Annotated in this window: 181 protein-coding genes, 3 rRNA genes, 4 pseudogenes and 4 riboswitches (2 of these 192 only partly in view); of the genes and pseudogenes, 33 read left to right on the top strand and 155 right to left on the bottom strand. The window is 44.3% G+C overall.

Features of this window, described 5'->3' with window-relative positions; all coding sequences use genetic code 11:
* Together NYE25_RS24675 and NYE25_RS24670 are read left to right on the top strand one after the other, a co-directional pair.
* Positions 1-1,345, top strand: partial view of an ABC transporter ATP-binding protein gene (locus tag NYE25_RS24675; protein WP_339268748.1) — the 3' portion only. The gene continues 431 nt to the left of window position 1, outside the view; only the last 1,345 of its 1,776 coding nucleotides appear in the window; its start codon lies beyond the left edge, outside the window; the stop codon is at positions 1,343-1,345.
* The gene (locus tag NYE25_RS24670; RefSeq protein ID WP_341147068.1) at positions 1,332-3,107 is read left to right on the top strand and encodes an ABC transporter ATP-binding protein; all 1,776 of its coding nucleotides are present in this window, start codon (positions 1,332-1,334) and stop codon (positions 3,105-3,107) included. The genes NYE25_RS24675 and NYE25_RS24670 overlap by 14 nt, the downstream gene beginning before the upstream one ends.
* A gap of 80 nt (positions 3,108-3,187) precedes the next feature.
* Here NYE25_RS24670 and NYE25_RS24665 read toward each other — a convergent pair whose 3' ends face one another.
* The 11 genes from NYE25_RS24665 to NYE25_RS24615 all read right to left on the bottom strand — a co-directional run bounded on the left by NYE25_RS24665 (position 3,188) and on the right by NYE25_RS24615 (position 17,770).
* Positions 3,188-6,553 (bottom strand): HEAT repeat domain-containing protein, encoded by a 3,366-nt coding sequence (locus tag NYE25_RS24665; protein WP_341147067.1) that lies wholly within the window; start codon positions 6,551-6,553, stop codon positions 3,188-3,190.
* A gap of 171 nt (positions 6,554-6,724) precedes the next feature.
* The gene (gene yaaA / locus NYE25_RS24660) at positions 6,725-7,477 is read right to left on the bottom strand and encodes a peroxide stress protein YaaA (protein ID WP_341147066.1); all 753 of its coding nucleotides are present in this window, start codon (positions 7,475-7,477) and stop codon (positions 6,725-6,727) included.
* Positions 7,478-7,580: 103 nt separating this feature from the next.
* Positions 7,581-7,832: a hypothetical protein gene (locus tag NYE25_RS24655; RefSeq protein WP_341147065.1), complete on the bottom strand. Its 252-nt coding sequence runs from the start codon at positions 7,830-7,832 to the stop codon at positions 7,581-7,583.
* 31 nt (positions 7,833-7,863) lie between these two features.
* The gene (locus tag NYE25_RS24650) at positions 7,864-9,420 is read right to left on the bottom strand and encodes a glycosyltransferase family 39 protein (RefSeq protein WP_341147064.1); all 1,557 of its coding nucleotides are present in this window, start codon (positions 9,418-9,420) and stop codon (positions 7,864-7,866) included.
* 170 nt (positions 9,421-9,590) lie between these two features.
* The gene (locus NYE25_RS24645; protein WP_341147063.1) at positions 9,591-10,463 is read right to left on the bottom strand and encodes an aminoglycoside phosphotransferase family protein; all 873 of its coding nucleotides are present in this window, start codon (positions 10,461-10,463) and stop codon (positions 9,591-9,593) included.
* Between the two features lie 37 nt (positions 10,464-10,500).
* Positions 10,501-10,632, bottom strand: coding sequence for a VOC family protein (locus NYE25_RS24640; RefSeq protein ID WP_341147062.1), 132 nt, complete (start codon positions 10,630-10,632; stop codon positions 10,501-10,503).
* Positions 10,633-11,362: 730 nt separating this feature from the next.
* Positions 11,363-12,640 carry a GHKL domain-containing protein gene (locus tag NYE25_RS24635; RefSeq protein ID WP_341147061.1) on the bottom strand — a complete coding sequence of 426 codons (1,278 nt, stop codon included), beginning with the start codon at positions 12,638-12,640 and terminating at the stop codon, positions 11,363-11,365.
* A complete protein-coding gene (locus tag NYE25_RS24630; RefSeq protein ID WP_341147060.1) occupies positions 12,637-13,365 on the bottom strand; it encodes a LytR/AlgR family response regulator transcription factor in 729 nt (242 codons plus the stop codon). The genes NYE25_RS24635 and NYE25_RS24630 overlap by 4 nt, the downstream gene beginning before the upstream one ends.
* A gap of 129 nt (positions 13,366-13,494) precedes the next feature.
* Entirely contained in the window at positions 13,495-14,400 is a 906-nt protein-coding gene (locus NYE25_RS24625) for a GNAT family N-acetyltransferase (protein ID WP_341147059.1), read from the bottom strand.
* Between the two features lie 175 nt (positions 14,401-14,575).
* On the bottom strand, positions 14,576-16,738 hold the full coding sequence (gene gnpA, locus NYE25_RS24620) for a 1,3-beta-galactosyl-N-acetylhexosamine phosphorylase (RefSeq protein ID WP_341147058.1): 2,163 nt from the start codon (positions 16,736-16,738) through the stop codon (positions 14,576-14,578).
* Positions 16,739-16,750: 12 nt separating this feature from the next.
* Positions 16,751-17,770 carry a glycoside hydrolase family 88/105 protein gene (locus NYE25_RS24615; protein WP_341147057.1) on the bottom strand — a complete coding sequence of 340 codons (1,020 nt, stop codon included), beginning with the start codon at positions 17,768-17,770 and terminating at the stop codon, positions 16,751-16,753.
* A 422-nt stretch (positions 17,771-18,192) separates the two neighbouring features.
* Here NYE25_RS24615 and NYE25_RS24610 point away from each other — a divergent pair, with 422 nt between their 5' ends.
* Positions 18,193-19,134, top strand: a complete 942-nt coding sequence (locus tag NYE25_RS24610) for an AraC family transcriptional regulator (protein ID WP_341147056.1) — start codon at positions 18,193-18,195, stop codon at positions 19,132-19,134.
* 17 nt (positions 19,135-19,151) lie between these two features.
* On the opposite strand, the gene NYE25_RS24605 is transcribed toward NYE25_RS24610, so the two are convergent.
* The 4 genes from NYE25_RS24605 to NYE25_RS24590 form a co-directional block, all read right to left on the bottom strand.
* On the bottom strand, positions 19,152-19,874 hold the full coding sequence (locus NYE25_RS24605; RefSeq protein ID WP_341147055.1) for an MBL fold metallo-hydrolase: 723 nt from the start codon (positions 19,872-19,874) through the stop codon (positions 19,152-19,154).
* Positions 19,875-20,081: 207 nt separating this feature from the next.
* Complete coding sequence (locus tag NYE25_RS24600) at positions 20,082-21,998, bottom strand: hypothetical protein (protein WP_341147054.1); 1,917 nt, start codon at positions 21,996-21,998, stop codon at positions 20,082-20,084.
* Positions 21,999-22,476: 478 nt separating this feature from the next.
* Positions 22,477-23,643: a DUF4317 domain-containing protein gene (locus NYE25_RS24595; protein ID WP_341147053.1), complete on the bottom strand. Its 1,167-nt coding sequence runs from the start codon at positions 23,641-23,643 to the stop codon at positions 22,477-22,479.
* A 307-nt stretch (positions 23,644-23,950) separates the two neighbouring features.
* Entirely contained in the window at positions 23,951-25,072 is a 1,122-nt protein-coding gene (locus tag NYE25_RS24590; RefSeq protein ID WP_341147052.1) for an NAD(P)/FAD-dependent oxidoreductase, read from the bottom strand.
* A 219-nt stretch (positions 25,073-25,291) separates the two neighbouring features.
* Here NYE25_RS24590 and NYE25_RS24585 point away from each other — a divergent pair, with 219 nt between their 5' ends.
* Together NYE25_RS24585 and NYE25_RS24580 are read left to right on the top strand one after the other, a co-directional pair.
* The gene (locus NYE25_RS24585) at positions 25,292-26,479 is read left to right on the top strand and encodes a YhgE/Pip domain-containing protein (RefSeq protein WP_341147051.1); all 1,188 of its coding nucleotides are present in this window, start codon (positions 25,292-25,294) and stop codon (positions 26,477-26,479) included.
* A 46-nt stretch (positions 26,480-26,525) separates the two neighbouring features.
* The gene (locus NYE25_RS24580) at positions 26,526-27,065 is read left to right on the top strand and encodes a PadR family transcriptional regulator (RefSeq protein WP_341147050.1); all 540 of its coding nucleotides are present in this window, start codon (positions 26,526-26,528) and stop codon (positions 27,063-27,065) included.
* Between the two features lie 75 nt (positions 27,066-27,140).
* Here NYE25_RS24580 and NYE25_RS24575 read toward each other — a convergent pair whose 3' ends face one another.
* The 6 genes from NYE25_RS24575 to NYE25_RS24550 all read right to left on the bottom strand — a co-directional run bounded on the left by NYE25_RS24575 (position 27,141) and on the right by NYE25_RS24550 (position 34,964).
* Positions 27,141-27,992: a hypothetical protein gene (locus NYE25_RS24575; RefSeq protein ID WP_341147049.1), complete on the bottom strand. Its 852-nt coding sequence runs from the start codon at positions 27,990-27,992 to the stop codon at positions 27,141-27,143.
* On the bottom strand, positions 27,985-28,563 hold the full coding sequence (locus NYE25_RS24570; protein WP_052404147.1) for a sigma-70 family RNA polymerase sigma factor: 579 nt from the start codon (positions 28,561-28,563) through the stop codon (positions 27,985-27,987). The genes NYE25_RS24575 and NYE25_RS24570 overlap by 8 nt, the downstream gene beginning before the upstream one ends.
* A 347-nt stretch (positions 28,564-28,910) precedes the next feature.
* Positions 28,911-31,325, bottom strand: coding sequence for a restriction endonuclease-like protein (locus NYE25_RS24565; protein ID WP_341147048.1), 2,415 nt, complete (start codon positions 31,323-31,325; stop codon positions 28,911-28,913).
* Complete coding sequence (locus NYE25_RS24560; RefSeq protein WP_341147047.1) at positions 31,297-33,486, bottom strand: McrB family protein; 2,190 nt, start codon at positions 33,484-33,486, stop codon at positions 31,297-31,299. Before NYE25_RS24560 ends, NYE25_RS24565 begins: the two co-directional genes overlap by 29 nt.
* 46 nt (positions 33,487-33,532) lie before the next feature.
* Positions 33,533-34,219 (bottom strand): nuclease-related domain-containing protein, encoded by a 687-nt coding sequence (locus tag NYE25_RS24555; RefSeq protein ID WP_341147046.1) that lies wholly within the window; start codon positions 34,217-34,219, stop codon positions 33,533-33,535.
* 247 nt (positions 34,220-34,466) lie between these two features.
* On the bottom strand, positions 34,467-34,964 hold the full coding sequence (locus tag NYE25_RS24550; protein ID WP_341147045.1) for a hypothetical protein: 498 nt from the start codon (positions 34,962-34,964) through the stop codon (positions 34,467-34,469).
* A 151-nt stretch (positions 34,965-35,115) separates the two neighbouring features.
* On the opposite strand from NYE25_RS24550, the gene NYE25_RS24545 reads away from it, so the two are divergent.
* Positions 35,116-35,364 carry a helix-turn-helix domain-containing protein gene (locus NYE25_RS24545; RefSeq protein ID WP_341147044.1) on the top strand — a complete coding sequence of 83 codons (249 nt, stop codon included), beginning with the start codon at positions 35,116-35,118 and terminating at the stop codon, positions 35,362-35,364.
* Between the two features lie 446 nt (positions 35,365-35,810).
* On the opposite strand, the gene NYE25_RS24540 is transcribed toward NYE25_RS24545, so the two are convergent.
* The 19 genes and pseudogenes from NYE25_RS24540 to NYE25_RS24450 all read right to left on the bottom strand — a co-directional run bounded on the left by NYE25_RS24540 (position 35,811) and on the right by NYE25_RS24450 (position 68,014).
* A complete protein-coding gene (locus NYE25_RS24540) occupies positions 35,811-36,065 on the bottom strand; it encodes a hypothetical protein (RefSeq protein ID WP_341147043.1) in 255 nt (84 codons plus the stop codon).
* Between the two features lie 13 nt (positions 36,066-36,078).
* On the bottom strand, positions 36,079-37,776 hold the full coding sequence (locus NYE25_RS24535) for a DNA adenine methylase (RefSeq protein ID WP_341147042.1): 1,698 nt from the start codon (positions 37,774-37,776) through the stop codon (positions 36,079-36,081).
* A 123-nt stretch (positions 37,777-37,899) separates the two neighbouring features.
* Entirely contained in the window at positions 37,900-40,248 is a 2,349-nt protein-coding gene (locus NYE25_RS24530) for a hypothetical protein (protein WP_341147041.1), read from the bottom strand.
* 17 nt (positions 40,249-40,265) lie between these two features.
* Entirely contained in the window at positions 40,266-42,830 is a 2,565-nt protein-coding gene (locus NYE25_RS24525) for a sensor histidine kinase (RefSeq protein ID WP_341147040.1), read from the bottom strand.
* A gap of 1,628 nt (positions 42,831-44,458) precedes the next feature.
* On the bottom strand, positions 44,459-46,945 hold the full coding sequence (locus NYE25_RS24520) for an ATP-binding protein (protein ID WP_341147039.1): 2,487 nt from the start codon (positions 46,943-46,945) through the stop codon (positions 44,459-44,461).
* The gene (locus NYE25_RS24515) at positions 46,938-48,224 is read right to left on the bottom strand and encodes a DNA methyltransferase (RefSeq protein WP_341147038.1); all 1,287 of its coding nucleotides are present in this window, start codon (positions 48,222-48,224) and stop codon (positions 46,938-46,940) included. Before NYE25_RS24515 ends, NYE25_RS24520 begins: the two co-directional genes overlap by 8 nt.
* Positions 48,225-48,390: 166 nt before the next feature.
* Positions 48,391-48,561: a hypothetical protein gene (locus NYE25_RS24510; protein WP_341147037.1), complete on the bottom strand. Its 171-nt coding sequence runs from the start codon at positions 48,559-48,561 to the stop codon at positions 48,391-48,393.
* A gap of 31 nt (positions 48,562-48,592) precedes the next feature.
* Positions 48,593-49,069: pseudogene (locus NYE25_RS24505) on the bottom strand (SF0329 family protein).
* A 124-nt stretch (positions 49,070-49,193) separates the two neighbouring features.
* Positions 49,194-51,086, bottom strand: coding sequence for a DUF2075 domain-containing protein (locus tag NYE25_RS24500; RefSeq protein ID WP_341147036.1), 1,893 nt, complete (start codon positions 51,084-51,086; stop codon positions 49,194-49,196).
* A 19-nt stretch (positions 51,087-51,105) separates the two neighbouring features.
* The gene (locus NYE25_RS24495; protein WP_341147035.1) at positions 51,106-51,435 is read right to left on the bottom strand and encodes a MazG-like family protein; all 330 of its coding nucleotides are present in this window, start codon (positions 51,433-51,435) and stop codon (positions 51,106-51,108) included.
* Between the two features lie 170 nt (positions 51,436-51,605).
* Positions 51,606-52,168: pseudogene (locus NYE25_RS24490) on the bottom strand (SF0329 family protein).
* A 65-nt stretch (positions 52,169-52,233) separates the two neighbouring features.
* Positions 52,234-52,659, bottom strand: a pseudogene (locus NYE25_RS24485) (tRNA-dihydrouridine synthase); the annotation flags it as partial.
* 148 nt (positions 52,660-52,807) lie between these two features.
* On the bottom strand, positions 52,808-58,810 hold the full coding sequence (locus NYE25_RS24480; RefSeq protein ID WP_341147034.1) for an S-layer homology domain-containing protein: 6,003 nt from the start codon (positions 58,808-58,810) through the stop codon (positions 52,808-52,810).
* 393 nt (positions 58,811-59,203) lie between these two features.
* A complete protein-coding gene (gene scfB / locus NYE25_RS24475; protein ID WP_341147033.1) occupies positions 59,204-60,598 on the bottom strand; it encodes a thioether cross-link-forming SCIFF peptide maturase in 1,395 nt (464 codons plus the stop codon).
* 122 nt (positions 60,599-60,720) lie between these two features.
* Positions 60,721-60,870, bottom strand: coding sequence for a six-cysteine ranthipeptide SCIFF (gene scfA, locus NYE25_RS24470; protein WP_076098734.1), 150 nt, complete (start codon positions 60,868-60,870; stop codon positions 60,721-60,723).
* A 481-nt stretch (positions 60,871-61,351) separates the two neighbouring features.
* Positions 61,352-61,921, bottom strand: a complete 570-nt coding sequence (locus NYE25_RS24465) for an SF0329 family protein (RefSeq protein WP_283910185.1) — start codon at positions 61,919-61,921, stop codon at positions 61,352-61,354.
* A gap of 275 nt (positions 61,922-62,196) precedes the next feature.
* Positions 62,197-65,217, bottom strand: a complete 3,021-nt coding sequence (locus NYE25_RS24460; protein ID WP_339800300.1) for a DUF4855 domain-containing protein — start codon at positions 65,215-65,217, stop codon at positions 62,197-62,199.
* Between the two features lie 402 nt (positions 65,218-65,619).
* On the bottom strand, positions 65,620-66,408 hold the full coding sequence (locus NYE25_RS24455) for a response regulator transcription factor (protein ID WP_339800297.1): 789 nt from the start codon (positions 66,406-66,408) through the stop codon (positions 65,620-65,622).
* Positions 66,377-68,014, bottom strand: coding sequence for a sensor histidine kinase (locus NYE25_RS24450; RefSeq protein ID WP_339800294.1), 1,638 nt, complete (start codon positions 68,012-68,014; stop codon positions 66,377-66,379). Before NYE25_RS24450 ends, NYE25_RS24455 begins: the two co-directional genes overlap by 32 nt.
* Before the next feature lie 224 nt (positions 68,015-68,238).
* On the opposite strand from NYE25_RS24450, the gene NYE25_RS24445 reads away from it, so the two are divergent.
* Complete coding sequence (locus NYE25_RS24445; RefSeq protein WP_339800290.1) at positions 68,239-70,029, top strand: flavocytochrome c; 1,791 nt, start codon at positions 68,239-68,241, stop codon at positions 70,027-70,029.
* A gap of 264 nt (positions 70,030-70,293) precedes the next feature.
* Here the strand turns inward: NYE25_RS24445 and rlmD are convergent, their stop codons facing one another.
* The 4 genes from rlmD to NYE25_RS24425 form a co-directional block, all read right to left on the bottom strand.
* Positions 70,294-71,778, bottom strand: a complete 1,485-nt coding sequence (gene rlmD, locus NYE25_RS24440) for a 23S rRNA (uracil(1939)-C(5))-methyltransferase RlmD (RefSeq protein WP_339800286.1) — start codon at positions 71,776-71,778, stop codon at positions 70,294-70,296.
* 90 nt (positions 71,779-71,868) lie between these two features.
* Entirely contained in the window at positions 71,869-72,759 is an 891-nt protein-coding gene (locus tag NYE25_RS24435; protein ID WP_042184783.1) for a diacylglycerol kinase, read from the bottom strand.
* Between the two features lie 227 nt (positions 72,760-72,986).
* Positions 72,987-73,757, bottom strand: coding sequence for a sirohydrochlorin chelatase (locus NYE25_RS24430; RefSeq protein ID WP_341147032.1), 771 nt, complete (start codon positions 73,755-73,757; stop codon positions 72,987-72,989).
* 3 nt (positions 73,758-73,760) lie between these two features.
* The gene (locus tag NYE25_RS24425) at positions 73,761-74,051 is read right to left on the bottom strand and encodes a YerC/YecD family TrpR-related protein (RefSeq protein WP_019913624.1); all 291 of its coding nucleotides are present in this window, start codon (positions 74,049-74,051) and stop codon (positions 73,761-73,763) included.
* A gap of 430 nt (positions 74,052-74,481) precedes the next feature.
* Between NYE25_RS24425 and NYE25_RS24420 the strand changes: the two genes are divergently transcribed.
* Positions 74,482-75,051, top strand: a complete 570-nt coding sequence (locus NYE25_RS24420; RefSeq protein WP_076300204.1) for a hypothetical protein — start codon at positions 74,482-74,484, stop codon at positions 75,049-75,051.
* Positions 75,052-75,067: 16 nt separating this feature from the next.
* Here NYE25_RS24420 and corA read toward each other — a convergent pair whose 3' ends face one another.
* The 8 genes from corA to NYE25_RS24380 form a co-directional block, all read right to left on the bottom strand.
* Complete coding sequence (gene corA, locus NYE25_RS24415; protein ID WP_042184779.1) at positions 75,068-76,027, bottom strand: magnesium/cobalt transporter CorA; 960 nt, start codon at positions 76,025-76,027, stop codon at positions 75,068-75,070.
* Positions 76,028-76,716: 689 nt separating this feature from the next.
* Positions 76,717-77,016 (bottom strand): hypothetical protein, encoded by a 300-nt coding sequence (locus NYE25_RS24410; RefSeq protein WP_341147031.1) that lies wholly within the window; start codon positions 77,014-77,016, stop codon positions 76,717-76,719.
* Between the two features lie 65 nt (positions 77,017-77,081).
* Positions 77,082-78,074, bottom strand: a complete 993-nt coding sequence (locus NYE25_RS24405) for an inorganic phosphate transporter (protein ID WP_042184776.1) — start codon at positions 78,072-78,074, stop codon at positions 77,082-77,084.
* Between the two features lie 13 nt (positions 78,075-78,087).
* Positions 78,088-78,705 (bottom strand): DUF47 domain-containing protein, encoded by a 618-nt coding sequence (locus tag NYE25_RS24400; protein ID WP_042184774.1) that lies wholly within the window; start codon positions 78,703-78,705, stop codon positions 78,088-78,090.
* Between the two features lie 202 nt (positions 78,706-78,907).
* The gene (locus NYE25_RS24395) at positions 78,908-80,005 is read right to left on the bottom strand and encodes a DUF3048 domain-containing protein (RefSeq protein WP_341147030.1); all 1,098 of its coding nucleotides are present in this window, start codon (positions 80,003-80,005) and stop codon (positions 78,908-78,910) included.
* A gap of 243 nt (positions 80,006-80,248) precedes the next feature.
* The gene (locus NYE25_RS24390; protein ID WP_042184770.1) at positions 80,249-81,025 is read right to left on the bottom strand and encodes a DODA-type extradiol aromatic ring-opening family dioxygenase; all 777 of its coding nucleotides are present in this window, start codon (positions 81,023-81,025) and stop codon (positions 80,249-80,251) included.
* An 85-nt stretch (positions 81,026-81,110) separates the two neighbouring features.
* On the bottom strand, positions 81,111-81,941 hold the full coding sequence (locus NYE25_RS24385) for an alpha/beta hydrolase family protein (RefSeq protein WP_042124053.1): 831 nt from the start codon (positions 81,939-81,941) through the stop codon (positions 81,111-81,113).
* A gap of 234 nt (positions 81,942-82,175) precedes the next feature.
* Entirely contained in the window at positions 82,176-82,379 is a 204-nt protein-coding gene (locus tag NYE25_RS24380) for a hypothetical protein (protein ID WP_149647568.1), read from the bottom strand.
* Between the two features lie 183 nt (positions 82,380-82,562).
* Here NYE25_RS24380 and NYE25_RS24375 point away from each other — a divergent pair, with 183 nt between their 5' ends.
* The gene (locus NYE25_RS24375; RefSeq protein ID WP_341147029.1) at positions 82,563-83,225 is read left to right on the top strand and encodes a DUF1129 family protein; all 663 of its coding nucleotides are present in this window, start codon (positions 82,563-82,565) and stop codon (positions 83,223-83,225) included.
* A 47-nt stretch (positions 83,226-83,272) separates the two neighbouring features.
* Positions 83,273-84,214: a hypothetical protein gene (locus NYE25_RS24370; RefSeq protein WP_341147028.1), complete on the top strand. Its 942-nt coding sequence runs from the start codon at positions 83,273-83,275 to the stop codon at positions 84,212-84,214.
* 86 nt (positions 84,215-84,300) lie between these two features.
* Here the strand turns inward: NYE25_RS24370 and ilvA are convergent, their stop codons facing one another.
* From ilvA to NYE25_RS24275, 19 genes are all read right to left on the bottom strand, one after another.
* Positions 84,301-85,563, bottom strand: a complete 1,263-nt coding sequence (gene ilvA, locus NYE25_RS24365) for a threonine ammonia-lyase IlvA (protein WP_042184762.1) — start codon at positions 85,561-85,563, stop codon at positions 84,301-84,303.
* Between the two features lie 294 nt (positions 85,564-85,857).
* Entirely contained in the window at positions 85,858-87,153 is a 1,296-nt protein-coding gene (locus NYE25_RS24360; RefSeq protein ID WP_341147027.1) for an SEC-C metal-binding domain-containing protein, read from the bottom strand.
* 286 nt (positions 87,154-87,439) lie between these two features.
* Positions 87,440-88,705 (bottom strand): phosphoribosylamine--glycine ligase, encoded by a 1,266-nt coding sequence (purD, locus tag NYE25_RS24355; protein ID WP_076300197.1) that lies wholly within the window; start codon positions 88,703-88,705, stop codon positions 87,440-87,442.
* Positions 88,706-88,728: 23 nt separating this feature from the next.
* Entirely contained in the window at positions 88,729-90,276 is a 1,548-nt protein-coding gene (gene purH, locus NYE25_RS24350) for a bifunctional phosphoribosylaminoimidazolecarboxamide formyltransferase/IMP cyclohydrolase (RefSeq protein ID WP_341147026.1), read from the bottom strand.
* Positions 90,277-90,437: 161 nt separating this feature from the next.
* Positions 90,438-91,055, bottom strand: coding sequence for a phosphoribosylglycinamide formyltransferase (purN, locus tag NYE25_RS24345; RefSeq protein ID WP_076286942.1), 618 nt, complete (start codon positions 91,053-91,055; stop codon positions 90,438-90,440).
* Positions 91,055-92,095 (bottom strand): phosphoribosylformylglycinamidine cyclo-ligase, encoded by a 1,041-nt coding sequence (purM, locus tag NYE25_RS24340; protein ID WP_341147025.1) that lies wholly within the window; start codon positions 92,093-92,095, stop codon positions 91,055-91,057. Before purM ends, purN begins: the two co-directional genes overlap by 1 nt.
* A 362-nt stretch (positions 92,096-92,457) precedes the next feature.
* Positions 92,458-93,954, bottom strand: a complete 1,497-nt coding sequence (purF, locus tag NYE25_RS24335) for an amidophosphoribosyltransferase (RefSeq protein ID WP_341126289.1) — start codon at positions 93,952-93,954, stop codon at positions 92,458-92,460.
* Complete coding sequence (purL, locus tag NYE25_RS24330; protein WP_341050385.1) at positions 93,939-96,185, bottom strand: phosphoribosylformylglycinamidine synthase subunit PurL; 2,247 nt, start codon at positions 96,183-96,185, stop codon at positions 93,939-93,941. The genes purF and purL overlap by 16 nt, the downstream gene beginning before the upstream one ends.
* Positions 96,163-96,852 (bottom strand): phosphoribosylformylglycinamidine synthase subunit PurQ, encoded by a 690-nt coding sequence (gene purQ, locus NYE25_RS24325; protein WP_042124034.1) that lies wholly within the window; start codon positions 96,850-96,852, stop codon positions 96,163-96,165. The genes purL and purQ overlap by 23 nt, the downstream gene beginning before the upstream one ends.
* Positions 96,853-96,857: 5 nt before the next feature.
* The gene (gene purS / locus NYE25_RS24320; RefSeq protein ID WP_036680912.1) at positions 96,858-97,103 is read right to left on the bottom strand and encodes a phosphoribosylformylglycinamidine synthase subunit PurS; all 246 of its coding nucleotides are present in this window, start codon (positions 97,101-97,103) and stop codon (positions 96,858-96,860) included.
* A 127-nt stretch (positions 97,104-97,230) separates the two neighbouring features.
* Positions 97,231-98,121 carry a phosphoribosylaminoimidazolesuccinocarboxamide synthase gene (locus NYE25_RS24315; RefSeq protein WP_076286947.1) on the bottom strand — a complete coding sequence of 297 codons (891 nt, stop codon included), beginning with the start codon at positions 98,119-98,121 and terminating at the stop codon, positions 97,231-97,233.
* Between the two features lie 318 nt (positions 98,122-98,439).
* A complete protein-coding gene (gene purB, locus NYE25_RS24310; protein ID WP_042124027.1) occupies positions 98,440-99,735 on the bottom strand; it encodes an adenylosuccinate lyase in 1,296 nt (431 codons plus the stop codon).
* A gap of 5 nt (positions 99,736-99,740) precedes the next feature.
* Positions 99,741-100,862 (bottom strand): 5-(carboxyamino)imidazole ribonucleotide synthase, encoded by a 1,122-nt coding sequence (purK, locus tag NYE25_RS24305; protein ID WP_231573379.1) that lies wholly within the window; start codon positions 100,860-100,862, stop codon positions 99,741-99,743.
* Complete coding sequence (locus tag NYE25_RS24300) at positions 100,765-101,016, bottom strand: hypothetical protein (RefSeq protein ID WP_341129625.1); 252 nt, start codon at positions 101,014-101,016, stop codon at positions 100,765-100,767. Before NYE25_RS24300 ends, purK begins: the two co-directional genes overlap by 98 nt.
* The gene (gene purE / locus NYE25_RS24295; RefSeq protein WP_042124025.1) at positions 100,973-101,458 is read right to left on the bottom strand and encodes a 5-(carboxyamino)imidazole ribonucleotide mutase; all 486 of its coding nucleotides are present in this window, start codon (positions 101,456-101,458) and stop codon (positions 100,973-100,975) included. The genes NYE25_RS24300 and purE overlap by 44 nt, the downstream gene beginning before the upstream one ends.
* A 210-nt stretch (positions 101,459-101,668) precedes the next feature.
* A riboswitch (purine riboswitch) is annotated at positions 101,669-101,770 on the bottom strand.
* A 341-nt stretch (positions 101,771-102,111) separates the two neighbouring features.
* Positions 102,112-102,546, bottom strand: coding sequence for a universal stress protein (locus NYE25_RS24290; RefSeq protein WP_042184737.1), 435 nt, complete (start codon positions 102,544-102,546; stop codon positions 102,112-102,114).
* Positions 102,547-102,586: 40 nt separating this feature from the next.
* Positions 102,587-102,850 (bottom strand): DUF1294 domain-containing protein, encoded by a 264-nt coding sequence (locus tag NYE25_RS24285; RefSeq protein ID WP_042193264.1) that lies wholly within the window; start codon positions 102,848-102,850, stop codon positions 102,587-102,589.
* Between the two features lie 112 nt (positions 102,851-102,962).
* Positions 102,963-104,168 carry an MFS transporter gene (locus NYE25_RS24280; RefSeq protein WP_341147024.1) on the bottom strand — a complete coding sequence of 402 codons (1,206 nt, stop codon included), beginning with the start codon at positions 104,166-104,168 and terminating at the stop codon, positions 102,963-102,965.
* Between the two features lie 136 nt (positions 104,169-104,304).
* The gene (locus NYE25_RS24275; RefSeq protein ID WP_341147023.1) at positions 104,305-106,440 is read right to left on the bottom strand and encodes a DNA topoisomerase III; all 2,136 of its coding nucleotides are present in this window, start codon (positions 106,438-106,440) and stop codon (positions 104,305-104,307) included.
* Between the two features lie 127 nt (positions 106,441-106,567).
* Here NYE25_RS24275 and tsaA point away from each other — a divergent pair, with 127 nt between their 5' ends.
* Together tsaA and NYE25_RS24265 are read left to right on the top strand one after the other, a co-directional pair.
* Positions 106,568-107,014: a tRNA (N6-threonylcarbamoyladenosine(37)-N6)-methyltransferase TrmO gene (tsaA, locus tag NYE25_RS24270; RefSeq protein ID WP_076300189.1), complete on the top strand. Its 447-nt coding sequence runs from the start codon at positions 106,568-106,570 to the stop codon at positions 107,012-107,014.
* A 47-nt stretch (positions 107,015-107,061) separates the two neighbouring features.
* Entirely contained in the window at positions 107,062-107,979 is a 918-nt protein-coding gene (locus NYE25_RS24265) for an AraC family transcriptional regulator (protein WP_341147022.1), read from the top strand.
* A gap of 106 nt (positions 107,980-108,085) precedes the next feature.
* On the opposite strand, the gene NYE25_RS24260 is transcribed toward NYE25_RS24265, so the two are convergent.
* From NYE25_RS24260 to NYE25_RS24185, 16 genes are all read right to left on the bottom strand, one after another.
* The gene (locus NYE25_RS24260) at positions 108,086-109,276 is read right to left on the bottom strand and encodes a DUF4179 domain-containing protein (RefSeq protein WP_339268639.1); all 1,191 of its coding nucleotides are present in this window, start codon (positions 109,274-109,276) and stop codon (positions 108,086-108,088) included.
* Positions 109,251-109,838, bottom strand: coding sequence for an RNA polymerase sigma factor (locus tag NYE25_RS24255; RefSeq protein WP_076286950.1), 588 nt, complete (start codon positions 109,836-109,838; stop codon positions 109,251-109,253). The genes NYE25_RS24260 and NYE25_RS24255 overlap by 26 nt, the downstream gene beginning before the upstream one ends.
* Positions 109,839-110,022: 184 nt before the next feature.
* Positions 110,023-110,778: an acyl-[acyl-carrier-protein] thioesterase gene (locus NYE25_RS24250; RefSeq protein ID WP_341147021.1), complete on the bottom strand. Its 756-nt coding sequence runs from the start codon at positions 110,776-110,778 to the stop codon at positions 110,023-110,025.
* 238 nt (positions 110,779-111,016) lie between these two features.
* A 5S ribosomal RNA gene (gene rrf / locus NYE25_RS24245) occupies positions 111,017-111,133 on the bottom strand.
* Between the two features lie 129 nt (positions 111,134-111,262).
* Positions 111,263-114,191, bottom strand: a 23S ribosomal RNA gene (locus NYE25_RS24240).
* Positions 114,192-114,452: 261 nt separating this feature from the next.
* Positions 114,453-116,010 (bottom strand): 16S ribosomal RNA (locus NYE25_RS24235).
* The 16S, 23S and 5S rRNA genes sit together here, the layout of an rRNA operon.
* 371 nt (positions 116,011-116,381) lie before the next feature.
* Positions 116,382-117,191, bottom strand: a complete 810-nt coding sequence (locus NYE25_RS24230) for a transglutaminase-like domain-containing protein (RefSeq protein WP_341147020.1) — start codon at positions 117,189-117,191, stop codon at positions 116,382-116,384.
* 13 nt (positions 117,192-117,204) lie between these two features.
* Positions 117,205-117,285: riboswitch (cyclic di-GMP riboswitch) on the bottom strand.
* A 108-nt stretch (positions 117,286-117,393) separates the two neighbouring features.
* Positions 117,394-117,474: riboswitch (cyclic di-GMP riboswitch) on the bottom strand.
* Positions 117,475-117,598: 124 nt separating this feature from the next.
* Positions 117,599-118,249, bottom strand: coding sequence for a class D sortase (locus NYE25_RS24225; protein ID WP_341147019.1), 651 nt, complete (start codon positions 118,247-118,249; stop codon positions 117,599-117,601).
* A gap of 34 nt (positions 118,250-118,283) precedes the next feature.
* Complete coding sequence (locus NYE25_RS24220; protein WP_042184722.1) at positions 118,284-118,688, bottom strand: GtrA family protein; 405 nt, start codon at positions 118,686-118,688, stop codon at positions 118,284-118,286.
* The gene (locus NYE25_RS24215) at positions 118,678-119,658 is read right to left on the bottom strand and encodes a glycosyltransferase family 2 protein (RefSeq protein WP_076285851.1); all 981 of its coding nucleotides are present in this window, start codon (positions 119,656-119,658) and stop codon (positions 118,678-118,680) included. Before NYE25_RS24215 ends, NYE25_RS24220 begins: the two co-directional genes overlap by 11 nt.
* Before the next feature lie 100 nt (positions 119,659-119,758).
* Positions 119,759-121,537, bottom strand: a complete 1,779-nt coding sequence (locus NYE25_RS24210) for a phospholipid carrier-dependent glycosyltransferase (protein WP_341147018.1) — start codon at positions 121,535-121,537, stop codon at positions 119,759-119,761.
* Positions 121,527-123,581 (bottom strand): glycosyltransferase 87 family protein, encoded by a 2,055-nt coding sequence (locus NYE25_RS24205; protein ID WP_341147017.1) that lies wholly within the window; start codon positions 123,579-123,581, stop codon positions 121,527-121,529. The genes NYE25_RS24210 and NYE25_RS24205 overlap by 11 nt, the downstream gene beginning before the upstream one ends.
* Positions 123,578-125,476, bottom strand: coding sequence for a hypothetical protein (locus NYE25_RS24200; RefSeq protein WP_341147016.1), 1,899 nt, complete (start codon positions 125,474-125,476; stop codon positions 123,578-123,580). Before NYE25_RS24200 ends, NYE25_RS24205 begins: the two co-directional genes overlap by 4 nt.
* 235 nt (positions 125,477-125,711) lie before the next feature.
* Positions 125,712-127,112 (bottom strand): NCS2 family permease, encoded by a 1,401-nt coding sequence (locus tag NYE25_RS24195; protein ID WP_042123999.1) that lies wholly within the window; start codon positions 127,110-127,112, stop codon positions 125,712-125,714.
* Positions 127,113-127,237: 125 nt separating this feature from the next.
* Positions 127,238-127,337, bottom strand: a riboswitch (purine riboswitch).
* Between the two features lie 187 nt (positions 127,338-127,524).
* Entirely contained in the window at positions 127,525-127,989 is a 465-nt protein-coding gene (locus NYE25_RS24190; protein WP_341147015.1) for a hypothetical protein, read from the bottom strand.
* Positions 127,990-128,153: 164 nt separating this feature from the next.
* Positions 128,154-128,888 carry a CPBP family intramembrane glutamic endopeptidase gene (locus NYE25_RS24185; protein ID WP_341147014.1) on the bottom strand — a complete coding sequence of 245 codons (735 nt, stop codon included), beginning with the start codon at positions 128,886-128,888 and terminating at the stop codon, positions 128,154-128,156.
* A 272-nt stretch (positions 128,889-129,160) separates the two neighbouring features.
* Here NYE25_RS24185 and NYE25_RS24180 point away from each other — a divergent pair, with 272 nt between their 5' ends.
* Positions 129,161-130,045: a helix-turn-helix domain-containing protein gene (locus NYE25_RS24180; protein ID WP_339244676.1), complete on the top strand. Its 885-nt coding sequence runs from the start codon at positions 129,161-129,163 to the stop codon at positions 130,043-130,045.
* Between the two features lie 157 nt (positions 130,046-130,202).
* Here NYE25_RS24180 and pgmB read toward each other — a convergent pair whose 3' ends face one another.
* The 4 genes from pgmB to NYE25_RS24160 form a co-directional block, all read right to left on the bottom strand.
* Positions 130,203-130,838, bottom strand: coding sequence for a beta-phosphoglucomutase (pgmB, locus tag NYE25_RS24175; protein ID WP_341147013.1), 636 nt, complete (start codon positions 130,836-130,838; stop codon positions 130,203-130,205).
* Positions 130,835-132,535, bottom strand: a complete 1,701-nt coding sequence (locus NYE25_RS24170; protein WP_341147012.1) for a glycoside hydrolase family 3 protein — start codon at positions 132,533-132,535, stop codon at positions 130,835-130,837. The genes pgmB and NYE25_RS24170 overlap by 4 nt, the downstream gene beginning before the upstream one ends.
* 29 nt (positions 132,536-132,564) lie before the next feature.
* Positions 132,565-133,914, bottom strand: a complete 1,350-nt coding sequence (locus tag NYE25_RS24165; protein ID WP_042184704.1) for a glycoside-pentoside-hexuronide (GPH):cation symporter — start codon at positions 133,912-133,914, stop codon at positions 132,565-132,567.
* Between the two features lie 199 nt (positions 133,915-134,113).
* On the bottom strand, positions 134,114-136,654 hold the full coding sequence (locus tag NYE25_RS24160; RefSeq protein WP_341147011.1) for a GH39 family glycosyl hydrolase: 2,541 nt from the start codon (positions 136,652-136,654) through the stop codon (positions 134,114-134,116).
* Between the two features lie 234 nt (positions 136,655-136,888).
* On the opposite strand from NYE25_RS24160, the gene NYE25_RS24155 reads away from it, so the two are divergent.
* Positions 136,889-138,466 carry a carboxylesterase/lipase family protein gene (locus NYE25_RS24155; RefSeq protein WP_341147010.1) on the top strand — a complete coding sequence of 526 codons (1,578 nt, stop codon included), beginning with the start codon at positions 136,889-136,891 and terminating at the stop codon, positions 138,464-138,466.
* Between the two features lie 103 nt (positions 138,467-138,569).
* Here NYE25_RS24155 and NYE25_RS24150 read toward each other — a convergent pair whose 3' ends face one another.
* The 7 genes from NYE25_RS24150 to NYE25_RS24120 all read right to left on the bottom strand — a co-directional run bounded on the left by NYE25_RS24150 (position 138,570) and on the right by NYE25_RS24120 (position 148,655).
* A complete protein-coding gene (locus NYE25_RS24150) occupies positions 138,570-139,313 on the bottom strand; it encodes a GntR family transcriptional regulator (RefSeq protein ID WP_341147009.1) in 744 nt (247 codons plus the stop codon).
* Positions 139,314-139,441: 128 nt separating this feature from the next.
* The gene (gene deoB / locus NYE25_RS24145) at positions 139,442-140,620 is read right to left on the bottom strand and encodes a phosphopentomutase (RefSeq protein ID WP_076285858.1); all 1,179 of its coding nucleotides are present in this window, start codon (positions 140,618-140,620) and stop codon (positions 139,442-139,444) included.
* A 129-nt stretch (positions 140,621-140,749) separates the two neighbouring features.
* Positions 140,750-141,463, bottom strand: a complete 714-nt coding sequence (deoD, locus tag NYE25_RS24140) for a purine-nucleoside phosphorylase (protein WP_341127109.1) — start codon at positions 141,461-141,463, stop codon at positions 140,750-140,752.
* A 244-nt stretch (positions 141,464-141,707) separates the two neighbouring features.
* Complete coding sequence (gene guaA / locus NYE25_RS24135; RefSeq protein WP_076285860.1) at positions 141,708-143,246, bottom strand: glutamine-hydrolyzing GMP synthase; 1,539 nt, start codon at positions 143,244-143,246, stop codon at positions 141,708-141,710.
* A gap of 160 nt (positions 143,247-143,406) precedes the next feature.
* A complete protein-coding gene (locus tag NYE25_RS24130) occupies positions 143,407-145,800 on the bottom strand; it encodes a DUF4129 domain-containing transglutaminase family protein (RefSeq protein ID WP_341147008.1) in 2,394 nt (797 codons plus the stop codon).
* Positions 145,769-147,184 (bottom strand): DUF58 domain-containing protein, encoded by a 1,416-nt coding sequence (locus tag NYE25_RS24125; protein WP_341147007.1) that lies wholly within the window; start codon positions 147,182-147,184, stop codon positions 145,769-145,771. Before NYE25_RS24125 ends, NYE25_RS24130 begins: the two co-directional genes overlap by 32 nt.
* 58 nt (positions 147,185-147,242) lie before the next feature.
* Positions 147,243-148,655: a polysaccharide deacetylase gene (locus NYE25_RS24120; protein ID WP_076285862.1), complete on the bottom strand. Its 1,413-nt coding sequence runs from the start codon at positions 148,653-148,655 to the stop codon at positions 147,243-147,245.
* 107 nt (positions 148,656-148,762) lie between these two features.
* On the opposite strand from NYE25_RS24120, the gene NYE25_RS24115 reads away from it, so the two are divergent.
* Positions 148,763-149,431 (top strand): DedA family protein, encoded by a 669-nt coding sequence (locus tag NYE25_RS24115; RefSeq protein ID WP_341050409.1) that lies wholly within the window; start codon positions 148,763-148,765, stop codon positions 149,429-149,431.
* Here NYE25_RS24115 and NYE25_RS24110 read toward each other — a convergent pair.
* Positions 149,406-150,692 carry an MFS transporter gene (locus NYE25_RS24110; RefSeq protein WP_341127105.1) on the bottom strand — a complete coding sequence of 429 codons (1,287 nt, stop codon included), beginning with the start codon at positions 150,690-150,692 and terminating at the stop codon, positions 149,406-149,408. The genes NYE25_RS24115 and NYE25_RS24110 overlap by 26 nt on opposite strands.
* Before the next feature lie 151 nt (positions 150,693-150,843).
* Here NYE25_RS24110 and NYE25_RS24105 point away from each other — a divergent pair, with 151 nt between their 5' ends.
* Positions 150,844-151,794, top strand: coding sequence for a helix-turn-helix transcriptional regulator (locus tag NYE25_RS24105; RefSeq protein WP_341147006.1), 951 nt, complete (start codon positions 150,844-150,846; stop codon positions 151,792-151,794).
* A gap of 91 nt (positions 151,795-151,885) precedes the next feature.
* A complete protein-coding gene (locus NYE25_RS24100) occupies positions 151,886-152,197 on the top strand; it encodes a zinc ribbon domain-containing protein (protein WP_231573377.1) in 312 nt (103 codons plus the stop codon).
* Between the two features lie 81 nt (positions 152,198-152,278).
* On the opposite strand, the gene NYE25_RS24095 is transcribed toward NYE25_RS24100, so the two are convergent.
* Positions 152,279-156,562, bottom strand: coding sequence for an acyl-CoA dehydratase activase-related protein (locus NYE25_RS24095; protein WP_341147005.1), 4,284 nt, complete (start codon positions 156,560-156,562; stop codon positions 152,279-152,281).
* 123 nt (positions 156,563-156,685) lie between these two features.
* Positions 156,686-157,153, bottom strand: a complete 468-nt coding sequence (bcp, locus tag NYE25_RS24090) for a thioredoxin-dependent thiol peroxidase (protein WP_042184684.1) — start codon at positions 157,151-157,153, stop codon at positions 156,686-156,688.
* Positions 157,154-157,258: 105 nt separating this feature from the next.
* Between bcp and NYE25_RS24085 the strand changes: the two genes are divergently transcribed.
* Both NYE25_RS24085 and NYE25_RS24080 read left to right on the top strand, forming a co-directional pair.
* A complete protein-coding gene (locus NYE25_RS24085; RefSeq protein ID WP_341147004.1) occupies positions 157,259-158,311 on the top strand; it encodes an LCP family protein in 1,053 nt (350 codons plus the stop codon).
* Between the two features lie 122 nt (positions 158,312-158,433).
* Positions 158,434-159,750, top strand: a complete 1,317-nt coding sequence (locus NYE25_RS24080) for a glutamate-1-semialdehyde 2,1-aminomutase (RefSeq protein ID WP_341147003.1) — start codon at positions 158,434-158,436, stop codon at positions 159,748-159,750.
* A gap of 75 nt (positions 159,751-159,825) precedes the next feature.
* Here NYE25_RS24080 and NYE25_RS24075 read toward each other — a convergent pair whose 3' ends face one another.
* The 9 genes from NYE25_RS24075 to NYE25_RS24035 all read right to left on the bottom strand — a co-directional run bounded on the left by NYE25_RS24075 (position 159,826) and on the right by NYE25_RS24035 (position 167,607).
* Entirely contained in the window at positions 159,826-160,446 is a 621-nt protein-coding gene (locus NYE25_RS24075; RefSeq protein ID WP_341147002.1) for a hypothetical protein, read from the bottom strand.
* Positions 160,447-160,622: 176 nt separating this feature from the next.
* Positions 160,623-161,174 carry a peptide deformylase gene (gene def / locus NYE25_RS24070; protein ID WP_076285953.1) on the bottom strand — a complete coding sequence of 184 codons (552 nt, stop codon included), beginning with the start codon at positions 161,172-161,174 and terminating at the stop codon, positions 160,623-160,625.
* A gap of 100 nt (positions 161,175-161,274) precedes the next feature.
* Positions 161,275-162,567: a stalk domain-containing protein gene (locus tag NYE25_RS24065; protein ID WP_341147001.1), complete on the bottom strand. Its 1,293-nt coding sequence runs from the start codon at positions 162,565-162,567 to the stop codon at positions 161,275-161,277.
* 127 nt (positions 162,568-162,694) lie between these two features.
* Positions 162,695-162,955 (bottom strand): hypothetical protein, encoded by a 261-nt coding sequence (locus NYE25_RS24060; RefSeq protein WP_076285870.1) that lies wholly within the window; start codon positions 162,953-162,955, stop codon positions 162,695-162,697.
* Positions 162,956-162,970: 15 nt separating this feature from the next.
* Positions 162,971-163,855, bottom strand: coding sequence for an inositol monophosphatase family protein (locus NYE25_RS24055; RefSeq protein ID WP_341147000.1), 885 nt, complete (start codon positions 163,853-163,855; stop codon positions 162,971-162,973).
* Positions 163,856-164,092: 237 nt separating this feature from the next.
* Positions 164,093-165,100 (bottom strand): UV DNA damage repair endonuclease UvsE, encoded by a 1,008-nt coding sequence (uvsE, locus tag NYE25_RS24050; protein ID WP_076285872.1) that lies wholly within the window; start codon positions 165,098-165,100, stop codon positions 164,093-164,095.
* On the bottom strand, positions 165,097-165,414 hold the full coding sequence (locus NYE25_RS24045) for a hypothetical protein (protein WP_042123954.1): 318 nt from the start codon (positions 165,412-165,414) through the stop codon (positions 165,097-165,099). The genes uvsE and NYE25_RS24045 overlap by 4 nt, the downstream gene beginning before the upstream one ends.
* A gap of 47 nt (positions 165,415-165,461) precedes the next feature.
* Positions 165,462-166,553, bottom strand: a complete 1,092-nt coding sequence (locus tag NYE25_RS24040) for a D-alanine--D-alanine ligase (protein ID WP_076285873.1) — start codon at positions 166,551-166,553, stop codon at positions 165,462-165,464.
* Positions 166,554-166,575: 22 nt separating this feature from the next.
* Positions 166,576-167,607: an amidase domain-containing protein gene (locus NYE25_RS24035; RefSeq protein WP_445667148.1), complete on the bottom strand. Its 1,032-nt coding sequence runs from the start codon at positions 167,605-167,607 to the stop codon at positions 166,576-166,578.
* Between the two features lie 270 nt (positions 167,608-167,877).
* Between NYE25_RS24035 and acnA the strand changes: the two genes are divergently transcribed.
* A complete protein-coding gene (gene acnA, locus NYE25_RS24030; RefSeq protein ID WP_076285875.1) occupies positions 167,878-170,619 on the top strand; it encodes an aconitate hydratase AcnA in 2,742 nt (913 codons plus the stop codon).
* A gap of 452 nt (positions 170,620-171,071) precedes the next feature.
* Here the strand turns inward: acnA and NYE25_RS24025 are convergent, their stop codons facing one another.
* Positions 171,072-171,815: an IclR family transcriptional regulator gene (locus NYE25_RS24025; protein ID WP_076285876.1), complete on the bottom strand. Its 744-nt coding sequence runs from the start codon at positions 171,813-171,815 to the stop codon at positions 171,072-171,074.
* Positions 171,816-172,086: 271 nt separating this feature from the next.
* Between NYE25_RS24025 and NYE25_RS24020 the strand changes: the two genes are divergently transcribed.
* Positions 172,087-173,127, top strand: a complete 1,041-nt coding sequence (locus NYE25_RS24020; protein ID WP_341146999.1) for an alpha/beta hydrolase — start codon at positions 172,087-172,089, stop codon at positions 173,125-173,127.
* Positions 173,128-173,315: 188 nt separating this feature from the next.
* Positions 173,316-174,494, top strand: a complete 1,179-nt coding sequence (locus tag NYE25_RS24015; protein WP_341146998.1) for a Fe-Mn family superoxide dismutase — start codon at positions 173,316-173,318, stop codon at positions 174,492-174,494.
* A gap of 121 nt (positions 174,495-174,615) precedes the next feature.
* On the opposite strand, the gene folE is transcribed toward NYE25_RS24015, so the two are convergent.
* The 5 genes and pseudogenes from folE to NYE25_RS23990 form a co-directional block, all read right to left on the bottom strand.
* Entirely contained in the window at positions 174,616-175,209 is a 594-nt protein-coding gene (folE, locus tag NYE25_RS24010) for a GTP cyclohydrolase I FolE (protein WP_076285879.1), read from the bottom strand.
* 45 nt (positions 175,210-175,254) lie between these two features.
* Complete coding sequence (locus tag NYE25_RS24005) at positions 175,255-175,506, bottom strand: YneF family protein (RefSeq protein WP_042123938.1); 252 nt, start codon at positions 175,504-175,506, stop codon at positions 175,255-175,257.
* A 130-nt stretch (positions 175,507-175,636) separates the two neighbouring features.
* A pseudogene (gene queG, locus NYE25_RS24000) lies at positions 175,637-176,833 on the bottom strand (tRNA epoxyqueuosine(34) reductase QueG); the annotation flags it as partial.
* 50 nt (positions 176,834-176,883) lie between these two features.
* Positions 176,884-177,492, bottom strand: coding sequence for a signal peptidase I (gene lepB, locus NYE25_RS23995; protein ID WP_042184655.1), 609 nt, complete (start codon positions 177,490-177,492; stop codon positions 176,884-176,886).
* A gap of 190 nt (positions 177,493-177,682) precedes the next feature.
* Positions 177,683-178,102: a GNAT family N-acetyltransferase gene (locus NYE25_RS23990; RefSeq protein ID WP_036676822.1), complete on the bottom strand. Its 420-nt coding sequence runs from the start codon at positions 178,100-178,102 to the stop codon at positions 177,683-177,685.
* A 479-nt stretch (positions 178,103-178,581) separates the two neighbouring features.
* Here NYE25_RS23990 and NYE25_RS23985 point away from each other — a divergent pair, with 479 nt between their 5' ends.
* A complete protein-coding gene (locus NYE25_RS23985; protein WP_076285882.1) occupies positions 178,582-179,190 on the top strand; it encodes a superoxide dismutase in 609 nt (202 codons plus the stop codon).
* A gap of 848 nt (positions 179,191-180,038) precedes the next feature.
* Here the strand turns inward: NYE25_RS23985 and mutY are convergent.
* Together mutY and acpS are read right to left on the bottom strand one after the other, a co-directional pair.
* Positions 180,039-181,421, bottom strand: coding sequence for an A/G-specific adenine glycosylase (gene mutY / locus NYE25_RS23980; RefSeq protein WP_341146997.1), 1,383 nt, complete (start codon positions 181,419-181,421; stop codon positions 180,039-180,041).
* Positions 181,422-181,458: 37 nt separating this feature from the next.
* The gene (gene acpS, locus NYE25_RS23975) at positions 181,459-181,857 is read right to left on the bottom strand and encodes a holo-ACP synthase (RefSeq protein WP_076300164.1); all 399 of its coding nucleotides are present in this window, start codon (positions 181,855-181,857) and stop codon (positions 181,459-181,461) included.
* Positions 181,858-182,064: 207 nt separating this feature from the next.
* Here acpS and NYE25_RS23970 point away from each other — a divergent pair, with 207 nt between their 5' ends.
* Positions 182,065-182,886: an alpha/beta hydrolase gene (locus NYE25_RS23970; protein ID WP_341146996.1), complete on the top strand. Its 822-nt coding sequence runs from the start codon at positions 182,065-182,067 to the stop codon at positions 182,884-182,886.
* An 86-nt stretch (positions 182,887-182,972) separates the two neighbouring features.
* Here the strand turns inward: NYE25_RS23970 and nadE are convergent, their stop codons facing one another.
* The 3 genes from nadE to NYE25_RS23955 form a co-directional block, all read right to left on the bottom strand.
* Positions 182,973-183,782, bottom strand: a complete 810-nt coding sequence (gene nadE, locus NYE25_RS23965) for an ammonia-dependent NAD(+) synthetase (RefSeq protein ID WP_042184646.1) — start codon at positions 183,780-183,782, stop codon at positions 182,973-182,975.
* A gap of 168 nt (positions 183,783-183,950) precedes the next feature.
* Positions 183,951-184,385 (bottom strand): BrxA/BrxB family bacilliredoxin, encoded by a 435-nt coding sequence (locus NYE25_RS23960; RefSeq protein ID WP_341050433.1) that lies wholly within the window; start codon positions 184,383-184,385, stop codon positions 183,951-183,953.
* A 116-nt stretch (positions 184,386-184,501) separates the two neighbouring features.
* Positions 184,502-186,124 carry a two-component system sensor histidine kinase NtrB gene (locus NYE25_RS23955; protein ID WP_341146995.1) on the bottom strand — a complete coding sequence of 541 codons (1,623 nt, stop codon included), beginning with the start codon at positions 186,122-186,124 and terminating at the stop codon, positions 184,502-184,504.
* Between the two features lie 277 nt (positions 186,125-186,401).
* On the opposite strand from NYE25_RS23955, the gene NYE25_RS23950 reads away from it, so the two are divergent.
* Complete coding sequence (locus tag NYE25_RS23950) at positions 186,402-187,670, top strand: BaiN/RdsA family NAD(P)/FAD-dependent oxidoreductase (RefSeq protein ID WP_341146994.1); 1,269 nt, start codon at positions 186,402-186,404, stop codon at positions 187,668-187,670.
* A gap of 66 nt (positions 187,671-187,736) precedes the next feature.
* Here NYE25_RS23950 and NYE25_RS23945 read toward each other — a convergent pair whose 3' ends face one another.
* The 3 genes from NYE25_RS23945 to NYE25_RS23935 form a co-directional block, all read right to left on the bottom strand.
* Positions 187,737-189,017, bottom strand: a complete 1,281-nt coding sequence (locus NYE25_RS23945; RefSeq protein WP_341146993.1) for an ABC transporter permease — start codon at positions 189,015-189,017, stop codon at positions 187,737-187,739.
* Positions 188,996-189,736 (bottom strand): ABC transporter ATP-binding protein, encoded by a 741-nt coding sequence (locus NYE25_RS23940; RefSeq protein WP_042184638.1) that lies wholly within the window; start codon positions 189,734-189,736, stop codon positions 188,996-188,998. Before NYE25_RS23940 ends, NYE25_RS23945 begins: the two co-directional genes overlap by 22 nt.
* 201 nt (positions 189,737-189,937) lie before the next feature.
* On the bottom strand, positions 189,938-191,281 hold the full coding sequence (locus NYE25_RS23935; protein ID WP_341146992.1) for an MFS transporter: 1,344 nt from the start codon (positions 191,279-191,281) through the stop codon (positions 189,938-189,940).
* A gap of 343 nt (positions 191,282-191,624) precedes the next feature.
* Here NYE25_RS23935 and NYE25_RS23930 point away from each other — a divergent pair, with 343 nt between their 5' ends.
* The gene (locus NYE25_RS23930; protein ID WP_042123913.1) at positions 191,625-192,092 is read left to right on the top strand and encodes a MarR family winged helix-turn-helix transcriptional regulator; all 468 of its coding nucleotides are present in this window, start codon (positions 191,625-191,627) and stop codon (positions 192,090-192,092) included.
* 114 nt (positions 192,093-192,206) lie between these two features.
* On the opposite strand, the gene NYE25_RS23925 is transcribed toward NYE25_RS23930, so the two are convergent.
* The 3 genes from NYE25_RS23925 to NYE25_RS23915 all read right to left on the bottom strand — a co-directional run bounded on the left by NYE25_RS23925 (position 192,207) and on the right by NYE25_RS23915 (position 194,766).
* The gene (locus NYE25_RS23925) at positions 192,207-193,715 is read right to left on the bottom strand and encodes an MDR family MFS transporter (protein ID WP_076285887.1); all 1,509 of its coding nucleotides are present in this window, start codon (positions 193,713-193,715) and stop codon (positions 192,207-192,209) included.
* A 24-nt stretch (positions 193,716-193,739) separates the two neighbouring features.
* Positions 193,740-194,300 carry a GNAT family N-acetyltransferase gene (locus tag NYE25_RS23920; RefSeq protein ID WP_341146991.1) on the bottom strand — a complete coding sequence of 187 codons (561 nt, stop codon included), beginning with the start codon at positions 194,298-194,300 and terminating at the stop codon, positions 193,740-193,742.
* A 184-nt stretch (positions 194,301-194,484) separates the two neighbouring features.
* Positions 194,485-194,766 (bottom strand): hypothetical protein, encoded by a 282-nt coding sequence (locus NYE25_RS23915; protein WP_094874766.1) that lies wholly within the window; start codon positions 194,764-194,766, stop codon positions 194,485-194,487.
* A 227-nt stretch (positions 194,767-194,993) separates the two neighbouring features.
* Between NYE25_RS23915 and NYE25_RS23910 the strand changes: the two genes are divergently transcribed.
* Positions 194,994-195,473, top strand: a complete 480-nt coding sequence (locus NYE25_RS23910; protein WP_042184630.1) for a GAF domain-containing protein — start codon at positions 194,994-194,996, stop codon at positions 195,471-195,473.
* An 84-nt stretch (positions 195,474-195,557) separates the two neighbouring features.
* Here the strand turns inward: NYE25_RS23910 and NYE25_RS23905 are convergent, their stop codons facing one another.
* From NYE25_RS23905 to NYE25_RS23895, 3 genes are all read right to left on the bottom strand, one after another.
* A complete protein-coding gene (locus NYE25_RS23905; RefSeq protein ID WP_341146990.1) occupies positions 195,558-197,990 on the bottom strand; it encodes a glycogen/starch/alpha-glucan phosphorylase in 2,433 nt (810 codons plus the stop codon).
* A 97-nt stretch (positions 197,991-198,087) separates the two neighbouring features.
* Positions 198,088-199,191, bottom strand: a complete 1,104-nt coding sequence (gene glgD / locus NYE25_RS23900; RefSeq protein WP_042184625.1) for a glucose-1-phosphate adenylyltransferase subunit GlgD — start codon at positions 199,189-199,191, stop codon at positions 198,088-198,090.
* A gap of 122 nt (positions 199,192-199,313) precedes the next feature.
* On the bottom strand, positions 199,314-200,477 hold the full coding sequence (locus tag NYE25_RS23895; RefSeq protein WP_042184623.1) for a glucose-1-phosphate adenylyltransferase: 1,164 nt from the start codon (positions 200,475-200,477) through the stop codon (positions 199,314-199,316).
* Positions 200,478-200,940: 463 nt separating this feature from the next.
* Between NYE25_RS23895 and NYE25_RS23890 the strand changes: the two genes are divergently transcribed.
* From NYE25_RS23890 to NYE25_RS23880, 3 genes are all read left to right on the top strand, one after another.
* Positions 200,941-201,624 carry a response regulator transcription factor gene (locus NYE25_RS23890; protein ID WP_076116779.1) on the top strand — a complete coding sequence of 228 codons (684 nt, stop codon included), beginning with the start codon at positions 200,941-200,943 and terminating at the stop codon, positions 201,622-201,624.
* Positions 201,621-203,204 (top strand): sensor histidine kinase, encoded by a 1,584-nt coding sequence (locus NYE25_RS23885; RefSeq protein ID WP_341146989.1) that lies wholly within the window; start codon positions 201,621-201,623, stop codon positions 203,202-203,204. Before NYE25_RS23890 ends, NYE25_RS23885 begins: the two co-directional genes overlap by 4 nt.
* 148 nt (positions 203,205-203,352) lie before the next feature.
* The gene (locus tag NYE25_RS23880; protein ID WP_076116777.1) at positions 203,353-203,919 is read left to right on the top strand and encodes an FAD-dependent oxidoreductase; all 567 of its coding nucleotides are present in this window, start codon (positions 203,353-203,355) and stop codon (positions 203,917-203,919) included.
* A gap of 374 nt (positions 203,920-204,293) precedes the next feature.
* Here the strand turns inward: NYE25_RS23880 and galU are convergent, their stop codons facing one another.
* The 11 genes from galU to NYE25_RS23825 all read right to left on the bottom strand — a co-directional run bounded on the left by galU (position 204,294) and on the right by NYE25_RS23825 (position 215,182).
* Positions 204,294-205,205 carry a UTP--glucose-1-phosphate uridylyltransferase GalU gene (gene galU / locus NYE25_RS23875; RefSeq protein WP_341146988.1) on the bottom strand — a complete coding sequence of 304 codons (912 nt, stop codon included), beginning with the start codon at positions 205,203-205,205 and terminating at the stop codon, positions 204,294-204,296.
* A 21-nt stretch (positions 205,206-205,226) separates the two neighbouring features.
* A complete protein-coding gene (locus NYE25_RS23870) occupies positions 205,227-206,207 on the bottom strand; it encodes a glycosyltransferase family 2 protein (protein WP_341146987.1) in 981 nt (326 codons plus the stop codon).
* Between the two features lie 78 nt (positions 206,208-206,285).
* Positions 206,286-208,439, bottom strand: coding sequence for a glycosyltransferase family 39 protein (locus NYE25_RS23865; protein ID WP_341146986.1), 2,154 nt, complete (start codon positions 208,437-208,439; stop codon positions 206,286-206,288).
* 218 nt (positions 208,440-208,657) lie between these two features.
* A complete protein-coding gene (locus tag NYE25_RS23860; RefSeq protein ID WP_341146985.1) occupies positions 208,658-209,203 on the bottom strand; it encodes a DUF1697 domain-containing protein in 546 nt (181 codons plus the stop codon).
* A gap of 28 nt (positions 209,204-209,231) precedes the next feature.
* The gene (locus NYE25_RS23855; RefSeq protein ID WP_341058899.1) at positions 209,232-210,050 is read right to left on the bottom strand and encodes a phosphotransferase family protein; all 819 of its coding nucleotides are present in this window, start codon (positions 210,048-210,050) and stop codon (positions 209,232-209,234) included.
* Between the two features lie 14 nt (positions 210,051-210,064).
* Positions 210,065-210,361 carry an antibiotic biosynthesis monooxygenase family protein gene (locus tag NYE25_RS23850; RefSeq protein WP_042184604.1) on the bottom strand — a complete coding sequence of 99 codons (297 nt, stop codon included), beginning with the start codon at positions 210,359-210,361 and terminating at the stop codon, positions 210,065-210,067.
* 19 nt (positions 210,362-210,380) lie between these two features.
* On the bottom strand, positions 210,381-211,007 hold the full coding sequence (locus NYE25_RS23845; protein ID WP_076285896.1) for a hypothetical protein: 627 nt from the start codon (positions 211,005-211,007) through the stop codon (positions 210,381-210,383).
* A gap of 129 nt (positions 211,008-211,136) precedes the next feature.
* Entirely contained in the window at positions 211,137-212,243 is a 1,107-nt protein-coding gene (locus tag NYE25_RS23840; RefSeq protein ID WP_341146984.1) for a GerAB/ArcD/ProY family transporter, read from the bottom strand.
* Positions 212,244-212,266: 23 nt separating this feature from the next.
* A complete protein-coding gene (locus tag NYE25_RS23835; RefSeq protein ID WP_143759527.1) occupies positions 212,267-212,479 on the bottom strand; it encodes a hypothetical protein in 213 nt (70 codons plus the stop codon).
* A complete protein-coding gene (locus NYE25_RS23830; protein WP_341146983.1) occupies positions 212,472-213,635 on the bottom strand; it encodes a Ger(x)C family spore germination protein in 1,164 nt (387 codons plus the stop codon). The genes NYE25_RS23835 and NYE25_RS23830 overlap by 8 nt, the downstream gene beginning before the upstream one ends.
* Positions 213,632-215,182 (bottom strand): spore germination protein, encoded by a 1,551-nt coding sequence (locus tag NYE25_RS23825; protein ID WP_341146982.1) that lies wholly within the window; start codon positions 215,180-215,182, stop codon positions 213,632-213,634. Before NYE25_RS23825 ends, NYE25_RS23830 begins: the two co-directional genes overlap by 4 nt.
* 222 nt (positions 215,183-215,404) lie before the next feature.
* On the opposite strand from NYE25_RS23825, the gene NYE25_RS23820 reads away from it, so the two are divergent.
* The gene (locus NYE25_RS23820; RefSeq protein ID WP_042184593.1) at positions 215,405-215,722 is read left to right on the top strand and encodes an MGMT family protein; all 318 of its coding nucleotides are present in this window, start codon (positions 215,405-215,407) and stop codon (positions 215,720-215,722) included.
* Here NYE25_RS23820 and NYE25_RS23815 read toward each other — a convergent pair.
* The 8 genes from NYE25_RS23815 to NYE25_RS23780 form a co-directional block, all read right to left on the bottom strand.
* Positions 215,719-216,420 (bottom strand): DUF1361 domain-containing protein, encoded by a 702-nt coding sequence (locus NYE25_RS23815; RefSeq protein WP_341146981.1) that lies wholly within the window; start codon positions 216,418-216,420, stop codon positions 215,719-215,721. The genes NYE25_RS23820 and NYE25_RS23815 overlap by 4 nt on opposite strands.
* 231 nt (positions 216,421-216,651) lie before the next feature.
* The gene (locus NYE25_RS23810) at positions 216,652-218,430 is read right to left on the bottom strand and encodes a SulP family inorganic anion transporter (RefSeq protein WP_076285901.1); all 1,779 of its coding nucleotides are present in this window, start codon (positions 218,428-218,430) and stop codon (positions 216,652-216,654) included.
* A gap of 99 nt (positions 218,431-218,529) precedes the next feature.
* Positions 218,530-218,856, bottom strand: coding sequence for an ArsR/SmtB family transcription factor (locus NYE25_RS23805; RefSeq protein ID WP_042123860.1), 327 nt, complete (start codon positions 218,854-218,856; stop codon positions 218,530-218,532).
* A 73-nt stretch (positions 218,857-218,929) separates the two neighbouring features.
* The gene (locus tag NYE25_RS23800) at positions 218,930-219,307 is read right to left on the bottom strand and encodes a hypothetical protein (protein WP_341146980.1); all 378 of its coding nucleotides are present in this window, start codon (positions 219,305-219,307) and stop codon (positions 218,930-218,932) included.
* A 61-nt stretch (positions 219,308-219,368) separates the two neighbouring features.
* Entirely contained in the window at positions 219,369-220,937 is a 1,569-nt protein-coding gene (locus tag NYE25_RS23795) for a phospholipase D-like domain-containing protein (RefSeq protein WP_341146979.1), read from the bottom strand.
* 173 nt (positions 220,938-221,110) lie between these two features.
* Positions 221,111-221,404, bottom strand: a complete 294-nt coding sequence (locus NYE25_RS23790) for a putative quinol monooxygenase (protein ID WP_076300151.1) — start codon at positions 221,402-221,404, stop codon at positions 221,111-221,113.
* A 27-nt stretch (positions 221,405-221,431) separates the two neighbouring features.
* Positions 221,432-222,073 (bottom strand): nitroreductase family protein, encoded by a 642-nt coding sequence (locus NYE25_RS23785; protein WP_042184583.1) that lies wholly within the window; start codon positions 222,071-222,073, stop codon positions 221,432-221,434.
* Positions 222,074-222,115: 42 nt separating this feature from the next.
* Complete coding sequence (locus NYE25_RS23780; protein ID WP_042184581.1) at positions 222,116-222,544, bottom strand: MarR family winged helix-turn-helix transcriptional regulator; 429 nt, start codon at positions 222,542-222,544, stop codon at positions 222,116-222,118.
* A gap of 163 nt (positions 222,545-222,707) precedes the next feature.
* Between NYE25_RS23780 and NYE25_RS23775 the strand changes: the two genes are divergently transcribed.
* On the top strand, positions 222,708-223,487 hold the full coding sequence (locus NYE25_RS23775) for a carbon-nitrogen family hydrolase (protein WP_341146978.1): 780 nt from the start codon (positions 222,708-222,710) through the stop codon (positions 223,485-223,487).
* A 71-nt stretch (positions 223,488-223,558) separates the two neighbouring features.
* Here NYE25_RS23775 and NYE25_RS23770 read toward each other — a convergent pair whose 3' ends face one another.
* Positions 223,559-224,488 (bottom strand): lipoate--protein ligase family protein, encoded by a 930-nt coding sequence (locus tag NYE25_RS23770; protein WP_341146977.1) that lies wholly within the window; start codon positions 224,486-224,488, stop codon positions 223,559-223,561.
* Positions 224,489-224,666: 178 nt separating this feature from the next.
* On the opposite strand from NYE25_RS23770, the gene NYE25_RS23765 reads away from it, so the two are divergent.
* On the top strand, positions 224,667-225,551 hold the full coding sequence (locus NYE25_RS23765; RefSeq protein WP_341146976.1) for a CHAD domain-containing protein: 885 nt from the start codon (positions 224,667-224,669) through the stop codon (positions 225,549-225,551).
* Positions 225,552-225,573: 22 nt separating this feature from the next.
* On the opposite strand, the gene NYE25_RS23760 is transcribed toward NYE25_RS23765, so the two are convergent.
* The 5 genes from NYE25_RS23760 to sigJ form a co-directional block, all read right to left on the bottom strand.
* The gene (locus tag NYE25_RS23760) at positions 225,574-226,779 is read right to left on the bottom strand and encodes a Ger(x)C family spore germination protein (RefSeq protein WP_076116739.1); all 1,206 of its coding nucleotides are present in this window, start codon (positions 226,777-226,779) and stop codon (positions 225,574-225,576) included.
* Positions 226,776-227,867 (bottom strand): GerAB/ArcD/ProY family transporter, encoded by a 1,092-nt coding sequence (locus tag NYE25_RS23755; RefSeq protein ID WP_076116737.1) that lies wholly within the window; start codon positions 227,865-227,867, stop codon positions 226,776-226,778. Before NYE25_RS23755 ends, NYE25_RS23760 begins: the two co-directional genes overlap by 4 nt.
* A gap of 27 nt (positions 227,868-227,894) precedes the next feature.
* On the bottom strand, positions 227,895-229,637 hold the full coding sequence (locus tag NYE25_RS23750; protein ID WP_445667147.1) for a spore germination protein: 1,743 nt from the start codon (positions 229,635-229,637) through the stop codon (positions 227,895-227,897).
* A gap of 181 nt (positions 229,638-229,818) precedes the next feature.
* Positions 229,819-230,256: a carboxymuconolactone decarboxylase family protein gene (locus tag NYE25_RS23745; protein ID WP_341146975.1), complete on the bottom strand. Its 438-nt coding sequence runs from the start codon at positions 230,254-230,256 to the stop codon at positions 229,819-229,821.
* An 85-nt stretch (positions 230,257-230,341) separates the two neighbouring features.
* On the bottom strand, positions 230,342-230,686 hold the end of the coding sequence (gene sigJ / locus NYE25_RS23740; protein ID WP_341146974.1) for an RNA polymerase sigma factor SigJ. 531 nt of this gene lie beyond the right edge of the window; 345 of the gene's 876 nt are visible here — the last part of the coding sequence; the start codon falls outside the window, past its right edge — the gene reads right to left on this strand; its stop codon occupies positions 230,342-230,344.

The raw sequence follows: 230,686 nt of genomic DNA, 5'->3' as shown, positions 1-230,686 counted from the left end.
GATCATTGAATCGCTAACGATCTTCATTGCTGCTGTTATCTATTTTTTCACTATAGATGCTCAGCTAACGCTGTGGATGCTAATCCTGTCACCGCCCATTTTTATCGTGGCTTACATATTCGCTAAACGCGTCCGTCCTATGTATATTGACCTGCGTGAGCGGCTGTCCCAGCTTAACACGACTACTCAGGAGAATATTTCAGGCAACCGTGTGGTTAAGGCTTTTGCCCGCGAAGAGTTCGAAGTTCAAAAATTTACGGAGAAGAATGTCAATTACTCTACAGCGAACAAAAAGGCCGCTCTTGTATGGCTTGATTACTTTCCTTTTCTGGAATCCTTCGCTCAGGGCTTCAACGTCATTCTAATGCTGGCAGGTGGTTTGTTCCTGATGAACGGCCGGATCACCTTCGGTGAATTTACAGCTTTCTCTTCACTGATCTGGGCTATATCCAACCCTATGCGCAACATTGGTATTATTATCAACGACATTCAGCGCTTTTTTGCGAGCTTGTCCAAAATCATTGATATCTATTACGCAAAGCCTAATATCGTAAACGAGCATAAGTCTACTGACAAACGCCGTTACGAAGGCCGTATTGAGTTCGATCATGTTCGCTTCAAATATGACAGCGCTATCGTACTTGACGATGTTAGCTTTACCGTAGAACCTGGTGAGACCATAGCAATCATGGGCTCGACCGGATCAGGCAAAACAACAATCATCAACCTGATTCCTCGCTTCTATGACGTAGCCGAAGGACGTGTACTCGTCGACGGCGTTGATGTCCGAAAGCTGGAGCTCGATGAGCTGCGCGATAATATCGGCATGGCGACCCAAGATGTGCTCTTGTTCTCTGATACTATCGATGGAAACATCGCCTACGGTGATCCTGATCTTCCGGAAGAAGATGCGATAAGCTTTGCCGAGCTCGCAGCCGCACATGACTTCATTACCAAAATGCCTGAAGGTTATGATACCGTTGTCGGAGAACGAGGAGTCGGCTTATCTGGAGGTCAAAAACAGCGTATCGCTTTAGCACGTGCTTTGGCAGTTCGCCGTCCGATCCTCATTCTGGATGATACGACCTCTGCTGTCGATCTTGAGACGGAGGAGCATATTCAGAAAAGTCTACGCGAGCTGGATTATCCTTGCACGAAGATTATTATCGCGCAGCGTGTATCTACGACCGCGCAGGCTGACCGTATTCTCATTCTGGATAACGGGAAGCTGGTTGAGGAAGGCACCCACGCCGAACTGCTAGCGAAACGAGGCTACTACTACGATGTGTTTAAACTGCAGAACGAGGGTATTGGAAGGCAGGTGACCGCAAGTGGCAAGGAATAAATTCGACGTCGATGAGAATCTGGAATCGCCGTTTAATATAAAACACTTCCGGCGTGCGATGGTATACATCAAACGAAAGAAAACGCCAATGATTGTTGCATTTATCCTCAGTGCACTTTCAGCGGCCATTTCACTATCAGCTCCACTGATCATGCAGCATGTGATCGACGTGACCATTCCGGCAAAAGCGAAGCTTGCGCTACTGGGCTGGGCTGGACTGATGCTTCTGACCATTGTGGTCAGCGTTTATCTGGCTACCATTCGTTCACGTATCATGACGAGTGTTGGGCAGGATATTATTTTTGACATCCGTACAGATTTGTTTAAGCATCTGCAAGAGTTGCCCTTCAAGTATTATGACGACCGTCCACAGGGCAAGATTCTCATCCGGGTCGTAAACTACGTTAACGCCGTTTCAGATGTGTTATCCAACGGTATTATCAATTTTATTCTAGAAATCGTGAATTTGCTCTTTATCGCAGCCTTCATGTTCGCTGTTGACGTACGTCTATCATTTGTCATCCTTGCAGGGCTGCCAGTATTCTTTGTCATCATGATGCTGATCAAAACTCGGCAACGCCGGGCTTGGCAAGCAGTATCCAATAAAAGCTCCAACCTGAACGCCTATTTGCAAGAAAGTATCAGCGGTATTGGTGTGACGCAAATGTTCTCCCGGGAACAACGCAACGAAGGAATCTTCACACGTCTCGCGGGTAGTTTCCGTACAGAATGGATGAAGGCTCAACGTTACAACTTACTTATTCCGTTCTCCGTAGACAACTTGTCGACGATCGTTACTTCATTGATTTTCCTTGTAGGCCTACTAACACTGAGTCCACAAGACATGACCCTCGGTGTCATTCTGGCAATGAGCAGCTACGCTGCCCGCTTCTGGCAGCCGATTCTGAATCTTTCGAACCTGTACAATAACTTCATCAACGCCGTTGCCTATCTTGAGCGTATCTTCGAGACGCTGGATGAGCCCGTTACCGTCAGTGATATTCCAGATGCGAAGACACTAAGACCTGTAGAGGGTCATGTCACTTTCGACGATGTGACCTTTGCCTATGACCCAGGACTCAATATTCTGGAGAATATCTCCTTTAAGATCAAAGCGGGAGAAAGCATCGCTCTAGTGGGACCAACAGGTGCAGGCAAAACTACAGTCGTCAATCTGATCTCGCGCTTCTATAATATTTCTAGCGGTAAGATTCTTATCGACGATCAGGATATCTCGCAGGTTACGCTGAAGTCCCTGCGCAGCCAGATGGGGATTATGCTTCAAGACAGCTTCATCTTCTCCGGTACGATCTTGGACAATATTCGTTACGGTAAACTCGATGCCACCGAGGAAGAAGTGATTGCTGCGGCGAAAGCCGTGTGCGCCGACGAATTCATCCGTGAATTCGATCAAGGCTACATGACAGAGGTCAACGAGCGTGGCTCCAAGCTGTCTCAGGGACAGCGGCAGCTCATCTCGTTCGCAAGAACGCTTTTGGCTGATCCGAGAATTCTCATATTAGATGAAGCCACTTCATCGATCGATGCGAAGACTGAGCGTTTGCTGCAAAAAGGTCTGAATGAGCTCCTTAAAGGACGTACCTCATTCATTATCGCGCACCGCCTGTCCACCGTAAAAAACTGCGACCGCATTATGTATGTGTCTAACAAAGGCATCGCTGAAAGCGGCTCACATGATGAGCTTATCGCACAAAAAGGTCTTTACCACCGCCTTTATACAGCGCAGAAGATGGAAGCTTAATTGAATAAACACCAAAAAAGCTCAGGCCGAATTGTAGCCTGAGCTTTTTTGGTGTTTATATTTTATTAAAACTATGAAAACTAATCTATCACCGTCCAAATATTTAGCGCAAGTGAGCGAACCGCAATATTCGTATGATTTCTGTACACCCTCAAACGCTCTGCAGGCTCTGGACTCCAGAGTAGAGCACTTCCGGCAACCTCAAGCAACGAAAGTCCAATATACTGAGATTCGTAACTCCCCTCAGACCCTAGCACATCTACAATTTCCAATAAGGTCTCCGGACTCCAGTAGCCTGTGCTGTCTTTTAAATTATAAGCAACCTGCTTGTAGGCGTCGCTCAACAGCTGCGGCTGATTTGAAATACAGTTAACCATCTGATTCAGATAAGCGGCGGATTCCTGCACATTATTCCAGTCTATTACTGCTATATACAGCTTCATCACAACTTGCTGTAAAGTCTCATCCGATGTTAGACACTCAATCAATCCCGTATACAAAGGTTTAAGGTGCACCCGGGTGATTGTTGGCAAAGCGTTCAGCTGGTTGATAAGTTTCAGGAGACGTTGCCGATGAGGCAAATCTCTACTGGTAGTTGCATTCCATTCATCCCTTATCGCCGCACTAGCTAATTTCTGACAAACGCCGATTACAACCTCATTGATCTTACCATCGCGGCAGGTTTGTATTAGCGTGTTCATGGCAAATTCCCATCTGTTGCTGTCTTCCAAATCCATAATAGCCTGAGCGGTGGCAGCTGCAACAATGCCTTCATTTCCATTGGTCCACCACATCATAGAACTGAAAGCATACTTGCCGACAAACCCATCCGGATGATTTCCGATTTCAATGATTAATTTTAAATAGCGAAGTCTATAGTCTAGCGGAAGATCATTAGGCTGTTGGGATAACAAGCTTCTTGCGATATCACTTTCTGATGAAGCAGCCATTGCACTTAAAATCTCCCAAGCGCGCTCATCATCTAAAAGCTGTTTTGCAGCATGCCCTATGGCAATGATTACATCCTTGTGTGCATTTGGTTTCTCCAACTCGTTCATCAATAGCGGAATGCTGTTATCGCTTCTATAGGCACCCAGTAAGCGGATGGCCTCTTTTCTGACAGTGATCTTCAGCTTATCCCGATTAAGCAGCTCTTTCAGCATGGAAACCAGTAGTACCGGATTCACTCTACGGATGCATCTGGGTATCGAGTACATGGCTACACGGGCCCGGTCCCCATCCAGATTCTCCAGCAGAACGGAAAGTGCCTTCTCCGGTTCTTCCATGAGTGAAAGGGCATGAAGTGCAGCTTCTACTACAGTTACTTCCTTATCCTGCATAAGCCCAAGTAACCTATCCGAACCGAGATCAGGCATGCTTGCCATGATCTTAATAACTCTCGAACGCTCCGAATGGTTACGCTTAGCATCGAAGGCGATTTGTTCTAATAAGGAACTTAATGCTTGCTGCTGGCGCGGTAGCCACCTGTTGAATCCGTTCGTAGCTGGCACAAGATAGATCGTTTTACCTGATAAAAATTTACCTTTAATGGCAGCCCCCGAAATAAAGGGATCTAGCCATTCTTGACGTTTTAGATGGAGATGCTGGAATACTTCATGGATCGTAATATACGATTTATCCAAAGCTAATAATTCCTTAACTCTGGCATCACGTGTTGTACGAGGCGCAAGCCAGTATCTGGCCGCTTGTATGGCTGTAGAATCTGCCTTTGCCCTCGTTGCTTCCTTTAACAGATTCTGAAGTTTTATGATGCCGTAACCTCTTTTACCAAATGAGCTAGCCAGGCTAAGCACCAGATTGTAGTCTTCTCTTTTGTTGCCCTGTACAGCTAATGTATAGATTTCATCAAAGATAACCTCTTCTACTCCCTGTGGTAAATTCTTCTCCAATGATGGAAGTGAAAGCTGTCCGTTCTGCTGGGCCAGTTTCCGGATCGTATTTAAAGAGAATTTGAACAACTCACTGTGAGGATTTAGTGCGTTATGCCGGAGAATAGCAAATGCCAGTTGTTGAACGGAAAACTTCGTACCATATGAAGTATCTCTGGCATCTATAACACTATCAACAAGCATAGTAAGTTCTTGTACATGGGCATCGGTGAACACAGATGCAGGACTTTCTGAAAGCTCCTTAAACACAAAACCTCGAACAGGATCTTGCTCATTCCTAATCCGGCCCAAAAATACCAAAGTCTCATGCATACCCTGTCTCGACAGAACCGTACTTCTGATCAGTTGCATAAGCGCCGTGGAACGTTCTTCTGAACTGGATACCTTTGTTGCTTGTTCAAGCCCCTCTCTTGAATGAAGAATAGAACGGCAAGCGGTGAGTCTGATTGTTCTCTCCCGGTCATCATTGATTTCACGAAGGCCAAGCATCCGGGTGGCTTCCTTGTCACGCAAGGCATGCGGTAATACATAAAGTAATCTTTCCGGAAAAACACGGTCTTGGCGTTTATCTTCTTCATACACGGCATCAAAAATCACTTGGCGGTTGGAAGGTGCAATATTATGCAGCAACTTCGCTAAATGCATCGGGTGATCTGCGAGTAATTTCGCTATCTCAATCCATTGCTCCATGGATAAATATTTTTTTCTTTTTAGAACCCCTTCAGGCACACCATAAGAAATCAGATCGCTCCGCGACTCCGTTCGAGTCAGCAGCTGATACACCTTATTCGGATTTTGGCGTACAAGTGTACCAAGTTGTTCCTTTAACGCAGGATGTATGACACCCTCGGGTCCATGATTCATCGCACACGCAAGTACCAGATCCGCCTTCAGATTGCATAGGATCTCCATAGCAGATGAGAACCTCCACCAGACATATCCTTTTTCCCTGGGTGGTGTGCTTCCCAGCGTTGTTTCAAAGTATTCCGCTACTACGTCAAGATGCCTGCTGGCTAGTTTCTTCCAGTCTTTTATGGCATATCCTATATCAGTAAGCCACTTACTAACTGTTTCCGAGTAACAGGCCTGCAGTATAATCGCTGCCTCCTCCGCTCCCCACCGGTCGTACACCACAGGCAATAAACGTTCCGCCAATTCCTGACGGTTAATCTGTGAAATACTGTGCAGCAGCTTACGGCGGCAATCATATGATAAATGGGGGAGCTCACGTTCAATATCAGCATCTGAAGCCACCTTTGCCAAAAGACCCGCAGCCGTATTTCTGATACTTGCCATGGGATGCCGCAGGGCTGACAGAATAATAGGGGCATCATGTGTTGCAATGGCACCGATTAAGGCAAGACGTGCTTCATAAACACCATCCTCCAGCAAGGAAGCTAGTAATTGGGAGTACTGGACAGATCCAAGATGATCACGGCCTAATATTGCTACTTTTTTGACTCTGTCTGAATAGCCTAGTGAATCCAATTCTTTAAGTAAGCTCTGTTTGTCCAATGGATCTCTTTTAAAAATCATAAGCCCTCCTCTTTCACCTGTTCTTATTCCATCCGAACTTTATTCTCTATACTGCAATCTATCCCCTTTAAAAAACTAGAATTTCCCATCTGGTTTCGTTGACCAAAAATAAAGGTAACCCTGAAGCTGGTTGTTCAACCGCCTCCAAGATTACCCGTAGTACTACTAACTCTATTCATTCTTTTTTTGTATAAACACATACGTACTCTCATCCGACAGCTCATCAGCAAAGCTGAAATCAAACCCGTCGAAGCCTTTGATATCCTCCACACAGGTGATTTGCCGCTCAGCCATGAAGCGTACCATTTCACCTCTGGCCATCTTGACCAGGGTCGCTCTCTCAACGATCTTACCGCCGATTTCCTGCCCGAATACACAGCTAATCATTCGAACGTTTCCGCCAACATACGGGGAGATGCACTTGCTATATTCCTTGGAGGCCAGATTCAGAATGATGTCACTCTCCGAAAATAGCTGATCTGCCAGCTTCCTGTTCCAGAACTCATAGATAGACTTGAAACCTGGTCCGCTAAGCTTAGCCTGCATCTCCAGTCTGTACGGAACAACGCCGTCAAACGGCCGGACGATTCCATAGAACCCGGACAATATCCGCAAATGCTGCTGAAGATATTCCAGCTCCTCCATTTGAAGAACCCCGGGTGCCATGTACTGGTACTGGATGCCTTCATAGGAAAAGATAGCCGGTGTAAGATTCCGTGTTACATCCATATCCCGAATCCGTTCCACATTTAGCGTGGCGATGGCATCATTGCATTTCCATAGTGATTTGGCTTCTTCATAATTCAACTTTTGTAATAAGGCCAGAAGAGTCTGTGACTCGCTTATGAATTGCGGCATCTGGCGGCAATCCATAAAATCCGTATCCATCTTCATCTTCTTGGCAGGCGATATAATGATTCTCATGTTGCTCCCTTTTCTCTTTTCTTACCCCTGCGGGGAATTTAAATGTAATCTTATCCTATCACACTTAATCTTCGTAGGCTTGGGGCAAGTTCATGAAATTTGTTCACTGTCGCCCACTTTGCCCGCTAACTCCTCCATCTGTACCTTGGTTGCCGTTTCTTCTTGTCCCACCATTCATGCCGGGAGAGCTCCCTCCATCTTTACCCCGGCCACCGTTAAAGCCCTGTCCCCCGTTCACCCTTGAACCAGGATCTGTACTTGATATCTTCTGAGCGGTGATGGCGTCACAGGAGACGAGCACCATGGAACAACTAAGCACTACTATGAGCAAAGCGAGATATCGCTTGATCCGCATCTTTGAACCCCCTCTTTCCGAGCAAAAATGGTCAACGTGGAAAATATCTTTTTAACATATACTCATATATATCTTTAAAACCCATGTAGGATAACACGATCAGCAGCGGATATACCGGATAAATATACCGGGACTTAATCTCCCATAGTAGATAGAAACCGATAAAGCCCAGCACCACAAGAATCACAGAGGTTTCCTCATACCTTTTGGCTCTTATTCCACCGATTAAGCGAACGAGTATAAAAACATACATCAAAAAATTCAGGACATACAGCAACCACAGTAGCCCGCTTCGGTAGCTCGAATCCCCCTTAAATAGATCCGTAGCAGCATTAGTGTAGCTATAACGGTCCATGACAAAGCCCATTCTTCCACCGTTACTGGATGATCCATCATTCCCAAGTCCATATCGTTCCATCTGGTATGTTCCTTCTGTCCAGGTCCAAACGATTTTTTTATAATACATTTTCACTACGTCGCTTAGGCTCGCCTCGGAGAGTTTATGGCTGATTTCCTCTTTAAATAGCTGCGTACTTTCTTCCTTATTATAATTGGCATCCTGCTGGTAGATCGTATAGCTCTGCCAGTTATCCCAGAATCCAAACGTCTCCAGATTGATCCCCATATTCAGCCACATATAGACCGGTGCGGAATTTTCGTTAATTGGTTCATCTACGACATTCGTCGCCTGCAGCACAGCATTTTGCGTCCAGCCTGGAACATTAAACATTAAAGCCGTAATAAACAACGCGCTCAGAGCTTTTTTTACCCCGATCGCACGCAAGTTGAACAAAAGACTGACTACCACAGCAATCAGAAAAATAACACCGATACTTCGGAAATAGTTCCCGACTGCCAGAAAGATGGCTGCGAAGACAATATCCTTTAAGGACTTTCTTTTGATAAATTTCACAGCAAAATATAAAGCACTTGTCAAAAAGGCAGTCGCGATCACATCGTTATAAATTAAATTACTCATAAACAAAGAAGGGATATAGGTAGCGGCAAACACGAGAATGCCATAATCATGATCCTCAGACTTACCCTTGAGCTCTTTATACAGCAGGTAAATCATTAACGAGGTTAAGAGTGTAAATAGAATATTGAATATTTTGATTACCAGATAATTATCCGGAAATAACTGTAGCAACGTCTTTAAGTACACAACAATCGAGAAATTAAACGGGAACATATGCAGATAACCCGTCGTGTCAAAAGATGAATAATCATTCCTGTACATCATATCGAGTGCCAGTGAAAGCACCGTCTGCGAATCATCCGTCGGCAAGCGAGGAAACAGAAAAATGATCACGAGCTGAATGGCAAAAGAACATAGCAATATGACTGGAATGACGATTTTCCAACTGTACTGATTAAGCTTCAGGCATATTTTATACAAAATAACGCTTAACGCCAGCACCACCACAATCCCTAGAATAAAAAGGCCGAGCTGTTGCTTCTCCAAAACTGGTGTGTCCCCATATACGAAATAATTATATTTCGCTCGGATAAAAAAGGAGGAAGCGATAAACAGTCCTATGAAGCATGCCAGTATGAGATACAATGTTTTTTGAATTGCCCTTACCATGGAAAACCTCCTTTTCACAGTAGAAGTCTATACAAGCACATCCCCCGATTCATAAAAAGCATTATAAACACCCAAACTGAATATTGAATGAAAGCAGCGAACAAACGTAAATAGACCGCCTCCCTCGCAAAGGGTTGCGGTCTGTATTGTAATTTTTTTTAAGATGAAGTTCATTTAAACCCTTGGAAATCCAAATCTTTCATGAAGCGATTACTGCCCAGTATGCTCTTTACCCTCTTCGTTACATTAGGTCCTTTAGGTGTACTGCCTCGTCTATTCAGTAAGATCCATCTTAGACAAGCCCATGCTTCGAACACCTCAAGCTCTTCCAGCTCCATAAAATTCTCCAATAGATAAGCAGAACGGAACATATCAGCGTAACGCTCGGAGATGTGGATTTTCAGCAGAATAAGTGACCATTCAAAATCATATCGAGGGTCTCCCAACTGGCCGTTCGTCCAATCGATGACGGTAAATCGCTGTTGTTCCTCTACTATATTTCCTAAATGAAAATCTCCATGAATGATACGATCTTGTCTCATTGGAGTTTGCTCCACTAGAGAAATCAGAGCTTGATTAAGGTCTGTATGCTCTCTCACTTCAGGAAAAAAGTAGTCGATGAAATCGTACTTAGGTAGTTGTATATGTTCCAGCTCAGCGATATCTATTTGATGAATTCTGGCTAAAATGCTCGCGAGCTCCTTCATTGTCTTATTATTCACTTTATGAATTGGCGTTCCGTCAAAGCTTGTTAACAACACCTTATTCCCGTCCGGATTGATTCCCCAACCCACTGGTTTAGAGACGGCTACCCCTCGTTCGGACAGGACATCCAATAAACGATATTGAAACTGAACATCTGGTTTGGAGCTCTTACTCCATGTTTTCAAGACATAGCTTTCCTGATCTAGATTGATCTTTAGAACCTCAGCTTCAAAGCCATCATCCATCGGATGCGTGGTTAAGCTGGCTTCATGATAGAGTAGCTCATCCATGATTTCATGGTGTTCAAGCCAGTTTACATTAGTTATAGGGGTTCTCAAGAGCAATTCTTCCTTTCGGGTGATTGTATATATCCAATTATTCTTGTGGAATATCAGCTACGATCTCAATGCCACCATCCCATTCTATAACCATATTCATGACGTCCCGATAGAATATGGCCATCTTTTCCATGTCTTTTACAATCAAAGTTACAGCACCGATTTCCATGAAATCCACCCAATATTCTAAATTATTCCTTTTATGATCGTAGATATAGTAGCATAGGCGGTAAAATATTGAAATGAATTACAACAATAATAAAAAGCTCTGTAGAAACTCTACAGAGCACTGTCAGCTTGAATCTAACTTCTCTATCTATGTCACTGAATAAAATGCTAATCCGATACTTGAAAAGATAAGCAACAGTATGGTAATAAAAACCGCGGATCCTATATACTTATTCTTCCTAGGCTTACCCGTAATTGATATTCCTCTTTTTCCAATAAGAGAATATAAAATGAATCCCAATATGGGAGTGGTCGCAATCATTAAGAATACCCAAATCCAAGGATTTATTCCTCGATACAAACAATCATTGTAGAGCCATAGACATGATAGCGTTATAGTCAATAAAGCAAATACAACCACTAATACAACTAATGGAATCATAACGTTCTCCCTCCTTTCCTATTTGATTTAGAATTCACATGTCCCAAAAAAGAAATGGATACAGTTTGCATAATGAAAGCCCGCGCAATGGCGACTCTTTGCTCCCCCCTATTTCACTTTTCTTTTGTACTTTGGAATATTCGTGCCCTTGATAACCTACATTGAAATCATAAACCAAATTTTTTTTGTTTTTTGATGTTCGTTGTAATCCGCACAATACTCGTTGTAATCTGCAAAATAAAAAAGCGATTTCTCATTCTTTTGAATGGAAAGTCGCCTTTTTTTTATTTTATGGATTTGGTAAGACTACGATTGAATTAAAATAGCCCTCATCGTACGAAAAGTCTGAGTATCCTTTTAACTTTTTGACTCGTTCATTGATGCTGCTGATTCCAATGCCGTACCTATTTTTCCCTTTTTCAGAAATTAATCGCCCATAGGAGAAATCCACATTCACATGATTCGACGAATTTACAATGATTATGAATAATTTATCCTCACTAAATTTTATTTTGATTTCAATTTCCTTTTTTATTTCTTCTGTTAATCTAAGCACTGCTTCTACTGCATTATCTAAAAGATTCCCTAAAATGGCCGCTAGATCAATGGTATGTTCTATAAATAAATCATGAGGAACTTGGAGGTCTAAAGTGCATTCTATATTATACTTCTTGGTTTGTTCTAGCTTACTATGAAGAATGGCATCGATGGGTATACACCCGGTTAATAATCTATATGAGAATACATTGGTTTTTAATAACTCCTGTAGCTCCTCTTTTACCTCGTCTGTTCTATCCCTCTCCAATCCATAGGCTATATTTAATAAAATATTTTTCAGATCATGTTTTAGCTTAGACATTTCCCTTTGATTCTCTAAGCTCTCTTCGTAATATTTATTTTGTGTCTCCATTATGGAGTACTTATGTATAAGAAAATTTTTCCCTTCTAAACTATTGTAAATCAGCATAATGCACACATTCACAATTAACAAAAAAACACATGGAACGAATTGATTGATATCTTTATACTGAAAAATCCAATATATACTCAATAAGGATAGACAAGGCACTATACTTAATAACAAACATTCCTTATTACTTAATCCTATCTCATTATCAGATCTAAAATAGAGTAACAGCTTTGCCGACAACATCACAATTAACAACGATAAAAAGTTTGCACTAAAATATACGACTAGCATAATGAATAACTGACCTTCAAATTTTTGATCATAATTATATGTAATAATAGACAACGCCAAGTCTGCAAGTGTAGTGATCAGCGTAAAAAAGATAATGTGGTAGATCCTTTGAGCCATTGATCCGTAGAACGAATACAGTATACAGATACTCAAAAGAACAACAAATAAAAACAACTTAACCATAGAGTTTGTATCACTAGACAATAATTTTATTACTCCCATAGCGAGAAATGTTAAGGAATAAAATTTATACTTTGAAATTCTGAGGTTAAGAAATCCATTGAAATAAATAGAGATCGATGTTACCTGAACAAGCGTATAGAGAATAGCTAGAACTCCAATGCTAATAACCTCAATATTTCTCAATAGCCAATCCTCCTTTTTATGAAGTTGTTATAAGCATCTTTAACTACCTTTCTCTGACCTCTACTAATTGCGAAATTTTCTTTATTGGTGAGAATAATATCGGTTCCCGAAACAATATGTACATAATTTAGATTTAAAATGGTGCCTTGATTTACTTTTATAAAGGACAAGGGATCAAGCATTTCTTCAATCTCTTTTATCGTGCCATAAAATGAAAACTCGTCATCAACGGTTACAACATGTATAATCCTACCTTTCTCAGATGAAATGGATAGAATCGTCTCACTTTTGATTTGATAGTTAAGATTTTGAGTTTTGAAGAATAAATACTGGTTATTCCTTTTAACCTCATCAATTGCGTGGAGTAATACTTTACTTATTTGCTCTTCTTGTATTGGTTTTAGTATGTATCGAAAAGGAGAAACTTCAAAGCTTTCCATGGTGTAATTGTCATAGCTGGTAACGTAAATGATAATCATATTTTTATCTATTTTTCTAATTTCCCTAGCGACCTCGATTCCATTTAAAATCCCCATTTCAATATCTAAGAATAATATTTGATACTCTTCGTTTCTAGCTTTTAAAGCATTCAACAATGATTTTCCGGATTCATAAATGTCTATATCTAGCTCTATGTTTTGATACAAACCTGCACTATCTATAATAATCTTCTCTAACTTGGAACTATGTAATTGCTCGTCATCACAAATGCAGATTCTAATCATTCCTCTAAACTCCCTTTTCAAATAAACATATTATTTTGAAAATAATACCTTATTAGTAATAATTCAATAAAGAAGATCAGTAGTCCTTGTAAATAAAAAAGACGACCGAAGTCGTCTAGTAAATGCTTATTAATCGATTTCATAGCCAACGGTAAATCTTGAACCGCACAACTCATACCCGATCTGAGTATATAATCGAATAGCTTTCCTATTATCTCCATGCGTGCCCAAAGTAGCGATTATTTTGCCCTGCTGCTTTAGATAATTCAGTGCGGTGCAGATGATGTTACGAGCGACACCTTTTTTCTGCCATTCAGGAATGACGAATACATTCTCCGTTGCACTTCTCTCGTCGGTGATTCTCCAGGTTGAGGTGTTGCCGATCAATTGATCGCCATGAAACGCGCAGAAATTAACGATTTCGGGAGATCCCTGCATCCACCCCAAATGGTTCAGACTCCACGCCACACCGTCAAAGGCTGCGAGTTCAGCATGACGATATTGTTCCTGAGCTTCACTATTGTTCAGTGCAGTTGGCTTCACCAGAACCCCTTCTGGTAAAGGATACTTAGGAATCTCCCTACTCAAGTCAAATTTATACACGACAATCGTATCGCAAATCGTAAATCCACGCGCTAGACAGAAGCTCAACTCTTCGAGATCATCTGTGTCGAGATATTGAGCCATGATAATGCGCTTCTCTTGATACCCAGCTTTAATTTCTCTGACCCGTCCGATTAATACTTCAATCAGTGCAGCTTTGATACCTTCATCCTCGGCGTTCTCTGCAAATATAATTTCGTAATTAAGATATCGTTTGAAGTTTGGGTCTTCATCATGTCCAACCGCATGAAAAGTATCATGCTCCATCAGATGAGCAACGGCCAGAACCTCTCCGTCGCCACTCACTGCACAGAACATATTTCGCTTATCCAGATCTCCATGATACAGATATAGCATTTTTAGAACAAAATCCATGCTTTCAATTTGCTCCGCATCTTCATCCTTCGGATTTCGGATTACAAAGTCCCTCATGAATAAACATCGTCTCCAATCTTTTATGGCGCTGCAAATCATTTCTTAGTTAAATAATGGATGAGGCAGGCCATGCTCAGCAAGGGAGAGTTTAGTTATAGTCATTGTTGCGAGGGATATTGTGAACATAAGCGTTGGCAGGATAGCCACAGCTTGAGCTTTTTATTCAATCTTACTAGTCCCCAATCGTTCTAATAATCGTGTCATACGGATCTAATTCCAAGGTTTGCTGTCCATATTCCGTATGAATCGTAGTTTTTTGAAGCTGATCGCTATTGTTAATGACCACGAGTATTTTGCTTTCTGGATAATAAGCACACTCTGTATATAAGTTGTCCGTAATGTACTTGATCTCCGTGAACTCATTACCCGCCAAACGAATCAAATTCAGCAGCAATCTTGTATTCTCAAAGCTGAATTGGAAAGATGGAAGGTAGATCCCCTTTCCTTTACCGAAAGCATGGGTGGACAGTGTTATTAGACCATCCGTTTCAGTCACAACCGCTGCTGCTCCATCAGTAAGATAAATGTTATTTTTGTGTGTTATGCTAGCCCCAATAGGTACTACACCAAGCTCATCCTTCACTTCATATGTCCATTTTCCATGCGCTACTCTGGAGCCTGTATCCTCATCTACACCGAGCACATGTGCCATTCTGAAAAAGCTGTCATACCCTTCAAGCGCTGAAGGTTGATTCACGCCTATAAAAGTACCACCTTCATACACCCACTTTGTCAGTAAGTCCACACACTTGTTGTCCCTCCAGCGTTCTCCACCACTCCATGCTGAGCCAGCAGATCCGGCATTGATCACTACATCACAATCTTTTAATATTCCCTGACGGATATCCTCAAAATCAATGAACTGTACTTCAATCGGCAATCCGGATAAAGCCTCGTTGATATGAATCAAATCATGCATATACGTTTCGTGGAAATGCCCAGACAAGGTCCACGATCTCAATTTGCCCCAAGCGTGCAGAATGGCTACCTTCGTCTTAATATGATACGGTTTGCCTTTATGATGCAGCTCTTTAATTACTCTGAACTCATCCGCAATCTTTTCGATATAATCACAAAAATCCGGATAAGGCTCTACAAGATGCAAATATCCACCCAATCCAATTCGATCTATAGGCTCTCTGAGTAGAGCACGCCGAATATTGATCCAATATTTTTTGGCATCTAGTGTAGGGTTCCCTCCCTCCATAAAGGTAGGCAGACCACCTAAACCAACCGGAAACAAGTAGGGATGCAGCCGAATCTCATGGGTATCTACTTTTACACCTGAACACATTCTTGCCTCGAACCCTGAGAACACACATTTAATCATCCCGTCGAAGCCAAACTCCTCGAAACGATCATTGTAAGGCTCCATGCCAACCCAACTGTCATCATAGAAGACATATGCCAGCTTGTCGTGCCCATGCACAATATCAATTAATTTCTTACTAAATTCGATGACAAAATCATTGATAAATGCCATCCAGTCCAGTTTGCGCTGCTGCGCCGGGATATGACTGACACGATATTTTCCACCATTCACAAAATCCTCGGCCGTGAGCGAATACCCATATTTTTGAGCAAACAGATCAAGCGCTCTTGAGCTTACCGTAAAATCATATGAACCCCAGTCCGAGAACAAATGGCGATTGCGCTCATTGCTGCCCCAGATCCAGGCGAAATTATAAAATAGGGACGTAAACCGAACCACCGTTGTTTCCTTATGCTTACGGCACCAATCTTCAAGGAAGTGGAGCAAATACTTTTGCGTTTCAACATAGATGGGATCAATCTGCATTAGATGTTCTTTTTCCCAGTGATTCGTGGTGTGATTGTACATGGAGATCTCTTCCCAAATCCGGTAAACCATGAAGCTGACTGTGTATTTATGCCAAGGCGCAATTCCAGTAATGACTACATTTCCTGATTCCCGCTCATAATTCCACTGTTCTTTTGGAACCTCTTCACCAGTAGTTCGGTCAAAAACCTGCCAGTACTTAAACGCCTCTTTGGAATCATTCACTCGGAATTGTTCAGCGAAAAAGTCCTCCATCAAATAAATGGATAAATAATCTTCGACCGCTACCTTCGGATTAGTAATTAAAAAGCTCTGCTGTAGCTTATCAGGGTTCTGGGATGCCCATTCGTTATGATCTCTGATGATACAGATTGTAGAATAAATGCCGTATCCTGCGTTGATAATCTCATCGGACAACTGTGTGCCGTCACTGTCACGGATGACATCGGCACCCCACCGTTCAGCTAACTCTAAGGTCAGTGCCTCATAACCGGATTCGCCCGGTAGTGTAAAGGCCCCCGTTGTTTGCTTGGACAACTTGGATCCCTCCTATTTGAGCATATCGGACAGAAAAGAGAGTGCTAAGCCTTGACCCCAGCCTTGAATCCAGTCTTTTGGAATATTGCGATAGCCTTCCCGGTCCTTCATAACCGCTGTTCCGCCCGATACTCCCAGTACACGTCCATCCTCGCTGATATTGCTTAGGATACCCTTCAGCGCCTTTTGCACATATTTGGTATGCAGCGGATTGCCGTTATTGATCATTGCAGCCGCTATCCCGCAAGAGGCAGATACTTCTTCATAAGATTCTTCGTCATCAAGCACTGTCCGCCACAAGCCGTTCTCCGTTTGCACAAGCTTGAGTGCCGCCAATTGATCGCGCAGCGAACACTCCACGTCCATACACGCCGGATACAAATACCATTCTTTCAAAAGCTTTTTGACTTGCGACATGGTATATGCGCCCCAAGCATTTGCTCTGCCCCAATATAGTCCGGACATATGATCCTGCTTCACATTATTGTAGCCATGGTACCAGAGGCCGCTGCTAGGGTCTTGCAGGTATTTGATATGCCAGTAATATTGATTCAGGGCATCCTGGATCATTTCCTGATCGTTTAATTTACTTCCTACGCGTAGCAGAAAAAACGCCGCCATAAACAATGTATCTGCCCATGCCTGCTCTGGAAAATCATTCGAAATAGAAACGGTATGCTGCAGCACATGATCTCCGAATCTAAGCGCATGGTTCTGCAGATAATCCACCTTGCTCATTACAATATCCCAATACTTCTGGTTGCCTGTTTCTTCATACAAGGTAATCAGCATATGCCCCATGGCACAGGTGTTTACCGTCCAGTCCGGCAGGCCCAGCTCAATATATTCATCTGCCCACTGGACAAGCATATCCAAATACTCTGTATTACCTGTCGTTTTATAAGCTCTGGATACCCCATAATAAGCCACACCACAAGGCCAGTCCCATGTTAAATCCATCGTCATTGTTTTTCTAACGACTTTGTCGATAACGCTTAGAATCTCTTCTCTGTCATAAGTTAATTGAAGCATCTTGATTCTCCTCTCTTTCGCACACGCCCCCATTGGCGCTTGAGAGCTGTCCGTCCTATGTAAACGCTTTACTAACTCTATTGTAAGGAGTAAAATGGTCTGATTCTAAGCATATTCATAACTAAACTGTGCAATTTCAACCATTAACTAGTGGTTCTTATATTTCGGGATTGGCCGTGACTACAGAGAATGTTTGGACTTCCGGCCGCTGTTGTCTGCAGATTTCTTGATTTTATACCGCTCTTCGCGGTGGAAATCTGCAGACAAAGGCGGACGCTAACGCTCCTACAGTTCCAAACTTCTCCTCCGCCACTTTTTTCCCAAATTGTATAATATCAAATTCTCTTTATATAGTTGAATTTGGTATAACGTTAACCTATAATCTACTCAACCTACGTAATAAGAACGGGAGTATTGAGATTATGCCCAGAAAAAAGAAACCCGTCATCGAATACCGCCACTACAGCTTGCCGATAAACTTCCCTATTTTACTGTTAAGCGGTGAACGTTGGAAGATTTCCGATATCAAAAGTGAACATCTCCATTTTCATAACCATTTAGAGATTGGCATTTGTCATTCGGATAGCGGCATCATGGAGATCAAAGGTGAATCCGTACCCTTTAAAGCCGGAGATGTGACCTTCATCCCTAGGTATCTACCTCATACAACATATAGTTCTCCAAAAGAAGCCAGTCTGTGGTCTTATATCTTTTTTTCACCTGAGGAGCTCTTTCAGCATTCATTCAAAAGCGCTTATAGTGACTTCGAGCCAAATTTGTGGGCGATCAAGGGGATGAATTGTATTTTGAACAAGGAGGAACATCCCAAGGTTTATACCCTTGCTACATCGATTGTAGAGGAATTGAAGCACAAAAATCCTTACTATCAGGAAAGTGCCTACGGCTTATTATTATCCCTTTATATAGAACTACTTAGAATACATTCCCGGAATGAACCCTTAGCAGAGCAAGAAACAGAGCATAACCTGAAAGGTGATTTTGTCATCTCTCCGGTTCTGGAATACATCACTAAAAACTACATGATACCTATTACCATCAATGACCTAGCTGATCTGTGCCATCTAAGCACCACTCATTTTCGCAGAAAATTCCATGAGATCATGGGGACCGCACCTCTAGATTTCCTAAACAGCACCCGCATTGAAGAGGCCTGCAAGCAGTTAAAAAGCACGGATGCTTCCATCCTCTCCATCTCTGAACGAGTCGGCTTTCAATCCATTTCCAGCTTCAATCGATGCTTCTCTAAGCTTATGGGCGAATCTCCCAAACAATGGCGTAAAGCCGCACATTCCGAAGCCCAATCTGCAAAAGCATCTATATTGGAGTTTACGGGGTGGGTATAGGGAAAGGGAGTCCCTGTTTACCTCACTTCACAAAATCTACTTAACACATGAATGATTTGCTCCTTGCTCATAGGGGCATCGTGCCCTGGGATATACGTAGTGAATGAAAGATTTTTTAAAAACTCAACATATTCCTTCATTTTTATGGGATCAATCTTACCTTCTCCATGATAATAATCTCCACTATGTGCATCACCTGCAAATAAAACCTCCGTTTCTTTAACATATACAACACAAGAGTCTGCTTCATGCGGCCCTCCTACCTTGAGGATTTGGCAAGTGATGCCCCCTAAATCCAATGTTAAAGAATCCTCGAAAATAATCGATCCTGTGCTGACCGAAATCTTATCGAACGTATCGTATTCTTTTTTCATACAGTTATAGGCGAATTCTATTTCTTCTTTTGTCCCTAGACGTTTTATAACGGACTCTTCATCCCATTTCCACGCTTTCAATCGCTTTAGTACCTCATTCGTTGCTGAAGATACTATGGTTTCCCCCTCAAAAGCATGCATACCAAAGGTATGATCCCAATGCCAGTGCGTAATCAAAGCATATTTGGGACGTGGTAGATTGTGATCATCCAAACCCTTTATAAAGGCATCAAAATGCGATTTTGAATTGCCACAATCAATCATAATTGAAAAGTTCTCACCTACAACATATCCCAAAACAGGTCTGTCTGTTTCCCTAACATTTTCTAAGTAATAAATAGATTCATTTATTTTTTTCAGTTCCATAAGATTGTTTTCACTCCTTTAGAATAGCGGGTCATTTTGTAATTTAATAATGGATCCGCAAGACTTATTGAGCAAGGGAGAGTTTAGTTTTAGGTGTTCTCACCAAGAGCATAGTCAATCTTACTCAAAAAAATCAAAAGGGAGTCCTCCGGTAGCCACTTTTTATGACTATCGGGAGACTCCCTCAATGAGATATCTGTTATAAAATTATTTAAATTTCTTTACAGTCGTCGATTTAACTTGAAATGCTCCATTTTTGTAAGCAAGAACAGCGGTTTCTTCGCCTTTAATTACGGAAGTAGCTTCACCATGAATCGTTTTTGTTGCAACAATCTCATAGACTCCATTTTTATCTACATCAGATGCTTTCATTGTATTGTAGAGTGAACGTTTGCCATTCACTTTCACGTACTCGTTAAGAAGAACTTTCACACCACTATCTTTGAAGGATACTACGTAAGCATTAGTGCTGCCGTTGTTACCGCCAGAGTATACAGTAATCATGACATCTTTAGATTTATCTCCGTTGAAATCTCCAACGAAGTTAATTTTTGGCTGGTAACCCGTGAAGTCTTTGATATTACTATTAATCACTTTTTTAGTTTTTCCTTCTAGAACGACGATGTTGATATCTGTAACCAATCCACCATTAGCGGCATCCTTGTTACCAATCAGTAAGACATTATCCGCAATACCATTACCAGTTACATCCACTTGTTGTTTCGCAAGCAGGATTGTTTTTGCTGTTGTTGTAATCCCCTTAAGCTCAAAACGTTTGCCAACGGTGAAATCACTTGTTGTAGTTGATGGTGTAGTCGCTGGTTTGCTATCGGACTTAATGGTTTCTGTACCTACAACCTTGAAGGCACCGTCTTTGAATGTGAATGTTGTTTTTTCCTCACCTAGAACTATAGCTTCTGCGTCACCGCGAATTTTTCTAGTCCCCACCAGATCATATACACCATCTTTATTGAGATCTACTTGCTCTAAAGTGTTGAAAAATGCTGGTTTACCATCCACAACAGGTTTTACACTCAAAAGTGGTTGTACCTTATCACCTGTGAAAGACAATATGTAAGCATCTGTTGTACCATTGTTACCACCGGAGAATGCTGTAAACATTACATCATTTGCTTTGTCCCCGTTGAAATCACCAATCCATTGAATTTCTGGTTTAAAGCCATCGAAACCGCTGATTTTTGCATCCTTCAATGTGTTTGTTTTGCCATCGACAACAACCAGGTTGATGTTGCTTACATAACCAAGCTCATCTGCTTTGTCACCGATCAGATAGATTTTATCTTGGACACCGTCTTTATTAACATCGTTAACTTGTTTTCTGATAAGAACAGTCTTATCTGTTGTGTTAACACCTTGCAATGCGAAAGGTTGGCCAACAGTCAGTTCACCAAGTGCAGGTTGTTTAAATGGGTCTTCTTTAGTAGTTTCTGTTTTGCTAACTTGGAATTCGCCGTTTTTGTACGCAAACCATACTTTTTCATAGCCTTTTACCTCGGCATTAGTATCACCATAGAGGGTTCTGATTCCAAGTAGGTCACTTACACCATCATTCTCTACGTCAACCGCTTCTAATGTTTTGAACAATGCCCGCTCACCTTTGATCTTCAAGTCCCCGCCCAGAATAATGGAAGGTGTTTCGTTCTTGAAGGTTACGATTCTAGCATTGGTAGATCCTTTGTTACCACCTGAGTAAGCGGTAATCATCACATCAAGTGCATGGTCATTATTGAAATCACTCACATAGCTGATTTTCGCGTTCAAACCACCAAAGTCTTTAATCCCTGCGTTTAACACTTTGTTTGTTTTGCCGTTTACAACGATGAGATTAATGTTGTCGAAATCAGGAGATTCATTTTTGTCACCGATGAGATATAAAGTGTCCTTCACGCCATCCAAATCAAGATCAACCGTGCTTGTTGCTATCAATACTGTATTGGCGTTCGTTTTAACACCAGCTAGTGTAAATTTTTGTCCAACTTGATTAGTGGATGATGCTACGGTTGAACTGGTTGGCGTTGCGACAGGATTGGCCATTGCTTGGGAAGAGAAAGATGCGACTGCTGCTACACATAATGCAACGGATAATGTTTTCTTTATTTTCATTGTGTTACCTCCGATGGTCTTTTAAGGTTGGTGTCGATTACAGACTTATTATAATCCTAGAAACATAGGACAGAGTGACGGTAAGGTAACATTATCCTATTGAAATAAAACAATAACTAAATAAAATATCCAAATCAGAGGAACTTCAAGCACTAAATAATGCCAATTTCTTTCGGGGATAGCGGTCGCAAAATTAATAGAAACGCTTTCATTCGCTATACCATGGGATTTGAACAACCCTACTTTTTTTTAATAGTTTGATAACAATTCTGTAAAATCAGTTTGATTCAAATGACGCGCAAACCTATTCAAAGGCTACAACGCTTGGAACTTCATTTCAAGCGAGCGATGAAGAAATTAATACTAGTGCAAAAGAATATATCAATTATATCTTTAAGTACCATATTTGATACAAAAAGGGCTATCCCAAGTCTTGATCAAAGACTTTAGGGATAGCCCATAACGTTGGCGAAGCAGTCTAAAGCGTTTCTGTAGTGAGTGTAAATCCTTCGATCACAGCATCTTCGTCAACCTCAATCAAAATGCAGCGTCTACCTTGATAATTCACTTGCTTCACATATTTCAAATCCTGCGGACTGACCGAAATCGTAGCTACCTTTGTTTCGATCTTTATCGATTTTGTAGTGAATTTCGGCATCACACTACTTGCCTTCATCTCATAGTGCTTGTTGTCTACGATGGTTTCAAACGCACGTTCCACTTTTTCCATCGTCACGTCTTCAACACCGCTTACCTTCAGCACACGTTCTACATCTCTATAGTCGAGCTTAGGAGGTTCTTCTTCATCTTGGTTGGTTTCAATGACCTGGTGGATTTCCTCGTACAGCTGAGCAATGGTGGTCGCGTCAAGTTGTTCGCCCGCCACTTCCTTCACGATGTCTTCGAAAATAGCTCTCTCTTCCAGTGCCGTCACGGATCTTTCGGCGTTCAAGACCTGCTCGATGAAATGCGGATCTGGAAAATTCGATTTTCCCGTACAATACAGAATGCGGTTCACATCGGAATAATTGTCCGTCACGCTCGGGTAAAAGAAGCCCTGCTCCGGTGTACTTAACTTAACAATCGGATCTACAATGACGTTGTACTTGAATTCCCTTTCCACATAATCAAATAAGAGAGCTTTCCGTTGCTTCTCCGTGGAATTCACGCTGCATAGAATAAACGGATGCGCGAACATTTCGTTTTTCTCACTTTCCTCGGCTTCATCGTTTCTATCTTTGGTCGGGCGGTAATACTGTCCGCGAACGAAAGTGATCACCGTATCCCGTTCATAATGAGTATCCGCCATCATTCTGTCCACCAACAGCAGCATCAGGTCCTGCCATTCATCTGGATCCCCTGTCACCAAAGCTTGGTGAAGCATCACCTGCGCTGGTTCCTCCGCTTCCCCCTGAAACTTCAACTCGAACAATTTCTGATCCAGTTCGCCGGTCAAGAGCTTTTTGAAATTGCCCATATACAGCTCCTGCTTCTCTCTATCCACCATTCCAAACGGCAGGCGCTCCCAATGATAGATCTCGTTACTTTCCTTCATAATATACACGTTGAGAATATCGTAAATATTCATTAAATCGTGATCCAGCTTAAATTGCTTGCGTATATGCGCGACTTCTTTCTTTATCATGATTCGTTAGACAACTCCTAGGAAGATAAATTGGTCTTTTCAGTATAAAGGATAAAAAAAACCTTCGCTATATTAGTTGAACTTAAAATTTTTCTATTAAGGTAAGTGCGTGACTGCGGTGAATGTTTGGACTTCCGGCCGCTGTTGTCACCAGATTTCTTGATTATTACCATGTTTCATGGTTGAAATCCGGTGACAAAGGCGGTCACTACGTTCCTACAGTTCCAAACTTCCCCTCCATCACTTTTCCTTTTCAGAATACTTTTAGTTCAACTTATATAGAAGGTTTTTTACGTGTTGCTTCTAATCAATTAATCGCATGCTCTAATGCATAGTCTTCAAGCGGAATATCTACCTGTTGATCCATGGCTAGCTTGGCTAACTGCTCACCAAGAAAGGGTCCCATCGTTAATCCGGATGACCCTAGTCCATTAGCAACAATTAGTTTATTCCATCCTTGAACCCTGCCCAACACGGGCAGAAAATCTGCTGTAAATGGACGGAACCCTACTCTTATTTCATTTAGGCTACAATCTGCAAGACCGGAAGCCATTTGAAGACCTTTATTTAAAATTTCTTGCATTCCACCTGCGGTTACAGCAGTATCATAACCTACGACATCATTTTCGTGAGTAGCACCTACCACGATATTTTGATCCGCAAATGCGAGTATATATTGATCTGTAGGCGGCATTACCACAGGCCATTGCTCTGTACTCGCTTGTTGAGCAAGCTTCAAGTGCATAATTTGAGCCTTCTGATAACGCACCTGGAGCATGATCCCGAGCGGATGAAGCAAAGCGTTAGACCAGGCCCCTGCACACACAATCACTTCATCCGCTGTGAATGTCTGTTCTCCTACGCTAACCCCTTTAATTTCATGATCAGCATGCTCAAGAATAGCATCTCCCTCAATCATTTGCGCACCGTTACGCTGTGCCGCTCTTAGCAAAGCATCACGTAATTCACGTCCGTCCACTCTTGCTGCACCCGATACATGCAGCGCATGATAACCTTCCGACAATAATGGAAACTTCTCTTGCGCTTCAAGATCCGTCATTATCGTAAGCTCACCTATTTCAGGGGCGTCCTCTCTGCGAAGCTCCGCTCTTTCTTTCATCGCGAGTAACTTTTTCAAATCATCATGGATACATATCGCTCCAACTTTTGCGTATCCAGTCTCGGTTTCTCCAGCCTCTTCCAACTCTTGAATAAGTGCTGGATAAAAGCTTGCTCCCGCTTTAGCAAGACGATACCATGCTTTGTTTCTGCGTTGAGATAACCATGGACAAATAATCCCTGCTGCTGCATCCGTTGCTTGCCCAACATCTTTACGATCTATAATTATGACCTCAGCGCCTAACTTACTTATCTGATAAGCTGCTGAAGCCCCTAATATCCCTGCACCAATTACAATAACCTTGTTCATGTCCGAAGTCCCTTCAGTTATTCACTTTTAATCAATACATTAACACATCCACTATATATCAATGTAACAACCCGAATGATGATTCATTCACTACTTACCCATTGTATCTTAAATTTGACATTTATAATGAATTATCGTACTATAAATCTCACTCAGTTAAAAGTACTTTAATTAGAGTACTAAAATAAAAGTGTTGTTCAGAAGAAAGAAGGTATACAGTTGAAGTTTTCACAGTTTTTGAAGTCCAAAGGGGCCATTGGTTCTATTTTTATGGGTGTGTTCTATGCCATTGCTATGCTAGGTATTTTCTTACCAGGGTATACAGCACTTCCAGGGAACATGGATGATTTAAAAATTGCTATCGTCAACGATGATGCAGGTCAATATGGGGCTCAGATTTCGAGTCAGTTTTCGGAGAGCTTACCATTCAAAACGATAAAAACCGATGTATCGAATAAAGAGGCAATGGATGAATTAGAGCATAATAAGTTAGCTCTAGTTGTCCATATCCCAGAAGAATTTTCCGCCAACGTTCAAAGCGGTAAGGTATCCGCAAGTATTGATTTCACAGTCAACGAAGCTTCTGCCACCATGGTATCTTCAGCCATGTCTTCCGTTGTAGGAGAAATTAACAAACAATTAAGCGCGAACTTCTCAGAGCAAACCGCAAAAGGTGTGTTAATGAACTTTAACGTACCAGAAGAACAAGCCACCGCAATGGCTACACAAATTGAAAATAGTTATGTCGGGAATTATGTTGTCATCAATGATGTTCCGGACGGCATGCACAACAACATGCTACCTATGTTCTTAACTATGGCTGGATATGTTGGGGCAATGATTGCCTCCATGCAATTAGTTGCTTCTTTTAAAGCGAACCGCGGGAAAGCAAGCAAGACAAAACTGTTTATGTTCGTTCAATTAACAGCTTTATTAATCGCTGTATTATCAACAGTCGTTGCTTTAGCCATTGCATTCTCTATTGCAGATGTAGACCTATCCTTACTGTTACCAGTTGCTGCTCAGCAAATTCTAATGTATATGGCTGCATTTAACGTATGTGCGATTATGGTCTTCCTAGTTGGCGAAGGCGGTATGGTCTTAAATATTCCAATCCTGCTCATGCAAACCATCGCCAATGGTGCTACCATGCCTCGTGATATGATGTATACACCATACGATTGGTTCGGCCGCATCACACCGATGTATTATTCTGTACAAGCTTATTTGGCGCAAATGTTTGGTTCCATCAGTCCAGCACCCTTCTTATGGGGATTAGCAGGCGTATTTGCCGGAGCTATGATGATTAACATTGTAATCGTCCGGTTTGTTCATAAACCTGTACCTCTGACTAAAGAAACTATACTGCCCGTTGAAGTTAAAAATACAGCTGAAATAACCGCCTAGGTTTGGTAAGATAGAGTTTAGCCAACAATTAGGAGTGGGTTCTGTGATGTCAATTCAAATTTATATCTTAAGTAAGTTAATGGATGAAAATAATTATCCTTATAAATTAAAAAAAGAACTATCCACCCCTATTCCTTTTGATAAATTGCTAAATCTATCTGAAAGCAAACTATATTATCACTTTGAATCCCTTACGAAACAGGGCTTAGTTGAACAGGTAGAGATTATCAAAGAAGAACATCGCCCAGACAAGCAGGTGTTTTCCATTACTGATAAAGGGCGTAAGCAGCTCCCGCTCAAAATTTATCAGGTAATAGAAAATGCAGAATCTATCTCAGATATGATTGTCGCTCTTGTGAATCTTCGTTTTGTAGAGACTGACAAAGTGATCCCGATTATCGAGAAGAAAATTGAACAGTCACTGATAAAAAAAGATCATTTAAATCAAATTTACCATCAAATAGATGTGAAAAGCTCCTCTCGTGAAGTCGTAGATTTCATGGAAAGCTACTACGCTTCTCAACTAGAGCAATCTATTCACTGGTGGAAGGTTCTTTTAGAAAAGCTGAAAACGAAAACGATATAAAGAAGACGCTCAGGGTAATCCCCTAGCGTCTTCTTTATATGTATCTATGGGCATCTCTACCCTGAGTAGACCATCTTATTTTGAATCTACAACCGGAACCGAAGCTGGAGCTGCAACTCCCCCTTCATTCTTCTGCAGGTTCTCCTTCACTTGTTCAGTCCCTAAGGACTTCACAGGAGCACCGATGCTAAAACTGTCGATGATCTTCCCAAGTGTAGCTTGGTCAAAGTCTTCTTGAGCGTAAAGTTCAACGGTAAAGCCATCTTTTTCCCAAATCACAATTCCATTTGCAAAATAAACTTTAGTCCCGTTGATTACTTCTGTCTTCACTTCTTCTGTAGTGCTGATCCCATTGTCGCCGCCCTTGGAGATTAGGAAATTAACAGCTTTATCCCCGGAGTTATACTGCACTTCAGCCATGCTGGTCCCCTGAAGAACAACATTCACAAACTCATAGTCAGCCATCCAGGTTGGTGCCGGGAAGTTCATTCCAAGCTCCGCACGTGCTTCATCCAGAGTCAACTTGGCTGCAACCGGCAATTCAATGGCAACATTTTCCCCGCCTTTCCCCTCTTCAGATATTGACTGTCCAGCCGAAGGGATTTCCTTATCGTATTGCGTGATTTCGAGATTTCCTACTTCAAACTTTGCCATGATCGATTGGAACATATCCTGTGCATAGGAGGTTGCAGAGAATGCTCCACCTAGACAAATTACTGCACTACCAATCACTATTGCATTTCTCCAGCTGCTTTTTTTCATCGTTATCCCGTCCTTTTTCTCTGATTTGGGTTCAAGAGCTCCGTGGTCCAGCTTGTATACTAAACGGTTATAAATTCTTTCTTTGGCGGCAGTGTTATCCTGTTCAACATTCTCAAGCAGCTCTATGGTTTTGCTGAATTTTGAGAGATCATTTTTCTTATTCATGGTTGAATCCTCCTGCTTTTAAGGAAATATGCAGTTTCTTCAGACTTCTATGCAATACGACACCAATATTGGACTCACTGACGCCCATGATCTGTGCGACTTCGGAATTTTTTAGTCCAGCCCCATATTTCATTGCAATGATATTACGTTCCTTCTCACGCAGCTTGGAGAGCGCCTTGAACAGTGCTTGATTATTATCCTCACGAATCGCCAGTTCCTCCGGAGACGGCTTGGGAAATATGAGCTCCAGCAAAGAATCTAGTGAGGTGTAGCTTCTTTTCTTCTGCCCCCGGAAGTAATCCGTCACAGCGTTCCTTACAATGGCAAACAGCCAAACCTCAAAATTCGATTTTTCTTCTGAAAAGCTATAATACTTACACATCACCGTCTCAAACACCTGACTACAAATGTCCTCCGACACGTGGTGGTTATTAATACGATAACTAATATATTTGTAAACACGTTTGTAGTACGTATCGTACATCCGGGTAAATTCCTCTTTTGACATCATGGCACCACGTGATCTTTCGATATTTTTGTAACGGTCCGCAGTACCTTGGATAACTTCCATCTTCACCCTCCTTCCACCTCACCTTCATCGAAAAGCTAAACAAATTGCGCAATTTGTTGTGAAGAAACTTACATAAGTTAATACGTAGAAAAGCCCAAACCATTAACAAATGTTTTGATAATTGTGGGATGGTGAGAAACGGGTGAAAGATCACAATCTGCGAAAGCGGCGATACTTGAATTGCGGGGTGGATATTTGTGTGGGAGAAACTGTTATCATAACATGCTCATTCCAAGTATTGTCTATCAACAGGATGTTTTGTATTTGCCCAATTTAAAAATCCTGCCATTATCCAGCGGGATGCTTGATAAATGGCAGGACAATAACCTTACTTCATTTTCACTAACTTAAATATTCCGAACTTCCACAACTTTTCCTAAATCCACAAACTGCTCATGATCGACCTTCACCTTCACTCTGCCCTTTCGGCGCTTCTCACGCCATTCACGAAGATCTTCCTCCGTTTCTAAGCGAAGCTCCGCGATTTCTAGCGATCGGTCTAGGACATATTTGCTTGTATAAAGGACTGTATTTATTCCCTGTCCCCCTAAAGCAATGTGAGGCTTTAAAGGTATCCATTCCTCAACAGTGAATCTAACATAATCTTTCTCTTCCTTATGAGGTTCAGGGACAATCTCCTTTATTTCCTTCCGTTTCACCACTTCCCAATCTACCACTTTACCCACCCAATGAATCCCTGTCTTTGCAGGATCGAAGAATTTCCTTCTCGATTGGCACATCGCTATATATTCGATTTGGGTTATTATCTTCTGGCTTGCAAGGTTCTTCAAAGGTACATGGTAAAAAGAGTGCTGCCTCGCCACCTCCACTTGTTTGGGGCCACGAACAGAGCCGACAAGCACATTTTTACCCGTAAGCTGGTTTGCATAGTATTCTTTCGTACCGCGTGGACGAGTAGATCGTTCATAAGCCTTTTCCGGACTATCCTGAATAATCTCATCCAAGAATTGCTCCACCAGGCTTGTAGAATTCGGTAGGAACGGCAAAGCGCCTATATTCAATAGCTCGATGCTTTTGTAGAATTGGTGGGTCTTATACCGCTCCTCATCCGGATAGGGAAATAACACATAGGCACCGAACATGCTTCGTTCGTATTCCCCCGAGTCTTTCTCCTGATACACTATGGCGTCCCGGTAGCGGTGCATCGTATTGATATCATCCTCTTCAGGGCCAGGTTGTCTATAAGTCCCGTGATAGGAAGTGCCTTCATAAGCCGGATTTAACCGGTATTTCGCATCAAAAACATACTTATACTCTTTGATTTTGCCAGCATCCTTCTTCTTGAGTGTCAGTACATTATCCGGACGCTGATTGAGTGTCGGTGTCCTATCCGAGCCAGGAATCGTATTATAATACAGGATGAACTGCTCCCCGTTAACTGGATTCTCGTACACCATCTTAGCGCTTTGCGAGCGGTCAAGCGTAACAAAAATGCCGTTCCGATTCACCTTAATGATATCCTGCTTCACAAGCTTATACTTCTGACCCAGAAGCTGATTCAACTTGAGGAAGCACCAGTATTCATAGAGCTGCGCGACATCCTTCATAGATAGGCGAAGCAGGTCGCCTTGGATCGACAGGCCTTTGAGCAGCATGAGATAACAGCGGTAGACTTCGCGGTATCCAGGGGCCATCTGCAGCACCAGCGTAACGGACATCTGCTTCAGCACTCCAGCCTCACGCAAGAAATCCATCTTAAGCACCCGCTCTAGCTGAGTGAGCATGGTGTCTAACCTTTTTATAAGTAATGGATCTGGGGTTCGGTTTTTAATTTTCCAGCGACTCTTGAGCTCCTTCAGCTTTCCATGAATGCGTTCCAGCATCCAGCGGATGAACCGGTTCTCATTAGTATCATAGGCGAGGCGTCTTCGTGTCTCCATTAAATGTGTGGCTGTGTAATTTCGACTGCCGATGGTCAAGAATCCATGGTTCATGTCTTCTCTTAATCGTTCGGGATGCTTCGAGATCTCACGAATATTCTCTATTCCTGCCTTTTTGACCCGATTGGCATCCACTAGTCGGCGATCCTGGAGCAGAGCATAATTAGGATTCTTGTTAATCCGCTCAACTGCATCCAGAAGCTGTCTAAATACATGCTGAAGTATAGTGAAGAACTCCGTTAAGCTCTGATGCTGCGTCTCCCGCAGGCCTGTTAATTGGTAGGTTTTACGCAAAAAATCAAAGGCCAAATTATAAATCTGCTCATTCACTTCATTTAAAATATTCTGGTAATCCAGCTTGTAATCCATTTTAGAGGGGAAGATCTCCATCTCTACCCGCAGCAAAGCCTGTCCTGAACTACGAATCTCCCACTCCGTCAAACCTACCTCATTCCCAAAGTTCAGAACACCCGCAAGAATAGTCTCACCTAGAGGCTTAATTGCCTGCCGAAGTAGCACATTTTCATGATAAAAAGATAGGTTAGCCGCGGTCTTCTTCTGAATCACCAGCTCATACGACTGTGTCTCATAAAAACAAGGAAAAACAGACTCCCTCTGCTGCCAGTCCACCATCCCATGGGCTTCAGGGGAAAAGACTTTAATCTGAACATTACCAAGCCGTTCGGAGCAAAAAATCCCTAGCTGCGCACTCACCCATTCCTGACCTGAAGAACGATGAAGCTGCAATGTCTCCACAGTAGGATGATAAGGCCGTCCTTGAAGAAAAAGCGTAAAAAGCTCCGTTTCTACACGGAGCAATTCTACCGTCTGATTAAGAGAGCCAGTAAGAGGTAAATCCATCTTCCTCTAACCTCCTAAGCATAAAAGCCAATTTTCGAGCACTTTGTGGATGTTTGGCCGTAGGTGGAGTTTGGCCAGCAGCCCATTTCAGGTAGAGTGGAGAAGCATCATCCATAAAAGCTTGGAAGTCTACTGTAACACCAGATCCGGTACCAAGAGCCCCTTTCATCAAGTTCAACAATACCCGGCGAACCGAAGAATGGCTCCCTTGAATACGCGGCAGTATCTTTTGCAGCAGTTGCCAGTCAAAAGCTTCTTCCTCACTCATCAGCTTGTACCGTTCGTTATAGATCATATAGAAGCAAATCGCATCCCGTACCCGAAAACCTACATGAGCGTGGATATCCTCAAGCAAGGCATTGATCTTAACCAATCTCTCTGTCGTCCGTACAACAAGCTCTTTGTTGGTATCATAGGCATCCACTAGCTGCAAATAATCAGAACGAAGAAATAAATGATTTAGTTTGCTGGCGTCAGAACTATCACTGTTCTCTACCTGCTCACCCAAATCCGGATACTGTTGCAGATTGATGTAATTGAATTCTAGTGTGTTGGCTCGGTCTAGTACCTTTTTGCTAAAAGGATGTGTCGTTTCGTCCATGTTCACAGTCCCGATTAAGAACACATTCTCCGGGATACCCAGGCTGCCAAACTTCATTTGATCCTCAGGCGCTTCCAGCATAGTAGAAGATATGAGATCCTGTGTTTGGATCCTCCCCTCCTGCCAGTCCTGTGTTTCCAGCACACTTAATAGGTCACTGAAATAATGCTCTACCCGCGCGAGATTCATCTCATCCATGCAGATAAAATAAGGCTTATGCTGATTCTCCGGATTCCGCGCCTCTACTAATACTTCCGTGAGCGGACCCGGTTTGAACCTGCCCGAAAGATCCTTGTACCCCAGCAGATCCGCAGGATCACTCCAATCCGGCCGCACTGGGATCAATGTAAACTGACCGTTAATCCCCGTTGCACCAAGAGCTTCTGCAAACAGCTTCACCAACCGAGTCTTTCCTGTTCCCGATATACCTGCCAGAATGACAAAAGGCTTAGTCTTAAGCGAGAGGTAAAAGTTTTCAATAAGGTGCTCAGGGAAGAAGAAACCTTTGCAGCGGATGTGGGATTGGATTTGGTGGAGCAATGTTGTAATACTAGAATCTGATGGCGGTAGAATAGGAATCACCTCATGCGGGCTCTCCGTATTGGAGGCAGCCTCATCTTGATCTAGAATGGTAAAATCAGGCCAAGTGACCTCTGGAGTTAGCGATTGAAGCACTTGAAGTCCTTGTCTTGAAAAGCGAAACAAATATCCTTGATTAACTCCGCCTCCAGAATGAAGTGGACCTTGGGTTAAGTTCACTTGCATAATTTGCTGATTAAACTGTTGTAGCACAATGGGCGGAATGAGTTCCACATACTCCGTTCGAACCAAACGACCATCCTCTTGCCAGTTCGTATTGGCCATAGAGCCTGGTTTGGGTGCTTCCACCGCAGCATCTGTTACCTGGCTTACATAACGAATAGCTTTATTTGAATAATGGAGGATGATATCTCCTTGTTTAACTTCCTTCATCGTCTCCCAATGATATAGCTTTCGGCCTTGCGAATTCAGTAGGGGCGCCCACAGAATCCCCTCTTCCTTCTCCGCTTGAATAGTCGTTCCCTGATTCACCCACCAAACATTAGGCTTCGACTTAAACGTTATAAACTCTAAACGGTATTCGAAAGGAACTCCTGTGGCAAAGAAATCTATGTATTCAGCTTGATCTTCAGGAACAACAACCTGAGGTCTCTTCGCATCATCTGCTTGTTGGTTCGTTCTCTCTTGCATAATGTAGGAATAGGAATGCGAGAAGGTTTCAATTAACAAATTCTTCAACGTTTGATTTCCGTTATAACGGAGTTGAAGAGCTTCCCGACCAGCAGATACTTGATCAATTTTAAATAATGTGGCTTCATAGTTCCCATCTTCATGGATCAGCTTAACTTTTCGCCCTTCACCTAAACTAGGCTGTTGACCTTGGTTAGCTTCCAAAAAATCTGGATGAAACTCAACTGGAATATGAGTGCCATCACGAAAAATGGAAAAGTCCACCTTTTTCCGACCGATTAAGTTAGGGATCTCTGTATCCTTCCACCAGCTTCGTAGTTGTTTGATCATTTATGTTAACTCCCTTAGTCCAATGATAGGTAACTTACAGGTACTTCTAGTTTTTTTGCTTTATTCTCTGTACGTGAAGCTTGCGAATCTCCGCATCGGTTATATTGGCCTGAAGCAAATGCTCATAAATCGTTTGTATTTGCGCCGGAGAGATAGAAGGTTCAGGAGTTCCTGTTTTTAAACTGATCAGCTTCCTAGAGATAAACTCACTTAGTTCCACATCATAGACAACCAGTTCGTCCGAGTGGATTTTCCGAAGATCCGGATCAATACTGAACCGACATCTCATCGTGAATGAAATCATAGAGATAAATTTCACTACAGCTATACCTTCTATCTGGCTCTCGATGGCCTTAATATGTCCATAGTTTTGCTTCAGCGGATTATACAGCTTGTAACGATTGCTCACTGACCATTGTTGATCCGTTCGCCCACCTTTAATTTCTCCATTGTAGTTTTTCGTCTCAATGACAAATAAGCAATACGGGGAAATAACGATATGATCAATCTGGGTGTAGCCTGTTCGAGACTTGGGATTAGGGAGCATTAGATCGCTTAACGATTTACACTCCTTAGGCAACTGGTCGAGTTGGATATTGATTTTATGCTCACCTAACTCTCCAATTCGTGTGGAAGCAACCTTCGGTTTCGACTTGGGAGTTTGTGCCTTACGCACTGCCTGTGGTGGCTTAGTGTCGGATTTTTTAAAGAAGGACTTTAGCGCTTTAAACATAGCAAAACCTCGTCTGATCTAGATTTACAATATGTATGGTTATTCGACAATATGGGAAGGTTTACCTTTATTCAAATTATGAATGGAAGCTTGCTCACTTTTTGGATGAACAGCATCGAAAAAAACAAAAATTCCAAACATATATACAAGAAAAAAGACTGTCGCATGGACAGTCCGAAAATAAAGTATGCGTTTATCCCCTTGGTTCCGATACCTATGTGCTTTTCCATTAGCCACAAGACATGCCTTAGTCCGAGAGAACTGAAGGGGCAGTAAAGGCATTTGCAAGCTGCATGCCATCCTTTAGTCCTTGAAGATATAGACGTTCATAAAGAACGGCTTTCTTCAATTGAAGCTTATCCTCCCAGTGTTCAAACTCTGGCATACGTGCAATATCCATGGAGTCAAACAACGTTTGAAAAGCTTTGCGCTCTTCTTCAAAAACATGCCTAGGCTCGGATTGATGTTCAATCTGTGCGGTCACCTCATCCAATCGACCTTGAATCGTCTGTAAAAACCATGCAGGAAAGCTCAACATATCCCCTCCAAGATAGAAACTCAAACGAAACGACGCTGCATGTCCGTCTTTTTCTTGGTACATCCGATTAATGAGTTCGTCTACCTTACGGCTCTGGGCCTGGACCGCTTCATTACTGCTTAACGGAATTCCCTGCTCCAGTGATTTCTGTCCGAGTTCATTCAGCTTGCGCTTTTCCTCCTCATATTTGTGCTTCAGATGTTGCATTGCACCCCCACCTTCCTGGAAAAGCTATGTCTGTAGACGATGTGCAGAGACTTTAATGCGTTTATCGGTTTATTTTATTTTAATTCGATATTCGCATTAAAACAACTGTTACCTCGCATACAATTTGGTTAAATTGTGAGGTGACACCAAAATGAGACATCGTAAAGAGCCCCAGGGTGACAAAAATATCATCGGGACCCGAGTTATAGCTATTCGAAAAGCTAAGCAAATGAAGCAAAAAGACTTCCTCGCCAGGTTGCAAACCTTCGGCTTAGACATCAGCCCAACTAGTTTATCGCGGTTGGAAGGTCAACATAGGCTCGTGCAGGATTATGAAGTGGTTGCCATTGCGAAAGCATTGGAGGTTTCTGTTGGGAAGTTGCTGGGGGAGAATGAGTGAAGGGATAATGGAGAAGGCTATGGCGCTGAAAGAGATTTGGCAATCAAGCGTAAGTACGTACCTATAACGTCCAAAAAGATGGAGAACTAAAACAATATTTGACCCCAACTTTCTATCCTTTTTGGTCCGCTTACAGGTAACAATTATAGTGCTAGGTAAAGCACTTTGAGCAGAACTTCTTTGGCTGAAGAAACAACGTATCGTTTAAATTCTTACATCCGATTGCTAAGAAAATCTGATATTTATAACAAAAACACCCCTTTAGCTGTAATGCTCCCATAGTGTCCTATGAATTTAATTCTTGCTTCCTTGTGAGGACAAAAATACCCTTTCAATTAAGAAAGGGCAATCCCAAAAAGTGTATTTTTAGCAAAAAATAAGTTTGAATATAATTTCAAGTTATAGCTTATAATTTTCGTCACCTTAGATAGCACAGTGTAACAAAGTCATGTGGAAGATACTTTGTCACTCAACTCCCAATATCCGCTATTTTGATGTTTTTTAAGAATACCTTTTTTTCTTAGTTCTGTCGCCTGCCATCTGTAAACATATTGCCAAGTATAAAACAGGTCTCCAGATTGTCTGAGTTCTTTTTCATAATTAGTCCATATATATTTACTTACTTCTAAAACAGATGCTCTTCCATTATTCTGTTTAATACACTCAATAATGAAATTACTGAGGTCATATTTTGTTAACATTAATTCCCTCACTTCATTCAGCCATAATAATAGCATTATCTTTTGAAACATTCTTCCTAACAACTATTATATGTTCTTGCATCATTGTTTTAATTTCATTCTTTCGAGTGATAGTAGAATTAATATGATGTGGCAACCGTTTAAATGAATATTGCCTATGAAGGGTTGTAATTTTATTATATCCTAAAGATACGAACCAATCATTGAGTATACCCGCCATATCTACTGTAATTGAACCTAAAACAGTTCTATGACCAACAATCCAGGCTTGTATACCTTGATCATCTAAAACTTTGTCTGTTTGCTCTACAACTAAATACAGTTCTTTAAAAAAATGAATAACTGATTTAATTCGACGTGGAATTGCTTTAATTCTTCTATTTATTGTTTCTCGAACAGCGGGTATTCTGTTGATTATTTCATCAAGTAGTATTTCATTTTGAGGTTCTTGTCTGAGCTGTTCAAAAAATTCATCCCTCATGCTTATTGCGGACTTTTTCACCTCCCTGTTCTTCAGGGTGGTTTCTGCATTTAGCTTTCTAAAATACTCCAATCGAGTTCTTTCTTTCAGTAATTCGAAGACTATGTTATCCCCCTCGAAATATTGAAATTCAAATACTCCCTTTTCGATGTTGTCTTGCATAATATTTAAACTGATTTTCGCATTAATTAAATCTTTAATATCTATCTTACAAGTATCCCTCATTGTTTTAAATAATTCTTTAAATGTATTAGATCTACGTAAAATCATCTTTAGTGAAATACTACTTAATGATTTTTTTCCACCTAAAAGATGCTCATCTACATTTTCTGCCTGTGTTCGGATATCTAAATACTTAGCTAAGAGATCTTTTGACCATTGAAGTGAAAGTTTAGAGAATTCTCCATATGCGACAGTGCTTTGAGAATCACCGTAAGGAGGAGAAGTAAGTATTAAGTCAATTTTCTTATTATAGAAAACTGAAAGATCTTTAGCATTTTGCATCTTTATTTCTGTTAATGCCTTATTATACGAATCTTTGTTTGCTTCAACTAACATACTCATTAGATTCGATACCTTCTCTTTAAAAACTAATAAAGAGTCAATTTCAAATTTTTCCACGTCATTAGGAGACATACGATATAGCTTAAATTCATTATTTCTCGTTAAAGAACTTTCTCTAATTGTAGAGCTAAAGGCAGTTAACAGAATCAAAGCATATGTTTCCCTGTTTTTCTTGGGACAACTCCCCAGGAATTTATCACATTGTGCTTTAATGAATGAAAGTTCTTGAATGTTTTTCGATTTAAACCAAAAGTTAATCTTTTCAAAATAAACTAAATCAACTAATTTATGATCTGCATAAGTTATGATTAGTTTCTCAGAAAAATTAATTAATGCCTTTTCTACATCAGCAGCGTTATTAACAGTTAAAGCTTTGGTTCTCGATAATAAAATTGACAGCGGATTAAGATCTGAACCGTAAAAATCCAGACCTAAATATCTAGCTTCTAGTGCTACAGTTCCACTTCCCATAAATGGATCCAAGACTTTTTTTATTCCATATTGTTCTTTCAGTTTCTTAAGTAATGAGAGTATCATGTCAGGAACAGCCTTAGCTGGATAGGTATGAATATTTCCCCCAGAAGAAAAGAAAGATGCGAAGTTGTTTTCACCTGAATAATTTAGATCTAGATCTTTCCACCATTCAAATTCAACATTGGTTTTCATTTATTATCACCCCTAAATGCATCCAGGGATGAGCCGTACATCTCATTGATGTACGGCTCATCTTAATTTAATTATACTTCTTTAAATAACACAAGATCAATATAAGTATGTAAATCTTTTATATTACTGAATTAAGGATGTAATCGCTACAGCATCTTCTTCAAATCCCAGAACTAACTCATACCTGAAATCATCAATTTTTTCTATAGTAGCAAGTATTGTTAATAGTTTCGATCCACCATATTCGAACACAAAAATGTTATCATTAAATTCTGTTTTTTTGAAAGTAATAGCTTCATTAATATTAATCATTTTTTTCTCGACCTTATAAATCTTTTTAAACAAGTTATCTTTTGATAGAATTTCACTATTTTTTGATATTAATTCACCAAATCTATTGCAACTTTCAAATATTAGTGTAGTTGGAATCTTTAGATTATCTTTTTTTATAGTACAGAAATATTCGGTTTCTTTTATAGAAATTGGGAATAAAGTATTCTCTAATGTCAAAGTATCTCCTTTACTACTGTATTCCAATTGTGTGATATCCGCAGTGGGAGCAACTTGAAGTATTACCTTTTGAAGAGCATCTAAAATCTGAGCTTTATCCTCTAGGTTTCTTAATAAAAGATTAGGCAAAGGCAAAAGTGGTGTGCTTTCTTTACCAAAAAAACCACTCGGATCTTTAACAGTTAACTTATAATTATATGTTTTGTATTCTTTCGCATAATCTCCAGGTAATCCAATGCGTGAATTGATAGTAAAATGTTCGAATGAAATACTAGTTGTTACTGACTCCTCCAATCTAGTTAACCTCTTAACTTTATAGCTAATATAATTAGCTTCTATTTTGAAGTTATTAATATTTATATAACCCTCCCAAGTCTCTTGCTCTCTTTCTTTATAGTTACCGATAAGATCAGCTATATCTAAACCACTCTTAGACTTGATGTCAGAATATTCCTCAATTAGCTTTTGAAGTGCATCTTTTGAAGAATTTTTCTTTTCATATACTGCCCTTAATCTTTGAAGGACTATTTCTAATCGTATTTTAAGTCCTTTTGAAAAAAGATAATCTTTTTCTATTAATAAAGTATTTAAAGTATTGATAGGTACTTTTGCACAACCATTATTATTAAGCGAGCATAAATCTAAGATATCAAGATCAATTTGTAATTCATCTTTCAAAATTACAAAATGCTGTTCTCCTTGCTTATAATAGCTTAACCTTACAAAGCTCTCATGGTCAGGTTTGCTATCGCTTATTTTAAGGAGCAATCCATTCTTTATTTTTCTATCTCCACCACCACGAATTGTAACATCACAAGGTTGCGATACAAATAGATACTCTTCATCGTTTATTAAAAATATATCACCGAATCCAACAGGGTAGTAAAGCTCGTTAATCCAATCACTATACTTTTCCATTTTCCTAAAGCTATTTACTTCACTTAAATTCTGGAACTCATTTTCCTGGAGAGATATAGTGGATAAATTTTCATAACCGGAAATAAGTTTGGCAATATCCTCATACTTCCCTGAGATTTTTTGATTCAAATCATATTTTGTCAAAACTAAAAGCACCCTTGTTAAGGTTTCAACAATTGATACTCCTTCGTCATTACTAAAGTTCAATACAATATTATTGAACGTCGATTGTTCAATATTTTTAAAACTTGTTCCTGCAAGTTCAATTCCTGCTCTTAAAGCATCTGTTAGAAAATTTGTAATTCGATATGTATAATTTCTTCTTAAACCATAATTGATTTCATTTGCAAATACTAGATAATTGTTCTTATCAATAAATTCCTTATTTATCTTCCAGAACAAATTTTTACTTGTTGATAGATTTGAAACCGCATCTAAAAATTTATTGAATTGATTTTCATCTTCAATATCATCAGTGCTATGTGTAGCTAATATTGCTATATTCCAGTTGTATTCATCATTATTAAATTCTTTAAGTAACTCCAAACCTTCATTTTCGGAGCCAGGGCTTCCAAAGTCTCTATCTACTAACCACAACACCTGATTATTTTCATCAGGATGCCACATTTCATTAATTTGAGATTTCAGAAAATGTTTAGCCTTGTGAATAGAATCTAGAGGTATATACTCGGTGATTATTTCAGAGTCCTTTAATTCAGAAAAAAAAGTTAACAAAGTATCCTTCTCACTAATCAATAATTGGGACCCTTTTTGATCACCAAACAACTCCAGTTCTTGAGAATCTAATGTTTCAACCCAATCCGTTATCATTCTTCTCAATAAATTTTCTGGTAATAATTCTAATACGCCTAAATCAAATTGATATTTCCCTATGTTTTCTATGATTGGGAAATACGAAGAGACATTTTCAACAATTTCATCAATTAATTCACTTAGTTCTACAGTCTCATCTTGCACTCCATAACAATCATCAACACTTACTATATATTTTATATTATTTCTTTTAAATAACTCATTAATCATACTGATATAACCCTCTCTCACAAATATATCCGTAAACACTTAGAAAAATCCAATTCAAATTTATATAAATTATTAAAAATATTTCTCTCTCTAATAAGTCTAATTGTACATGTATGGCTTTGTAATAATTTAGAGACTATATATAACCCTAAACCACGACCATTCTTTTTATTTGAAACAAATGGTTCGAATATCTGGTTTTCAATACTTGGATCAATTCCAATTCCGTTATCCCACACATGAACAATTCCATTTTCTTTAACCTCTATATTATATTTTTTACTTTCAATTTTGTGCATATTAAAACTATGCTGTAACCAATGTTCAGAGTTTAAATACAAATTATCAAACACTTGATGAATCATCCCTTGGCTTACATATATCTCGTAATCATTAGATATTTTGAAATTCAAATTTATATCAAATCGATTTGCCCTATCCGAATAATGTTCAATATGCTCACTTAATAAATCACTAATTCTCAAATTATTTTTCATTGTTCTTACGCTTCTAAATCCTGGAGACAAATGACTTACTTGTTTTCTTATCGAGTCAGAAGAATATTTAATAAAATTAAAATATCTATCCATCCTTTTATCTGAGCCATATTGCTTTTTAAAATATTCTATTATTTCATCAGTATTTTTCTTTGTGTTACTAACTAATGTATTTAATTCATGTGTAAGTGTTTCTGCAACAATTCCTAAACCCGCCAACTCTGATACTTCTTCCATTCTTTCAATCAATTGTTCATATTCATATTCCATTACTTTAATATCATCCTGAAGAGTGGCAATTTTATTGATATATTTAGTTGCTTCCATTAACGTTTGATTAGTCGAGTTAACGCCTTTCTGTAACTTGTTTAGTTGGGTTGCTAGTAGTTTCTTTTCCGTATCTGGCATATTGAACTTTCCAATCGCATCCTCAACGGAGGCAAGTAGCGTATTGTTTTCCAAAGCTTTTGTTGAGTTATCATTAAGTATTCCAGCTATTCTTTGATTGTTTTCAGTTACTTCTTTCGCTTTACTTACAGCTACTTCATGAGAAATGATTATCGAATCATTCTTTTTAGCATTTTTCTGCAACATATACTCGCTAAATTCTTTTTTTAATTTTTGTCTATTTTTATTTATTCTCTTTATAGCAAACTTAATAATTAGCTCAAAATTATGATAGTTATCATCAGCTATAAAGCCTTCTCTGTTCGTCTTTTCTCTAAGATTGTAGCTTTCTTTACCTGGCAATTGGATAAAACCTATAACCGTATCATTTTTTAAATCTGCATACTTGCCTTTAGTAACTGCACCAGCGCTCAAAGACAGCCAGTCGTTATCACCATATCCATACGGAAGAATTGAAAAATCATCTCTAAATACCTTTATTCCTTTATTATTTGATATGTAACTTCTAAACTTATTTAATTCATCCAAAAACTCGAAATTTAATTTTTCAATTTGTGATCGAACCGACTGAGAATCAAGAGAATAGGAATATATCTCTCCACTGAGACTACCCGGAAACAGAATTTCATTGTTACTTATGTCTATTTTCAAATCACTGATACTCTCTAAAGAAATAGATTGTTCAAATTTTATAAAATACCCATCGTTGGAATTGATAAATTCACATTCTTTAAGATTATTTTTTTTCAGTTGCATAAATTCCTGAAGATAATCTATATTATCAATTCTTTCAGACTTACTATCAAAAAAATTCATTTTATAAGATCCTGTGATTAGCAATTTATCTCGTGTTAACGAAATTGTATATTTTGATATGGCAGCAGTTAAAGCTTCATCTGAAATTTTACTGAAATTCAAATCTTTTTGCCCAACTTTTGCATACAAAAAGAATGTATTATTAGCCGTCTTAAAGGGTGAAACTATCTGGGAGAGTTCCTTTTCCAACTTCAGAACGTTAACAGAATTAGTCCACAATTCAGGATTCAATAGATCCTTTATAGATAGTTCAGTATATCCTTTATTAATATCCTCACCATTTACAATCTTCTCTGTTATTTTTACAGGCACGTTGTCTATAGTTGTATTCTTTCGAAAATGTCCCCAAGGAATGTAGACTGTGTATTCCTTGGTTTCGCCTTTTTTCTTTGTCTTCATAAGCATATAATTCCCTAATTTTTGAACAGAAAGTCTACCTAAGCCTTTATCTCCAAGAGGCATTCTTTCAAATGTTTTTGTCACCTCTTTATTTTTTTTCATTTTTTTCTTTATAGAATTGGAAATCGTTAACCATCCATTAATTATATCTTTTTTATCCATACCTTCCCCAGCATCTGTAATTGTAATTATACCTTTTAATTTTCGACTAACTATCCGCCCTTTAAACTCCTCAATTATTTCTTCTGAGAAGTATGGATCTACTATTAAATTAACAAACGGAGAATCAGCATCATATGAGTTTTTAACTAATTCAGAAATGGCTGTTACTTCATCGGCAATTAATTCCTCACCTAATTTGTAGATCAAAGAAGCATGTACTTTAAAACCCACTTTACTCATATCAATAGAGTCTATATTCGGATCTTCGTAAAAGTCATCAAATAAATCCATTTGCTCCATAATAATCACCGTCCAAATCTTTTACTAAAATCTGACTCATATAAAATATTAAATAAATAATCCCAATTTCCTTCTTTTTATCACTTTATTCTAATTTAGTTAATAAACAATAGCTCCAATTTTCACTATTGTCACTCCTATAATGCTTAACCTTCTCTATCTCCATCCCACTATAGCGATCAAGAACATACTGATCCCAATGCCCGTCTTTTTCAACCAGTCCTTCTAGAAGCAACTTGATTTTTAGCTCGGTTTTCTTAAGTGATAAGTCCTGATTAGGCTTAAGAATCAGAGTAGAGATCGACAAATTATCGGGTCTCGTCACCTTAATGTTGTAGACCGAAGAGTTTACACCTTACAATCTGAAAAATAGCACATGTACGACGTGATCCATTGGAGCAGGTAGTGAAGCGCTTCCCATGGGGGATTTTCAATACTTATAAATTGATCTTAGCAGACATTGTTTCCTTAATAACTTGAACCATTTCAAAGAAAGATTCCAGACCAAGAGTCTCAGTAACAGGTAGTATCGTTTCAAGAGTCTGAAAATCGATAGGGGCCGTATCAGGCCAACAGCAGAATCTTGGGTACTGACTTCTTCCGCTGAAGCTGCGTTTTCACCTCCTCTTCCTGTTGTAATTATAGTATCGTTTTCTCTATTTGAACGCTTAGTGTTTTTGCTTTCGGTTAATCTCATTTTCCACTACTCCAAGATAACCTTGTTGAAGTCCAGCCCTCTTTATAAGTTTCCAATTTTTCAATGGCAGCAGATCATAACTATAGAATGAGATGGATTGTTCTCGTCTTTATACGTTCTGCTGCAGTTAGAAGACCAAATTTAGACAAGCGCGATAGCAATAAAGTTTGGAATAATAAAGTTCTCGTTCTTCTTTCATCTGTAAGAACGCTTAGATGACTTTAGCAATGGCTAATAAACTGCTCAAAAGTTACGTTCACTAAAACCGGATATTGTTGAACATCTTTGTGATAACATGAAAGACATATGTGTAATTTGTTATTTCGAGCAAAAGTGATGGAAACTATAAATTCAAATAAGGCTTAAGCCGAGAGGATCTGGTGCATGAATGCGATGTGGATCAATTCTATATTTCGATGATCGAGGTTGGCAAAAATGAGCTGTATGTTACGTAAATATTCGTCCTCTATAGCGGTCTAAAAATTAAACCGTCCACTTTTCCAAACTGGTTGAGGATGACTATGAGGTAAATAAGAGCGGGGGGCGAGACTTCGTAGCCTGCGGTCCCGCTCTTATTGTTGATACTCAATAACTATAAAAAATGCGTGCCATTTGCATGCCGTCCTTCAATCCGGTACGATATATCCATTCTTTTTCAATGTCGTATCGATAGTTCAGTGTTTCTTACCATTTGAGAATGAATTGGAACTACCTCGGTGTAAGTTCTTGTTTTAACAGCTGCTCGACTTAAACAGCTTCTAGTGCGAAACTACAGCCTCATCAAGTTTTCCGGCAGTTCTGACTAACTCATTAAACCGCCCGTCCAGCATAGGTTTCATCTAATCCGATAAAGACTGCCGCGACAACAACCCCCCCTTACAAGGTAATTTGTTGTTGATGTTACCTTAAGAACGGGAAGGTGCAACATCAATTAAATAATTCCTTGATCACTTAATAAGTATGACAATGTGTGTAAAGGTAAAATAATATCGTTAGCTACTTCAAGAGCCAGACCTTTATCAATTTTTGAAGGATTATGCGTTAATGAATGTAGAAATTTATCATAATTCTCATTAGCAAATTTAACGTTCACACCCACTAAGAAGTTGTTTAATGCATAATGCCCTTTGAATACCTTTTTTACTTCCTGTTTCTGATTCTCTAGTGGATCATTTTTTTTGATTTTTAATACAGACTGAATATCAGATAACATACATGTGATATTATCTTTAAACTCACTATTAAGGATGAGAAGTGGCCTTTTAAAGTAGTATTTCTTTACTATTTCCTCAAGAATAGCACGGAACGAAATGACATAAAGCAGATATTTGTCATCATATTTCAAACCTACTAGTTGCTTAACTAAACCACTAATATCTCTTAAATCAATGGTACCGTTAAAATGGTTACTTGTTGTAAAAAAATCATCATCATTGATCATGCCTGTAACTCTTCTTTTTTGGACTTTTATTAATAAAGTTTCTTTTAAATCACCTTGATAGTAATCAATGCTATAATCTCCATGTGAATTTTCGTGTGAAAACACATTATCAAATATTAAGCAAGCACTACGTGATATTATTCTTAAACCATTGGTAAATCTTAAATTAATAATAGTTGGATCTAACAAAAAACAATTTTCCCCTTGTGAAATATTGATTTGAGGGGTTTTTAATATTTTGTTTTCTTCATCCTCATTTGGGTTGGCCTGGCTTTGACCTCCTTGGCCTTGACCTTCTTGGCCTTGACCTCCTTGGCCTTGACCTTCTTGGCCTTGACCTTCTTGGCCTTGACCTCCTTCGCCTTGACCTCCTTGGCCTTGACCTTCTTGGCCTTGACCTTCTTGGCCTTGACCTCCTTCGCCTTGACCTCCTTGGCCTTGACCTTCTTGGCCTTGACCTTCTTGGCCTTGACCTCCTTGGCCTTGACCTCCTTGACCTTGACCTCCTTGACCTTGACCTTGACCTTGACCTCCTTGGCCTTGACCTCCTTGGCCTTGACCTTGACCTTGACCTTGACCTCCTTGGCCTTGACCTCCTTGGCCTTGACCTCCTTGGCCTTGACCTCCTTGACCTTGACCTCCTTGACCTTGACCTCCTTGACCTTGACCTCCTTGACCTTGACCTCCTTGACCTTGACCTCCTTGACCTCCTTGACCTTGACCTTGACCTCCTTGGCCTTCATTACTGGATTGAATGAAACAATTGTTTTTAATCGCAAAATCTATATTTATTGTGATGTACAGAATATACATGTATAAGATATCCATAAATTTATGGTAGTTGATGTTCTCAATGAATCCACCACGTTCATTCGATATCATTAAGCTAGAATCTAGTTCATTGAAACGATCGAAATTCACATAACCATATACATTATGTTGCCTAAAGTTATTATTCTTCTTAACTTGGCTAACATTGGTTAGTTGAAGCCAATCATTATTTTTATTCAAGTAGTTATATAAAGCGAATTTATTAACATAGAGGCGAATCCCACTTTCAAATTTGTGGAATTTCTCACCTCTACGATCACGTTTCATAAACCACTTTCCTTCAAAATTTGGAACAGCTATCTCCTTACGTTCTACTAATCCATTCGTTAAAAAATCCTCAAAAGACAGTCCAATTGGCTTAATTGAGTACTCTTTTTTTAAAATATCGTTTACATTAACTAAATTACCTATTTCAATCGCCAGCTCAGTATTTTTAACCCTAGTATCGTCTACATCATATTTATATTTTAATGTATTCGTTAAATGTTCATAGCTAAATGAAACAACTGAATTAAACTCTTCTTTAAAGTCATTAATGTTTTCGACATCCAAATCAAAACGAACTCCATCTTTGATCACTATTACTTTTGGAACTGTCGGTTTCTCTTGAAAGTTATATAATGAGATATGTTTAAACTTACTTAACTCTTTTTCTGAACCCAATAAAAGAATGTTATCTTCTTCAACTCCAGAAATCAGTATCTCGGTTCCAAATGTGTAGTTTTCATCATCAACCTGAGTATAGTAGTATCTCTTTTCACCCTTTAACCATTCAACGTAATATTTTTGTCCTTGGGCGTTCAGTGACTTTACTTCAATTTTGTCTCCTAAGGAAAACATAGAATAAAACGCAAGCCCCTTACTTCCCAGTAACATCTCCCCATTTTTGTTATAAAGATAGTCGTCTCTTTTTTTACTAGATGAAGCAATATTCCCAATACTTAATATGTCATCAAGCGTAAAACCGTCACCATTATCAATTACCTTTACCGTTTTTTTCAATGTATCAATATGAACTGTAACTGATTTCGCATTTGCATCCACACCATTTTTAATTAATTCAGAAAGCACGACAAAAGGACTCGCTACATTCCCAATAACCTCGACTACTTTCTCCTCTTCCATTCTAATTTCGACACTATTCATCTTTACTTCCCTCTTTTCTAAGTATCAGAACTGTTTCAGCAGTCATAGACTGAACTGGGCCTAAGTTATTCACATGAGAAACTCTAGTAGGCATCCTCTTTCGAGAAATATTCCTCACAAACTCGGCCTCCAATTCTAGTCCGTTATTAATACAAAACTCTTTAGTAATTTCATCTAACTTTATCTCCTTGTCATCGACTCTCCTATTTCCTAATGTCAATACCATCAAATGTCCCGATTTAAGAACACGTATCATATTACATATTGCATTAAAGTAATCATTAAAGAAGTTCTTGATTTTCTTTTGCTTATCTATACTAATTCCTTTAAGAATATTGACTAGAGTCACCGATGGAATTAATTCGGATTTAGAAATATTCGGATTTATTCTCCCTCCTAGACTTAAGGTGTCAATAGACGAAAAATTCTTGATTAATTGGTCATTGGATATATTTAAATCTATCTGATCTATCCAGAACAAACTTAATATTGAAAACTGCCCATATGTCACTGTAGTCCCATTATCACCATATGGAGGGGAGGTACAAATAAAATCAATACTTTCAGGCTTCATTTTTATCATTTCCTCTAATGAATCCCCTTGTATTAACAACGTGTTGTTTGACTTTTCTGATTCAAAAGAGTTAATATTAGCCTCTACAGAATTAATAAAATCATTAATTACATTGTTGTTCATATTTATGATCTTACCATCTTCTTTAATATGTAATTTAAACGTTGAACTTCTTGTATTGCTATATTTTCTGATAAGGTCACACATACATGTCCAGTAATACTCTCTATTTCTCTTATCTTTTTCTTCAATAATACTTTTTCTAATAACTGATAAATCATATATCACATCTTTTCTAAACCACTTTTCAATTTTTTCAAAAGAATGTACTTCTACACCTTCTTCTTTGTATTTCTTTATATTTAAAAAGAGTTCCTCATTACAATTGTAAATAGTATCTTTATTAATACCTTGTAATTTGACTTTTGTAATCAAGTTAGCGAGTGGATTTATATCAATCCCTATCAAATCTAACCCAAAACGTTCCCCTTCCACTAGCGTAGTGCCTGAACCATGAAAAGGGTCAAATATATTAGATATATTTCCTTCCATATTGATAATATCCTCAATCAATTTATGTTGCATTGGAGCAACCATCATTGCAGGATAGCTAGCTATTTTATGAATTCCATTCCTTTTTATTTTCTCAAAGTTCCAATATTTTTGCCCGTAACTTTCCAGCTTCTGCTGTAAGTTTGTTTTCATAGTCGCACTTCCCATTTTTTACTTATATTTTCCAATTAAGAAGTAATTTTTTCTATAATAAAACATAATTTTACACAGCTTTGTATATGATATCATATTCCAATGTCGAATACAGTCGAATGGCGCCAACCTTAATTTTAATCAATCATAAAGATACTTATTCGTTTTATCCCAGCTTTTCCTGAACTTTGGTACAATATAAAGACAGTCCGTTCTCTCCGGTATTAATATAAAATGAAAAAGCATAAGCAACTTTTGCTATATGCTGCTTCGATAAATGCCCTTGGTAAAGGGAGCTCTTCTCTGCTCCACTGCTAACAATATATTGAATTTCCATTTGCCGGATGTCCTCTTGCCTCTACGCTCATTCACGGGTAAAAATCATCCATTTCACAACGCCCCGCCCTCCACCGCAGTCCATAAAAATACCGCACAACCAGATGCTTCAATTCCATCTTCTCCGATATCCCTAAAATCCGCTTCTTCCCAGCCCTCCTGTCCACCAAAGCCAGTATATTCAATACCGTATCATTGCTCTCTAAGCTCTCCTCTATAAGAGTAGTTAGAAACTAATTAGTCACCACGATAAAATTCGACTTTCTTAATACGCTTGTGTGACCTCTTCAATGTCGTCCTTGCTGATAGGAATATGCGGAACGTTGGATACCATCTGATCGCGTTCGCTTTATTACCCATAATGAGCATTTTCTTTTATCTGCCGAGATATAACAGATCCCTGATTTATCAGGCAGATACCGGTAAGCTGGCACGCGGTACTCTACCTTTCCATGCAACGCAGGATTGAGAAAGTCCTCCAGTTGCTGCTTCAATTTGCTCCAGGACATGTAATTCCACTCCACAACAAAACAGAGGAAAGGCTGATTGGCTCCGGGTTTACCCCCTTTCCATTCATCCGATCCTCTGTCTTTTCAAATCAATGATATAACTCTTCATCGCCCTCAATTGGCCTTATCCCGAAATCACGACCGAACTTTGGATAGCCAATCGCCTTTGCAAGTATGCCTTCAGATGAGGATCCACACAGTAGATATAGCATCCTTTCGTTCCCCGGGTCATTAACGTCCTGTAGGTGTTTCGTATAATTTGATCGGCCATTCGGAGCGCCTCGTCCTTATCTTTCTTATACAAGGTCTTGAAGCCTGAAAGAGACTTATCCGTTTTCGCACGTTTAAATGGGTCGGTGACGATACGGTTATTCTCAAAACGCATATCTTCACCAATGATAACTCCGACATAGTCAAATTCAAGTCCCTGTGAGGTATGTATGCAGCCCACTTGTTCGATGGATTCAGGGTCGATCGCCCAGGTCGTCGTATTGTTAAGGTTCCAGCTCATGAAAAATTGATAGCGATCTAATTGAATGTCATGAACGCTAGGATTGTTCTTTCCATCCGTCTTCCAATCCCAGCAGTATCCGGCAAGCATTCTTGCCTTATTATTTATCTGATTTTTGCTGAAGATTTCATCCCGTAATTCATTCGGATCATCATAGAGTCGAATTTCATAATCGAAATCGAAACCATCTGCGTTTGCCGTTTCACGGATATCGAGTACATCGTCGAGCCATGCCAGATATCCATCGGATCCATTGCACCTGAATTGAGAAGCCAATGTCAACTCCGTGATATCAGCATCCATTTGTTCAGCATACCGTCTAATCTGCTCTTTGCTGCCCACATCGTGCATCGCGATCTTCTGATATTCATCGATAAAAAATATAGAAAACCGGGCAGCGCGGATAATCTCCATGGTTTGATTAATTCCTTTGTTTTTGAACAAACCCGACTTTTCATTTAAGCGATGCGCCTCGTCAACAATTAAGCAACCGAATTCATCAGGCAATGCTTCATAGTAAACGCCTGATCCCTTAAACAAGTTATCAATGACTGACCTCTTCACGTTTTGCTGCAGCTTTTTCATGTATACGGCACGAGGCGCGCTATTCTTGGTTACATATTGGCAGACTAGTTCTCGTGCCGTAAGCTCTACCAAAAGATTAATTCCGAGAACCGACTTACCTGTCCCTGGTCCGCCTTCGACAATCAAGACTTGTTTCTTTCCCGACTGGGCTTGCTGCGCCAATCTTAACGCTTCCTCATATACTACCTTCTGATCGTCAATCATGATGAATTCTTGATTCCCCTGCAGCATGCTGACGAGTGAATCCTGTAGTGATTTAGAGGGTTTAATCTTGCCATGTTCAATGAGGTAAAGCGACTTGCTTCTATCGGTTTTTTTAATGAAGGTCGAAATAAACCCTCTTAACTTTAGAGCATCTCCCTTTGAGAAGATGGGAGCTTCCTCAATGTATTGATTGTAGACAGGATGCAATATAGGGTCGTTATCGGTCTGTACATAGTTATGTAAATAAGCACAAGGATAGAGTTGAACCGCTTCGTTCTGCACGGTCTCGTTATATTCGCTAATCAGTTGAGCATAAGACCATGCCTGAAAAGAAGGATGCGGCGTTCTCGCCTTCGTTCGGTTAAAGTAGGTTTTAACAAGGCCATCCGCATCCTCGACCGTTTCAACTTCTGTCCATTGCTTAAGCTCAATAATGACGACGGAATATTGATCCTTTTCGTTCAAGCCTGTAATCATGAAGTCGACTCTTCTGGAAGACGCTGGAATTTTATACTCAATCGCGATTCCTGCGTCATCTGGAATAGTAGATGTGTTTAATACTTTATATAGGTAGTTCATTGAATTATTCCATGCATTGATTTCGCCCATGGAAACCCTGCCGGCTTTTTGCACGAACTGGTTATGAATCTTTACCGCAATGCTGTCTTCGGTCACATCATTCATAAATTGCTGCTTGGTCGATTCATAAATAATCATGGAGCTCTCCCCTATTCGTTCACTGCCGCGTACTTTTTTTCGAACTTCCCCTGAAACTGGATATCGGATATTTCTCCGCATTTTTGTTTATTTTCTGAAGGATGGCATCCTTTACGTCGATATTTAAATCATGAACGAGCGTTAGCGTGTAGATGAGAATGTCAGCAATTTCGTCCTGCATGTCGGAATAATTTTGCTCTATAGCTTGCTGGCTGTTCTTCCATTGGAAGAGTTCCAACAGTTCACTCGACTCCAACGAAATGGAAAGAGCCAGATCTTTGGGATCATGGAATTTCTTCCAGTCCCTTTCGTCGCGGAATTGGATAATTCTCTCGATTAGTTCGTCCATTTGTACCCCCGTCATGTTGTTCAAATTTAATCTCTAACACTTGCTCTGCACAAAACAATGATAGCCCAATCCCCAATGTAAATCTATGAATTTTCTAGAATTAAACAGAAAAGGACTCCTATTAATCAGAAGTGCTTATTAAATCATACAGCTAATTATGGATTTGAACCCTACAACGCCCCCCGCCGCAGTTCATAAAAATACCGCACATCGGATGTTTTAACTTCATCTTCTCAGACATGCCCAAAATCCGCTTTTTCCCGACTCGTCTGTCTACGAATGCCAGAAAATTCAATAAGATATCATTGCTCTCTATGCTTGCCTCTACAGAGGTAGATAAAAACTTATTAGCCACAACGATAAAATTTGATTTACTTAGCGAAGCCTGCGCTGCCAAAAGCTCTTTTGAATGTTCTGTACTTTTTTCTGCTTCTGGCCATTACTATTAGACGATCCTAAGGCACTGGCCCCTTGGCAGCTTGTCTGACCGCTTCAATTTCGTCCTTGTTGATAGGGATTTGAATATCTGAGATCATTCTTGATTTCCAGCTCTGTCTGATACCATCTGATAGTGTTCATTTTAACACTCATATTGAACACGTTCTTTTTATCTACCGAGATATAACAGGCCCCTAATTTATCAGGTAAATAACGGTAACCGGTATTCTACCCTTCCATTTAATGCTGGACTAAGAAAGCCCTCCAGTTGTTGGTTCAATTTGCTCCAGGTCATGTAATCCCCCTCTATAACAAAACAGAGGAAAGGCTGGTTGGCTCCGGGTTGGTTCCCCTCTCCATTCATCCGATCCTCAATCGTTTCACGTCTTTTTTTCTTGGCAGCTTAATCCCCACGTTCCCCCGCCCCGCCTCGTTCTGCTCCTTGATTTCAAATCCATCGAGTAGCGCACGCACTTCACTCGTTGACTTTGTGTTCATTAGGTTATTTCTTAATTCACTTGCCCCCCGGAATCCACGGACATAGATTTTTAAGAATCGCTGAAGAGGGCTGAACGAACGTGGTTCCAGTCCTGAATATTGATCATGGAGATCCAGATGCAGCCGCAGCAAATTAAGCAATTCCTCACTGCTGTGATCCTTCGGCTCCTACTCAAAAGCAAATGGATTATGAAAAATACCGCGCCCAATCATAGTACCATCCACACCGTATTACTCAGCCAGCTGCAAACCAGTCTTACGGTCAGGGGTATCCCCGTTAATGGTCAGTCAGTGTATCTGGTGTCAACCTATATGTAATAGTTACTTCAATTCCAAACATAGCAATTCTCCAATGATAAACCATAAAATATCCCACCCAACCAAAAAAAGCAGATTCAGCCCTATGCTGAATCCGCTCTCCCATTCTCATCACGATCTAATCAATAAGACCCGACTTCTGCAGCAACCGCTGAATCATAACCGCCACTTCCGCACGGGTGACATTAGCCTTTGCCTCCAGCTTATTGTCGCCTCGGCCGCTGATTAAGCCTGCCTTGGCGGCTAGCGCCAGACTGTCCTTAGCCCAAACACCTATGTTGCCTGCATCTGTAAAGGCAGCGAGTACGCTTGTCGCATCCACTGTGACAGTCTGGTCCGCAAGACCTGTTAACTTCATCGCTTTAGCGATAATGTTCATGGCCTGCTCACGTGTGATTGGAGCATTCGGCTGGAATGTCCCGTTCTCAAAACCGGTGATCAGACCGTACTTGGATGCCGTTTCAACTGCTCCTGCATACCAGCTATTCGCTGGTACATCCGCAAATGCTGTCTTCCCTTCCCCAAGTTTTAGTCCCAGACCGCGTACAATGATCGCCGCAAACTCTGCGCGGGTGATATCTGCATTCGGGTTAAACATCGTTTTGTTCACTCCATTAATCACTAGACGAGATCCCATATTGTTCACTGCGTCCTTCGCCCAATGATTCTCCACATCCGCAAAAGTCAGCGGATGCCAGACCACCGAATACGAACTGTTCGTCACACTCTTAATAACTGCGTAGTATTTGCCGTCCTTAAGAATGAATTTGGTCGGTACATGGCGCACTGTGCCATCTGGCTCCACAACGACTCCAGTCGTAATCCGATTCGGAGCAATACCACCTGGAAGTGCCACTATCCGCTCTACGTAAGCATTGAACTGACTTACTTCCACTGTCGATGTACCGTAAGTAGCGGTAACAGTGAAATCTAGTGACGGTGCAACGAGTGTGAAGCCACCTCTACTTGCCGCACCTGTCACTACTTGGTTCATGGATGGCGAGGTCTCACTGATCGTAATCTTCAGTGTGATATCTTCCAGCTTCAAACCGCTTCCAAGTTTTTTAGCTAACGCATCAATATTGATTTCGTCGGCTGGCAAAGTATAAGTACCTTTACTTGTCTGAAACACTAGGGTAGCCGATGCGTTCTCCATGTTCTTAATTATTTGACCGTTTAACTCAGCGACGATGATGTTGGAATCCAGCGTCACCGGAACGGTCACCACCGCCCCATTACCTTCCGCGTCCAGCTTCGCTTGGAGTTTAGCTGGGTCGACGACGATAATAGTTGTTGCCACGTTTCCTAAGGCCGTTGTTGTTGCTTTGCCCGCGTTCTCTTCCTTACCGTTAACTAGTACGATCACATCGGTAACAACTGTGTTCGCATTACCGGGGGTTGTTCCGCTATTCGAGTTACTTCCGGTTCCTGGGCTGACCGGATCAGTACCAGGTGTTACGGTATCAGCCACCACAGCTGCTGTTGCACTACCGTATTTTACCACCTTGCCGTCAGCATCTAGTTCTGCAATCCCAATTGTATCCCCATTGGCCGCAGGAACCAATCCTTCAATGCCTACAAGCGTGTATCCAATCAGGACATCTCCCACATTTGGTACGATGGTGCTACCAGCGCCAAAGTTCTTATAAAAGAGCTTATGTCCTTCAGCCAGTGCAGGCGTAACGGTGATTTGCGTATAGCCGTTATTTGCCGAGCCACTTGGATCGATGGCAATCACGTTCAAGCCACCCGCAGGGTTAAGCATATTAATTGTAAAGGTCAGCGTAGTTGCCGGTCCTGCCGGAACGGACCCGCTAGCTACCACCCGTACCTTAACGATGTGTTCACCACTCAAGTCTGGGAAGTTAGTTCCGTCGTACCGTACGTAAGGTCCGTCGTCCACTGAAAATTCCATGCTTGTGTCCAGACCAACAATCGTATTGTTCTGATCATCAGCCGTGACTTCAGGCGCGGACGGGATGACCGCATTCGAGTCATGAACGATAACCTGAGCGGCAATTGAAGCGAATGCTGTTGCCGTTGCCTTTTCCCGAACATAATACGTGTTCGGCGCAAGGTCAGTAATCATTGTGTCTGTAACTTCTGTCCAAAGACCAGTGCTGCCTATTTTGTATTCCATTTGGACTGTCAGATTCTGAATGGCGCCATTATTAGCCCCATTGTACGTTACATCCGTAACAGTCACACCTACCGGAGCCGCTGCACGAGATGGAATGCTTAATGTCTGTACCGCACTGTCTGTTGTTGTTGAACCGTCACCTTTCTTAAGGATGCTTAGTGACGTTCCCAACCAACTGCTATCTATTTCCAGCTTGCCATCTACTGACACCGTAATCGCTGTATCGTTTACCATGTATGAGCCACTCGGTGTCAGGCCTGCCAACTGTTCAGTAGCATAGTCGATGACGGCCACTGGTGTCGCTTCTGGTATTTTCGTGAATGCCGATACCGTCACTTGCACTGAATCCGAGGTAAATGAAGTCGCTGTTGCTTTCGTCCGCACATAATACGTGTCAGGAGTAAGCCCCGTCACGCTTGTACCAGGTACATCTGTCCATGCACCTGCTGTACCTTTTTTGTATTCCATCTCAGTAGTAACATTCGTTAATGTACCATCGTTTGTGTTCAATCCCGTTTCACCCGTTGCTGTTACACCAGTCGGCGCCACTGAACGTGACGGAATGCTTAGCGTCTGCGCCGCACTATCCGTTGTCGTCGAGCTGATGCCTTTCTTCACGATGCTTAGCGATGTTCCTATCCAACTACTATTAATGTCCAGCTTACCATCTGCTGTCGCCGTAACCGCTGAACCATTTACCGTGTACAAGCCACTTGGCGTCAAGCCTGTCAACTGCTCTGCCGCATAGTCAATGATGGCTGTCGGTGTTGCTTCCAGCGTTGGCACGAACGTAGCCACCGTCACAATCTTCGCTTCTGAGGCAAATGCTGTCAAAGTCGCTTTCGTCCGCACATAATATGTGTCCGGAATAAGTCCTGTCACGGTTGTGCCCGACACATCTATCCATGCCCCTGCTGTGCCCTTCTTGTATTCCAACGCGTTTGTTACGTTCGTCAATTTGCCATCGTTGGCATTTATCGCCGTTTCATCCGTCGCCGTTACACCAGTCGGCACCCCTGCACGGGACGGAATACTTAGCGTCTGCGCTGCACTATCCGTTGTCGTCGAGCCATTGCCTTTCTTCACAAGGCTCAGCGACGTTCCTAACCAACCGCTATCAATAGCTAACTTGCCATCAGCTGTCGCTGTTACCAAAGCTCCGTTTACTGTATACGAGCTGTTTGGCGTCAAGCCTGTCAGTTGTTCGGCCGAATAATCAATAACGGCTGTCGGTGCCACTTCCGGTGTTGCCACAAAAGCAACCACCGCCACTTGCACTGATGCTGACGCAAATGCCGCCCCAGTCGCTTTCGTCCGCACATGGTACGTGTCCGGAGTTAGTCCCGTTACGGTTACACCCGTCACATCCTTCCATGCACCTGCCGCACCCTTCTTGTATTCCATCTCGGTTGTCACGTTCGTCAATGTACCATTATTAGCATTTATCGCCGTTTCGTCTGTCGCCGTTACACCTATCGGCGCCCCTGGACGGATCGGAATGCTCAGCGTCTGTGCTGCGCTATCCGTAGTCGTCGAACTGTTGCCCTTCTTCACAAGGCTCAGTGACGTTCCCAACCAACTGCTATCAATAGCTAATTTGCCATCAGCTGTCGCTGTTACCAAGACGCCGTTTACCGTGTACGAGCCGCTTGCCGTCAAACCTGTTACCTGCTCAGCCACATAATCAATGGTGGCTACCGGTGTCGCTTCCGGCGTTGGCACGAACGTAGCCACCGTTACACTCTTCGCTTCTGACGCAAACGCCATCGCCGTCGCTTTCGTCCGGACATAATACGTGTCCGGAACAAGTTCCGTTACGGTTACACCTGCTACATTCGTCCATGCACCTGCTGTACCCTTCTTGTATTCCATCGCGTTTGTCACGTTCGTCAAAGTACCATTGTTAGCACTGATCGCCGTTTCATCCGTCGCTATCACACCAGTCGGCGCCTCTGCACGTGACGGAATGCTTAGCGTCTGCGCCGTGCTATCCAATGTCGTCGAGGCATTGCCTTTTTTCACGATGCTCAGCGACGTACCCAACCAACCACTGTTAATGGCCAGCTTACCATCTGTTGTCGCTGTTACTGCCGTACCGTTCACCGTATACGAGCCGTTTGGCACCAGACCGGTTAACTGCTCTGCCGTATAATCAATGATGGCTGCCGGTGTCACTTCCGGTGTTGCCACGAACGTAGCCACCGTCACGCTCTTCGCTTCTGACGCAAACGCCGTCACCGTCGCTTTTGTCCGGACATAGTAGATGTCCGGATCAAGTCTCGTTACGGTTGCACCTGAAATATTCGTCCAAGTACCCGCCACACCCTTCTTGTACTCCATCGCAGTTGTTACGTTAGTCAATGTACCATCGTTAGCACTTATCGCCGTTTCATTCGTCGCCGTTACACCAGTCGGTGCCCCTGGACGGAATGGAATAGTCAGCGTTTGTGCCGGGCTATCCGTTGTCGTCGAGCCATCACCTTTCTTAACGATGCTCACTGACGTTCCCAACCAGCTGATGTCTATAGCCAGCTTACCATCCGCTGTCGCCGTTACCGCCGTACCGTTGTTAACCGAGTACGCGCTGTTTGGCGTCAGTCCGGTCAGTTGCTCAGCTGCATAGTCAATGATAGCCGCTGGTGCCGGAGCTCCCGTCTCAAATATTTTAGCGGTTATTCTATAATGATCAGCATCCGTATTATCGGTTGTCACCAAGACAAGCTTGTCACCAAAGGTGGGATACAATTTGAAGCTTGGATAATATTCCACAGCGTACATCCAAGTGGCTTCATTGAAACCCTGCATAGCAACCGGAGCGGAATCCACCGGCTGATCCGATGTAAAGACTAAGTTACCGTCATTGTCATAATAATTCAGGTAAGCATACTGCGTTCCCGACCATTCTTTAAAGTTGTTGTACGCATCATTGATGGCATTGGTAGAAGTGGGGTCCGTACTTACGGTTACAAAGCCCGGATTTGCACCATCCCTATAAATAGCAGCCGAAGATTCACCTAGAGAGCCGCTTACTGTAAAATCACCCTTACTCGTACCGTTCTTATCATATAAAGAAACCGTTGATGAGTCGTTTCTATAGTTATATTGGCTGAACATGAAATTCCCGTTGTTCAACGTGGATAGAAACAGCTGTTTTTCATCCGTTCTTATTCCTTTATCAATCGTTTTTAACAGAGTCCCACTATTACTGAATATCTTCAGATGAATAGTATCTGTCTGGGGCCCTACTCCTGAATTGTAAGCAACCATATATACACCGTCTCCAGCGGATACATTAGACATGCTCGCATTATGGGAAACCAGAAGTGTTTCTCCCGAAACTGGGTTACCCTCAACAGTGAACACACGCGTAGCCGTGCTAATATTGTCGTTTCGTTGCCAGGAAAAAGCTATATTGCCGTCAGACAATTCCGTTATAGAGACAAAGCGCGTGAGTGCCGGGGTACTGGCGGCAGAGTATGTATTAATCTGTGTCTGACCGACCACCTTTTGTCCTGACTGGTTTAGCACCATGAAATAGGCATTGGGAGTACTCTCCCTAACGGTTCCCAATTGCAAATTGTTATCGCCGCTGTCGCTTTTATGGTAAGTAATCAAAATCCTTCCATCACTTAGCGCAAGCATATTCACATCAATCATTTTGTAATAGGTATCCATTAGACTACTCAGATCAACATCTGATCTAAGTGCTCCCGTGCGGTCAAAAATCTTTAAAAAATAAGAATAAACATAGGAATTGCCTTGATAAGCGAATGTGTTCAACACTACTGCGGTACTTCCGTCAGGAAGAACATCAACATCAGAAACATTCTTACCCGAGGCGTTTGTAACTGGAGTCTGAATGGGAAAGTCCACCGTTTTGGTGAATGAGGGGATGGCAGCGTATGCCCGGAGTGAAATCATCGGTAGCAGTCCAATGACTAATATAAAAGCTAATCCAATCTTGCCTAACTTTTTTAACATTGCTTTCCTCCTTGTCGAATGACTATTCATATAATTGTTAACGCTTCCGTAATTGCAGTTAATACAGAAAAGCAGATTTCTATCCTATTATATCGACATTTCTTAGAAAATAGTTTATTTTTCGACAAAAAATACGTTAAATCACGAATTTAATATGACTTTAGTCATATTAAATTCGTGATCAAAGAAAAAATCATAGAATTCGCACATAAAAAAAGCCCTCTCTGTCTATTAAACAGATTAGGCCGTCATGTTTTGAATTCCTCATCCTGATTGCCGATGGAGAAGACGATCTATGATCATAGTTCTAGTTAATACAAAAAAAACCGAGAAAGGGCACTTTATTTAAAAGTGTCTATTTCTCGGTTATAGTTTATTCGTCCGTTACGTTAACTAGCTAGATTGCCCTTCCATCGCTCTAATAGATTCATCAACCTTCACCATCATGGAACATTCGACTCTTTTGCGGAAGACGTCACAGCTGAAGTCATAGGTTCCGACCAGAGAACCCGTCGCGTGCAGCGCATTGGCAGGACAACCGCCGCTGCAGTAGAGTTTCGCCCAGCAGTCCTTGCATTCCGGCTTCGAGTAGCAGTTGCTCTCTTTAAATTGACATTGCAGCTCAGGTTGTGTGATCCCATCCCAGAGGTTTCCCATGCTATATTCTTCATCCCCGACGAACTGGTGGCAAGGAAAAAGCTCTCCCCAAGGGGTGACGGCAAGATATTCGGTTCCTGACCCACAGCCAGTGATTCTCTTCTGGATGCAAGGCCCTTCTGAGAGGTCAAGCATGTAGTGATAAAAGGTAAACCCCTTGCCTTGTTCACCGCGACCGATCATTTCCTTGGCGAGAATTTCGTACTGGTTATATATCTCCGGCAGGTCCTCCTCGGTAAGTGCATAGGGTTCCTTTGGATCACAGATGACCGGTTCCATAGAGATTTTGTCAAAACCAAGGTCTGCGATATGAAATATATCGTTGGTGAAATCGACATTGTTACGAGTGTAAGTTCCTCGAACATAGTACTCTTGGTCCCCGCGCTTACGAACGAATTCCTTGAACTTCGGAACAATAAGATCGTAGCTGCCTTTTCCGTTAACCGTTTGGCGAAGCCGGTCATGAACCTCTTTTCTTCCATCCAGGCTTAATACGACATTGTACATTTCCTGATTTAAAAACTCGGTGACCTCATCGTTCAGCAGCATTCCGTTCGTCGTGAAGGTGAAGCGGAACTTCTTTTTGTATTCTTGTTCTTTGCTTCTTGCATAAGCTACGATCTGTTTAACCACTTTCCAGGCCAAAAGCGGTTCCCCGCCGAAAAAGTCGATGTCCAGGTTTCGATGATGACCCGAATTTTCAAGCAGGTAATCGATAGCTTTTTGTCCAACCTCATAGCTCATGATTGCCCTATCTCCGTTGTATTTCCCTTGGCTAGCGAAGCAATAATCGCATGACAAATTACAGGTATGCGCAACATTGAGGCAGAGTGCCTTAACATAAGTTTTCCGTTTTTTTAAATCGAGCGAGAGGTTCTCATACTCATCTTTCGTAAAAAGCTGACCATCATTTATAAGCGCCTCGATATCCACGATGGTTTCTCGAATGTCGCTCTCAGAAATACTTGAATCATGCTTATATTTATCCAACATCAATGTCACGATTTGTTCGACAGAAGTTTCCTCATAAAGCGCTATAATTTCATATGCCAGGTCATCAACAACATGTACCGAACCACTGTAAGTGTCGAGCACGATGTTATATCCGTTTAGTTTATATTGATGAATCATACTTGCTAATCAAGCTCCTTTTACACACAAGTAGAAACGGCTTCGCCATCCTTTAGGGATAGTATCCATTTCTTAAAAATAGCCGCCCATCAGCAGAGCAATGGGCGGTAAAATTCCGAATCCTATCTGTTCATTGCATTTTCACACTTCTGGTTTGCAACGCCGCAGGAAGTTTTACAAGCGGATTGGCAAGATGTCTGGCATGCGCCACATCCGCCATGTTTTGCGGTATCCATCAGTTTGCGTGTGCTCAGTGTTACGATTCTTTTCACGATAAATAACTCCTTTTGTAATTTCTTGTGATCACTTTCACTTAATTTCCATGAAACATCGTAGCAACATCACACAAGTACGTCTATGATTCCCGTCACCTAGCTGAGCAGAGCAGAGAGAGCTCGAACATAAGCATCAACGCTAATTTTGCTGCAGTCTTCATACTTGTGATCGTAAGATGCGGTAGCGGGAACCAGAGTCAGCGCAATACTAAAAAAGTGAAACAAAAAAGAGACGGCAATGATGTCATCTCTTTAACAACGATTTTTCCTCATACTTGTCCGCAAAGTCCAATAAATATAAGGATCTCATAACACTGTATCCTTCCTTACCAGTAGAGCGACACTCTCCGATTCCATATGCACCATATGCGAACATCCCTCTCATTATCATGGCTATTGTTATGGTGGGAAGAAGTCACGTAGAATTAGGGATTTTTGTAGAGAGTGTTTCTTGAATATTCAATGAAGTTATTTATTGTTATAATATACTACGCCTTAGTTCATAAAAATATTGCACACTTGGATGCTTTAACTTCATCTTCTCGCTCATGTTTAAAATTCGCTTTTTTCCAACTCGTCTGTCCACTAAGGCTAGAATATTCAATAAGATATCGTCACTTTCTAAGCTCTCCTCTATGGAAATAGATAAATACTTAGTTGCTATAACAATAAAATTCGATTTACTTAATGACGTCTGTGCTGACAAAAGCTCCTTTGCAACTTCTGATATTTTTCTGCTTCTTGCAATGACTATTAAACGATCCTCCGGGATGATCCCCTTACTATCTTTTCTAACCGCTTCAATGTCTTCATGGTTGATAGGAATTTGGAGATCTGAATCATTCTTAATCTCCTGCTCCGTCTGATACCATCTAATTGAGCTAGTTCTATCATTCATATTAAGTACGTTCTTTTTATCTACCGAAATATAACAATTCCCTGATTTATCAGGTAAATAACGGTAACTGCTTGCGCGATATTCAACCCTGCCGTATAACGCAGGACAGAGAAAACTCTCCAGTTGTTGCTTCAATTTGCTCCAGGACATGTATCCTCCTATGTTTTATGTTATAAATACCTGTTGAGGCAGTCGTTCTATTATACAATACATAATACAATCCCACTAAAACCTGAATAATATCTTGATACTGTACATAGAAACAAGCCGATTAGGTATAGACCCCGTGGTCTGGTACCTAATCGGCTTGTTATGTTACGCCTCAAACGTTTTTACTTCGGTTATAAGTCTTCCTCGGACAGATAATTCGATAACCGGTACAGGAAGTTTCAGCGCGGGTCGTGCTTGGATGGATTATTTCTCCATTACTTATCGTGACCTTTACCCGGGTTTTCTTTTGAGTATTCAAAGATCACTTTTACAGGCTCGCTCATATAGCCAGTCGATAGATACGCCTCATTGGTTCCCTTTAAATTACCCGTAAGTTTGAATGTGAATTGGAAGCTTCCCGCGACGGTACTCTTCGTCTCATCTTCGATTTGAACCTTGCCTTTCGGATCAAGCACCTTCAACTTCACATTTGTAAGGACGCCATTCATTAGCAATCCATCAATCGTTACTTTTTTCGCTTCCTCGTCAACCTTTACTTGTATGCCCTCAATGCCCTTCACGTCTACAGCGCCCGAGAGGTTATAGACACCAAACTCGTAGATGGAATATCCGTAATCGGTTGCTCTTTTTATGCCTTGTAACTTCATGTATCTTGCCTTGACCGGGTTGAACTGAATCGTTTCTTTGCCATCATGCGCGGTAATAATTCCGTCATTTGGCATGACATTGATCCAGTTCTGCTTATCGTTCGACACAAGAAGTTTGTATTTATCGGCACGAGCATATTCCCAATCGATTCGAACCGTATCCATTTCCTTCACTTCATCGAGATCGACCAGGAACCAAGTATTGTCCACGTATTCGCTCGCCCATCTTGAAGCAGGGAATCCATCGACGGCTTTAGCCGGTGCATAATTCACATTATTGCCTTCGGTCGACGAAGCTTCTACCGTTTTATTCTGCGCCAAATTGCCTATTAGGTAATAGACGCTTTCCTTCAGCGTATTGTACGCCTCATCTTTTATCGTACCCACCTTCTTGAATTCATCCAGCTTTGCGTTAAAGCCTTGGAGATACTTGGTGACTTGCGCTGCATCGTTCCCTTCATAGCGCTTCATCATTTCCAAATAGTTGTTCAAAGAACGCACCGTTGCAGAATTCGTAAATTGCTTCGCTTTTTCGAAGCGCTCGACTAACGCTTTCATACCAGATGCATTCGTCGTTGCTTCGATAACATATGACTTTGTCACCATATGCCCCGCCGTAACGGTAATGTTAAGCTCATGCTTGCCAAGCTTGCCTGCGAGCGGAATAACGGTACCTGCTGTATAAGGCTTGCCGTCATACGTCGCCGTCACTTTCGTCAGGCCATCATCAGTTCTAAGCTTCCATGTAAAGGCTACGGATTCTGAATCGGGCAGCTTCATCCCGCTCTGGAACGGCTTGCCGTTCATCTGCACGTCTACCTCGGAAGGCGGAGCCTCGTTGATCTGATACGTTCCTTTAACAAATTGATACAGCCAGTCGTAAAGAACGCGTGTCGCTGGATCTTTACTTACCGCGGTGTTATAGACTGCATTGTTGCCTTGGTAATACGATTTGAAGCCATCCTTCATAAGCCCTGTCTTCGCACCGCTGTTCAAGTAATCGATATACCGCTCGCGGAACACGCCGTCCGTCAGCATCCGATCATCGAACTCGAGTTCATTGGACATGCCATACTGCTTCGCCAGATTCGCAGAATCCTCCAAGCGCTCGATATCCGTCGGCTCGAAGAAGTAGTTCGGTTGGATCGTCACCGCATCGAAGCCGACATCCTTCCACATGAACGCTTTATAAGCGAAGAAGTGCGGAATCCAGAAGAACTTCAGGTCCTTGCCGCTAATTTGCATGTCATGCAGGGTGCTGCTCACCGAACGGATCAGATCCGGTCCGGATTGGCTTGTGCTGATTTGCTCTTCGAACCAGTACATACCTACAAGCTCGAGGTTAGCGTAACCTTTTGCTTCCCATCTCGATTTGACTTGCTGCAGCCACCATTGAACTGCTTTTTCACGGTTCGCAAGGGCTTTCTCTTTGCCAACGGAATCATTGAAGTTCAGCGATTCTCCACCTTGTTCAATAGCTCCGAAATTAGTGATCGATTCACCTGGATCCGGAATCATGAGGACAACCTTTTCCTTCACGCCAGACTCGTTCAGCGCATCGGATACTTCCTTAGCCGCTGCGTTTAACGCATCCATATCACCGCCTACCGCAAAGGTCTTATCCAGATACCATTGCCAATCTTCCAGATAAGCCCGCCCGCCGAAATCACGACCTGGATTTGGAGAGTTAATGCCAAGATACAGGACGCCGTCGAAGAGTCGATCCTTAATCTTGCCGTCCTTATCGACATAACTAATGTTCGGAATGATCCGTTCTTTTGTCCAGATGCCTAAGTCATTCGCATATTGCCCGTTATACAAAAGTCCAAGATGCTCTATACCCGCTGTCGCTTCGCCTGCCGCCAAGAATTTCGGCGTATGCGTTGGAACAGTTACGGCTCCGGCAACTTTGCCCTCTTCACCGAGGATTTCAATCTCATCCACGAAGGTCATTGCACGCGTATGCATTGTGAATGTTACTTTCACGTACCGAGCATACGCGATTTTCGCATCTGGGCCGATCGCTTTAATACCGTCCTTGTTGCCATCCCACACATAGGTCTCCGTGTATTTACCATCATTCCACAGCTTCTGCGTGGCATTGTCTTTGAGCAGTCCCCAGTTCACCTTGTCATCGGAGACGTACATCGATACCGTGAGTGGCACGAGTACATTGTTCGTTGGCCAATCTTCGAGGAAATTGGCTTTAATACCCGTGAGTGATTTCTTCGCCCCCAAATCAAACACAACTTCGCGTGTCTTACCCAAATGATGTCCAACCCATGCTACGTCGGATCTATTGCTTGCCCCATATATACCATCCGTAAGTTTGTTGCCTTCATCCGGATTTGAAGCTTCCGGCTCTTGCGACCACTCATAAGATAAGCCCGCTGCAAGATTGTGATATACCGCCCCATACACTGACGCAATAACACCCTCCGTACCCGCTCCCGGTAGGTCTGATGGATTCGTCACCTCGACCGGATCGGCTTCGCCCGGCGGGTTCACTGGTGTCTGTTCCTCTGTCTGTGTAGGCGGCAGCGCCTCTTCCGCTTGCGCGATCGGCATCATCGTTACGATCATGATCGCAACCATGACGAGAGCTACCCATTGTCTACTCCTCTTCATATCGTACGAACTCCCTTCTGATTCTTGAGTCAAGAAACATCAATCTCCTAAATGGTATGCGCTTCCATTTGAGCTTACCTCGATGCTCTTTCCTCCCTTCCGAGATTCCGACACGCCATAGAAGCTTATAACATATGTCAATGTCCTTATAGTAACATTATGAAAAGTGGCCTTTCTTTCAAATAGATAATTAATGACATTGGGTATACACTTGTTGACATGAAGGCCTTCACGTCACGTTTTTATAGGTATAAAGATAGCGCTTACCTCCTTAGGTCCTACCTATTTTCTATCAATGTCCTCTAAGCAATCCTCCAAATAAAAAACGCAACCCTCTCGAGGTTGCGTCGTGTTTATATATGGTGGCGCCTAATTGCTGCGGCGTTCTACTAACTTGATGCCCTATCCATAACCGAACGGATGCTTTTTGTACTCTAAGGGGCTTGAACCGACTCTATTTTTGAACACACGACTAAAATAGTACTGGCTCTTATACCCTACCTTCACGGCCAGATCCCCGATTTTGATATTCGGCATTACGTCATCCAGAATCTCCTTCGCCTTCGATATCCGAAGCTCGGTGACATAGTCAAGGAATGAAGCACCGATTTCTTGCTTCATACGCTTGCTAAGATAGGTTTGGTTGATATGAAATAGCGCTGCTACTCGAGTAATAGACAGCTCCGGATCCTGATAATGACTGTCAATATACTCGGTCACTTTTTGGATAAGCACTGTTCCATCCCCTGTATACCCGGGAAGCTCCAGCTCCTTATCCACCCTGCTTTCATGTGAATGCAAAGGATATTTTGCTTGAAGATGCTCATCGATCCGATGAAGCAGCTTGTTCAGATCACTCTTCGGCACAGGTTTTAATACATAATCGAATGCTTGCAGTTGCACGGCTTGACGCGCATATTCAAAGTTATCGTAGCCGCTGATGATGACAACCAGAACCGACGGACAGCGTTCGCGCAATATATTTATCAGATCGAGCCCATTCATATTCGGCATGTTGATGTCCACAAGACATACATGTGGTGGGGCTTCCTCCACCATATTCAATGCTTCGTTTGCACTTTTCGCTTCTCCTGCAACTTCAAAAAGATACGAACTCTCCTCAATGTATTGTCGCAAGCCTTTGCGAATGATCGTTTCATCATCGACGATGACAATCTTCCACATCTTCATTCCGCTCCCCTTCCAAAGGTATTCGAATGACCATAACGGTAATGCCATCTTCGCTCTTCACTGCAAGGCCATATGGCACCCCGTAAGCTAGTCGAATGCGATGGTTTACACTGTATAGCCCAAAGCCCGTGGCAGAACGATCATCTTTATCATCAAGAAGGGCTTGATTCATCTGTTCAAGCTTCTCTTCAGGAATCATAACCCCATTATTTTCAACCTTAATGACCAAATAATCGACCTGTTTATATGCTGTAATCGAAATTTTGCACTTTTGATCCCCAAGTGGCTTAATCCCGTGATAAATTGCATTTTCCACCAAAGGCTGCAGCATGAAGCGAACCACTTGGCACTGAGCAAGCTTTTCATCATATCGAAGCTCGTAGTCCAGAATCTCCTCATATCGCACGCCTTGAATATGAAGATAACTCTCGACATGGTACAACTCCTGATCAAGCAGAATGTAGGGACTGCCTGTGCCAAGCCCTACTCGGAAATACGCGCTAAGCGCTTCCACCATCTCCACCACATTATCTGCTCCATGTTCCGTTGCCATCCACTGGATCGTATCCAATGTGTTGTATAAAAAGTGCGGCTTGATCTGCTCATGAATCAGTCTGAGTTCCATCTCCTTTCTGTCCTGCTCCACAGCGTATAATTGAACAAGCATGTCATTGAAGCTTCGCCCAAGATCGCCGATCTCATCCGAGCGCGTAACATCTGCTCGTATGGTTTGGTTGCCGTTCTGCACATTTTCCATTACCTGGCGAAGCGACTGAATTGGACGAATAATGGAAGAAGCAAGCAGCATCAGAAAGACGATAAACGCACTACCGATAAGAACGCCTACCAGCAATGCAGTCCGCTGGGTTTTGATCACCGCTAGCGATAGACTTGAATTCGGTACTTCGAGTACTAGCTTCCAGCCTTCCACATTTTGAATTGGAGCCTCAAATACACTCATGTTCTTCTTATCTGCTGCATCCTCCGCTCCATCTCCTTCACCCAGCTCTCTGCAATCGATGATAAGCTGGCCTGACTGGTCATATAGCATTACATCTTGAGCAATCTCCTTCATCTTCTTGACGGAGACGGCTGCGGCAATATAAGCTACCTCATCATTCACCGATGGATTCACGCGGTAGAGAATGACGACGATTTCAACTGCATTCGCTTTGGATACGATCGGATTACTCACCACATAATTGGAATCTGAATTTAGCAGTTGTTTTCGATAGTAGGGTCGGTTTAGTATCGAAAAAGGCTTGTCCTTTGCTGACCAGGAATTTCCGTGAATATCCACCACTCGTATGGATTCGTACTCTACTTGCTTCTTCGCCTCGAACTTATCGATCTCTTGCAGCAATTCATCTCGTGTCCAATGATGGTCCGAAGCTAGAGAAGCAAGCATGTCTATCTCACCGATGCGCTGATTAAACCAATAATCGATCTGGTCGCTGCGTGCATTAACCACTTGCTGCGTTAAGTTCTTATTCAAAGGGACAACCGTATGGTTCATCTCCAAATATATTGTTACAAGCAATGCAATGAACAGCAGCAAGAAGCAGCTTCCTGCGATTAACGTAATTTTTAAGTGAATTGATCTCATTGTAATCATAGCCCTTCACAATATCCGTTTCTTACATGCCCGAAAAAGACAAAAAAACGCTAATCTGTGCAAATACATAATGCAGTACTAACTCTATAATAGGTCTTGTGCATATTTTCACATGAAACACCATTCATGTCTAGGCTAGAGATAAGGGATTTGCCTAGCAAATCTGCCTCTCCCTAGTGTATGTAACCAATTCACAACAGAATGAAGGAGATATTATGCGAACTCACACGAAAAAGCTGTTATCTATTCTACTAGTCCTCAGTCTTATGTTCACGCTTGCTGCCTGCGGCGGTAAAGATGCAGCACCCGCTGCAGATGCAAACGGAGTTCAAGTCTTTGAAGGGGTTGGGCAAGGTAAACATGGTGATATTAAAGTACAAGTTTCCTTATTAGATAACAAGATCACTGACATTAAAGTAACAGAGCATAAGGAAAATGAAGTACTTGCAGAACCTGTTTATACGCAGCTCAAGCAAGATGTCATGGCAACTAACAGCGCAAAAGTTGATGCCGTTAGCGGATCTACGGTTACAAGCAAAGGATATCTCGAAGCCATTCAAGATGCAATTACGAAATCTGGACTTACCCTTGTCGCTGGCGCTGCAGTCAGTAAAAGCAAAGACAAAGAAGAAGTCGAGCAAACCTATGATGTTGTCGTCATCGGTGCCGGGGGTGCTGGCTTTAGTGCGGCTATCGAAGCGAAGAGCGCTGGAGCAAATGTAGTTCTGCTCGAGAAAATGCCAGCTGTTGGCGGCAACACATTGATCTCCGGTGGTGAGATGAATGCTCCTGACAACTGGGTTGAACGTGCTCTAGGCATCACAGATGACACGACTGAATTGTTCTATAATGATACGATGAAAGGCGGAGACAACCTCGGGGATCCAAAGATGGTTCGTATTCTTGCCGACAATGCTCTATCATCTGCCGAATGGCTGCGCGATGAGATCAAGGTAGAGTTCTTACCTGATCATCTGTTCCAATTTGGAGGCCATTCCAGAAAACGTGCGTTGATTCCTGTAGGTCATACAGGTGTTGAATTGATTACTAAGTTAAAAGCCAAAACAGACGCTGATCAAATCACGATCAAAACGAATATGAAAGCCGAAACCTTGCTGAAGGACGAAAGCGGCAAAGTAACCGGTGTAACTGCGACTTCGGGTACTGGCGACAAGATCACATTCCATGCGAACAAAGGCGTCATCATCGCTACCGGTGGTTTTGGATCCAATGTAGAGATGCGTAAAAAGTATAACCCTAAAATGGATGAAAAATATATGTCTACCGATACACCAGGATCTACAGGTGACGGTATCGTTATGGCAGAAACGATTGGCGCCAAACTGACAAATATGGAGAGTATTCAAACGTATCCAATCTGTAATCCTGAGACAGGTGTTATTTCCCTGGTTGCAGACTCCCGCTTCGATGGTGCGATCCTGATTAACCAAGAAGGCAAGCGCTTCGTTGAGGAATTAGAACGTCGTGACGTTATTTCTAAAGCAATTCTTGCCCAAACGGGTGGATATACGTATCAATTATGGAATCAAGGCATTGAGGATATTGGTAAAACGATCGAAGTTCATCAAGACGAATACGATCAGCTCGTTAAACAAGGCTTGCTCTTTAAAGCCGATACGATTGAAGAGGCGGCTGATTTCTTCAAAATTGACGTGAACACTTTGAAAGAAACGATTAATAAAGTAAATGATTATGCGAAAACAGGTAAAGACCTTGATTTCAAACATCGCGGTGGATTGAAATCTCTTGAAAAAGGCCCTTACTACATCGAAAAAGCTGTACCATCCGTTCACCATACAATGGGCGGCTTGGTGATCGACGAGAAGACTCGCGTATTGAATGAAAAAGGCGAAGTCATCCCTGGGCTGTTCGCTGCAGGTGAAGTAACAGGGGTCATTCATGGTGCAAACCGTCTTGGCGGTAATGCTATCGCTGATATCTTCACCTTCGGCCGGATTGCAGGTAAGCAAGTTGTAGCAGAGTAATCTTATGTTTGTGTAAGTGCTCTATTAATAAGTTAGCCTTAAAAAAATGCAAGATAGTTTGTTGAGTGCAGGTTGACTGATAACTTTCAAGTTTCCCTCTATGACATAGTAAACCGCCCTGTCAGCAACATTGCGAACAGGGCGGTTTTTTATGGTGGAGCCTAGGGGCTACGCTCGTCTAACTCGCGGCTCTTTTATCGTTCTCCGTTAGTGGAATTAATATTGTCCATTTCTTTCCTGGTACTATCACTAGAACTATAGCAATTATTTAGTGTCTACTTGACAAGGGTTCCTCACCAACAAAGCTACCGATTCTACATGCACCGTATGCGGGAACATATCCACCGGAGTTACCTCCACTGTCTTATACCCTCCATCTTCGAGCACCCGCAAGTCCCTTGCCAGTGTCGATGGATTACACGATACATACACCACACGTTCCGGCTTCATCGCCAGAATCGTCTCCAACAACCGCGGATCGCAGCCCTTTCGCGGAGGATCGACCACGATAATATCCGCCGTAATCCCCTGCTCTTTCCAGTTAGGGATCACATCCTCAGATGCACCTACCTCAAACACTACATTATCCATACCGTTCAAAGTGGCATTCGCCCGAGCATCCTCAATCGCTTCACGTACGATTTCTACACCGTAGACCTGCTTAGCATGCTGCGCAAGGAACAATGAAATCGTCCCGATACCGCAATAAGCATCTATAACAGTCTCGTTTCCCGTAAGTCCTGCATATTCCACCGTCTTACCGTAAAGAACTTCAGTTTGAGCCGGGTTAACCTGATAAAAAGAACGGGCAGAAATCGCGAATTTCACATCGCCGATATAATCGTAAATAACGTCGTTCCCCCAAAGGGTACGTGTTGTATCACCGAAGATTACGTTCGTCTGCTTAGTATTCACGTTCTGGCAGATGCTTGTAACAGCTGGGATTTCACGGCGGATCTCAGTGATCCATTCGTCCAGATGTGGGATGCGTTCGCCATTAGTGACGAGTACGAGCATCATCTCACCAGTACGGAAGGCTTTCTTTACTACGACATGACGCAGTAAGCCTTTGCCGGATTCCTCGTCGTAAGCAGTAATGCCGCGCTTCCGTCCGATTTCTTTCACCTTGCGCACAACGTCATCGTTATCTTCATGCTGAATCAAGCATGTTTCCATATCGATGATCCGGTGGCTTCCTCTCGCGTAAAAGCCGCCCACAAGGCCGCCTTCTGTTACGCCAATCGGCACCTGAGCCTTGTTGCGATATCGCCAAGGCTCGTCCATGCCCAGTGTTGGGCGGACGAGAATGCCCGCTGCCTGATCCGTTCCAGCGTCTCCGCCACCACCACTCACCCGGAGCTTCCCAATCCGCTCCAGGTTGTCCACCACCAGCTGCCGTTTCCACGCCAGCTGAGCCGCATAGTCCATATGCTGCAGCTGACAGCCGCCGCATTGGTCATAGATCTCGCAAGGCGCCGCGATGCGGGCGCTGCTCGCCTCTACTAAATTCAGCAGCTTGGCGTAGCCATACTGCTTTTTGGTCTTGAGCACCTTTGCCCGGACCTTCTCTCCGGGAAGAGCTCCCTGCACAAAAAGGGTAAAGCCTTCTACGCGGCCTACCCCTTCACCTTCATGGGTCATGCCGATAATATCGAGCATAACCTCATCATTTTTATTCACAGGCAGTCCGGCGACAGGCGCCTTGCCGACTGGGCGGCTGGTGCTGCGTCCACTGCGGTGTTTACTCATTATTTATAGTTCACTTCTTTCATTATCATCGCTGTATAAACCCATTTATCATAACTATATATCCCACAATAATCTTCAATGGCTCTTAGCTTAGTTATTTTCAGCAAAAATCCGCAAATGCTGTGGCAAAATCCGGAATCGCCCTGGCAATTCTCCACCCAGTTCGCCATCCAAGTTCAATTGGACATGTCCTGGAGAGATTACATCCATCGCATCCGTACGGAAATAAATAACCTTCTTATCATTCAAATGCTCACCGCGAAGAGCCAATCTGACCAAACGGACAAACTCTGCCAGGTTGCATTTTTTAACCGCTATAACATCTAACAGACCGTCATCGATACGAGCGCCAGGAGCAAGCTTTTCGAAGCCGCCAACAGAATTCGTATTTGCAATCAGGAACAGCATGAACTCATCATGAATAACTTCCTGCCCATTGGCACGAATGATTAGTTCCTGAGGAGACAGACTGACCATTTTTTCAATACCTTTTAAATAGTACGCAAGCTGCCCTATCATGGTCTTCAGCTTACTAGGAACTTCATATGTCAGTTCGGTTAGACTACCGCCGCCTGCTATATTAATAAAATAACGGTCATTTGCCTTACCGATATCAATCGGACGTGTCTCTTGGCGAATGATCAGATCACAGGAATCTTCCCAGTTCTTCGGGATCCCCATTGCGCGTGCAAAATCATTGGTAGTACCAAGCGGCAAAACGCCGAGCGGGGGAAGATTAGGCTTCTCCGCCATACCATTAATAACCTCATTTAAAGTGCCATCGCCACCGGCTGCTATGATCAAATCATAACCGCGTTCTACTGCATCTGCAGCAGCTAGCATAGCATCGCCTTCTCCGGTTGTTGCATGGCAGGTAGCTTCAATGCCACCAATATCCAGCCGGTCCAAAATATCGGCGAGCCGCTTCTTCATTTCTTCCCGTCCAGAAGTGGGATTATAAATCAATCTCGCAGTTTTCATTACCGGAACGCCACCTGTTTTTATAATAGAATAACCTAATTGATTATACCTAATTCGGACCACTACAATCAATGTTAAAGGCCCTTTCATGCAAATATTCCATTATACAGCAATTAATGACACTAAGTTAGAGAAAAACAACTATTTATATGTGTATGCAACAAATCCCGTATTATCCACGGATATGGGCACTTTTTTATGATTAAGTGTGTTCAAGGGTAGGTGCTTTATCGTTTCATTCGAATCTGTTCGAGGAGTATCTCTACCTGTCTCTCAATCCAATGCGGAAGAAGGGGATGGGGCAGAAGCGTTTGACCAGAATACTTATAGGTTAACCCTTTAAGTCTGTTCGGAATCACATGCTTAGTAAAATAGCCTTCACTCAAAAAAAGCGGCGCCACCAGTACCTCGTGACCCTGCTCCTGCCAATACTCTACCTTGCTTCTTATACTATCCGGACTCAGCAGACCATAGTCGGCCGCCGCTACGCCACTTACCTCACTTACACGTCCCGCCAGCGAAGATATACCTTTCTGCCAGCGCTGCCGGAAGCCATCATATACACTGCCATGACCCACAAGCAAAATCGTCTCTCGCTTCGGTTCCGTAGACAGCTCACGTAGCTTGTCCCAGATCATTACAGCGATGTCCGGATCATCGTCGATAGGATAACCGTAGTGAACTTTAGCCTTCACTGAGAACAGCGCTAAATCCGTCTCACGTTCAGGCTCAGGTTTGGCGCCAAGTGCATATTCTATCTCATCGACATGTGTGCTTCCTGAGGAAACGAACAATGGGATCACAATAATATCTGTGATCCCTGCGTGTTCCAGCTCATTTATTCCATCTTGAATCAGACGGCCCTCTACCAGCTCTAAAAAAGAGACCACAACAGGAATCTCTTCACCTAGCGATAATCCGCTTACGGCTTCCTCTACGATTGACACCCAAGCCTTATCGCGAGAGCCATGACTGATAATAAGTACGCCCGGTACCATAAATTAGCGTCCCAAACGTTCCAGCGTTAATTTATATCCGTCATTGCCGTAGTTCAGGCAACGTTTTACACGGGAAATCGTAGCTGTGCTTGCACCTGTCTCTGCTTCGATCTGGTTGTAGGTGGAGCCTTTGCCAAGCATACGCGCTACTTCCAGTCGCTGCGACAGCGATTGAATCTCGTTCACAGTGCACAGATCATCAAAGAACACGTAACATTCTTCCATATTTTTTAACGTTAAAATAGCTTCAAATAATTGGTCGATACTTTTATCATTTAACTTCTTAAGTTGCATCAGCTTTTCATCCCCTAAAAGTTCTATCAGCATTAGTTTCTCTAATTAAGCTCCGTACAAAACTAGCTCCGGAAACATAAACCTCATGCGACTATCCTGCCTTTACTATATTGCACTGGAGCGCATTTTTCAAGCATTAACGATTTCACGCTGTAAAGAGTGAAATCGATGGACAAACGTCCACCCATGGCGCACACTCAATATGTACCAAACTACGTTTGTTTCTTCCTACATAAGAAATAGCACCTACACTATAGTACTACATAAGCGCCGAAAATCAAGCATGTACACGCTTTTTTCACTTCTTAAAGACGATTATAGGCATTCGCCCTTTTCCGCTCCTATCACGGGTAACCCGGGCATTCGTCTATACCGTATGTTCGCCCATGACATACAGTATAGCAAACCACTAACAAAGGAATGTGATATTATGCCTGATCATTACTATAATCATTCCCGCCGGAACCAGCGTTCACTGACCGATACTTATAATGCATCTGCTTACCCCGGGCTCAGTCCATATGCGCCTTCATCCCCCCCAGGAGAGAGCGGAATCCTTCCCGCTTTAGGAGCAGAAGCTGCCACTGAAACAGCTCTAGCGCTTCCTGCTGCTGAAGCTACAACAAAGGCAAGCGGCGGGCTTGCCGGATTGCTTAGCGGCTTAGGCGGATTAGGCGGCGGGGGCGGAATCGGTGGGAATATGGAGCAAATTAAAGGTATCATCGACCGAATGGGCGGTATCGACGGGATCGTAAACTCCATGGGTAAAGTGCAGAAGGTGATGTCCGGCTTCCAGCAGATGGCTCCGATGGTTAAGCTCTTCATGGGTAGCTTCGGCAAAGGAAAAGGAGCAGCAGGCGCACTGGCAGCCGAAGAGGATGCCGCAATGTTCAGTCCGAGTCGGCGCAAAAAAAGACGCTCCACCTCTGGGCGTCGTAAATCTACTACAACCACACGCCGGCGCTCTACTCCCTCTACCGGAAAACGTCGCCGCAAATAGCGGTGACGTTTTATTTTTACTTAAACCATCCACTACGCCGGAACCATCTGAACATGCTAACACCCACCACCAGCATAAACAGCAGAACGCCAAAATACCCATACTTCCATTCGAGTTCAGGCATCACTACAAAGTTCATCCCATAAATTCCTGCGATCAGCGTCAGCGGCATGAATACGGTGGTGATTACTGTTAGTGTTTTCATGATCGAATTCATCCGGTTGGAGTTAAGAGAAATGTAGCTATCACGTAGATCCGCAGTCATTTCTCGATCTGCCTCAATCATATCCGACAGTTTTAACAAATGGTCATAGATATCGCCAAAATAAATCCGTTCCTCACCGTTGCTCTGGACATGCTGCGAATTCACGATCCGGTACATCAAATCACGCATCGGCACAATCGTCCGTCGCATCTTGAGCAGCCTTCCGCGCACATTAAACACTTGGCTCATCAAATCCTCCACCGACTCACTGCCGCCATTGCTCTCCAGATCCGCAAGCTCGTCCTCTAAACTGTAGAGGCATGGAAAATACTTATCTACCAGCTTGTCCATTACAGTATATGCAGCCGCCATCGGACCACCCGACCAGCCTTTACGACTATGTATTTCACGCTTCACCTGCTCCCAAGCTTCATTCATCTCTGTTTTTTCCTGATGATGATAGGACACGAGGTAATTCGCACTCAAAAAAAGGTCAATCTCTTCAGCATCCAGCGTCTCTTCATTCAGCGCATGCAGCACAAAAAACTGTACTTCCTCATAATGATCCAGCTTCGGCCGCTGCAGCACATGCATACAGTCCTCAATCGCCAAAGGGTGAAAATGAAAATAGTGATCCAGCAGCAATGTCTCCTCTGCCGTAGGTGTAGCAAAATCTGCCCATATCCATGCATAATCCTCCCGCCGGATATCCTGCAGAGGTATGTCTGTCAGCACCTCACCTGTATGCGTCACCGCAAGTGTACGTATCATAAATGTTCCTCCGCTTCATCTTCTTCCACGCATCTATTGTACCGCAAGAAGTGGAGTCTTCCAAAAATAACAAAAAAGAATCTCAACCGAGAAGTCGTAGCTCTGAGGTTCCATTATTCTATAGCGTCCCATTCGGGAAAGGATGGAATACTCTTTAGTAAGTTTCGTTCATCCTCTTCTCCCTCTGATCATTCGGCTCATTATGTATATAACGATGCTCCTCAGATGGCGGGGAAAGAATGGATAGAGTAAATAGGGTTGGGTTGGGTTGGGTTGTCACCGAACTTAATCAAATCATATCTAGTGATTTGTTTAATGATTAGTTAGTTTAAATTCTAACCCGCCGCCTAGATTCGACAGATGCACAAATAGCTACGCCCAGACATAAGCTCATACGCACCTTATCCAAGCTTTAACCACTCTCGGTTGTACGAGCTAGACTCTGCAAATTTAGGGCACTTATACCCTTCTTTATGCTTCTTCGACGTCATTCACCAATTCTGGGGTATTTATACCCCTCTTTATGCTTATACGATGATATCTCGCCAATTCTGGGGGATTTATACCCCTCTTTATGCTTCTTCGACGCTATTTCACCAATTCTGGGGTATTTATGCCCCTCTTTATGCTTATACGACGCTATTTCACCAATTCAGGGGCATAAATGTCCCTCTTTTCCCTCTTCGTCGCTATTTTTCCAATTCTGGGGTATTTATGCCCCTCTTTATGCTTCTTCGACGTAACTTAGCTAATTCTACGGGATTTATACCGCTCTTTCTCCTCCAATTGCCCAATTCCATCATTTCTACGGGATTTATACCGCTCTTTGCTCTCCAATCGCCGAATCCCATCATTTCTACGGGATTTATACCTCTCTTTCCCCTCCAATCGCCGAATCCCATCATTTCTACGGGACTTATACCGCTCTTTCCCCTCCAATCGCCTAATTCCGTCAATTCTACGGGATTTATACCGCTCTCGCCCCTCACCACCCAAACAACAAAAAAAGATGTCCGCAGCCAAAGGCTAACTGACATCTTTTTATTAAAGGGATTTAAAAAATGATTTTGAAAATCAGACCGGCTAATACCGCACTGATTGGAATCGTAATAAACCAGGTAACTACAATACGTCCAGCTACTCCCCATTTCACGGCAGAGAAGCGTTTTGCGGAGCCAACACCCAGGATCGCTGAAGTGATAGCATGTGTGGAGCTGACTGGCAAATGCAGCAGTGTTGCCGAGAAAATAACGGAAGCCGCGGAAATATCAGCCGCGAAGCCGTTGATCGGCTCGATTTTGAAAATCTTCGTACCCATGGTCTTGATAATCTTCCAACCACCAATGGAGGTACCGAGTGCCATAGCCGTAGCCGCAGCAACCTTAACCCATAGAGGGATTACATCCATAGTCTCTTGGCGTCCTGATGTAACGAGGGCAAAGGTAATGATCCCCATCGCCTTCTGCGCATCATTCGTACCATGAGTAAACGACTGTAATGCCGCCGTCACAACCTGCATGGAACGGAAGCCCTTATTAACCGTATGTGGACTACGCTTTGCAAAAATCCATTTCAGGACTGTCATGATGATATAACCGATAACAAATGCAATAATTGGCGAGAAGATCAAGCCCTCGACAATTTCCACAAATCCGCCCCAGTTAATATGCGACGAACCTGCACCCACATATACTGCACCAGCCAAAGCGCCGATCAGTGCATGAGAGGAGGAGGACGGAATTCCGAGCCACCAGGTGATCAAATTCCAAATAATCGCAGCAATCAGCGTGGCTATTATGATATCCAGACCATTTTCCAGCAACGTGGGGTCTGTGATACTTCCGCCAATTTTCTTAGCTACACCTGTAAACATCAAAGCTCCGACAAAGTTCATCAGTGCCGCCATAATAATAGCTGTTCGAGGTTTTAACGCACGTGTAGAGACAGAGGTAGCAATCGCGTTGGCCGTATCATGAAAACCATTAATAAAGTCAAACGCAAGCGCGAGAAATATAACAATTCCAAGAATCCATATCGATGTTTCCATATTCTAGTACCCCTTATGAGTTGCGCATGATGATCGATTCCAACATGTTGGCTACATCTTCACATTTATCTGTAGTGGTCTCGAGTCGCTCATATAATTCCTTGCGCTTAATCAGCTCAATCGGGTCCTTAACGGTTTCAAATAGAGCTTTGGTACAAATACGAAGGACTTCGTCCCCTTGATTCTCAAGGTCATTCAAACGGATCGTATATTCACGAATGGCCAGCAGCTTCTTCTGGGAAAGCAAATGAACCGCTTTTTGGATTTCATAAGCACACTGACGAAGGATTTCGGCAAATTGTACAATGTATTCATCCGGGTCAAGAAGGTTGTACATATAGAAACGTGAGGCAGATGCCTCCAAGCCATCAATGACATCATCCATGCTTGTAATCAAGTCCATAATGTCGTCACGCTCAAGTGGCGTAATGAACGTCTTGTTCAATTCCTTAATTACGGTGTGCGTGTAAGTATCACATTGGGATTCGTACTTCTTCATCTCTGCAGCGAAACTATCGACATTATTCTGGAGATCAGTGATATTCTGAGCAAAATAATCTGCAGCTTGGACAATGGTATCCGCCATATTTTCCAGCGTCTCAAAGAATATGTCCTTTTTTCTCAACTTCATTGTTTTAAACCCCTTTACATAATATTACCGTGAGTACAGAGTCACCCATATGTAAAAAGCATGAAAATGAATGACAACCCTTGTTATCTTAACATATCCGTAGAAGGTATAGAAGCTATAGAAATGAACTTTTTTACACTCTATTAACACTTACCCATAATTCCGAACACAAATCTGTATATCACTGGATATTCCGACTTTCTTAGGTTGCACTATCTGCTCCACCATATACCACATGACTGCTAAATGAAGGTGCATTAGGGACGACCAAAATATGGGTGATTCCTGGATACATTAGCTCTTCTTTACCATCCTTCACAAACCGAATCACATCACCTGGCTCACGCGACCATCTGCCCTTTGTGACCTGTCCCCGCTGAAAGAGCAGCGCTTCTCCACCAAGCTCCACGTCAACCTGAAGTCTTCCAACATCATCAAGGACTTTATGATCGGAACCCATCACCATCACATTTGCAGCTTCTACTGGCTTATTGTTATTCAGATCCAAATGTGGCTTACCATTCACGTAACGCTGATAGGTCTGGAGCTGAGTATCGTATTTATAGTCAATTTTATAGCTTTTAAGTAAGAAGTTTATGCTAAACTCAGCGGCCTGTTCTCCACCTGTCGGTATGTAATCTGGATTGTTAAAAAGATACCCTGGCACCTTCACACTTTTCTCATAACCCAGCTTCTCGGCACCTTCCCGCAGCTTCGCTGCATTACTGTAGAGATTATGAGGGGCTTTACGCGCTTTGTCCCGCCAGAAATAAGCTCCGGCACGACCGATTTCGTCCATATCTGCTTTTTTCTCTTTTTGCAAAATAGCATAAGCCGCGAGGCTCCCCCCGGCATGCACCGTCACACCACCGTAGCTCTCACCAATATCGAGCAGATAAGGGCGAATACTGCGAATCGGTCCGATTTTGACCACTCCAGTATGACTTTGAAAAATACCAATCAACCGCGTAATGCCACCTTCAGCAAGAACCTCATATAAAATATCCGCTTCACTCACCCCCGATTGTGGCCGGGCCGCTGGAGCATTATTAATCATAACAGCTAAGGGACGTGGGAGACTGTTTTCAGAAACTGGAAGACCTGTTAACCCGGAAACAAGTTCAGCAGATGGATCTGCAGTAGGCGATGGCTGGATCGTTTCAATAGGCGCGGGATCTGCTGTAGGTTGCTGTGTCGGGGCAATTACATTATTTGCACTCTCTGTTCCGCAAGCGGAGAGCAATAGGGTACTTAGTACAATGGCAGATAATAGACGGGAAGAAGAGCAGTTTACTTTCATAAGCTTGTAGTTCCTCCTAAACGTTTTATGTATCTTAACTGGTTTCTTCCATTTAATCACAGCCAGTCCCATTTGTCTTGATCCGCTTGCATCAAGTGTAATCGACTTCAGCGTCCTTATTAGGACGATATACGTTTAAGCGAGAAATATAAGGATAATGCATAGCGTGAAACTTTTACTTTCTTATATTTTAAAAAAGGGCACAGCCGATCTCCGGCTGTACCCTACGTGTATCTTATCCATTTAGTCTAGCTTCCAGCAATTGAGGCTTAATGTCCCATATTGATACGCTTGAAATATTCGCTCTGCCTTCCTGCTGCCATCCGCTGTTCCCATCGCATAAAAGAGAGGTGCGAAATGCTCTCTTCCGTAAGACGGAACCGCATCACGAACATGCGGAGCTTTTTTCTCATAAGCAAACAGTGAAGGTAAATCCCAAGATTCTAACCCCTTGGCAATCCACGCATCGAATTCAAGCGCCCACTCTTCAGGCTGATCACTTTCATTAAGCATCCGCAAATTGTGAACAAGTCCACCGCTTCCTATCAGCAGTATGCCTTCGTCACGCAGAGGGGCTAACATCCGCCCGATATTGTACTGTTCCTTCGGAGAACGTAGTGAATCGACGGATAAAGCGACTACCGGAATATCGGCTTTCGGAAACATTTTTTTCAGTATTACCCAGACTCCGTGATCGAGTCCTCGCCCCAGAACGGGCTGATGTGAAAGATTGTTACCCTTAAAGAGCTCGGAAATCCGCTTGGTTAGAGCTGGATCGCCTGGGGCTGGATAGGTCAGCGTATACATTTCTTCAGGGAATCCGTAGAAGTCGTGTTGTGTTTCGTGCTTCTCATCCATGGTGAGTAGCTGTTCTGGGCTATCCCAGTGCGCTGAGAATACTACTATACCCCGTGGTGCTTCTAGTTCTTGACCAAGCCGCTCCAGAAAACGGGTATACTCGTTATCCTCCAGTGCGAGGAGCGGAGAACCGTGCGCGATAAAAAATGACGGTAATTTCATAGGATGCCAACCTCCATAACCCAGTATATGGTGTGCATCTTTATTTTACCGCTAATTTCAAGTTATTGCGAGTAAAGTCCATCACCTATATCATCCAATTTTGCCACTCTGTCTGCACATGCTCCTGTTCGTTCATCCACTCTCTTGTCCGCTTAAGCAGCTGCTGCTGTGCTGGCCCAGAAGAAAAGGTATGATCACCTTGAAAAATGATCTCTTTATCGCATCGTCCCTCAGGACGTGTCCAGAATAATTTCTGGTAAAGGAATGCATAATCCACGGGGATGACATCGTCAGACGTACCATGAATAACCAGCACATCACCGCTGAATTTACTAGCCTCTTGGAAAGGCTGGAAGGCCGCCAAAGAATTGAAATATACCGGTGTGAACGAGTAGCCCACGTAATCCGCCGATCCATTCTTCACCGAACGATCATACGCCTCCCGCCCTACGATCTTCACAATATCATTGAAGGGGTAACCCACGGAGGCCCACAGCACAAGATTCTTCACGCGGCGATCACGAATACTTGTCAGAAGCGCAACCGCCCCACCCAGACTGTGGCCAATAAGCGTCACACGCTGTGGATCCACATCGGCAGAGCTAATTCCGTAATCGAGCACCGCTCTAGTCTGAGCGATCATCGACTCCATATCCTCCCCGCCGTAATTACCGCTGCTCTCGCCGCAGCCCGCATAGTCAAATCGAATGACCATATACCCATCTTGCGCCAGCTCACGAGCTGCTTTGACAAATATCCGATCGACTCCAATCCGGTTACCCACAAATCCATGGCAGATTACAGCTAATGGCAATCTGTCCTTGCAACGTGTGGAAGTTCCCTTCTCTTTACTCGGATAATGGATGCTCGCTGTCAATTCTTCGCCGTTATGCCGAATTACAATATTCCGTTCCATTGCCGTAACCTCCTATATTTAATCATTATTTTAATTTATTAGAATTCCGATTAACTTAGTATGAATTAATTCTTATTATAAAGATTTCGTTCATATTGTCAACAGGAACGGGACAGATCTTAGTAATTTGCAAGAACAAATTCGGAGTATAAATCGGAACGTCAAACAGCCAGTCTCCAAAATAATGAAGACTGGCTGTTTTTCAATCGCATGATGAGCTTCCAGGGCCGTCAATCAATCATAGCTGTCGTTAAACATCTCATGGGTTTCTTGACTGCCTTCCCAATCCTTAAGCGCACCCTCTGTTGCTGGTTCTTCTGTGGAATTCCACATGCTGAATCCATCAGAGCCGCCCCAATCCCCCATTGAATGATTGGGCGTAGGCTCGAAACCGTTGCCCATGACTCTTTCCTGTTCTTTCTTGTTCTCATGTTCCATAAAGCTCCCAACCTTTCCCAAAGCTATATTGATCAAGCAACAACATTATCAGTGTTCACTCTTATAAAAGGATTATGCATAGGAAAATAGAAATGCTTGTCCTTGCGCTGACCTGTCAGGCAAACGTATACTCTAGGTTAAAGACTATACCGATTAACACTACTGGAGGTTTACATCCCTATTATGAAAGTGAAAGATATGATTAAGGAAAATAACGCCCTGCGCGAGCAGATGACGCCTTTCAATCGATCCTATTTTGAAGATATGATCCTGACGATGCGCGCCAGTAGGGTAGAGGCTCTCCGTGCTGAAGAACTTTTACTGGATGCAGCCAAGCTGCTTCTGAAAGAACAAAAAAAAGGTAAAAACGCTAAACAGGTGTTTGGCGAGAATCCGGATGATTATTTTAAAGAAATCATAGACAGCGCTCCCACACGCTCAGCACGCAGCAAATGGAACTATTACTTGATGATTCCCTGCGCGGCTCTAACCTGTTTGTTCGGGATCTTTGCTATAGGTGGACTCTTCTTGCAATGGACTAACAGATCACCTGGGATGTTCGGAGAGATTAGCCTCTTCACCCTCTTCGCTGTTGGGGCAGGTTCCATTATCTTGATCGAACTTATTATGAAATGGTTAACCTCCTTGTCTGAGGGGGATGCACCTAAAGCCAAGCCCTTTGATATCAAGGGCCTTGGCGTCTATATCGGAATCGCCGTAGTTGCCGTATTCATTGGCTTGTACCTCGACCGATTGTTTCCGGTCATTACTTTATCCCCGTGGGTAAGCTTAATTGTTTCCCTGATTGGGGCAATTGGACTAAAGTTTATATTTTTTAGAAAATAAAAGTCATGCTCCACCCATATTTCATCCGATAGACAGGGGGAACTTTCATGAATAAGAAGCAATATATTCTCTATTCTGTTCTAGCAGTAACATTGGGACTAGGCGCGGTACCTATAGGAACGATTCAAGCTGAAGGCGCTGCCAGCCCTCCTGTGGGAGGCACTAAGGCAAATCCTATGACAGCAAACAATAATCATGCGGAGGCTATCTATAAAGCAGCATTGCCGCTGTTGTCTTCCTCTAACAAGTTACCCGAAGCTATTAAATATTTGAACGCCAATATGTATGCGGTAGGTTCGTATCGTGCCACGATAATGACACTGAAGCTTGAGAATTTGCACAAGGCGGCGCTTCCGGCGTGGGAGAGCAAATTCAGTACCAGCAATGTCCAGCGGAAGCTCACCGCCATCTATAAGGCTGGCGCTAGTATGAAGACCCTTGCTGATGCCACAGAAGATCTCACTCTGCGCACACTGCTGAAGAGTGCCAGCGAAAATGGATATAAACTGGAGACCGCGGAAGGCACTTTTTTCCCGGTGATCGATTATGAGGCTTACCGCAAATATAAACTTTATGTCACTGACGATATCAGCGCGTATCTATCCATTATGGCTACGGAGTCTGATCTGCCCTCCTCCAAGGATAACGGGCTTGTCATTGGTTGGACCGATGTAGCTGCGCGAGCACTATCTCAAGAGCAATTTATTCTAAATTATCCGAAATCGAACCGAATTTCAGCCGTGAAATCCTTATATTCTACCTATGTTAACAATACGTTTTACGGCCAGAATAACACGCCCCTTTTCCATTATGACAATCTTGAAATGGACTTGGAGGCGCAGAAAGCCTACTCTAGCATTCTCACCAAGAATAAAGACAACAGCCCTTTCCTGCAGAAACTAGATGGCTTCATGAAATTGATGAAGGACAAAGATTATAAATTAACAGATGAAGTCGAACAATACCGTAAGACTGAATTACCTCTCTAGTATGATATACAAAAGGCCCGTCCCCATTCATTCTGGGACGGGCCTTTCTATGTTCATTAACGAAATGATTAAAGTGATGAAAGAAATTAAATAAGGATGTTAAAGAGATTGGAATCCTTATTGATTTCTACATAATCTACACCCTTCTGCTGCATCCGTTCGATAAGTGGTTCATAAGCTTCAATGGACAATAGCTCTATGCCTACAAGCGCGGGACCATTCTCTTTATCATGCTTCTTGATGTACTCGAAACGGGTAATGTCATCCTCTGGACCGAGAATTTCGTCCAAGAACTCACGCAGGGCACCTGCCCGTTGTGGGAAGTTCACCATGAAGTAGTGCTTTAAGCCTTCGTAAATCAGTGACCGCTCTTTGATCTCCTGCATACGGTCAATATCGTTGTTACCCCCACTAATGATACAGACGACCGTCTTCCCGCGGATTTGATCACGGTACTGATCAAGTGCTGCGATAGGTAAGGATCCCGCTGGCTCAACCACTATAGCATTCTCGTTATACAGCTCCAGAATGGTGGTACAAGCCTTGCCTTCAGGTACCATCACGATGTCATCCAGATGCCGGGAACAAATATCATAAGTCAGTCCGCCAACGCGCTTTACAGCCGCTCCATCCACGAACTTGTTAATTTCTTTTAGCGTTACCACTTCTCCAAGCTTGATCGCTTCAGTCATTGAAGCAGCACCAAGCGGTTCCACACCAATCAACTTAGTAGATGGACTCACCGTCTTCACATAAGTGGCTATTCCTGCTGCCAGACCGCCGCCACCAATCGTTACAAACATAAAATCCGCAGGGTGATCCAGGTTCTCCATCACTTCCATCGCTATCGTTCCATTGCCTGCAATAATTCTCGGCTCATCAAACGGGTGGATCAACGTCATACCATGGTCTATACAAGCTTGCAGCGCTTCATCATAAGCATCATCGAAGGTATCGCCCTTCAGAATGACCTCAACAAACTCGCCACCGAACCGCCGTACTTGTTTAACCTTCTGGTTAGGTGTTGTGCTTGGCATATAGACCTTGCCCTTAATCCCAAGTGCCTTACAGGAATAGGCTACACCTTGTGCGTGATTTCCTGCACTCGCGCAGACAATACCTTTGGCTCTATCTTCTGCGGATAGACTACGAATCATATTATAAGCTCCGCGGATTTTAAAAGAACGGACAATCTGCAAATCTTCGCGCTTCAAATATACATCGCAATCATACTTGGCCGATAGTACGGCGTCACGCTGTAGTGGAGTCCGGATGATGACCTCCCGCAGTACGTGATGAGCCCGTACGATATCTTCCATTCCTACGATTCGGTCTTCCTCTTCTCTCATAACCCTCTCGCCTCACTATCATCTATTCATTCTACTTCTTGTAAACATACTCTCCCAAAGACATTTTTTCAAGCATTGTCCGCTGTATGCAATACAATTATTGATGCAAATCTTATACTTTCTTATACATGCAAAAACGCCTTCATCGTCCCTAAAAGGACGGTAAGCGTTTATGCGAGAAATATAAGGTAATTTATAACGTGAAACAAATAAATTCTTATATTTTAAAAAAAGAGACTACAGGAATCTCCCATAGCCTCTTTAAGTTCATGTCCGTCCAAGATCTAAATTCTACTAATCCTGTTGCTTCAGCATCCACTTCAGCAGATCAGGTAGGCTTGTCCACAAACGCGAGTGTACAATCACATATTCGATAGCTTCATTAGCGTCGCCCATTCCCACAAAATCCGGAAGGTTATGCGGCAATCTTTTGATCCCTAACAAATAATCCGGCACATGCTTGTTCACATTCCGCGCTACGCGGTACAACATTTTCAGTTGGGAAGTAATCCCATTCTTCTTATATTCTAAGACCATCCGGTCGTAAGCTACTGTCGCCGCTGCATCATTGCCGAACTTTTCCAGCACCTTTTCTGTCTTCTTGAGCTTGTTGGTGTAGAGATACGCAGCCGTTAAAAGGTAACGCGCACCAGTGTTATCTTCAGGATTCAGCTCTAAAATGTGCTCAAGTACTTTTTGTGCTTCTTCTGCATTTCCGCTAAACCAACAAGAGTCGGCGTAGCTTTTGCAAATTCGAATGTATGGACGAGTCTCGTGGAGGTTCCAGAAATGTCCTTTGTTCTCAGCGAAAAAGGCTTCTCCAAGCTCACGTTCACCTGCATCCATCCCTGCTTTTAGAAAAGCACGAGCATCTGCTTCATTCTCTGCTTCCTCAGCCAAAATGAGATAAGCATCCGGACTGTCCGGATAAACCTCTAATGCGGCTTCAGCTAACTGTATCCGGCGGTTGGATGAATTGGTTTGCATAGCCTTTTGTAATAGTGCTTGCTCCTGATCCTTCGGACTGCCTGAGATATTCAGCAAAAGTAATTCTTCTTCCGCACCACCCATGCCGTATTCCTCAATGTAATTGAGCATCTCTTTGACTTTTCTAGAGATGGTAGGCGTAGTAACCTCATGTTTGGTAGCAAGATCCGCTTGTGTTAGGGAGAAGCCATATTCTTCAGACAAAATAAATTCGATCGCCGCGCAGAAAGAGCCCATTTTCTTCACAGCAGGCTTAGTCTTACGGGAATAACCATTCCACAGAACTAGAGCTTCCCAAATAAGCTCTCTATCATAGCTTTCTCTCATGCTCTCAATAAGGTGCAGCGCCAATTGTTCATGTGCTGGATGCTCCCAATTCAGATCACGTGACACTTTTTTTCTGAGCGTAGCAAGAGTTAGCTTCACTTCAGGTTGTGCTACGGGTTCCTGTTTCTCAGCCACAGTCTCGCTAGCTGCCGCTTCTTCCTTGTTTACAAGTTGCATGATGGACTCTACTGCAGAAGTTTCTTTACCAAGGCAGCATTTCTTATATTTTTTCCCGCTTCCGCAAGGACACATATCATTTCTTCCAATCTTACTCAAAACGAATTCCTCCTTAAATCTGTGAGTAGCCATTCGCCATAAGCGTATCGCTAGTATGCACTATAAGTATCATCATTTCCAGGCACGAGGCATCCTTTATAAGGTTACTTCACAAAGTCTGAAGGACTCCGATTTAAAAAGGCCTTCCCATGATCGGAAAGACCCTTATCTGTATATATCCGCACATTTTCCCCCGTACGTGTAGTATTATAGCACTTCTTCTATCACTTGTCAGTCCTTTTTTAGGACTTTAAGCGCAAAAAATGCTAGATACAGTTCTTTATCCTTATACCAATGCTTTCATAGCGATGTCGCTGCGGCTTTGTTTTCCGGAAAAAGAAATTCCTTCGGCTCTAGCGTAAGCTGCAACACGAGCTTCAGCAATCGTAGCACCTAGGCCTACCACGCCTAGTACCCGACCACCATTCGTCACCCAGCTTCCGTCTTCACCACGCGCCGTACCAGCATGGAAGATCAGCCCTCCTTGGCTGTCTTCAAGACCTTCAATCGGTACACCCTTTGGATAAGGGCCTGGATATCCTCCCGAAGCGAGAACTACGCATACAGCCGCTTCGTCGCTCCATTCAATGTCGATATCTGCAAGTCTGCCCTCTGTGACCGCCAGAAAGATTTCTAGCAAGTCGCTCTTGAGTCTAGGCAACACGACCTGAGTCTCAGGATCACCGAAACGAGCATTAAACTCAATCGTCTTTGGTTTACCCTCAGGAGAAATCATCAGTCCCGCAAATAGTACACCGCTAAAGGGACGACCTTCGTCCACCATAGCTTTTGCCGTCGGCTTAATGATGGTCTCAATCGCTTCTTGGATAATAGCCTCATCAATATGTGGTAAAGGCGAATAGGTACCCATTCCGCCGGTATTAGGACCCTTATCCCCATCAAATACGGGCTTATGATCCTGGGCAGCAGCCATAGGACGTACCGTCTCTCCATCGACAAAAGCCAGAATCGACATTTCCTGTCCAGCTAGAAATTCCTCAATAACAACCTGAGCGCCTGCCTCACCGAATACCTTAGTGACCATAATATCAGCGAGCGCTTGCTCTGCTTCTTCCAACGAATAAGCAACCGTCACGCCTTTTCCTGCAGCCAGACCATCTGCCTTGATTACGATCGGCAGCGGCTGTTCCCGCAAATAAGTTAGCGCAGCTTCATAGTCGTCGAACTTCTCATAGGCTGCTGTCGGAATATTATATTTATGCAAAAGATCCTTCATAAAGGTTTTGCTGCCTTCGATCTCCGCCGCATTCTTGCGTGGGCCAAACACAGGAATATCCTGTGCTTCAAAAGCATCCACAATCCCAGCAGCGAGTGGATCATCTGGACCGATTACAACAAGACCTACTTCCTTCTCTTTCGCAAAAGCCGTCAGACGATCGAACTCAAATACTCCGATCGGCACACATTCGGCTAACTGCGCAATCCCGGCGTTGCCGGGTGCGCAATAGATTTTACCTGCCTTGGGGCTTTGGGATAGACTCCAAATCATCGCATGTTCCCGGCCGCCGCCGCCAACCACTAAAATATCCATCCGAATATGATCCTCCCAGTGCTCTAGTGTTTGAAATGACGGACGCCTGTGAAGACCATAGCAATACCATACTCATTAGCGACCTTAATTGACTCTTCGTCTTTAATGGAGCCGCCTGGCTGAATCACTGCAGTGATTCCTGCTTTTGCTGCCATTTCAAGCGTATCGCCCATTGGGAAGAACGCGTCGGAAGCGAGTACGGCTCCCTTAGATTTTTCACCAGCTTGTTCGATTGCAATTTTAGCTGCACCAACGCGATTCATCTGTCCTGCACCTACGCCAACGGTCATATCATCAGCAGCCAGCACAATCGCATTAGATTTCACATGCTTAACTACTTTCCATCCGAACAACAATTGTTTCAATTCTTCCTCGGTTGGTTTACGGTCCGTAACGACTTGTAGATCATCTGGGTTCACAGAGTGCACATCGCTCTCCTGTACAACCATTCCTCCATCGATGGAAGTTACTACGAAGCTGCTCTTACGCGCACTGGCCGTACTAAGGTTACCGATTTTGAGCAAACGGAGACTCTTTTTCTTCGTAAGGATTTCCAGTGCTTCTTCCGTAAAGCCTGGTGCCAACACGATTTCGAGGAAAATATCTTTCAGCAGGTTCGCTGTGTCTGCATCAATAATGCGGTTTGCTGCTACAATCCCACCAAAGATAGAAGTTGGATCCGCGTTGTAAGCTTTTTGATAAGCTTCGTATACACTTTCACCCACACCTACACCACAAGGGTTCATATGTTTAACCGCCACGACAGCAGGCTCTTCAAATTCTTTCACAATTTGCAGTGCTGCGTTAGCATCGTTGATATTGTTATAAGACAACTCTTTGCCGTGCAATTGTTCAGCCGCAGTGAGTGTATCCAGTGCCGCCAATGGCTTGCGATAGAACGCAGCTTTTTGATGCGGATTCTCGCCATAACGCAGATCCTGAATTTTCTCATAAGTCACGGTGTAGCGCTCTGGCAGAGGCTCGCCAGTAACGTTAGCCAAATAATCGGAAATCAAGGCATCGTAAGCCGCCGTATGGCGGAACACTTTTGCCGCAAGACGTTTGCGTGTTTCTAACGTTGTATCTCCACCTGCGCGAACCTCTTCAAGTACAGTAGCGTAGTCATTAGCATCCACCACTACACTGACAAAAGCATGGTTCTTCGCCGCAGAACGCAGCATCGTAGGTCCGCCGATATCGATATTCTCGATGGCTTCCTCGTAGGATACGTCAGGTTTTGCGATAGTTTCCGCGAACGGATAAAGATTCACAACAACCAGATCGATGTAGTCCAGACCAAGCTCCTTCATTTGACGCGTGTGCTCCTCATTATCACGAACCGCAAGCAATCCACTGTGTACAGCAGGGTGCAAGGTTTTGACACGTCCGTCCATGATTTCTGGGAATCCTGTCACATCGGAAATCCCGATAACTGGAACACCTTCTTTAGCCAAAAGCGTGCTTGTTCCACCTGTAGAGATAATTTCTACGCCTAATGCAGACAACTCGCGGCAAAAATCCACGATACCTTGTTTATCCGATACGCTGACTAGCGCTCTTTTGATACTCACTTTGAATAGTCCTCCTTCAGGTTGTACGTGCGATTTAATATGAAGAAAACCCACAACGCGACACATAACGCCGCTAATGCAATATTTCCCGAGAAATACCCTGAAACATCTCGGTCTGTCACCAAATGTCGATCCAAAACTTCGAATGGCTGCGGTGCAGCTTACTTTTCGCGGATAATCGTCTTTCTTCCACTCAGTTCCACTTTCCCGCTGGCAAAAGCACCAACCACTTCGGGATACAGCTCATACTCAACCTTATGAATACGTTCTGCCAATGAATCGGCCGTGTCGTTATCCTGCAGGGCTACGCTGCGCTGAGCAATAACAGGCCCGGTATCCATACCTCCATCGACAAAATGCACAGTAACACCCGTCAGCTTTACGCCATAATCCAGCGCTTGTCCGATTGCATCTTTTCCTGCAAAAGCAGGCAGCAGCGATGGATGAATGTTAATAATTCGTCCAGCATACGGCGTTAAAAGCACTGGCGTAATAAGACGCATGTATCCTGCCAGCACAACCAGCCCGATTTCCCGCCGCTGAAGCTCTGCTACAATCTCTGCTTCGTAGAGTTCACGGCTGGCGAAGTCTTTTGGCCGCAGCAAGAGGGCGGGAATACCCGCATCCTCCGCTCGCTTAGCTACAGGTGCCTCTGGCTTGTCGGATACAAGCAACTCAATATTGCCCTCACCAAGCAAGCCTGCTCTCTGTGCATCGATCAGTGCAGCAAAATTACTGCCTTGCCCAGAAGCAAAAACAGCGATTCGACTCCATTGCATCACACTTCAGCTCCAGTAAAGGTTACTTTGCGTTCCCCTTCTGTCACTTTACCAATGATAAAAGCCTCTTCTCCGCTCGCTTTGAGCAGTTCAAGAGCACGTTCTCCATCAGCGCTACTTACTACCAGAACAAGTCCAATTCCCATATTAAAAGTAGTAAACATATCACGGTTGCTTACGTTTCCTTTGTTCTGCATCAATCCGAAGATCGGCAGAATCGGCCACGATCCGTAATTAATCTCCACATCTACACCGTCAGGCAATACGCGCGGGATATTCTCGATGAATCCGCCACCCGTAATATGTGCCATCCCTTTCACCGGAAGCTGCTCCAGCAGCGCCAGCAAAGGCTTCACATAAATCTTAGTTGGTGCAAGAAGTACATCCACAAGCGGAGCTCCAAGCTCCGGAAGCACATCATTCAGGCCATAGCCATCTTCCTCAAGCAAAAGCTTACGCACCAGTGAGAAGCCGTTGCTGTGCACGCCGCTAGAAGCTAAACCAATCACTGTGTCTCCAGCAGCGATGTTAGCGCCTGTTACCAGCTTCGCTTTGTCAGCAACGCCAACTGTGAATCCAGCGATATCATACTCACCCGCTGAATACATGCCCGGCATTTCAGCCGTTTCGCCGCCAATCAGCGCACAACCTGCTTGGTGACAGCCCTCTGCGATTCCTGCTACGATCGCTTCGATTTTCTCCGGTACGACTTTGTCGCAAGCCAGATAATCTAGGAAAAATAGCGGCTCCGCGCCTTGCACTACAATGTCGTTCACGCACATAGCTACAGCGTCGATCCCAATCGTGTCATGGCGATCCGCAGCAAACGCGATCTTAAGCTTCGTGCCTACACCATCAGTTCCCGATACGAGCACTGGCTCTTCATATTTATCTTTATTGAGGCCAAACAGCGCTCCGAACCCACCAAGATCCGTCATTACTTCTGGACGGTAAGTACGTTTTACGTGCTTTTTCATGCGTTCTACCGCTTCATTACCAGCCGCAATATCCACTCCGGCGTTTTTATAAGCTTCCGACACTTGGGACACCTCATCTTTTAATAGTTTAGAGCGCGTTTGGGCGCATTCGGAACCAGTGGTGGTTATTGGAGTTATTCCGAGGAATGTTTGGACTTCCGATCGCTGTTATGTTTGGATTTCCTGATTTAACCGCTCATCGCGGTAGAAATCCAAACATAAAGGCGAACGCTACGCTTCTACAGTTCCAAACTTCCTCTCCATAACTCCCTCTAACCACCAGGTTTCCCCTACTGCAAGCCGCAGTGCGCGCCTTGCACACGGACCTCAAGACCTCGGTGCATGAGCTGCGCCATGCAACCTCTTCTAGCGAAACAAGCGAGTACCCACACTTTGCAAGGGGGACTTAGAGGGATGACCCCTAACTAGCAGCTGCAGCCATCTTTCTCTTCCCCGCCAAAATCAACCTGCGTCGGGTAATCATTATCGAAGCAGGAAAGGCATAGCCCGCCTTTGTAATCATCTTTGTTGTGACCACCAATGGAAGTGATTAAGCCCTCCGGTGACAAGAATGCCAAGGAATCGGCATTAATCTCTTCGCACATTTCCGCAATGGACTTGTACGACGCGATGAGATCGCGGCGGTCTGGGGTATCAATGCCGTAGAAGCAAGGATTCTTGAAGGGCGGCGATGTAATCCGCACGTGAACCTCTACGGCTCCCGCTTCACGGAGCAGATTGACGATCCGCCGTGAAGTTGTGCCACGCACGATGGAATCATCGATCATGACAACACGTTTGCCATCGACCACACTGCGCACGGCGCTTAGCTTCATTTTCACACCTTGCTCACGCAGCTCTTGGCTCGGCTGGATAAAGGTCCGGCCTGTATACTTATTCTTGATGAGCCCAAGCTCATAAGGAATGCCCGTCTGTTCCGCAAATCCAATCGCTGCCGAGATACTTGAATCCGGTACACCAGTTACGAGGTCAGCATCTACGAAAGCTTCTAATGCCATTCGGCTACCCATCCGTTTACGGGCGGTGTGCAGGTTAGCGCCATTCATATCACTGTCTGGGCGAGAGAAGTAAATATACTCCATCGCGCATAGCGCTTTACGTTTGGGCTCGGTAAAACGGTCCTCTAACAAGCCATTTTTATCAAGCACGAGCAGTTCGCCAGGTTCGATATCGCGGACTAACTGTGCTCCGATAACTTCTAAGGCGCAAGATTCGGAAGCAAAAATATAGGCGTCGCCGATCCGTCCCATTACAAGCGGACGCAAACCATGGGAATCCGAAGCGACAATTAATTTATCATTCGTCATAAGCAGAAAAGCAAATCCGCCAACCAGTTGTTTTAGCGCATCCTTAGCCGCTTCAACAAAATCCTTAGACGAACGCGCAATCAGATGCGCGAGCACTTCTGTATCACTTGTAGTTTGGAAGATCGATCCGCTTTGCTCAAGCTGTTTACGAATCAATGGTTCATTTACTATGTTACCGTTTGTAGCAATCGCCAAATCACCGTCACGATATTTGAATACGAGCGGCTGTGCATTAGTTAAGCGGCTGTCTCCGCTGGTGGAATAACGTACATGCCCGATGGACATGTCTCCAACCAGTGAGGCAATTTTGTCCTTGTCGAATACTTCTTTTACTAACCCCATCCCGCGGTGATAGTTGAAATCACGACCATCTGCTACGCAGATGCCCGCACTTTCTTCCCCACGGTGCTGTAAGGCGTGCAAGCCGTAATAAGACATGGACGCCGCTTCCGGGTGTCCGAAGACCCCGAAAACGCCGCATTCTTCTTTTAATGTGTCAAAAATATCTCCCGAGCCCGTTCCTTCATTGTAAAAGTCACCAGTCCACAGGATAGGAGTCTCCTGCTCTTTCCCGGTCTTTATTTCATAAGACATGGAATAGCATCCTCCCAAACGAATTTCAATTCTGCTACAGCTTCATCTAATACGGATGCACCGTCCAGATTTACGCGCAGTCTGTCTCCACCTACAGTTCCGATGATTTCCACTGGAACGCCGCTGGCAGCAATCGCTGCTTTCAGCTCTTCCGCACGCTCAGGCGCTGCCGTCAGCACGATACGTGATTGGCTCTCACTGAACAAAGCTACATCGGATCTAAGTCCATTAGCAGAAAGTTCAACGTTCGCACCAACACCGCCACTGATACAGCTTTCTGCAAGTGCTACAGCAAGGCCGCCTTCGGACAAGTCATGTGCCGAACGCACCAGGCCGCCGCGAATCGAGGTAAGCACTGCGCTCAGCAGTGTTTTCTCAGTAGCCAAATCCAAAGCTGGAGGACGGCCTTCGGTTACACCATGAACAGCATATTGAAATTCACTACCACCAAGCTCAGCTTTTGTTACGCCTAGCAGAAGAATGGAATCTCCTTCTTGTTTGAAGCCTTGAGTCGTAATATGATCCGTATCCGTTACTAAACCAACCATGCCGACAACCGGTGTTGGGTAGATGGATCCCGTCGTATTTTCGTTATAAAGACTGACATTCCCGCCGATAACCGGAGTATCCAGCACACGACAAGCTTCAGCCATACCATCAACCGCACGCTCCATTTGCCAGAACACATCAGGTTTCTCAGGGTTTCCGAAGTTTAGGTTATCGGTAATAGCAAGCGGTTCAGCACCCGAACAAACGATGTTACGAGCCGCTTCGCTGACTGCAATCCGTCCACCCACTTCAGGATCAAGATAAACATAACGCCCGTTACAGTCCGTGGTCATCGCAAGTCCTTTACGTGTACCATGAATGGTAACTACAGCCGCATCAGATCCAGGTCGAACAGCCGTACTAGTCCGAACCATGTAATCATATTGGTTGTATACCCAAGCTTTGCTTGCTACGGTTGGAGATCCAAGAACAGTACGAAGTGCGCCGCCTAGATCTGTAACTTCTGCGTAACGAAGCGTATCTACCGATTCATTCTCTACATAATAAGCAGGAACCTCAGATGGTTTGTTATAGACTGGACACTCATCAACAAGCGCTGTTACTGGCATGTCACCAACAACCTCACCGTGATGGTAGAGCTTCAAACGACCGTCATCCGTAACTTTACCTACCTTACAGCAGATTACACCCCAGCGATCAAAAATCTCTTGCGCCTGAGCTTCATCCTTCGGTTCTACTACGAACAACATCCGTTCTTGCGATTCCGAAAGCATCATTTCATAAGGGGTCATGCCGTCTTCACGTTGTGGCACCTGATCAAGATACAACTCCAAACCATTACCAGCTTTACTTGCCATCTCTGCACTAGAGCAGGTAAGTCCAGCCGCACCCATATCCTGAATCCCAATAACAATGCCGCTGTCGATTAACTCTAGACAAGATTCCATAACGAGCTTCTCCATAAATGGATCGCCTACTTGTACAGCTGTACGTTTAGCTTCTGACTCTTCACTTAGTTCAACGGATGCAAAAGTAGCCCCATGAATCCCATCACGTCCAGTAGGAGGACCTACGTAGAAGACTGGGTTCCCTACACCTTTAGCGACACCGCGCTGGATTTTATCATGATCAATCAGACCAACACACATTGCGTTAACAAGCGGGTTACCGTCATAGCTATCATCGAACATGATTTCGCCGCCCACGGTTGGAATCCCGATACAGTTACCATAACCAGCAATACCCGACACCACATGCTCGAACAAATATTTCACGCGATCGCTTTCCAGCTTTCCGAAACGCAAGGAATTCAGCAGTGCGATAGGTCTTGAGCCCATGGAAAAAATATCACGAATGATACCACCTACGCCTGTTGCCGCACCTTGAAAAGGTTCTACCGCAGAGGGGTGGTTATGACTTTCGATTTTGAATACAACCGCTTGGTTGTCTCCGATATCTACAATCCCTGCGCCCTCGCCAGGTCCCATCAGGACACGTGGTCCAGTAACTGGGAAACGTTTCAACAATGGCTTAGAGTTCTTGTATGCACAGTGTTCGGACCACATTACGCTGAATACGCCGATTTCAGTATAATTCGGCAAACGTCCCATAAAAGACTTGATGAGCTCATATTCGCTGTCCGACACACCGAATTGGCTGTAAATTTTCTGCTCTGCGATCTGTTCTGCGGTCGGTTCCTTAACGGATACTTGCTGCGTCATGACGATCCCTCCAAGTCTTCAGTATAGATGTGAACATTCGTTTGCCATCTTCAGATCCGAGCAAGCTGTTAGCTGCACGCTCAGGGTGAGGCATCATGCCGACTACATTCCCCTGCACATTACTAACACCTGCAATATCAGCTACAGAGCCGTTAGGATTATCGCTATACGTGAACACAATCTGATTGTTAGCTTTCAGTTCTGCTAAAGTCTCTTCATCACAGTAGTAGTTTCCTTCGCCGTGAGCGATTGGGATGATGATTTCTTCATCCTTAGCATAATCAATAGTAAATGGGGTTTCGTTATTAACAACCTTAAGCACTGTATCATGACAACGGAACTTCATGGACATGTTTCGACGCAGCGCGCCTGGCAACAAACCAGCCTCAGTAAGAATTTGGAACCCATTGCAAATGCCTAGCACGAATTTCCCTTGCTCTGCTGCTTTAGCAACTTCAGCCATTACAGGAGCAAATCTTGAAATCGCGCCGCAGCGCAGGTAATCACCATATGAGAATCCGCCTGGAACCAAGATGCAATCATACGCCGACAAATCTGTCGCTGTATGCCACACATAATCGACTGGTTCGCCGAGACTGTCCTCTACCGCCTTGTAGCAATCAATATCACAGTTAGAGCCTGGGAAGACAAGTACAGCAAATTTCATGTAGTTTAGTCCTCCAATTCGTAGCGGTAATCCTCGATCACCGTGTTGGCAAGTAGCTTTTCGCACATTTCCTTGAGACGCACTTCTGCTTCAGCACGGTTGTCCGTGTCCAAAGTCAGCTCCATATATTTCCCAATACGCAAACTTTCAACCTCTTGAAAACCTACCGAATGAAGTGCTCCTTGCACTGCTACACCTTGTGGATCGAGAACGCTCTTCTTAATGGTGACATATACCGTCGCTTTTAACATATGCTTGTAGTTCCTCCTAAATTTTTATGTGTATATACTTTCTGAAAGCTGAAACTCTACTAAAAGTAACTCTAGCTTTAAAAACATACACTTCATTTATTCCCATGAGTAAACACACAATGTTGAGCTATAGAGACTTGCCAGTAAGACGATGATAAATGTCCAGATAACGGCGCGTTGTTTCTTCAACTACTTCTAGTGGAAGTGGATCAGGTTTGCTATTTTTATCCCAGGAGGATGCAGATAGATACGTACGAACAGGTTCTTTATCCATACTATCAATTTCGATATCAAGAGCGTATTTGTCCTTGGCCCAGAAACGTGAAGCATCCGGCGTAAAAATCTCATCAATCAGAATCACCTTGCCATCCAGCAAGCCGAATTCAAATTTGCAATCTGCTAGAATGATTCCCCGCTCAGCACAATACTCTCTGGCAAAAGAGAACAATTGCAAGCTCTTCTCCTGCAGCTCGAGTGCCAGATCAGCACCGATTAGCTCCTGCATCTTTTCAAAAGGAATATCCTCATCATGACCTACATCGTTTTTAGCCGCAGGGGTAAAGATTGGCTGTGCCAGCAGCGCATTTTTGCGCAAGTTCTTAGGAAGCTCAATACCATTCACTTTGCCGGTTTCTTGATACTGTCTCCAGCCCCCACCGGTGATGCACCCACGCACAACACATTCGATATCGATGCGCTCTGCTTTGCGTACTACCATAACACGGTTTCTGAGAGCTTCCTTGTCCTTAACGATATCTCCGAGCAGATCCACATCGATATGAACGACATGATTCTCCATTAGCTCTTTGGTCTTTCCGAACCAGAACGCACTCAGACGGTTAAGCACATTGCCCTTTTCAGGTACCGCTGGGTCCAGCACATAGTCAAAAGCAGATATCCGATCCGTGACGACGATCAGTACATTCTCCCCTAAATCGTATAGCTCACGAACCTTCCCTTTATAGAGCAGCGGCGCATTGATGAGTTCCACGGCTGTGGATACGGCCGACGATGTCATGACCTTTCCTCCCTTGAACTAATGATCTTCCTAAGTTGGGCTGGTCTAGGAGGAAGCACTTCCGAGGAATGTTTGGACTTCCGATCGCTGTTATCCTCAGATTTCTTGATTTGAACCGCTTCTCGCGGTAGAAATCCGAGGATAAAGGCGAACGCTACGCTTCTACAGTTCCAAACTTCCTCTACAGTGCTCCCCCATCCAGCTTTGCATTTATTGCAGCGTTCCTTAGTTCACCACTAACTTATCTTTTTAGGATCTCTAAGGTCTCATTCCGAGGAATTCGTTCCTTATCGACCCAACCATTAACGTACCTATTTTTTAGATAAGCTCTAGCTTGCGGAAGATGGTGTCCACATGCTTAAGGTGCCAAGAAGGGTTAAATGCATCTTCAATTTCTTCTGGGGTAAGAACGTTAGTGATCTCAGGTGTAGCTTCCACGATATCGCGGAATTGTTTTTGCTCTTCCCAAGCTTGCATAGCACGCGGTTGAACGGTATCGTATGCTTGCTCACGGCTAAGGCCTTTGTCGATCAGTTTAGTCAAGATCCGACCGGAGAAAGGAACACCAAACGTACGGTTCATGTTACGCTTCATATTCTCTGGGAATACAGTCAGGTTCTTCACGATGTTACCGAAACGGTTCAGCATGTAGTTAAGCAGCATTGTCGCATCCGGAAGGATGATACGTTCCACAGAGGAGTGCGAAATATCGCGTTCATGCCAGAGTGGCACGTTCTCGTAAGCTGTAACCATATGTCCGCGAATGACGCGGGACAGACCGGAAATGTTCTCGCAGCCGATCGGATTACGTTTGTGAGGCATAGCGGAGGAACCCTTTTGACCTTTGGCAAAAGCTTCTTCCACTTCACGAATCTCACTCTTTTGCAGAGCGCGGATTTCAGTAGCGAATTTGTCTAACGATGTCGCTACCAAAGCAAGAGCAGCCATGTATTCAGCATGACGGTCACGCTGTAACGTTTGTGTAGAAATTGGAGCTGGGCTTGTGCCGAGCTTGCGGCAAACGAATTCTTCTACGAAAGGATCGATGTTCGCGTACGTACCAACGGCACCGGAGATTTTACCAAACTGCACACCGTTCGCAGCATGGCGGAAACGCTCCAGGTTACGTTTCATTTCTTCGTACCATAGAGCCATTTTCAGACCAAAGGTAGTTGGCTCGGCATGAACACCATGCGTACGGCCCATCATCGGCGTATCCTTGTAAGCAATAGCTTTGTCTTTAAGGATCTCAATAAAATTGATGATATCCTTCTCTAGAATTTCATTCGCTTGACGCAGCAAGTAACCTAGCGCCGTATCTACCACGTCAGTAGAAGTAAGACCGTAGTGAACCCATTTGCGCTCTGCGCCAAGACTCTCGGAAACCGCACGTGTAAATGCGATAACGTCATGGCGAGTCTCTTGTTCTATTTCATCAATGCGTGCGATGTCGAATTTAGCGTCCTTACGCAGTTTAGCTGCGTCTTCGTGCGGGATGACTCCCAGCTCAGCCCATGCTTCACAAGCGCAAATTTCAACTTCCAGCCACGCCTTGAATTTATTTTCCTCCGTCCAAATAGCTCGCATCTCAGGTCTGCTGTAACGTTCGATCATATTCTTTAGTTCCTCCAAAGTTTAGATTGCTCCACCCAGGACAAGCCGTCCCCGGTATCCTTGCAGAGCAGATTGATATGGCCCATCTTGCGGCCGGTCTTACTCTCAGTCTTGCCATATATATGAAGCTTAGGTACAACACCCAGCTTATTATCTTTTTCGTCCTGTGTACAGGTCGCTTTAATCGCCCCATCCAAATGCTGGCCTAGTACATTTACCATAACTACAGGTGTCAAAAGCGTTGTATCGCCCAGCGGCAGATTACAAATCGCCCGGACATGTTGCTCGAACTGTGAAGTCGCGCAAGCATCCATGGTGTAATGCCCGGAGTTATGCGGCCTTGGTGCTAACTCATTGACGTACAATTGTCCGTCCTCTGTGACGAACATTTCTACTGCCAGCAGTCCAACCGCATCAAGTCCAGCGATTAATGTCTCTGCCAATTCGCATGCTCTCCGCTGAATGTCCTCTGCCACTCTTGCAGGCACAATGGACAGATGCAAAATATTATTTACATGAATATTTTCCGAGGGTGGGAAGCTCTTAACCTCACCAGAAGCACTGCGTGCAGCAACAACGGATATTTCACACTTAAAAGCTACAAACTTCTCAAGCACCAGCTCCGGCACAACGGCTCCGGGTGCTACTTGCCGGAAGGCTTCTTCCAGCTCTTCTACCTGACGGATCACGGCTTGTCCCTTGCCGTCATAACCGCCTGTGGCTGTCTTCAGCACACAGGGTAGTCCAAGTTCAGCCGCCGCCACTTTCAGCTCCGCAAGGCTGTCCACCTTCCGGTACGGGGCGACCGGTACGCCTGCCGCCTCGATGGCGGCTTTTTCGCGCAGCCGATGCTGCGTCGTATACAGCAGCGCGCTGCCCTGCGGCACGTACGATTCCTCCGTCAGCAGCGCGGCAACGCCCGCGTCAACGTTCTCGAACTCGTACGTGATGACGTCCGAGCGGCGGGCTAGCTCCCGCGCCGCGTCCCGGTCGTTATACGCCGCTGTAATCTGCGGCGTGACTTGACCGCTAGGCGCATCCGGCGCAGGGTCCAGCGCCACGAAGCGGTAGCCCATGGCGCTGCCAGCCAGCGCCATCATGCGCCCGAGCTGCCCGCCGCCGAGCACGCCGACGGTCGCGCCGGGCAGTAGCGTCCGGACGGTGTCCGTGCCGGACGCATCCATGGCGGCTGGCGAAGTAACGCCGCCAGCCTCCTGCAGCTTCAGCTCCTCCGGTCTCATAAGCTGTCGCTGCTTTCAAGGACTTCGCCCGTGATCGCATCCCGCCGCAGCTGCGCGCGCTGCTGCACTTCTGGATCGAATGCTCCGATAATCTGTGCAGCCAGGAGGCCTGCATTAATGGCTCCTGCCTTACCAATGGCTACCGTTGCCACTGGAATACCTCCTGGCATCTGCACGATGGAGAGAAGCGAATCCAGCCCATTAAGCGCCTTCGACTGCACTGGCACTCCAATCACAGGCAGGATCGTCTTTGCTGCTACCATACCAGGCAAATGCGCTGCACCACCCGCTCCTGCAATAATGACGCGAATCCCCCGGCCCGCGGCTTCCTCCGCATAGCTGAACATCAAGTCCGGCGTCCGGTGCGCAGATACTACCTTCTTCTCATAAGATAATCCCAGCTCTTCAAGCACCGCACAAGCGTGCTCCATCGTATCCCAATCCGATTTACTGCCCATGATAACAGCTACCTGCACAGACATGATTCGACCTACCTTCCAGTCACTAGTATGGATATCTTTATCTTGTAAATTCGAATAAAAAAAGCCCGATGACCAGACGCATTTTGCTGCGGGAGGATCGGACTAGTAAAGAAATTAGGAAAAAATAATCCGCGTGCCTATCATTAGGCTGCATTAAGCGCGGAAAATGGCATAATGCATCATTCCGTTACCCGGACCGCATTGCCGCATTCTATCATCCTATTTCCTCGTAGTCCGGTAATTTACGGTTCCCGGGTAGAAACTTCCGGGCCATATCCCCGGTTTTATACGAGTTGCTCATGACATCAGTTTAACAATCCCCTACACAGGATGTCAACTCAAACACGAACATTGGTAAATTCCGATTAATAATCGTTCGCTTTTAGGCGTATTTAATTTCTCAATATCCACTTATTTTGATGATAAAGACTTCTTTCCGTACACTATAAGCTCTAACAACAGATGTTATATTAACTGTAGAATAGGCTTCACGTAGTCATTTCGTTTCTTAATAATCAAGTATAAATGCCTTTGGCGTCCCTGTATGACGGTTAGCGTTTATGCGAGAAATATAAGGATAAAGTATAGTGTGAAACATATACTTTCTTATATTTGAAAAAAGGAACGCCATAAGCGTCCCTTTTAACTTTATATTATTTTACTACCAGCACTGGAATGCGAGCGCTTTGTACTACATTGTGGCTCACACTTCCCAGAACAAACTCACGTATTCCGCCAAGTCCGCGGCTGCCGATAACAATTACATCTATAGCATGTTCTTTAGCATATTTCAAAATCACTTCAGCGGGAGATCCTTGTAATAGCTCAACCTCAGCATTCAAGCCTTCAGCCTCAAGGCGTCCCTTGACTTCTTCCGTAGTCTGCACTGCTAAATCATAATATTCTTTATTTACTGAAGCCGGTAGTGGTGCTAGAGCTTCTCCGATAAAAAATCTTGGAAATTCAAATGCGTGTACAACATGCATCGTAGAGCCCGGAGTTACTTTTGCGAGTTCAATTGCGCGCTCCAATGCTTGATTAGAAGCCTTAGATCCATCATAGGCGAGTAAAATTTTAGAGAATAACATGTACGCCACCTCTTTTTCTAGTTTGTAATCATTAAGACTATCACCTTAAAAAATAGCTGTACAAAAAGATATTCAGCAACAGAAGTAACGGAATTCCGATCCTAAAGGACATATGTCGCGTCTTGTGGCGCTTACGATACATGGCAATCAGCACGCCTAGTGCCCCGCCCATAGCTGCCAGCAGAAAAAGTGTCTTCTCAGGTACACGTTCTCGCCGTTTACGGGCTTTGTTCTTGTCTTCGGACATCACTACATATCCGATAATATTAATTACCACAAACCACAACATTATAACCTTGACCATTCTCCCGGGCTCTCCTCCTTGCTTCCTATCTATCTCTATTATATTCCTCTTTTTCACAAAAAACCAATCATCCTTACACGCTCTGATAACTTCGCTACCTGCCTCTTTCTTTTCAATGCTTCGAATCATTCATCCATATCCATGACAACACCGCAGCCAGCGCCGCCGCAATTCCACCCAGCCAGAACCCTCCGGTCAAGCCATAAAGAGCGCTCATCCAGCCTGCCACGAACGGCCCCGCCGACATACCTATTGCATAAACCGCCTGATAGAAGCCCATAGCTGTTGCACGCTTATATGGATCTACTTCTGACACCGATTTGCCTAGCAACAATGGAAAAATCAGTCCCTGCATAAATCCGTTTCCTACCTGAGTCAGACAGAGCGTCGCTAGCGTCGGCATTGAAGGAATAAGAAGTGTAAACAATGCACTCCCCGCGAAGCCTAAGAGAAGCGTGCCCCGGTCTCCTAGCAGCCTACCAAATGTCCGTGAGCCATAGAGGGTCGCGACAGCATGCGGAATCATAAAAGCGAGCGTCAGCCAGCCCAAGCTTTCTTTACTTGCTCCGATATTCAGAGCTTGGTTTGGCGTATATCCGAACATCGTTATGAATAGCACACAGTGTGCCAACACTGACAGCAGAGAAACTCTTACCAGAAGCGGCTCCTTCATAACACCTGCTAAGTCTTTGATCTGGATCGCACTTTGCCGTTTCTCCTGTTTTTGTTCAGGCAGCCGCAGCGCAAGCAGCAGCGCCGCAATCGCTACAATTCCTCCAATCAGAAACGGGGTATTCCAGCCCCAATGCTCCACCATATAGCCACTGATCATCATACTGGTCAATTGGGCAATCACCGTAGTGAATTGCAGCATGCCCATCGCTTTTCCAGCTTCCTCTTTCGGGAAATATCCCGCGAACATCACAGTGTACACAACCCATGCCGAAGCCGCTATACCGGATACCGCACGTGCTGCCAATGCCCACCCAGGCTGTGCTCCCCACATGAAAAGAAAGCAGCTGGCTCCGCTCGCAATCAGTCCCAGGTAGATAAACGGACGACGCCGATTCAAATAATCCGAACCGATGCCAATCGGCAGTCGGAACAGAATCTGCATTAACCCATATACGCCCAGCACCATGCCCACCATAAAATATGATGCTCCCAAATGCTCCACATAAGGGGAAAGCACCGGAACATAAATATAAGAAGAGAACCAAAACATAAATACAATAACGAGAAAGAAAAACTTACTGCCTCCCTGCCCCTCTGGGCTACCTGCTGCTTTTAGTTGATCCACTTGTTGTTCAGCTGCCACCCTAATCACCTGCTCTATGTATTTGCTTAACATTCTAATTCAAAGCCTATCTGTAGACCACAAAAACTTACGTGGACAGAAAAAAGGCTACTGAGCACACTCAGCAGCCTTTTTATTACGATACATGCGAACCTTTTTACTTCTCCTTCTTTTGCCCTTCAAGCGCTGCTTTCAGCAGTTCCCCAAGGTTAGAACCAATGCTTTCTTGCTTACTGTATTGCTGTACCAGCTTTTGCTGTTCGCGTTTATTCACATGCTTATGATCCTTATCCAAGGTTTCTGTGATTCCACAGCCCAAACATTGTACGAACATGCCTGCTTTACCCTCTTTAAGCTCCATTTTCTTATGGCACTGTGGACAGCGGCGATTCGATAGTCTTTTCTCTCCGGCACGGGTATAACCACAGTTATCTGCAGGGCATACAAGCAGCTTGCCACGTTTGCTCTTTTTCTCCAGCAGTCTTGTACCGCATTCCGGACAATTACTGTTCGAGACATTATGCGGTTTATATTCTGCTCCACTAGTTTTGACGCCAGTTACCAGCTCCTGTGCCATACTGCGGATGCCTTGCAAGAAGAGCTCCGGCTTGCCTTGACCACGCGCTATTTTCTCCAGCTCGGCTTCCCAGCGCGCGGTTAGATCTGGTGTCCGTAGCTGTGTGGATACCAACTCAATAAGCTGCTTGCCTTTACCAGTCGGATGCAGCAGATTCCCTTGGCGTTCAATGGTATCGGAGCTAACCAGCTTCTCGATAATATCCGCGCGGGTTGCCGGGGTTCCCAGTCCGTGCTTCTCCATTTGCGTCAAAAGCGAAGCTTCATTATAACGCTTCGGTGGCTGTGTTCGTCCAGGACGAACCATGCAGCGGCCAATCGTGACAGTTGCTCCTTCGCGCAGCTCAGGTAGCTTCACAGTCCCAGCTGCTGGCTCGTCCGATGGCTCCTCGTCGTCATCGTTACTCATATCTCCGCCGTACACTTCACGCCAACCGGCATCTTTTACCGTCGTCCCTTTGACATGGAAGCTTTCGCCTTCCACATTGACGGTGACAGCTACCGCATCATAGCGAGCTGGTGGGTAGAACAAGCTAATAAAACGCCGTACAATCAGATCATACAGCTTACGTTCCTCAGTACTCAGACCATTTAACAAAACGGTCTGCTCTGTCGGAATAATAGCATGGTGATCGCTTACTTTGCTATCATCCACGATTCGCTTCGTAATCGGCAGCGGTTTGCGAAGCAGTGGACGTGCCAACGCAGCATATGGGCCGACAGCTACACTGTCCAATCTTTCCTTGAGTGTGCCCGTCATATCTGATGTTAAGTAACGACTGTCCGTACGCGGGTAAGTGACAAGCTTATGCTGCTCATATAACCGCTGAAGCACACTGGAGGTCTGCTTCGCGGAGAAGCCGAACTTCCGGTTCGCATCGCGCTGCAATTCAGTCAGATCATAAGCGAGTGGATGAGGTTCGCTCTTCTCACTCTTCTGTACCTTATTAATACGGCCGCTGCGTCCAGTAAGCTTATCCTTTAGACTTGCCGTCTTATCCTTTTCAAATATCCGACCATCGCCGTTACTGGCCCGCCATGCCGCTTGGAAATCTCCAAAATCAGCAGTCAGCGTCTCAAAATCAACGGAACGGAAACCCGTAATCTCCTGTTCACGATCCATGATCATCCCTAATGTCGGCGTTTGTACCCGCCCTGCGGAGAGCGGCGAACCGAACTTACATGTCAAAGCTCTCGTGACATTCAGTCCAATCATCCAATCCGCCTCTGCGCGGCAACGTGCAGATTCATACAGACGATCAAAATCGCGACCTGGGCGGAGCTTTGCGAATCCCTCTTTAATCGCCTTATCAGTCTGCGAGGATATCCACAGCCGCCGGAATGGCTTTTTCCACCCCGCCATATTCATAATCCAACGTGCCAACAGCTCTCCTTCACGAGCAGCATCCGTAGCTACCACAAGCTCCTCAATATCCTGACGCTTCATTAGATGCTGAACAGCTTTATATTGCTGGTTGGTCTCACGCAGCACCTTCAGCTTTGCCTTCTCCGGCAAAATCGGCAAATCCTCCAAAGCCCAAGTTGCAAACTTTTTATTATAATCTTCAGGCTCTGCCAGGCCGACTAAATGACCCAGTGCCCAGGTAACCACATATTTTGGACCTTCAATATAGCTCTTCTGTTTATTATTACATCCCATGACTCGTGCGATCTCGCGTGCAACAGACGGCTTCTCCGCCAATACTAATGTCTTCATAATGCTCCCCTTTCCACATCAAATTTCATTATAGCATTAAATGAATGATAGCAAATATCGTCAGGCTTTACCGGGTCACTCCGTTATAAACTAAATAATATCTGATACCCGAAAGGAGTCATAGTCAATGAATGAACAAGAAAGCTATAATATAATACCTATAGGTTGGGTTACAGGTGCGCCACGTAATTTACGACTGGAAATCAAACCGGAATTTAGCCCGGCGCTTAAAGGTTTATCTCAATTTAGTCATTGCCAAGTGCTTTGGTGGCTGCACGAGTTTGCAGATGATCAATTCCGCCAGACTACACAGATTCAACCACCTTATGACGAAACATTAACTGGAGTATTCGCTTCCCGTTCCCCTATTCGACCTAATCCAATTGGGCTTAGTGTAGCAGCAATCCTGTCTGTCGATGAAGCTTCTGGCATCGTAGAGGTGGCTGGACTTGATGCCTATCCTGGTACACCAATTCTAGACATCAAAGCTTATTTTCCTAGTGCCGATCGCGTAATGGAAGTGACCGTTCCCGATTGGGCTGCTAATTGGGGGGACTGGACAACAAATAATTGAAGTAATCGATTTGGACACCATTTCTAACTGTTATGGGAGGGCATCTCTTGAACAATCGCCAACTAATCATTCAAGCATTAGATCTCATTGAGGATCGCTTAAACACGCTTCTTCCTGTAGCTGTCCTTTCCAAAGAAATGGGATACTCACTTTATCATTTCACCCGCCTATTTCAAGCAGTCACTGGGATAGCACCCGGCGACTATATAGCCAGACGCAAAATCACTGAAGCAGCCTTGGACATTCACCGAATGCCAGAACGCTCACTCCAGGACATCTCATTAGACTATAACTTTAGTAACTATGAGACCTTTACTCGTGCCTTCAAAAGAATGCTGCACACGACTCCCTCTCTTGTTCGAAAAAGAATTATTAAAACGAAACTCCCTTTGTTGCCTAGACTATATGAACAGGATCTACTTCAAGTCCTTTCTGATAGCGATCTTTCCCCCCAGCTCGTTGATTTCGGGGAAATTATACTTCAAGGACCCGTAGTTAAAGTAGACCATGATTTCTCCGTCATTTCTAATACTTGGCCTTTGCTTTTCAGTAAGGTATATACTATATCTGATAGAATACAACCTGAAAAATATTATCAGCTTGGCTTCTGGCCAGATGACTATGAGAGTAACGGTTTTTCGATCATGTGTGCCTGCGAACTTAATCCTATAAATGCAGACCACAATCAGACTTTCCCCCTTCAGATCTTATCACCTATACGTTATCTTAAATTCATCCATAAAGGCCGCTCTTGTGATATCCCTTCTACATATAAATATATCTACGGAATCTGGCTGCCGAAAACAGAATACAGGATGTCCATTCCATTTGAATTGGAATTTTATGGTAAATTGTATCTTGGACCAGATAACGAAAACTCGGTGAGTGAAATCTACATTCCGTTAGAATTTTTACAAGAAGAGACTACGTTGTCGTCTTTTATAAATGACAACCGTTTCTCTTAGAAATATAAAGATATTATAGTTGTTTAGCTTATAAATTCTTATCTTTTAACAAAAAGCCCGTATCTGCTATGCAGACACGGACTTTTTTTGCTTATGGGATTAATAGTTACTCTTGCTCCACCTGAATCGTTTGTTCAAGCTCCGGATAATAATGTTTAACTTGTTTTCCTTCTTCATCTCTTAATGCTTTATGGCTCTCATCAATGGAGTAAGTAAACGGCTTAACTGTAATTGTTTTTGGTGTTTGTGGGAACGGACTGAAATCTTTGTCTACCATAGGATAGACTATAGCCGGCAAGTTGAATGACCCACTCGAAGAAAATGCATTGCCTAGTTCATCAACAATTTCATAGAACATTTCAGAGGTTGTGTATCCATCCTTTTCTTTCACAGTTGGCGCTTTACCTTCTTCGCTGAGCTGTAATCTGCTTGTGGCTGGAGTTAATTCCAGCTTGGTAATCGTATAACTGAATTCTTCTGCCTCTTTTGTTTGGTTCAGATCAAGCTTGATAATTCCTTCCGTTACTTTTTTCACCGGCACCTTGATTTCAAAAGGCTCTGCGATTTGTGTAACCGGCACAGTGATGCTTAATTCAAATTCATTGCCCAAAGCCTCTACATTATTTAGATTTCTATAATCGTATAAAATAGCATTCTTTTTACCCTCAACATCGCCAAAAGACGACATTTGGCTCTCCAAATTCTTTCCATTCGGCAATTTCACTTCTGCTGAACCCAACAACCCTTTTTCGGACTGGTTCATTGTCACTTTCGCATACTGCTGTTCTTTTACCGCTGGATCGAATTCAATCGGTTCAATAATCATTTCTGCCATCATCTTATCCTTATCAATGCCTTCCCGTTCAATCGCAAAAGCCAACCGCGAGCCGTCATAATAGGCATCGGTAACCTTCAAGGTCACTCCATCATGGGTAACGCTTTGGTTAGGCGCAGTAGATAATCCTTTTTCTTTAGCAGCATTTAGACCTTTATCGTCAATCCCCTTAAAAATACTTCCTACAACAGGAATCTGCTTTAACGTTTCAGCCATGACTGGGGATATAAATCCGCTACCGATTATTCCCGCACCCAACACTGCTGCTGCCGCGGCAGCCACCAATGATTTTTTCAGAAACTTATTCCCACTTTTTCTTGACGCTCGCTTTTCCATTCCCTCGTCTCCTATTCGCTTCATAATTGAATCGCTGAAACTGTCTACCGGCATTTCATGATTTTGGAATGTTTGACGAATGTGCTCCATCTTCTGACTTTCAGTTGGATCTTGCCATTTCTCCATGGGGGCTTCCTCCTTCATTCATTCTTTGCCGGACTAACTTTTTGCGTAGACGTTCAAATTTCTTGCGTAAAGTAGCTGAATTACAATCCATAATCTGACCCATTTCTTCAAAACTGTACTGCTCTACTACCTTAAGAATCAGAAGATTGCTCTCTTCAGCTGTCAGATCATCCATAAATAACTTCTGCAATGGCTCCTCATCGTTAGGATTATAATAGGCTTTCGGCTGCTGCTCTTTATATAGCGACAACAGACGGTTTCTTCGTTTGCGTTTGCGAACCTGATCCAAACAATGATGATAGGCCACTTTATACAGCCATGAATTAAAAGAGACTCGTTTCTCATAACGTCTGAGTTCCTGATACACTTTTACAAATATATCTTGCACAGCATCCTCTGCTTCTTCATGACTTCTCAAAATATAATAGCAATACGTATAAATCTTTCTTTCATAGACTTGTATTATAGTTCTATAGGCTTCGCGGTTACCCGCAAGAACCTGATCAATAGCCTCTTCAATTATTGTTTGATTCACTTGGACCCCGGGGCTGCGACGTTCCAAAGAATCACCTCCTTGTTATTGACTACAACTATATAACGATTGTGATCCCTTTAATTGTGACAGGCTCAAAAATTTTTCCAAATATGTTATATACACCATCTGTTTTTCAACAAAAAAAAGCGACTACCCCGATAGATGCTCGGAGAAATCGCTTTTATAATAATATTCCATATTTATAAACTTTTTACTTATTTATATTTTTCAACTCAATACATGCTTCAAAAAATACAATATCACTATTCTGGCCACGGACATATATACCATCATCCGTTACAGCTGAGCGTAAAATAGTCAGTTCATCCCCAAACTTAGCTTCTTGTAGGTATGTAATCCGGAAGCGTGTGAACTCTGCATTATCCCATTCCGCTAAACTGAGTGCATCACAACATAAATCTCCGTATCGCGCATTATTCAGATGTCCGTTGCTATCCAGCCCACTATATCTTACCTGATACCGATAAGCTTCTTCCATAGTAATATCAGTAGGGATCGTTACCTTAACAGGCATATCCCCTACTGAATCGCCATTATAGTGCTTAACCTGAACTGGAAGAGCGTTCGGTCTGAGTATCTTTCTCTTCTCAATATCTACTAAAGCCCATATAGAACGCGCTGTGGCAATCTCTATATGATCTGCATCGAAAATACGATAATCCCGTTGCCATAAAGCCCCTTTAGTACCTTTACTCCAGGTATGTACGCTAAGCACATCATTTGGGCGAGGAATACGCTTAAAATCAAGATCTAACGTAATCATCATCCAGCCCATTCCTGCATTCAGAATTTCTTCCACACTTATCCCCAAATTACCCACTGCGAAGTCTGCCGCACATTGCATGATATCCAGAATAAAGGATAACTTACCCTGTGAACGATAATCCGTGTCGCTCGCATGTACAGAAAAATCTTCTATCCACACAAGATTACTACTGTTGTCCATTGTTTATCCTCCTGCCATGCAAAATATCCTTGCATTTACTTGAAGTATCCACATATACCACTGCTCTATCCACATAAATTGGGGACTACTTTCATTTTTGAATATATTTTATTATTTCATCCACATGTTAGTAACTTTTATTTTTTCGTTATTTCCCCATGACTTATCCACATTATTTAAATTAAGCGATAAAGGGAACAAAAAAGCCATTGTTGATAAATCAACAATGGCTTCGTGTGCTTGGCAACGTCCTACTCTCCCAGGACCCTTCGGTCCAAGTACCATCGGCGCTGGAGGGCTTAACGGTCGTGTTCGGGATGGGTACGCGTGGAACCCCTCCGCTATCGCCACCAAACATGCATCTGTGAAACAGACGCTGCCGCGTGAAATTTCGTTCATCACCAGAAGTGAGAATGAATTTTCTAAGCGTGTTACAGGCTTGATGCCTGAAAACTGAATCCGAATTGAATTTGCGTCTTAAGTATAGGATAAGCCCTCGACCGATTAGTATTGGTCAGCTCCATGCATTACTGCACTTCCACCTCCAACCTATCTACCTCGTCGTCTTCAAGGGGTCTTACTAATTGGGAAATCTCATCTTGAGGGGGGCTTCACGCTTAGATGCTTTCAGCGCTTATCCCGTCCGTACGTAGCTACCCAGCCATGCTTCTGGCGAAACAACTGGTGCACCAGCGGTACGTCCATCCCGGTCCTCTCGTACTAAGGACAGCTCCTCTCAAATTTCCTGCGCCCACGACAGATAGGGACCGAACTGTCTCACGACGTTCTGAACCCAGCTCGCGTACCGCTTTAATGGGCGAACAGCCCAACCCTTGGGACCTACTTCAGCCCCAGGATGCGATGAGCCGACATCGAGGTGCCAAACCTCCCCGTCGATGTGGACTCTTGGGGGAGATAAGCCTGTTATCCCCAGGGTAGCTTTTATCCGTTGAGCGATGGCCCTTCCATGCGGTACCACCGGATCACTAAGTCCGACTTTCGTCCCTGCTCGACTTGTAGGTCTCGCAGTCAAGCTCCCTTATGCCTTTGCACTCTTCGAATGATTTCCAACCATTCTGAGGGAACCTTGGAACGCCTCCGTTACTCTTTAGGAGGCGACCGCCCCAGTCAAACTGCCCGCCTGACACGGTCCCCGTACCCGATTAGGGTACTAGGTTAGAACCTAGATACGATCAGGGTGGTATCCCAACGGCGCCTCCACCGAAGCTTGCGCTCCGATTTCTACGGCTCCCACCTATCCTGTACAGATCGTACCCAAATTCAATATCAAGCTGCAGTAAAGCTCCATGGGGTCTTTCCGTCTTGTCGCGGGTAACCTGCATCTTCACAGGTATTAAAATTTCACCGGATCTCTCGTTGAGACAGCGCCCAAGTCGTTACGCCATTCGTGCGGGTCAGAATTTACCTGACAAGGAATTTCGCTACCTTAGGACCGTTATAGTTACGGCCGCCGTTTACTGGGGCTTCGGTTCATAGCTTCGGGTTACCCCTAACCACTCCCCTTAACCTTCCAGCACCGGGCAGGCGTCAGCCCGTATACTTCGCCTTGCGGCTTCGCACAGACCTGTGTTTTTGCTAAACAGTCGCTTGGGCCTTTTCACTGCGGCCCCCTCGTGCTATTCACACTACCGGGGCACCCCTTCTCCCGAAGTTACGGGGTCATTTTGCCGAGTTCCTTAACGAGAGTTCTTCCGCGCGCCTTAGAATTCTCTTCTCGCCTACCTGTGTCGGTTTGCGGTACGGGCACCTTCTCCTGGCTAGAGGCTTTTCTTGGCAGTGTGAGATCATGACCTTCGCTACTGTAATTTTCGCTCCCCATCACAGCCCAGCCTTAACGATGTGCGGATTTGCCTACACATCAGCCTCACTGCTTAGACGGACATATCCATCAGTCCGCGTCACTACCCTCCTGCGTCACCCCATCGCTCATAGCGGATTACGGTGGTACAGTAATTTCAAACTGTTGTCCTTCGACTACGCCTTTCGGCCTCGCCTTAGGTCCCGACTTACCCTGAGCGGACGAGCCTTCCTCAGGAAACCTTGGGCTTTCGGCGGATCAGATTCTCACTGATCTTTTCGTTACTCATACCGGCATTCTCACTTGTATGCTGTCCAGCGCTCCTTACGGTACACCTTCAACCCACATACAACGCTCCCCTACCCCAGATACATACGTATCTAGCCATAGCTTCGGTGGTGTGTTTAGCCCCGTTACATTTTCGGCGCAGAGTCACTCGACCAGTGAGCTATTACGCACTCTTTCAATGGTGGCTGCTTCTAAGCCAACATCCTGGTTGTCTGTGCAACTCCACATCCTTTCCCACTTAACACACACTTGGGGACCTTAGCTGATGGTCTGGGCTGTTTCCCTTTTGACAATGGATCTTAGCACTCACTGTCTGACTCCCGGCAATAAGTATATGGCATTCGGAGTTTGACTGAGCTTGGTAATCCTTGCGGACCCCGCACCCAATCAGTGCTCTACCTCCACTACTCTTATACCGAGGCTAGCCCTAAAGCTATTTCGGGGAGAACCAGCTATCTCCGAGTTCGATTGGAATTTCTCCGCTACCCCCACCTCATCCCCGCATTTTTCAACATGCGTGGGTTCGGGCCTCCAGTGCGTGTTACCGCACCTTCACCCTGGACAGGGGTAGATCACACGGTTTCGGGTCTACGTCCACATACTCATTCGCCCTATTCAGACTCGCTTTCGCTGCGGCTCCGTCTTCTCGACTTAACCTTGCATGTTAAACGTAACTCGCCGGTTCATTCTACAAAAGGCACGCCATCACCCATTAATAGGGCTCTGACTTTTTGTAAGCACACGGTTTCAGGTTCTATTTCACTCCCCTTCCGGGGTGCTTTTCACCTTTCCCTCACGGTACTGTTTCACTATCGGTCGCCAGGTAGTATTTAGCCTTAGCAGATGGTCCTGCTGGATTCATACGGGGTTTCACGTGCCCCGCACTACTCGGGATCCGTCTCGGAGAGAACACAGTTTAGGTTACAGGGCTTTTACCTCTATCGCGGGCCTTTCCAGACCTCTTCACCTACCATATTCCTTTGTAACTCCATGTGAGACGTCCCACAACCCCTAAGAGCAAGCTCTTAGGTTTAGGCTGTTCCGCGTTCGCTCGCCGCTACTGACGGAATCACTATTGTTTTCTCTTCCTCAGGGTACTTAGATGTTTCAGTTCCCCTGGTCTGCCTCTACATCTCCTATGTGTTCAGAGATGAGTAACTGCGAATTACCACAGCTGGGTTTCCCCATTCGGACACCCCCGGATCAAAGCTTGCTTACAGCTCCCCGAGGCAGTTTCGTTGTTCGCCACGTCCTTCGTCGGCTCCTGGCGCCTAGGCATCCTCCGTGTGCTCTTATTAGCTTAACCTTGATTTTTCCGCAGGAAAATATCATACAATGACATTCTCTTTGGAATCATCTCACTAATAACATTTACTTGTTTGCACAAGTTGCTAAAAGATGTTCTAAAACGCAAATTCGTTTCGGTATCCAGTTTTCAAGGATCAAGTCTTACTGAGAGCTTAAACTCTCAAAACTGAGCAACGAGTGAGTAACAGGCCTAAACCTGAGATTTGGAAGTTTAACTTCCGATTTGAATGTCTTCATTGCAGAAGACGATTCTCCATAGAAAGGAGGTGATCCAGCCGCACCTTCCGATACGGCTACCTTGTTACGACTTCACCCCAATCATCTACCCCACCTTCGGCGGCTGGCTCCCTTGCGGGTTACCCCACCGACTTCGGGTGTTGTAAACTCTCGTGGTGTGACGGGCGGTGTGTACAAGACCCGGGAACGTATTCACCGCGGCATGCTGATCCGCGATTACTAGCAATTCCGACTTCATGCAGGCGAGTTGCAGCCTGCAATCCGAACTGAGACCGGCTTTGATGGGATTGGCTTCACCTCGCGGTTTCGCTTCCCGTTGTACCGGCCATTGTAGTACGTGTGTAGCCCAGGTCATAAGGGGCATGATGATTTGACGTCATCCCCACCTTCCTCCGGTTTGTCACCGGCAGTCACTCTAGAGTGCCCAACATTACTTGCTGGCAACTAAAGTTAAGGGTTGCGCTCGTTGCGGGACTTAACCCAACATCTCACGACACGAGCTGACGACAACCATGCACCACCTGTCTCCTCTGTCCCGAAGGCCGCCACTATCTCTAGTGGATTCAGAGGGATGTCAAGACCTGGTAAGGTTCTTCGCGTTGCTTCGAATTAAACCACATACTCCACTGCTTGTGCGGGTCCCCGTCAATTCCTTTGAGTTTCAGTCTTGCGACCGTACTCCCCAGGCGGAGTGCTTACTGTGTTAACTTCGGCACCAAGGGTATCGAAACCCCTAACACCTAGCACTCATCGTTTACGGCGTGGACTACCAGGGTATCTAATCCTGTTTGCTCCCCACGCTTTCGCGCCTCAGCGTCAGTTACAGCCCAGAAAGTCGCCTTCGCCACTGGTGTTCCTCCACATATCTACGCATTTCACCGCTACACGTGGAATTCCACTTTCCTCTTCTGTACTCAAGTCACCCAGTTTCCAGTGCGACCTCAGGTTGAGCCCAAGGTTTAAACACCAGACTTAAATGACCGCCTGCGCGCGCTTTACGCCCAATAATTCCGGACAACGCTTGCCCCCTACGTATTACCGCGGCTGCTGGCACGTAGTTAGCCGGGGCTTTCTTCTCAGGTACCGTCACTCCGATAGCAGTTACTCTACCGGACGTTCTTCCCTGGCAACAGAGCTTTACGATCCGAAAACCTTCATCACTCACGCGGCGTTGCTCCGTCAGACTTTCGTCCATTGCGGAAGATTCCCTACTGCTGCCTCCCGTAGGAGTCTGGGCCGTGTCTCAGTCCCAGTGTGGCCGTTCACCCTCTCAGGTCGGCTACGCATCGTCGCCTTGGTGGGCCGTTACCCCACCAACTAGCTAATGCGCCGCAGGCCCATCCCTCAGTGACAGATTGCTCCGTCTTTCATTCTTTCTTCAGGAGAAAAAAGAAATTATCCGGTATTAGCTACCGTTTCCGGTAGTTATCCCAGTCTAAGGGGCAGGTTGCCTACGTGTTACTCACCCGTCCGCCGCTAAGTTATTTTGAAAGCAAGCTTTCAAAATAACTCCGCTCGACTTGCATGTATTAGGCACGCCGCCAGCGTTCGTCCTGAGCCAGGATCAAACTCTCCAATTAGTATTGAAAAGAGCGATATGCTCATTTTGAAACATCTGACGAGAAAATTAATTCTCTAATTTTGGATTTCACTTTCGTGATTTCCTACTCACTCGTTGTTCAGTTTTCAAAGATCAAGTTCTCGTTGGCGCCGTTTAATGTCTCAGCAGCAACTCTTATAATATATCATGTTATTCTCAGTAATGCAAGCTTTATTTTTCGAAATCCGTTTATATAACTCTCTCAAACATTGCCTGTACGCTGTCTAACAACGCTTAACTATAATAACCTATCTATTCATAGAAAAGCAACCCCTAATAGAAAAATAAACAACTAGCTTAATTATTAAGCTAGTTGTTTATTTAATAGAGTTATGAATCTAGCGATGCAAATTAATAGTATTTTGCTGCAGTATACTTACTTGAAGCCTTAATAAAATCCGTATTCTTCTTATTCTTCGCTGACGATGCATCTACCGTTGTATCAATAGTAACCCATTTCCCATCCATCAACACTTCATTCCATGCATGGTATTGCGTAACGTAGCTAGTATTCCCCATCACCAATTTAGCAGGCACATCTACACTACGCAGCATTGCGGCAAAAAGAGAAGCATAGTCATAGCAGATTCCTTTTTTAGTATTCAAAGTGTTGTTAATGTTCGGAATGTAATCTGTTGTTACGTTATTAGCAAGAGAATAATCGTATTGTACATTAGCAACTACATAGTTATAGATTGCCTTAACTTTCTCTTCATCTGTTGTTTTGCCTTTTGTAAGCTCTTTGGCCTTAAGGATCGCTTTATCAGAAGAACTCCATTTCACATTCTGTACGGAGCCCAAATATACGGAATTCGAGTCACTCATGGTTACGTCTACTACTTCGGAATATAACGCTTTGTATTTATTGCCGGTTGTGTTCTCAAGAACAGAAACCTTATAAGTACCATTACCTTGTTGTAAAGGGAAGTCCTCAGCTTGTCCAGAAGCATATAAGTTATATGTATAGCTGCTGTTGTCTTTAGTGATCATGAGTTTGATTCTTTTATCTTTCGGAATATCATAGTTAATTCCAATAACACCTTGAGCCACTTTCGATGTAATCAACCAGCTTGCATCTACACTTGCGGCTTGAGCTGTGCTTACCGGAACCGCAGTAATCAGTACGAACAGCGCCACCATCATAAAATAAACCTTTTTCACGGATAAAACCCCTTTCGGTAGCTGGCTGCCATCCTTTCGGGAAGGCCCTTTAGCTTTGCGTCCCTACCTTTCGATAGGTTTGCCGTTATCGTATAAGCTCTATCTGTTCTAATTTCACTAGACAAATTAACAGAATCAGTCCAAGTAGAAATATGAATCTAAGATTCTTATATATTTTATAAAAACAAAAAAAGCCTCTTCATTCGGTAACTGGCTGCCATCCTTTCGGGAAGGCCCTTTAGCTTTGCGTCCCTACCTTTCGATAGGTTTGCCGTTTATCGTGTTTAGCTTTTATAGTCTTATACTACCATATTTATCCTCGTAAACAAGAACAAAATTGCTAGATTTACTATTATTTTATAGTTATTTCTCTGTATTTGAGTTTTCTTGTTATTTCTCGTCAACGATTAGGAAAGCTTGGCATGAACAATCAAACGATGTGTAGGATCTACTAGTGGGTCACACGTAATTAGAGTAAGAATTTTATCTTTGTTATTCCCGTCTAGAACAGACACATCACTAGGAAGTACAACAGAAATATCATAAACCTCGTAATTATAAGTCTGATCGCTAGTCTTTACCGTAATCGTATCCCCAATCACAACCTCATTCAGCCTGTTAAACAATCTGCCCGTAGTTCTAGCTCTATGTGCAGCTATTGCGGCGTTCCCTATTTCTCCTATTGGAGTTGTTTCTTTCATATGGGCCGCAGCATGCTTCATATTCGCTTTAGTAGCCCCTTCTAATACAGGTAGCTTCAGATTGATCTTATCGATCTCAATTAATGCGATAACTTTGCCACCCACTTCAATTTCCGGTTCCGGCTTTTCTGTTTCTTGCGGCTGTGCTTGTGCATCTAAAGCTGATTCCTCCGCTAGTAGCTGAGTGACCTCGGCATATCTGCTCTTTAGATCAGGTGGTGGAGTACTTTCACTGGTGCTCAGTTCAGCTGATTCTAATAGCTTATCCTGCTGCCAGTCGTTATACCATTCGTTAGCTTTTGGATAGAGCATGATAAGGATCCCCGCCAGTATGAGCACATACGAGAATTTACGCATGATTTTCACCTCCGTAGATTGGTTCTACTGAACTTTAGAATACCCATTTACGACTTCCGAAGAAGTTAATGATCACCGTCACAAACGTTACTAATACCTTAGAGATCAACACTTGAATGCCTAGTTTGTCAGTCAACAGATGCATTAGCAACAGCGATATTCCGAGTACTACCAGATTCAGTACGATAAACTTCAGCAACTGCGTCTTATCAAAACCCTCTTTATTACCACGATCACGATCCTTGAAGGTTACTTTTTTATTCAAAATAAAGCTGTTCGCTGTCCCTGCACTATAAGAAATCACCTGTGCCAACGCATATACCATCCCAAGTGAGTTCAGTAATGTGAAGATTACGAAATCAATGAGGGTATTTACCAGACCTACAGCATTAAATTTGAGAAACTGTATGAAAGCAGTCCGAAAGTTCTTATCTGACATCTTTGTAATCCTTCCGGCGATCCACTTCTTCTTCGTTACGATATCCTATGGTCTCACTGACAATATACAACGGTCTATCCTTAGACTCGTCATAAATCCGTCCAATATACTCACCGATTACACCTAGCAGCATCAGAACGATACCGTTAAAGAGCAAATTGACCCCTACAATGGAAGCCCAACCTGGAACCGTCCATGAGGTGAAAAAGATTCTTTGAAACAATACGAAGAATAAATAGAGAAAGCTGGAGAAGGAAAGAAAGAATCCGACATACGTAGCAATCTTAAGTGGCTTATGCGAAAAGGAAGTGATCCCATCCAGCGCAAAACGAATCATTTTCTTAAGAGGATACTTAGTTTCTCCTGCAAATCGTTCTTCCCGCTCATATTCCACCATCGTCTGCTTGAAGCCGACCCAGCTCACTAAACCTCTGACATACCGATTTTTTTCCTTGAGACCTCGCAAGACATCACATACCTTACGATCAATAAGACGGAAATCACCTGTGTCCGTGGGAATGTCTACACTTGTCATGCTGCTGAGCAATCGATAAAAGATCTTGGCCGTTACCTTTTTGAACATCGTTTCTCCACGGCGCTTCAGCCGCTTCGCATACACAACGTCATAACCCTCTTTCCACTTCTCGATCATTTGCAAAATGACCTCCGGTGGATCTTGAAGGTCAGCATCAATAACAACAACCGCTTGACCTTCGGCATAGTCCATGCCAGCTGTAATTGCTACCTGATGTCCGAAATTACGCGAGAAGTCAATTAGCTTGACGCATTCATCCCGATCACTGATCTCCCGAATCATCTGGGCCGAACGATCACGACTTCCGTCATTTACGAAGACTAGCTCATAAGTATCGCCGCATTCGTCCATTACTTTTTTCAAACGTTCATAAGTAACGCTAATTACTTGCTCCTCATTGAACATGGGCACAATTACACTATATCTGGCTTTCACCTTTATTCCTCCTAAAAGCTTTATGGAGCGTTACATCTTTCTGTACTTCATAATAACGCTGTAAGCATAAACTTATTGTTATAGATATTTTAAAAAAATCTTAGAAAACCCAAGATGGGAACCAACGCAGCATATTCTTCACATAATCTCCGCTTACCTGCATCCCTGACAGGACAGGGTAGAACGCGACAAAGAGCAGTAAAGCAACAGCCACATAGACATAACTAACATAACGAGCCTCAGGATATTTGCTATCTAGCAACTTCATTATATATACAATACCAAGAATCATAAAAGGAACCATAGCAAAATAATGGTAGATAAAGGTTTCCCTTGGGACAAGCATCCATGGAACATATTGTGAGAAAAAGGCGATCCAGATCATATAAAGGGTCTTATCTTTGCGTTTCAGTGTAATCCACAGCGTTGCCAGCATTGCGAAAATACCCGTCCACCAGATAAGCGGATTCCCCATAGTCACTATACTGCTGACCTGACCTTGCGGCAAACCCTCACTGCCACTAAAGAACCAGACTGGTCTCTTCATAAACGGCCATTGCCACCAGGAGGACGCAAAAGGATGTGTAGCTACAAGCTGACTGTGATAGTTGTACATATTCTTTTGGGAATCAATCAACCCTTTTATAGTAAAGCCCTCTGCGGATGCAGATAAACCCGGAACAAAAGATAAACTATAAATAATGACCGGTATGATTACGAAGAATGCAACACAACTAGCTAGCGTAATAATGGTATTTTTCCAGAACGAATTTACGGCTTCGCGACAGGTGCCCAGCAGTTCCTTATCTTTGATCTTCCCTTCCGCGAGCAACCGTCCCGATGCTTGGTATTCTCTGTAGCGCTCGAAGAGCGAGATAGCTAGCATAATGGCCAGCCCAGCTCCTCCGTACAATACAATCCACTTGGAGGCGACACCAATTCCGAAGAATAGACCGGACCAGAACAACGGAATTAGCGTTTTTCTTAAGGGTTGCCTGAAGAAATTCATAGTGTAATATCGCTGCATGAAATAAAACATTAACATGATGAAGAATACTCCGTATACATCGATCGTAGAGATTCTTGTTTGTGTGAAATGCATGAAATCCAGTGCGAACAACCCAGCTGCAAGTGCTGCGTATTTGCTCTTTTTAAAGAGCCGTAGTGCCATTACATAAATGAGAGGCAGCATGGCAATCCCGAACAATGTTCCGATAATACGCCAGCCGAAAGGATTGACTCCGAACAGTTTCATCCCTACTGCGATCAATAGCTTGCCTAGTGGTGGATGCGTGTTCTCATAAGGCACAATCCCGTGTGTATATTCATAAGCTGTCCGTGCATGGTAGATCTCGTCAAAATAAGTGCTATTCATAAAGTTAGAATATTCAGGGATGAGCGACTGCTCGTCAAAAAGATTGGCAGGCTCTCCTCTTTTAGCGACTGCATTAGCATCCGGTGTAACACCGGCTATAGGAAGAGGTACTCTTTCGCCTCCCTGCTCATAGAAGGCCATTTCATTTAAAGTGAACCCTGGAGAGGTGACTGTAAACTTCACGTATCTTGCTGCAACGTTCAGAGGTTGGCTTTTCCAGATGAAGACATTCCCAACATCCTCGCTTACATCCAGCGGACTACTCCAGACATCAGGGGACTCACTGAATTCGAGCTTAAACTTCCCGGTACCTACGCCACCGAAGATATTCACGCGTTCCAATTGTTTACTCTGTCCTAGATCTACATAGAAGCTTTCACCGCTGGCAGCTGGCTCCCACAAGGTCTCTGGAGATTTAGTAGAACCTAAATTATATAAAGCAATTGCCGCGTAAACGGCAGTAATGGCAAGAATATATATCCAATCTATACGCTTAAACTTCATCGCTCAATCTTCCTCCCTTCTGGTGCGGTCTTATTTGCTCGACGACTTTAAGGTCTTCTTCATATTTTTCTTCAGGTGTTGGTGGTGCTGGAAGAGGTTTTACTCCCCCACGAACATACACGTCATAACCAATGTAGAGCATGTATAGCAATAATGACAGGTTAGCTATAGAAGTAACCAAAACGATTCCATCTGCACCTGGATTTACACCTGCATTTAGATGAGTTAACGTATAAGCCACATTGATATACTGCGTTAAGCTGAATCCAAGGAATAGGGATAAAAACCTACGATCCCGACTCGCTATATAAGTGAACATACATAGAATAACAGCAGGGAACATATAACGTTCATGCATTTTGGTTCCAAGCACAAAGACTACTACAATGAGCGCCATACCGATAAAGTAGGATTTGGATAAATCCAAGCGATCTTTTTTGAAGGAATAAAACGTTGCTATGGCTACTGCCACTAAAATAAATATGAAGCCCCATACACGGTAAGTAATACCTAACCAAGTTAGGTCAAGAGATGACCACATCGGGTCAGTCAGTGTATATAGATTAAATGCATTCACAGAAGAATAGGGATAGGAAGATAACGTACTCTTATACAGATTAATAAGGCCAACTAAACCACCGTTATTCCAGAAAAATGGTGCCGCGAGCAATCCGAATATCCCTAATCCATACAAAGCTCCAAATCCAAGCTGCTTCCAAGCACGGTGATGATAGAAAGCAAACAATAATACCGGTGTGAATATTAACGATTGTGGTTTAATTAAAGTTGCTAATGCAAACAAAATCGCGGATTGAACAAACTTTTTGTTCGCAGCGCCATGGATACTGAGCAACAGGAAAATCAAAAAGAACGAATCCGCTTGTCCCCACGCCGCTGAATTAACAAGCACCGCCGGATTAAACAGAAATAATAGCGTTAAGCCAAAAGCGATCCCTGAGCCGAGTTTTTTGCGGGACATTTGATATATGAAGTAACCCAATACCAAATCAGAAATAATCGCTGGCAGTTTGAATAGCAGATTTTCTCCACCCGAACCATGCGCAAAGCCAAAAACACCGCGAATAAGACTAAGCATGTACAAAATGTACAAATAACCAGGAGGATAATCGGCAAAATACCCTTCTTCATAAAACTTGCCTGGACCTAAATCAACCATACGCTGGCCCCAAGCTATAAAGGTATTCATGTCGTTCTGATAGCCTTGAGCAGTCAGACCGATCCAAATCCTTAGTATAAAGGCAATTCCGATGGCAATGCTCAGCCATTTGGAATAGACATTCTCAGGTTGCTTCATAAGCTTCTCACTGCGGAATGCCTTGGTATAAAGCACTGCAAAAAATACACTAAAAAGCGCTGAGATCAGCAGCATCTTGGTTGGAGATACCTTATGTGGGGTATCCGCTTTTTTGCCACCAGCATCCTGACTAACTACTGCACTATCCAGCGAAATGACGTTGGCCCCTTCAGGAGCAGCGCCTAATTTTTCTACAGACAAATCATCAAAATAAGCTTTACCTTGAATCAAGCTGGAGTAACCTCCCAAACTTGCACCTATGCCGAATTCTTTCTGCTTAGGTCCTGTCTGGCCTATGTATTCAAGATACTGCCACTCTCCTGCCGTATCCGTTACACTGGGATAACCCCCACCTACTCCAACGGCAAGTATATTAGCGCCCATTCCCTCGCCTGCGGTACTTACTACTTTGATCCATCCAGAGATTTTATAATAGCTGTCCGGCGTTGCCTTAATCGTCTGCACCCATTTCAAATGATTGGGCTCGATATTCTCAATGACTGCCGCTTTACTACCGGAGTGAACCTCGTCCGATTGGATTGAAAGTATGCCCGAGTTGTCTCCAGAAATCCACATATCCTTATTCCAGTTAGAAGGAGCGTCCTCTCCTCCCTCCTCAAATCCAGGGTTCTGCAATAGATTTCCGTCTGCATAAATGCTTGTTACAGGAAGCAAAAACAATAACAGCATCAATACAGTCATTGCGGCCGTACGTGTACTCTTGATCATCGTTCCAACCTCACCTCGTCTATATTAATCCAGCCTTTACCGCCTTTAATAAAAATTTCAGTTTGCTCATTCTGACCGATAGATACCATTGGAAGTGTAAGCTCTTGATAAACCTCACTAGCAGGTATTTCAGCCTCCGCCCGCACTACGCCATTAACTCGGACGCCAACCCTTCCTTCTTCTCCACCAGCACTAACCATTATACCAAGCTTATATTCTCCAGGTTCTGCTATTCTGATAGATTGTGTAATCGTTTTGTCAAATCCCGGATCAAGATAGGCTAGATAACTTCCATTATAGGGATTATTGGTTGCCATACCCGTACCGGATGAGAAGCTCCAGCCTGATATCCCCTCTTCAAATCCTCCATTTGTAAATTCCGAGATTCCCTCTACTACCCCAGTCTTAGCGGTCACAACAGTATAGTTGGCAAAACGTTTAACCGAATAATTATCGCTTTCAGCAGGAATGGGATCACCATTCCACAAGATATATGTCGCTGTCTCTCCCGGAACTATGCTTGAATATCCAAATCTATATCTCCCAAAGGAAGACACCTGCTGAAATGCACCTCCAGGATTAGAATAATTAACGGTTGCTAAGAAATCATGGGGATTGATCTGCTCATAAAAAAGCACATAAATATAAGGCATATTAACTTTATCAGTCACGTAGATGTTCCCAGCACTCTCTTCAGAAGCATATTGTATGGCCTCACCGAAGGATTCATAAAAAGCTGGTCCTATCTCTTTAGGATAATCACGGAAATAAACTGTAGTGAACAGAACAAAAAATAAGCTAAAGGTTACAGCCGACAGAATTGCTAATACTTTTACTTTCTTGCTTAACCACATAAACCCTGCAACAATCAGCAAAATGATTGGATAGAAAATCACATTCATCCGATTAATGTTTACGTTCGTAACAAAGGTCATCAAAACGGAAACAAACAGCCAAAGTAAAATAACGAGCAGTCCCGTCCGCTCACGACCACGGTTCCGTATTGTCGTTAACATAAATATAAGTCCTATAAGTACAAAGGGTAACGCAATAGGATACGCGTATCCATAAGGTGAAATCGAATTCCAAGGCAAACCATCAGATCCGCTAATGAATATCTTCAAAAATTCCCGGAAATTGCTTAATGCTGTATGTAATAGTTGCCCTCCGAATATAGAAGTTACCTGTTCCACACGCGGCGTTGTCAATCTCGGAATTGAGAATAATGGGGTCAAAATCCCCTCTAGCGACAATCGATTGATCATAATAAATAGGAAGATTGGGAGCGCCATTAATATAAACAGAGCACAGTTCCATAGAATGGTCCGAAGCTTTAGCGCTCTTGTATAGAATAGAAGAATTCCAGCACCTAAAGCAAATATCGGCACAAAAAAATAGGATGTTCCATAAGCATAAAGTGAAAGGGCAAGCATAATTGTAAAGCCATAAGACCACTTCGGAATATGAAATGATTTAAGTAACATATAAACGGAGAACAGAATCAGGGTGGGAAATAAATTAGATTCCAGTGCCCATCTTGACATCATAATATGCCAAGGATTAATTGCGATAAAAAACATCGCCACAATACCAGCAGTTCTGGAAGTAAATAGCTCTTTGGAAAGAAGATAGAATACGAGCATACCCAGTAGACCTATGATTAAGCTAACAGCACGTACAGACATTGGAGTGAGTCCGAACAATAATATGAAAGGCATTGATAAGTAAGCATAAAGTGCATTCTGTCCGCTTCCCCAAGCAATGAGGTGAATAGGTAAATGAATACCATTGCGGTCTATTCCATAATGAAGAATAGCGTAAGCATCATAACCTATAGATGCCTCATCCTGATTCAAGCCACCTGGAATCGAACCAAAGTAAAAAATGCGAATCACAACCCCCAGCAAAAACAATAAGAGAGGCCAAGGATTACTTTTAAAATAAGAAAACCAATTGCTAAATCTTGTGGACAACATTCATCACCTCTTCAACAATATAATCTAAATATTGGATGATGAAAAGGAAGAACATCCAACAAGTTAAGTAGGAGAATACATTATCCAAAATAAAAAAACGGCCCCTTCAGTAATGAAGGAGCCCGAGATGAATTTCAGAAATACTGTATATATGTTAGCCCTCGCTACCAAGGAATACATAACGGAGAATGATCAGAATCGCAAGTACCCACATCATCCAGTGAATATCGTATTTCTTCTTACCCGCAAGGTTAGCAACAGAAGCAAGGATTACATAAGTTACGATACCAAAGGAAATACCGTTAGCGATATTATAAGTGAAAGGCATGATAACAAGAGTTAGGAACGCTGGAATCGCAACAACCATATCTTGAAAATCGATTTGACGGATCGATTGTGCCATCAGCACACCTACGACGATCAATGCTGCGGCTGTAGCAGATCCAGGAATAAGAGCAACCACTGGAGCAAGGAACAATGCAAGCAAGAAGCATACGCCAGTTGTTACAGCTGTAAGACCTGTACGTCCACCTTCAGCAACACCTGCCGCGCTTTCTACAAAAGCAGTAGTAGTCGAAGTACCCAGTGCCGCACCACCTGCTACAGCAACTGCATCGACAAACATTGCATTACCTACACGTCTATTACCTTCTTCAGGGTTATCCATAATACCAGCGCGTTGAGCCGTACCTACAAGTGTACCAAATGTATCAAACAACTCTACAAATGTGAAAGTTGCAATCGCTGAAACAATACCTGTGTGCAGGATACCATCCCAGTCAAATTGGAAGAAGTTCAATTGTGTGAAATCAGGAACCCAAGGCGTTGCCGGACTGGACAATGCGCTGAAATCAACTACGCCCATCAACATACCAGCGACAGTTGTTCCCAAGATACCGAATAAAATCGCACCTTTAACGTTCAATACCATCAGGATAGAGATTAGAAGAAGTCCGATAATTACCAATTGGACATTGGAATTCTCTAGGCTACCCATGTGAATGATAGTTTCAAAGGAAAGGACATCTGTAAAAGTGTTAGCAGGAATGTCTTTACCAGCTTCAACACCAATCGTCATGAGTCCACTGTTCTTAAGACCAAGGATCGTAATGAACATCCCGATACCTACTGTAATCGCATGTTTCAAACTATCAGGAATTGCAGTTAGTAAGATCTGTCGCACTCGAGTTACAGTCAGCAAGATAAAGATCAAACCGGAAATAAATACGGCTGTCAGACCCATTTGCCAAGTGAATGGATGCTCTGATGTGGCGGAAGATAGAATTACGGAAGCAAAATATGCGTTAAGTCCCATACCAGGTGCCAATGCCACTGGAAAGTTTATGAACACGCCCATTGCGATGGTGAAAATACCTGCTGCCAGCGCAGTCGCTAGAAATACAGAATACCAACCCATATCAATACGGCCAAATGCTGTTAAAGTACTCGGATTAACCGACAAGATGTAAGCCATTGCCATGAACGTGGTCAAGCCCGCCATGATCTCTGTACGAACTGTGGTGCCGTTCTCTTTCAACTTGAAAAACCGATTCAAATTGTTCTCCCCCTAAGGTATGTTGTGTGTCTGACAGCAACAAAAAGCCGGTATCTGTTAGACACCGGCTCGAAAAAAAGAGTAGTCCCCCATGACCATAGTCCTAATTAAGGACAATGCGGGGTTGCTCTGCTCTTCTTAATCGTAGCCAGGTCATTACGGTGACCTCGTAGAAACTTCCAGGCCAATTCCCGGAAATATACGAAAGAATTATGTTGTTGTGCTCTATCATTTTAGGTGGACATCATATAAGTTGTCAATGATAAAAAGCGAACATTTTCGACTTTATTTTTTCCATTGTTCGTAAATCATGCATTTTCATGCTTTTATCTATCTTCAAACTCGTTCTATCAATGCAGCTTATTAACTATCCAACCACTTTTTAAATGGGTATATTTTACTATACTTCTAATTATTTATTTCTGGTGTACTTATAACTATGCCAAGAATTAGCTAAATGCCCTATCGCTAAACAAACTACTGCAATACTCAGCCAAATAGATTTTCCCCAAATCGCTGCCAATCCGAATGCACATACTGGAAGAACTGCCATCGGGATCGGAATAAAAACTAAAGGGTCCCATAATAATTTAAATTGCTGCCCCTTAACTATATATCGAACCCATAGACCATAATAAACAACGATAAACAAGACGATGAAGGCAGCTACCACACCGAATTTCACATGTTGAAAGTTATCCTTTGAGATTGCAAGAATGCCGATACAACCCAACTGCCCCACTCTCTCCAAAATTGTAAAGACCGGTCCTGCATCTCGAACACCGGCAGGGGCATTCTCAGGTGGAAACTTAATCATTAACAAACTAGGTGCAAGGATAATTAAGGCCATTAGTGTGCCGAGAAGAGAAAACCCCATGTCAATTTCTCCCTATGATAGATTTTTCCCATTTTATCACATTCATATTGAGCAGCTATATAGCGTCTACCACTTTTTTTTGAATACAAAAAAACCTACAGCCCCTTCTTCAATAAGGAGTTGCAGGTGTTTGATTAGACTCTATCGTAAACGCTTGAACCTAATTAATGGTGCATTGAAGATAAAAATGCAAATCCAAAAAGTGTCCAGTCATTCATTACATGCACTATAAACGATGTCCAGATATTTTTAGTCTTAATGTATGGATAAAGCAGAACGACCCGTGCAATACCGATACCAAGAATGGCTTGTACAAGGTTCCAATTATATGTTTGTAAATGGTATGCACCAAAGATAATGGATGCTACAACCCACGCTAAAATAATTGCAGACTTTCTACTCAGTTTAAGCTTTTTCACTGCAAATGCTAGAATAACTAAGAATGGAAGTATTGTTATTAATTCTTCACCAAACAGCATGGGGACCATCTTCAAGAACATCGGAAGTGCATCCGCATAATTACCATTGAAGCTTTCGCCTACAGGATTAGCGCTCACATTAAACAATTTTGAAATAACGAAACCAGCAACAAATGTCACAATAATATTCACAATGTACGTTCCAATAATTAAGATAATATCTTTAGCAACTAATTTTCTGAATAAAGACGTCCATTGGCTTCGTGCAACAAAAATCACTGCTGCCAATGGAAAAATCACATTCATAAAAGGTTGTACTGGGCCTCCAAAACCAATAAGAAACAGAGCGAAGCCCACTGCTACAGCAATAAGAAATATGAGGCCACTCTTCAAATTCAAAGTAGGAGATTGCAAATCACTGTAGAACGGGAAATCATCATTTTTACGCTCAAATCTGAAAAAATCACTTTTATTATTCATAATAAATCAAATCCTTCCAAGGAAATATAAAACTTATGCTTCCATTAATCCATCTAACGTACTTACATCATAATTGCTTTTATGTCCCATTTCGACAAAGGTCTTATAAATAGGACCTTAAATTGAAGAAATTTCCAACGGATTCGATTTATTTACTAATATTTCCAATTAGCTCAAAAAACCACAATGAGTAGATTTTCAAATATCAAAATTTCGTAATCAAATTAGATTCTCTCTGAAATATAATAAAAGCTCACGATTTCAATAAGAGGGTGGCGAACGAATTGAATACCTACGGTGAGGTTGTTCGAAATATACGGACCAATAAGGGATTAAGTCAAAAAGAAGTGTATTTAGATATTATCTCGAAATCATATGCCATTGAATTTGAAAAAGGAAACCATGAGATCACATTAAGGCTGTTAGAACAAATTTTAAATCGACTTATGATGGGGATTGATGAATTTTTCTACATTTATAGAGGTTATAAACTATCTAAACACGATACATTTACCAACAAATATTCCAAAGCTGGAAACAATAACGATCTCGAAGCATTAATTGAGATTTATCAAGAACTACATCAGAGAGAGGATCTGACCTCAAAAATTCATCTGGCAGAAGTCAGGTCTCGTATAAGATTATTGAAGCACTTTAACTTGACGGGTCAGTTTGAGAAGAATGTCATTTTGACAGAAGATATCGAGACGATCACTAACTATCTCAACAATCTCCAATCCTGGACCCTCCAAGAAATGCAGCTGTTCACAAATACTTTAAATTACATAGATTACGATCAAAGAGATATACTCTTTCAAACGCTTATTAAGTCTATGAAAAAATATGAAGCTCACGAACGCGGACGAGATGTCATATGTGTAATGCTAACCAATATGATTTACGAATTAATTATGATCAATCAAATAAGCTATGCAGAGATCTTACTAGAGAACTTAAATAATATTAGCAGTCCTCAATATCAAACGCTGTTCTTTAAGATTGTATATAAGTATTATAACGGTCTAATTAAAATTAAAAGGAACAGTAAAGAAGAAGGAACGAAGCTTGCTCAATCAGCAATCGATGTATTATATGAATTTGGCGAGCCCTATCAAGCAAAAACATTAGAGTCTATATTGTCACAGATCTTACAATAGAGTTTTAGCAAAAGTCCAGTATTTAAGACTCTCCAGCTAGTTGGCAATACATAATAATCTAGTAGAACTTAATTTATAATAAAAAAAGTCGAAAACCCTAAACTACAAGGTTTTTCGACTTTTTAAGACTATTCCCACTTCATCATTACTTCTTATTTTAGATAAGCTTGAGCAGTTGATCTATTCGTTGAAGCGTAAAGGTCGCTTCCTTGCTGTTCACCGCGTCACCTACCGCCGCAACTTCCATTCCTGCATGGACGCCTGCTTGCACTCCGGCTACCGCATCTTCGACAACCAGGCATGCGGATGCATCACATTCCAGCTGACTTGCCGCGAGCAAAAATACTTCCGGGTCCGGCTTGCTTCTTGAGATTTGATTACCGTCGACTACGACGGCGAACCAATCTAACAAGCCTACTTGTTCAAGAATGAACTGCGCATTCTTACTGGAGGACCCTACAGCCGCGGCGACCCCCTTCACCTTCAATCCTTCCAAGGTCTCCGTTACACCGGGTAAGATGTCAGCAGGTGAAAGCTGCTCCAGTAACTTACGATAAATCGTATTTTTCTCCTCTGCTAACGATTGCTTCTGCTCATCTGTAAATTGTTTGTCCGAAGCACCGGATAAAATAATATCCAGACTCTCCATGCGACTCACACCGCGCAATCGGTTATTGACATCCTCATCGAAAGGAATGTTCAGCCGATCTGCTATTTGCTTCCAAGCCTTATAATGAAAATGATCCGTCGATACCAGTACACCGTCAAGGTCAAATATAACGGCACGCATCATAGTCTGGCTTCCCAATAGCCGCAGAACGGATCGACCGGATTGGTTCCTTTAAATTCAGATTTGCCTTGGATTTTGTCAACGATCGCATTCAAGGAATATTCATTTCCTGAGTATGCATTGATGAACGTCGGAATACGCGGCACATCCTGCAAATGGAAAGGGTTCGCCACGGATACGAACATCGTTGGCAATTCTTTAATAAACCATGGAATATCCCCACCATATGGCGGTGTATAGTTAATACGCAGATCTGTCTTATTACTCGCTGTCGCGTAGTTCGCGAAGTAAAGCGCGAAGTCATATTGTTTCACATAATCCCGAACCGACATGAACATGGCTTGCATGTCCATCGGATCATGGACGGTAACTTCAAATCCAGCATTCCGCAGCTTCTCTACGAATGGCTTATGGGTTCCTCCCGCGGAGAAGCTTCCTTCCTCATCACCTAACACGACGAGCAGCATTCTCTTATGCGTTTCCGGTGTAACCGGTAGTAATTGCTGCGTATCTTTCACTAATGTTACGGATTGGTCGGCGCAAGCCTGTGCCCATTGGTGATGTTGCTCAGAACCAATGACCGCTAAAACTGACTCATCAGGAACCAAGGTATTCGTACGAGCTTGCTCATGCAATCTTAAAGATGCCTTCAAGCCAAGAATACGCGTTACAGCTTGGTTCAAGCGTTCTTCCGTCAGAATGCCGTTACGAATGCCGCTTAGCATATACTCTAGATCTTCCTCGAAGTTCCGATTGAAGAGGAAGATATCGCATCCCGCAGCAATCGCTTTTGGTACAGCCAGCTCACGACGTTCTGCTATTGTAAATCCGGCCATTAACGTGGCATCACTGACGATAACACCGTTAAAGTTCAGCTTCTCGCGCAGCAAATTTTGTAGAATTTCTGACGACAACGAACTTGGAAGCAAATCCTCATCCTTTAATTTTGGATTAAAATGACGTTGGTAGGCTGGCTGCATAATGTGTCCGACCATGACCGTATTAGCACCTTCATCAATTAACGTCTGATATACATGTCCAAAAGTCGCATCCCACTCTTCTGTGGAGAGTGAATTTATAGATGTCAGTAAGTGCTGATCCCGATCATCGACCCCGTCACCCGGAAAATGCTTAATCGATACCGCCATACCGTTCTCGTGGGCTGCCTTCATGTAAGCAAGTCCCATATCAAGCACGGTCTCTGGACGATCACCGAAGGTACGAACATTCGTAATCGGATTGCGGAAATTCATATTAATGTCGACAATTGGTCCAAAGGACCAGTTCAATCCCACGGCTCTTCCTTCACTACAAGCCACAGTCCCTAGCTTATACGCCATATCCGGATCATTTGTAGCCGCCACTTGAAGCTGCTTCCCGAAGTAAGTGCCTTCCGTTGCAACCCCATCTCCCCCATTTTCCAGGTTCGCTGCAAGAAGCATCGGTATCTTACTGTTCTCCTGCATGGATTTATGCGCTGAGCGGATCTCTTGCGCTGGACCCGGACGATACATTAATCCGCCTGGCTGGTATTTTTTCGCCATATCGATCAAAGCCGCGTTGTCACCCATCCCTACCGGGCAAAAGAGCTGTCCGACTTTTTCTTCTAACGTTAAGCCTTCTAATGTTTCTTGTACCCATGTAATATCTTGTTCGTTCAGGTTAAATGGTTTCTTCGTCAAATCTACTTGATGTAGCATATTGTTTTCTCCTCTCGATATCCTTGAATTTATAATGCAATGTTATTGCGTGCTTTCAAATCTGCTAGCATTTGACTCTCATCTTTATCTAAGGTATAGAACAATAGTGCGATAATGGCTAAGACGTAACAAACAATAGGAATCCAAATAAAATTTAGTTCGATGGCCCGCAATGCCGAAGCCGTCTGCACTGCTCCCGCTTTATAACCGCTAAGTCCAAGCATCCAGGCGGATAACGCGCCGCCAATACCCATACCGAACTTCACACCGAAGCTTGAGGAAGCTGTCAGCAAGCCTTGTGCACGAACCCCTGTTTTCCACTCGCCGTAATCCACGGTATCCACGATCATAATGAACAACAATCCGCCTGCAAAACCGCCACCAAGACTAACAACGACGCTTCCAGTTATTAGTAATGTGATGCTGCTCGCTTGATCTCCCATGAACATGATCAGTTGACCGATAATTGAAACGATTAATCCGAATATCATGATATTCCGTTTACCTAATTTTTTGGTTAAGGACGGCACGATGACTAAGGTCAAGATCATGACTAGGTTCAAGCCCATTACCATTGGAATCAGGTCAGGTCTTTCAATTTTATACGTGAAATAATAGGTTGTCGTCTGGGTCTTCATGATGTTCGCCACCCAGAAAATAAAGTTTATGAATAACATGATGGCCCACGGCCAATTGCCTTTGATCGCTTTCATGCCCTCTTTGACCGGTAAAGATTTCTGAGAAGAAGCGGATACTACGCGCTCTTTCGTATTGAAGAATGCATTGATGAACAGCACAAATGCAATTGATGCAAAAATGATCATCGTCCAGGTAAAGCCTTTGGCATCATTGCCTTGCCCTAATTTATGAACAATCGGCAATGTAAAGGTCGTTACGGCAATCGTCCCTACCATGGCAAACAGGACACGAATCGTACCAATAACCGTTCTCTCTTGCGGATCACTCGATAGACTGGGCAGAATAGAAGTGACCGGCAAATTGATACCTGCATATAGAATCCCTAACAGGATATAGGTCACGTAAGCGTACACAATTTGTCCCGACGGACTAATATCCGGTACAGAGAACGTTAGCACAGCGATAACGGAAAATGGCAAGGCTAACCATAGGAACCATGGACGCGATTTTCCCCATCTGGTATTTGTCTTATCGATCATGATCCCGAAGAAAGGACTGTCAAAAGCATCGATAACCCGGGCGATTAAAAATAAAGTACCTACAGCAGCCGCACTCATTCCGATCGAATCTGTGTAGTAGAACAACAGATAGGTTGTTACTACTTGAAAGACGAGATTGGATGCAGTATCGGTAAGTGAATAGCTGATTCGTTCAAACCATGGTACTTGTTTGGTTGACATATGTGTTTACCTCCTGCTCATTATCATGCTTTCATTATAGTAAGCGCTAACAACAATAACTTCCCGCTATTTATCCCTGTTCCATCGCAAATTTAACCTCTTTGAAACCTACTTAAGCTTTGTGGAATTGTAGTAAGGTCAAATATGAACCTGTCAGAGGACAAAAAAGACCCCTACATGCCTGCTAGGGGTCGATTTATCATAGATTAGTTCTTTTCATTTCATACAATCGGACTTCATGCGGTGAAAGTTCTGCTTTGAGATTAAATTGCTGATCGATGAGTTGAACGAAAATTTCCCGTTTCGGAAGACTTACACTCCTTAGATAGGAAATATCCTCCGAATGAAGATGTACGGGGTGTCCCATGTCCACCCAACGATCGTAGGAGCTGCCCCATTGGCGGTTCAACACTGTTTTGCGAATCTGATAGCTGCCTGGCGCAAGGCCCGACAATTCCAAGGTAAGCTCGAGCGGATCGTTATGCTTGAAAATGCGATAGCGATCGTATTCATTCAAATGAGAGACATCATTACGACGATACAAGGCATCTGTATGTACATAATGGAATAAGAGCACCTGAATCTCATTCCCTTGTCTCGTAATACAATAGTTCTCGCCGCGCTGGATCATCTCAGAACCTAATTTGGCAAGCATTTGATAAGCGTGATAAGCAGCTTTCTCAATCCCGTTGTTCGTCATCAGCCCGAGTCCACCGTGAAACACTTGATTCGGCACAAGAAACTCTTCCAGAAAATCTGTACTCGTCCAATAACAAAGACTATCCACTTGGTCGATCGTATCGATGACGTTCTTCACGATATAAGCCGATTGATAGCATGTATCATGAATCAAGTCTCGTTGGTTGCCGCTCGAATTCCACTCCGTCAAGTGAATTTCCTTGATATTTGCTCCGGATTCAACAACTATATCACGCGCTTTGACGATGACTTGCGATAAATAATCTTCAGCCGCCGACAGTGTCCAATATTTCGACATTTCCTCTGCCGTCCAAACGAATTCCTCCGACATCCCCCCATCGAGCTGCATGGCATCATAAAAAATCTGATCGAACGGGTAGCTATGGAACGATATAAAGTCGGGCAAACAATGGTTTTGCATGCAGAAGTACAGAAAATCCTGTAACCAAGTATCATTAAGAATCGTTGGAGACAACAAGCTTGGCCCCCCCATTCTAAGCTTCGGATACTTCCGGATCACTTCATGGGTTGCCTGATAGAAGGTGAAATACTGCTCTTGAGTCCCGCTCCAAAAGGAGATGACATCAGGTTCATTCCATACTTCAACATACCAAGTAGTCACCTCTTCAACGCCGTATCGCTCGATACAGTGGTCCATCAGTGCTTCGACGAGCCCCATCCAGCGCGTTAATTGATTGGGATAGCTGACATTGCTCTTTTTCACGAAAATTGTCGCATCACCAGACGCCAGCTTTGAAGGCATAAACCCAAGCTCGATGAACGGCTTCAGGCCTATGCTCAGGAAAAAGTCAAATAGCTGATCCACATAAGTAAACAGATAATACGGCTCGCCTCGTCCGTTCTCATGATACACCATCATCTCGTCGTCAAAGATGCCATGAAACCGGATATAGGAGAACCCGATATCCTTCTGAAGCTGGATGAGCTGCCGCTGCACCTCTCCGAATAAACCCTCTTTCGCTTTGCCAATCGAAGTCAATTTTCGCCAAGTATGCATAAGCGGCGTTGAAGTATTTACATCGAGGTGGATGCTCTCTATCTTTACGACCATTTTATCTTGCATAATAAAGTTGGATTCCTGAGATTCGCTCGGCAAATATTTGAATAGCTCCTTGAAGGCATCCTGTTGATTCATTTCCAGATAATTAGGAGTCTTCGATGCTCTGGCATTCGCATAAGCGGACATATCTCCCGCGCGCTTCGCGCGATACTCTCTCGGCGTTGCTCCGTAAAACTCTTTGAATACCTTATTAAATGATTTGATACTGGGAAACCCGTTATTCAGCGCCACTTGGGTGATCGTTAAATCACTGTAATTCAATTCATCTAAAGCATGCTCCAGACGCACACCGTTAAGGTATTGAGAGAAGGTCGTACCCAAAAACTTTTGGAAAAATCGAGACAAATAGTGCACCGACAAAAATTCTTGCTCAGCAATCTCTGTTAAAGAGATCGGCTTCGCATAATTATGTTGAATGAACTCGGTAATGGCCAAGAGGCGATCCATGAACTTCACATCGGATGATGCATCTTTGCCCTGCAAAGGCTTGGAATAATATTTAACAAGATACGCCATGAGCCGGAACAATAAACCTTTCAGCTCCAGTTCATAACCCAGTGCTTGTTTCGTATACGTCAGCATCATGTACGCCAACATCTGCCGGATCGGATCGAACTCGATCTGATGCTGATGGTCGTATAGATAAGAATCACAATGGAACTGCAGCTCTTTAATTACTGTAAACTGCTCTTCTATATAAGAATGAGACACCTGCAGCGCTAAGATCAAGCTGTTCTCATCGCCACTGATCGAATGAACCTCCTTCGAATTAATAACGGTAATGGCTGATTCGTGCAGAAGATGCCGCTCTTGTTGCCGAAACAACTCGATCGTGCCCTTCAGGACAAAAATAATCTCTAAATTTTCATGCCAATGCATCTGCACATGATTCGGGCGATGAAGCAATAACCGGAACGGAGTATAACGATTGGTTGTGATGACCTCATAGGTAGTTTTCATATGGACATTATTCCACATTTTTTTCGTACTTAGCAATCAGCTAGAGGGTGGTGATGAATTTTGCTGCATAAGGGAATCTTGACTTTTTTATCATGATTATTTTCTTATCCCGAGACCAGACCTGCTGACCTCCAGAAAAGAAGCAAAGAATAAGGATAAAGCAGATAAGTTTCCTGTATTTTTCACTATCGTTCTTTTATTATAATGGGGCTATCTTAGGTAAGGAGGATTTCGATGATGACAGCAAAAAATTTCGTATGTTCCTCAGCAAAACCCATTGTACAGACCAAAGCTGGAAAAATGAGAGGCTTTCAGGTCAACGGCACTCATACCTTTCACGGGATAAAGTACGCAGATGCCAAGCGCTTCCAGATGCCCACAGAGGTAGCGCCTTGGGAGGGAATTAAGGATGCACTCGCTTACGGTTATGTGTCTCCCATGTTAACCCAGGATCAGCCCGTCATGGAAGTGCTGGTTCCTCACCGTTACTGGCCTATGGATGAGAATTGTCAGTATCTGAACATCTGGACCCAGAGCCTTGAACCGCAGGCCAAAAAACCTGTTATGGTATGGCTACACGGGGGCGGTTTCGCAGCTGGCTCTTCTATTGAACAGGTAGCTTATGAAGGAGACAAGCTTAGCGAGTTCGGCGATGTGGTCGTAGTAACCTTAAATCACCGATTGAATATTCTGGGATACATGAACCTGTCTGCTTTTGGAGATAAATACGTCAATTCCGCTAATGCCGGAAATGCCGATATGGTAGCAGCTTTAAAATGGATTCAGGAAAACATTACAGCTTTCGGCGGCGACCCGGACAATGTGACCATCTTCGGACAGTCTGGTGGCGGTATGAAGGTATGGACACTAATGAATACTCCCGCAGCAGACGGCCTGTTCCATAAGGGCGTTATCCAGAGCGGATTAATTGATGGGTTTTTGGACACCCGCAAGACCGATAGTACCGCCATCGTAAAGGCACTGTTGACAGAGCTTAATTTTGGCGAGGTCGAAGTAGAAAAATTGGAAGCGGTTCCTTATCCTCAGTTAGCTGCAGCATATAATAAAGTTGCACCAGCACTCGCAATGCAAGGGGAATACATTGGCGGTAATCCTATGCCTAATGAATTCTATGTAGGCGATCCTAGAGAGGTGGGCTTTACCGAGCATGCGAAGACCATTCCGGTATTGATTGGTAGCGTATTTGGTGAGTTCGCTTTTGGTCCCGGTGTTCCTAACAAGCAGGACGCGACTGAGGAAGCCACCATGGAGATGCTGTCTCAAAAGTATGGCCGTCATACGGAGAAGCTTGTCACACAATTTAGGGAAGCGTATCCGGATAAACACTTGACCGACCTGCTATTCTTAGATACCTTCTTCCGTATTCCAACCAAGGACTTTATTGAGAAGAAGTCCGTACACGAGGAAGCTCCTGCCTACTCCTACTTATTTGCTTATGAATTTCCTTTTGAGGGCGGCAAGATAGCATGGCACTGCGCTGAGATCCCTTTCGTGTTCCATAATACGGAACGTGTTCCCGTGTGCCTCATTCCGGGAGTTTCCGATCGGATGGAGGAACGCATCTGTGGTGCCTGGGTTAGCTTTGCACGCTATGGCAATCCTAACATCCCTTCCCTCCCCCAGTGGCCGGCATGTAAACCGGGAGATGAGGCAACCATGATTTTTGACCGCAACTGTGTAGTAAAGCATAATTTTGATCATGCGTTGATGGATACTTTATTGAAAACGAACCCGAAGCTACCTTTCCTGCCAAGCAATGAGGCCGAAGAAGAAGGATTTATTTTGCATTAACCAATCCCCCCTCGAAAACTCTTTGATTCGGGTCAAAAAAAACTCCCTTCTATCTGCTAAATATCGCAGATAAAAGGGAGTTTTTCTAATCCATTATTATTGGTTAGCCTTTAGACAAAATTAATTTTAAATTTGAGAACTGCTGTGGAATATAAAATTTATTATACATTAACGGATAATCTGGCTCTGTTTTGTCGTAAAGGGTTTCTAGTAGTAAAAAGCACTCGTTCTGCCCCATTAATTTATCTTTCCGATCTGCTAAGTTAACGGTATGCGTATATTTTATTTCAATATTCCCATGGTTAGCATCTACATAAGCCTGATTCTCTAGAAAATCCAGCATTCTCTCTTTACTATCAAGATCCAAAGATAACCTCTCTACTGTTTGCATAGACATAAAAGTAAAAGCGTAAGCATGTAGCTCTCCTCCTGCTCTATACAAACGTTCCAAAGCTACAACTGTAGCTGAATCTCTTCTTAATACTTGTTTGGTATGTTCCGTTTGCGGGTCTAGCCGATAATGTAGATCTACTTGGTCAAATGCGCTTATATGACATTTATGCATGGGGTTGCTCAGTTTCTCTAATTGAGTATCCTCTTGTTTAAAAGAAGATTCAAGTACAAAGTTCCCCTTACCACGAACATTTCTTACTAATCCATCATCTTGCAAAAGAACTAAAGCTTGCCTTAAAGTAGCGCGACTAACCCCTAGTTTTTTGGCTAAATCCGGTTCTGAAGGAAGCTGGCTACCTACGAGGTATTCTCCTTTGTTAATCTGAAGAAGAAGCTCATCATATACACTGATATAAAGCGGCCGTTTCAATTTATCTAGTTTATGCGTGTTCATTCATCTAATGTCCTTTTCTCCCCATTATGACACATCATTTTTCAAGCGACAAGGAATGTCATTCTCTGCTTCAATCGCAACGTAAAAACCTCCAAAAAGAAACTTTGGAGGTTTTTATGCGATATCAATTATTTAAGAAATGGCAGGAAAGACTCACCATTGTCTGGCATATCAACATCAAAGTTATCTGCTATAGTCGCACCGATATCAGCAAAGGTATCATGCTCAGGTAATGCGCCACTGTCCTTTAATTGCTTGGAATAGACTAGGACAGGAATAAACTCACGAGTATGGTCTGTACCAGGGAAGGTTGGGTCATTTCCATGGTCAGCCGTAATGATTAACAAATCATCTTCTAGAATGGAATCGAATACCTCATCTAATCGTTTATCAAATTCCTCTAATGCTCTTCCATAGCCTTCCGGATCACGACGATGACCGTATAAAGCATCGAAATCAACTAAATTCAAAAAGCTCATTCCAGTGAAATCTTTCTTAATTACATCAAGCAGTTTATCCATGCCATCCATATTGTCTTTTGTACGAATGGATTCAGTAACGCCTTCACCATCGAAAATATCATTGATTTTACCAATGGCGATGACATCATAACCTCCGTCTTGCAAGCTATTCATAACGGTTTTATGAAATGGTTTCAAGGCATAGTCATGACGATTGGAGGTTCTCGTAAATTTCCCGGGTTGGCCTACATAAGGTCTGGCAATAATACGACCAATTAAATAGGCAGGGTCTTTGGTGATTTCCCGAACCTTCTCACAAATATCATATAACTCTTCTAATGGGATGATTTCTTCATGAGCTGCAATTTGCAGAACCGGGTCAGCAGAGGTATAAACGATCAGATCCCCTGTTTTCATTTGATGCTCGCCATATTCATCAAGAATAGCCGTTCCACTTGCAGGCTTATTCGCTACTACTTTTCGGCCAGTTATATCCTCGATCTGTTTAATTAATTCGTCGGGGAATCCATTTGGATACACATTAAAGGGTTGATCAATATTTAAACCCATGATCTCCCAATGACCTGTCATTGTATCTTTCCCGACTGATTTTTCCTGTAATTTAGTATAATAAGCAAGTGGTTTCTCAGCTTTCGGAACACCTAAGATTTCTTCAATATTGGACAGACCCAATTTGGCCAGGTTGGGCAGATTTAATCCGTTCATATGTTCTGCAATGTGTAAAAGGGTATGGGAGCCAACATCGTTAAATTGATCCGCGTCTTTTCCTTCTCCAATGCCTACTGAATCCATGACGATCAAATGTACACGTTTAAATTTCTTCATTCTACTCTCATCCCTTATCTAGTAATTAAAAGTAATATAACCGGAACGACTTTACATAATAGGCTTCCAATATCTCATGCTGTATAAACTTTATATCGTTTACATTAGTTTCACATAGAAGGAAAGCATTTACGCTAACTCTAATGCGATCTCCATCATTTTAGTAAATGCAGTTTGGCGTTCCTCCGAAGTGGTCTGTGCTCCTGTAATGAGATGATCACTCACTGTTAGAATGCACAGCGCATTTACACGTGCTTGGATAGCGTTCCAATAGAGGGCTACAGATTCCATTTCAACGCCCAAAATCCCTACATCCTGCCACTTTTTATTAGCTTCCCGATCCGCATTATAAAATATTTCACTGGATAAAATATTACCAATATGAACCTTTTGTCCTTTATCATCTGCTATTTTCTTAGCTTTCTCCAAAAGCTCAAAAGAAGCCGTTAGTGGATATTGTCCAGGTAAATTATATTGATGACCATAATTGGAATCCGTTGCAGCTCCCATACCGAAAATTACATCGTATAGCTCAATGTTTTCTTGCATTGCACCACAGGTACCAATTCTGATTAAATTCTTAACTCCAAATACATTGATTAATTCCCAAGAATAAATCCCCATGCTCGCTGGACCCATTCCCGTACCCATAACAGAGATTTTCTTCCCTTTGTAAGTACCGGTATATCCTAACATTCCTCTTACCTCGTTAAAGCACTGGTAATCTTCTAAAAAAGTTTCCGCAATGAACTTAGCTCTTAAAGGATCACCAGGCAACAGAATCGATTCAGCGATCTCTACCCCGTTCGGTTTAATATGAGGTGTCTCTTTGGTAATAGTCATCAATTTGATTGGCTCCTTTAGTAGAAAATGCACTTATTTATCTTGTCTATTTTTTAGACAAGTACAATTTATCATAACTTTTCCGGGGTTGCAAGCCCTTTCAACAAAACGTATTCATGAAAGATTTGTGAAAAATGGTGTCTCCAGCACAACCCTTCACTTGAGAAATAAAAAAACTCCCCTTTATTTGCTGGATAACGCAAATAAAAGAGAGTTTTTTTTGAAATCTATAGTTGCACCGATCCTATTCCCACTCGATTGTTGCTGGTGGTTTCGAAGTGATGTCATACACTACGCGGTTTACATTCTCAACTTCGTTGACGATACGTACCGAGATTTTCTCAAGAATATCCCATGGGATACGCGCCCAGTCAGCCGTCATGCCGTCGATGGAAGTTACTGCGCGCACACCTACTGTGTAGGAATAAGTACGAGCATCCCCCATAACACCAACACTCTTCATGTTAGGCAGGGCAGTGAAGTATTGCCAAATTTCACGGTCTAATCCCGCTTTAGCAATTTCCTCTTGCAGAATGTAGTCAGAGTCGCGAACGATAGTAAGCTTGTCCTCTGTTACTTCACCCAAGACACGGATAGCAAGACCTGGACCAGGGAAAGGTTGACGCCAAACGATAGCACGTGGCATTCCCAGCTCTTCACCCAGTTTACGAACCTCATCCTTAAACAAGGTATTTAGTGGCTCGATCAAGCTGAATTTCATATCTTCCGGCAAACCGCCCACATTGTGGTGAGATTTAATCGTTTGTGCCGTAGCTGTTCCGCTCTCAACGATATCCGTATACAGTGTACCTTGTGCAAGGAATGCGAAATCTCCGAGCTTAGCCGACTCTTCGTCGAAGCAGTAGATAAACTCGTTACCGATGATTTTACGTTTTTGTTCAGGATCTTCAACACCTGCAAGCTTGCTCATGAAGCGCTCGCGTGCATCGATTTTCACGACATGAATATCGAATTTACCTACGAAGGTCTCCATAACACTTTCAGCTTCACCTTTACGCAAAAGACCGTGATCAATAAACATACAAGTTAATTGGTCACCGATTGCACGGTGAATAAGCATTGCAACTACGGAAGAATCTACGCCACCGCTAAGTGCGCAGAGTACTTTTTTGTCTCCAACTTGGTTACGAATATCTTGAATAGCTTCATCAATAAACGATTCCATCGTCCATTTGCCGTCGCAACCGCAAATTTGATACAAGAAGTTCGAGATCATCTCATTACCATGTACAGAGTGACGTACTTCTGGGTGGAATTGAACCGCGAACAATTTACGCTCATCATTGCTCATTGCCGCGATTGGAGCACTTTCAGTTCCTGCATCCAGCTTGAATCCTGTTGGAAGTTCAACCACATGGTCACCATGGCTCATCCATACCGTCTGACGGCTCTCTAGCCCAGCAACTAGTGCAGTACCATCTTCAAAATCAATATCGGCTTTACCATATTCACGTTTAGCGGAGCGTTCCACTTTACCGTCAAGTTGGTGAGCCATTAGCTGCATACCATAGCAAATACCGAAGATCGGTACTCCTAAATCATAGATCGCTGGATCTACATGTGGAGCATCTTCAGCATATACACTGCTAGGGCCACCAGAGAAGACAATCCCTTTAGGTGCAAGTGCTTTGATCTTGTCTACTGGCGTATTGTACGGCAAAAGTTCGCTGTATACTCCCAGGTCCCGAATTCTGCGCGCGATAAGTTGGTTGTATTGTCCCCCAAAATCGAGAACGACGATAATTTCATTTGGCTTATTCATTACGAGCCTCCCTTGATTATTGGATTCATTATACTCATGGTTAATTCTCATCGTCAAGGAAAGGAGAACACACTTCTCATAATAGGAGAGAGTTAAACTTCATGAAGAACATTCCTTTCCATGGAAGGAATTGTATAGCAGCATCAGCTGTTCTGACCGATTAAGTTAACCGGAAGGTGATGATCAGGCATTCACGTATAAACGCGGACGCATCATGAGTAGTAAGCTCCCTGATGTCTGCAGGTGATGCTGGCGCCGCAGACATTGCAGGGATTGCAGATATCATAGACCTTGCTGACATTCTAGACGTTGCAGACGTTGTAGGCATTTCGTTCGCGGGATCGGCTGCGACGATGGCTGAAGTCGCAGGCGCGTACGCCAGGGTCTCCCACTGGCGTACGAACTGCCGGACGGCTTCGCTTAGTCCGGCATCGTAGATCTGCAGGGAGTCCACATACTCCCTGCCAGTGACACCGGGCGGCGGCGGTCCATACCGCTCCGCCAGCCCGTGCCAAGCTAGAGAGGCAGCGCGCAGCTGCCTCTCGCGGCTCATGCTGCTGGCGCTGCGCGCAGCCAGCAGAAGAGCCAGGCTACGCCGCCAGCGCCAAGCGGCGGCGGGAAGCAGCGCCGCGGCAGCGAGCGGCGCGGCAGAGGTCCCGCCCGCCATCGGCAGGGCGGGCAGGCCCGCGCTTCGCGCAGCTTGCGGCGCGAGCGAGGCTGCCGCAGGCAGCGCCGGCGCGGCGAAGCCGGCGGCAAGGGCGGGGCCAGGCGTTGGGTCGAATGGGACCCAACCGGCACCGGCGAAATAGACCTCCACCCAAGCATGGGCATCGCCCTGGGTGACTAAATACTTCGCCGGCATAGTATCGTCCTGCAAGGTCCCAGGCCCAAAGCCTTGGACATAACGAGCAGGAATTCCTGCACTGCGCAGCAGTACGGTCATAGCTGTTGCAAAATGAACACAGTAGCCTTGTTTCGTCTCAAATAAAAAGTGATCCACAAAATCAGATCCGGATGGTGGAACCGTTGTGTTCAACGTATAGGAATATCCATGTTGTAAGTAATCCTTAATGGCAGTTAAGGAGTCATAGCGGTTACCTGAAGAAGCTGTAAGCATCTCCGCCAGCTCTCTCACTCGTACGGGTAACAAATCTGGCAATTGCAAATACTTGCCCATAATTTCCTGGGGATCGTTACTGCTTAAACCACGAAGCAGTACTGGATCGCTCTCAGGAAGTAAGGATTCCACTGAATATTCTGTGATCCGTGCAGAGCCTATTGAATCAGGCAGACGAAAACTCTCTCTGTCTAAGTTAGACAGCACATATCCCAATTTACTTCCGCCCAAGAGTTCAACCGACTCAACATCAGTTATTATTCCCGCATTGAATAAAGGAATTCCCCCGGAAGAAGGGGTGGCAAATTGTATTCGCTGTTGAAGTGTTCGTTTCCTAGTTTCACCGCTTAGCATCAATGAAGGATTCTTTGGAATACCAGACAGATTAAGCGGCATAAACTCTTCGCCCCCCCTGATCCATCGGCGACCATCGTAGTAAGCAATGCTCTCACCTCGCCAGTAAGTACGCTCGCTAGTTATAGCTGTAAAGACTGGTTCAGTATTGCGGGATAACGGGGCACCGAGTTCACCGTCATTCGAACTATACCCTGTTGTTCCTGAAGCATTAGACGCCTTTTCTTCTGGTAAATGGCCTGAAGCCCAAGTCTGCAGCTTCTGAAATGTCGATTGCAACGTAAGCTCGCTGGTTGGTCTTGCCCCCAACAACTGCCCACCGAACCATGCTGTTGCCATCACGACAATGGCTGTCGCCAAAGTCAACCCTCCCCAACGCGCATAAGGCAGTGTAGTAACTCCCTCACGTTCTTGAAGACGCAGGAGACCACTCATCGCGTGCATCCAAAAAATAAGACCCATGGATATCACAATATCCATTGTGGTATTGACGTCAAAGCCCATATCCAAGATCAGCAAGTAAATGATTGTAACTGCCGTGAATAGCACTGTACTCCCTCGGAAGAGTGCCAGCTGCTGTACTGAGGATACCAATAGCCCCCAACCTACAATCAATATCAAAAGCCTGCTGATCTCGCTTAACTGAGAAACATGTCCAGAAAGAAGCAGAATAAGATCATTCGGAATTTCGTCCGCATAAATCCCTAACCACCCTATGCCTTCGCCCCCACTGCATAAGTAAAACCATGCTGAAACAGTAATAAGAAATTGAATACTTAGCAGTAGCCACCCCGGAATCTGAAATATCCCCCATAACAGCAACACTGCCGCCAATACCATTAGAACTTGTAGCATCTTGGAGGTATCTTCTAATAAAGCAGACCTATATAAAGGGAGTAACCATTCAATAAATAGCCCCATAATGGCCAAAGAGAACAGCAAACGATAGTACAGAGGCACTTTTCTCTGCTTACCGGCATGTCTGTTCTCTATTTGTCCCAAGTTGAACTGAAAGCCATTCATAGCCAGTTCTGTATCACCCGATTTCCCCTTACCGTAGTGTTGGTTTTCCGGATGATTCATGGAACTCTACCTCCCTGAATCTGAATGCTGGCAATGCATCATCCAGACAAAACATTCGTGCTCCAAGACGAGCCAAACTATCTCCGACAGTTCCCCTTCCAGGCTGGCGAGCCTCCCCTGGCTTCGGTGCTGATTGGTCCACAGCATAATAAAGCTCCACCTTCACACCTTGCATCAAGAACTTGGCAATCACCTTGGCAGATTCCTCTTCTAGTCGTCCCGTGATAATGGCTACTGTCATCCCCGGAATCCAGCCTCGGGAAGCATCATCAAGCAGCAGCGACAGGTTTCTAGTGCCATCCAGAGAAATTTCAGTCAGAATATCCAGCACTCTCCCTGGGATTTTACCCAGACCTTCATGTCTAGCCATACCTTCTGGCCAACCGCCGCTAAACAACTGAACATAAGCACCTGAACGCTCAGCGGAGAGCATCAGCCCCATCGCTGTCGACACCGCTTTCTCAAATGCTGGAGGCGAATCGTCTCGGCTCCCACGAGGTTTAAGCGCATCTGTAGGAACCTCGTAGCTGAGCGGGTCATTAGCCAATACGATACAGGTCATTCTTGCCTTTTCCCGTTCTGGAACTTTGCTCTGCAGCGCTCCCGTTCTTGCACTATTCTTCCAATGAATTCGGCTAAGTGGATCTCCTGGCTCATAATCCCTGGATTCCAAAGCCTCATCGCTGATGCTTCTTCCCCGTCTAGAATACAAGGTGTCACCCGTCATAAATCCGCTATCTGGTACAGTTCCACCAAAGTATAAAGGCGCTGGCAGCACCTTAAAACTCTGTCCTCCATCTGGTTCAGATCTTCCCGTGAACCAACCCGGAAAATCTCCCCAAGTTACTCTACAGCCAAGCAGATGATGATTGCCGCGAGATAAATTTTCAATCGTGTATGTGTATGAAAAAGAACGTTTGAATCCAGGAAATAGCAGCTTCTGATGATGGCTATCACCCCAATAATCGGCAATGGTCATCCAAGGGAGAGGCAACCGAGAAGAGAAGCTCAGCTGTACCTTCACATGAAGTGTATTTCCAGCCATCGGTCTCGCAGGAGTAATTGTACGAACTAGCTTAATCGTCCGTGGACCAGAGAGCTGAAGCATAAGTCCACCGAGCATAATAACTCCAACAACGATCAGGAGAAACAGCAAAGACGGGCCTCCTCGCCAAACATATAAAGCACCTATAATTCCAGCCACAGTCAGCATCCTTAACCATTCCATCAGAGCACTTCGGCTACGCGGATAAGAGAAGCTTTTGACACTTCCGGCATCTTTCTTCAATTGATCAATTAGTGATGAAGAGGACAATGGGACACCCATCCTTTGGTCATAGACTTGTTCCCAGCTCAGGAACTTATTACTATCTATTCTTCCCATGAAAAAGGGTGCCCAGACATTTGTTTTTTCTTTTTACTAGACAGCCTCAGCTCTTCTTTCAGAATGTTTTTACCCGGCGTTCTACTTCAGTAACGCTTATATTAAGCGGAGGATGACCTGTTGTCTCCAGCAGTTCTCGTAGCGATACCCAGATCGATCCACCAATCATTTCTACCCTCGCATCGATTGTCTTTTGACCGTTATCAGGATGGTTTAGAATCAATTGTTTGTTCATTACATCGGCAATGATCGCTTTCCCGTTCCAATCTATTTCTCCACTTCGGCTATTCACATCCCAGCTAACTCGCCCTCCAAGCCGTTCAATTACAGCACGAAGCGGAACCATATACTGTCCATTTCGCACGGAATATTCCCCGGGATTCAGCTTCGTCTCCAGCTTTCCTACCTCCAGAATCAATGGCTTTCCAGGCGCAAAGAGCTCCGCATTCGGTGTGATATTTGAGGCGACCCAAGCTTCTGAAGGCTTTTTCCGCCCCAAATTAGTGGCTTTTGCAGAGACTCTAAATTGTACAGGTTCTACCGTTTCATCCAATAGGCCAAAGTCATATCCAGCCGCCTTATAGCGTGCAATAATGTCCGGCAGCGCTTTGACGCTCTCTTGATGACCGCCACCATCATGTAGCAGCAAAATAACCTGGGAAGACTTCATATCCATTGTGGATTCCTTCAAAATTTCTGAGGCTGGCACGCCTTTCCGTTTAGAATCGCCGCTATCCACCGTCCAATCCATCACCTTATAACCTGCTTGCTTCAATAAATTGAAATAGGTATTATCAAAATGATCATAGGTTCCACCTGGGGCGCGGATAAGCTGTGGCCGAACCCCTGTAATCCCCTGAACAATCTCTTCAGTCTGTTTAATTTGATTCCAAAATTCCGTGAATCCACTATATAAATCATGGTAATTATGATTATAGGTATGATTGCCAATCGCATGGCCCTGTTCCCATATGGAGTCGATGAGCTCAGGATGGCTTTTCGCTTGATTACCAAGAACAAAAAAGGTTGCCTTCACACCTTCCTGATGTAAAATTTCAAGTACATTGAAGGTGTTATCGCTAGGTCCGTCGTCAAATGTAATATAGACTGTTTTTTTAGATTTTTTGGCTGCTGTGATTGCAGAACTCGTTGTCGAAACCTTGGATATTTTCTCTACCCCATTAGCTTGAGGGAGTTGAGTCACAGTAAGGGCCGCACTTGAAGAGGAGTGAACTTCCGGAGATGCAGAAGCGAGTGGTTCTACTGCAGATGGCAAATCTTGCATCGTCGCTGCGGTAAGCTTATTCTTAACAGATACAGACTCGGCGCTAGCGGGCTGCAAGGATCGGAGCTCCCATGAATTCAAGTTTTTCCCTATACTCCATCCGAGCATTACGATGAATATTACAACCATAACGAGCAATCCGCTTATCAACTTTCGGCGGCTGTGTGCGCTTTTATTACCCTTCATCTTCTCTACCTCCAGCATTCTATTGGCTTAAAAGCCATTTGGTAGATTGTATGAAGACAAGCTGTAAAATAGAATAAGGCAACTGCCTCTTGGAGAGTGACAATCTTATGGAAATGCTGAGTTTTATACAAGAATTATTCACCAAATATGGATATAGCGTATTATTCTTTGGATTACTTCTCGAGTTCGTTGCCCTGCCCTTTCCCGGAGAGACCACTATGGCGTTTGCCGGTTTCCTTTCCTATACTGGGAGACTTGATTTCTTTACGCTAATTGTAGTTGCTTTTGCAGGCACCACAGCTGGGATGACCCTCACCTATTTTGTCGGATTAAAAGCCGGTATGCCCTTTATCCAGCGATATGGAAAATGGTTTCTATTCTCACCTACTAAGCTAGAAAAAACACAGAAATGGTTTGAGAAATACGGAAGCTTTCTAATTTTTATCGGTTATTTCATTCCAGGGGTACGGCACTTTACAGGTTATTTTGCTGGTATTATCGCGCTTCCCTTCCGTAAATTCGCCCTATATGCTTATAGTGGAGCCATATTCTGGGTAGTACTGTTTCTTAGCATCGGAAAGGTGTTTGGTCCACAGTGGATGGGCATCTTCCATTTGTTCGAGTCATATGCGCTTTGGATTATCTCTGGTGGTGCAGTAATAGCAGCTCTTGTGATCATTTACCGTTATCGCAAAAACATAGGTGCCCGCCTCTTCCCTGGCAAAGCTGCCACTCGGATTCAGGCCCAGATTAAAAAACCTTCCAAGGAGCGGTGAATTCACCGCTCTTTTTACTACGTATCAACGCATACCCTGCCAACAGTATAGCAATTATAGAGAACCCTGCTCCCCCAGCAAAACCCAGCGCCCGAGGCTCCATCCATTCTAATAACCACCCCGCGACCAGCATGGATAACCCAAGCAGCGTATTTCCTACTGCTGACAAGAGTCCAAAAATAACAGGTTGCATAGCGGAAGGCGTCTCTCGCATAACCAGTGTATCCAGGCAAGCATTCCCCGTCCCTCCGGCAAAAGATAATAAAATATATAACATAAAAACCATCGTAAAATGATTGCTAACACTGATGCTCATCAGCAGTAATCCTTCGATCATAAGCCCACCAATCGCAACACCCAGTAGCCCTTTTGTTACATATCGTCCGGCAAAAAAACTGAGACTAAGCCCGATTCCGAGCGCTGCATAAAAAGCCCCTACTCCTATATCTCCCGCTTCAAATTCCTGTACTGCATATACACTAATCAGTACATTATCCAGACCATTCAGCATCGGAACAAGCAGCTCATACCCGAAAATAACCTGTAACGTGATACTCCCGCTGATTAAAATCCACAGCGCACGCGTTTTACTTGTCTTTTGCTGACGGTCTACTTTAGTTTTGAGTTTATCCGGAGAACCTATCTTTCTCTTATCCTCATTTACCCTATTAGTATTTTGTGGAATATCGATACCGTAGATTAAGAGCGCTGCGACCATAAAGGATATTGCATTCATCACGAATGCTGCCTCTGGGCCGAACCACATCGAAACTACACCCCCACTTAATGCACCCAATATAAGTACACAGCCACTCATAAGCTGCTCTAGTCCATTAACGGTCAGTAAAGAGTCTTTGGTCACCAACAAAGGAATGGAGGATTTACGAACAGGACTGTAGATCGCTTCCCCCGCCGCCAGCAAAAAACTCGCTATATATAACAGCCATAGCTTATCTTCCCCATCTACCCACAAAAAGGTTAGTGCAACCGGAACCCTAAGCACATCCGTAGCGATCATAATGTATTTACGAGGGAATTTGCTGCCAAGTACACCTCCAAGCGGTGCCAGAAACAAATAAGGAAGCAGCCGCACACCTAGCGATATCCCCACAGCCATCCCTGACCCCGTTAATTGCAGCACCAATGCCAACACGGCAACACTAGTAAAACGATCACCGATTCCATTGATTAGTCCGGCTGTGAACAGACGTGAATATCCCTTTTGAGCTTTAAAAATTGCAATAGCTGTTTGGTTACTCATTATCGTAAACCTCGCTCCATCTATTTATATGAACATCTAATTAGATATTAATCGAATTATTATTTTATGACAATGCTTTATTTTCAAGAATTTGCTAAGATGTAGTACATCATTACATAACGAAATTATCCGAAAAGGAGGGCTCTACCTTTTGAAAATTGATCGATTGCTCTCTATCGTCATTCTACTAATGAACCGGCGTCTCATTCAGGCGAAGGAGCTCGCCGACATGTTCGAAGTGTCCGTGCGTACCATTTACCGTGATATTGAAAGTATTAATGGGGCTGGAATTCCTATCGTCACCTATCAGGGATCGGGTGGTGGTATCGGCCTTATGGAAGGCTACCGGTTAGACCGCAATGTATTGACCGACCGCGAGCTGGCTGATATTTTCTCCGCTCTGCAAAGCATCTCCTCTTATGGCGGAACTGAACACACTCTGCTCATGGAGAAGATCAGTAGCGTAATCCCGCCCTCACAGACCGCCGCTTTCCGAAGCAAAACGACCCAGCTTATCATCGATTTCTCTCCTTGGGGTCTTCAGCCTATCCTAGAAGAGAAGATTGCAACTCTAAAAGAGGCGCTGGAAGAAAACAGAACTGTGGCCTTTGATTATGTCAATGCCGAGGGGCAGTCCAGTCAGCGTTCTGTCGAGCCCTATACTTTAGTCTTAAAAGGACAAGCATGGTACTTGTATGGTTACTGCCTGCAACGCCAGGATTTCAGATTATTCAAGCTGCATCGTATGAAAGGACTCGTTAAAGAAAAACGGGAGTTCATTAGAGAAGATAGGGACATGCATGAGCTGCCCTGGAGCACTGATTATCAGCGAGTGACTTCTGCCTCAGTAGTGTCGCCAATCCTTCTGCACTTCACAGCTGAAGGCAGACATCTAGCGGAAGATCGCTTTGACTCCACTGAGCTTCAACCGGACGGACATGGTGGATATAACGTGTCCATCCATTATCCCGAGGACGGATGGCTCTATGGTTTCTTGCTCAGCTTCGGAACGGCTTTAGAAGTGCTAGAGCCGGAACATATTCGTCAGAAGCTCGGGGAATTGGCTCTTGGCGTTGCCAAAAAATATGCAACCTCGCTTTAAACCTGACGGTATGTCGTCAGATTCATAGTTCTATAATGTACTTAAAGCGAGTGCTCATAAGCTTCGCATACTTTTAAAGGGAGTGCTGTATATGAATCAAGAGCATGTAGGGCAAATGCAAGGCGAACCGAAATTTTGTCAAAGCTGTGGGATGCCTATGCCTACGGAAGATTTACTTGGAACGAACAAGGAAGGGCAAAAGATCGAGGATTATTGTGTATACTGCTACGAAGATGGAGCATTTAAACAGCCTGATATTACGCTGCAAGAAATGTCTGACATTTGTACAGGCTACTTGGTTCAAGAAGGAATGGATGAGGCTGTCGCCCGCAAATTACTCGCCGAACAGCTGCCTCATCTGAAACGGTGGAGAGGCGTAGCCAGCTCTCCTTCAACAAACTAATAATCAGCACAAAAGAGCGGACCAAGTGAATTCTTGGTCCGCTTTTTATAGGCACTTCGTCTATATGTTACCTTTTTAAGCTCAGGTCAAACTGTAGGAGCCTTCAAGTAGGGTCTGCTGCAGCGGTTTAAGTGATGGTTCTAAATCAGACACAGCATTCCCTTCCTGACTGCTAGCAATCGACATCATCAGCTTGATTCGATTCGCTTGGTTAACTACACTAACTCCAGCATCATAATCAATGGCGACGATATTCGCACCTGGATACAACTCCTTAAGGCCCTTAATCATCCCACGCCCGGTAATATGATTGGGCAAGCAGGCGAACGGTTGAATACAAGCAATATTGTTCACACCATTATCCAGCAGATCCATCATTTCTGCAGTCAGGAACCATCCCTCACCCATCTGATTTCCTACGGATACCAGTCGGCTGGCCTTCTCAGCAAGACCATAAATATTTTCCCGTCCTTTAGCCAGTCCGGCATCCTCAAGAGCTACCTTTATCGGCTTGCGATAAATCTCCAGATAGGAGATCAACATCGGATTAATATATCCTAGCCGTTTACTTTTGCCGAATTGCTCGGCTTTGTAGATCGGATTATACACGCAATAAAAGATGAAATCTAAGAAGTCTGGCATTACCGCTTCTCCGCCCTCTGCCTCAATCATCTCGATGATGCGGTTGTTGGCGTCCGGATGAAATTTAATCAGGATCTCTCCAACAATGCCTACTCTTGGTTTAGTAGCACCTGTAACGGGCAGCTTACAAAAATCAGCTACAATTTCACGAATCAGACGTTTATATTCTCGGAACGAGAAGTTGACTAGGCTGACCTTACAGCGCTCCATCCCCTTACGGAATAAACGCTCAGCACTCTGTGGAACGACCTCATACGGCCTAAAATGATTTAGCAACCGCATCATTAGATCACCATAGCAAGCCGCAGCGATCAGCCGATTTGCCAGCTTAAGACTGATTCGGAAGCCTGGCTGGTTCTCCATTCCAGAAGCATTCAGCGAAATCACAGGAATCTGTTCGAGGTCTGAATCCTTTAGGGCTTTGCGGAGCAAAGAAATATAATTCGTCGCCCGGCAGCCACCGCCCGTCTGTGACATGATTACAGCGGTACGATTCGGATCATAGTCCCCACTCTTCAGTGCCGACAGAATCTGCCCTATCGTTACAATAGCGGGATAACATGCATCATTGTTAACGTATCTAAGGCCCTCTTCCGTCTCTTCAGGCCCAGAGGTTTCAAGGATCTTGAGACGGTATCCCGCATCGCGGAAGACCTGTTCAAACAATTCAAAATGAATGGGCGACATCTGCGGCGCAAGGATCGTGTACGTTTCTTTCATTTCCTTCGTGAATGCTACATTAGCCTGTATTTTAGGCGGCTTCTGTGGCAGCACCTTTCCTTTTTCCCGTTCGCGCATCGCTGCCAGCAGTGAACGCAGCCGAATGCGCGCAGCGCCAAGGTTGCTAATCTCATCGATTTTGATCAGCGTATATACTTTGTTATGCCTTTCCATAATGTCTTGTACGGCATCACAGGTGATCGCATCAATCCCACAACCGAAGGAAGTCAATTGAACAAGCTCCAGGTCGGTTCGGACTGCGGCAAGGCGGGCTGCGCGGTACATTCGGGCATGATAGGTCCACTGATTAACTACCGCCACATCCCCTTCACTTCGGTCCAGATGGCAGACAGAATCTTCTGTCAGCACGGCGAGTCCCATACCGGTAATCATATCTGCAATGCCGTGATTAATTTCAGGATCCGCATGATAAGGGTGACCACAGAGAAGTATTCCCTTGTTCCCAGTGCTGGCAAGATACGCAAGCGTCTCTTCACCTTTGGTACGCACATCACTTTTGGCGCGGTCAGCTTCAGCAAGTCCTGCCTGCACAGCATTCGCAATCTCTTCTCTCGGAATCCCTGTAAATGTCTTCACGAGTCCCTTAGTCAGCGCAGATCTATCGTCGAAGGTCAGAAACGGACTGACCAGCGTGATTCCATTATCCTTTAGCCCATCCATATTGTTGCGAATGACCTCAGGGTAAGAGGCGACCACCGGACAATTGAAATGATTATCCGCTGCTTCATCTTCCTTCTTCTCATACACTACGGCAGGATAAAAAATAAAATCGACGCCTTTACCGATCAAGCTCTGCACATGTCCGTGCGCCATCTTTGCAGGATAGCAGATCGATTCTGAAGGAATCGTATCCATCCCACTTTCATAGAGCTTCTTGCTTGATTTAGGAGAGAGAATTACCCGGTAGCCAAGTTTGGTGAAAAAAGTGTGCCAGAACGGGTAATTCTCGAACATATTCATCGTACGTGGAATACCGACAGTGCCCCGTGCTGCACCTGCCTCAGGTAATGCTTCATAGTCAAAGAAACGTTCATACTTATACTGCATCAAATTTGGCAGTACATTCTTCTCTTTCCTGCCTCCTGCACCACGCTCACAGCGATTGCCTGTAACGTAGAAGCTCTTGTCCGGGAACCGACTGATCGTTAACGCACAGTTATTTCCACAGCGGCCACAGCGACCTGAAGATACCTCGTACTTAAAGTTGGCTATTTCCTCCGGTCCAAGCAGTGTACTTTTTCCGTCAGCCCCTGCTTGCTCACGGGCAATCAGTGCACAACCGTACGCTCCCATAACGCCAGCAATATCCGGTCTGACTACCGTTCTCCCCGTTAGGCGCTCAAAGGCCCGCAATACGGCTTCGTTATAGAAGGTGCCGCCCTGAACAATAATATTCCGCCCTAAATCCTCAGGGTTGCGAATTTTAATTACTTTTTGCAGGGCATTCTTAATTACGGAATAGGCAAGACCTGCCGAAAGATCAGCCAGCGACGCACCTTCCTTCTGAACCTGCTTCACTTTAGAATTCATGAATACCGTACAGCGGGAACCCAAATTAACCGGTTTGACCGCTTCCAGCGCTGACTTGGCAAACTCCTCGATACCTAATCCGAGCGCAGAAGCAAAGCTCTCCAGAAAAGAGCCGCAGCCTGCCGAACAGGCTTCATTGAGCATTAGACTGTCGATAGCACCGCCGCGGATCTTGATGCATTTCATGTCCTGTCCGCCGATATCCAGAATAAAGTCTACTTCCGGCATGAACTTAGATGCGGCCTTGTAATGAGCAACCGTCTCCACTTCACCGCCGTCCGTCCATAAAGCGGCTTTGATTAACCCCTCTCCATAACCTGTTACATAAGAACCTGCAATATAACAGCCTTCCGGTAGAACCCGATACATTTCCTTCAGTGCCTCACTGACAGAATACAAGGGATTACCCTTGTTGCTGCCATAAAAGGTATGTAGAATTTCGTCAGCAGAGCCGGTCAATACGAGTTTGGTTGTTGTTGACCCCGCATCGATCCCCAGATAACAAGGGCCACGATACACAGCCAGGTCTGATCTGGCAGCAGAAGCTTTACCATGGCGCTGACGGAACGCAGCAAGCTCTTCGGGGTTCTCAAACAGCGGTGGTAATTCAGCATCCGCTGCCCGATCCGCTGTAAAATCCACAGCCGCTATTCGCGCGATCCAGCCTGAAAGCGGCAAAATAGTAGGATCCGCTTCAGAGAGTGCTGATCCAATCGCTACGAAATACTGCGACCGCTCGGGGAAAAGAATATCTGACTCCGCAAGTTCAAGCGTCTCCGCAAAACGCTGACGCAGGGCTGGCAGGAAGGTTAGCGGTCCGCCAAGGAAAGCCACCCGTCCGCGAATCGGACGTCCGCAAGCGAGACCGCTGATCGTCTGATTAACAATACTCTGAAAGATTGAAGCCGCCACATCCTCCCGGCGGGCCCCCTCGTTTAATAGCGGCTGCACATCGCTTTTGGCGAATACACCGCAGCGTGAAGCGATAGGATAGATTCGCTCATGCTTCTCTGCCAATGCATTTAAGCCCGCTGGGTCGGTCTGTAGCAGTGATGCCATCTGATCAATGAATGCTCCCGTTCCTCCCGCGCAAGCCGTATTCATACGCTGCTCAATGCCGCCTCGGAGATAGATGATCTTGGCGTCCTCACCACCCAGTTCAATCGCCGTATCGCATTCTGGAATCAGCTCGCCAATCGCCTTTGTACAGGCGATCACCTCCTGAACGAACGGTACGCCTCCCAGTTTGGATAAAGATAAGCCTGAGGAACCGCTTACAGTAAGGGCTGCGCCTCTCTCAGGAAATCTGCTCTGTACATCAGATAGAAGAGAGAGGGCTGCTTTTTTTATATCGCTATAATGTCTTACATAGTCCTGATAAACAATAGTGTTACGCTCTATAACAACCACTTTCGCAGTAGTTGATCCGATATCAAGGCCAATACGCAGCATTATCACTACACCACCTCGTCTTGCTCCAAATTTGAAGCAATTATGAGGAAACTATATCATGACAACACCTTATGAAAGCTGTTAAAAATGTAACAGACTTTCACAAAAAGTTATTAACAAACTTTATGATTTGGAAATCCCTGCTATGGCAGATGCTACATGACCTTTCACTCGTACTTTCCGCCATTCTTCCACTAAGATCCCCTGCTCATCGATCAGAAAAGTAGAACGTACAATGCCCATGAATTCTCTACCATAGAGCTTCTTAAGCTGCCATACACCGAACATTTCACTGACCTTATGATCCTCATCAGACAACAGTGGAAAAGGTAGACTGTTCTTCTCCGTAAATCTCATATGCGAAGCCAAAGGATCTGGACTGATGCCTAGAACAACCGCACCAAGCGTAGTAATTTGATCATGGGCGTCCCGGAATTCGCAGGCCTCCTGCGTACAGGCTGGTGTCATATTTTTAGGATAAAAATATAAAATGACCTTTCGGCCCAGGTAATCACTTAAACTAACCTCTTGCCCGTTGGAAGACGGAAGAGTGAAATTCGGTACTTTTTGTCCAATAGCTACTACGTTCAAGTTATATCCACTCCTTCTTGATATTGGAGGATCGAGCATGAATTGCGCGTATCCCCAAAAGAAATTATAATGTAGAGAATGTGAATGCGAAAGGAAGAACGAGAAATGCCACCTAGAAAGAAAAGGCACGCAAAGACTGGTAAGTCAAAAAAGAAACCGCTGCTTTGGACACTGGCCATTATACTCCTCCTTATTATCGGTGGAGCCATTTACTACTTTACATCCATCTACACTGAGCTTGGCAGCATGTCAAACACCGAAAATTCACCATTTAAGAATGCTGAAACTGTTGATGTCGACACGCCAGAGCCTCCAAAATGGGAAGGTACAGAACCTGTTAATATACTGCTAATGGGCGTAGATGCCCGCGGTGTCAAGAAGGGAGAAATTCCTCGTTCTGATACAATGCTTGTCGCCTCACTTGATCCCGTGAAGAAAAAAATCAGCGTATTCTCAATTCTTAGAGACACTTACGTTCCGATTCCAGATCATGGCGAAAAACGTATTAATTCAGCTATCATTTATGGACCTAACACGGCGATGCAGACTGTAAGCGATCTGCTCGGCATCCCGATTCAATATTATGTCTACACGGACTTCCAAGGATTCATCAAGCTAGTAGATGCCGTTGGTGGTGTAGATTATGAAGTCGAGAAAGATATGGTGTACAAGACCATTGCAGATGGTCCCGAGTATGACATTGATCTTAAAAAAGGATATCAGCATCTCGACGGTAATAAAGCTCTGCAATATGTACGTTTCCGACATGATGCTACCTCCGACTTCACTCGGACCGAGCGCCAGCGTGCATTTCTCAAGGTTGTGGCTGACAAGCTGATCAAGACCACATCCATAATCAAGCTACCGAATATCCTGTCTCAAGTTACGCCTTATATCGAAACCAATCTGACAGTAAATGATATGTGGAAGCTTGCAACCGTCGGGTATGATAGTACCATGGGCGGTAGTGAGCAAATTCCGCCAATGGATCTGCTCAAAGAGGAAACTACAAGTGACGGATCGCAGGTTATAGGCATTCGCAGTGAGAAGAAATTAAAGGAATTTGTTCAGGATACCTTAAATGGCCCTGAGCCAACGCCTACACCTTCAACTTCACCAGGGACTACTTCAAGTAGTAACACTAGCGGAACCCAATAAAGATCTGACAAGCAACGTTCACAAGTAGACACTACAGGCAATGGTATAATACGGGCGGACAGCGGAAACACCGTTGTTCGCCCGTTGCCATGAGCACCAACAATCGAAAGGATGATCACATTATGAATCGTTCCACATCTGAGCAACTTTATCACGAAGCCCTTCAACATATCGTTGGAGGTGTAAATAGCCCTTCCCGCTCTTTTAAAGCCGTTGGAGGCGGAGCACCTGTATTTATGAAACGTGCCAGCGGATCTCACTTCTGGGATGTAGATGGCAATGAATATATCGACTATCTCCAAGCCTACGGACCGATCATTACCGGCCATGCTCACCCACATATAACGAAGGCAATTACCACTGCAGCTGAGAATGGTGTTCTTTACGGAACCCCAACAGAGCTCGAAATTAAGCTTGCTAAAATGCTTAAAGAAGCTATTCCGTCTATGGATAAAGTCCGGTTTGTCAATTCCGGCACAGAAGCGGTTATGACTACCATTCGTGTCGCTCGTGCTTATACAAAGCGCAGCAAAATCGTAAAATTCGCTGGCTGTTATCACGGCCACTCTGATCTAGTGCTCGTAGCAGCAGGATCCGGGCCTTCTACGCTTGGCATTCCAGATAGTGCCGGCGTTCCTAGCAGTATTGCACAGGAAGTAATTACTGTTCCTTTTAATGATCTGGAAAGCCTGCAAGAGGCACTAGAAAAATGGGGCGAAGATGTCGCCGCTGTAATGGTTGAACCGATCGTCGGTAATTTCGGTATGGTGATGCCGAAGCCGGGATTCCTCGAAGGGCTCTGCAAGCTGGCTCATGATAACGGCTCACTCGTTATTTATGACGAAGTCATTACGGCCTTCCGCTTCCACTATGGTTCCACACAGACATATGCAGGACTGGATAACCATGAAGACATTACCCCTGACCTTACAGCACTCGGCAAAATCATCGGCGGCGGCCTACCAATCGGCGCGTACGGCGGACGTAAGCATGTGATGGAACAAGTAGCCCCATTAGGACCGGCATACCAAGCGGGAACAATGGCGGGAAATCCTGCTTCCATTTCCGCAGGGATCGCCTGTCTGGAAGTGCTGAGCGCAGAAGGCGTATACGATGAGATGGAACGGCTTGCGATCCGCCTTGTCGACGGTCTTCAGGAATCTGCTGACCGTCATGGCATTCCACTGACGATCAACCGCATCCGTGGTTCATTCTCTACTCATTTCTGTAAGCATCCAGTTACGAATTACGATGAGGCACAGGATACAGATGGCGAATTGTTCGGTAGCTTCTTTCGTCACATGTTGAACCGAGGGATTAACCTCGCCCCTTCGAAATATGAAGCTTGGTTCCTAACGACAGCACATACCGATGCAGATATCGACGCTACGCTGATTGCAGCAGAAGAATCATTCCGCGCTATGGCGGCTGAGAAATAAGACGTTATTTACAGCCACTAAACATACTAAAACCTACCACCAAGCTTCTGGTGGTAGGTTTTTTTTGCATAGGCACTATTCGAAGTCAATTTGCTTGTCCAATATAATCTCTGTCATGGCAGGTCGAAACATTTGGCCTCCTCCGGGTATTAAGGCAAATTGAACCGTATCCAGATCCGCTGGCAGCGGTGGCGAGACCAAGAACTGCATTTGTGTATGAGCTCCCCCTCCGTGACCTCCATGCTGCTGGATTTCATAGGCTGCCTCGCTCAAAATCTCCAATGTTAGAGCCGGTTTAAGATAAACCTGCTCCACTGTTTCTTTTAAATACTTAATCTCCACAGTAACTATACTGAGCGTTTCATACTGCATAGCATGTGTAAGTGTATACTCACAATCTTCGAGGACTGTCCGCTTCACAATTGGAAGTACGCCGAGCAGTAAACCGGGCTCTTCCCAATATTTCCGTCTGGGCACAGCCTCATTCAGACTGTGTATATACTGTACAATCTGAGAAGTGTCCATCTCGAATCTAGTTGACCATTCCTCAAGGAGCTCACTTTCGGGGGAAAACCGTTTCTTGCCTGTTATAGCTTTACGTTCCTGAATCAATGATAAAATCTGCTCATCAATCTTCTTAACCTCATCATTATATTCGTTGACCACGCCTCTTATTGGCATTCTACCCCAACCCATTTAATAACCTCCTTCTGATAATAAAGTTAATTTGTACCCATTAGCTACATGGTACCTCCTGTGGATTATTTTGTAAAATATTCGAAATCATTCAATCTTGCAGATAGCAAAAAAAAGCATGCGCCCCTCAGCTTTATGCTGCAAGACCACACGCTTTATGATTCAGAGATTTTCTTTTACTCGTACAAGTTACGGATTTCCACTCCCTGAGGAAGCTTGAATGGATTTTCCTTGTTGATTCGGTCGTAGAACATGATGCCATCGAGATGATCGATCTCATGCTGGATGATGATGGCTTGGTAGCCCTTAAATTTAAGGACCACTTCCTTCCCCTCAAGATCATATCCCTTTACCTTCACAGATTCATAACGAGGTACAAAACCATGCACCGGCCGATCAACGGACAGACACCCCTCGCTCTCCGGTAAGTACACCATGGTTAGTGAGTGACTGATGATCTTAGGATTAACCCAAGCATGCTCTACAATCCTCCCTCTCTCGTCCGTAGAATACATCACGAACATACGCTTCAACAGTCCGATTTGATTCGCCGACAGACCTACGCCAGAGCGTAAATTGTATTCTTCGGAAATCTCCGGGTCCTGGCTGTTCTTCAGAAACTGAAGCATACATTGCAGAGTCTCACGATCCTCCTTATGTAGAGGAAGCTCCACTGGTTGAGCTACGGTACGAAGTACGGGATGACCTTCCCGTACAATATCATCCATAGTGATGATATATTCAGCACTAAATTTTGAACTAGACAATATTCCATCCACCTTTGCCTTACGGGCTTAATTTAAAGTACCTATGATATAGTATACAGATTTATGGATTTATGAAAGCCGTTCGCAGTTTGCTACTATAATTAACATCAAATCCAAGTCCGGTCGCCAATGCGGCAAGGGGAAGATAAGTTTTATCTTCTTTGCCTACCTTTTGCAGAAAAGCAGGGGTATCAATGGCTACATTCTGTCCATTCACCTTAATAAATTTGCTACCGATCGTGATTACAACAGCCCGTCCACCGTATTCAATAGTCGCACTGGAGGTCTTATTATCCCACTTTCCGTTAGCGCCTACGGCATTTAGAATATCTTTAAGCGCCAAGAAGTTCTGACCATTCTTAAGGATGGGCTTATTCGGCGTATTTAACTCTACACCCTTTACAACAATCGACATCGCTACAGTATCCGTAGCCATCGCCGCTACAGTGGGAATGCGGTAGTCCCCCCATTGTAATTCAGCAAATACTTTTGCAATGGTCTCGTATCCGAGCTGCGTAGGGTGAAAATCCGCTTGTCCTGCCCCGATAATATGCGTGAGTGATCCCTCTGAGCCGGCAAACTTTGCCGCTACATGAGCTACTACTACCTTTGCTCCCTCTTGATTCATACTTGCAGCCACACGATCTGCCGAATCCGTAAATTTCGCTGCTGCGGTCATCAATTTAGTGTACATCGCACCAAGAGCGATCTTAGGAGCAGGCTGGTATTGGTCAGCCAATATAATTGTTGCTTGAGGATTTATCGCACGAATATTCTCAAGACTCGCCTTCACATTCGTATTGTAATCCGCTAGCTTCTGCTCCAGCTGAGATTCAAAATCTGTATCTGTCAGCTCCTTCACCTGTAAGAAAAGACGGCTTACATCATTCCCGCCAATTGTAATCGTAATCAGATCGGCTTCCTTCAGTTCTGATGCGATCTGCGGGGTTAACTTTACGAATTGGTCAATCCGCGGATCTGGAAGACCTGACTGAATACCTTCAGCGGTAATCGCTGAGCCGTCCTTGATGGCTCCAGTGTAATTACGTAATCCAGCAGTGGTCAATCCAAGAATACCATAATTGGTAAGCTCGCTCCGGCCATGATACCACCCCTGCTCCAGTAGTCGCTCCGCATAACCGTAAGGCTTGGTATTCACATCCGTCATTCCCGGCTCGTATCCGGCAGTAATCGAATCGCCAAGAGCTACGATGCGAAAGACATCCTGACTTGCATCTTGTGTTATAGACGTGTCAGCTGCATTTGCCGATCCGGCACCTACGCCAATCAGCACAGATAACAAAAGCATACTGCTTGTGCTAGCTGCTAAAATTCTTCTCCACTTGCTTAGCATCGTATCCCTCCCAAAATGTTCTAATTCTCATTCTACCATCCCTGATAGCAACGCAAAAGAGCGGCCTCCCATATTCGGGAAACCACTCTGAACATCACAATTATTATCACAGCTAGAAACGAATGTCTTATTCTTTATTTGAATCCTCTTGTGAATTCAAATGTTTCCCGGCACGTTCCAGATATTTATCATAACGATCGTCTAGTTCATGTCCAATCTTACGATACCGCAGCGTCTCCTCCACAATAGGATCCATTGTGGTCTGGATACGAATTTCATACTTCGGAGAGATCTCACGGATTTCTTTAGCTATACGGTCACCCTGTTCCATCTCACCATCAACCAACATTTCGCTTAGCTTGCGTTCCAGATCATCCTTCTCGCTCATGATGCATCGTCCTCCCTAAAGCTTATATCCTGTTGCTTCAGCATTCTTCAGTGACGAAACCAAATATTCGTGAATATGACCATTACTTGCTACTATATGACGAGTGCCAATATCGTATGGACGCCCAAGCGTATCCGTAATTCTGCCCCCTGATTCAAGCACTAGCAGTACTCCTGCTGCACAATCCCAAGGGCTTAAGCCTACTTCCCAGTATCCATCTACCCGACCTGCTGCCACATAAGCCAAATGTAGAGCAGCCGAGCCTCCTGCACGAATTCCACGAATCTGCGGAAGAACGCTCTGCAGTCCTGCCATATTCACAGGTTGCGCAAATTCACGGTCCGGTGGAAAGCCCATGGCGATCAAGCTGTCTCCAAAAACGTCCTCCGTAGAGACTGCGGTAGGAACACCATGCATGTAGGCTCCCTTACCTTTTTCAGCAACGAACATTTCATCACGAATCGAATCATAAATTACACCCACTGTTAATTCTCCACGAATCACTAAAGCAATGGAGACACAGTAAAAAGGAAATCCGTGTACAAAATTAGTCGTACCATCTACAGGATCTACAATCCACAGATATTCATGCTCACGAGCTTCTTCCAATGCAGCGGTTGCTGCTGCTGCTCCCGGGGAAACGCCTTCCTCACCGAGGATCGCATGATCTGGATAATGTGTCAGGATCAACCTGCGGATCATCTGTTCAACGCCTTTATCTACTTCCGTGACCAGATCCTGTGCCGATGTCTTTGTATTAAGTTCCTTCACCAGGCCCTGTCTGCTTTTTATCCATTCTCCTGCTTTGGCAGCAGCATTAATGGCTACCGCCGTATGTCCCTTGCTTGTTACTACATAGGGTTCACGTTCTTTCTTACCCTCTGGTTTTAAAGGACTCATATCTTCACTCCGCTTCCTTGAACATAATCGCCATTGGCATGAAATTTAAAGCAATCCTATTCACAATACCGTTCAATACGCCAAAACGTTCTCAAAGTTCCGCCATAAGGGATACCCATTTCTATGATCCCTTGAATGTTAATCGTAATAGAGTTTCATTCAACGTACCCTATTTCAAGTTACATATCAAGTCATGATAGGGCCCGTATTCGGGACCTATCGCCTTATTTTCATTGTTTAAGGTTCGATATACACACTTGCCCCATTTAATACAGAAATTCCGTTACCGGCATCAGCCAGCTCCTTCATTGCTTCCATCAATCCAAATAACGCACCATCTTTTAGTTTTGCCTCAATCATAACATCAATAGCAGGGGTATCTGCAGCTATCCGCTTTAAAAAAGCTACTAATGGCGCAGGCTCCACACCATCTGCATGGCTGCGTGGATCAGACGGACTGCGCGGACTAGATACATGAATCTTAGGCGGGAAAAGCTCTCCAGACGGAACATCCTTCTGTGCAAGCTCGCTTCGCCATGTCTGCTGAATATCAGGCCACAGCTCCCAAGGGAGCTCTCCTTCATTATTCACCCATTGATGGTGAATATCCAGCACCATCGGCAGGCCTACGTTCTGGCAGACTGCCAGTGTCTCCGGGGCTGTGAAGGTCTTATCATCATTCTCCAGCGTAATACGTGCCTGCAGCGCTGCTGGTAGCTCGCGGAAATGCTTCTCAAACCGCTTGGCTGCCACCGGCTTGTCCCCATAGGCTCCGCCAATATGAATATTGTTCTTCGCCATGGCAGGAAGTCCCATGGCATTCAGCATGTCCGTGTGGTGCTGCAAATCCCGGATGGAACTTACTAGCACCTCAGGACGGGGTGTACTAAGCACTGTAAAGTGATCTGGATGAAAAGACACCCGCATCCCATGCTTTTTCACATATTGCCCCACTTCCGCGAATTCCTCAGCGAGCGCAGCAAACGGATTCCAATCCTGTAAATCAGGATGCGTCGCCAAAGGAATCAACTTGGAAGTGAGACGGTACACGAAGATGTCCGAACCCACATTATGCTTCATTAGTCGCAGCGTATTGTGCAGATTCATCCGAGCGAGGTTCTCCAAACGCCGAAGTGCCGCTTCACGGTCATCCAGCTTCTTGAAGGAGGCCATCGTCATAGTCTTGGATGGTGAGCAGTCTTTGATAACGGTGGACATCGCTACATATCCAAAACGGACAATCATCCCTGCGCTCCAAAAAACATTTCATCTGCTAGTGCAGTTTGCACTTTTGATTCTTCTTCATTCAATTTACGCACGAGTTCCATTTCGACCGCTGTAACCTCATGCCCCTGAAAATTAATTTCTGCGATCGAGGCTGAGATTTTGACGATCGCTACAGCTACATTCTCAGGTGTGTAGGCAATCACCTTCTGACCCGTCGGATACACGCGAAAGCCCTGCTTCACCATTTTGGTACGCCCATACTCCAGCAGCTCGTACAGCTCTTGTTCATTCTTGAACTTACAGACGGAATTGAATTCAGTTTGAAAACCCATATTTCGTCGCCCCTTTCCAGTCGGGATGAACCCGCTAGTAGCTTCAATTACTCATTGTCATACTTAAGACCTTGTTTGAAATTATAGCGCTCTAAGGCTAACTCAATCATACGGTCTAGCAGAGCTCTATAGGATACACCTGTCTCACGCCACAATAGCGGATACATGCTGTACGGAGTGAAGCCAGGCATCGTATTCACTTCGTTAATTAGAATTTTACCATCCGATCTCCGCAGGAAGAAGTCCGCCCGGGTAATCCCGCTACCCTCAATCGCTCTAAAAGCGGTTATCGCGGACTCCCGCAGACGATCAGCAACTTCAGAATCTACTGGCGCAGGAATCATCATTTGCGATTTGCCGTCCGTATATTTAGCTGCGTAGTCATAATATTCTCCAGAAGAAACGATTTCACCCGGAACAGAGGCCTCTGGCTCATCATTTCCGAGCACACCGACCTCTACCTCACGAGCATCCACGAATTCCTCAATAATGACTTTGGTGTCATAACGGAAGGCGAAATCTATAGCTTTTACAAGACTTTCCTTATCAGAAGCCTTAGAAATACCTACACTTGAGCCCAGATTAGCAGGCTTTACGAATACTGGATATCCCAGTTTATCCTCTACACCCACAATCAACTCATGGCTTTTTCTTTTCCAAGCGCTGATGTTAAAATAACAATATTCACACTGATCCAGACCTGCATCAGCGAATAGCTTCTTCATAACAACCTTATCCATCCCTGCCGAAGAGGCAAGAACACCAGCCCCAATGTAAGGAATATTCGCCATTTCGAACAACCCTTGAATTGTTCCGTCCTCGCCATACGTGCCGTGCAGCAGTGGGAACATAACGTCCACCGCTTTATCCGCACCGGATAGTCCACTAAATACTACATTCAGGGCTGTGCCCATATCTTCCGTTGCATCTGAAAGCTTGAGCTGCTCTACCTCACTATAAGGTGCCGATAACGTCTCTCCGACTTTCCACAAGCCCTGTTTTGAAATATAAAAAGGGATAATCTCATATTTATCGTAATCAAATGAGTTCATCACGGCAAAAGCCGTCTGTAGCGATACCTCATGTTCTCCGGATTTGCCCCCGTACACCAGCCCTACGGTTAGTTTTGCGTTCCCCATACCTTTACAACCTCTTTCTGTCTTATAAATAGTCGTTAATATGAAAAAAACGGTATTTCGTTTGTTCCGTCCATGCGTAGGAATCACGATAGTCCCAGAAGCGATGACGACTGCTAACTGTACGTGCATTCACAAGCGGCATGCCACCAGCATCAAAGGCTGTGACGATCGTGCTGTGCTGATATTGCCCGTTACCATCCCAGTCATATTGAATGATATCGCCCAGCATCAATTGCTCCGGCCGCTCCATGACTTCCGCACGCAAGCCACTGCTCCGGCTAACGCTCAAATAGCGCTGCAGACTGTCTGATACAGCCCAGCTATAACTCCACCATTCTTGTTTTCCTTGGTAGCCTTTGTACCACCAACCCGTTTCTCTTTTACCAGTATAGTTGATAGGCGCGCCCCCTGCAAAGAGGCATTGGGAGACATAATTCGTACAATCTACCTCAAATGTTTCGAACTCCGGATTCCCGTCTTTCCACCAACGATCGGCATAAGCCACCGCTTCTTCACGGTTGTAGCGAACCTCTCTTGAGCCCGAGATCTCACCAAGAATATTCCGGTTTAGAAGGGGCTGTGATGGCAGCGGAGCAGGCAAAGCTTCCCCCCATTTGGACAACCTGCCTGATAACTCCGCCTCAGCTCTATGAACTGTATTCCTTTCGGGAATGGTTCGTTCAATAGCAGCGATTTCCCAACCCCCTCCATCCCGCACAAAGGTCAACCGCTCCAGCTCAACCCTATCCTCGCGGTGGTTAACGCCTCCTTTTTCATAATAGAGTGCACTATGCAGCGTAACCTCTGCTACCACCTCAGTCGGAGTCTGCCGGACGGTCCGTAAAGTCTTTACACCTGTTTCCCCACGCAGCGGAGTGATCCCACGAGCGGTATACCATTCAGCGATACGGCGTGAACGTTCCCCTTGCTCCACCAGAAAACGTGGATCTTTAACGGATACGGAAACTGTTTGCGATGAGGACTTAGGTTCCACCCTGGCCTTATTCACTTGATCTACATATACATATAGACTCTGCTTCCACTGCTGTTCCATTATACTCGCACCCCTTCATTCCCTTTTAACTACTGCTCTATGTATATGAAAGGAAACAGGCCGCTATACAGATCGCTTCAATTTACATGGTAGGGCATATGCTTTGCTTATAGCTTACGTTTTAGAGGTAACTCTAAATGGTTTCAGAGATGCGATATTCGGGCTTTATATATAGGAAAAAAAACTTTACTCCCCTCTTTGTAACCGTTATAATTAAATAACATGCAATGTGAAATTGAGTTTCAATAGATGAAACAAGGAGGCGCACATATGCCAAGCAAGGATCATTTCTCGTTGGCCCGCACCCTGGAATCAGGTGGCAAATCTTATCGCTATTATGATCTTAACTCCCTTGAGGAACAAGGATTGGGCTCTATCTCTTCCCTTCCTTTCTCGATCAAAGTATTACTTGAGGCGGCTGTTCGTCAATTTGACGGACGGGCGATTACAGAAGAACATGTGAAACAATTGGCTGATTGGTCAGGCGACATTGATCGCAATAAAGAAATTCCGTTTATCCCTGCTCGTATCGTACTTCAGGACTTTACCGGTGTTCCGGTAGTCGTAGATCTGGCAGCTATGCGTGACACCGTAAAGAAAGCCGGCGGAGATCCTAAACAGATCAACCCGCTCGTTCCCGTTGACCTTGTAATTGACCACTCTGTTATGGTTGATGCTTTCGGTACGGCAGACGCTTTGGAATACAATATGAACGTGGAGTTTGAGCGCAACGAGGAACGCTACCGTTTCCTTCGCTGGGCACAGACCGCTTTCAATAATTTCCGCGCAGTTCCTCCAGCTACCGGTATCGTGCATCAGGTGAATTTGGAGTATTTGGCTTCCGTAGCCACCACTAAAACTATCGATGGTGAAACTGTCGTTTATCCAGATTCCCTTGTTGGAACGGACTCCCACACTACGATGATCAATGGACTTGGTGTTGTGGGCTGGGGTGTAGGCGGTATTGAAGCTGAAGCAGGTATGCTCGGACAACCGCTCTATTTTGTTACACCAGATGTAGTGGGCTTCAAGCTTACAGGTAGTCTTATCGAAGGGGCTACAGCAACAGACTTGGCACTGACAGTGACTGAAATGTTGCGTAAAAAGGGCGTAGTCGGCAAATTCGTCGAATTCTACGGTCCTGGTCTTGCTAACATCAGTCTCGCTGACCGGGCAACGGTTGCTAACATGGCGCCAGAATACGGAGCAACGATCGGTTTCTTCCCTGTAGATGAAGAGACACTTGCTTATCTTCGCAGCACAGGTCGTCCAGATGATCTGGTAGAGCTCGTTGAATCTTATTACAAAGCACAAGGCATGTTCCGCACTTCGAATACGCCAGATCCTGAGTTCAGCGATGTAATTGAACTTGACCTAGCTTCTGTCGTTCCAAGCTTGGCTGGACCAAAACGTCCGCAAGACCGGATCGAACTTACGCATATGAAAGAAAATTTCGAAGGTATTATCCGTACACCTGTAGACAAAGGCGGTTACGGTCTCAGCGATGAGAAAATCGCCCAAGTTGTAGAAATAGAACATAAAAATGGCACCAAAAGCAAGCTGAGCACAGGCGCGGTCGTGATCGCAGCGATTACAAGCTGTACGAATACTTCCAACCCTAGCGTTATGCTTGGTGCAGGTCTTTTGGCGAAAAAAGCTGTGGAACGTGGTCTGACCAAACCAGCATACGTTAAGAGCAGCTTGACTCCAGGATCATTGGTAGTTACTGAATATTTGGAAAAAGCAGACCTGCTGAAGCCACTTGAAGCACTGGGCTTCTACTTGGCGGGATATGGCTGTGCTACTTGTATCGGTAACTCCGGTCCATTGCCTGAAGAGGTTAGCCAAGCCATCACTGATAACGATATGACCGTAGCTGCTGTAATCTCCGGTAACCGTAACTTTGAAGGCCGCGTACATGCTCAGGTCAAAGCCAACTACTTGGCTTCACCGCCGCTCGTAGTTGCTTACGCACTGGCTGGCACTGTAAATATCGATTTGCAGACTGAACCGCTTGGATTTGATCCACAAGGTGAGCCAGTATTCCTGAAGGATATTTGGCCAACTACTGCTGAAATTCGTGAAGCAATCGGTCTCTCCCTTAGTCCGGAGATGTTCCGTCGTAAATACGAGAATGTATTCACTGCTAATGAACGTTGGAATTCTATCCCTGTTCCACAAGGCGAGCTGTATGAGTGGGATGATAATTCCACGTATATCCAGAATCCGCCATTCTTCGAGCATCTGGCAGACGGTCTGGGAGACATCAAGGATATCAAGGATGCACGCGTTCTGGCGTTGCTTGCTGATTCCGTAACCACCGACCATATCTCACCTGCAGGTAATATCTCTACCTCTGGTCCTGCCGGCGAATATTTACGCGATCATGGTGTAGAACGTGCAGACTTCAACTCCTACGGCTCACGCCGCGGAAATCATGAAGTCATGATGCGTGGTACATTCGCTAATATTCGGATTCGTAACGCAGTAGCTCCAGGTACAGAAGGCGGAGTTACAACCTTCCTACCAAGCGATGAAGTCATGTCCATCTATGACGCTTCCATGCTGTATCAGGACGCTGGACAGAATCTCATCGTTATCGCCGGTAAAGAATACGGTACAGGAAGCTCACGTGACTGGGCTGCCAAGGGCACGCTTCTGTTGGGTGTTAAGGCTGTTATCGCTGAGAGCTTTGAGCGGATTCACCGCAGCAATCTGGTTGGTATGGGTGTGCTTCCACTGCAATTCCAGGAAGGCCACGGCTGGAGCAGCTTGGGACTGACCGGACGCGAGACCTTCAACATTACCGGTCTCGATAACGAGGTGACGCCAAGCCAAGATCTAACTGTTACCGCTACCCGTGAAGACGGTACTCAGTTCGATTTCCCTGTCACAGCACGCCTCGACAGTACGGTTGATATTGATTACTATCGCAATGGTGGTATTCTACAAACTGTACTTCGTCAAATGCTGGCGGATGCCACAGATTCTTCGGCTGTATCTGTAGAATAGATTTAATAAAGAACTGTCTCGCGGCCATGAGTGGCTGTGAGGCAGTTTTTTTTGTGTAGTTATTAGGGGCTTCTATAGATTAGAGGGGTGTTCTTACAGCCATGAATCGAATGGGCTGCTGGGGCATCCCTGTTTCTTGTACCTACCTCCATGCACGTTCCTAACTCTAAGCTACGTTTGATTCGTTGATGCTTGCGTGTTCGAAGCAGTTGTCGAATATAGGGAGTGATTATGATTCTACGCCTATCTTATAGGACTCAGATGACTGGTGATCGAATTAAGCGGCAAGGGATATGGGTACGGATACGTGGTACGGGTTTCTGGCTCTAGCATAAGCTGCACCTTTCAAAAACAAACAGCGATCCTCCAGTAACGGAGAGATCGCTGTTCTGCTTCTTAACGGTCTGTCTCATTCAGCGAAAAGCCCACTTTATGAGACCACCCTGTTCTTCCTATGGAATCATCATGCCCATTTCACTTGCTGCTTCCTTCAAGATGGCGGCATACTCCACTAACGTATCCCTAGACAGGCGGCTGACCGGCCCTGACAGTGATAACGCCGCAATCACATTTCCACTACGGCCTGTGACAGGTACCGCCACAGCGGCCGCACCAGACTCACGTTCTTCGAAACTCGTGGCATACCCCAGCCGGATGATCTCATTAAGCTGATCTTTGTATACACTCTTCTCAACGTAATCCGGCCACTCCGAACTCTCCAGCAGCTCTCTCAACACCTCAGGTGGTGCATACGCTGCTAACACCTTACTCGACGCCCCTACGGATAATGGCAGCCTCGCACCGATCTGTGCGACTCTACGGATCGCCTGCTGGCTCTGTACTGCCTGAATACGTACGCGTTCAATACCATCCCTTAAGTAAAGACTTACCGTCTCACCGAGTCGATCTCTCAGCCGTTCCATAGATGGCAGCAATACCGCTGCCGACTCGTCAAAAGCAGGCAGATGCGTAGACAACTCCCAGATTCGTATACCCAACCTATATTTTTCTGTCGCCGGATTGCGAATAAGAAAGCCCTTTTCCTCTAGTGTTGCCAGCAATCTGTGGACTGTACTCTTATGTAAGTCAATCTTTGATGCGATCTCCGTTAACCCTAAATCACTGTCCTGCGTAAAACAAAGTAATATGTCGAGCGCACGTTCTACCGCGCGTACCGTTAGCTTTCGGTCCTCCACAGTAATCCCCCCTCGTGTTTCATCAAATGAAACGCGGTTACATTATAATTAACTCTATCTTAGTGCAAAACTCTACGGAAAGTCCAGTATATTCACTGAGCCGATAAAGACTGGTCCGCACTTTACAGTTACATTACAAAACGGTCTAATTCATTGACTTTGTAAGTGCTTCAACTTACGATAAACATATTAAATATACTAATGCTTTAGTATCATTTTCGACAAATTATCCTAGGCACTAGTACTCACATCATACTTAGGAGGGGACCTTATGGATCTGACAACCAGCCGAGCCGGCACGTCAGTCTCCCGTCGTCCTAAACTACCTAAACAGGGCAGTTCATCACGACTATCGCTGCGGATGATCCGTGTTAAGCATATTATCGTTGCATTGCTATTATCTATATTTTTCTTTTTAGTATTTTGTTTTGTCTCGCTCCATGGCTACATCGCTTGGGTACTATCCAATCCAACCGTCGCGCCACTGTACTCCAACCCTATGATGGCCAAAAGCCTCGCCTACGAGGATGTAACCTTCCCAGCTAAGGATGGCAGTCGCCTGATGAACGGCTGGTATATTCCAGCCAAGGATGCTACTAAGACTATTGTGTTCAGTCATGGCTATGGTGCCAACCGCGAAGAGTCTTGGGTACCTATGTACGATCTCGCGCACTATGCACACAGTCTGAATTTCAATGTCGTAATGTTTGATTACGGATTTGCTGCCCAAGGTAATAAGGATATTGCAACCGGCGGCAAAAAAGAATCCCAGCAGCTTCTAGGCGCCATTGATTTCGCAAAGGAACGCGGAGCTAAAGAGCTCGTTGTTTGGGGCTTCTCCATGGGTGCTGGCACAGCACTGCAAGCAGGATTAGTATCTGAGGACATCGATGCGATGATTCTGGACAGCACCTTTTTGTTAGAACCAGACACGCTGTATCATAATATCAAGCAGAATATCGATCTGCCGCGCCAGCCTTCCCTGGCGATCATGGAAATGCTGTTCCCGGTACTGAACGGAACGGGACTAGATCAGATTCCTTATGCAAAGGTTAAATCCAAAGATTATCCTTTCCCTATCCTATTCATGCATGGAACCAAAGACGATAAAGCACCTTATCCTATTGCCGAAGAACTAGCAGCAAATCAGAACAATCCGTTCTCTGATTCCTGGATCATCGAGGGTAGTCATCATGAGCTGTTGTTCCGCGAGCATCCCCGTGAGTATTTGCGGCGGGTCTCTGCTTTCTTAGGGAATGTCCATCTGGCCAAAAATAATAATGGCGATCAGCCAGCGATGGCAAGTAATTAACTAAGCGCTAATAACCATACGGACAGCCTCTTCCAGGGACAGAAAGAAATGTATCCTAGAAAGAGGCTGTTTTCATCCCCAGGAAAGAAAGAAGCCAAAGAGGCACTCTAAGTTTATGTTCTTCATAACCTTCCAAGACCGTTCATATAATGGACTGATAAAGACATATCACGGGAGGTTTTCTTGGCATGCTATATGTATACGGGCCGATGCTGCCAGTACGTATCCTGGAAGAAATCGTATTTTGGAAAACACAAGAGAAAGAGCATACCGAAGTCATCAAAGCGATCGTCCCTAAATTAGAGGACCCTTATGTGAAACTCCTCGATGAATGGGCCGTTGTTTTTGGTGCAACTGAGCAGGCGGCACAGCAGCTATTGAATGCTGCCCTTTCCGCTTCTCCTTCGCCACAGGCAGAACTCACTGCGGAAACGGAGAAACTGCTACATATCTCCTGCAATCAATCCCAAGAGTTCGTCCGGCAGCTCTTTGCCATCATGGAGAGTAGCGCAGCGGTCAAAGCCGTCCCCCTTGCAACTACTGTGATTCTGCATATTATTCGCGAATCAGAATACTTCTTAGCCGTACTGCAGACACTCAGCTCGCCCGGAAAGCTATCACAAGTCATGCGCGATTATACAGAGGATTATGTCGTAAACATCGATACAGACGATACCATGCGGAATGATGGATTTTCTACTTTTACTGACACTTTTCCTGATATCCGCGATAAAAACGACGCGGTACCCATTGGCGGCCATACGCTACCTCCCTTGCCTTACGCCTATAATGCACTAGAACCTTATATTGACGAAAAGACGATGAGAATTCATCACGATAAGCACCATCAAAGTTATGTAGATGGATTAAACAAGGCTGAAGTTAAATTAGCAGATTCCCGTAAGAACGGTGACTTCGATCTCGTTAAACATTGGGAGAGAGAATTAGCCTTTAATGGTGCAGGCCACTATCTTCACACGATCTTTTGGAACGTGATGTCTCCGCAAGGTGGGGGCCGCCCAACAGGTGCTTTACTAGAAGCTATAGAACAAAGCTTTGGAAGCTATGAAAGCTTCAAGAAACAGTTCACCGAAGCTGCGAATAAAGTAGAAGGTGGCGGATGGGCCATTCTCGTCTGGAGCCCACGTAGCCATAGACTAGAAATTCTCACTGCGGAAAAACATCAAAATTTATCGCAATGGGACGTTGTTCCGCTCTTGGCCTTGGATGTATGGGAACATGCCTACTATCTGAAACATCAGAATAATCGTGCGGATTATATTAACGATTGGTGGAAGGTCGTCAACTGGCCATATGTGTCAGAGCGTTATGCCGCTGCCAGTAAACTTGCATGGAAGCCTTACTGATCTCTTACCACTTCGTAGAAGACATCACTTCTATTCGCTTATATTGACCCAAAAGGACCCATCGTTCACAAAAAGTGAATGATGGGTCCTTCTAATTTCGAGGCATAGACACCTCTATATACTATTCTTTAATCAAGTTCAGAAACTCCGCACGAGCGGCGGCATCCTCCCGGAAGACCCCTCTAGTAGACATGGTTACCGTCTTACTTCCTGGCTTCTTCACTCCACGTGCGCACATACAAAGATGTTCACCTTCCACAACGACCATAACGCCGTGAGGGCTTAGTACCTCCGTCATAATATCCGCAATTTGCGTCGTAATGCGCTCTTGAACCTGCAAACGCCGACTCACTGCTTCAACTAGGCGAGCTAATTTGCTGAGTCCAGCAATCCGTCCGCTCGGAATGTATCCAATATGCACTTTACCGAAGAATGGAGCCATGTGATGCTCACATTGGCTGTAATAGACGATATCCTTCACGATCACTAGCTCTTCATGAGACTCATCAAAAGTAACACCGAGCGCCTCGCGGGGATCTATCGAATAACCGCCGAATATCTCCTCGTACATCCGCGTAACACGTGCTGGTGTTTCAAGCAGTCCCTCGCGGCCGGTATCTTCACCGATTAATTCTAATATTTTCTCAACGTGATACTCGATTTGCTCACGGTTCTCTGATACTTTACCGTTCACGTATTCATTGATGTTCCCCATGATGTCTCCCCCTTCCGCACCCGTATAATTTCTATCCGGACCCGGTTACTTACTTCTACGTTTATTCCCTTTAGCTGCTCCTGGTCGGGCGCCTGTCTGGTTCTGATTCTTCATCATCTGTTGGGCACGTTGCATTTGTTTCCCATTCAGGTTATAACCCATTTGTTTCGCAACCTTTTGCAGCATTTCAGGATCATTCTGCATAGTTGTCATTTGTCTGCGCAGATAATACACACCGATAAAAAATCCACCGATGAGACCTACGACCAATGTAATAATAGGTAATGCGATATTCATCTAAAGCCCACCTCTACACTCTATTGTCTGCATCGCCATATGGCGCGCGAATCTATCATAGCATTTCGAGAACTGGACAGCAATTGGGAATATGCAACCCGTCTATGATCTTTTTCCTTCATTAAACATCGCTGTCCTCTCGTGCCTGCTTCGCAGTAAGGAGCACATCCTGTGCCCGGCTCAGCATTTCTTTTACCGTGTCATGCTCTTCGCGCTCTAAAGCCGATTCAACAGCAGCTAGAGCCTCCTCACCACCGATGCGTCCCAGCGCCCAAGCAGCAGCGCCCCGCATCTCAGGCCGCGGCTCTTTCAGAACAATTTCTGTTAGCTTTGGCACCGCTTCTACTTCCTTGAAATTACCGAGAGCGATGATCGCATTTCGTTGCATCGGCTTTTTGCCTCTCCAGGCAGCAGAGCTATTTCCGAATCTCTCTTTGAATTCACGGTTGCTAAGATCCAGGATTGGCATTAACAATGGCTTCACGATCTCAGGATCAGGCAGCATCTGAGGGCGATGATTCCAGTTCTTCCCTCGATTCTTGGGACATACAATCTGGCAGGTGTCACAGCCGTATAGACGGTTGCCAATCTTGGTCATGTATTCATCACTCAGAAATCCTTTAGTCTGCGTCAGAAAAGAAATACAAGCCTGCGCGTTAAGCTGACCCGGCCCCACCAGTGCACCGGTTGGACAAGCATCAATACACTTGGTACACTCCCCGCAGCCTTCCTCAACAGGCTCATCCGGAGCAAACGGAATGTTCGTAACCATCTCCCCTAGATAAATCCAAGATCCCCATTTGGGCGAGATGATGGAACAATTTTTGCCGCTGAAGCCTATTCCTGCTCTTTCCGCAACCGCTCTATCTACCAGAACACCGGTATCAACCATACTTTCCAGTACAGCCTCTGGCACACGCTCATGAATAAAGTCCTCTAACTTACTTAAGGCCTCCCTCAGCACATGATGATAATCCCTGCCCCATGATGCTCGGGCGAGAATACCTCTACGTGCACCTGGCTCAGACTTCGGAGGATTCTCCATTTTGGAAGGATAGGCCACAGCAATTGAAATAATAGATAAGGGCTTGTCCCCAGAGCTCAGAGCAGGGATTGTCCTTTTATCCAGATCCGGTTCCTCGAAACCAGATTCATATCCTTTGTCTCGGTGGTCTTGCAGAATATTTTTCAGATATAAAAAAGGCTCTGCTGTAGTAAACCCAATATCATCAATACCGAGTGACGTCGCAGCCTCCTGAATCTCCGCTTTAAGCTGTGCCCACTTGGAAGGCGGGGGAGCATACGGTGACTGAAATGTATTGTTCATTTCCGCCTTCTCCTTTTCATGTTATCGATATAATTCTTAATTCTTAATTCTTATAACCCCTTCAGTTTAGACAGCGGCCACCAGATATAATCCGCTCTGCCTACAATCATGTCCTGAGGGATCGAGCCGAAATAACGGCTATCTTTGCTTGCTGAAGCATGACGGTTATCTCCCATGACAAAATAGTTTCCGCTCTCCACAGTTAACGCCGCGAAATCCGGGTCTTCAATCTCGGTATCTATATACGGCTCATTCACTATTTTTCCATTCACATATAACTGGTGATCCTTCACTTCTATGATATCTCCAGGTATACCAATGACTCGTTTCACTAAAAAGTCCTTCCGACTAGGGCCCGTGCTAGGATCATGAAGAATGACGACATCCCCGTGTTTTGGGTTTACAAACATCAATGAAAGCTTATTAATAAAGAGTCGCTCACCTTCCACAAGCGTTGGCTGCATAGACTGACCTTTAACCGTTGATATATTGAACACAAAAATATTAAGAACCGACATTACCGCAAAGACAACTACCGCTGTGAGCAACCAATCCTTCAATTCTGCGGCCAAACGACCACCAAAGCCTTTGTTTGATCTGGAGGATCTATGTCTTTGCTTCCGATTACGCATGAACTCTACTTGGGACTCCTGACTCAATATGTCACCTCTTATTCTCAATTATTGATGTCTATACTTGCAGATATTATAACAATAAAAAAGCATATCTCCCAGCCATTAGTAATGGACTTCTGGAAAATACGCTTGAGTATGAATGAAACAGACTATATCATCAACTATAGTTCTATATTTAGTAAATGTTTCCGCTTACGCATCTGAGTGATCAAAATTACCCAACAATGCTCAGCTTCCGGACAGATTTGAAAATTTGATTCTCGCTATATCCCATAGCTTCATACAATGGCAATGCAAAAGAATTATGCTCATCGACGGCTACGTAGATACCACTAACCTTACGAGCTTGAAACCTGGATTCCATAGCCGATACCAGACTTCTACCGACTCCTCTGCGGCGATAATCAGGATGTACAGCAATCCGGAAATAACAACCGTGGTTTTTCTCAATCGTACCAATCAGTGCTCCAACAATTTCTTCTTCATCTTCCGCAACTACAATGAGATCTGAATCCCATGAAAGCTGCCTGGAGAAAGGCTCGATAGTGTTCTCGAAACATTCTTCCGATAATGCTGTTTGCAGCAAATCAGTCACAGGGCTAACGTCGCTTAATTGAAAGGAACGAACGTGCATTCTTTAAAATCTCCCTTGTCTATGGCTTATGAATTTAACAAAAAGAAGGGGTTCCCTTAACATTGAGAAAATAAAAAAAAGCATCAAATACCGAGGAATACCTGCTTTTAAATCTATTAAAGCACACTTTTCTCGTGATATCATCATTTTTCTTTTGAAAGCGCTTAATATCAAGCGTTTACATTTTGGCTGGGATTCATTGTTTCATTATAAGGGTAATTATAAAGAGTTATGTCTATGGGGTGACGGCTCTTTATTTTAACATTTTTAATACAATTGATAATCCTGTTTACACTCCCATCATACTTTATAAACATTTATGTTTGTTTAGTGTTGCATTATTGATCCAGATACTGTTTAATTAAAGTATCCTATTGGGAGATACCCTATAGTACATATCAACAATAAAGAATTTTGACGATAAACCGCCGAAGTTCTTTATCTATACAAATTCTAATATACTCAGGAGGGATTTTTCCATGGCATTTCAATTACCAGCACTACCTTATGCAAACAACGCACTCGAACCACACATCGACGCTTTGACGATGGAAATTCACCATGATAGACACCATAACACATATGTGACTAATCTGAACGCAGCTTTGGAAAAGGCACCTGAATTGCAAAGCAAAAGCATCGAAGAACTTCTTACAGATCTGAACGCTGTACCAGAAGCTATCCGCACTGCTGTTCGTAACAATGGTGGCGGACACGCTAACCACACCTTGTTCTGGGAAGTTATCGGACCAAACGGCGGCGGCGCACCAACTGGCGCACTTGCAGCAGCTATTGATAGTGAACTAGGCGGATTCGAAAAATTCAAAGAAGATTTCGCAGCAGCAGCAACTACTCGTTTCGGCAGTGGCTGGGCTTGGCTAGTTGTTAAAGATGGCAAACTTGCAGTAACAAGCACACCTAACCAAGACAACCCAATCAGCGAAGGCGCTACTCCAATCCTCGGACTTGATGTATGGGAGCACGCTTACTACCTGAACTACCAAAACAAACGCCCTGATTACATCAAAGCGTTCTGGAACGTAGTAAACTGGGAAGAAGTTGGCAAACGTTACGAAAGCTCGAAATAAAGAATTAAATTACGGATAAAGTCATAGCCTTCAAGGCTGTGGATTTACCGTTTAACTAAGTATAAACAAAGAAGGTATCTCCGAGCCGTTATGGCCAAGGGATACCTTCTTTGTGTTTGGGTCGTTTATTTGGGTGGGGTGTGTAGAGAGTTTGTTTGAGACTAATTTCGTTTAGAAGCAGATTTGTTAAAAACAAGGTTCGTTAGAAACAGGGTTCGTTAGAAACAAATAGGAGTAGATCATTATCCTCGGACATCGCTTTTTTACGCCGCTTGAATGCAGATCAATGAGTGTGGAACGAGACTGCCCTTTATCGTACCGCTGTTGGAAAGACGCCTAAATGAGGCATTCTGCTTCTAATTAGGGAATAACTCCCTCTAATTCTGCTCATAAACACTTAAATACGAGTAATTAGGGAAATCCTCCCTCTAAATCATCCATATTGGAGCATAATTCAGGTATTCACCCAAATTAAAGGGAGTTTTTCCCCAAAAAGATCAAAAACAGATCCCCACAGCCAGTTTATAGGGAGGAATTCCCTTTAAACTGACCACGGGGATGAGGTAAGTGATCATATTTAGATACGTACGCCACTCTCTCTTCTATTCCACACATCAAACTGCATCAACACATTCAACTCACTTAGCAATTGACGCATTTAACACATCTTAAACATCTACATATTCGACTCACTCAGCACAATCGACGCATTTAACATATTTCCTACTCCAAAGACTTTGGATGCGTTTCTTACTCATCGACTTCAGCGTACTTTACTTACTTCAGACACTTCTCATATATCTGCTGCTTCTCTTACAACTCATTCTTCTGCCACATCGGATAATCTGCTACTTCCCCGACTTCGCCAGCTCTTCCTGCTCATCGAAATAAAGATTCAGCAGCTTCAAGAAGACATTAGGAAACGCATAATTAGCCATGTCCTCACGACTGATCCAGCGAACAGCTCCGCCATCCTCTGGACTAGCATTACCATCCTCAAATTTCTCGACGGGCACGCTGCTGTCCATCTCTGGGAACAGGCCTGCATCCGCGGTGTATGCTGCCCGTCCTTCTGCCGCTATTGGCAGCGGAAGGGCATCCTCCTCCCTGCAGCGATACACCTGCAGGGTCCACACAATATGGCTGAAGATATGCTCAGCAGCCATCCAGTGCTCCTCAGGCCGGGCGGAGATCCCGGCCTGCCGCAGTGACCGGCGCAGCCGGTCCAGCGCCGCCGCCTCCGGCAGCCGCGCGCTCTTAGCGCCGCCTTCCGCTGGCGGCGCCTGCCAATGCGGCAGCTCCCACATGCGGGCTAACAGCCCGCTTTGTGGCCGCTGCCGGATGAGCACTTGGCCCGCGTGGGCACCGCGGCCTTCGATTAAGGCCGCCAGCCGCTCCTCTGGGCGCGGCGGCTTGGCCTTGGTCTTGACGGGCAGCGAAGTCTCGCAGCCCGCCAGGCGCGCAGCGCAATGCTCCATCACCGGGCAGGTTAAGCAGCTCGGTGATTTCGGGGTGCATACGAGCGCCCCGAGCTCCATAAGCGCCTGATTAAATGAGGCAGCTTCCCCCTCCGGGATCAGCTCAGCCGCCAGGCGCTCCATTTTCACGCGGGTGGGTCCCTTAGCGATATCATCCTCGATGAGGAAGTATCGGGACAACACCCGCATTACATTACCATCTACCGCTGGCTCTGGCCGATTAAACGCGATACTGAGAATAGCCCCTGCTGTGTAAGGACCCACTCCCTTTAAGCTGAACACCGCCTCACGGTCATTCGGTACCTGTCCCCCATAAAGCTCCTTTACCTGCTTGGCTGCATGCTGTATATTACGTGCGCGGGAATAATACCCTAAGCCTTCCCAACACTTAAGCACGTCTTCTTCAGGGGCGTCAGCGAGTGACTCTACCGTCGGAAAGCGCTCAATAAAACGATTAAAATAAGGGATTACCGTATCTACCCTTGTCTGCTGCAGCATGATTTCAGAAATCCAAATATAATAAGGATTGCGGTGCCTGCGCCAAGGCAAATCCCGCTTCTGCCCTTGATACCACTCCAGCAAATAATAACTGAAATATTGCTTGGCCTCCCGCAGCTCCTGATCTTGTTTATCTTGTCCTTCTTTAAAATCCAGCTGTTTTGGTCGTTCATCTTGATTTTGCAGATCTTGTCCTTTTTTTAACTCTCGTCCTTCTTCTCGTTCCTGCAAATCCTGTCGTTCTTGTTGTTTCATTGTAACTCTCCTTGCCCTTCTATAATCACGGTTCAATTCATGAACCTAACTCCTCCACCACCGCAAAAGCTGAAGCCAAATCACGGCCATGTGTTATCGTAAGATGAATGGTATACTTCTGTCCTTCAGGTAGATCTAGTCTGCTCCAGGCTTCGCATGATAAGGTTACTTCCGGCTTACCTTTACGGTCAGGTAATATCTCAATATCCTGAAAACCAACCACATTACCAATGCCACAACCTAAAGCCTTCACAACGGCTTCCTTGGCAGCAAAGCGCCCGGCTACGAACTCAGCCAACCTTCCACCTCGTTGCTCAGCAAGCTGGTACTCTTGCTCCGTTAGGATGCGCTGGTTGAATTTCTTGCCCTGTCCCCTGCGCATTACCTCTGAGATTCGCTCAATTTCTAACACATCATGTCCGATTCCGTAAATCAAAATTTCACGCTCCTTATGGACGTGTATCCTATACTACTTCAATAATGGTATGATCATTATACAGGTCATTCATTTCAATTTTAAATTATAGTCCTATAAGATTCTTTCTGCTATCTTAAAAGAAAATGGTTTGGAAGTCTATCTAGGCGCCTTCGTGATGGACTTGCTGATTTACTTCATTTATATATAGAGAGAGGGGATTACCCTATGCAGCATCGTAATTTCGAAATACCCGCAGGTGAAGACGCTGTTCTCCGCTGCTCACACTTTCCTGCCCAAGAAGCACCTAAGAGCCTTATCGTTATTGCACACGGCTACAAGGGCTTCAAAGATTGGGGGATGTTTCCTTACATAGCCACTACTCTCAGCCAAGATCATGAAGTGATCACCTTCAACTTCTCTCATGCTGGAATCGGAGAGGATCTGCTGCATTTTACCGAGCTTGAGAAATTCGCCCGCAACACCTTTCGTCGCGAGCTGAAGGACATGGAAATACTGTTGTCCTACCTTAGCCAGCACCCGAAATTCGGCAGCTTACCCTTATTCCTTCTAGGACATAGTCTTGGAGGGGGAATTTGTCTGGTCTACACGCTTGACCATCCCAGTGAAGTTAGCGGGGTCATCTCCTGGAACGGGGTTACGAAGCTCGATTTGTTGACGGAAGAACAAAAGCAGGAGATGAAGCAAACAGGACGAACCCATGTCCTTAATGCACGCACAGGCCAACAAATGCCGCTGGATGCTGTTATTTTAGAAGATATGGAGAACCAACAAGAACGTTATAACATCCTTGAACGCATGAAGACAGCGTCCTTCCCAGTTGTTCTTATTCAAGGCAGTCTGGATGGAGTACACCTCCGGCAAGGATCTGAGCAGCTCATTGAGCTCCGACCCGATATTAACTGGGTTCATATTCCTGAGGGTAATCATACCTTCGGTACTGTGCATCCTTTTGCCGGTACTACCCCACAATTGGAGCTTGCGATTGCTTCGACCACTAATTTTATCGATCAAACGCTGGCTAACTAAGATTCTTGTAGCTTATCCATCTCACAAAAAACCGCCACGAGAGCTGCTACAACGCAGACCCGTGGCGGTTTCTACTTCTACCTATTCTAAATTCCAGGAATGACATTGCGCTTATGCGCCGTTCTCCGGTAATAATTCTCGAGTTTCTCCGCTACCTCAGGGTTAACCTGTTTGCCTTCCAAATAATCGCTATTATCGTCATAAGTAATGCCCAGCTCGGTTTCATCCGTCTGCCCCGGCCATAAGCCTGCCGTAGGTGCTTTAGTAACAATATCCGCAGGCACACCAATATGAGCAGCTAATTGACGAACCTGACGTTTGTTAAGTGTGGATAGAGGTGTAATATCTACAGCACCATCCCCCCACTTGGTGTAGAAACCCGTAATGGCTTCTGAAGCATGATCCGTCCCTACTACAATCAGATTGTTCTCAAAAGAGAGCGCATATTGCATAACCATACGTGTTCTCGCTTTAACATTCCCCTTGCCTTGATGGGTCATATGACGATGTTGGCCCAAGGACTTCAGGCTATGCTCAACTTCAAGCGCAATCTCATTTACAGCTTCCTCAATGTTTGTCTCCACGGTATGGGTCAGATTAAAAGCTTTTGCGACATCATAACTGTGCTGGATATCCTCTTGAACACCATATGGCTGGTATACGCCAAGCGTAATATACTCTGTGCCTTCTTGAGCCGACAGCTCGTCCGTAGCCTGCTTACACAGACCCGCAGCTACCGCGCTGTCCACCCCGCCGCTAATGGCGATCAATAATCCTTTGGCACCTGCCTTCAGCACGTACGACTTTAAGAAATCAACCCGTTTGCGTACCTCTGCTTCTACATCAATCGTTGGCTTCACACCAAGATCTGCAATAATTTCTTCCTGTAAACTCACAAACCACACCCCGTTCCATCAGAAATGGTTCCATATCCATCAAAATATCCATACCAAGTGAAGCTCTATGCTTCTAAGTATATTCTATCCCATTATCGCTCTTATATTTTGAAAAATCCCGCAACAGCCGAATTACCGACTAATGCGAGATTATATGGAATAACTTTTTTACTTGCAAAAACGATCAAAAACTTCTTTCAACTCAGCAGCAATTTCAGCAGCCGAACGATTCTCAACACTATGGCGTTCAATAAAATGAACGAGCTCTCCATCCTTCATCAATGCGATGGAAGGGGAAGATGGCGGATAAGGAGCAAAATATTCACGCGCTTTAGCAGTAGCTTCTTTCTCTTGACCTGCAAACACTGTGAACAAGTGATCCGGAGCGATCTCATTTTGCAATGCCTGAGCTACACCAGGACGGCATTGTCCAGCGGCACAACCACAGACCGAATTCACGACTACAAGCGTCGTACCTTTTGCGGTAGGAAGAGTGGCTTCCACCTCTTCTGGAGTCATAAGCTCCTGAAACCCAATGCTTGTAAGGTCATCACGCATAGGCTGAATCGAATCTCTCATATATTGATTAAAAGACATGGACATTTCTCTGCACTCTCCTTCACTGATTACTGTTTTGTCAGATAACATTACAGCAGTACTTACTAACTTTATTATACATTCATACTCTGTGAAAGCAAGAGATGCTACAGTAACCTGATTCAATCCGCAAGCATGGCTTCGCTATATTCTTCCTTTACTAAAGGGAATGAGATGGTAAATACTGTACCCTCTCCTTCTACAGAATCTACAGTTATTTTACCGTTATGCCGTTCCACAATACTGAGACACAAGGATAACCCTAGACCCGTTCCCTCCCTTTTTGTTGTGAAGAAAGGGGAAAACAACTTCTCTCGTTGACTGTCCGACATACCGATTCCCCTATCCCTTACAATCAGCTCCACTTGTTCCTGAGTACTATGTGTTTCCAGTGTCAGAATCCCCTTGGATCCCATAGCCTCCATGCCGTTTCGGCCTAAATTAAGGATAAGCTGCTTGATTTCCCGAACGTTTAACTCCAATTCATGGATGGATGCGTTCAGCTTTAGCTCAACACTTTGACCACGAAGATTAGCATCCGCCCACAGCAGCGGACTGACTTCTTCTATAACTCGGTGTAATAGCACTTTCTCCTTATCAGATATCCGGCTTTGCGCCAGCGATAGGAAATCATTAATAATGCTATTCGCCCTATCCAGCTCCTCTAATACGATCTGATAATAAGAATCCAAATCATCCGAGCTCTTTTCTCTCATTAGCTGTAAAAATCCGCGAACTACTGCCATAGGATTACGAATCTCATGGGTAATTCCGGCAGCCATCTGCCCTACTAAGCTCAAACGTTCCACATGATCCAGCTCTGAGCGAAGTTTCACTTCATCCGTAATATCCTGTGCAATGAGTACCACTCCACTCGTTAATCCTGAGTTCTTATGCATTAGTGGTGCTGAATAAATTTGATAGATCCGCGTTCCATGAATCATTCGCTCATGGGAACGCCGTTTATGCTGAATGTTATCCCGTACCCTCATATATGCATCAACATCCGCTGAACCATTAAAAAATTCCCTAACCGGCTTGCCAATAATATCTTCCCTTCTCAAATTGGGATAATGAATTCGTGTCATTCCCAACATACAATCATTGAGGTCGGTCACAACTCCGTGATCATCCAGGGACATAATACTCAGAGGTACTACATTTGTAATCTGCTGCAGCTTCTCTGACTCCCACTGGAAATTATCACTTATACTTTCCATATGTACTTTAGCCCGCCAACTACTCCAGACCATTTCAACAAAATAAACAAAAATACCGCCTAGTGCGATGCTGAAAAATAGATACAAAGTAATCAAAAGTGACTCGCCAGAATGAGCCTCATATATATTTTTCCCACCTATAATAGGCACAAGTGCAATGAACAACATATTCGGACAAAGAACCATCCATAACATACCTATCTTCTCTACCACTGTGCCTTTCTTAAAAGGATTAGCTAGCCCAAACAGCAACGGATATAATAATATTCCTGAATTTAATATCATATTACTTATTCCTGCTGGCTCTGCAATGAATATATTACAGACAAGCAAAAAGATGGACAGCAGAATGCCTGAACGTACAGTTCCATATAAAATACCGATATAAGCAGGAATCATTCCTAAATTCAAATAAGCAATACCGAATAAAGTCGTCGAAAGAATAGAGCATAACATAAGACTTAACGCACACGCCAAAACCAAAAAAGTTTGATTATCCGGGAAACTACCTTTTTTTCGAGCCACAAGCCCTCGGTCCACCCACCACTGAATCAGAAAAAGAAAGGAGCATGCTGCCGATATTTGCAATAATATATCCTTAATTGCGCCAATAATTACAATCACACCCCAAAATGGACAAATTCCCCTACATGACTAGATTAAAGCACAGGATTACTCTCCTGACAACGATTATAACCAAGTGAGCGGACAAGACTGGTTACATGACAGTCAGAATGGTATGATTCCGTTAGGAAAACACGAAGTAACACCCGTGTCTTAACATGTAAAGGAGTAAAATTTCATGAGCAACTTCGATGTGATCGTTATAGGTGGCGGCCCTTCGGGATTAATGGCAAGCGTGGCCGCAGCAGAACACGGGGCATCCGTACTACTGATCGACAAGGGAGCTAAGCTAGGACGAAAGCTCGGGATATCTGGTGGCGGGCGCTGCAATGTAACGAACGTCAAGGAGAGAGATGAGTTAATCTCCCATATCCCGGGAAACGGGCGGTTTTTGTATAGCGCCTTCGACCATTTTAATAATCAAGATATCATTGCCTTTTTTGAAGGCTTAGGCATTGCATTAAAGGAAGAAGACAACGGACGGATGTTTCCCGTCTCCGATAAGGCCTCCAGCGTCGTCTCCGCCTTAATCAACAAAGTACGGGGTCTAGGTGTGCAGATTATGACGGATAGTCCTGTTTCACGTGTAATATATGAAGAAGGGGCTGTTAAAGGCGTTCAGCTAGGCTCGGGCAAAACGATTTCCAGTGCTGCCGTAATCATCGCCACCGGAGGAAAGTCCGTTCCTCAGACCGGCTCGACTGGAGATGGGTACCCATGGGCTGAATCCGCAGGCCACACCATTACTGAGCTATTTCCGACAGAGGTACCGATTATTTCACGGGAAGAGTGGATTAAATCCGGTGAGCTGCAAGGATTGTCGCTACGCGATGTGGCACTTACTGTATGGAATCCAAAAGGAAAGAAGGTCATTTCTCATCGCGGAGATATGATCTTCACCCATTTTGGATTATCCGGGCCAATTGCCCTGCGCTGCAGCCAATTTCTGAGACAGGTCCAGCGTAAATCAGGGAATGACACGGTTGAGATGTCCATCGATCTCTTCCCTGATCTGAACTTGCAAGAAGTGGAATCATCGCTGCAGGACAAGCTGGACCAGGAGCCGAAGAAAGCGATCCGCAATTCACTAAAGGGGCTGCTGCCAGAACGTCTCATTCCCCTCTTGTTAGCTAAAGCTGACCTGGATGGAGATATTACGGGTCATCATGTATCCAAGAATGGATTGCATGCGCTAGCAGGTATCTTGAAAAGGATGCCCGTTAATGTTCATGGTACCCGCTCCCTGTCCGAAGCCTTTGTTACGGGTGGCGGCGTAAATCTGAAAGAGATCGATCCCAAAAGAATGGAATCTAAGCTTATGCTAGGGTTATTCTTCTGTGGAGAGGTACTCGATATCCATGGCTACACTGGTGGCTACAATATAACAGCAGCGTTCTCTACTGGATATACAGCAGGCAAACATGCCGCTGACCTTCGCCTTAGTTAATGTGTCGCAACTAAAAACAGCGTGACTTGAGAGGCTTCTCAAGTCACGCTGTTTTTTATCTATCTATCAATCTTTGCCCAGTCGGAACGTACCAAATATTCTGCTGATAAAGAGTCCAACCATGTATCCAACCGGTACGAACAAGATGACCCCCCACCATCCATATAAAGAGAGACAGATTAGTGCGGAGGTAATCATTGTAAAGGGAAGTAATAAAATAGGGACCGCATGCATACCCGCTTCAGCCTTTTGTTCTTTCGTAAATGGAAGTATCCCAATGTAATCATCTCCAACAAACAAAGACCAGAACGAAAACAGCCAAAAAGTCATAAGCGATGTTAATACTACAAATCCTAGCCATTTAAATCCCGATGGAATGATAAGGATCGCTACCGCGGACACGGCAGTGAAAGCCAAGTAAAGCTTCAAATGGGCCGGATTCCGTACGAGTGCCTTAATCGCTGCCGCAGAGAAACGGCTCTCGGCAGTCTTTGATTTAAGCAAAGGCTGCGACTTCCGGAAAATCCATGGCTTATGGCGAGTCGGGCGAGGTTTATCCAGAACATGGCGGAGCAGTATGGCCGCTATCTTCATTCGCTGCTTGTAGTCCTCTCGCACATCGTTCATAAATGTCCCACGCATCAATAAGCGCCACCGGAAAGCAAATATTGCAACGACTGTAAATACAACCGCACTCAGCAATATGATGAGCGGGCGATCATTCCAAAGGCTAGCTACTCTGAAATAAATAGCGTTCGGGACGGAGATCGCCAGAAATAGCCATAACCAGCGACGCCAACCTTGCTTCTGTACTTTTACAAGATGTCCAAGTAACTTAACACACCAACTGCACGCCAAGGTCAGAGCGAACAGCGCCCATACCTCCGATGACGTCATCTCAAATCCCCGAATCAGAAAAGGCAGTAACAGTGCAAAAGCTACACAGAACTTCAGCGAGGTTACAATCAGACTGTAGAGCAACCCGCGAAATAGGATCGTATTCATCCATCGTTGCCGTTGTCTAAGAAATAACAGATCGCCTTCCTGCAATAATAGCACCAAGCCCCCGTTGCAGATCAAGAGCACTAATAATGAAGGAATGAGCATAAACGGCAAATTCACACTCCAAGCCGGTAGCGCCTCATTCCAAAACCCATAATACAAACGCCCTCCCAATAATCCCCCGGGAATAAGAATATATAATAGAACGGTCCAATCAGCCGCCGTACGGATAATAGCGGATTGCTCACGCCAATGAGAGAATAGCCGCCGTCTGAATAGTTGTTTAGCGTTAGAAAAAGCAAACGCCCGCTGTCCCTGCTTACTCATGTTAATTCGTCGAAGCAATCAAACAACGACGCCTCCGGTAGTCCAGCATAATCACGTATATCTTCGAGTGTTCCTGAGGCGGCAACCTTTCCCCCGGAGATCAATACGAAATCATCGCATATCTTCTCTGCTGTATCCAGTACATGCGTAGACATTAATACACCAGCTCCGCGCTTCCGCTCCGCTTCTAGCAGCCGCAGGAAATCTTTAGTGGCGCGAGGGTCTAAACCAATAAATGGCTCGTCCACAATATAAACATCCGGCTGTACCAAGAAGCCAAGCATTAGCATCATTTTTTGTTTCATGCCCTTAGAGAATCCAGCTGGAAGATCATTGCGCACATGGCCCATACCAAACTGCTTTAACAGTCTTTCAGCAGTTTCTTCGAACTGTTCGTACTTCAGTCCATAGGCAGCGGCCGCTAAATCCAAGTGCTCCCACAATGTCAAATCCTCATAAAACACAGGTTGCTCCGGTACATAAGCGTAAGATTTATTAACTCCACTAAAAGACACCTTAGCCTTGGTATTCTTCAACAAACCAAGCAGGGTCTTAATGGTTGTACTTTTCCCAGCACCATTAGGTCCGATCAGTCCGAGCAGTTGACCTCGCTTCACTTGAAAAGAAATATCGAATATGCAAGGATCTCCCGCTTCATAGCCAGCTTCATCGATCTCAACATCGAGCACAATGTCGTCATAGCTCTCGGTATCCACTGTAGTTTCTTCTTTTTCCATACTCTCCATCTCCTAGTACTTCTAATAATTACTATTATAAATTGCATTCCCTATTGCGTATATGAATGATATTCAAATGATCAACAGAGGCAATCGCAACTTATCTAATCGTACTATATATTTTTCCTGAAAATATTCAAGCTGCTTTTTTCACAATAATAACTTAAGCCCTGCGCAATAGCGAATAAAAGAAACCTCCCATCAAAGGGAGGTCTGTCCTACAAGGTCCATGTTATTCGTCGCAGCTATTCCTTCCTGCTTCTTGATCGCCGCTTCATCCCTGCGCTCGATTTTACCACGCAGCATTAACAGCCCTAGTCCTAGCAATCCTGTAAGCAAACCAGATAGAATAAAGGCAGATACCGGCCCCGATGCTGTCACTAAGGCTCCACCGGCTACAGGTCCTAGAATAACAGCTGCGCTTGTCAGGCTGCCTATGGTTCCAAATACACGACCCGTGTATTCCGCAGGTGTCCGCTGCTGGAGCATTGAATTGAAGGGGATAAACGCTAGTCCTGCACCCACACCCGCAAACATGAAGGACCCAAACAAAGTAATGTTCATCCAGATTCCGGCTTGACCATGAGCAGTTACGATCCCTGCACTTGAGAAGACAACGCCCATGATTACAGCCCCTAATCCCATAAAAATAAGCGGATGCTTACCACTGCCTAATCGGCTTACAAGCAGTGCAGATAGCAAGGTTCCAAAGCCACTGGCTGCTACACACCACCCCAGCAGATCTCCGTTCACACCTGGAATCTCCCGGAATAACGTTACAATCTGAGAGTCTCCGATCTGTAGCATTAGCAGCACCAGTACCAGCATAACAATGCCACACAGCACTACAGGCATTCCTGCAATCACATGCAGACCTGCCGATATTTCTTGGCGGAAGGATTTACGCACCTCCGTATCCCCCCTGCTTGTTTCCGTATCTTTCTTCTTAATCGCAGCTGTACGCGGTAATCCAAGCAAAATAATCGCCGATAAAACGAACGTAGCAGAATCGATCATATAACAAACAGATATGCCGAAGGCTGCAACTAGCAATCCACCAAGAGCTGGACCCACAATTTTAGTTATCTGCTCTATAGATGAGCTAAGCGCCATTGCTCTATCCATCTGAGCCGCAGGAACAAGTTCCTTAATATTTCCGCTTTTGGCCGGAGAGAATAACACATCCATACATCCCTTAGCCAGCAGCAGCACATAAACCTGCCACAGCGAGCCTGCAAATACCAAGCAAATAACAACCGCTGCACGGGCTATATCCGAACCAATCATTAGTGCCTTGCGGTTAAATCGATCACTTAAGTAACCTGCAAACGGTCCTCCTAAGAGCAAAGGCACTGCCATACATAAAGATATAGCCGTAATTTCCCACGGTGTGGCATTCCATTTAAACCCTACCATTGTCAGTAGCGCTAGTATATGCAACCAGTCTCCTACATTCGATACAAGCTGTGCCGCAATAAGCAGCATGAATGGCTTATTTGCGGTTAGCTTACTTTCTTTTAAATCATCAATATGATGTTCCTCCATCCTTCCTTCACTCCCCGTTACTATTTCTCAATGAAATAATAGTAAAATATTGGGGATTGTCATTCATCCGTCTGGAGGCGTAAATAACACTGAACCGGGGGATGAAATTGATATCCTTTCAGAGACTGAAGTAAAAAAACATTCAATTTCAGCTTCTTCAAAAAATTGTTTGATTTTTAATAATTAAAAGTTGCTCATTGTGACAAATCACATGTTCTTCATTCGATCTTTCACGTATTCTATTGTTATCTCAAAGTTCGTTGCACAGGTAAACCGTGCACTAATTAATATGATTACAGACGTGCGACGAGTTCACATGATTAACGATAGAGGGTGGAGAAGCATGATACAATCTTATGAACGTGATACACAATTAACACTACATTTGTACCGGGTATTTGCCAAATCATTCAAGAGTATTAATGAGCATGCTGTTACCGGCAGCAAAATTGAAGGTTTTAACCCTACTGCCTTTGCCGTCATGGAAGTGTTGTACTATAAGGGACCACAGCCCATTCAACAAATTGGTGCCAAACTACTGCTACAGAGCGGCAACGTGACTTACGTTATCGACAAGCTCGAAGAACGCGGCTATTTGCAACGCAAGCCTTGTCCAAGTGATCGTCGTGTGATTTTCGCAGAGTTGACCGCGGAAGGCGAACGTCTCATGAATGAGATGTATCCGAAATACTCAGAGCGTCTTCATCTTGCTTTCAGCGGACTGAATGATGAAGAGAAGGAACAAATGATCACTCTGCTCAAGAAGATGGGTCTGCAAGCTGAGAAGCTTTCCCCTCTTCCCCGTAAGTAGAGCTAGAGGCTAGGCTGCTTTTTACTTCATATGTGTTAGACAAGCTGTTATTGCACGAAGAAGCCCGACCGGTAAATACCCGGTCGGGCTTCTTTATGTGACTTAGAGAATGAGTTATGCCTTTTTTAATGACGAGGTAGCATCCTCTACCGAAGGTACACCCTTGCGCAAACCCCAAGATATAACTAGTGACAAGACTGCGAAAACTGCCATCACAATAAATAGTGAATGAAGTCCCCCTTCTAGTGCACCACGTAAACTGTTTGATACTTCGCCGGAGAGGTTAGTGCCTGTATGCGAGCCTAGCAGCTTATTAATATCATCACCTGTAACGTTTGAATCCGGTTGTTTTCGCAACAGCTGATCAATATTCAAGTTCAGCCAGGAACCGAAAATAGCCACCCCAATGGTCTGACCTAGTGACCTTGTAAATGCATTAAGTGCTGTGGACGCACCGCGTTGATCATACGCAACCGACGACTGAGCGATAATCGTGAAGACCGTAGAGGAGTATCCGAAGCCTACCCCACAGACCAGCATCAAGCATAAGAGGATTACCTGTGAAGACTCTCCTGTCAAGAAAACCAGACCAATAGCTCCAGCAGCAATCATCATCAATCCAAGCATTGCCGTTCGGCGAGAACCCGCTCGCAGAATCATTCGTCCGCCTGCGATTGACCCAAACATCCAGCCTACAGACATTGGTGCAAGCAGCAAGCCTGAGATCGCAGCGCTTTTTCCAGAAACGCCCTGAACCCATAAAGGGATATACGTAGAAAGTCCAATAATTAATGTGCTTACAAGCAGGTTAGCACCTGTTGATACTGCGATATTACGATTTGAGAATAGGTTCAGCGGAAGCATAGGCTCTGGTGCACGGCGCTCCACAAACAAAAATAGGATTAGCAGGATAACCGCTGCACCCAGTGTTGCGAGTAGTAACGGAGAGGTCCATGCCAGGTTCTGCCCTCCCGTGGAGAGTCCAAAGAGTAGAGCACCCATGCCTGCTGCGAACAGAAGAACGCCTGGCACATCGATCTGTGTCTTCCGACGCACCTTTTCTTCCTTCAGGTAGCGCGCAATAAATACCATTGCCAACACGCCAAATGGCAGATTGAATACAAATACCCAGCGCCAGCTTAAGTAATCTACCACATAGCCACCAAGCAGTGGCCCTACCAAAGAGGAAATCCCCCATACAGAGCTTAGCAACCCTTGTGTCTTTGCTCTTTCTTCAATGCTGTAAATATCACCGATAATGGTAAAGGTCATTGGAATAAGTGCACCCGCACCGATCCCCTGTATCGCGCGAAACAGGATCAGCTGTTCCATACTTTGAGATATACCGCATAATAATGAGCCTAGTAAAAAAACAGCCGCTCCCCACATGAATACAGGCTTACGTCCGAACAGATCACTGATTTTGCCGAAAATAGGTGTAGTAATAGCCATTGCCAGTAAATATGAAGTAAATATCCAGCTCAGCCACTGCATTCCCTGAAAGTCGCCTACAATCGCCGGCCCGGCTGGTCCTGTTACAGTCCCCTCAATAGCCGCTAGAAACGTGGCCAGCAGTACCCCTGTTAATATTAGTTTACGTTCTAAATCCCCTGTTGACTTCAATGTTCCAAACCCTCTCTTTATGTATTAAGTGGATTGCCACTCCTCGCGCAGTAGAGCATGGAGAGCAGTATCCTGAAATCCGGAAGCGATCTGCCTGTATTGACGCAATACGCCTTCCTTCTGAAATCCAAGCGTATGAACCAGCCTCTCCGCACGGATATTATCAGGATGACAGAGCGCTTCAATCCGATTCAAGCCCATAATATTGAAACCAAAATCGAGTACAAGCCCAAGCGCTTCTTTCATATATCCAAGCCCCCAATAGGCAGGCGACAGATCACAGCCTATTTCACCACGGTAAGCTCCCTGAAGCTGCCAATGGTTAAATCCACAGCTACCTATGACTTCCTCCCCAGGTCCAATAATACTCCAACGTAAGCTCTCCTCTTCCTGAGCCATCTGTGATAGAAGGTCGATAAGCTGCTTCGTCTCTTCTATAGAGGATAATGCCGGTGCACCCAGCCAGAGAGAAACTTCCGGATGAGACCAAACCTGAAATAACGCTGAAGCATGCTCAGTAGTCATAGCACATAATTTTAATCTTCTACCGATCAGTGTAGGTGTCACTCCATTGCATAGATACAATTCTCCGCTCCCCCTTCAACTTATCAATTATACATCATTCAAGAGTATATCCTTAAGCTAAAAGTTCTAATTTCTTTAACTTTGAAAAGAACAAATTGTATCCTCTCACGTAAAAAGCGCCTGCATCAGAAGGGTAATTCTCCCTTGATACAGACACTTTTATGGAACTTTGCTTTAAATGATTTCATTCTGCTCCCTGAATAACTTCACTACACAGCACCTGAAGTTTGGCTCGAATATCCTTGAACTCTTCAATACCCGTGCCAGTAATACTGTACCCTTCACTATGTGCAGTCAGAAAGTTGTCCAGCGTCAGCTTTTCCAATTCCTGTTTCACTTCGCGTTCTCCTACACGATACCCCATGTCTTCCAGTCCGAGCAGCATCTCCGAGATCGTCACATCTTTATCATGAGCACAATAAAGCATGTGAATTCCTATGAACAAGTTCTGTACATCAGCGCGCATATTCCACTCCTTCTGGCAACAAAGCCTTCGGTATTTACTCTTGCATTACCCTATGACAGTTCATTGGAAACATCATCACAAGGGTTCAGTGCTACAGAGGGATCATAGCCCATCCCAAAATATTACAAAACAATGTTGTGTCTTGACGTACCCCTCATAGCTGTACTATGTTGTTAGTTACAGTTATGGTTTCATATTGAATTTAAAGTACAGGAAGGTGATGCTTCATGTTTCAAGCTATGCCATATGATGGAACGCGCAGCGAGCAGTTTGAAGCCGTTCTAATCCAACTCGAAGCATTGATAAAGGACGAACCAAGTGCTACAGCCAATCTGGCTAATGCTTCGGCACTACTTAAACACGCTCTACCGGATACGAATTGGGCCGGTTTTTATTTATTTGACGGCAAGGAGCTAGTACTTGGACCTTTTCAAGGCCTCCCTGCATGCATTCGAATTCCGCTATCTCGCGGGGTGTGCGGAACGGCAGCCGCCGAGCGGCGCACACTTGTAGTAGGTGATGTGCATGCATTCCCAGGTCATATCGCCTGTGATGCAGCCTCCAACAGCGAGATTGTTGTTCCTTTAATAAAGGATGATCGCTTGCTTGGCGTACTTGATATCGACAGTCCGCTCAAGGATCGCTTTGATGATGAAGAACGCCGGTTTCTGGAGCGGTTCGCAGCTTTAGTATCGGAAGCTATCTAAAGTCATCTTCTTATATCCTATAAGAAAAAGGCTGTCTTATTTGTAGGGGTTACCTACTTATAAGACAGCCTTTTTATGTTGATCCTACAGTCGAACTGGACTAATGTTCCAAATCTCAGCTGCATAGCGACTAATTGTGTTATCGCTGGAGAATTTACCGGAATGACCAATATTAATAATGGACTTCTTCAGCCATTCTTGCCGGTTGCGATATGCCCGATCAATTTCGACGTGCGTCTCAACGTAACTAGCGAAATCCTTCAGGACAAAAAACTCATCGTTATTATCCAGAAGTGAGTGGAAAATGCTCTCAAACTCCGTAGCGTGACAACATATAGGTCCTGGTTTGATTAACTGATCCAGCACTTCTTTCACACGACTATCCCCGTTGTAAATATCACGCGCATGATAACCGCCATGCTGGTAGTAATCCATGACCTGCTCAGCACGAAGTCCGAACAGGAACATATTGTTGTCTCCCACCATTTCATGCATTTCTACATTTGCGCCATCCATCGTTCCTACCGTCAATGCACCGTTCATCATAAACTTCATATTCCCGGTACCGGATGCTTCTTTGCTGGCTGTAGAAATCTGCTCACTGATGTCCGCTGCAGGAATGATCTTTTCTGCTAGGGATACCGAATAATTTTCAAGGAAAAAGATACGAATCTTCCCTTTAACATCCGGATCTTTATTGACTACCTCCGCTACTGTATTAATCAGTTTGATAATCCGCTTCGCCAGATGATAACTTGGCGCTGCCTTTGCTCCGAATATAAACGTGCGTGGAACCATATCCATCGAAGGATTATCTTTGATTTGATTGTACAAATGCAGAATATGCAAAATATTAAGCAACTGGCGCTTGTAGGCATGTAGACGTTTCACCTGTACATCAAAGATAGAGTCAGGATCGACATGTACTGAATGCTTATTGTAGATGTACTCTGCAAGACGAAGCTTATTCTGGCGCTTAATACTGGCTACTTGTTCCTGGAAGGAAGCATCCTCACAATATTTAATCAAGCCAATCATTTCTTGAGGATGGCTCACCCAACGGGTCCCTATCGATTGATTGATTAAATTAGCCAGATCTGGATTGGCATGCAGTAACCATCGCCGATGGGTAATTCCGTTCGTCTTATTATTGAAACGGTGTGGATACATTTCATTAAAAAGTCGCATCTCACGCTTCATTAATATTTCTGTATGCAGCGCCGCTACTCCATTGACACTATGGCTCGCTACAATCGCCAGATGAGCCATCCGAACTTGATCATCATGAATAATCGCCATCTGCGCAATTCGATCCTGATCCCCCGGATAACGACTCATAAGCTCGCCACAGAAACGCGCATTGATCTCTTCAATGATAAGAAATATACGTGGCAGTAGCTCCCTAACCATTTGAATAGGCCATTTCTCAAGCGCCTCGCTCAGAATAGTGTGATTAGTGTAAGAGACCATACGCGTCGTGATACTCCATGCCTCATCCCATCCTAAACCATGTACATCCATCAGAATCCTCATCAATTCAGGAATCACCAACGTTGGATGTGTATCATTAATATGAAGAGCAACCTTGTCTGGCAGCGATTCTATAGGAATCCCAAGCTTGGCATAGGTACGCAGAATACTTTGCAGCCCCGCGCTACAGAGGAAATACTGTTGCTTCAGGCGAAGCAGCTTGCCTTCGTATTGAGAGTCATCTGGGTAAAGGAACTCCGAAATGGATTCTACTGAACGCTTATACTCCAGAAACTTATGATAGTCCGTCCCGGCAAAAGAACCAAAGGTTCTTGATGGCTGGGTGATGGATTCCGCACTCCAATTACGCAGTGTATTCACATGCCGGCGATCAGCACCAATGATAGGGACATCGTAAGGCACTGCACGAACAGCCTCATATTGCGTATGATCAAATATGAGCCGTCCGTTCTCTTCGCGGGTCTCGATAGTCCCCCAGAACCTAACTTCAACCTGCTTGTCTTCGCGGCGCACTTCCCATACATTATCATTCTGCAGCCAGTAATCAGGAAGTTCCACTTGATACCCATCAACGATCTTCTGCTCGAACAGGCCATATTTATACCGTATACCACAGCCATGTCCCGCATATTGCAGGGAAGCGAGTGAGTCTAGGAAGCAGGCGGCCAAACGACCGAGACCTCCATTCCCTAACCCAGCGTCCGATTCCTCCTCCTCTATATCCTGCAAACAAAAGCCAAGGTCCGCTAAACCTTCACGTACTACTTCCAGTACACCCATATTCAACAGATTGTTCCCCAGAAGCCTACCGATCAAGAACTCCATTGAAAAATAGTAAACCTGCTTATCTTTATCGAGCTTATATTTCTGGTTCGTTTCCGCCCAATTTTTCCCGGCGTTCTCACGAATCATGTTGCCCAGTATTTTATAGACATCGGCATTCGAGGCTTCCTCAAGCGGTTTACCTAATTTACCAATGAGGGTCTCACGGAATGCCTGTTTGAAAGATTCTTTATCGTTAAACAACAGTAGGTCCTCCTGACAAATGCTTTTATTAGAAGTGCAGCAGACTGTGCCATTAGATCAGATAGGTTAATACTGCTTTGTTCATCTAATCCAGTCGTTAGATCTTGCTGCTCTTGGCGATGACGAATGGACGTTTGCTATCTCCAACAAGAATTCGATTCTTACTCAAATGTACGTCTTTATCCATGATTACATTCTCAATGACCGCATTTTCTTCGATGACGCATTTTTGCATAATTACTGAGTTGATGATCTTCGCTCCCTTACGTACCTGAACCCCCCGAAAGATCACGCTGTTCTCTACCGTTCCAGCTATAATGCAGCCATTAGCCACCAACGAATTACTGACATTAGCACTTTCCAAGTATCGGGTCGGAGCCTCATATTTTATCTTCGTCTGTACCGGGCTTTCTTTGAACAAACTGAAGTAATTCTCCTGCTGGAGCAGTTCCAAACTGTTCTTATAATAACTCTCTAATGAATTAATTACGGCATGATAGCCATGATATTCGTATGCGGCGATATTAAATTTGTGTCGGTTCTTCTGAACTACATCTCGGAAAAAATAACTCTCTCCATGCGCAATGCAATGCTCCACCTGCTCCAAGAACAGTTTTTTCTCCATAATGAAGATATCCAGATATAAATTAGGATGGTCTTTCTCATGATGGATATTAGTCACCTTATTCTCTTCGTCTACTTCAATACGCTGGCATAGATCATGTTCTGGCTGCAGTTCTTCAATCTTTTTATACACTACTGTAACGTCGGCACCCTTCTCCAGATGGTAACTATATAAATCCTGAAGATCGATCGTATTGATATGCTGGCTGCCGGAAAACACGATATATTTAGCAGATCCCCGTTTAAAAAGATCCAGATTGTTATGATAATGCTGTAAGTCCCCGAGAGAAGTATCCGTTGGATCGTTCCAGTCTGGAGGCAAAATGAATAATCCCCCATGCTTGCGGTTCATATCCCACGATTTCCCGTCACCCAAATGGTCCATTAGAGAACGGTATTTACGGCGGACGAACAGGCCAACGCTCTCCAGGTCTGCACGCATCATATTAGAAAGCACGAAATCAATCAACCGATAACGACTGGCAAAAGGTACGGCTGCACCACAGCGGAAATAAGTGAGTTCATTTAGTTTGTCGAGTTCATGATCCAGATTAATTACACCCATGAGTTGCTTCATCGGAATCCACCGTCCTCTTATAATTTATAAGAAAGTATAAGTTTCACGATATACTTTATCCTTATAAATCTCGCATAAACGCTTACCGTCCCTAGAAGGACGCCGAAGGCGTTTTAGCTTGATTATATGGTTTTGGCCACAGCTGATTTACGTTTTTTGCTTTTATTGTCGATCAGCAGAATTTCGTTCTCGTTCTCCCGTTCGATGCCTATTTCCATATAATCGTCGATTACCGTATTCTCACTAATAATCGCTTTATGAATGCGTACGTTCTTGCCAATCTTGACCTTAGGCATAATCACGGAGTCCGTAATTACACTTCCTTCACCTACTTCTACCCCATAAAAGAGAACCGAATGATTCACTTCTCCGTGCACTATGCAGCCTTCATTAATAATGCAGCCTGACACTTTCGCCCCAGGGGCAACATATTGGGCAGGTTGATTCGGATTACGCGTAAAAATGCGCCAGCTGGGATCATTTAGATTAAGTGGAGGGGTATCGCTCAGCAAATCCATATTTGCTTCCCATAAGCTAGTTACTGTACCTACATCTCTCCAGTATCCCTCAAAAGGGTACGCAAATAAGGAGTTTCCGTCCTCCAGCATTAAAGGAATGATATCCTTGCCGAAATCGTGGGATGATCCTACATTCTCCCCGTCCTCTAGTAAATGCTTGCGGAGAACCTCCCATTTGAAGATATACACACCCATAGAAGCTAATGTGCTTTTTGGCTGAGCGGGCTTTTCCTCAAATTCGTAAATTTTTAGATCGTCCTCCGTATTCAAAATTCCAAATCGGCTTGCTTCCTCCAGCGGAACGTCAATGACAGAAATTGTGCAATCAGCGTTTCTTTCCTTGTGGTATTGAAGCATAGCGTGATAATCCATTTTATAAATGTGATCACCGGACAGAATAAGAACATGCTCTGGATCAAACTGATCCACAAACTTAAGATTCCGATAAATCGCATCGGCTGTTCCTCGATACCAGCTGCTTCCATTCTCACGTTCATGCGGTGGCAACACGAATACCCCACCGTTCTTACGGTTCAAATCCCAATCGCTGCCTACTCCGATGTAAGAATGCAGTATGAGTGGCTCATATTGAGTCAGCACACCAACTGTATCAATACCTGAATTGGAACAGTTACTTAAAGGGAAGTCGATGATCCGATAGGTCCCTCCAAAATAAACAGCGGGCTTGGCAAGCGATTTGGTTAAACCTTTCAATCTTTTGCCTTGGCCTCCAGCCAATAGCATGGCTACCATTTCCTTTTTCTTCATGGAAAAGCCTCCCTTGACTTATGGGTAATATGAAGTTCAGCAAGCACAGGTTGAATGAACAGAAGTTCCAAAAAGAAGTGAATGAACAAGAAATACACTTGAAAGAAATGAGCCTTGATAGGAAGATGGACAAAGATGAGAGAAACGTGGAAGGAAATGTAACACGGTCGAATAACCTTTCCTAAAATGGGTAACTTTCACCAAAATCAGGAGATTATCCTTATTGTAAAGTGTTCTATATCCGCCGTCAAAACCCTTTATCACATTTTCGAAAATTCGAATTTTTTAACCTTGTTTGTTATTAAACACATTAATATTACTTATAACTAAATTAACCGCTTTGAATCATCATGAAATAAGAAAAGGCTCCTTTAATCGTAAAGCAAAGGGACTCATCTTCAGCAAACATTCAACCGAATATGTCATAATGTAGCTATCTATCACTGATTTGGAGGTACCTATGATGAAAGCAGCTCAAGGCGTTCGACTACTGCTCGTAGATGATGAGCCTCATATATTACAATTTCTAGAGTTGGGTCTCCTTAACGAAGGATTTGAAGTCAGAACCGCACCCGACGGAATCACAGCCATCTCGGTCGCTGCTGAGTTCAAGCCACATGTAGCCATCCTAGATGTCATGATGCCTGGCATGGATGGATTCGAGTTATGTCATTACCTTCGCTCGGAAGAGACGGAACTAGCCGTTATTATGCTAACTGCAAAGGATGAAGTGGACGACCGAGTTAAGGGTCTCACTATTGGTGCTGACGATTATATGGTCAAGCCCTTCAGCTTCGACGAATTGCTTGCCCGAATTCAAGCGCGGCTACGCAATCAGTTTCCAGGTCTGCTCGGCGAGGTTCGCTGCGGTCCATTCCGAATTGATAGCCGTAGAAAAGAAATTCGCTTCAAGGAAGAAGTCCTTGAACTCTCCCCCACGGAATACGAGTTATTGCAGTATCTCGTTATTAATCACGGCCTTGTACTAAGTAAACCCATGATTCTTGATAAAGTGTGGGGCTATGACTTTGGTGGTGAGGAAAATATCGTTGAGGTCTATATCCGTTCGCTTCGCGAGAAGCTCGGGGATAAGGAGCACCGTATTATCCGTACCCTGCGTGGAGCAGGCTACCGGGTAGATCTATGAGTACGCGCATCTCTAGATGGTTTCGTAAGCTGCCTGCACCACGTTCTCTGCGCAAGCAGTTGCTAGCCATTTCGCTGCTCATTCTATCAGGATTGCTGCTGCTAATCGGAGTATTACAATATATACTCATGCGGGATTTCATATATAGCAATAGAGCAGAGTCTATGGAAGCGCAAATACGTTCTGTTCCCCGTGAGATATTTTTCAACTTTTTCAATTCCTATGACGAGGACACCATAACTCCGAATGAGGGAAACACCGAGTATAATGGCAATTTGCCTGGGGAAAGAAACGGCGAGAATAAAATCCCAAATGGTCAAAGAACCGGTGAGAATAGGCGTCCACTCCTGCTGGATGCCCATACAACCCTCGCTATTTATAGCTCAGATGGCACCTTCAGGGACTTACAGCAAATGACTTTGTCTGATTCAGCCGCGCCTAGGTTAACGAATGAGCAATACAATAATCTGCTCATTCATACCACGGATAGAGCAACAGGAAATTACAAGCTCATAGAGGCCGATGACGGCACTGAACATCTGGCTATTTTCTTGAATCTCTATAGACCTGGAAATACTCGATTGCTACTCCAAATGAGTGTGAATACCGGACCTCTTACGGATGTAATCTTACAGCAATTGATGATCTACGCAGGTTTGTCAGTGATTGCTTTATTGGCTGGCTTCTTCCTATACTTGCCTGCCCTTCGAAAGACGCTGGTCCCTCTTTCAAATATGGGAGAGTCCGCCGAGATCATTGATGCCGGTAATCTGGATATCCGATTTCCAATTAACCAAGGCCAGACTGAGATCGACAAGCTGGCTCATTCATTCAATGGTATGCTCGAGCGTCTCGAAATATCCTTTCATAATGAACGGGAAGCCAAGGAACAGATGCGCCGCTTCGCTGCCGATGCTTCTCACGAGCTGCGAACGCCGCTGACCTCGATCCACGGTTTTCTGGAGGTCTTACTGAGAGGCGCTGCGGACAACAAAGAACAGTTATACAATTCATTGCGAAGCATGCATGGCGAATCGAAACGGATCAATAAGCTGGTGGAGGATTTGCTGCTGCTCGCTCGGATGGACGGCGCCCCTCAACTGCGGATGACGGATCTGCTGCTCGGTGAGGTCATTTCCGAAATGAAGCCGCATCTGCTCTTGTTAGCGGATCAGCGTAAGGTTACTTTTGATATCTCGTATGGCATCCATGGTAAATATGAACCCAATAAAATCAAACAGGTGATTCTGAATCTATTCCACAATGCAGTTCAGCATACGGATACAGAATTTGGCACCATTCATCTCTCTTTACATGCTAGAGGAAATGAGGCCATTCTAACGGTGCAAGACAACGGCTACGGGATTTCTCCAGAGCATATCCCACATATCTTCGATCGCTTCTACCGCAGCGATTCTTCTCGTACACGAAAATATGGTGGATCTGGACTCGGCCTTTCTATTACCAAGTCTATCGTGGAGGCACATCACGGCAAGATTAGTGTAAGCAGCACTCTCGGTGAGGGAACAACGTTCAGGGTTACCCTTCCTTGCGAGCAAGGATTAGCCAAGAGAGAGTAACAACCGTTATAATAGATGATAGACTTAAGCCTATGTCTACGATGCCAGTTTTGCTATGTTGTCCATTCTAAGGAGCATCGCTCCGCAAAACTTAAGCCTATGCTTTCGATGCGAGTTTTGCTTCACAAAACTTTTAGGAGGTCAAAAAATGTACGAAATCGCCGTAATTGGAGCCGGTCCTGCCGGTGCAAGCGCAGCCCTGTTCGCCGCCAAGGCGGGCAAAAAAACGCTGCTGATCGACAATGATAAAGGCATGACCCGTAGAGGATGGTTTGAGAACTTTTATGGAATTTCTGAAGTAGGCGGTCCTGATCTCGTAGAAACCGGACATAAGCAAGCCGTCAAATTCGGCGCTGAGCTGGTAGCAGAACAAGCTATTAACCTCACTTCCAGCGGCAATGGATTTGTCATTGAGACCGAAGACGGAATTATTTATGAAGCCAAACATGTTATTCTTGCAACAGGCGCCCTTACCGATCTAGCCGCCAAAGCAGGCGTGGAAACTAAGGATGGTACAGAGCCGAGAATCAAGACAGTAGTCGCTGTTAATCCAGAAGGCAAAACAAATATTGAAGGCATTTGGGCTGCAGGTACCGTTGCCGGAGTAAGTGTACATGCCATTATTACGGCAGGCGATGGCGCGAAGGTAGCCATTAATGTGATTAGCGAGTTAAATGGTACGCGTTACGTGGATCATGATGTACTAAAGGCTTAATCAATGACTGAAAATATAGATCCGGAGACGATTCTTAGGAATCTGTCCTCCGGATTTTTTATATCGCAAAAAATAACTGCACTTGGTGCAGTTATTTCATACTTCATCCCCTCTATGACTCTTTTAAGTGTAGTTTATGCAACTAAAAACAGATGGAAGGAGTATTTCCATTGGATTATGAAGAAATAAGTGTATCAAGTGCAACTAAGTCGATACATAGCAGTCTGATGCGCTTTTTAATTGTATAAAGTACACTTATTTATTCATCCTCACCTCCCCTGTAAACGCCCCACGCGCAAAAAAACTGCCCCAAACATCATCCCACCGCCGCCGAAGACGATGTTAGGATCGTTTGAAACAGTCTACTTTAATCACTAGCGTGTACCCCAAGGTAACGCCCCCAGTTCTTCACTTTCCTTCAGACTCGCAGCCAGCATTTGCAAATACGGAACCAGTAATGGACGCAACTCCTCCCGCATCAATCCGACCTCCAGCGTAGCCTGAATGTAGCCGAATTTATCACCAATATCATAACGTTTGCCGATCAAATCCAGGGCCAGCAAACCTTCATTACGACATACCTCATGCAATGCATCAGTCAGTTGATATTCACCACCTGCTCCCCGTTCAAGGTTAGCCAGCACTGAAAATATCGAAGACTCCAAAATGTAACGTCCCATAATCGCATGCTCTGAAGGTGCCGTATCCAGGGAGGGCTTCTCCACCAAACCTTTAACTTCATGGACGCCTTTTAGAGAACCGCTTGATGAAATAATTCCGTATTTATGAACCTCCTGCCGTGGTACTTGCTGAACACCGACGATGGTCTTCTCCTCTTGTTCATACAATCGCATCATTTGCAGCAGCGCCGGGTCCTCCGAGACCATGATATCGTCACCGAGCAGAACAGCGAAGGGCTCATCGCCAACGAACTGTTCCGCAGAAAGGATGGCGTGACCTAGTCCTAGCGGCTCTTTTTGCCTAATGTAATGAATGCTGGCCAGTTCGCTAATCGCTTGGACTTCACGAAGCAGCTCCTCTTTTCCTTTTTCCAAAAGCGTCTGTTCCAGTTCCACTGATTTATCAAAATGATCTTCAATCGACTTCTTGTTGCGGCCCGTCACGATAATGATGCTTTCAATACCGGATCGAACAGCTTCTTCTACGATATATTGAATCGCCGGCTTATCCACAATGGGCAGCATTTCCTTGGGCTGAGCCTTAGTTGCAGGCAGGAAACGAGTGCCTAAACCCGCGGCGGGAATAACCGCTTTTCTAATCTTCACAACGAATCTCTCCCCTTACATTTATTGACGATGTAGAACTTGCTGTTCACGAACATCCTGCTGTTTCTTACCTTCATAGAACTCTTGAACAATATAGAGCGGACGTCCCTTGGTCTCATCATAAATCCGACCGACATACTCACCCAGAATCCCTAACATAATGAGCACAAAACCATTAAAGGTCAGTGTGATTCCGATCATCGATGCCCAGCCCTTAACGACTGAATCCGTAAAAACCACCAGATATAGCACATACATCAGATATAGAAAGCCGGAAGCCGACAGCAGCATGCCAAGGTATCCTGCCAGCTTCAGCGGCTTATAAGAGAAGGAAGTAATTCCATCCAGCGAGAGCTTGATCATCCGTTTCAGCGGATATTTAGTTTCTCCAGCCAAACGTTCATCGCGTTCATATTCAATGGCTTTTTGCCGAAAACCGACCCAGCTGACTAGCCCGCGTACGAACCGATTTTTCTCCGGCAGGCGTTTGAGCTCCTCACAGACTTTACGATCGATGAGGCGAAAATCCCCTGTATCGACAGGGATAGATATATCAGTTGAATAACGAAGTACTCTATAAAAGAGACTGGCCGTCCACTTTTTGAATAAGGATTCTCCGTTTCGCTTTATCCTTTTGGCATATACAACTTCATACCCCAGCTTCCATTCCGCAATCATGTCCAGAATCAGTTCCGGCGGATCTTGCAAATCGGCATCAATAATGACAACTGCATCCCCTAGGGCGTAATCCATTCCGGCAGTAATAGCGATCTGATGTCCAAAGTTACGAGACAAGTCGATCAGCTTCACACTCTCATCCCAGTAGCTATATTCCTCAATCATCTGGGCGCAATTATCTGTGCTGCCGTCATTCACAAAGATCAGCTCATACACTTCATTAGTTAAACCCATTACTTTTTTGATACGTCGATACGTCTCTTGAATGACCGCCTCTTCGTTAAACATCGGTATAATAATGGAATAGCGCACGTTGGTACTCATGAGCAGCTCCTCCTTAAATTTGAATAATGAAGCGTGCCTGATCTATCTCATAACACGCCTCATAGGATTAACATTTGCCTAGTTTACATTAACTTTGTATAATGTCCCGCTGTTTCCTCCATCGCTTCCTGCCCAATCGGCTGCTGGAACTTCTGTACCATTCTCTGTGATCCAAGTCGTCAACTCGGAGCTTCCCCCGCGTCCACCACCCATACCACCGCTATTGATCAGGAAGTACCTCACCTTTCCGCTCTCTACAAACGACTTTAGGGTATCTGGGGTATACACGGTGTCTGAGTTAGAAAATCCGTTCAAAATAATAACCGATGCACCCTTGTCAACGATATAAGGAGCTGCTGTGCCATAATCCAATGTAGCAAAAAGATAAGGCTCCCCAGTATTGTTCTCCTCCAAATAGGACAACAGACTCTCATTCGCACTTGCGGCGCTATTACGTCCAAAATTGCTTGGACTGCCTCCCATTCCCCCTCTACCCTCACTACTGCTCGGGCCTGCCTCAGGGGTTTGACTGTTCAAGCCATAAGTAATGGGAGTAGCTGCCCAGTAGAGCGGCCCAATTAACAATACTAATACGGCTGCAATGCCTGTCGTATAAATAAAGGATTTCTTCATGCCTTTAAGAACTACCAGTACCAGCGAAACCACTATGCCTGCAGCTAAAATCCCAATGGACCACCCACTGCCAATCGTATCGTTATAAGGATGAACAATGTACCACTGGAAAACTGCTGTAACCAGCGTTGCGGCTGGCAATAGCCAAGACAGCCAACCAGAGTGCTCGCGATATAGCGTCCACAGCTTTGACCATCCTGCACCGACTAACGCTGCAACTGGCGGAGCCATCATCACCAGATAATATTGATGGAAGAACCCTGCGATACTGAAGAACCCCATAACGGGCACCAGCCACGCTAACCAGAAGAGAGCTTCTTTATGAGCCTGAGTAAAGTTCTTTCTCCGCAGATTGGCGAATAATCCAATGATGCCTAGCAATACGAAAGGCAGCATCCAGCTAGCTTGACCTGACAGCTCTGATTGGAACAGGCGCAGTGGGCCTGCTGTTCCTGTATTGAACATTCCGCCTCCGCTTCCACCGCCATTCATGCCGCCGCGATTTCCTCGCCCGCCGTCGTCGCCACCAAATTGCCGGCCTTGACTGTCTGTTCCACTAGGAGGCTGACCTGGTGCACCTCCATCATCGTCACCAGTCTGGCTATTCGAGGTCGAATTTGTGCCTTGCCGGCCCGAAAATGCTGCACGTCCACCATCAGTGCCACTATTACTGCCTGACCCATTCATAGCTGGCGTCTCGCCGTTCATGTTCGGCATCTCACCATTCATAACGGGCATTTCACCGTTCATGTTTGGCATCTCACCGCCATTCATTCCTGGCATTCCACCGCCACCACCACCTGCCCCACGATCCCCCGTTAATCGGGCAACGCCATTGTACCCAAAAGCAAGATTCAGCACTGAATTGGTACCACTGCTGCCGATATAAGGCCGTTTGCTGGCGGGAATCGAATCCACGATCACTGCCCAGGATAAGGAGACTACAAGCAATATTGCTGTGGAGGCTGCCAATACTCCCGTCTTCCGCTTCCAGCTCACTTTGGCAGCTAAGACATAAAAGAAATAAAAAGCCGGCAGAACCATGTACGCCTGTAGCATCTTCTCGTTAAACCCAACACCGATTAACGCAAATGCGGTAAGAACGCTGCCCATCTTGTTACTCTTCGTCCCTTTAAATAGAAACCATGCCGCGAGCAGAAGGGTGAATACAAGCAGCGCATCAATATTGTTCGTCCTGCTGACTGCCGCTGCTACCGGAGTAGTCGCCATGACTAGAGCTGCTATACGTGCTGCCGCTCTGCCAAAGGTAGGCTTCACCAGCAGGTATACAAGTAACACGGAGCCCACGCCGCCGAGTGCCTGTGGCAAAATCACACTCCAACCATGCAGCCCGAAGATAAGCGCGCTAAGTGTCTGAATCCAAAAGGTAACTGGTGGTTTATCCACCGTTACTGAACCCGCGGAGTCCAGTGAAGCGAAGAAGAAATTATGAAAGTTCTGCAGCATACTTCCCACCGCGGTGGTGTAGTATGTATTCACATAGTGGTCATTCCAAACTCCATAACCATACAAAAAAGCGGCAAGTAATAAAATGAGCCAAAGTATAAGATCCGAGCTTATTTTTTTGAACCTACTCATCTCCATCCACTCCTATCCTTTGATCGTCTATATTCCGGCAGTTCTGTGCCCCCGGTTCAATCTTTCTGTAGGTGTATTATTTCACCCTTACCTTAACTCTCAATGAGTCCAAGCTGAATGTTTGCTGAATATACAAGGCCGCCAGAACGCAAAAAAAGCCCCACAACTGTGGAGGCTTTCTGTTCAAATCCCAACCCAAGCAAATATTTTAAAATAGACTATTCCATTCTGCCCATAGTAACGAGCTTATTCGCCGTATTCCAATTACGTGCTGTAATCGTCATACCCAATATTCTGTCAAAAGGAACCTTGAAAAGCGGCGACTGGCTCACACTGACCTCATATAATATATACATCTCTCTGCCGACAAAACGCACTTTATCCGGTCCATTCTCATAAGTGCGCAGTTTATCCAATGCTTCCGCTGAAGGCTCGGCTGGTAAAAAAGTAACATACCATCTTTTGAATTCCTCTGGCTCGGAGAGCTGAAAGGGATCGTTAGCGATCACGTTCTCCATTTCTGCTAAGGTACGGATAATAACAGAGACCTCGAATCCAAAAACCTCATGAATCTTACGTTCAATGACTCCAGTAAGCAGACTCTCCGAACCTTCATCACTCTCAAATACAACATTTCCGCTCTGAATATACGTTCGTACATTTTCAAATCCAAGAGTCTGAAACATCGCCTTCAGGTCCAACATTTTAATAATTTTGTTCCCGCCGACGTTAATTCCACGCAGCAGCGCAATATAGGTAGTCATAGAATACGCCTCCGTTTTTGTGCCATGATCAGCTTACCTCTGCGGCTAAGATTTGTAGACGTTTACGAACTTCTTTTACCAGCAGCTCCTTCTCTGGAGGCGAAAGCCCCTCCACCAGACGCGCGGCAGCGATCGGCAAAATCCAGCGGTCTACGTCCTCATAAGTATGTCCTGATAATCTGAGATACTCTTGAATATATCCCTTAGTTAATTTTTTTCGGATAAAACCAAGCATTAATTTGGAGAATGCAGAAGCTCCCGGAGGCATAGCTCCCAAACTGAACATCACTACGGAACGCGCAGCATCTCCAGCAGGTTCTCCCACTACACCTGTCATCCAGTCGATCACCCAGAGCTGTTCATCCATAAGCACATTGTCGGGATGAAAATCCCCATGACATAAACGAGTGCCTTCCGGTAGCTTCTCCAGATACTTCAGAATGACGGATTTCTCCTCTTCGCTCAGCATAGGCGCTTCCAATATCTGACTTTTCAACATATCCTTTTGCTGGCCGATTTCCTCTGTAGTTTCAAGCTTATGCAAATCACAATGAAGCCCCGCCATCAGCCTGGCATATTGGGTAACTTTCCAAGGCTTCTCACCCATCACCTTTAGCAGGGAGGGACCTTTAATTTGTTGAAATACAATACCTTGTCTTGATTGTTCAAAAATAAGCTCAAAAGGCTGAGGTGTCCGAACACCCCGCGCATGTACAAACTGGCTGATTTTATATTCCCGGCTGACGTGTTGCTCTGCTATATCCTCCCGGTACAATTTAAGAATCCTCTGATCGTCATGCTGCCAGATCTCCGCAGTTCTGCCTTCCCCAACAAGCTTCGCCTTCATTCTACATCCTCCATTTAGTCCAGATTAATGCGGGTAAAATGCTCAACAACCGGAAATGGATCGTAGTAATGGTGAAGTAGCGCCTTCCATTCCTGATACTGGCTGGATTCTCTGAATCCTATGGTGTGATCTTCAAGCGTTCTCCACTTCACAAGCAGCAGATACTTATGATCATCCTCCAAGCAATGTTGCAATTCATGCCCTATGTAGCCTTCGATCGAAGAAATTAAGCTTGATGCCTCCTTGAAGCTTTTTTCAAATTCAGTAGTTAAACCAGGCTTCACTTGCAGCATCGCAGCTTCCAAAATCATAATCAGCATCCTCCAAAGGTTATGTATTTAAAGCATCACGGAAAAATTCATGATAAAAATTAATAATAACAAGCAGAATGGCTAGTGACTCGTTGACCAGCTCTACCTCAAGGCTATGATTAGCATCATCGATTCTATACACTTTTAAATGATGAAGCCCACTAATTTCACCAGAAAGCTGTTCGCTAAATAAAGGGTCGCTTCCGCCATAAATTACAGTCCCACGACTCTGCTGTATCAAAGGGATCGCCTCAGGTAATGGTGTTATATATAGATGAGACGTCTTTTTCTGTATTTCTAGCTCTTCTGCAATTCTCCCTGCTATGACCGAACCCACGCTTTTGCTGATAAATAGAATCTTTTTGTATTCAGGAAGAGATGCAATGGCCGCCTTACATTCCTGAATGAGAATAATCATTTCATCACGCTTAAAACCTACTCTAGCACTCTGGTAGCCATATTCAAGCAGCAGGACATCGCAATTATGTTCCCGAGCTGCTTTGGCCGCATAATCTAGCAGAGGGCGTTCAGCCGAGTAATTTTTACCTGGAAAAATAACAGCCAATGCCTTAGATCCTTGAGTAATATATTTATGTCTAACCTCTCTACCCCAATAAGAGGACATAATGATGTTGCTGACGTTCATACCTGTTTCCCTCTTTTCTAAAACAACCATTCTATATATATCTATCATTATAGCTAACTTATGTTTAGTTTTAAAATCAAAGAATTCCTAATCTTTACTAGAGATCAGGAATGTTCGAAAGTAGGTCTATTACTGTGATGCCACCTGCTTATTTTTACTTTTAGTAACCTTAATTTCAGCACAAATCCATAATACCAGTGGAATAATCACCTGAAATGGAAAGGCATAGATTTTATAAATATGGTAGGAAAAATACTGCATCTCCATGATATCCTTGTACACAAAATCCGCAAGATAAATCATTAACAACCCTATTTGGAGTACAACAGATCGATAACTCATTAACTTGAATACTTTAGCTAACCCGCTGCTTGCTACGTACAGACATACACTCGCTTTTATGAATGCTGTGATTACAAATGCAACCGCCGATGAAGCTTCAATTCGCGTCAGAAAATCGCCTACATTAATACGCCCTGCAGACACATAAGAGGGAAAATATTGACCGGACAGTACTTCAGGACCAAGCATTAGCAGATTGCGCAGTGTAACTATAAGAATAACCACCCCAGAAATCAACACATTTCCTAATAAAATTTTCTTCGCTGAGCTCTTGCCCGATAAACTACTGAATGCTCCTAGAAATATTACAATCTCTGCAAATGGAAAAGAAAACAGACCCAGCGTATCGCTAACTACCGGGTGCCAACCTTTATCGAACAAAGGAAGAAAGTGATGATATTCCAGTTTGGAAATGGCTAGTGTAAGAATTACTATCTCCACAGCGACGGTGAACAGAAGCAGAAGTTTGGCACTTCTCCCCAGCACCTCAATCCCCGACTTAACCACCCAAACGCCCAGTAGGCCAAGACATAACATAGGAGCAAGCATTGGAGTTTCGGTCAAGGCAACCGTCTTACTGAATTCTCCAAAGACATTGAGAACTAGCGCCCCCAGATGAAAAGCATACCAAATGTAGAGACAGGAGATGAATCGCCCGATGACTTTGCCAAACACAGCGATTAGCATATCAAATAAATCCTTACCTGGAAAAATAAGATGAAGTCTGGCATAGATCAATAGAAGAGGAACAACTAGCACCATGGCAAGAAGGACGGAAATCCAATTGCTGTTACCGGATTCCTCCGGAACTCCCATAAATATTGAAGTACCCACAGTAAACAGGACAGCAATACTGATAGCATGGCCTGTAGGTATCATCTCTTTGTTCATCATCTATCTCCTTTTAGTCTTTTCCTCTAAAATAGCTTTTTGATCCAGAATTCCAGCAACGGTGAAGGACTAGGGATCGACCACTTCATTGCCAAAGCAAAAGCAATGCAAAATGAAATTAGACATAATGCGGAACAGACATAAAAATCCCGTTTCATTCCCTGTTTTAACAGTCCGTAAGGATCAATCAATACGATAACCGCATAAATAAACACCACAACAACAACCAATTTAATCACCTTTTTGATGGATCTTGATAGATCTTGACGTCTGCGCACTACTGTCAATAATCACTTCGGAATTCACAACGACTTCCACTTCAGAGAATTCCTTTCCCCAGTCTTTCTCAATCTTCTTCCAGGTCTGTGGCATTTGCTCATGGAGAAGCTCACCAAACCCAAAAATATCAGCATGATAATCTTTCTGTACTCTATGGATAACAGAAAGGATAGCCTTCTGCAATTCCTCCCCAGCCCGCTTCTCTATAACTTTCTTGCTATCACGGTTAGTGAATTCCTCCGGAGCCTTCACCTCATCCAGTCCGGTATGCGTTAACGTATTTATTTGCATTTGGAGCTTACCCTCTACCCAAACCGGCTTTACTTTTGTTCTATTGGACAGAATTTCAAGGGAAAAGGCGGGCTTTCCGTTTTTGTCATTTACGTCTAAAACCCCTCCCTTGATTTGATTATTGGCAAACAGCATGTATTTCGTTTCTTCACCGCTGATCGTGCCGATCATTTTATCCATGGAGAATATCGCTGCTCCACTTACCCGAGCATTTTTTATCTTGTTTGTTTCATGAATATAAATAAGTGGTGCTATAGCATATTCGCCAGAGGCCTCTAACTTATCAATGAAATCCCAAATTTCCACGACGGGAGCAGTACTAACACTATTCTCAAATCTCATCTGTTGTGCAAGTGCATAGGCCATAATACTTTCCGTTAAACTACTTAGATTGATGATTTCCTGAGCCGTCTTCTCTTTGGAGACAAATATATATACATCCGATCTAGTTTCTGTATCTCTGTTATACCAATCAATAATATTGATAACCCCTTCTCGGGCGATCTCCTCACTGAGGATAATCGCCTTAGAATGGCTCCAAAATAATTTTTTCCCTGTGATAGAGATCATTCCTCGCACAATATCAAACATCGTCTCCCCCGTGAGAGAAAGCATCTTAAAGCCAGCCTGACTTGATTTGGAGCCTTCCTTCGTGTCCACAATTTCAGCAGTTACTAACAGCTTTCCATCTGATGCCCCTTTATCAATCGCCACCCCGGCTACAATTGACATGTCTTCAATTTCAATGTAGTTCCAACAACCCACAGTACTCATAAGCACGATCAAAGACACAATGGCAAGAACCATCCTTTTCCACTTGTTCATGGTCGTCTCCCTATTTTGTTGGACCCTTTTCTCTTCATATTTCGTGCCCCGATCATTGCCGGTCGTAGATACATATGCCACCACGGCGCTCTGATAGCTGTATCCTTAATGTCCTGCGGACGGATGGAACCTATCCCTAGCATATAAGGAACCCCAAAGGAGCGAAGGCTCATCAAATGAACCACTAAACCGAGCATTCCAAGAAAATATCCATAAATCCCTAGAAAAAAAACTGCAAATAACAGAACTGCTCTTACTATGATTAACGGACCCGTCAGCCTTGGATTGAGCAGCGTCATGATCCCTGTTAAACCGACTACAATAATCATTGGGGCACTTACTAATCTTGCCTCCACAGCCGCTTGCCCCAACACAAGCGCCCCCACGATACTGATCGCCTGCCCAATATAGGTAGGAATCCGTTCGCCCGCCTCTCTTAGGATTTCAAATATGGTTAACATGAATATGGCCTCCACTACTGTAGGAAAGGGGACTGCTACTCTCGCAGTAGAAATGCTGAGCAATAACTGGGTGGGTATCATCTCCTGACTATAAGTTACCAAGGCCACATATAGAGCCGGAATACTAACAGACAGCAAAGCTCCAACCATTCTTAGCATTCGGTTGAATGAACCAAAATAAAAGTTAATGTAATAGTCCGAACTCGCTTGAAAATTCTCCACAAATACATAGGGTACAGTCATCGCATACGGACTACCTTCCATAAGTAAGGCGACTCTGCCCTCCATTATTTTACTGACTACGGAATCCGGTCGTTCTGTACTTCCTGTCATCTCAAAAGGTGAATATGGCTCGTCTCTTATTAATTCCGAAAGAAATGACGTATCGAGAACAACATCTATATCTACCTGCCCTAGCCGATCCTGCAATTCTTTAACAATATTTGGTGATACTAGGCTTTCCATATAGCAAATGCATATCTGTGTGTTAGAACGTGATCCGATCTTGCTAAAAATAAACTTCAAGTCGGAATCTTGTACTCTTCGGCGGATTTGGGTCAGGTTAACTATCAGCGATTCTGTAAATCCTTCCCGCGGGCCATAAACACTCTTCTCGGTCACTGGCTCCGTAATAGCCTTTTTATCCCAGCCCTGTGCATTAATATTGAGAACACCCGCATAGCCGTCCAGCAGTAATAAGGTCTTTCCAGCTATAATCGCACTGATCATTTCATTTAAATCTGTAGAGGCAACTACATCCGAAATGTTAATGACCTGCGTCCTAATTTTCTCCATTAGCTCCGCTGGGTTGCTATAATCCATTCTGGTGAAGTCAAAAGCCATCAATGGCTTAATAACCCCCTCCTGAATCATATGCTTATCAACCATCCCGTCAACGTTAACTAACCCAAAGCGAAGAGCTTCACTGCCCTCATTATTTATTACTCTTATTCTAAGTGTTCCATCGTCCTTGAATATTTGTCGAAACAGATTCATCATTTCATCTAGTGACGTACTCGGAGTCTGCCCAGACGTCGTATTTTGTTGAGAATCTTTGCGGTTACCTCCTGCTGTCTGTTCCTCCACAGTAGTCACTCCTGTCACAATAGTTTCCTAGAAATTATCCCCCATCTCACTAAATACTATCCGCCAAAATTATACTGTAAAGGGATCAACTTCTTCGCAAAGGAGAGTAAACTCCATCCGTTAAAATAAAAAAAAGCCGCTTTAGCAGCGGCATGTTGAATGGTTTATGATTGTAGTGATCATCTGGTATAATTTGATGAAAATAAGAGATAGGAGCTCCCTATGACACCATTTACAGAACAAGTGATTCGTATCATACAATCTATACCTGAAGGAAAAGTGATGACTTACGGTGGCGTTGCTCGTGCGGCAGGAAGCCCAAGAGGCGCTAGGCAGGTAGTTCGTATCCTTCACTCCATGAGTAGAAAATATAAGCTTCCCTGGCATCGGGTTATCAACGCCAAAGGAATGATCGCCTTGACTGAAGATGAATCCAACTCCCTCCAGAAGCTTTATTTACAGGAGGAAGGAATTATTTTTAATGAAAAAGGTGTGGTAGATCTGAAGCAATACCAATTTGATCCCGAATTTATGGATTAACCACGTATGCGCTTAGCGCCCCTTCCTCTTTCACTGGTTCCAAGACCATTCAGCAAACAGTACATCGTAGCGTAGATAACCAGCAATACAAACGCAATGAACAAGCTAAAAAATACCGACTGTCGATTCAAGCTGTCCATAACCAGTTGGTACAACTGATGCCGGTCCGTCAGTACGTCCCAGCTATTCAGCCTGTAGACTCGGCCAAGCAGGACACCATACCCCCCAAGTACACATGCTGCGAGTACGAATATCCAAGAGAACAGCAGGCTGCTCTTGCGATAAACAACCGTCTGGAACTGGTATAAAGAGAAGAACCCGGTCAACCAGCCGCTCCAAGTGAACAATAAGAGGGTAACCAGATCATACCAATACCGATTCTGAATGGTGCCATCCACGATATATCTGCTTTTTCTTATCGTCAGATGCACCAGATCCGTCATGAGATAAGGCGCGTTCGGAAAGAACAGCAGCCAAGCGACGCCTAGCGGAACAAGCAGCAATCCACCTATCTTCCTTTTATCCAGTTCATAAGCAGCCATAGAGAACAGGAACGGAATCCAAGCCAGGAATAAATTCCAGAGTAAAAATGCATAAAACGAATCCGTCTGTAGTGACACTACACGATATACGGCCAATGTCGCCACAGACAGACCTGCCAAGAGCATAAACACCTTCGGATAATGCAATTCCTTCATGAGCTTATATTCTCCTTATCGAGATAGTTTACATCTAACTTATACCCAATTGTACAAATTTGGCATTCCCAAGTCCAATCTCAAGCATAACTGCCTTTGTCGTTCTTATTAGGACGATAAGCGTTTAAGCGAGAAATATAAGGATAATATATGATGTGAAACTTAAATTCTTATATTTGAACAGAAAAACCCGGACGCAGAAACGTCCGGGCTGACTCTTATCTATTTCACTCAAAGACCACTATTTAGTTCAGGTGCAATTACAGGTTTCTTACGCCCTTTCAGACCGCGCACACTTCCCGCCTCTTCCAGACAGGAGAACGCTGTACACTCCCTAAAAGCGGCATGGCTACATCCAATACACTTGTTGTAATCGATGCTGTTAAGTGCGTCATTAATGGCTTCCCCGGTGTGCGGATAAAACTGAGCCTCACCTATGGTACTATACAGTCCAGTTCTCTTGAGTAGCTCAAGCGGCTGTGGCTGAATACCTGAGATCATAAGTTTCCCTCCAACAGCTTGTAAATGCCGCACCAGCTCTGCTAAATTGGATTCTCCAGTGGTATCCATGAAGGGTACTTTCCCCATCCGCATTAATATAATTCTAGGTTGATCTGAACCATAGCTTGGCATAGTGTCATCGAATCGATAAGCAGCGCCAAAAAACAGCGGACCTTCCACCGTGTAAATTCCAATTTGCGGACAGTCATGACTCTCCGTAACCATATGTGCCTCTACCTTAACGGACTTCGGATCAGGCAGCACTTTGGCTACCAAATGAACCTCTCCCATTCGTTTCACAAACAGAATAACCGCAAGAATTAATCCCACCTCTACAGCCAGCGTTAAATCTGCAAATATCGTTAACAAGAAGGTGATGAATAACACCAAGGAATCGCCGGTCTTGATCTTAAGCAGATGAAGGAACTCTTTGCGCTCACTCATATTCCAAGCTACTACCATTAAGATCGGTGCCATCGCAGCTAAAGGAATACTGGAAGCATAGGGTGCGAGCAACAGGAGAATTAGAAACACCACAACACCGTGAACGATCCCCGAGATCGGAGAAACAGCGCCACTCTTGATGTTCGTCGCTGTTCTAGCAATTGCTCCTGTCGCTGGTATGCCCCCGAACAATGGAGCAGCAATATTTGCGATCCCCTGACCGATCAGCTCTCGGTTACTATTATGGCGGCTGCCTGTCATTCCATCCGCTACAACAGCGGATAACAATGACTCTATAGCACCTAGCATTGCAATGATAAATGCCGGACGAATTAGCAGGGTAATTCGTTCCCAAGTAATGTCCGGAAATCGAAAGCTCGGTAAGGTATTAGGGATTTCTCCGTAAGCAGAGCCAATCGTAGTCACTTTGCCGCTAAAGAATAACGCAGCAACCACAGTCGCGCACAGCAGACCTACCAATGATCCAGGCACCTTCGGAGCGAATCGAATTGCTAGGATAACGACGGCAAGACAAATCACGGCGGTCAGAATACTGTATCCATTCATCGTCGATAGATGAAGCCCTATTTCTTTCATATTATTTACAAAGCTCTCATGCCGTTCTATATTCCTTAGTCCAAGGAAATTAGCAATCTGCCCGGTGAAGATAATGACCGCTATCCCTGCTGTGAAACCAATCGTTACTGGCCTCGGAATAAACTTAATCAATACACCCAGCTTTAATAATCCCATGAGAACTAGAATAACCCCTGCCATCATCCCAGCGATAAGTAAGTTCTCATAGCCATACTCCATCGCAATGGCAAACAAGATAGGAATAAAGGCACCTGTTGGCCCACCAATTTGAAATTTTGATCCTCCGAACAATGAAATACATATTCCGGCAACGATTGTCGTGTAAATGCCATACTCCGGTTTTACACCAGATGCAATAGCAAATGCCATCCCCAAAGGAATGGCAATAACACCAACGATTGTTCCCGAAATCAAATCCTTGCGAAATGCATTCATGTTGTAGCCTTTATATCGGCCCCACCCTGTCATGATCAAACCTTCTTTTCTTTAAATATCTGATTATTTGAATATAAGAAGAACATTACTCTAGGACGCAACTGTTGTCAACGCCAAAATAATGTTATTCCTTTATTCTCCGCGCATACCTTCGAGCAATGAAATGGTATTCACCAGATGGTTATCAAATATTTGTTTAGCTACGACCAGAAGATCTTTAATTAGAGGATCACGTAACGAATAGATCACAGTGGTACCTTCTTTTACACTGGCTACTACATTCTTAGCGCGTAAAACAGCTAACTGCTGGGATACAGCAGAACCTTCTGATCCTAGAATGGCTTGTAGCTCATTCACATTCTTCTCACCTTCGCTGAGCAGTTCCAGTATACGAATTCGCATTGGATGAGCCAGCGCCTTGAAGAATTCGGTCTTAAATTGCTGAATTTCGGTGTTCATAGACTTCTACTCCTCATAGCTTACTTCTGATTCTAATGTCATCTTTGTATGTTATCTTAGTCCCTGATAAGCGTCAAATACTCAAGGGGTAGATGCTCACATTACGAACCTGTACTTCTACAAACACACCAAGCGCCATAGGCTCACCGAGACACTCGAACATCACTATACTTTCACCTATTCGCAAAAATCCTGTTCCGTCTTCTTCAATATTCTCCAGCACACCGGTAAAAACAACCTTATCTCCTTCTAACCTTGTATTGAACTCACTAGTAGGTACAGGCAGAATATCCACCCATCTCATTAGCAGCTCCGAAAGCTCGAATTCCACATCTGTTTCCGTATCTGGCTCCACAGGAGCTCCGCACCAGATCCCCCGACCCTCGCCAAACTCTGTGCGAAAGAATACCTCATCCTTTTTCATGCCACTCTTTGTAATTTTGATTTTCATAGCTATTATTCCACCTTGATAATTTATAACGATCATTATACATGACAATGAACCGATATTATCAAGTGTAATCCTGAGTAACTTTATTCAGATACATACTAGGATGCAGCCAAGGATGCTTAAAGAACTCACTTTTCTTCGTAATTCTCCGTGAGACACCCAGATCATAATCGATCATAGACTTTATCCGCGCTGCGAAGGCCTCCCCTTTCACCAGTATTCCCAGCTCGAAATCGTGGCAGGCGCTTCTCTCATTGATGTTGTAGGAGCCATGAAATACCGCCCGTGATCTATGGTCATAGGTTATTTTCCAATGTGAAAAACGACCTGTGAAGCTGTAATCATAAAAGGAAACCCCATTGAGAAACGGCTTATACATATTGCCTCGTACCGCCGCAGTATTGGTAGGATGATCATTAACTTTCAGCGGATTGCAGATGCTCAGATGACAGGAACAGTCTGGCCCCAGCTCCCCCAGCCGATCCCAAAACTCTTGATCAATCAAATAAGGATTTACAATCACCGTCTCCTCAGTCGCATAGGTAATTAAATTCAAATAGTATTGCTGAATTAAGTTAACTGGATTACCCGGAAAGCTTGCAAACAGTGTACATTCTTCCTCCCCAAAATGATAATTTACATTCGGATGGTAGAAGGTATCATCCACGTCAAAATGATCACCTCCCAGAAGTAACCAACGGGAATGAAACTTAGCATTTAAAGGCTGCGCCGCCGCGCCACGGATCCGGAAGCAGCCATCATGCCACTCCTCTTTTTTACTAGGAATCCCCTGTAGATGTCCTTCTATACTGATCGAGGAAGATGCCTGAACAGGCGTCACGTACGTGTATTGATCTCCAATATTCAGGCTGCCAATAATAGAGGTTACCCCATCAATGACCATAAACTTCCGATGATCAATGACATTCAGCCCAGTGATTTCAACGTTCTCTTGTACTTTATCCTGTAAGAACAGGATACTTTCCGGTACGCCTTGTTGCTTCAGCGCCTTCCGCTTCACACGCCATTCTACGGCTGTATAATAAGAATTGAAGGTATTCAACAGCTTAGCTCCTGCATTCTCGAGCCTTTCAGAAATCTTGGAAAATTGACCAAACGCCAGATTGTTCTCATACCCTAAAGCTGTCAGCGTGTAATTGACCATGATCCGTACCTTCACCCCCCGTTTAAGGGCGTGAAATAATTCATCTGCAACCAGATTGCCTGAACGGTCATTAAAGAAGAGCATCACGGACAGGTGAATATAATGCTGTGCCTTCTTTATTTCTTCTAGTATCATCCCTAGGCACTCGGGTCCATTCACGTAAGGATCTACTTGGTTATTCCATGTGGTTTGTGGGGCCAGAGCTTTTAGCTTGTCTGAATCTAATCTGCCTAATACTTCAGTAAGTTGCCCCAGCAATCTTGGGCTAAAGCCAGGAACCTGAAATAGCTGCTGACCCTCCGTAATGACTCCGCCAATGGACTGTCGGTATGCTCTAGCCGCCTCCAGATCGATCCCCATTAGTCTGCGCTCCGCCTCTTCTCCTGCTTCGCCCATAATGCAGACAAATGAACCGCCTGATAAATAATAGTTCACGATATCGATCATTTTTTTCTTTATTTCCATATGTAAGATCCCCTATCTTTATTGTGAGTGCACATGTATCAAGGTAAGGATAGATACCCTTGAACTCCTCCTTATAAACGGGGAACATAAAAAACAGGAATGCCCCGCAGCCATTATGGCTATGGAACATCCCTGTTTAAGATCAACCAGGATTCACTAAGAATCGAGATAACTTATTTCACTTGCTCTGCGCTAAATACTTTTACGTCTAGTGGTGCAGCCAAGAATTCACCAGCTTTAGCTGAGAACGCGGTAAAATGAGCGCTCGTATTGTGGCTGGATACGGCTTCAGCGTCGCGCCAAGTCTCCACCATAATAAATGAGTTCGCTTCTCCAGCATTCTCATACAGCTCGTAAGAGAGATTTCCTTCTTCAGTGTGAGTAGCTGTGAGAAGTGTTTTGGACTCCGCCAAAAACTGCTCGCGACGTTCCGGATTCACTTTAAGTACTGCATGGATAATGATCATTATATTTTCCTCCTAAGGTATAAAGTATTATTTCCACTCAGCAATCTTATCGATAGGCAAACGGACAGATGGGTAACCTGCATCAACAGCCTTACCGATGGAAAGCAACATTACAGGAACATAACGATCTTTTTCCATGCCAAACGCTTCTGCGATTTGATCTTTTTCATAACCGCCAATTGGGTTTGTATCGTATCCATGTGCACGGGCAACCAGCATCAATTGCATTGCAACAAGAGCACCATCAATAAGCACAGTATCTTTGTTAACTTCACGTGGCAAGGTAGCAAAGTGAGCAGATAATCTAGTTAATTGGTTTTCTTTTACTTCAGCAGGCATTAGTCCACGTTCAACAGCTGTACCATAAATCTCCTCAGCGTAGTCGAAATTGTTCAAATCACCGAAGATGGCAATCATAGCTGCAGAGGTTTCAACTTGTACGCCATTAAAGCGAGCAAGAGGAGCTAAAGTAGCTTTTGCTTCGTCACTTTCAATGACAAGAAACCGCCAAGGCTGCATGTTTACAGAAGAAGGTGCAAGAGTCGCCTCCGTAAGAATCTGAGTCATCTCTTCTTTGCTGATCTTAACGGATGGATCATATTTGCGGATAGAGCGGCGACCCGTAATAATTTCTTTAAAATCATTGGTTTGTGTTTGTGTAGCGTTCATATTTGTATTTCTCCTTTGAATGTGTATTTTGGGTAGTTACAGTTATAACAGATTGATATTAGATTGCAGGCGATTAAGCATATCTATGAGCACTTTTCGCTCCTGATCGTTAAATCCAGTAAGCAGAGTAGCGACAAATCGTCTCTTCTCTTCGCCATATTGAATCATTCTTTCCCGCCCTTGATCCGTTAATGAGACCAATGTAACCCTGTTATCTGCGGGGTTGTTGCGGCGAGTGATCGTACCACTCTCTTCCATCCCTTTCAAGTGCCGAGTGACGGCGGCCGCATCTATATCCATGCCCTTTTGCAGCGTAATTTGGCTGACTTCATCCACCTGGAATAGTTCATGCAGGAGGCGAAGCCGTGTGGGACTAATCCCAGCACATCGTTCGAATTTCGGACAGATTCCCTTGTTTAATGCCTGCAGCAGTTCAAATATGCGGTCTTCCTCAGGATAGTGCTCCGTCAAAATATACCTCCTTTATAAATTTAATTGCGTGCAATTATTTTGTATAAAATTATACTAACTGATAATCATTGACCCGTCAACTAATATATCAAATCATTTTTTAAAAATCAACATTGCTTATCCTCTTATGGTGCTATAGTCTTGAACAAAAAGGAGGAATCCTATGAGAATCTCCCTGATTCAGCTGGATATAGCATTTGGCAAACCCGATATGAATTATGCTGCTGTAGCAAATAAAATTAGTGTAGCGGCCGCCACAGCCCCCGACTGTCTTATTCTCCCTGAGCTTTGGACCACTGGCTATGATCTGACCCGACTAGAAGATATTGGCGATCCAGAAGGACAAATTACCAAGGAATTCATCTCCAGCTTAGCCAGACAATACAACATCAATATCGTCGCTGGTTCAGTAGCTAGCAAGAACGCCTCCGGTGTAACTAATCGTATGTTTGTATTTAATCGAACTGGAGAACTCGTTGGCGAATACAGTAAGCTACATTTGTTTCAGCTAATGGATGAACATCTATATTTGCAGCCTGGAGAAGACAAAGGCCTCTTCACATTGGAGGGCACGTTATGTGCCGGATTAATCTGTTATGATATCCGATTTCCAGAATGGGTTCGTGCTCATACCGCACAAGGTGCAGAAATCTTGTTTATCAGTGCAGAGTGGCCATTATCCAGGCTATCTCATTGGCGTGCACTACTGATCAGCCGAGCGATCGAGAACCAATGTTATGTAGTAGCCTGCAACCGTGCAGGAAGCGATCCTAACAATACCTTTGCTGGGCATTCTATGATAATTGATCCTTGGGGAGATATTTTATGTGAAGCTACTGAAGGGGAAGAAATCCTAACGGGGGATATCGATTTACATATGGTGCGTGAAATTCGAGCACAAATCCCGATTTTTGCAGACAGACGTCCGGACTTATATGATTAAAAAGGACGTAACAGATGCTGGCCTCTCGCCAGATTTCTGTTACGTCCTTCTTAACGATGCTCAATATCCATCTATCCTTGGGCATAACGTTCATGCAGAACTCGCGCAGCATCCAGAACACGCGGATCTTCATAGTCTAGGAAATATCCGGTCTCCTGCTGTAGCCTGTCACAGGATTTAAGCACCACTCCACGGTGGGCTATTGCTTGTCTAATGCCTTCGGCAAATACTTCAGTCGCATTCGGTCCACCTAGTTCGCCAAGCCCAGCGATCGTCTCTGGACGAACCCGTGGATAAGATAATGCTGAGTCTCCTCCAGAGGCTTGCTTATAGAATTTATGAATGAGTTCACCACGTTCCTGTCCCGAACCCGAAACCACTACAAATGCATGTACGAAATAGGCATTATTTTGTCTGCGCTGAGCAATGCCGCAAAATTTCCGCCCACCGATCGCCAAATCGAAGTCCCCCGGGCAGTAAGAACCAACAATTTCACCAGCCTCAATTTGAGCCGCAGCCTGTGGATGACTCATAGCAACTGCCTCAGTGATCAGAGAAGCCAGAAGCCTAAAGTCATCATGAAAATCTAGCTTTCCGCGTCCTTTGGGGAGAACTAGCGAAACATTAACAATTCCATCATCCAGAGGCACCGCAGCACCACCGGAATGTCTCACCGCTGTACGAATGCCTCGCTGCTCCAACTTAGCCATCGCTTGGGCCGCGTACGGAAGCTTGCTGTCCCGTAGGCCGAGCACAACACCCCCAGAATGACTCCATAGGTGCAGACTAGGAGGAACAAGTCCCGCTCCGACATCCCTACAAAGGGTCTCTTCAAAGGCGAACGGGATCAACATCTCCCCGAAGCCCTTTGCTTCCGCATCTATCCTGTCATCCTTTAAGATTAAATGTTGGAAAAGTCCCATTTCTGCAGGAAGTCCGATGACTTCTTTACTTCTATCAACAGATCCATTGATCATTGCATCGTACTCCCGAGTATCCACCGATTCCCCTCTTTCCCGTATTATCCGTGATATTGTAATCGTTCTGCCTCGCTAGTGCGAAATCAGAATTGAAATGAGGTTATGATAACGCTATCCTTATAGTATACGAACATGCCCCAGCTCGAATAGGGGGTAGCCTTAGGTTCATGCTATACACAACGTTAAGGAGTGATGCCGCATGACAGTGGAAGTGATGAAGGAACGACAGTTAACCAAGACAAGACAATGGGAACAGGCACTTAACCTGCTGTATATTGATTTCTGGGATTACTGCCATGATGCAATTAGCAAATTCGATGACGAGGACATTCACCAAGCAAGAGTGAACTGCCGTAAGCTCTTAACACTGCTTTCCATTCTCGACCCTGGTCATACTCTAGGGCTATACCCCCTATTTGAAAAAGCCCAAAAGAGATTAGGCAAGGTCAGAGATGCAGACGTTCTGATTGAATCGTTCAAGACTAAACGTAAACACGCCAAGGAAAACGGCGATACAAAGACAGCAGAACTGTTGAAGGCTGTGATCGACCACCAAAAGGACAAGCGAAGAACTTATCGTAAGAAGCTGGCCGATGAGCTGCCTAAGCTAATCAATGAAGATCTGGATGAGAAGTGGAAAGCTTTCCTAAGTGAACAGCTAGAGGCCCTGGTAGCGAAAAAAGATGCCAACGTTGTCATGCGCGAACTTGAGGTAGCTTACGAGCAGAAGAAAAAAGCTTGCAAGGCTATATTTCGTGGACAAGATGCCGAATCAGAAGCAGCCTTCGACTCACTGCATGAGCTAAGGATGGCTGCTAAGGAACTGCGATATACCGCTAGTGCAGCCTCTTTTGCGTTAAATCAAAAATTTCATGCCCATGAGGAAATATATAAGCAGATCCAAGATCAGCTCGGGCTGATAAACGATAAACGCCTTTGGCTGGAAACACTAAATGCTATTGGGCGAGAAGAGCTGAATGTCGGCAAAAAAACATGGAATACCTTTACCGAACAATTAAAAAACGAAGTACTCGATGCGCTGCACCAAAATGATGTCATACCGCTCACACATCAAATGAAGTAACTCTGAATCTTTTACAATCTCTCTATTCAGCCGTTGTATCTGATGCGCCGTATTCCTCAATATTCAGGTTTATTTCATAAGTAATTGGAATTTTGCTGAAGGTTTCGTCCCAGTTATCCTTAACGCTCCGCCATACGGCTGGATGTTGATTATGCAGACTGGTGCCGAAACCGGCAGCCTCGGTATGCAGTTCCTTCTGCATCTTTGTTACAGTAGTTTGCACTATTTCTAGGACCCGCTTCTGCAGCAAGACTTTATCCTTCTTTACAATTCCGTCGTGTAATTTCTTCGATTTCTCGGCAAAGACCTCAGCATATCTACCTGTAGATGTTATTTTCACGTTAAAAGAGATCTGACCATTATTCACATTGGCTTTGATCTTGCTATGCATGGATTTCACCTCATAGGTTAAGAGGTCATTGTTATCCGGATTATACGTCTTAAGCACTCCTCCTAGCCCCTTCCCGGTCAGCCAGGCCATCCCCTCCAACTCCGACTCATCCAAAAAGCCAACAAGCTTTCCCGTTTCCCCGTTGATTACACCTGCTCCTGATAGCTTTGTCTCATGATCAATAGGAATAACATTTTGCAATAAGAAGCTTTTCTTTGCTTGCAACGGGCCAACTACTTTCGCCAAAGTTACCGGCTCCCATATCCCCATATTACGGTCTCTGTTATTGAATATCCCTTCAAGTACAAAGGCAGGAGTCTGACCCGGCAGTGCATTTTCCAATACATCCTTGGCCATTCCCTTGCTGACAAATAACATAACACTCGGACGGATATCATTATCCCGAGTAAAGAAATCTATTAGTTTAGTAAGATTATTGGAACGCGCGAGTTTTTCACTAATCACAATGACCTTTAGGTGATGGCCTATCGGAGTGCGTCTAGTACGCAGTGAAAGCTGCCGTAGCGCTTCAAAGATAGAATCGCTAGTTTCACTCATATTATAGTAATTCTTAATGGAGGATGAATTTGAAGAAGACTTCATGACGGCACCTCCCGACCCCTGTGGAATCGTAAATTGATAGGTGCTTATTATTTTTGTTGGCTTCGCATGATTCCCACCTTCTGGATTAGCTACTTCCTCGCCCCCTGACTCCTCCGCACTGTCCAGTGCAACACCAATCTGCATGTTTAATTCCTCGATCGGTGTGCTGCTCCAGCAGCCTGATAACAGAGAACATAGTACAGAGAGCACGATCCACAACCTCCATTTTTTCATGAAGCAGCCCTCCGGAAATATGTGATAATTAACAATGGCAACGGAAGCAATCCGAATAGAATAAGCATAGAATCACCGATACCTGTTCCTAAAGCAAACAGAGCATTCACATTTGGTGGAATTCTAGAAATTACATAGACAACCGGAAGAATAGCTAACAAACAACTTTTGAAGTTTTTATGGATCACTTGGGACAATCCTAAAGCCGCTGCATAAATTGAAATACAAAAGGTACAAAAGATCTGCATAATCCAGATCACCAACAGCAACGACTCAAACCTTTCAAAGATGAGATAGTTCACTTCAAAACTTCGTACAAGATCGAGAAACGGCCAGGTTCTTGTGAGAACTCCATCTATAGAAAAGGCACCTATGGTCGCTACAACTGCCATGATATAAAATATCGTCGATATACAGGTTCCAGCTATGATTACCTTTACTGCTTTTTGAGGCTTATCCATAAAAGCAACAACGAACAACATTGCTTCTCCAGCTGTAAAGGTTAGGATGGTTGGTTTGATCCCTTTCCACACGGGTTCCAAACCCTCTCCAAGTACTGGAAGTAGATTATTGAGGTCGAAAACTTCGAAACTAAGCAGACAAACCCCTAGAAACACTGTCCAGGTAATCGGAACAATGAGTCTGCACATGCTAGCGATCGCATTAATTCCTCCTCTGCATAAATAGAAGGCGATCCATATAAAAGCAGCCATAATAGCCCACGGAGGTGTACCTTCCAGTAGAAAGAAAGAGGTTACCTCCTGCACCGAACGTATCTCAAAGCCGGCGATACTGAGAAAATACCCAATGACTCCTATTGACAGAACCATTCCGAGTGGCTTGCCGATGATCTTCCCGATATACTGAAAGAATGTTTGGCCTGGGAACCTTTGACTAAGTTTCACTATGATCAATCCGAACAGAAAAGAGATTGCTCCCCCTAAAAAAATACTTATCCATACATCTGGACTACCACTGGCCTCTACAATGGTCCGAGGAAGCGTAAGTACCCCTGCCGCAATCGTATAATTGGCTAGAATGATCGTCGCTTGAACTGCAGTAATTCGGTCCTTTACCTCGGCGCTCATGTTCTCTTCCTCCTTTACCTAAACTTCTCACCCTTTACGCAAGGGGTCCTTTGGTTTCAAAAACGTAGGTCGCCCTGTTAGAAATTGAAAAGGCATACGGAATATAAAATCCTTCCAATTCACCATCTTATTTGGGACTGCCAGACCTAGATAAGGAACACCAAAACTCTTCAGCTTAATTAAATGACTACTAAGCAAGAGAAAAAACAGTACAACTCCGTATAATCCAAAAATGGCTGCAAAAAACATGGCTGCAAAACGGAGCATACGAAGCGTCATCCCCGCACTATACATGGGCATAGAGAAGGAAGAAACAGCCGTAACTGATACTACAATAACTAAAATCGGACTCACAATTCCAGCCTCTACCGCGGCTTGCCCGATGATCAGACCGCCGACAATTCCCATCGCCGGACCGATAGGTTTGGGCAAGCGAAGTCCAGCCTCTCGTAAGATTTCAATCGAGACCTCCATAATCAAGGCTTCGATTAATACCGTAAAGGGGACTCCTTGCCGGGAGGCGATAATAGAAATAGCTAGCTTAGTTGGAATCAAGCCTGGCTGGAACGAAAGGAAGGAAATATATAGTGCCGGAGCAAAAAGTGATATCAATGCCGCAAAAAAACGCAAAAGACGTAGCATCGATCCTACCATCCAGCGATCGTTATAATCCTCTGGCGATTGCAGTAACATCCCGAAGGTTACCGGCATAATCAATGCAAAGGGTGTACCGTCAAGTAAAATAGCTACTCTTCCTTCCAAAAGTGCTGCCATTACACGGTCCGGCCTTTCCGTATTCTGAATCTGTTGGAAAGGACTATAGCCATTATCTTCGATCAATTGCTCAACATAACCAGATTCTTGAACATCATCTAAATCTATCGTTCTAATTCTTCGTTTGACCTCTTCTACAAGTTCATCATTCGCAATATCCTTGATATAGGCTAGGATCAATTCCTTCTGCATTCTCTTTCCTACAGTAAAAGAAATCATAGCTAGTTCTGTACTCTGTCCGTGTCTACGCAGCATCGCTGTGTTATCGCTTAATGTCTCGTTAAATCCGCTTCGCGAGCCCCGCAAGACTCCTTCAGATTCTGGCTCCTGAATCCCTCTTGTATTCCCCTTAGGACTACTGAGTACAAAAGCCTTAGATATCCCCTCCACGAGCAGCACGGCAGATCCAAATAACACCTTCTGAAGGGAGAGGTATGCATTATCCGTAAGCTCAACTTCCGATATGAGGAGGACCTCATGTATGAGAATATCTTGTAGATCTTTCGCTTCCGCTTTGTTATTCATGTTCATAAACGGCTGATATGCATTCATTAACGGCTTTAAAATATTCTGATCCATTTTGTCTTTGTCCGTTAGACCGTCTACGTACAAAAGTGCTGCCCTTGTCTTAATGGTTCCGATTCGCAACTCCCTTACATTCACATCATGCATATCGGCGCTGATCTCTCTGAATTTCTGCAAATCATCCTCAAAATGGCCACTATAAGTTATTCTCTTCCCCTTATCCTTAGTTACTACATTCGAGCTAGACTGCTTCACCGGCCCTTCTAAAATGCTTGTTTCTCCAGAGTTTTCTACGGAAGAAACACCTCCACCTTTGCTGCCAGTAGCTTTTTCCGCTCTAGTCGTTATCCTGTCTTCTTTAGCTTTAGCCCAGCTTATTGTACGAAGCAGGAAGAAAGGGACACAGAAAATCATAATCCCTTGGAAAACCACACCCCAACTTGGAATTAAATCTATTGCCTCATTCCACACCCCTAACACCTCCTTTATAGCTGTGACCGTATTTTTTACCGAAGATGGGTAATTCATGCATACAAAAAAGACCCCACAGTATGGGGTCTCCCTAAGTTAAACTTCATATGTTCTTATACCTCTATTGTATCTGTAAAGTGTCGGATTCTAGCCTTGGACGTTCGGCTGACGTAATTAAAGTTTATTGCGGCATCATGCGAGTGGTGATCGCGATGCGATTCCATGCATTGATTGTAACAATTGCCATGATGATCTCGCCAAGTCGCTTAGTATCGAAATGGCGCTCCGCTTCCGAATAGACATCGACCGGTACATGTCCTTGCGTCACGAGTGTAACCGATTCGGTCAGCGCAAGCACTGCGCGCTCCTCGTCGCTGTAGAACGGCGCTTCACGCCATGCGTTCAGCATGTAGATTCGCTGTTCCGACTCGCCTGCCTTGCGGGCATCCTTCGTATGCATATCGATGCAGAAGGCGCAGCCATTAATTTGTGACGCTCTGATTTTGATTAACTCCAATAACGACTTCTCCATGCCTGTCGATTGTACGAACGCTTCAAGACCCATCATCGCTTTGTATGCGGCTGGAATTTCACCGGCCAGATCCATTCTTTGTTCCATGGGGATAGCTCCTCTCCGGCTGTAGACCGGTTATCTTTTGATTGTTTCACTAATAAGACAATACAAAAGCTCCGTTTGTGACAAGTTACCCCATTCGTTGTAATTTATCGGGATTGAGTACGATATAAATATGCTCGATCCGCTCCCCGGCCGCATCAAGCTGGAAGCTGATCGCCTTAAGCGGCCGGCCATCCCGATAGATGACGATGCCCAGCTGACCGTTAAGTAGCACCATACTTTGCGAATCTCCGAGGAAGCCCTTCGTAATGACGCCTCCAATGAAAGCTTGAACACGATCTCTGCCCGTAATGGTGAAGATCGCTGCGCGAACTTTACCGCCGCCGTCCGACGTAAGCAGCGCGTCCTCGGTCAGCAGGCTGACAAACGCATCGACGTTGCCGCCTCGCGCAGCTGCGAGGAATGCTGTCGC

Origin of the sequence: Paenibacillus sp. FSL E2-8871, assembly GCF_038000345.1 — a bacterium.
Classification (GTDB): Bacteria; Bacillota; Bacilli; order Paenibacillales; family Paenibacillaceae; genus Paenibacillus_AQ.
The sequence above is the reverse complement of the archived record's forward strand: the minus strand, read 5'-3'. Positions and strand labels throughout refer to the sequence as shown.

Excerpts from the sequence above, each read along its gene's own strand:
- NYE25_RS24560 (WP_341147047.1), bottom strand. The coding sequence starts at position 33,486 with ATGATCAAACAACTACGAAGCTGGTGGAAGGATACAGAGATCCCTAAC.
- NYE25_RS24035 (WP_445667148.1), bottom strand. The coding sequence starts at position 167,607 with ATGGAACAGCAGTGGAAGCAGAGTCTATATGTATATGTAGATCAAGTG.
- NYE25_RS24370 (WP_341147028.1), top strand. The coding sequence starts at position 83,273 with ATGAATAAGAAGCAATATATTCTCTATTCTGTTCTAGCAGTAACATTG.
- NYE25_RS24580 (WP_341147050.1), top strand. The coding sequence starts at position 26,526 with ATGTCAATTCAAATTTATATCTTAAGTAAGTTAATGGATGAAAATAAT.
- NYE25_RS24100 (WP_231573377.1), top strand. The coding sequence starts at position 151,886 with ATGAATCAAGAGCATGTAGGGCAAATGCAAGGCGAACCGAAATTTTGT.
- NYE25_RS23855 (WP_341058899.1), bottom strand. The coding sequence starts at position 210,050 with ATGAAGGCGAAGCTTGTTGGGGAAGGCAGAACTGCGGAGATCTGGCAG.
- NYE25_RS23840 (WP_341146984.1), bottom strand. The coding sequence starts at position 212,243 with ATGATGAACAAAGAGATGATACCTACAGGCCATGCTATCAGTATTGCT.
- NYE25_RS23890 (WP_076116779.1), top strand. The coding sequence starts at position 200,941 with ATGAAAGCAGCTCAAGGCGTTCGACTACTGCTCGTAGATGATGAGCCT.
- NYE25_RS24165 (WP_042184704.1), bottom strand. The coding sequence starts at position 133,914 with ATGTCAACCAAACAAGTACCATGGTTTGAACGAATCAGCTATTCACTT.
- NYE25_RS24170 (WP_341147012.1), bottom strand. The coding sequence starts at position 132,535 with ATGCTACATCAAGTAGATTTGACGAAGAAACCATTTAACCTGAACGAA.
- NYE25_RS24665 (WP_341147067.1), bottom strand. The coding sequence starts at position 6,553 with ATGATTTTTAAAAGAGATCCATTGGACAAACAGAGCTTACTTAAAGAA.
- NYE25_RS24095 (WP_341147005.1), bottom strand. The coding sequence starts at position 156,562 with ATGCTGCGTATTGGCCTTGATATCGGATCAACTACTGCGAAAGTGGTT.
- def (WP_076285953.1), bottom strand. The coding sequence starts at position 161,174 with ATGGATGATATTGTACGGGAAGGTCATCCCGTACTTCGTACCGTAGCT.
- NYE25_RS24610 (WP_341147056.1), top strand. The coding sequence starts at position 18,193 with ATGCCCAGAAAAAAGAAACCCGTCATCGAATACCGCCACTACAGCTTG.
- NYE25_RS24550 (WP_341147045.1), bottom strand. The coding sequence starts at position 34,964 with ATGCAACATCTGAAGCACAAATATGAGGAGGAAAAGCGCAAGCTGAAT.
- NYE25_RS24220 (WP_042184722.1), bottom strand. The coding sequence starts at position 118,688 with ATGTCAGATAAGAACTTTCGGACTGCTTTCATACAGTTTCTCAAATTT.
- NYE25_RS24555 (WP_341147046.1), bottom strand. The coding sequence starts at position 34,219 with ATGTTTAAAGCGCTAAAGTCCTTCTTTAAAAAATCCGACACTAAGCCA.
- NYE25_RS24300 (WP_341129625.1), bottom strand. The coding sequence starts at position 101,016 with ATGCGATCACGGGCGAAGTCCTTGAAAGCAGCGACAGCTTATGAGACC.
- mutY (WP_341146997.1), bottom strand. The coding sequence starts at position 181,421 with ATGAAACAACAAGAACGACAGGATTTGCAGGAACGAGAAGAAGGACGA.
- NYE25_RS24190 (WP_341147015.1), bottom strand. The coding sequence starts at position 127,989 with ATGGGGTTTTCTCTTCTCGGCACACTAATGGCCTTAATTATCCTTGCA.
- NYE25_RS24500 (WP_341147036.1), bottom strand. The coding sequence starts at position 51,086 with ATGATTATTTATGAATCGACCAAGCAGCAATTTATGAATGATGTGACC.
- NYE25_RS24260 (WP_339268639.1), bottom strand. The coding sequence starts at position 109,276 with ATGGAGAAATGGCAAGATCCAACTGAAAGTCAGAAGATGGAGCACATT.
- NYE25_RS24450 (WP_339800294.1), bottom strand. The coding sequence starts at position 68,014 with ATGAGATCAATTCACTTAAAAATTACGTTAATCGCAGGAAGCTGCTTC.
- NYE25_RS24285 (WP_042193264.1), bottom strand. The coding sequence starts at position 102,850 with ATGGTCAAGGTTATAATGTTGTGGTTTGTGGTAATTAATATTATCGGA.
- NYE25_RS24115 (WP_341050409.1), top strand. The coding sequence starts at position 148,763 with ATGGAAATGCTGAGTTTTATACAAGAATTATTCACCAAATATGGATAT.
- NYE25_RS24480 (WP_341147034.1), bottom strand. The coding sequence starts at position 58,810 with ATGTTAAAAAAGTTAGGCAAGATTGGATTAGCTTTTATATTAGTCATT.
- NYE25_RS24605 (WP_341147055.1), bottom strand. The coding sequence starts at position 19,874 with ATGGAACTGAAAAAAATAAATGAATCTATTTATTACTTAGAAAATGTT.
- NYE25_RS24080 (WP_341147003.1), top strand. The coding sequence starts at position 158,434 with ATGAATCGTTCCACATCTGAGCAACTTTATCACGAAGCCCTTCAACAT.
- NYE25_RS23935 (WP_341146992.1), bottom strand. The coding sequence starts at position 191,281 with ATGGAGGAACATCATATTGATGATTTAAAAGAAAGTAAGCTAACCGCA.
- yaaA (WP_341147066.1), bottom strand. The coding sequence starts at position 7,477 with ATGAGAATCATTATATCGCCTGCCAAGAAGATGAAGATGGATACGGAT.
- NYE25_RS23985 (WP_076285882.1), top strand. The coding sequence starts at position 178,582 with ATGGCATTTCAATTACCAGCACTACCTTATGCAAACAACGCACTCGAA.
- NYE25_RS23785 (WP_042184583.1), bottom strand. The coding sequence starts at position 222,073 with ATGAACGCTACACAAACACAAACCAATGATTTTAAAGAAATTATTACG.
- pgmB (WP_341147013.1), bottom strand. The coding sequence starts at position 130,838 with ATGATGCGTGCCGTTATATTTGACCTTGACGGTGTACTGGTATCGACG.
- rlmD (WP_339800286.1), bottom strand. The coding sequence starts at position 71,778 with ATGAGTAAACACCGCAGTGGACGCAGCACCAGCCGCCCAGTCGGCAAG.
- NYE25_RS24625 (WP_341147059.1), bottom strand. The coding sequence starts at position 14,400 with ATGAGGGACTTTGTAATCCGAAATCCGAAGGATGAAGATGCGGAGCAA.
- NYE25_RS24630 (WP_341147060.1), bottom strand. The coding sequence starts at position 13,365 with ATGATTAGAATCTGCATTTGTGATGACGAGCAATTACATAGTTCCAAG.
- purD (WP_076300197.1), bottom strand. The coding sequence starts at position 88,705 with ATGGATATTTTAGTGGTTGGCGGCGGCGGCCGGGAACATGCGATGATT.
- NYE25_RS24530 (WP_341147041.1), bottom strand. The coding sequence starts at position 40,248 with ATGATTAATGAGTTATTTAAAAGAAATAATATAAAATATATAGTAAGT.
- guaA (WP_076285860.1), bottom strand. The coding sequence starts at position 143,246 with ATGAATAAGCCAAATGAAATTATCGTCGTTCTCGATTTTGGGGGACAA.
- NYE25_RS24395 (WP_341147030.1), bottom strand. The coding sequence starts at position 80,005 with ATGAAAGTAAACTGCTCTTCTTCCCGTCTATTATCTGCCATTGTACTA.
- NYE25_RS23880 (WP_076116777.1), top strand. The coding sequence starts at position 203,353 with ATGTACGAAATCGCCGTAATTGGAGCCGGTCCTGCCGGTGCAAGCGCA.
- NYE25_RS23990 (WP_036676822.1), bottom strand. The coding sequence starts at position 178,102 with ATGCACGTTCGTTCCTTTCAATTAAGCGACGTTAGCCCTGTGACTGAT.
- purN (WP_076286942.1), bottom strand. The coding sequence starts at position 91,055 with ATGCAATGGAGTCGAATCGCTGTTTTTGCTTCTGGGCAAGGCAGTAAT.
- NYE25_RS23815 (WP_341146981.1), bottom strand. The coding sequence starts at position 216,420 with ATGAAGGAATTGCATTATCCGAAGGTGTTTATGCTCTTGGCAGGTCTG.
- NYE25_RS24275 (WP_341147023.1), bottom strand. The coding sequence starts at position 106,440 with ATGAAGACATTAGTATTGGCGGAGAAGCCGTCTGTTGCACGCGAGATC.
- NYE25_RS24520 (WP_341147039.1), bottom strand. The coding sequence starts at position 46,945 with ATGAATAGTGTCGAAATTAGAATGGAAGAGGAGAAAGTAGTCGAGGTT.
- NYE25_RS24160 (WP_341147011.1), bottom strand. The coding sequence starts at position 136,654 with ATGAAAACTACCTATGAGGTCATCACAACCAATCGTTATACTCCGTTC.
- NYE25_RS23830 (WP_341146983.1), bottom strand. The coding sequence starts at position 213,635 with ATGAACAAGTGGAAAAGGATGGTTCTTGCCATTGTGTCTTTGATCGTG.
- NYE25_RS24120 (WP_076285862.1), bottom strand. The coding sequence starts at position 148,655 with ATGAAGGGTAATAAAAGCGCACACAGCCGCCGAAAGTTGATAAGCGGA.
- NYE25_RS24495 (WP_341147035.1), bottom strand. The coding sequence starts at position 51,435 with ATGGACGAACTAATCGAGAGAATTATCCAATTCCGCGACGAAAGGGAC.
- NYE25_RS23795 (WP_341146979.1), bottom strand. The coding sequence starts at position 220,937 with ATGGAAATAAAGAAAAAAATGATCGATATCGTGAACTATTATTTATCA.
- NYE25_RS23820 (WP_042184593.1), top strand. The coding sequence starts at position 215,405 with ATGACACCATTTACAGAACAAGTGATTCGTATCATACAATCTATACCT.
- NYE25_RS24445 (WP_339800290.1), top strand. The coding sequence starts at position 68,239 with ATGCGAACTCACACGAAAAAGCTGTTATCTATTCTACTAGTCCTCAGT.
- NYE25_RS24380 (WP_149647568.1), bottom strand. The coding sequence starts at position 82,379 with ATGGAACATGAGAACAAGAAAGAACAGGAAAGAGTCATGGGCAACGGT.
- NYE25_RS24540 (WP_341147043.1), bottom strand. The coding sequence starts at position 36,065 with ATGTTAACAAAATATGACCTCAGTAATTTCATTATTGAGTGTATTAAA.
- NYE25_RS23915 (WP_094874766.1), bottom strand. The coding sequence starts at position 194,766 with ATGCGCGCTGATGTACAGAACTTGTTCATAGGAATTCACATGCTTTAT.
- NYE25_RS23860 (WP_341146985.1), bottom strand. The coding sequence starts at position 209,203 with ATGACTACCTATATTGCGCTGCTGCGTGGAATTAACGTCGGCGGGAAC.
- ilvA (WP_042184762.1), bottom strand. The coding sequence starts at position 85,563 with ATGAGAGAAGAGGAAGACCGAATCGTAGGAATGGAAGATATCGTACGG.
- NYE25_RS24075 (WP_341147002.1), bottom strand. The coding sequence starts at position 160,446 with ATGGGTTGGGGTAGAATGCCAATAAGAGGCGTGGTCAACGAATATAAT.
- NYE25_RS24390 (WP_042184770.1), bottom strand. The coding sequence starts at position 81,025 with ATGAAATTACCGTCATTTTTTATCGCGCACGGTTCTCCGCTCCTCGCA.
- NYE25_RS24125 (WP_341147007.1), bottom strand. The coding sequence starts at position 147,184 with ATGGGAAGAATAGATAGTAATAAGTTCCTGAGCTGGGAACAAGTCTAT.
- NYE25_RS24570 (WP_052404147.1), bottom strand. The coding sequence starts at position 28,563 with ATGGAAGTTATCCAAGGTACTGCGGACCGTTACAAAAATATCGAAAGA.
- NYE25_RS24185 (WP_341147014.1), bottom strand. The coding sequence starts at position 128,888 with ATGAATAATAAAAGTGATTTTTTCAGATTTGAGCGTAAAAATGATGAT.
- NYE25_RS24425 (WP_019913624.1), bottom strand. The coding sequence starts at position 74,051 with ATGCAACTTAAGAAGTTAAATGATAAAAGTATCGACCAATTATTTGAA.
- NYE25_RS24465 (WP_283910185.1), bottom strand. The coding sequence starts at position 61,921 with ATGTCCTGGAGCAAATTGAAGCAACAACTGGAGAGTTTTCTCTGTCCT.
- NYE25_RS24060 (WP_076285870.1), bottom strand. The coding sequence starts at position 162,955 with ATGAGCGAGAAGGATGATCTGGAACGCAAGCTAAGCGAAATGTTGGTT.
- NYE25_RS24435 (WP_042184783.1), bottom strand. The coding sequence starts at position 72,759 with ATGAAAACTGCGAGATTGATTTATAATCCCACTTCTGGACGGGAAGAA.
- NYE25_RS23910 (WP_042184630.1), top strand. The coding sequence starts at position 194,994 with ATGTTTCAAGCTATGCCATATGATGGAACGCGCAGCGAGCAGTTTGAA.
- NYE25_RS24150 (WP_341147009.1), bottom strand. The coding sequence starts at position 139,313 with ATGAACACGCATAAACTAGATAAATTGAAACGGCCGCTTTATATCAGT.
- NYE25_RS24015 (WP_341146998.1), top strand. The coding sequence starts at position 173,316 with ATGCTATATGTATACGGGCCGATGCTGCCAGTACGTATCCTGGAAGAA.
- NYE25_RS23870 (WP_341146987.1), bottom strand. The coding sequence starts at position 206,207 with ATGAGTACCAACGTGCGCTATTCCATTATTATACCGATGTTTAACGAA.
- NYE25_RS24455 (WP_339800297.1), bottom strand. The coding sequence starts at position 66,408 with ATGAAGATGTGGAAGATTGTCATCGTCGATGATGAAACGATCATTCGC.
- NYE25_RS24545 (WP_341147044.1), top strand. The coding sequence starts at position 35,116 with ATGAGACATCGTAAAGAGCCCCAGGGTGACAAAAATATCATCGGGACC.
- NYE25_RS24535 (WP_341147042.1), bottom strand. The coding sequence starts at position 37,776 with ATGAAAACCAATGTTGAATTTGAATGGTGGAAAGATCTAGATCTAAAT.
- purE (WP_042124025.1), bottom strand. The coding sequence starts at position 101,458 with ATGTCTGTGCAGGTAGCTGTTATCATGGGCAGTAAATCGGATTGGGAT.
- NYE25_RS24590 (WP_341147052.1), bottom strand. The coding sequence starts at position 25,072 with ATGAACAAGGTTATTGTAATTGGTGCAGGGATATTAGGGGCTTCAGCA.
- NYE25_RS24315 (WP_076286947.1), bottom strand. The coding sequence starts at position 98,121 with ATGACATCGTCGGCCGTATCCACAGCCGTGGAACTCATCAATGCGCCG.
- NYE25_RS24600 (WP_341147054.1), bottom strand. The coding sequence starts at position 21,998 with ATGAAAATAAAGAAAACATTATCCGTTGCATTATGTGTAGCAGCAGTC.
- NYE25_RS23755 (WP_076116737.1), bottom strand. The coding sequence starts at position 227,867 with ATGAGCGCCGAGGTAAAGGACCGAATTACTGCAGTTCAAGCGACGATC.
- scfB (WP_341147033.1), bottom strand. The coding sequence starts at position 60,598 with ATGATTCATCAATATAAACTAAACGGATATAACATCGTGCTCGACACT.
- purL (WP_341050385.1), bottom strand. The coding sequence starts at position 96,185 with ATGACGCAGCAAGTATCCGTTAAGGAACCGACCGCAGAACAGATCGCA.
- NYE25_RS24655 (WP_341147065.1), bottom strand. The coding sequence starts at position 7,832 with ATGCGGATCAAGCGATATCTCGCTTTGCTCATAGTAGTGCTTAGTTGT.
- NYE25_RS24020 (WP_341146999.1), top strand. The coding sequence starts at position 172,087 with ATGGATCTGACAACCAGCCGAGCCGGCACGTCAGTCTCCCGTCGTCCT.
- NYE25_RS24040 (WP_076285873.1), bottom strand. The coding sequence starts at position 166,553 with ATGGGGAACGCAAAACTAACCGTAGGGCTGGTGTACGGGGGCAAATCC.
- deoD (WP_341127109.1), bottom strand. The coding sequence starts at position 141,463 with ATGACTATTACCAAAGAGACACCTCATATTAAACCGAACGGGGTAGAG.
- NYE25_RS24650 (WP_341147064.1), bottom strand. The coding sequence starts at position 9,420 with ATGGTAAGGGCAATTCAAAAAACATTGTATCTCATACTGGCATGCTTC.
- NYE25_RS24385 (WP_042124053.1), bottom strand. The coding sequence starts at position 81,941 with ATGGAACGGAATATTGTAATTCGGCATAACGGCGAAGAATTGACAGCG.
- NYE25_RS24430 (WP_341147032.1), bottom strand. The coding sequence starts at position 73,757 with ATGGTACCGGGCGTACTTATTATCAGTCATGGCTCTCGCGATAAGGCT.
- tsaA (WP_076300189.1), top strand. The coding sequence starts at position 106,568 with ATGAATGAACAAGAAAGCTATAATATAATACCTATAGGTTGGGTTACA.
- NYE25_RS23765 (WP_341146976.1), top strand. The coding sequence starts at position 224,667 with ATGACAGTGGAAGTGATGAAGGAACGACAGTTAACCAAGACAAGACAA.
- NYE25_RS24205 (WP_341147017.1), bottom strand. The coding sequence starts at position 123,581 with ATGATCAAGAGTACACGTACGGCCGCAATGACTGTATTGATGCTGTTA.
- NYE25_RS23760 (WP_076116739.1), bottom strand. The coding sequence starts at position 226,779 with ATGAAAAAATGGAGGTTGTGGATCGTGCTCTCTGTACTATGTTCTCTG.
- NYE25_RS24110 (WP_341127105.1), bottom strand. The coding sequence starts at position 150,692 with ATGAGTAACCAAACAGCTATTGCAATTTTTAAAGCTCAAAAGGGATAT.
- NYE25_RS23805 (WP_042123860.1), bottom strand. The coding sequence starts at position 218,856 with ATGAACACCGAAATTCAGCAATTTAAGACCGAATTCTTCAAGGCGCTG.
- corA (WP_042184779.1), bottom strand. The coding sequence starts at position 76,027 with ATGATACGTACACTTGCGGTGACGCATACAGGTGAGGTGCTGACAGAC.
- NYE25_RS23790 (WP_076300151.1), bottom strand. The coding sequence starts at position 221,404 with ATGATCATTATCCATGCAGTACTTAAAGTGAATCCGGAACGTCGCGAG.
- NYE25_RS24055 (WP_341147000.1), bottom strand. The coding sequence starts at position 163,855 with ATGAGTCCTTTAAAACCAGAGGGTAAGAAAGAACGTGAACCCTATGTA.
- NYE25_RS24460 (WP_339800300.1), bottom strand. The coding sequence starts at position 65,217 with ATGAAGAGGAGTAGACAATGGGTAGCTCTCGTCATGGTTGCGATCATG.
- NYE25_RS24515 (WP_341147038.1), bottom strand. The coding sequence starts at position 48,224 with ATGAAAACAAACTTACAGCAGAAGCTGGAAAGTTACGGGCAAAAATAT.
- NYE25_RS24065 (WP_341147001.1), bottom strand. The coding sequence starts at position 162,567 with ATGCTAAGCAAGTGGAGAAGAATTTTAGCAGCTAGCACAAGCAGTATG.
- NYE25_RS23950 (WP_341146994.1), top strand. The coding sequence starts at position 186,402 with ATGAGCAACTTCGATGTGATCGTTATAGGTGGCGGCCCTTCGGGATTA.
- NYE25_RS23775 (WP_341146978.1), top strand. The coding sequence starts at position 222,708 with ATGAGAATCTCCCTGATTCAGCTGGATATAGCATTTGGCAAACCCGAT.
- NYE25_RS24400 (WP_042184774.1), bottom strand. The coding sequence starts at position 78,705 with ATGAAGTTGAGAAAAAAGGACATATTCTTTGAGACGCTGGAAAATATG.
- acnA (WP_076285875.1), top strand. The coding sequence starts at position 167,878 with ATGCCAAGCAAGGATCATTTCTCGTTGGCCCGCACCCTGGAATCAGGT.
- NYE25_RS23800 (WP_341146980.1), bottom strand. The coding sequence starts at position 219,307 with ATGAAAATCAAAATTACAAAGAGTGGCATGAAAAAGGATGAGGTATTC.
- NYE25_RS24250 (WP_341147021.1), bottom strand. The coding sequence starts at position 110,778 with ATGGACAACAGTAGTAATCTTGTGTGGATAGAAGATTTTTCTGTACAT.
- NYE25_RS23895 (WP_042184623.1), bottom strand. The coding sequence starts at position 200,477 with ATGAAGAAAAAGGAAATGGTAGCCATGCTATTGGCTGGAGGCCAAGGC.
- NYE25_RS23960 (WP_341050433.1), bottom strand. The coding sequence starts at position 184,385 with ATGTCCATGTCTTTTAATCAATATATGAGAGATTCGATTCAGCCTATG.
- NYE25_RS24290 (WP_042184737.1), bottom strand. The coding sequence starts at position 102,546 with ATGTTATTCTCTAAAATTTTACTCGCCTATGATGGATCTAAGGCTTCT.
- deoB (WP_076285858.1), bottom strand. The coding sequence starts at position 140,620 with ATGAAGAAATTTAAACGTGTACATTTGATCGTCATGGATTCAGTAGGC.
- NYE25_RS24405 (WP_042184776.1), bottom strand. The coding sequence starts at position 78,074 with ATGGAAACATCGATATGGATTCTTGGAATTGTTATATTTCTCGCGCTT.
- NYE25_RS23885 (WP_341146989.1), top strand. The coding sequence starts at position 201,621 with ATGAGTACGCGCATCTCTAGATGGTTTCGTAAGCTGCCTGCACCACGT.
- NYE25_RS24005 (WP_042123938.1), bottom strand. The coding sequence starts at position 175,506 with ATGAATATCGCATTACCTATTATTACATTGGTCGTAGGTCTCATCGGT.
- purB (WP_042124027.1), bottom strand. The coding sequence starts at position 99,735 with ATGATCGAACGTTACAGCAGACCTGAGATGCGAGCTATTTGGACGGAG.
- NYE25_RS24420 (WP_076300204.1), top strand. The coding sequence starts at position 74,482 with ATGCCTGATCATTACTATAATCATTCCCGCCGGAACCAGCGTTCACTG.
- NYE25_RS23970 (WP_341146996.1), top strand. The coding sequence starts at position 182,065 with ATGCAGCATCGTAATTTCGAAATACCCGCAGGTGAAGACGCTGTTCTC.
- NYE25_RS24210 (WP_341147018.1), bottom strand. The coding sequence starts at position 121,537 with ATGAAGTTTAAGCGTATAGATTGGATATATATTCTTGCCATTACTGCC.
- NYE25_RS23845 (WP_076285896.1), bottom strand. The coding sequence starts at position 211,007 with ATGAACGTCAGCAACATCATTATGTCCTCTTATTGGGGTAGAGAGGTT.
- NYE25_RS24575 (WP_341147049.1), bottom strand. The coding sequence starts at position 27,992 with ATGAATAAGAAAAATGATCTCTCAAAATTCAGCAAAACCATAGAGCTG.
- uvsE (WP_076285872.1), bottom strand. The coding sequence starts at position 165,100 with ATGATTGTCCGTTTTGGATATGTAGCGATGTCCACCGTTATCAAAGAC.
- NYE25_RS24615 (WP_341147057.1), bottom strand. The coding sequence starts at position 17,770 with ATGCTTCAATTAACTTATGACAGAGAAGAGATTCTAAGCGTTATCGAC.
- NYE25_RS23930 (WP_042123913.1), top strand. The coding sequence starts at position 191,625 with ATGATACAATCTTATGAACGTGATACACAATTAACACTACATTTGTAC.
- NYE25_RS23810 (WP_076285901.1), bottom strand. The coding sequence starts at position 218,430 with ATGACAGGGTGGGGCCGATATAAAGGCTACAACATGAATGCATTTCGC.
- NYE25_RS23745 (WP_341146975.1), bottom strand. The coding sequence starts at position 230,256 with ATGGAACAAAGAATGGATCTGGCCGGTGAAATTCCAGCCGCATACAAA.
- NYE25_RS23850 (WP_042184604.1), bottom strand. The coding sequence starts at position 210,361 with ATGATTTTGGAAGCTGCGATGCTGCAAGTGAAGCCTGGTTTAACTACT.
- NYE25_RS24085 (WP_341147004.1), top strand. The coding sequence starts at position 157,259 with ATGCCACCTAGAAAGAAAAGGCACGCAAAGACTGGTAAGTCAAAAAAG.
- purF (WP_341126289.1), bottom strand. The coding sequence starts at position 93,954 with ATGTCTTATGAAATAAAGACCGGGAAAGAGCAGGAGACTCCTATCCTG.
- purS (WP_036680912.1), bottom strand. The coding sequence starts at position 97,103 with ATGTTAAAAGCGACGGTATATGTCACCATTAAGAAGAGCGTTCTCGAT.
- NYE25_RS24525 (WP_341147040.1), bottom strand. The coding sequence starts at position 42,830 with ATGGAGCAAATGGATTTATTTGATGACTTTTACGAAGATCCGAATATA.
- NYE25_RS24155 (WP_341147010.1), top strand. The coding sequence starts at position 136,889 with ATGATGACAGCAAAAAATTTCGTATGTTCCTCAGCAAAACCCATTGTA.
- NYE25_RS24375 (WP_341147029.1), top strand. The coding sequence starts at position 82,563 with ATGAAAGTGAAAGATATGATTAAGGAAAATAACGCCCTGCGCGAGCAG.
- glgD (WP_042184625.1), bottom strand. The coding sequence starts at position 199,191 with ATGAAGCAACTCATGGGTGTAATTAATCTGGATCATGAACTCGACAAA.
- NYE25_RS24640 (WP_341147062.1), bottom strand. The coding sequence starts at position 10,632 with ATGGAAATCGGTGCTGTAACTTTGATTGTAAAAGACATGGAAAAGATG.
- NYE25_RS24510 (WP_341147037.1), bottom strand. The coding sequence starts at position 48,561 with ATGGAAATTCAATATATTGTTAGCAGTGGAGCAGAGAAGAGCTCCCTT.
- folE (WP_076285879.1), bottom strand. The coding sequence starts at position 175,209 with ATGGGGAACATCAATGAATACGTGAACGGTAAAGTATCAGAGAACCGT.
- NYE25_RS24045 (WP_042123954.1), bottom strand. The coding sequence starts at position 165,414 with ATGGGTTTTCAAACTGAATTCAATTCCGTCTGTAAGTTCAAGAATGAA.
- NYE25_RS23865 (WP_341146986.1), bottom strand. The coding sequence starts at position 208,439 with ATGAGTAGGTTCAAAAAAATAAGCTCGGATCTTATACTTTGGCTCATT.
- NYE25_RS24595 (WP_341147053.1), bottom strand. The coding sequence starts at position 23,643 with ATGATAAAGAAAGAAGTCGCGCATATACGCAAGCAATTTAAGCTGGAT.
- NYE25_RS24225 (WP_341147019.1), bottom strand. The coding sequence starts at position 118,249 with ATGCGTAAATTCTCGTATGTGCTCATACTGGCGGGGATCCTTATCATG.
- purQ (WP_042124034.1), bottom strand. The coding sequence starts at position 96,852 with ATGAAATTTGCTGTACTTGTCTTCCCAGGCTCTAACTGTGATATTGAT.
- NYE25_RS24565 (WP_341147048.1), bottom strand. The coding sequence starts at position 31,325 with ATGGATTTACCTCTTACTGGCTCTCTTAATCAGACGGTAGAATTGCTC.
- NYE25_RS23940 (WP_042184638.1), bottom strand. The coding sequence starts at position 189,736 with ATGGAAAAAGAAGAAACTACAGTGGATACCGAGAGCTATGACGACATT.
- NYE25_RS24130 (WP_341147008.1), bottom strand. The coding sequence starts at position 145,800 with ATGAATCATCCGGAAAACCAACACTACGGTAAGGGGAAATCGGGTGAT.